The 229,623-nt window shown below is 71.4% G+C and carries 195 protein-coding genes and 3 pseudogenes (2 of these 198 running past the window's edge); 119 read left to right on the top strand and 79 right to left on the bottom strand.

Features of this window, described 5'->3' with window-relative positions; genetic code table 11:
- Together A3CE_RS0106460 and A3CE_RS54825 are read right to left on the bottom strand one after the other, a co-directional pair.
- Window positions 1-701 carry the 5' portion of an SDR family oxidoreductase gene (locus A3CE_RS0106460; RefSeq protein WP_020639254.1) on the bottom strand. It extends 169 nt beyond the left edge of the window, so only the first 701 of its 870 coding nucleotides appear in the window; its start codon is at window positions 699-701; the stop codon falls past the left edge of the window.
- 59 nt (window positions 702-760) lie between these two features.
- On the bottom strand, window positions 761-1,702 hold the full coding sequence (locus tag A3CE_RS54825) for an alpha/beta fold hydrolase (protein ID WP_020639253.1): 942 nt from the start codon (window positions 1,700-1,702) through the stop codon (window positions 761-763).
- Between the two features lie 78 nt (window positions 1,703-1,780).
- Here A3CE_RS54825 and A3CE_RS0106450 point away from each other — a divergent pair, with 78 nt between their 5' ends.
- On the top strand, window positions 1,781-2,374 hold the full coding sequence (locus tag A3CE_RS0106450) for a TetR/AcrR family transcriptional regulator (protein WP_026468216.1): 594 nt from the start codon (window positions 1,781-1,783) through the stop codon (window positions 2,372-2,374).
- A gap of 484 nt (window positions 2,375-2,858) precedes the next feature.
- Here the strand turns inward: A3CE_RS0106450 and A3CE_RS0106445 are convergent, their stop codons facing one another.
- The 7 genes from A3CE_RS0106445 to A3CE_RS0106415 all read right to left on the bottom strand — a co-directional run bounded on the left by A3CE_RS0106445 (window position 2,859) and on the right by A3CE_RS0106415 (window position 10,536).
- Window positions 2,859-4,100, bottom strand: coding sequence for a prolyl oligopeptidase family serine peptidase (locus tag A3CE_RS0106445; RefSeq protein ID WP_020639251.1), 1,242 nt, complete (start codon window positions 4,098-4,100; stop codon window positions 2,859-2,861).
- A 91-nt stretch (window positions 4,101-4,191) separates the two neighbouring features.
- Window positions 4,192-5,499, bottom strand: a complete 1,308-nt coding sequence (gene melA, locus A3CE_RS0106440) for an alpha-glucosidase/alpha-galactosidase (protein WP_020639250.1) — start codon at window positions 5,497-5,499, stop codon at window positions 4,192-4,194.
- 32 nt (window positions 5,500-5,531) lie between these two features.
- A complete protein-coding gene (locus A3CE_RS0106435) occupies window positions 5,532-6,422 on the bottom strand; it encodes a carbohydrate ABC transporter permease (RefSeq protein ID WP_020639249.1) in 891 nt (296 codons plus the stop codon).
- Entirely contained in the window at window positions 6,419-7,333 is a 915-nt protein-coding gene (locus A3CE_RS0106430) for a carbohydrate ABC transporter permease (RefSeq protein WP_020639248.1), read from the bottom strand. The genes A3CE_RS0106435 and A3CE_RS0106430 overlap by 4 nt, the downstream gene beginning before the upstream one ends.
- Before the next feature lie 9 nt (window positions 7,334-7,342).
- Window positions 7,343-8,608, bottom strand: a complete 1,266-nt coding sequence (locus tag A3CE_RS0106425; protein ID WP_020639247.1) for an ABC transporter substrate-binding protein — start codon at window positions 8,606-8,608, stop codon at window positions 7,343-7,345.
- A gap of 215 nt (window positions 8,609-8,823) precedes the next feature.
- On the bottom strand, window positions 8,824-9,639 hold the full coding sequence (locus A3CE_RS0106420) for an endo alpha-1,4 polygalactosaminidase (protein WP_020639246.1): 816 nt from the start codon (window positions 9,637-9,639) through the stop codon (window positions 8,824-8,826).
- Window positions 9,640-9,729: 90 nt separating this feature from the next.
- Entirely contained in the window at window positions 9,730-10,536 is an 807-nt protein-coding gene (locus A3CE_RS0106415) for a DeoR/GlpR family DNA-binding transcription regulator (protein ID WP_020639245.1), read from the bottom strand.
- A gap of 126 nt (window positions 10,537-10,662) precedes the next feature.
- On the opposite strand from A3CE_RS0106415, the gene A3CE_RS0106410 reads away from it, so the two are divergent.
- From A3CE_RS0106410 to A3CE_RS0106390, 5 genes are read left to right on the top strand one after another with little or no spacing between them, the layout of a single operon-like run.
- On the top strand, window positions 10,663-11,793 hold the full coding sequence (locus A3CE_RS0106410) for an SIS domain-containing protein (RefSeq protein WP_020639244.1): 1,131 nt from the start codon (window positions 10,663-10,665) through the stop codon (window positions 11,791-11,793).
- A 1-nt stretch (window position 11,794) separates the two neighbouring features.
- Window positions 11,795-12,751 (top strand): N-acetylglucosamine kinase, encoded by a 957-nt coding sequence (locus A3CE_RS0106405; RefSeq protein ID WP_020639243.1) that lies wholly within the window; start codon window positions 11,795-11,797, stop codon window positions 12,749-12,751.
- 9 nt (window positions 12,752-12,760) lie between these two features.
- Window positions 12,761-13,678 (top strand): DMT family transporter, encoded by a 918-nt coding sequence (locus A3CE_RS0106400; RefSeq protein ID WP_043790712.1) that lies wholly within the window; start codon window positions 12,761-12,763, stop codon window positions 13,676-13,678.
- Entirely contained in the window at window positions 13,675-14,607 is a 933-nt protein-coding gene (locus A3CE_RS0106395; protein ID WP_020639241.1) for a 1-phosphofructokinase family hexose kinase, read from the top strand. The genes A3CE_RS0106400 and A3CE_RS0106395 overlap by 4 nt, the downstream gene beginning before the upstream one ends.
- The gene (locus A3CE_RS0106390; RefSeq protein ID WP_020639240.1) at window positions 14,604-15,428 is read left to right on the top strand and encodes a class II fructose-bisphosphate aldolase; all 825 of its coding nucleotides are present in this window, start codon (window positions 14,604-14,606) and stop codon (window positions 15,426-15,428) included. The genes A3CE_RS0106395 and A3CE_RS0106390 overlap by 4 nt, the downstream gene beginning before the upstream one ends.
- 49 nt (window positions 15,429-15,477) lie before the next feature.
- Here A3CE_RS0106390 and A3CE_RS0106385 read toward each other — a convergent pair whose 3' ends face one another.
- Window positions 15,478-16,635 (bottom strand): mandelate racemase/muconate lactonizing enzyme family protein, encoded by a 1,158-nt coding sequence (locus A3CE_RS0106385; protein ID WP_020639239.1) that lies wholly within the window; start codon window positions 16,633-16,635, stop codon window positions 15,478-15,480.
- A 72-nt stretch (window positions 16,636-16,707) separates the two neighbouring features.
- Between A3CE_RS0106385 and A3CE_RS0106380 the strand changes: the two genes are divergently transcribed.
- From A3CE_RS0106380 to A3CE_RS0106365, 4 genes are all read left to right on the top strand, one after another.
- Window positions 16,708-17,442: a FadR/GntR family transcriptional regulator gene (locus A3CE_RS0106380; protein WP_245589439.1), complete on the top strand. Its 735-nt coding sequence runs from the start codon at window positions 16,708-16,710 to the stop codon at window positions 17,440-17,442.
- A gap of 46 nt (window positions 17,443-17,488) precedes the next feature.
- A complete protein-coding gene (locus A3CE_RS0106375; RefSeq protein ID WP_020639237.1) occupies window positions 17,489-18,637 on the top strand; it encodes a Gfo/Idh/MocA family protein in 1,149 nt (382 codons plus the stop codon).
- Between the two features lie 73 nt (window positions 18,638-18,710).
- Window positions 18,711-20,135 carry an extracellular solute-binding protein gene (locus A3CE_RS0106370; RefSeq protein WP_020639236.1) on the top strand — a complete coding sequence of 475 codons (1,425 nt, stop codon included), beginning with the start codon at window positions 18,711-18,713 and terminating at the stop codon, window positions 20,133-20,135.
- On the top strand, window positions 20,132-22,141 hold the full coding sequence (locus A3CE_RS0106365; protein ID WP_020639235.1) for an ABC transporter permease: 2,010 nt from the start codon (window positions 20,132-20,134) through the stop codon (window positions 22,139-22,141). The genes A3CE_RS0106370 and A3CE_RS0106365 overlap by 4 nt, the downstream gene beginning before the upstream one ends.
- A 1-nt stretch (window position 22,142) precedes the next feature.
- Here the strand turns inward: A3CE_RS0106365 and A3CE_RS0106360 are convergent, their stop codons facing one another.
- The 3 genes from A3CE_RS0106360 to A3CE_RS0106350 are packed head-to-tail and all read right to left on the bottom strand — an operon-like array spanning window position 22,143 to window position 26,191.
- Window positions 22,143-22,883: a ribonuclease activity regulator RraA gene (locus A3CE_RS0106360; RefSeq protein ID WP_020639234.1), complete on the bottom strand. Its 741-nt coding sequence runs from the start codon at window positions 22,881-22,883 to the stop codon at window positions 22,143-22,145.
- Window positions 22,884-22,940: 57 nt separating this feature from the next.
- Window positions 22,941-24,683, bottom strand: a complete 1,743-nt coding sequence (locus A3CE_RS50265) for an ABC transporter permease subunit (protein ID WP_020639233.1) — start codon at window positions 24,681-24,683, stop codon at window positions 22,941-22,943.
- The gene (locus A3CE_RS0106350; RefSeq protein WP_020639232.1) at window positions 24,683-26,191 is read right to left on the bottom strand and encodes an ABC transporter substrate-binding protein; all 1,509 of its coding nucleotides are present in this window, start codon (window positions 26,189-26,191) and stop codon (window positions 24,683-24,685) included. The genes A3CE_RS50265 and A3CE_RS0106350 overlap by 1 nt, the downstream gene beginning before the upstream one ends.
- 101 nt (window positions 26,192-26,292) lie before the next feature.
- On the opposite strand from A3CE_RS0106350, the gene A3CE_RS56180 reads away from it, so the two are divergent.
- The 12 genes from A3CE_RS56180 to A3CE_RS0106285 all read left to right on the top strand — a co-directional run bounded on the left by A3CE_RS56180 (window position 26,293) and on the right by A3CE_RS0106285 (window position 42,676).
- Complete coding sequence (locus tag A3CE_RS56180) at window positions 26,293-26,463, top strand: hypothetical protein (protein WP_157376772.1); 171 nt, start codon at window positions 26,293-26,295, stop codon at window positions 26,461-26,463.
- Window positions 26,464-26,468: 5 nt separating this feature from the next.
- Complete coding sequence (locus A3CE_RS0106340; RefSeq protein WP_026468215.1) at window positions 26,469-27,671, top strand: ROK family transcriptional regulator; 1,203 nt, start codon at window positions 26,469-26,471, stop codon at window positions 27,669-27,671.
- 305 nt (window positions 27,672-27,976) lie between these two features.
- Window positions 27,977-29,164, top strand: coding sequence for an ROK family transcriptional regulator (locus tag A3CE_RS0106330; protein WP_020639230.1), 1,188 nt, complete (start codon window positions 27,977-27,979; stop codon window positions 29,162-29,164).
- Window positions 29,161-30,657, top strand: coding sequence for a sugar ABC transporter ATP-binding protein (locus A3CE_RS0106325; RefSeq protein WP_020639229.1), 1,497 nt, complete (start codon window positions 29,161-29,163; stop codon window positions 30,655-30,657). Before A3CE_RS0106330 ends, A3CE_RS0106325 begins: the two co-directional genes overlap by 4 nt.
- Window positions 30,654-31,652: an ABC transporter permease gene (locus A3CE_RS0106320; protein WP_020639228.1), complete on the top strand. Its 999-nt coding sequence runs from the start codon at window positions 30,654-30,656 to the stop codon at window positions 31,650-31,652. The genes A3CE_RS0106325 and A3CE_RS0106320 overlap by 4 nt, the downstream gene beginning before the upstream one ends.
- 18 nt (window positions 31,653-31,670) lie before the next feature.
- A complete protein-coding gene (locus A3CE_RS0106315; RefSeq protein ID WP_026468214.1) occupies window positions 31,671-32,726 on the top strand; it encodes a substrate-binding domain-containing protein in 1,056 nt (351 codons plus the stop codon).
- A 79-nt stretch (window positions 32,727-32,805) separates the two neighbouring features.
- On the top strand, window positions 32,806-33,951 hold the full coding sequence (locus A3CE_RS0106310; RefSeq protein WP_020639226.1) for a Gfo/Idh/MocA family protein: 1,146 nt from the start codon (window positions 32,806-32,808) through the stop codon (window positions 33,949-33,951).
- Window positions 33,948-34,952 carry a sugar phosphate isomerase/epimerase family protein gene (locus tag A3CE_RS0106305; RefSeq protein ID WP_020639225.1) on the top strand — a complete coding sequence of 335 codons (1,005 nt, stop codon included), beginning with the start codon at window positions 33,948-33,950 and terminating at the stop codon, window positions 34,950-34,952. Before A3CE_RS0106310 ends, A3CE_RS0106305 begins: the two co-directional genes overlap by 4 nt.
- Before the next feature lie 9 nt (window positions 34,953-34,961).
- Entirely contained in the window at window positions 34,962-35,804 is an 843-nt protein-coding gene (locus A3CE_RS0106300; protein ID WP_020639224.1) for a sugar phosphate isomerase/epimerase family protein, read from the top strand.
- A gap of 19 nt (window positions 35,805-35,823) precedes the next feature.
- A complete protein-coding gene (locus A3CE_RS0106295) occupies window positions 35,824-36,801 on the top strand; it encodes a multicopper oxidase domain-containing protein (RefSeq protein ID WP_043790711.1) in 978 nt (325 codons plus the stop codon).
- Between the two features lie 88 nt (window positions 36,802-36,889).
- On the top strand, window positions 36,890-40,759 hold the full coding sequence (locus A3CE_RS0106290; RefSeq protein WP_376741595.1) for a ThuA domain-containing protein: 3,870 nt from the start codon (window positions 36,890-36,892) through the stop codon (window positions 40,757-40,759).
- 93 nt (window positions 40,760-40,852) lie between these two features.
- Window positions 40,853-42,676, top strand: a complete 1,824-nt coding sequence (locus A3CE_RS0106285; RefSeq protein WP_020639221.1) for a cupredoxin domain-containing protein — start codon at window positions 40,853-40,855, stop codon at window positions 42,674-42,676.
- A 62-nt stretch (window positions 42,677-42,738) separates the two neighbouring features.
- Here the strand turns inward: A3CE_RS0106285 and A3CE_RS0106280 are convergent, their stop codons facing one another.
- Window positions 42,739-43,209 carry an ArsI/CadI family heavy metal resistance metalloenzyme gene (locus A3CE_RS0106280; RefSeq protein ID WP_026468212.1) on the bottom strand — a complete coding sequence of 157 codons (471 nt, stop codon included), beginning with the start codon at window positions 43,207-43,209 and terminating at the stop codon, window positions 42,739-42,741.
- A 73-nt stretch (window positions 43,210-43,282) separates the two neighbouring features.
- Between A3CE_RS0106280 and A3CE_RS0106275 the strand changes: the two genes are divergently transcribed.
- Together A3CE_RS0106275 and A3CE_RS0106270 are read left to right on the top strand one after the other, a co-directional pair.
- A complete protein-coding gene (locus A3CE_RS0106275; protein WP_020639219.1) occupies window positions 43,283-43,636 on the top strand; it encodes an ArsR/SmtB family transcription factor in 354 nt (117 codons plus the stop codon).
- The gene (locus A3CE_RS0106270) at window positions 43,633-44,031 is read left to right on the top strand and encodes an arsenate reductase/protein-tyrosine-phosphatase family protein (protein ID WP_020639218.1); all 399 of its coding nucleotides are present in this window, start codon (window positions 43,633-43,635) and stop codon (window positions 44,029-44,031) included. The genes A3CE_RS0106275 and A3CE_RS0106270 overlap by 4 nt, the downstream gene beginning before the upstream one ends.
- Before the next feature lie 200 nt (window positions 44,032-44,231).
- On the opposite strand, the gene A3CE_RS0106265 is transcribed toward A3CE_RS0106270, so the two are convergent.
- The gene (locus A3CE_RS0106265; RefSeq protein ID WP_020639217.1) at window positions 44,232-44,582 is read right to left on the bottom strand and encodes an ArsR/SmtB family transcription factor; all 351 of its coding nucleotides are present in this window, start codon (window positions 44,580-44,582) and stop codon (window positions 44,232-44,234) included.
- A 46-nt stretch (window positions 44,583-44,628) separates the two neighbouring features.
- Between A3CE_RS0106265 and A3CE_RS0106260 the strand changes: the two genes are divergently transcribed.
- Complete coding sequence (locus A3CE_RS0106260; protein ID WP_020639216.1) at window positions 44,629-45,972, top strand: MFS transporter; 1,344 nt, start codon at window positions 44,629-44,631, stop codon at window positions 45,970-45,972.
- Between the two features lie 22 nt (window positions 45,973-45,994).
- Here the strand turns inward: A3CE_RS0106260 and A3CE_RS0106255 are convergent, their stop codons facing one another.
- On the bottom strand, window positions 45,995-46,636 hold the full coding sequence (locus A3CE_RS0106255; RefSeq protein ID WP_020639215.1) for a class I SAM-dependent methyltransferase: 642 nt from the start codon (window positions 46,634-46,636) through the stop codon (window positions 45,995-45,997).
- An 88-nt stretch (window positions 46,637-46,724) separates the two neighbouring features.
- Between A3CE_RS0106255 and A3CE_RS0106250 the strand changes: the two genes are divergently transcribed.
- Complete coding sequence (locus A3CE_RS0106250) at window positions 46,725-47,318, top strand: TetR/AcrR family transcriptional regulator (RefSeq protein ID WP_125591516.1); 594 nt, start codon at window positions 46,725-46,727, stop codon at window positions 47,316-47,318.
- 42 nt (window positions 47,319-47,360) lie between these two features.
- On the opposite strand, the gene A3CE_RS0106245 is transcribed toward A3CE_RS0106250, so the two are convergent.
- Entirely contained in the window at window positions 47,361-49,364 is a 2,004-nt protein-coding gene (locus tag A3CE_RS0106245; protein ID WP_026468211.1) for an APC family permease, read from the bottom strand.
- A gap of 480 nt (window positions 49,365-49,844) precedes the next feature.
- On the opposite strand from A3CE_RS0106245, the gene kdpF reads away from it, so the two are divergent.
- The 6 genes from kdpF to A3CE_RS0106210 all read left to right on the top strand — a co-directional run bounded on the left by kdpF (window position 49,845) and on the right by A3CE_RS0106210 (window position 56,132).
- Entirely contained in the window at window positions 49,845-49,946 is a 102-nt protein-coding gene (gene kdpF / locus A3CE_RS0106235) for a K(+)-transporting ATPase subunit F (RefSeq protein ID WP_020639212.1), read from the top strand.
- Window positions 49,946-51,604, top strand: a complete 1,659-nt coding sequence (kdpA, locus tag A3CE_RS0106230) for a potassium-transporting ATPase subunit KdpA (RefSeq protein WP_020639211.1) — start codon at window positions 49,946-49,948, stop codon at window positions 51,602-51,604. The genes kdpF and kdpA overlap by 1 nt, the downstream gene beginning before the upstream one ends.
- On the top strand, window positions 51,601-53,691 hold the full coding sequence (gene kdpB, locus A3CE_RS0106225; protein ID WP_020639210.1) for a potassium-transporting ATPase subunit KdpB: 2,091 nt from the start codon (window positions 51,601-51,603) through the stop codon (window positions 53,689-53,691). Before kdpA ends, kdpB begins: the two co-directional genes overlap by 4 nt.
- 2 nt (window positions 53,692-53,693) lie before the next feature.
- Complete coding sequence (kdpC, locus tag A3CE_RS0106220; RefSeq protein ID WP_026468210.1) at window positions 53,694-54,305, top strand: K(+)-transporting ATPase subunit C; 612 nt, start codon at window positions 53,694-53,696, stop codon at window positions 54,303-54,305.
- Window positions 54,306-54,432: 127 nt separating this feature from the next.
- The gene (locus tag A3CE_RS0106215) at window positions 54,433-55,368 is read left to right on the top strand and encodes an ATP-binding cassette domain-containing protein (protein WP_020639208.1); all 936 of its coding nucleotides are present in this window, start codon (window positions 54,433-54,435) and stop codon (window positions 55,366-55,368) included.
- Window positions 55,365-56,132, top strand: a complete 768-nt coding sequence (locus tag A3CE_RS0106210; protein ID WP_020639207.1) for an ABC transporter permease — start codon at window positions 55,365-55,367, stop codon at window positions 56,130-56,132. Before A3CE_RS0106215 ends, A3CE_RS0106210 begins: the two co-directional genes overlap by 4 nt.
- Here the strand turns inward: A3CE_RS0106210 and A3CE_RS0106205 are convergent.
- The gene (locus A3CE_RS0106205) at window positions 56,110-59,235 is read right to left on the bottom strand and encodes an ATP-binding protein (protein WP_020639206.1); all 3,126 of its coding nucleotides are present in this window, start codon (window positions 59,233-59,235) and stop codon (window positions 56,110-56,112) included. The two genes, A3CE_RS0106210 and A3CE_RS0106205, sit on opposite strands and share 23 nt — an antisense overlap.
- 119 nt (window positions 59,236-59,354) lie before the next feature.
- On the opposite strand from A3CE_RS0106205, the gene A3CE_RS0106200 reads away from it, so the two are divergent.
- From A3CE_RS0106200 to A3CE_RS0106185, 3 genes are all read left to right on the top strand, one after another.
- A complete protein-coding gene (locus tag A3CE_RS0106200) occupies window positions 59,355-60,911 on the top strand; it encodes a Na+/H+ antiporter (RefSeq protein WP_020639205.1) in 1,557 nt (518 codons plus the stop codon).
- Window positions 60,912-61,120: 209 nt separating this feature from the next.
- Window positions 61,121-62,872 (top strand): sensor histidine kinase, encoded by a 1,752-nt coding sequence (locus A3CE_RS0106195; protein WP_020639204.1) that lies wholly within the window; start codon window positions 61,121-61,123, stop codon window positions 62,870-62,872.
- Between the two features lie 340 nt (window positions 62,873-63,212).
- Entirely contained in the window at window positions 63,213-63,878 is a 666-nt protein-coding gene (locus A3CE_RS0106185) for a LuxR C-terminal-related transcriptional regulator (protein WP_020639202.1), read from the top strand.
- Between the two features lie 42 nt (window positions 63,879-63,920).
- Here the strand turns inward: A3CE_RS0106185 and A3CE_RS0106180 are convergent, their stop codons facing one another.
- Both A3CE_RS0106180 and A3CE_RS0106175 read right to left on the bottom strand, forming a co-directional pair.
- A complete protein-coding gene (locus A3CE_RS0106180) occupies window positions 63,921-64,919 on the bottom strand; it encodes a DUF2278 family protein (RefSeq protein WP_026468209.1) in 999 nt (332 codons plus the stop codon).
- Between the two features lie 149 nt (window positions 64,920-65,068).
- Window positions 65,069-68,428, bottom strand: a complete 3,360-nt coding sequence (locus A3CE_RS0106175) for a glycosylhydrolase-like jelly roll fold domain-containing protein (RefSeq protein ID WP_020639200.1) — start codon at window positions 68,426-68,428, stop codon at window positions 65,069-65,071.
- 277 nt (window positions 68,429-68,705) lie between these two features.
- Between A3CE_RS0106175 and A3CE_RS0106170 the strand changes: the two genes are divergently transcribed.
- On the top strand, window positions 68,706-71,894 hold the full coding sequence (locus tag A3CE_RS0106170) for a family 78 glycoside hydrolase catalytic domain (RefSeq protein ID WP_020639199.1): 3,189 nt from the start codon (window positions 68,706-68,708) through the stop codon (window positions 71,892-71,894).
- A 13-nt stretch (window positions 71,895-71,907) separates the two neighbouring features.
- Here A3CE_RS0106170 and A3CE_RS0106165 read toward each other — a convergent pair whose 3' ends face one another.
- Window positions 71,908-72,606, bottom strand: coding sequence for a TetR/AcrR family transcriptional regulator (locus tag A3CE_RS0106165; RefSeq protein ID WP_020639198.1), 699 nt, complete (start codon window positions 72,604-72,606; stop codon window positions 71,908-71,910).
- Between the two features lie 240 nt (window positions 72,607-72,846).
- Here A3CE_RS0106165 and A3CE_RS0106160 point away from each other — a divergent pair, with 240 nt between their 5' ends.
- The 5 genes from A3CE_RS0106160 (at window position 72,847) to A3CE_RS0106140 (ending at window position 76,931) form a co-directional block, all read left to right on the top strand.
- Complete coding sequence (locus tag A3CE_RS0106160; protein WP_125591514.1) at window positions 72,847-73,593, top strand: glycoside hydrolase family 75 protein; 747 nt, start codon at window positions 72,847-72,849, stop codon at window positions 73,591-73,593.
- 145 nt (window positions 73,594-73,738) lie between these two features.
- A complete protein-coding gene (locus A3CE_RS0106155; protein WP_020639196.1) occupies window positions 73,739-74,740 on the top strand; it encodes a MerR family transcriptional regulator in 1,002 nt (333 codons plus the stop codon).
- Complete coding sequence (locus tag A3CE_RS0106150; protein WP_020639195.1) at window positions 74,740-75,384, top strand: AAA family ATPase; 645 nt, start codon at window positions 74,740-74,742, stop codon at window positions 75,382-75,384. Before A3CE_RS0106155 ends, A3CE_RS0106150 begins: the two co-directional genes overlap by 1 nt.
- Window positions 75,385-75,762: 378 nt before the next feature.
- On the top strand, window positions 75,763-76,335 hold the full coding sequence (locus tag A3CE_RS0106145; RefSeq protein WP_026468208.1) for a dihydrofolate reductase family protein: 573 nt from the start codon (window positions 75,763-75,765) through the stop codon (window positions 76,333-76,335).
- A 29-nt stretch (window positions 76,336-76,364) separates the two neighbouring features.
- Window positions 76,365-76,931 carry a YceI family protein gene (locus A3CE_RS0106140; protein ID WP_020639193.1) on the top strand — a complete coding sequence of 189 codons (567 nt, stop codon included), beginning with the start codon at window positions 76,365-76,367 and terminating at the stop codon, window positions 76,929-76,931.
- A 21-nt stretch (window positions 76,932-76,952) separates the two neighbouring features.
- On the opposite strand, the gene A3CE_RS0106135 is transcribed toward A3CE_RS0106140, so the two are convergent.
- Window positions 76,953-77,846 (bottom strand): LysR family transcriptional regulator, encoded by an 894-nt coding sequence (locus tag A3CE_RS0106135; protein ID WP_020639192.1) that lies wholly within the window; start codon window positions 77,844-77,846, stop codon window positions 76,953-76,955.
- A gap of 81 nt (window positions 77,847-77,927) precedes the next feature.
- On the opposite strand from A3CE_RS0106135, the gene A3CE_RS0106130 reads away from it, so the two are divergent.
- On the top strand, window positions 77,928-78,875 hold the full coding sequence (locus tag A3CE_RS0106130; RefSeq protein ID WP_020639191.1) for a DMT family transporter: 948 nt from the start codon (window positions 77,928-77,930) through the stop codon (window positions 78,873-78,875).
- 3 nt (window positions 78,876-78,878) lie between these two features.
- Here the strand turns inward: A3CE_RS0106130 and A3CE_RS54815 are convergent, their stop codons facing one another.
- The 7 genes and pseudogenes from A3CE_RS54815 to A3CE_RS0106095 form a co-directional block, all read right to left on the bottom strand.
- Entirely contained in the window at window positions 78,879-79,349 is a 471-nt protein-coding gene (locus A3CE_RS54815; RefSeq protein WP_020639190.1) for a YdeI/OmpD-associated family protein, read from the bottom strand.
- Between the two features lie 120 nt (window positions 79,350-79,469).
- A pseudogene (locus A3CE_RS54810) lies at window positions 79,470-79,553 on the bottom strand (MerR family DNA-binding transcriptional regulator); the annotation flags it as partial.
- The gene (locus tag A3CE_RS0106115; RefSeq protein WP_020639189.1) at window positions 79,547-80,209 is read right to left on the bottom strand and encodes a HEAT repeat domain-containing protein; all 663 of its coding nucleotides are present in this window, start codon (window positions 80,207-80,209) and stop codon (window positions 79,547-79,549) included. The gene A3CE_RS0106115 and the pseudogene A3CE_RS54810, both read right to left, overlap by 7 nt.
- A 38-nt stretch (window positions 80,210-80,247) precedes the next feature.
- Window positions 80,248-80,943 (bottom strand): annotated as a pseudogene (locus tag A3CE_RS50250) (MFS transporter); the annotation flags it as partial.
- Between the two features lie 47 nt (window positions 80,944-80,990).
- Window positions 80,991-82,589 carry a Vgb family protein gene (locus A3CE_RS0106105; RefSeq protein ID WP_020639187.1) on the bottom strand — a complete coding sequence of 533 codons (1,599 nt, stop codon included), beginning with the start codon at window positions 82,587-82,589 and terminating at the stop codon, window positions 80,991-80,993.
- Window positions 82,586-84,409 carry a flavin-containing monooxygenase gene (locus tag A3CE_RS0106100; protein WP_020639186.1) on the bottom strand — a complete coding sequence of 608 codons (1,824 nt, stop codon included), beginning with the start codon at window positions 84,407-84,409 and terminating at the stop codon, window positions 82,586-82,588. The genes A3CE_RS0106105 and A3CE_RS0106100 overlap by 4 nt, the downstream gene beginning before the upstream one ends.
- Before the next feature lie 140 nt (window positions 84,410-84,549).
- Window positions 84,550-85,599: an NAD(P)-dependent alcohol dehydrogenase gene (locus A3CE_RS0106095; protein WP_020639185.1), complete on the bottom strand. Its 1,050-nt coding sequence runs from the start codon at window positions 85,597-85,599 to the stop codon at window positions 84,550-84,552.
- Window positions 85,600-85,605: 6 nt separating this feature from the next.
- Here A3CE_RS0106095 and A3CE_RS0106090 point away from each other — a divergent pair, with 6 nt between their 5' ends.
- From A3CE_RS0106090 to A3CE_RS0105990, 21 genes are all read left to right on the top strand, one after another.
- On the top strand, window positions 85,606-86,403 hold the full coding sequence (locus A3CE_RS0106090; RefSeq protein WP_020639184.1) for an SDR family NAD(P)-dependent oxidoreductase: 798 nt from the start codon (window positions 85,606-85,608) through the stop codon (window positions 86,401-86,403).
- Between the two features lie 77 nt (window positions 86,404-86,480).
- Entirely contained in the window at window positions 86,481-87,350 is an 870-nt protein-coding gene (locus tag A3CE_RS0106085) for a branched-chain amino acid ABC transporter permease (protein WP_020639183.1), read from the top strand.
- A gap of 8 nt (window positions 87,351-87,358) precedes the next feature.
- The gene (locus A3CE_RS0106080; RefSeq protein ID WP_020639182.1) at window positions 87,359-89,860 is read left to right on the top strand and encodes an ATP-binding cassette domain-containing protein; all 2,502 of its coding nucleotides are present in this window, start codon (window positions 87,359-87,361) and stop codon (window positions 89,858-89,860) included.
- Window positions 89,860-90,858 (top strand): acyl-CoA dehydrogenase family protein, encoded by a 999-nt coding sequence (locus A3CE_RS0106075; protein ID WP_020639181.1) that lies wholly within the window; start codon window positions 89,860-89,862, stop codon window positions 90,856-90,858. Before A3CE_RS0106080 ends, A3CE_RS0106075 begins: the two co-directional genes overlap by 1 nt.
- Before the next feature lie 77 nt (window positions 90,859-90,935).
- The gene (locus A3CE_RS0106070) at window positions 90,936-91,724 is read left to right on the top strand and encodes an enoyl-CoA hydratase/isomerase family protein (protein WP_020639180.1); all 789 of its coding nucleotides are present in this window, start codon (window positions 90,936-90,938) and stop codon (window positions 91,722-91,724) included.
- 3 nt (window positions 91,725-91,727) lie between these two features.
- Complete coding sequence (locus A3CE_RS0106065) at window positions 91,728-92,003, top strand: Zn-ribbon domain-containing OB-fold protein (protein ID WP_020639179.1); 276 nt, start codon at window positions 91,728-91,730, stop codon at window positions 92,001-92,003.
- Window positions 92,000-93,136, top strand: coding sequence for a thiolase family protein (locus A3CE_RS0106060; protein WP_020639178.1), 1,137 nt, complete (start codon window positions 92,000-92,002; stop codon window positions 93,134-93,136). Before A3CE_RS0106065 ends, A3CE_RS0106060 begins: the two co-directional genes overlap by 4 nt.
- Window positions 93,133-94,317 carry an acyl-CoA dehydrogenase family protein gene (locus A3CE_RS0106055; RefSeq protein ID WP_020639177.1) on the top strand — a complete coding sequence of 395 codons (1,185 nt, stop codon included), beginning with the start codon at window positions 93,133-93,135 and terminating at the stop codon, window positions 94,315-94,317. Before A3CE_RS0106060 ends, A3CE_RS0106055 begins: the two co-directional genes overlap by 4 nt.
- Window positions 94,314-95,207, top strand: coding sequence for a phosphotransferase family protein (locus A3CE_RS0106050; protein ID WP_020639176.1), 894 nt, complete (start codon window positions 94,314-94,316; stop codon window positions 95,205-95,207). The genes A3CE_RS0106055 and A3CE_RS0106050 overlap by 4 nt, the downstream gene beginning before the upstream one ends.
- Before the next feature lie 2 nt (window positions 95,208-95,209).
- On the top strand, window positions 95,210-96,424 hold the full coding sequence (locus A3CE_RS0106045; protein ID WP_020639175.1) for an acyl-CoA dehydrogenase family protein: 1,215 nt from the start codon (window positions 95,210-95,212) through the stop codon (window positions 96,422-96,424).
- Window positions 96,421-97,191 carry an SDR family oxidoreductase gene (locus tag A3CE_RS0106040; protein ID WP_020639174.1) on the top strand — a complete coding sequence of 257 codons (771 nt, stop codon included), beginning with the start codon at window positions 96,421-96,423 and terminating at the stop codon, window positions 97,189-97,191. The genes A3CE_RS0106045 and A3CE_RS0106040 overlap by 4 nt, the downstream gene beginning before the upstream one ends.
- Window positions 97,191-97,907, top strand: a complete 717-nt coding sequence (locus A3CE_RS0106035; protein WP_020639173.1) for an SDR family NAD(P)-dependent oxidoreductase — start codon at window positions 97,191-97,193, stop codon at window positions 97,905-97,907. Before A3CE_RS0106040 ends, A3CE_RS0106035 begins: the two co-directional genes overlap by 1 nt.
- A complete protein-coding gene (locus A3CE_RS0106030; protein ID WP_020639172.1) occupies window positions 97,904-98,638 on the top strand; it encodes an enoyl-CoA hydratase/isomerase family protein in 735 nt (244 codons plus the stop codon). The genes A3CE_RS0106035 and A3CE_RS0106030 overlap by 4 nt, the downstream gene beginning before the upstream one ends.
- A gap of 38 nt (window positions 98,639-98,676) precedes the next feature.
- Window positions 98,677-99,327, top strand: coding sequence for a TetR/AcrR family transcriptional regulator (locus tag A3CE_RS0106025; protein WP_245589438.1), 651 nt, complete (start codon window positions 98,677-98,679; stop codon window positions 99,325-99,327).
- A 210-nt stretch (window positions 99,328-99,537) separates the two neighbouring features.
- Window positions 99,538-100,725: an ABC transporter substrate-binding protein gene (locus A3CE_RS0106020; protein ID WP_020639170.1), complete on the top strand. Its 1,188-nt coding sequence runs from the start codon at window positions 99,538-99,540 to the stop codon at window positions 100,723-100,725.
- Window positions 100,726-100,756: 31 nt separating this feature from the next.
- Entirely contained in the window at window positions 100,757-101,122 is a 366-nt protein-coding gene (locus tag A3CE_RS0106015) for a nuclear transport factor 2-like protein (protein ID WP_043791871.1), read from the top strand.
- The gene (locus A3CE_RS0106010; RefSeq protein WP_020639168.1) at window positions 101,119-102,366 is read left to right on the top strand and encodes an FAD-binding protein; all 1,248 of its coding nucleotides are present in this window, start codon (window positions 101,119-101,121) and stop codon (window positions 102,364-102,366) included. Before A3CE_RS0106015 ends, A3CE_RS0106010 begins: the two co-directional genes overlap by 4 nt.
- A complete protein-coding gene (locus tag A3CE_RS0106005) occupies window positions 102,359-102,757 on the top strand; it encodes a nuclear transport factor 2 family protein (protein ID WP_020639167.1) in 399 nt (132 codons plus the stop codon). The genes A3CE_RS0106010 and A3CE_RS0106005 overlap by 8 nt, the downstream gene beginning before the upstream one ends.
- Window positions 102,729-103,049 carry an EthD family reductase gene (locus A3CE_RS0106000; RefSeq protein WP_020639166.1) on the top strand — a complete coding sequence of 107 codons (321 nt, stop codon included), beginning with the start codon at window positions 102,729-102,731 and terminating at the stop codon, window positions 103,047-103,049. Before A3CE_RS0106005 ends, A3CE_RS0106000 begins: the two co-directional genes overlap by 29 nt.
- Window positions 103,046-104,581, top strand: a complete 1,536-nt coding sequence (locus tag A3CE_RS0105995; RefSeq protein WP_020639165.1) for a class I adenylate-forming enzyme family protein — start codon at window positions 103,046-103,048, stop codon at window positions 104,579-104,581. Before A3CE_RS0106000 ends, A3CE_RS0105995 begins: the two co-directional genes overlap by 4 nt.
- A 31-nt stretch (window positions 104,582-104,612) precedes the next feature.
- Window positions 104,613-105,629: an MBL fold metallo-hydrolase gene (locus A3CE_RS0105990; RefSeq protein WP_020639164.1), complete on the top strand. Its 1,017-nt coding sequence runs from the start codon at window positions 104,613-104,615 to the stop codon at window positions 105,627-105,629.
- 59 nt (window positions 105,630-105,688) lie between these two features.
- Here the strand turns inward: A3CE_RS0105990 and A3CE_RS0105985 are convergent, their stop codons facing one another.
- From A3CE_RS0105985 to A3CE_RS0105975, 3 genes are read right to left on the bottom strand one after another with little or no spacing between them, the layout of a single operon-like run.
- Complete coding sequence (locus A3CE_RS0105985; RefSeq protein ID WP_020639163.1) at window positions 105,689-106,417, bottom strand: SDR family NAD(P)-dependent oxidoreductase; 729 nt, start codon at window positions 106,415-106,417, stop codon at window positions 105,689-105,691.
- Between the two features lie 10 nt (window positions 106,418-106,427).
- Complete coding sequence (locus A3CE_RS0105980; RefSeq protein WP_026468205.1) at window positions 106,428-107,432, bottom strand: phosphotransferase family protein; 1,005 nt, start codon at window positions 107,430-107,432, stop codon at window positions 106,428-106,430.
- Entirely contained in the window at window positions 107,429-108,601 is a 1,173-nt protein-coding gene (locus tag A3CE_RS0105975) for an acyl-CoA dehydrogenase family protein (protein ID WP_020639161.1), read from the bottom strand. The genes A3CE_RS0105980 and A3CE_RS0105975 overlap by 4 nt, the downstream gene beginning before the upstream one ends.
- 94 nt (window positions 108,602-108,695) lie before the next feature.
- Here A3CE_RS0105975 and A3CE_RS0105970 point away from each other — a divergent pair, with 94 nt between their 5' ends.
- Window positions 108,696-109,304 (top strand): TetR/AcrR family transcriptional regulator, encoded by a 609-nt coding sequence (locus A3CE_RS0105970; RefSeq protein ID WP_020639160.1) that lies wholly within the window; start codon window positions 108,696-108,698, stop codon window positions 109,302-109,304.
- 10 nt (window positions 109,305-109,314) lie between these two features.
- Here A3CE_RS0105970 and A3CE_RS0105965 read toward each other — a convergent pair whose 3' ends face one another.
- Complete coding sequence (locus A3CE_RS0105965) at window positions 109,315-109,911, bottom strand: DM13 domain-containing protein (RefSeq protein WP_020639159.1); 597 nt, start codon at window positions 109,909-109,911, stop codon at window positions 109,315-109,317.
- 191 nt (window positions 109,912-110,102) lie between these two features.
- On the opposite strand from A3CE_RS0105965, the gene A3CE_RS0105960 reads away from it, so the two are divergent.
- The 4 genes from A3CE_RS0105960 (at window position 110,103) to A3CE_RS0105945 (ending at window position 112,789) form a co-directional block, all read left to right on the top strand.
- The gene (locus A3CE_RS0105960; RefSeq protein ID WP_020639158.1) at window positions 110,103-110,807 is read left to right on the top strand and encodes a flavodoxin family protein; all 705 of its coding nucleotides are present in this window, start codon (window positions 110,103-110,105) and stop codon (window positions 110,805-110,807) included.
- A 226-nt stretch (window positions 110,808-111,033) separates the two neighbouring features.
- Window positions 111,034-111,678: an RNA polymerase sigma factor gene (locus A3CE_RS0105955; protein ID WP_020639157.1), complete on the top strand. Its 645-nt coding sequence runs from the start codon at window positions 111,034-111,036 to the stop codon at window positions 111,676-111,678.
- Window positions 111,675-111,905, top strand: a complete 231-nt coding sequence (locus A3CE_RS0105950; RefSeq protein WP_020639156.1) for an anti-sigma factor family protein — start codon at window positions 111,675-111,677, stop codon at window positions 111,903-111,905. Before A3CE_RS0105955 ends, A3CE_RS0105950 begins: the two co-directional genes overlap by 4 nt.
- Window positions 111,902-112,789: a hypothetical protein gene (locus A3CE_RS0105945; protein ID WP_020639155.1), complete on the top strand. Its 888-nt coding sequence runs from the start codon at window positions 111,902-111,904 to the stop codon at window positions 112,787-112,789. The genes A3CE_RS0105950 and A3CE_RS0105945 overlap by 4 nt, the downstream gene beginning before the upstream one ends.
- Window positions 112,790-112,928: 139 nt before the next feature.
- Here A3CE_RS0105945 and A3CE_RS56175 read toward each other — a convergent pair whose 3' ends face one another.
- Window positions 112,929-113,087 carry a hypothetical protein gene (locus tag A3CE_RS56175; RefSeq protein WP_157376771.1) on the bottom strand — a complete coding sequence of 53 codons (159 nt, stop codon included), beginning with the start codon at window positions 113,085-113,087 and terminating at the stop codon, window positions 112,929-112,931.
- A gap of 324 nt (window positions 113,088-113,411) precedes the next feature.
- On the opposite strand from A3CE_RS56175, the gene A3CE_RS0105935 reads away from it, so the two are divergent.
- Window positions 113,412-113,774, top strand: coding sequence for a helix-turn-helix domain-containing protein (locus A3CE_RS0105935; protein WP_020639153.1), 363 nt, complete (start codon window positions 113,412-113,414; stop codon window positions 113,772-113,774).
- Between the two features lie 170 nt (window positions 113,775-113,944).
- Window positions 113,945-115,993 carry a tetratricopeptide repeat protein gene (locus A3CE_RS0105930; protein ID WP_020639152.1) on the top strand — a complete coding sequence of 683 codons (2,049 nt, stop codon included), beginning with the start codon at window positions 113,945-113,947 and terminating at the stop codon, window positions 115,991-115,993.
- 209 nt (window positions 115,994-116,202) lie between these two features.
- On the opposite strand, the gene A3CE_RS0105925 is transcribed toward A3CE_RS0105930, so the two are convergent.
- Complete coding sequence (locus tag A3CE_RS0105925; RefSeq protein WP_020639151.1) at window positions 116,203-117,417, bottom strand: hypothetical protein; 1,215 nt, start codon at window positions 117,415-117,417, stop codon at window positions 116,203-116,205.
- A gap of 281 nt (window positions 117,418-117,698) precedes the next feature.
- On the opposite strand from A3CE_RS0105925, the gene A3CE_RS0105920 reads away from it, so the two are divergent.
- A complete protein-coding gene (locus A3CE_RS0105920; protein ID WP_245589437.1) occupies window positions 117,699-120,647 on the top strand; it encodes an AfsR/SARP family transcriptional regulator in 2,949 nt (982 codons plus the stop codon).
- Between the two features lie 370 nt (window positions 120,648-121,017).
- On the opposite strand, the gene A3CE_RS50245 is transcribed toward A3CE_RS0105920, so the two are convergent.
- Window positions 121,018-121,455, bottom strand: coding sequence for an MFS transporter (locus A3CE_RS50245; RefSeq protein WP_169523884.1), 438 nt, complete (start codon window positions 121,453-121,455; stop codon window positions 121,018-121,020).
- Here A3CE_RS50245 and A3CE_RS59760 point away from each other — a divergent pair.
- The 3 genes from A3CE_RS59760 to A3CE_RS50240 all read left to right on the top strand — a co-directional run bounded on the left by A3CE_RS59760 (window position 121,337) and on the right by A3CE_RS50240 (window position 123,604).
- Window positions 121,337-121,705, top strand: a complete 369-nt coding sequence (locus tag A3CE_RS59760) for a helix-turn-helix domain-containing protein (protein WP_376741644.1) — start codon at window positions 121,337-121,339, stop codon at window positions 121,703-121,705. The two genes, A3CE_RS50245 and A3CE_RS59760, sit on opposite strands and share 119 nt — an antisense overlap.
- 153 nt (window positions 121,706-121,858) lie before the next feature.
- The gene (locus A3CE_RS0105910) at window positions 121,859-122,914 is read left to right on the top strand and encodes a hypothetical protein (protein WP_020639147.1); all 1,056 of its coding nucleotides are present in this window, start codon (window positions 121,859-121,861) and stop codon (window positions 122,912-122,914) included.
- 9 nt (window positions 122,915-122,923) lie between these two features.
- Window positions 122,924-123,604 (top strand): SDR family NAD(P)-dependent oxidoreductase, encoded by a 681-nt coding sequence (locus A3CE_RS50240; protein WP_020639146.1) that lies wholly within the window; start codon window positions 122,924-122,926, stop codon window positions 123,602-123,604.
- Window positions 123,605-123,682: 78 nt separating this feature from the next.
- Here the strand turns inward: A3CE_RS50240 and A3CE_RS0105900 are convergent, their stop codons facing one another.
- The 4 genes from A3CE_RS0105900 to A3CE_RS0105885 all read right to left on the bottom strand — a co-directional run bounded on the left by A3CE_RS0105900 (window position 123,683) and on the right by A3CE_RS0105885 (window position 127,664).
- On the bottom strand, window positions 123,683-125,371 hold the full coding sequence (locus A3CE_RS0105900; protein ID WP_020639145.1) for an enoyl-CoA hydratase-related protein: 1,689 nt from the start codon (window positions 125,369-125,371) through the stop codon (window positions 123,683-123,685).
- A 177-nt stretch (window positions 125,372-125,548) separates the two neighbouring features.
- Window positions 125,549-125,866 (bottom strand): hypothetical protein, encoded by a 318-nt coding sequence (locus A3CE_RS0105895; protein ID WP_020639144.1) that lies wholly within the window; start codon window positions 125,864-125,866, stop codon window positions 125,549-125,551.
- Between the two features lie 350 nt (window positions 125,867-126,216).
- On the bottom strand, window positions 126,217-127,086 hold the full coding sequence (locus A3CE_RS0105890) for an aminoglycoside phosphotransferase family protein (protein ID WP_020639143.1): 870 nt from the start codon (window positions 127,084-127,086) through the stop codon (window positions 126,217-126,219).
- Window positions 127,083-127,664 (bottom strand): GNAT family N-acetyltransferase, encoded by a 582-nt coding sequence (locus A3CE_RS0105885; protein ID WP_020639142.1) that lies wholly within the window; start codon window positions 127,662-127,664, stop codon window positions 127,083-127,085. The genes A3CE_RS0105890 and A3CE_RS0105885 overlap by 4 nt, the downstream gene beginning before the upstream one ends.
- A 296-nt stretch (window positions 127,665-127,960) precedes the next feature.
- Between A3CE_RS0105885 and A3CE_RS0105880 the strand changes: the two genes are divergently transcribed.
- Window positions 127,961-128,308, top strand: a complete 348-nt coding sequence (locus tag A3CE_RS0105880; protein WP_211231812.1) for a hypothetical protein — start codon at window positions 127,961-127,963, stop codon at window positions 128,306-128,308.
- 22 nt (window positions 128,309-128,330) lie between these two features.
- On the opposite strand, the gene A3CE_RS0105875 is transcribed toward A3CE_RS0105880, so the two are convergent.
- From A3CE_RS0105875 to A3CE_RS0105860, 4 genes are read right to left on the bottom strand one after another with little or no spacing between them, the layout of a single operon-like run.
- A complete protein-coding gene (locus A3CE_RS0105875) occupies window positions 128,331-129,512 on the bottom strand; it encodes a mandelate racemase/muconate lactonizing enzyme family protein (RefSeq protein ID WP_020639140.1) in 1,182 nt (393 codons plus the stop codon).
- A gap of 1 nt (window position 129,513) precedes the next feature.
- A complete protein-coding gene (locus A3CE_RS0105870) occupies window positions 129,514-130,341 on the bottom strand; it encodes a carbohydrate ABC transporter permease (RefSeq protein WP_020639139.1) in 828 nt (275 codons plus the stop codon).
- On the bottom strand, window positions 130,341-131,306 hold the full coding sequence (locus A3CE_RS0105865) for a carbohydrate ABC transporter permease (protein ID WP_020639138.1): 966 nt from the start codon (window positions 131,304-131,306) through the stop codon (window positions 130,341-130,343). Before A3CE_RS0105865 ends, A3CE_RS0105870 begins: the two co-directional genes overlap by 1 nt.
- Window positions 131,307-131,311: 5 nt before the next feature.
- Entirely contained in the window at window positions 131,312-132,580 is a 1,269-nt protein-coding gene (locus A3CE_RS0105860; RefSeq protein ID WP_020639137.1) for an ABC transporter substrate-binding protein, read from the bottom strand.
- A gap of 140 nt (window positions 132,581-132,720) precedes the next feature.
- On the opposite strand from A3CE_RS0105860, the gene A3CE_RS0105855 reads away from it, so the two are divergent.
- Complete coding sequence (locus A3CE_RS0105855) at window positions 132,721-133,494, top strand: FadR/GntR family transcriptional regulator (RefSeq protein WP_026468201.1); 774 nt, start codon at window positions 132,721-132,723, stop codon at window positions 133,492-133,494.
- 71 nt (window positions 133,495-133,565) lie between these two features.
- Here A3CE_RS0105855 and A3CE_RS0105850 read toward each other — a convergent pair whose 3' ends face one another.
- The gene (locus tag A3CE_RS0105850; RefSeq protein ID WP_020639135.1) at window positions 133,566-134,903 is read right to left on the bottom strand and encodes an MFS transporter; all 1,338 of its coding nucleotides are present in this window, start codon (window positions 134,901-134,903) and stop codon (window positions 133,566-133,568) included.
- Between the two features lie 220 nt (window positions 134,904-135,123).
- Between A3CE_RS0105850 and A3CE_RS0105845 the strand changes: the two genes are divergently transcribed.
- A complete protein-coding gene (locus A3CE_RS0105845) occupies window positions 135,124-136,329 on the top strand; it encodes a cytochrome P450 (protein WP_020639134.1) in 1,206 nt (401 codons plus the stop codon).
- 54 nt (window positions 136,330-136,383) lie between these two features.
- Here A3CE_RS0105845 and A3CE_RS0105840 read toward each other — a convergent pair whose 3' ends face one another.
- Together A3CE_RS0105840 and A3CE_RS0105835 are read right to left on the bottom strand one after the other, a co-directional pair.
- The gene (locus A3CE_RS0105840; RefSeq protein ID WP_020639133.1) at window positions 136,384-137,745 is read right to left on the bottom strand and encodes an MFS transporter; all 1,362 of its coding nucleotides are present in this window, start codon (window positions 137,743-137,745) and stop codon (window positions 136,384-136,386) included.
- A 215-nt stretch (window positions 137,746-137,960) separates the two neighbouring features.
- Window positions 137,961-138,629: a TetR/AcrR family transcriptional regulator gene (locus A3CE_RS0105835; protein WP_020639132.1), complete on the bottom strand. Its 669-nt coding sequence runs from the start codon at window positions 138,627-138,629 to the stop codon at window positions 137,961-137,963.
- A gap of 96 nt (window positions 138,630-138,725) precedes the next feature.
- Here A3CE_RS0105835 and A3CE_RS0105830 point away from each other — a divergent pair, with 96 nt between their 5' ends.
- Complete coding sequence (locus tag A3CE_RS0105830) at window positions 138,726-139,619, top strand: SDR family NAD(P)-dependent oxidoreductase (protein ID WP_020639131.1); 894 nt, start codon at window positions 138,726-138,728, stop codon at window positions 139,617-139,619.
- Between the two features lie 114 nt (window positions 139,620-139,733).
- Window positions 139,734-139,826 (top strand): annotated as a pseudogene (locus A3CE_RS54805) (M15 family metallopeptidase); the annotation flags it as partial.
- Window positions 139,827-139,863: 37 nt separating this feature from the next.
- On the opposite strand, the gene A3CE_RS0105820 reads toward A3CE_RS54805, so the two are convergent.
- Together A3CE_RS0105820 and A3CE_RS0105815 are read right to left on the bottom strand one after the other, a co-directional pair.
- A complete protein-coding gene (locus A3CE_RS0105820) occupies window positions 139,864-141,207 on the bottom strand; it encodes an NtaA/DmoA family FMN-dependent monooxygenase (RefSeq protein WP_020639129.1) in 1,344 nt (447 codons plus the stop codon).
- Between the two features lie 10 nt (window positions 141,208-141,217).
- Window positions 141,218-142,423, bottom strand: coding sequence for an LLM class flavin-dependent oxidoreductase (locus A3CE_RS0105815; RefSeq protein WP_020639128.1), 1,206 nt, complete (start codon window positions 142,421-142,423; stop codon window positions 141,218-141,220).
- 254 nt (window positions 142,424-142,677) lie between these two features.
- Here A3CE_RS0105815 and acpA point away from each other — a divergent pair, with 254 nt between their 5' ends.
- Window positions 142,678-144,369 carry an acid phosphatase gene (gene acpA / locus A3CE_RS0105810; protein ID WP_020639127.1) on the top strand — a complete coding sequence of 564 codons (1,692 nt, stop codon included), beginning with the start codon at window positions 142,678-142,680 and terminating at the stop codon, window positions 144,367-144,369.
- A 15-nt stretch (window positions 144,370-144,384) separates the two neighbouring features.
- On the opposite strand, the gene A3CE_RS0105805 is transcribed toward acpA, so the two are convergent.
- Together A3CE_RS0105805 and A3CE_RS0105800 are read right to left on the bottom strand one after the other, a co-directional pair.
- A complete protein-coding gene (locus tag A3CE_RS0105805) occupies window positions 144,385-145,128 on the bottom strand; it encodes a DJ-1/PfpI family protein (protein ID WP_026468200.1) in 744 nt (247 codons plus the stop codon).
- Window positions 145,125-146,141 (bottom strand): GlxA family transcriptional regulator, encoded by a 1,017-nt coding sequence (locus A3CE_RS0105800; RefSeq protein ID WP_020639125.1) that lies wholly within the window; start codon window positions 146,139-146,141, stop codon window positions 145,125-145,127. The genes A3CE_RS0105805 and A3CE_RS0105800 overlap by 4 nt, the downstream gene beginning before the upstream one ends.
- A 159-nt stretch (window positions 146,142-146,300) precedes the next feature.
- Between A3CE_RS0105800 and A3CE_RS0105795 the strand changes: the two genes are divergently transcribed.
- Window positions 146,301-147,704 (top strand): transposase, encoded by a 1,404-nt coding sequence (locus A3CE_RS0105795; RefSeq protein WP_157376770.1) that lies wholly within the window; start codon window positions 146,301-146,303, stop codon window positions 147,702-147,704.
- A 69-nt stretch (window positions 147,705-147,773) separates the two neighbouring features.
- Here the strand turns inward: A3CE_RS0105795 and A3CE_RS0105790 are convergent, their stop codons facing one another.
- Together A3CE_RS0105790 and A3CE_RS0105785 are read right to left on the bottom strand one after the other, a co-directional pair.
- The gene (locus A3CE_RS0105790) at window positions 147,774-148,523 is read right to left on the bottom strand and encodes a zf-HC2 domain-containing protein (RefSeq protein WP_020639123.1); all 750 of its coding nucleotides are present in this window, start codon (window positions 148,521-148,523) and stop codon (window positions 147,774-147,776) included.
- A gap of 6 nt (window positions 148,524-148,529) precedes the next feature.
- Window positions 148,530-149,771: a hypothetical protein gene (locus tag A3CE_RS0105785; RefSeq protein WP_020639122.1), complete on the bottom strand. Its 1,242-nt coding sequence runs from the start codon at window positions 149,769-149,771 to the stop codon at window positions 148,530-148,532.
- Window positions 149,772-150,107: 336 nt separating this feature from the next.
- Here A3CE_RS0105785 and A3CE_RS0105780 point away from each other — a divergent pair, with 336 nt between their 5' ends.
- From A3CE_RS0105780 to A3CE_RS0105760, 5 genes are all read left to right on the top strand, one after another.
- Window positions 150,108-150,548: a hypothetical protein gene (locus tag A3CE_RS0105780; protein WP_026468196.1), complete on the top strand. Its 441-nt coding sequence runs from the start codon at window positions 150,108-150,110 to the stop codon at window positions 150,546-150,548.
- Between the two features lie 52 nt (window positions 150,549-150,600).
- Window positions 150,601-151,374, top strand: a complete 774-nt coding sequence (locus A3CE_RS0105775; RefSeq protein ID WP_026468195.1) for a maleylpyruvate isomerase family mycothiol-dependent enzyme — start codon at window positions 150,601-150,603, stop codon at window positions 151,372-151,374.
- A gap of 260 nt (window positions 151,375-151,634) precedes the next feature.
- Window positions 151,635-152,360, top strand: coding sequence for a (Fe-S)-binding protein (locus tag A3CE_RS0105770; protein ID WP_020639119.1), 726 nt, complete (start codon window positions 151,635-151,637; stop codon window positions 152,358-152,360).
- A gap of 17 nt (window positions 152,361-152,377) precedes the next feature.
- Window positions 152,378-153,826 carry a lactate utilization protein B gene (locus A3CE_RS0105765; RefSeq protein ID WP_043791852.1) on the top strand — a complete coding sequence of 483 codons (1,449 nt, stop codon included), beginning with the start codon at window positions 152,378-152,380 and terminating at the stop codon, window positions 153,824-153,826.
- Window positions 153,823-154,413 (top strand): LutC/YkgG family protein, encoded by a 591-nt coding sequence (locus A3CE_RS0105760; RefSeq protein ID WP_020639117.1) that lies wholly within the window; start codon window positions 153,823-153,825, stop codon window positions 154,411-154,413. Before A3CE_RS0105765 ends, A3CE_RS0105760 begins: the two co-directional genes overlap by 4 nt.
- A 50-nt stretch (window positions 154,414-154,463) precedes the next feature.
- Here the strand turns inward: A3CE_RS0105760 and A3CE_RS0105755 are convergent, their stop codons facing one another.
- Entirely contained in the window at window positions 154,464-155,435 is a 972-nt protein-coding gene (locus A3CE_RS0105755; RefSeq protein WP_020639116.1) for an ABC transporter substrate-binding protein, read from the bottom strand.
- A gap of 995 nt (window positions 155,436-156,430) precedes the next feature.
- Here A3CE_RS0105755 and A3CE_RS0105750 point away from each other — a divergent pair.
- A complete protein-coding gene (locus tag A3CE_RS0105750; RefSeq protein ID WP_020639115.1) occupies window positions 156,431-159,262 on the top strand; it encodes a helix-turn-helix transcriptional regulator in 2,832 nt (943 codons plus the stop codon).
- A 2-nt stretch (window positions 159,263-159,264) separates the two neighbouring features.
- Here the strand turns inward: A3CE_RS0105750 and A3CE_RS0105745 are convergent, their stop codons facing one another.
- Together A3CE_RS0105745 and A3CE_RS0105740 are read right to left on the bottom strand one after the other, a co-directional pair.
- Window positions 159,265-160,413 carry an MFS transporter gene (locus A3CE_RS0105745; protein WP_020639114.1) on the bottom strand — a complete coding sequence of 383 codons (1,149 nt, stop codon included), beginning with the start codon at window positions 160,411-160,413 and terminating at the stop codon, window positions 159,265-159,267.
- A gap of 195 nt (window positions 160,414-160,608) precedes the next feature.
- Entirely contained in the window at window positions 160,609-161,265 is a 657-nt protein-coding gene (locus A3CE_RS0105740; RefSeq protein ID WP_020639113.1) for a TetR/AcrR family transcriptional regulator, read from the bottom strand.
- 87 nt (window positions 161,266-161,352) lie between these two features.
- On the opposite strand from A3CE_RS0105740, the gene A3CE_RS0105735 reads away from it, so the two are divergent.
- Window positions 161,353-162,156, top strand: coding sequence for an SDR family NAD(P)-dependent oxidoreductase (locus A3CE_RS0105735; RefSeq protein ID WP_020639112.1), 804 nt, complete (start codon window positions 161,353-161,355; stop codon window positions 162,154-162,156).
- 3 nt (window positions 162,157-162,159) lie between these two features.
- Here A3CE_RS0105735 and A3CE_RS0105730 read toward each other — a convergent pair whose 3' ends face one another.
- From A3CE_RS0105730 to A3CE_RS0105720, 3 genes are all read right to left on the bottom strand, one after another.
- Complete coding sequence (locus A3CE_RS0105730; RefSeq protein WP_026468193.1) at window positions 162,160-164,451, bottom strand: PKD domain-containing protein; 2,292 nt, start codon at window positions 164,449-164,451, stop codon at window positions 162,160-162,162.
- 121 nt (window positions 164,452-164,572) lie between these two features.
- A complete protein-coding gene (locus A3CE_RS0105725; RefSeq protein ID WP_026468192.1) occupies window positions 164,573-165,019 on the bottom strand; it encodes an SRPBCC family protein in 447 nt (148 codons plus the stop codon).
- A gap of 128 nt (window positions 165,020-165,147) precedes the next feature.
- On the bottom strand, window positions 165,148-166,635 hold the full coding sequence (locus A3CE_RS0105720) for a DUF1996 domain-containing protein (RefSeq protein WP_020639110.1): 1,488 nt from the start codon (window positions 166,633-166,635) through the stop codon (window positions 165,148-165,150).
- Window positions 166,636-166,906: 271 nt separating this feature from the next.
- On the opposite strand from A3CE_RS0105720, the gene A3CE_RS0105715 reads away from it, so the two are divergent.
- A complete protein-coding gene (locus A3CE_RS0105715) occupies window positions 166,907-167,488 on the top strand; it encodes a hypothetical protein (protein WP_020639109.1) in 582 nt (193 codons plus the stop codon).
- Between the two features lie 143 nt (window positions 167,489-167,631).
- On the opposite strand, the gene A3CE_RS50235 is transcribed toward A3CE_RS0105715, so the two are convergent.
- Window positions 167,632-167,898: an alpha/beta fold hydrolase gene (locus tag A3CE_RS50235; RefSeq protein WP_020639108.1), complete on the bottom strand. Its 267-nt coding sequence runs from the start codon at window positions 167,896-167,898 to the stop codon at window positions 167,632-167,634.
- A gap of 198 nt (window positions 167,899-168,096) precedes the next feature.
- On the opposite strand from A3CE_RS50235, the gene A3CE_RS58355 reads away from it, so the two are divergent.
- A complete protein-coding gene (locus A3CE_RS58355; RefSeq protein ID WP_020639107.1) occupies window positions 168,097-169,176 on the top strand; it encodes a 4Fe-4S binding protein in 1,080 nt (359 codons plus the stop codon).
- A 6-nt stretch (window positions 169,177-169,182) separates the two neighbouring features.
- On the opposite strand, the gene A3CE_RS0105700 is transcribed toward A3CE_RS58355, so the two are convergent.
- Both A3CE_RS0105700 and A3CE_RS0105695 read right to left on the bottom strand, forming a co-directional pair.
- Window positions 169,183-169,752, bottom strand: a complete 570-nt coding sequence (locus tag A3CE_RS0105700; protein WP_020639106.1) for a TetR/AcrR family transcriptional regulator — start codon at window positions 169,750-169,752, stop codon at window positions 169,183-169,185.
- 151 nt (window positions 169,753-169,903) lie between these two features.
- A complete protein-coding gene (locus tag A3CE_RS0105695) occupies window positions 169,904-171,835 on the bottom strand; it encodes a putative Ig domain-containing protein (protein WP_026468191.1) in 1,932 nt (643 codons plus the stop codon).
- 322 nt (window positions 171,836-172,157) lie between these two features.
- Between A3CE_RS0105695 and A3CE_RS0105690 the strand changes: the two genes are divergently transcribed.
- The 4 genes from A3CE_RS0105690 (at window position 172,158) to A3CE_RS0105675 (ending at window position 175,997) form a co-directional block, all read left to right on the top strand.
- Window positions 172,158-173,171, top strand: coding sequence for a permease (locus A3CE_RS0105690; RefSeq protein WP_026468190.1), 1,014 nt, complete (start codon window positions 172,158-172,160; stop codon window positions 173,169-173,171).
- Window positions 173,168-173,857 (top strand): TIGR03943 family putative permease subunit, encoded by a 690-nt coding sequence (locus A3CE_RS0105685; RefSeq protein ID WP_020639103.1) that lies wholly within the window; start codon window positions 173,168-173,170, stop codon window positions 173,855-173,857. The genes A3CE_RS0105690 and A3CE_RS0105685 overlap by 4 nt, the downstream gene beginning before the upstream one ends.
- Window positions 173,858-174,103: 246 nt before the next feature.
- Window positions 174,104-174,754, top strand: coding sequence for a pentapeptide repeat-containing protein (locus tag A3CE_RS0105680; RefSeq protein WP_020639102.1), 651 nt, complete (start codon window positions 174,104-174,106; stop codon window positions 174,752-174,754).
- 64 nt (window positions 174,755-174,818) lie between these two features.
- Window positions 174,819-175,997, top strand: a complete 1,179-nt coding sequence (locus A3CE_RS0105675; protein WP_020639101.1) for a serine hydrolase domain-containing protein — start codon at window positions 174,819-174,821, stop codon at window positions 175,995-175,997.
- Window positions 175,998-176,070: 73 nt separating this feature from the next.
- Here A3CE_RS0105675 and A3CE_RS0105670 read toward each other — a convergent pair whose 3' ends face one another.
- Window positions 176,071-177,264, bottom strand: coding sequence for a glycosyltransferase (locus A3CE_RS0105670; protein ID WP_020639100.1), 1,194 nt, complete (start codon window positions 177,262-177,264; stop codon window positions 176,071-176,073).
- A 151-nt stretch (window positions 177,265-177,415) separates the two neighbouring features.
- Here A3CE_RS0105670 and A3CE_RS0105665 point away from each other — a divergent pair, with 151 nt between their 5' ends.
- Window positions 177,416-178,111, top strand: a complete 696-nt coding sequence (locus A3CE_RS0105665; protein ID WP_043790702.1) for a glycosyltransferase family protein — start codon at window positions 177,416-177,418, stop codon at window positions 178,109-178,111.
- Window positions 178,112-178,144: 33 nt separating this feature from the next.
- Window positions 178,145-179,602 (top strand): serine hydrolase domain-containing protein, encoded by a 1,458-nt coding sequence (locus A3CE_RS0105660; RefSeq protein WP_020639098.1) that lies wholly within the window; start codon window positions 178,145-178,147, stop codon window positions 179,600-179,602.
- A gap of 56 nt (window positions 179,603-179,658) precedes the next feature.
- Here A3CE_RS0105660 and A3CE_RS0105655 read toward each other — a convergent pair whose 3' ends face one another.
- From A3CE_RS0105655 to A3CE_RS0105615, 9 genes are all read right to left on the bottom strand, one after another.
- Window positions 179,659-180,867, bottom strand: a complete 1,209-nt coding sequence (locus A3CE_RS0105655) for a cytochrome P450 family protein (protein WP_020639097.1) — start codon at window positions 180,865-180,867, stop codon at window positions 179,659-179,661.
- Between the two features lie 28 nt (window positions 180,868-180,895).
- Window positions 180,896-181,768: a TauD/TfdA dioxygenase family protein gene (locus A3CE_RS0105650; RefSeq protein WP_020639096.1), complete on the bottom strand. Its 873-nt coding sequence runs from the start codon at window positions 181,766-181,768 to the stop codon at window positions 180,896-180,898.
- Window positions 181,769-181,791: 23 nt separating this feature from the next.
- Entirely contained in the window at window positions 181,792-190,305 is an 8,514-nt protein-coding gene (locus A3CE_RS0105645) for an AMP-binding protein (protein WP_020639095.1), read from the bottom strand.
- Window positions 190,302-194,189, bottom strand: a complete 3,888-nt coding sequence (locus A3CE_RS0105640) for a non-ribosomal peptide synthetase (RefSeq protein WP_185839786.1) — start codon at window positions 194,187-194,189, stop codon at window positions 190,302-190,304. The genes A3CE_RS0105645 and A3CE_RS0105640 overlap by 4 nt, the downstream gene beginning before the upstream one ends.
- A gap of 185 nt (window positions 194,190-194,374) precedes the next feature.
- Window positions 194,375-195,829, bottom strand: coding sequence for a sensor histidine kinase (locus A3CE_RS0105635; protein WP_020639093.1), 1,455 nt, complete (start codon window positions 195,827-195,829; stop codon window positions 194,375-194,377).
- Window positions 195,826-196,518, bottom strand: coding sequence for a response regulator transcription factor (locus tag A3CE_RS0105630; RefSeq protein WP_020639092.1), 693 nt, complete (start codon window positions 196,516-196,518; stop codon window positions 195,826-195,828). The genes A3CE_RS0105635 and A3CE_RS0105630 overlap by 4 nt, the downstream gene beginning before the upstream one ends.
- The gene (locus A3CE_RS0105625) at window positions 196,515-197,615 is read right to left on the bottom strand and encodes a streptophobe family protein (RefSeq protein WP_020639091.1); all 1,101 of its coding nucleotides are present in this window, start codon (window positions 197,613-197,615) and stop codon (window positions 196,515-196,517) included. Before A3CE_RS0105625 ends, A3CE_RS0105630 begins: the two co-directional genes overlap by 4 nt.
- The gene (locus A3CE_RS0105620; RefSeq protein ID WP_020639090.1) at window positions 197,615-198,379 is read right to left on the bottom strand and encodes an ABC transporter permease; all 765 of its coding nucleotides are present in this window, start codon (window positions 198,377-198,379) and stop codon (window positions 197,615-197,617) included. The genes A3CE_RS0105625 and A3CE_RS0105620 overlap by 1 nt, the downstream gene beginning before the upstream one ends.
- Window positions 198,376-199,278 carry an ABC transporter ATP-binding protein gene (locus A3CE_RS0105615; protein WP_020639089.1) on the bottom strand — a complete coding sequence of 301 codons (903 nt, stop codon included), beginning with the start codon at window positions 199,276-199,278 and terminating at the stop codon, window positions 198,376-198,378. Before A3CE_RS0105615 ends, A3CE_RS0105620 begins: the two co-directional genes overlap by 4 nt.
- A 166-nt stretch (window positions 199,279-199,444) precedes the next feature.
- Between A3CE_RS0105615 and A3CE_RS0105610 the strand changes: the two genes are divergently transcribed.
- The gene (locus A3CE_RS0105610; RefSeq protein WP_026468189.1) at window positions 199,445-200,263 is read left to right on the top strand and encodes a hypothetical protein; all 819 of its coding nucleotides are present in this window, start codon (window positions 199,445-199,447) and stop codon (window positions 200,261-200,263) included.
- Between the two features lie 79 nt (window positions 200,264-200,342).
- On the opposite strand, the gene A3CE_RS0105605 is transcribed toward A3CE_RS0105610, so the two are convergent.
- Window positions 200,343-201,230 carry a LysR family transcriptional regulator gene (locus tag A3CE_RS0105605; RefSeq protein WP_026468188.1) on the bottom strand — a complete coding sequence of 296 codons (888 nt, stop codon included), beginning with the start codon at window positions 201,228-201,230 and terminating at the stop codon, window positions 200,343-200,345.
- Between the two features lie 83 nt (window positions 201,231-201,313).
- Here A3CE_RS0105605 and A3CE_RS0105600 point away from each other — a divergent pair, with 83 nt between their 5' ends.
- The 3 genes from A3CE_RS0105600 (at window position 201,314) to A3CE_RS0105590 (ending at window position 204,969) form a co-directional block, all read left to right on the top strand.
- Window positions 201,314-202,234: an EamA family transporter gene (locus A3CE_RS0105600; protein ID WP_043790699.1), complete on the top strand. Its 921-nt coding sequence runs from the start codon at window positions 201,314-201,316 to the stop codon at window positions 202,232-202,234.
- On the top strand, window positions 202,234-203,862 hold the full coding sequence (locus tag A3CE_RS0105595) for an NAD-dependent malic enzyme (protein WP_043790697.1): 1,629 nt from the start codon (window positions 202,234-202,236) through the stop codon (window positions 203,860-203,862). The genes A3CE_RS0105600 and A3CE_RS0105595 overlap by 1 nt, the downstream gene beginning before the upstream one ends.
- A gap of 153 nt (window positions 203,863-204,015) precedes the next feature.
- Window positions 204,016-204,969, top strand: a complete 954-nt coding sequence (locus A3CE_RS0105590) for a GlxA family transcriptional regulator (RefSeq protein WP_020639084.1) — start codon at window positions 204,016-204,018, stop codon at window positions 204,967-204,969.
- A gap of 42 nt (window positions 204,970-205,011) precedes the next feature.
- Here the strand turns inward: A3CE_RS0105590 and A3CE_RS0105585 are convergent, their stop codons facing one another.
- Entirely contained in the window at window positions 205,012-205,479 is a 468-nt protein-coding gene (locus A3CE_RS0105585) for a VOC family protein (protein ID WP_026468187.1), read from the bottom strand.
- Window positions 205,480-205,590: 111 nt separating this feature from the next.
- Between A3CE_RS0105585 and A3CE_RS0105580 the strand changes: the two genes are divergently transcribed.
- Both A3CE_RS0105580 and A3CE_RS0105575 read left to right on the top strand, forming a co-directional pair.
- A complete protein-coding gene (locus tag A3CE_RS0105580; protein WP_026468186.1) occupies window positions 205,591-206,574 on the top strand; it encodes a helix-turn-helix transcriptional regulator in 984 nt (327 codons plus the stop codon).
- Between the two features lie 190 nt (window positions 206,575-206,764).
- Complete coding sequence (locus tag A3CE_RS0105575; RefSeq protein WP_020639081.1) at window positions 206,765-208,210, top strand: non-reducing end alpha-L-arabinofuranosidase family hydrolase; 1,446 nt, start codon at window positions 206,765-206,767, stop codon at window positions 208,208-208,210.
- A 159-nt stretch (window positions 208,211-208,369) separates the two neighbouring features.
- Here the strand turns inward: A3CE_RS0105575 and A3CE_RS0105570 are convergent, their stop codons facing one another.
- Window positions 208,370-209,515, bottom strand: a complete 1,146-nt coding sequence (locus A3CE_RS0105570; RefSeq protein WP_125591506.1) for a sensor histidine kinase — start codon at window positions 209,513-209,515, stop codon at window positions 208,370-208,372.
- A 126-nt stretch (window positions 209,516-209,641) separates the two neighbouring features.
- Here A3CE_RS0105570 and A3CE_RS0105565 point away from each other — a divergent pair, with 126 nt between their 5' ends.
- The 14 genes from A3CE_RS0105565 to A3CE_RS0105500 all read left to right on the top strand — a co-directional run bounded on the left by A3CE_RS0105565 (window position 209,642) and on the right by A3CE_RS0105500 (window position 223,382).
- A complete protein-coding gene (locus A3CE_RS0105565; RefSeq protein WP_043791846.1) occupies window positions 209,642-210,307 on the top strand; it encodes a response regulator in 666 nt (221 codons plus the stop codon).
- A gap of 180 nt (window positions 210,308-210,487) precedes the next feature.
- Window positions 210,488-212,656 carry a multicopper oxidase family protein gene (locus tag A3CE_RS0105560; RefSeq protein WP_020639078.1) on the top strand — a complete coding sequence of 723 codons (2,169 nt, stop codon included), beginning with the start codon at window positions 210,488-210,490 and terminating at the stop codon, window positions 212,654-212,656.
- Window positions 212,657-212,857: 201 nt separating this feature from the next.
- Window positions 212,858-213,559 carry a thiamine pyrophosphate-dependent enzyme gene (locus A3CE_RS0105555; protein ID WP_020639077.1) on the top strand — a complete coding sequence of 234 codons (702 nt, stop codon included), beginning with the start codon at window positions 212,858-212,860 and terminating at the stop codon, window positions 213,557-213,559.
- A 104-nt stretch (window positions 213,560-213,663) separates the two neighbouring features.
- Window positions 213,664-214,566 (top strand): transketolase family protein, encoded by a 903-nt coding sequence (locus A3CE_RS0105550; protein WP_026468183.1) that lies wholly within the window; start codon window positions 213,664-213,666, stop codon window positions 214,564-214,566.
- A gap of 2 nt (window positions 214,567-214,568) precedes the next feature.
- Window positions 214,569-216,134, top strand: coding sequence for an MFS transporter (locus tag A3CE_RS0105545; protein WP_020639075.1), 1,566 nt, complete (start codon window positions 214,569-214,571; stop codon window positions 216,132-216,134).
- Window positions 216,135-216,174: 40 nt separating this feature from the next.
- The gene (locus A3CE_RS0105540; protein ID WP_026468181.1) at window positions 216,175-217,449 is read left to right on the top strand and encodes a beta-ketoacyl-[acyl-carrier-protein] synthase family protein; all 1,275 of its coding nucleotides are present in this window, start codon (window positions 216,175-216,177) and stop codon (window positions 217,447-217,449) included.
- A complete protein-coding gene (locus A3CE_RS0105535) occupies window positions 217,446-218,714 on the top strand; it encodes a ketosynthase chain-length factor (RefSeq protein WP_020639073.1) in 1,269 nt (422 codons plus the stop codon). The genes A3CE_RS0105540 and A3CE_RS0105535 overlap by 4 nt, the downstream gene beginning before the upstream one ends.
- Entirely contained in the window at window positions 218,698-219,747 is a 1,050-nt protein-coding gene (locus A3CE_RS0105530) for a methyltransferase (RefSeq protein WP_020639072.1), read from the top strand. Before A3CE_RS0105535 ends, A3CE_RS0105530 begins: the two co-directional genes overlap by 17 nt.
- Before the next feature lie 43 nt (window positions 219,748-219,790).
- Complete coding sequence (locus tag A3CE_RS0105525) at window positions 219,791-220,123, top strand: antibiotic biosynthesis monooxygenase family protein (RefSeq protein ID WP_020639071.1); 333 nt, start codon at window positions 219,791-219,793, stop codon at window positions 220,121-220,123.
- 32 nt (window positions 220,124-220,155) lie between these two features.
- Window positions 220,156-221,805: an FAD-dependent oxidoreductase gene (locus A3CE_RS0105520; RefSeq protein ID WP_020639070.1), complete on the top strand. Its 1,650-nt coding sequence runs from the start codon at window positions 220,156-220,158 to the stop codon at window positions 221,803-221,805.
- A 29-nt stretch (window positions 221,806-221,834) separates the two neighbouring features.
- Window positions 221,835-222,176 carry a TcmI family type II polyketide cyclase gene (locus tag A3CE_RS0105515; protein ID WP_020639069.1) on the top strand — a complete coding sequence of 114 codons (342 nt, stop codon included), beginning with the start codon at window positions 221,835-221,837 and terminating at the stop codon, window positions 222,174-222,176.
- Between the two features lie 13 nt (window positions 222,177-222,189).
- Window positions 222,190-222,612 carry a cupin domain-containing protein gene (locus A3CE_RS0105510; RefSeq protein WP_020639068.1) on the top strand — a complete coding sequence of 141 codons (423 nt, stop codon included), beginning with the start codon at window positions 222,190-222,192 and terminating at the stop codon, window positions 222,610-222,612.
- Window positions 222,613-222,652: 40 nt separating this feature from the next.
- The gene (locus A3CE_RS0105505) at window positions 222,653-222,907 is read left to right on the top strand and encodes an acyl carrier protein (protein WP_020639067.1); all 255 of its coding nucleotides are present in this window, start codon (window positions 222,653-222,655) and stop codon (window positions 222,905-222,907) included.
- Between the two features lie 4 nt (window positions 222,908-222,911).
- The gene (locus A3CE_RS0105500) at window positions 222,912-223,382 is read left to right on the top strand and encodes an SRPBCC family protein (RefSeq protein ID WP_020639066.1); all 471 of its coding nucleotides are present in this window, start codon (window positions 222,912-222,914) and stop codon (window positions 223,380-223,382) included.
- A gap of 98 nt (window positions 223,383-223,480) precedes the next feature.
- Here A3CE_RS0105500 and A3CE_RS0105495 read toward each other — a convergent pair whose 3' ends face one another.
- Entirely contained in the window at window positions 223,481-224,143 is a 663-nt protein-coding gene (locus A3CE_RS0105495; RefSeq protein ID WP_051183739.1) for a response regulator transcription factor, read from the bottom strand.
- A 404-nt stretch (window positions 224,144-224,547) separates the two neighbouring features.
- The gene (locus A3CE_RS0105490) at window positions 224,548-225,153 is read right to left on the bottom strand and encodes a TetR/AcrR family transcriptional regulator (protein ID WP_020639064.1); all 606 of its coding nucleotides are present in this window, start codon (window positions 225,151-225,153) and stop codon (window positions 224,548-224,550) included.
- A gap of 80 nt (window positions 225,154-225,233) precedes the next feature.
- On the opposite strand from A3CE_RS0105490, the gene A3CE_RS0105485 reads away from it, so the two are divergent.
- Window positions 225,234-225,920, top strand: coding sequence for an SDR family oxidoreductase (locus tag A3CE_RS0105485; protein ID WP_026468178.1), 687 nt, complete (start codon window positions 225,234-225,236; stop codon window positions 225,918-225,920).
- Window positions 225,921-225,949: 29 nt separating this feature from the next.
- Here A3CE_RS0105485 and A3CE_RS0105480 read toward each other — a convergent pair whose 3' ends face one another.
- Complete coding sequence (locus A3CE_RS0105480) at window positions 225,950-226,990, bottom strand: epoxide hydrolase family protein (protein WP_020639062.1); 1,041 nt, start codon at window positions 226,988-226,990, stop codon at window positions 225,950-225,952.
- Between the two features lie 36 nt (window positions 226,991-227,026).
- Between A3CE_RS0105480 and A3CE_RS0105475 the strand changes: the two genes are divergently transcribed.
- Window positions 227,027-227,587, top strand: a complete 561-nt coding sequence (locus A3CE_RS0105475) for a helix-turn-helix domain-containing protein (protein WP_020639061.1) — start codon at window positions 227,027-227,029, stop codon at window positions 227,585-227,587.
- A gap of 25 nt (window positions 227,588-227,612) precedes the next feature.
- On the opposite strand, the gene A3CE_RS0105470 is transcribed toward A3CE_RS0105475, so the two are convergent.
- Window positions 227,613-228,794, bottom strand: a complete 1,182-nt coding sequence (locus A3CE_RS0105470; protein WP_020639060.1) for an oxygenase MpaB family protein — start codon at window positions 228,792-228,794, stop codon at window positions 227,613-227,615.
- Between the two features lie 224 nt (window positions 228,795-229,018).
- Here A3CE_RS0105470 and A3CE_RS0105465 point away from each other — a divergent pair, with 224 nt between their 5' ends.
- Window positions 229,019-229,623, top strand: partial view of a TetR/AcrR family transcriptional regulator gene (locus A3CE_RS0105465; RefSeq protein WP_020639059.1) — the 5' portion only. 550 nt of this gene lie beyond the right edge of the window; the window shows 605 of its 1,155 coding nt (coding positions 1-605); the start codon lies at window positions 229,019-229,021; its stop codon lies beyond the right edge, outside the window.

The following is a 229,623-nucleotide window of genomic DNA, read 5'->3' as shown; positions in this document are numbered from 1 at the left end:
ACCAGCCCGGCGATCAGCGCGTCGTCGTCGACCTGGACGACCGCGACCGGTGCGCCGGTCAGCGTCGTGCCCAGTGCGGCGAGGTCGTCGGCGGAGACCGTGGCGGGCCCGGTGATGTCGTAGGCCTTTCCGGCGTGCCCCTCGCTCGTCAGCACGGCGGCGGCCGCCGCGGCGCAGTCCTCGCGGGAGACGTAGGCGATGCCGCCGTCCCGCGCGTTGGTCACGAGCCGGCCCGAGGCGACGGCCTGGGCGACCGCCTGGATCTGGTTCTCGGCGTAGAGGTTGTTGCGCAGGAACGTCCACGCGAGCGGGCTCGCACGGAGGGCCTCTTCGGTCTCGCGGTGCGCGCCGGCGGCGGCGGCCGGGTTGCCCTCCTCCGGGCGGTACAGCGAGGTGTAGACCACGTGCCGGACGCCGGCGGCGACCGCGGCGTCGATGGCCGCCCGGTGCTGCGCCACGCTCTGGCCGACCGCGTCGGTGCTGATGAGCAGCAGGCGCTCGACGCCCGCGAGTGCTTCCGCGAGCCCGGCCGGATCGTCGAAGTCGGCGGGCCGGACGTCGGCGCCGCGGGCGGCGGCATCGGCGAGTCCGTCCGGGCTGCGGGTGAGCAGGACGACGTCGGCGGGCGAGACCTGGTTGAGCAGAAGGGCGGTGACCTGACGGCCGAGGTGGCCCGAGGCACCGGAGACGGCGAGCTTCATGGGGGTGCTCCTGGTGGTAGTCGACATGAGTGCGAAGGGACCGGCCGCGCCGGGGCCCGTCAGCCTTTCCTCTTCCGGAGGAAGCCGACCAGCGCCTCGTTCACGATCTCCGGCGCCTCGAGCTGCGGCCAGTGGCCCACGCCCTCGATCGGCAGGTACCCCTCGAGGTTCGGCACGCTCCCGGTGAGATCCCCCTCCTTGAACGCGCGCATCCGGACCATGCCGTCCTCCGTGCCGAACGCGAAGAAGGCGGGCTGCTGGATCTTCGCCCCGGCGAAGGCTCCCGCCTCGTCGAAGTAGGGCTGCATGGCGCGGTAGCTGTTGAGCGGGCCGTGGAAGCCGTCGCGTTCGAAGCCCGCGATCGCCGCCTCGACGTCCTCCCGGTCGGCGAAGGGCGGGATGCCGATCGGCGACGGCCGGTTGAGGCTCTTGTTCGGGTCCATCGGATCCCACGCCTCGGCAGGATCGGGCAGCCCTGACGTCCAGTAGAGCATGCCGGGCAGGGTCGTGGCGGCGTCCGCCCACTCCCGGTCGGCCTCGGGCCGCATCTGCCGGAACATGTAGAAGTCGTCCTCCTTGCCGGCGGACTTCAGCCGCTCGAGCATGCTGGGGCCACCCGGGAGCACCGGCGGGACGCTGAGGCAGAAGACCGCGTCGAAGAGATCCGGCCGCATCATCGCCGCACTCCAGCTCACCGTCGCCCCGAAGTCGTGGCCGACGAGGGTGGCGCGCTCGATCCCGAGTTCCGAGAGGACGCCGACGAGGTCTCCGACGCCGTAGAAGATCGTGTAGCGCGCGGGGTCTTCGGGCTTGGAGGAGTCGCCGTAGCCGCGCATGTCCAGCGATATCGCGCGGTAGCCCGCGGCCGCGACCGCCGCCATCTGCCTGCGCCAGCCCCGCCACCCGTCGGGGAAGCCGTGCACGAACAGCACGGCCGGGCCATCGCCCTCCTCGACCACGTTCAGCGTGATGCCGTTGGTCTCGATGTACGCCTGCTTCATGGAGCTGCTCCCGATCTGTAATCGTGACTACAGAAGTAGGCTAGCAGACATCTGTAGTCGGTGTTCTAGAATGGGGTCATGGCAGCATTGGGGCGACCCCGCGGATTCGATCGCACCGTCGCGCTCGAGGGTGCGCTGCAGGCGTTCTGGGAGCAGGGGTTCGAGTCGACCTCGATCGCCGACCTGACCCGCCGCCTGGGCATCGGACCACCGAGCCTGTACGCGGCGTTCGGGGACAAACGCGCTCTGTTCCTCGAGGTGCTGGACCTGTACTACGGCAGCTTCGTCCAGTTCCTCGACGAGACGCTCGCGGTGCCGGGGGCCAGGCGGGACGCGATCGCGGCGATGCTGCTGGGCATCGCGCGGTTCTACTCGACGCCAGGACTGCCGAGAGGCTGCATGGTGAACACCGCGGCGGCGCCGACCGGGGAGCCGATTCTGCTCGCCCGGCTCGCCGAGTTGCGGTCGTCCGTGCAGGAGCGGCTGCGACGCGAGACGCGCGCGGCGGCCGACGCCGGTGAACTGCCGCGAGACATGGAGCCGGACGCGCTGGCCGCGGTGATCTGGACCACCGTGCTGGGCATGTCCATGCGATCCCGCGACGGCGCCGACCGAGACGAGCTCGAGTCGACCGCGCGCTCGATCATGACGATCTGGCCGCCCGTCCGATGATCGCCGGCACCGCCTTCTCTCCTCGGCGGCGCAACCACGACGCCCGTCAGAACCACACCACTGAACCGCCACATCCATCGCACGACGCGGACATCGCCGCACATGATCAAGATGTTTCACCTGAACGAGCCGAACCTCGAGGGTTACTCCGAAAGGCGGCGCCGGTGATCACGGTCTCGTCCAAATAGGACCCTGCACGGTCTTCCGGCCCGGTCGAGTGGTACCGGTGAGTTCCGGTCGCCCGGCTGAAGCATTCAAGACCTCCGGAACCGGCCTGCTCGGCTGCCGGCGGTGAAGCGGCCGGGTCGGCGACTCGCCAGACCACTTGAACGACCCTTTCACCTCGTCCGACGAGGTGAAAGGGTCGTTCATGACATCGCTGCGGCCGGCTCTGCCAAGACTTCGCCGGGCCCGCCCAGCCGCCGGGGTGGCGACAGCGAAAGCGCCGGCAGCATTGCCTCGTGCGGCGACTCCGCGGCTTGGTTCAGCGACGCCGGCCGGCCATCCACTGCCAGAGGTGGGTACCGCCGGCACTCGGGTCGTTGCGGGCCACGTAGATCCACGAGAAATGACCGAGGAACTGATGGCCGTTCCAGACGACGTGGTCGTAGAGCGTCAGCGTGGCACGGGGGATGAGCTCGCTCGCGTGGACCGTGTTGGCCTGCGGGTCCACCGTGGCGTCGTCGCGGGAGGCGACCAGCCAGGTGGGCGTGCTGATCGCGGTCAGCTCGGCGTCGGGAACCAGCGGTGGGTCGCCCGCCCTCCGGGCCGTGACGACTCCGCAGATCGGTACCGACGCGGCGAACGTGGTGGGGTACACCGTGGTCATCTTCACCGTCATGTAGCCGCCGTTGCTGCACCCGGCGACGTAAATGCGGGCAGGGTCGACGGGCTGCGTGCGGAGCACGTCCTGGATGATCTCGTGGATGAGCGGGGCGAAGCGGGGGCCGTCGTCCATCCAGGCGGACGTGCTTTGCGGTGCGACCACGTAAGCGCCGTCGAAGATCGATTGCGCTTCCGGGGTGGCGAAGCCCAGCGCACCGCGATTGCCGCGCAACGTGGTTTCGTTGTCGTAGTAGTTGTCGGGCAGGGAAGCGCCTTCGCCGCCGCCGTGCAGCCAGACGATCAAGGGCCGCCGGCCGCGTCCGGACGAGGGGGAGTACAGCCGGTACTTCATCCCGGAACGCGAGGCGTGGTAGCTGAAGGCGTCGACCTCGGGGTTGGCCGAACGGCCCTGCCTGAACCCGGCGAAGGAGATCGGCCGGCCGTCCCGTAGCCGCACGGGGGTGTTCTGCGTGACGGTGTAGCCGAGGTCGAGCCGGACGTTGCGGCCCTTGCTGCCGATGTAGCCGAGGGTGCCGCCGCCGATCTGGCCTTCGCCGTGGCTCAGCTCGAGGACGATGTTGCCGTGGCGGTCGAGCAGGGCGGCCGTCACCGGCCGGTCGAGGTCGTAGCCGATGTCCTGACCGCCCGTGTCGATCGGGCTGGTCGCCTTCACGTGCACGCTGAACGTGCCGGTGGTCAGGCCGGCGGGGTCGAGAGGCCCGATCCGGGAGGTTTCGAGGGTGATCGACGTGATCTGCTCGCCGCCGTCGAGTGTCTCGGCGTTGAGGGTGAACCCCACGCGGCCGGCCGGGGCGACGTGGGCGATGCCTGGCAACGCGGCGCCGGCGGTGAGGCCGGCGCCGGTGACCAGGACGGTACGACGGTTGAACGCGGTGACCATGCGAACTCCTTCGTCCGATGACAGCCGGTGTTCCATGCTCCCGCAGGACGATGGCACTGACAGCCGCCGCCGGGGTGGCAGATCACGCGCGTCAGTGGCCGAGGACGGCGCGCAGGGCGGGCTGGAGCCGGTCGCCGTGGGCGCGGACGAGGTCGTCGCACAGCTCGAAGATCCGCTCGACCGGCAGCGTGGCCGCCGTGGCGGGGTCGGTCATCGCCGCGTGGCGGATGTGGCGTGGGTCGTCTTCGACGGCCGCGCGCACGACGAGGTCGTCGACGCTCAGGTACGTCCGGTTGAGCGCCGCCAGCTGCGGCGGCAGCGCGCCGATCCGGGTCGGCCGGACGCCGGTGCCGTCGACCAGGCACGGCACCTCGACCACGCCGCCGGAGGGCAGGTTCTCGATCAGGCCCCGGTTGACGACGTTGCCGTAGACGGTCCGGGGGGTGTCGGTGACCAGGCTGTGGATGATCTGCGGCGCGGATTCGCCGGTGCCTTCGACCGGCAGCGGCTCGTCGGCCGCGATCGCCCGCCGGGTCCGTTCGTACTCGGCTTCGTTCTCCGCGACGATGCCGAGGTAGTCCCCGATCGGCAACCGCAGGCGCTCGATCTCGCTGTCGTGCTTGAGGTACCAGGGCACGTACTCGGCCGAGTGCTCGCTGGTCTCCGTCGGGTAGTAGCCGAGCCGTCGCAGCATGTCGAACCGGACGCGCCGCCGCAGCTGCTCGTCGGACTCGGCCAGCTCCCGCAGCCGCGGGTAGAGGTCGGCGCCCGCGTGCTCGAACCGCAGCACCCACGCCTGGTGGTTGACGCCGGCCGCGACGTAGGTGACCTCGTCGAACGGCACCCCGATGAGCTCGGCGAGCCCGTGCACGGTCCAGTACACCGAATGGCACAGCCCGACGACCCGCGTCAGCGCGGTGGCTTCGCTCAGGTACTGGACGTTCATCGCCATCGGGTTCGTGTAGTTCAGCAGCCAGGCCTCCGGGCAGACGTCGGCGATGTCCGCCCCGAGCGCCTTGAGGAAGGGGAACGTCCGCAGCGCGCGGAAGATCCCGCCGATGCCGAGGGTGTCGCCGATGGTCTGGCGCACGCCGTAGCGCGCCGGGACCTCGAAGTCGGTGTGCGTCGCCTCTCCCATGCCGATCTGGACGATGTTCACGACGAAGTCCGCGCCGGACAACGCTTCCCGGCGGTCCGCGTGCGCGGTGAGCACCGGTTTGACGCCCCGCACGGCGGCGATCCGCTGGGCCGCGGCCAATGCGGTCGCCAACCGGTCCGGGTCGATGTCGTGCAGGGCGACGTGCACGCCGTCCAGCTCCGGGTAGGCGAACAGGTCTGCCAGGAGGCCCTGGGTGAACACGACGCTGCCCGCGCCGACGAAGGTGATCTTGGTAGGCATGGAGATCCGATCCGATTGTGCGAAGTGGACAGTCAGCTCTTGAGCCCGCTGGAAGTGACCGACTGGATGAACGTCTTCTGCGCGCCGAGGAAGGCCAGCAGCACGGGCAGCACGGTGATGACGTTGCCCGCCATCACCGCGGCCCAGTTCGTGTGGTGCTGGCCCTGGAACGTCGTGAGCCCCAGCTGCAGCGTGTAGGTCGTGTCGTGGTTGACGGCGATCAGCGGCCAGGTCAGGTCGTTCCACGTGCTGAGGAACGTCAGCACGGCCACCGTGCTCAGCGCGGGCCGCGACAGCGGAAGCACAATGGTGAACAGCACGCGCAACCGCGAGCAGCCGTCGATCCACGCCGCCTCTTCGAGCTCCCGGGGCAGCGACAGGAAGAACTGGCGCAGCAGGAACACCGCGAACGGCGTCACCAGCGACGGCACGATGAGCGCGCCGAGGGTGTCGATCAGGCCGAGCTTCTTCATCACCAGGAACGTCGGGATCATGGTGAGCTGGAAGGGGATCGCCATCGTCGCGACCATCAGCGCGAGCAGTGTCCGCGAGCCGGTGAACCGCATCCGCGCGAACGCGTACCCGCCCAGCGTGCCGAACAGCAGGTTCGACACGACGGTCACCGCCGAGACGATCAGCGAGTTCGTGAACCAGCGCACGAACAGCGCGTTGTCGAGGACATAGCGGTACCCCGAGAAGTCCACATGGGACGGCCACAGCGCGGGCGGGAACCGGTTGATCTCGGCGTTGCTCATCACGGAGCTGAGCAGCAGCCACACCAGCGGCGCCGCGAACAGCAGCGCCAGCGGCACGAGCAGCAGGTGCCAGGGACTGAAGGGCAGCCGGGGCCGGCGCAGCACGGGCAGCGCGGTGTGGGTCGCGGACACGTCGAGCCGGGCGGGCCGTGTCGGCTGTATCGTCATCGGAGCGCCTTCCCGGGACGGCGCAGCACGCGAACCGCGACCACGACGACCAGCAGGGCCAGCGCGAGCACGTAGGCCGACGCCGCGCCGTAGCCGGCGGTGAAGTTCTTGAACGCCTGCTCCCAGACGAAGTAGACGATGACCGTCGTCGAGCCGAGCGGGCCGCCCTTGGTCGTCACGTAGACCAGGTCGAACACCTGCAGCGACGTGATCAGCTGCCACAGCACGAGGAACGCCGTCACCGGGGTGACCGCGGGCAGCGTCACGTGCCGGAGCACCCGCCACGTTCCGGCACCGTCCAGCCGCGCGGCCTCGACCAGCGACGGCGGGACGTCCTGCAGCGCGGCGAGGTACACCACGACACAGAAGCCGGTCCCGCTCCACAGCGTGATGCCGACCAGCACCAGCAGCGCCTGCGCCGGGTCGGTCAGGAAGCCTTGCGGCGACACGCCGAGGTGGTGCAGCAGCGAATTGGCCGCGCCGAACTGCGGGTCGAGGATGAAGGAGAACAGCACGCCCTGGGCCGTCGCCGACAGCACGAACGGGACGAACACGAGCGTCCGGTAGACGCCGACCAGGCGGATGCGCCGGTTCAGCGCCTGCGCCAGCAGGAACCCGAACAGGATGCTGAGCGGGACGTAGAGCACCGTGTACAGCACGGTGTTCCCCACGGCCTGGGCGAAGTGCGGGTCCTGGGCGAGCGCGGCGTAGTTGTCCAGGCCCACCCAATGGCTCGGCGTCACCAGGTCGTCGGCCTGGAAGGACAGCACGAGCGACCAAGCCACGGGTACCACGCCGAGGCCGAGGATGATGAGCACGGCGGGGGAGACGTACGCCCACGCGGTCGCGGTCTCACGGCGCCGCCGGTGTTGTACGGGTGTGACGGTGATGGGCCTCGGCAGTCCGGGCATGGCGGCTCCCTATCGCGGAATGATCAAGGCGGCGTTCGCGGCCGCGGCGCAGTCGCGCAGCGCGTCGGCCGGCGTCGCCCGGCCGAGTAGCACAGCGACGATCGCGGTGCCGAGGGCCTGCGACACCTGGGGGTAGGCCGGGTGCACGGGCCGGACGCGAGCGTTCTCCAGCGCGTCGACGAAGACCGGCAGGCCGGGGGTCTCGGCGGTTTTCTCCTGCCACGCGGGCAGTTGCTGCGTCCGGCGGCTCAGCGGGAGGCTGCCCGCGCCGTCGTCCCAGCGGACGTCCTGGGCCGGGTCCGCCAGCCAGGACAGGAACGTCTGGGCGGCCGCTACGCGCTCTTCGCCGTTGTCGAACAGCGTCCAGGTGTCCGGGCCGGAGATGGTGACCGGACGGCCGCTGAAGCTCGGCAGCGGCACGACCGCGTAGTCGATCCCGGCGTCGGTGATGTCCGGCAGCTGCCACGGGCCGGTCGCGACCATGCCGATGTGACCGGCTTCGAACGCCTGGTACATCTGCTCGCTGCCGGTCTTCGGGTCGAGGTACACGGCGTGCGCCGCGGCGAGGTCGCGGACGACTTCGAGGACACGGACGCCCTGGTCGGCGAACCCGATGCCGCGTCCGCCGGCGCCGATGACGTCGCCGCCGAGGTCCCAGATCATCGGCCACAGCCGCCACACGGTGTCCTCGTCGCCGGTGGCGGGCCAGGCGGTGCCGAAGGTGCCGCTGCCCGCGTCGGTGAGTTTCCGTGCTGTGCCGACGAAGTCGGCCCACGTCCAGCCCGCGGCGGGCAACGGGAGCCCGGCGTTGGCGAACAGCTCCTTGTTGCACACCACGGCCAGTGAGTCGAGCAGCGCCGGGACCGCGCGGACGCGGCCGTTGACGGTGACCGCTTCCCGGGCCGGTGCCCAGAAGCCGGGGCCCGCGTCGACGAGGCCGGTGACGTCGACGACGCTGGGGCTGCGCGCCACGCTGGCGAGGTCCGAACCGAAGACGTAGGCGATGTCCGGGAACGACCCGGACGCGAGCGCCGCGGTGATCTTCTGGAGCATCGCGTCGGCGAGGACGCCGCCGCCCAGGTCGATCCGGATCCCGGGGTGGGTCCGGTGGAAGTCCGCGACGAGCGCGTCGAGCACCTTCTTGCCGGTGTCGGTCTGGCCGTGCCAGATCTCGACGGTGACCGGGCCCCCGGTGGCCCGCGCCGGGCCGCAGCCGGCGAGGGCGGCACCGAGGGCCAGACCGCCGGCGCCGCGCAGGAATCCGCGGCGGTCCATCAGGGTGCCTTGCCGGGGAACGGAAACGACATCATCGAAAACTCCGGATGATGGTGGGCACGACCCCGCCTCGGACTCTCGAAGAGGTCCTGGCGACTCAGTCCGGGCTCGCGGGGGAACCGACATACCGGCTGGGCATACCTCTGACGTCGGGTGTTCGTTGCGACGTGGACAGCAGTAAAGCGAGCGCGATCGAACGTGTCAAGGTGCGCGCGTCAGCAGGTCTTGCGGACGTACCCGCTCGTCCCCTGGGGCACCACGTACAGGTCACGCCGGACGATGCTGATCTTGCTCTTCCACTCCGGGCAGCCCTTGCTCATGCCCGAAGCGGTGTACTCGACGTCGACCACCCGGTTGTTGAACGGGCCGGCGTAGTCGGCGCACTCCTCGTATTCACCGCATTCTTCGGTGACGGCGAAGTCGAGGCCGTTGGCGACCCGGTTGCCGGCCAATTCCGGGGTGTTCTTCTGGGCGATGGCGAGGTTCTTGCCGTGGGCGTAGGCGGACAGGAGCTTGATGTACTCCTGCGCGTGCGTTGTGGTGAGCAGGTTCTTGGACCGGCTGTAGCTGTCGTAGTTGTCCGGCTCGATCGCCTGGTACCCCTTCGAAGCGCACGTGTCGATCCAGCTGCCGACCTTGGCCGCCACCCGGCTGCGCTTGTCGGCGGTGCGCAGGTCGAGCAGGGTTTCCTTCCAGTCAGGGTCGACTACCTTGTTGCCGTTCGCATCGCGGAGCAGCAGGTCGCTCTGCCATTCGCCGTCCGCGCCCTTCTGCGCCTGGAAAGCGTTGAGGTAGCAGATGTTGTACTTGCCGCTCGCGGGGGCCGCCGAGAAGTCGCGGCTGACGATCTGCACCCCGGACGGCGGGGTGTAGGCGCCGCCGATCTGGTAGTCGAACCCGGCGGCCTGCGGGGGCAGGGTGACCGCGGCCGAGGCCGGGGCGGCGGCCGCGGCGAGCAGGCCGGCGGCCAGTGCGCCCGCCGCCGTGAAAGAAGCGAATCGCTTGCCGGGGACGGGGAGAGAACGCTTCATCCGGACTCCATCATCGTCGGGGCTGTTGTCGGCGAAAGGTAGGCAGGACGATCACCGCGGTCAACGAAACGCGCATTCGCGATGCGCGTTTCACCGCTCCGCGGTGGCACCGACCTCGACGACGGTGACCCGGACACCGGCCCGGCGGATCGCCGCGACCGCGCCGGGTGCGGCGGAGGCGTCGGTGATGACCTCGTGCACGTCCTGGATGTCACCCATGCGGGCGAGGGTGGTCCGCCCGAGCTTGCTGCCGTCGGCCAGCACGACCACCCGCTGGGCGCGGCCGAGCATGGCGCGGTTGGTCCTGGCCTCGTTCTCGTCGTGGGTGGTGATGCCCGCCGTCGCGTCGATGCCGTCCACACCGACGAAAGCCGTTCCGACGCTGATCGAGGCCAGCACGTGCTCGGCCCAGGGGCCGACCAGCTCGTAGGACTGCGGCCGGGCGACGCCACCGACGACGACCAGCTTCAGCCGCGGGTGCAGGGCCAGGTCCATCGCGATGTTCAACGCGTTCGTGACCACCGTCAGATCCGCCCGGCCCGGCAGCTCCCTGGCGAGTTCGCTCGTGGTCGAGCCGCCGGTCAGGGCGATGACGTGCTTGCCGGCGGGCAACGTGCGGATCGCCGCGTGCACGATGGCGCGTTTGGCGTCCCGGGAACGGCTTTCCCGGTAGGGCGGCGGCACCTCGTTCGTGTGCCCCCGGGGCCGCGCGCCGCCGTGGGTGCGGGTCAGCAGCCGCTGTTCCGCCAATTTGGCCAGATCGCGCCGCAGCGTGGCGGAGGAGACGCCGAACCGCGCGCTGAGCTCACCCACGTGCAGCGAACCGGTGTCCGCGAGCACCCGCAACAGCTCCGAGAGCCGCTCGGCCCGGGTGGTGCGCCGTTTCCGCGTGGACATGGGCCGAGCCTACGACAGCCGGCGAAACGCTCAATCCGGATGCGCATTTGGACACCGAACCTTGCCCCTGGCGCGGGGAGCGGATGAGTCTCCGGGAGAACGTCCCGGAAATCGGAGGCAACACCTATGCAGAGCAGCGGGCGGTGGCCCGGCGACAGCTGGACCGCGCGGGAGATCGAGCAGCAGCCCGCCACCTGGATCCGGGTGGCGGAGGCCGTGCGGCGGGCCCGGCCGGAAATCGGGAAGCTGATCGGGCTCTCCGGGTGGCGGATCGTGCTCACCGGTGCGGGTACCTCGGCGTTCGTCGGCGAGGTCGTGGCCCGCGATCTCGCGCGCCACCTCGGCCGGCCGGTCGAGGCGATCGCGACCACGGAGATCGTCGCCGACCCGGGTGCCGTGGTCGTGGACGACCGGCCGATCCTGCTGGTGTCCTTCGCGCGCAGTGGCAACAGCCCCGAGTCCGTCGCGGCGGCGGACCTGCTGCAGCGGCTGGCGCCGGAGCTGCGGCACCTGGTGATCACGTGCGACCCGGGCGGCCGGCTGGCACGGCGGTGGTCCGGCGCCGGGAACGCGGTCGTCGTGAACCTTCCGGACGAGGTCAACGACCGCGGATTCGCGATGACCTCCTCGTTCACCGGGATGGCGCTGGCGGCACTGCTCGCCTTCGGCGTGGACGTCGACGTCGACGCGCTGGCGCGCGCCGGGTCGGCGGTGCTCGACGGTGCCGCGGAACACGCGCCGGCGATTTCCGGCGCCAAGCCGGCCCGGCTGGTGTTCCTGGGCTCCGGGCCGCTTCGCGGGCTGGCCCGGGAGGCCGCGCTCAAGTGCCTCGAGCTGACCCGGGGTGAGGTGGTCGGCCTCGCCGATTCCGCGCTGGGCTTCCGGCACGGACCGAAGTCGGTGCTCGACGAGCGCACCATCGCCGTGGTCTTCCTCTCCATCGATCCGCACGCGCGGCGCTATGACGTGGACATCGCGCGCGAGCTGGTGCAGTCACTCGGCGAGGAGCGGGTGGTCGTGGTGGGCGGGGACGACGCGGGAGAGGTCGGTGGCGCACGGATCTGGCCCGTGCCCTCGCCACCCGGCGTACCCGTTGCCGGTTACGCGTTGCTCGTCGTGATCGCCGCGCAGACCACGGCGCTCGCCTGCTCGCTCGCCCTCGGCGTCACCCCGGACAACCCGTTCCCCGAAGGGGAGGTGAACCGCGTCGTGCAGGGCGTGGTCATCCACGAATTCGCGCCTCCGGAGGTGAGCTGAAGTGTTCCTCGGTGTCGATGGTGGGGGGACGAAGACGGCGTTCTGCCTGGTCGATCTCGACGGCCGGGTCGTCGCGGAGGCCAGGACCGCGAGCGTGTACTACCTGAGCGAAGGTCTGCAGATCGTGGAACCCCTGTTGCGCCAGGGGATCGGCGAAGTGTGCCACGCCGCGGGTATTCCGGTCTCGGACATCACGTACGCCTTCTTCGGCTTGCCTGCCTACGGGGAGATCAGTGCCGACGTGCCGGTGCTCGACGCGGTACCGGCCAGGATCCTCGGTTCGGGAAACTATCGCTGCGGCAACGACATGATCTGCGGCTGGGCCGGGTCGCTGGGGGCGATCGACGGCATCAACGTCGTCGCCGGCACCGGCTCGATCGCCTACGGCGAGCACGAAGGCAAGCAGTGGCGCGGTGGCGGCTGGAGCGAGCTGTTCGGTGACGAAGGCTCCGGCTACTGGGTGGCGATCCAGGGCCTGAACGCGTTCAGCCGCATGGTCGACGGGCGGCTGCCCGCCGGGCCGCTCGTGGCGGAAATGCGCCAGTCCCTCGGCCTCGCCGCCGACTTCGACGCGATCGACGTCGTCGTGAACCAGTGGCACGGCGACCGGGGCAAGGTCGCGACGCTGAGCAAGGTCGTGGCCCGGGCCGCGGAGGCCGGCGACGCGGTCGCGACCGGAGTGCTCCGGGAAGCCGGGCGGGAGCTCGCGCTGCTCGTGGATGTCGGCCGGGGAGCGCTCGGATTCGACGCCGCACAACGGGTTCCGGTGTCGTACTCCGGTGGCATGTTCGGGTCGGCGCACGTGCTGTCGTCGTTCCGCGACGCGCTTTCCCTCGAGTACGACCTGCGTGAGCCACTGCTGGAACCGCACATCGGTGCCGCGCTCTACGCGGCACGCCTGCACGGACACCCGTTGCGTGCCGGGCAAGTCCACTCCACCGCGTCCCTGCCTCACTGAGGAGCCGAGATGACCGGATCAGGTGTGCCCACCCGCGGCTGGATCCCGTACGCGGGACTGCTGGTGGTGTTCTGGGGGGTGTGGGGGGCCATTTCCAGCCTGCCCACCAAGCTCTACGCCTACCCCGACCCGATGGTGTACGTGGTCTGGGCGCTGACCATGCTCGTGCCCGCGTGGTTCTCGCTGCGGGGCAAGAAGTTCGACCGCGGCCGGGTCGCCGCCGGGTACGGGCTGCTGATCGGGCTCACCGGGGCGGGGGGACAGCTGCTGCTGTTCAAGGCCCTCACCATCGGACCGGCCTACGTGATCTTCCCGATCGTCGCGCTTTCGCCCGCGGTCACGGTGTTGCTGGCGTTCGCCGTGCTGCGGGAACGGCTCGGCGGGTGGTCGTGGGCCGGCGTGCTGCTCGCGCTCGTCGCCGTCGTGCTGTTCTCCGTCTCCACCGGTGACGGCGGCGACAGCGGGTGGCTCTACCTGGTGCTGGCCGCGGGAGTCTGCGTGGCGTGGGGTGTCCAGGCGTTCTTCATGCGCAAGGCCGCGCTCGCCGGGGTGGACGACGCTTCGACGTTCGGCTGGATGACCGTCAGCGGGTTGCTGCTGATCCCGGTCGCGGTGCTGATGATGGGCGGGCTCCCGCTGGCGTTTCCGTGGCAGGCGCCCGCGCTCACCGCGGGGACCCAGCTGCTCAACTCGGTCGGCGCGCTGTTCCTCGTGATGGCGATGAGCCGGGGCAAGGCGTCGATCGTGGCGCCGGTGACCAACGCGCTCGCTCCTGTGCTGACCATCGTCCTGTCGCTGCTGTTCTTCGGCGCCGCACCCACCGGGTTCCAGATCGCGGGCATCGTGCTGGCCCTGGCCGGTTCGACCCTGATGGTGTACCGCGCGGAAAAGACCACCGAGCCGGTCCTCGGCAGCGCCGCGCTATGACGCCGCGGATCGTCACCATCACCCTCAACCCCGCGATCGACGTGACCTACCGGGCCGACGCGCTGCACCTCGGCGGGACCACGCGGGTATCGGGCGTCCGGTCCCGCGCGGGCGGCAAGGGCGTCAACGTCGCGGCGGTGGTCCGCGAACTGGGCGGCCGGAGCCTGGTGCTGGCGCTGACCACGACCCGGACGCCCGACGAGTTCCGGGACGGGCTGGACCGGCTGGGCCTCGCCCACCGGCTCGTCCCGGCGCTGCCCGCGGTGCGGCGGACCGTGGCGGTGGTGACTCCCGCCGACGGGACGACGATGGTGCAGGAGGCCGGCTCCCCGGTTGACGCGACCGCGGAAACCGGCATCCTCGAGGCTCTCCGCGCCGAGCTCGCGGCCGGGGTGGGAGCCGTCGTGATCTCCGGAAGCGTGCCGGTGGGCCTGAGCGCCGACGTCCCGGCGACGGCGGCCCGGCTGTGCGCCCGGCACGACGTGCCGGTCATCGCCGATGTCTCCGGCGCCGCCCTCCGCGAGGCCGCCGGCAGCGGGGCGGTGCTCATGCCGAACGAGGACGAGCTGGCGGAACTGGCCGGACCCGGAGTCGACGCCTGTCAGGACCTCGTGGCCGCGGGAGCCCCGGCGGTGGTCGCGACCTTGGGCCCCGAAGGGGCGATCGCCGTGACCGCCCGGGGTGCTTGGCGCGCCTGGCCCGCCGAGGTCGTCACCGGCAACTCGGCCGGTGCCGGAGACGCCGGAGCCGCCGCGCTGGCGCTACAGCTGGCCGCCGCCGGTGGAGTGTCCGAAGTGGACTGGCCGGTTGCTCTCGCGGACGTGGTCGCCACGTCGGCCGCCGCCGTGCTGCGGCCGGTCGCCGGCGAGATCGACGTCGCGGCCAGGGACCGGTGGATCAGTGCCGTGAAGGTGGAGAGGATGCGATGAACTGGGCCACGGTGCTGGACGACCTGCGAGCGCAGCGACGCGCGATCGGGGCGTTCAACGCGATCCTGATCGAGCACGCCGAAGCCGTCGTGGCCGGCGCGGAGCGCAGCGGGTTCCCGGTGGTGCTGCAGATTTCGCAGAACGCCGTCCGCTACCACGGTTCGCTCGCGCCGTTCGCGCTCGCCTGCCTGCGGCTGGCCGAGACCGCGACCGTGCCCGTCCTGGTCCACCTCGATCACGTCGAGGACGAGGAGCTGATCCGCGAGGGGCTCGACCTGGGCATCACGTCCGTCATGTTCGACGCCGCCGCGCTGCCCTACGCCGAGAACGTGGCCAGGACGAAAGCCGTCGTCGAACGCTGCCACGCCCAGGGCTGCCGCGTCGAGGCGGAACTCGGCGAGATCGGCGGCAAGGACGGCGCCCACGCGCCCGGCGTGCGCACGGACCCGGCCGAGGCCCGCGAGTTCGTCGCCGCGACCGGCGTGGACTCGCTCGCGGTGGCGGTCGGATCGTCGCACGCCATGGCCGACCGCAGTGCGGTGCTCGACGAGGAGCTGATCGCCGCGCTCGCCCGCAGCGTTCCGGTGCCGCTCGTGCTGCACGGTTCCTCGGGCGTGCCCGACGAGGGACTGTGCGGGGCGGTGGCGAGCGGCATCGCCAAGGTCAACATCGGAACGCGGTTGAACCAGGTGCTCACCGAAGCTGTGCGTTCGACGCTCGGGGCGCACACGGCTCTCACCGACCCCCGCCGCTACATCGCCCCCGGCCGGGACGCGGTCCGGGACGAGGTGGCCCGGCTGCTCACCTTGCTCGCGAAATGAGGACGGCTGTGAGGTCCTTCTCCCGCGCGCGGCCGGGTGATCGGCTCCGCTACTCGAACACCCCGTAGCCCGCGACGGCGTGGGCCCGGACGCCGTCCATGTCGAGCTCCACGCCGATGCCGGGAGTGTCGGGGAGCGTGATGTAGCCGTCCTTGACGATCGAGCCGCTGCCGTCGGGGGCGTGGACGTAGCTGTCCCACACCGCGCGCTCCTCGAGGGCGTGCCATTCCTGGACCAGGAAGTTGGGGATCGCCGTGCACTGGTGCGAGGTGGCCATCGTGCCCAGCGGTGTCGACACCAGGTGTGGTGCGAAGGGAATGTAGTGCAGCTCCGCGAGGTTGGCGATCTTCTTCGCCTCGGCGAGGCCGCCGCACTTCGGCACGTCCGGCTCGATCACGTCCACGGCGCCGCGTTCGAGCAGCTCGCGGAATCCCCAGCGCAGGTAAAGGTTTTCTCCCGCGCAGATCGGCGTGCGGGTCTGCGCGCGCACCCGCACCAGCGCGTCGATGTTCTCCGCCGGCAGCGGCTCTTCGAGCCACATCAGGTGGAACGGCTCGAGCTCCCACGAGATCCGGCACGCGCTCGGCACGTCGTAGCGGGCGTGGAGGTCGATGGCCAGCTCGACGTCCGGTCCGATCGCTTCCCGGACCGCTGCCACGCGCTCGACCATCGAGCGCAGCTCGGCGGCGTTGATCGTGTGGTTGAAGGCGTCGAACTTGGCCGGGTGGTGCAGGTCGTCGATGTCGAACTTGAGGGCGGTGAAGCCTTCGGCGACCATCCGCTGGGCCCGGTCGACGCAGCCGGCGATCGAGCCCGCCGGGTCGTCGCCGTCGCCGCAGTCGGCGTAGAGGCGGATCCGGTCGCGGAACTTCCCGCCGAGCAGCCGGTGGACCGGCTGCCCGGCGGCCTTACCCGCGAGGTCCCACAGCGCGAGCTCGATCCCGGACAGGGCGATCACGAACACCCCGCCCTGGGCGCCCGCGAAAACCTTGCTGCGGCGCAGTTTCTCCCAGCAGCGCTCGACGTTGCGCGGGTCCTCGCCGATCAGGAGCGGCGTCAGGGAACCGATCATCCCGACGACGGCACCCGCGCCGGCATCGGGATTGGCCTCGCCGAACCCGCTGAGGCCCTCGTCGGTGTCGATCCGCACCAGCGTGGCCTCACCGTGGTAGGCCACCACCGCCGTCGTCACGTTCACGATCCGCATTGCTCTCCCGCCGCCGGGTAGTGCCGAAAAACGGACTGTCGCGAAGCTCAACTTGTCCTATAAGCTGATGACATGCCAAGGAGACAAGAGTCTCCGGACGCTGTCAAGGTCCGGACTCTTCCGGTGCAGGTGGCGGCCCACCTGACCCGGCGCATCGTCAGCGGCGAAATCGAGGACGGCCGGGCCCCGTCGGAGCTCGAGATCTCGAGTGAGTTCGGGGTCTCCCGGGTGGTGGCGCGGGAGACGCTCAAGATCCTCGCCTCGCTCGACATCGTCGACGTCGCGCAGGGCCGCCGCGTCGTCGTGCGCCCCCGCGCGGAGTGGGACTACCTGAGCCCGTTGCTGATCGAGTGGCTGCCCACGGAAAGCGTCGAGGAGCTGCTGCAGGAACTGCACCAGATGCGCGCACTGCTCGAGCCCGAACTGGCCGCCATGGCCGCGGCCAGCATCACCGACGAGACGCTGGCCCGGCTCGGGGACGAGATCGGCCGCATGGCGGCGCTCGAGACGGACCCCGAGGCCTACCTCGAGGTCGACCACGAATTCCACATGGAGATCTGCCGGGCGGCCGACAACCGCATCCTCGACCGGATCATGTACTCCGCCCGCTGGCTCGGCACGGCCAGCCGGCGCGTCACCAACGAGGCGCCGGCCGGGCTGCACCGCGCCACCGCCCAGCACACGGAGATCTACGAGGCGCTCGTGGCGCGCGATCCGGAAGGTGCCCGGGCGGCGATGCGCAGGCACCTGAGCAACAACTACTCCACGCTCCTCGCGGAGAAGGGGCAGCGAAGCAAGCGTCGCTGACACACTGCACGACCGATCCGGAACCGATGACGAGGACGGACGAGCCATGGCAGCACCTGCGATCCGGCCGATCCGGCTGGGGCTGATCGGCACCGGGCTCGCGGTCGAAAAGCTGCACTGGCCGGCGTTGTGCGGGCTCGCCGATCGGTTCGTCGTCACCGCGTTCACCGACGCCTCTGTGGACCAGCGCAAGCGGTTCGCCGGCTACAGCGGGGTCGAGCCGGCCCGGGCCGCCGCCGACCGGGCCGCGTTGCTGGCCCGCGACGACGTGGACGCCGTGCTGATCTCGGTGCCGATCCCGCACCTGTACGAGGTGGCGTGCGACGCGCTCGCGGCAGGCAAGGACGTGTTCTGCGAGAAGCCGGCCGGTGCCGACGCGGAGCAGGCCGCGGGCTTCCTGGCCCTGGCGGCCGGGCACCCGGACCGCACCTTCGTGGTGGGGGAGAACTACTTCTACCGCGATGATCTGCGCTACGCCCGTGCGCTGCTCGACGACGGCGCGATCGGCCGCCCGCACCTGATGGCGTGGCGGCACGCCGGCCGGTCGGTGCCCCGGGCGGGCGGGTTCACCGGCACGCCGTGGCGACAGCGGCCGCAGTACCGCGGTGGCGTGCACCTCGACTTCGGCGTGCACCACATCGCCCAGATCCGGCTGCTGTGCGGCGACATCGCCCGGGTGCACGGTGCCGTACAGGCAGCCAACAGCACGATCGACGCACCGTCGGACCTCACGCTCAACCTCGTCTTCACCGGAGGCGCCATCGGCAACTACACCGCGTCCTTCCCCGAAATCCCGGTGCCGCCCGAACCCAATGAGATGCGGCTGTACGGCACCGAGGGCGTGCTCGTGCTCGCCGGATCCGAGTCGGAGCGCCGCGTGACGCGCAGCAGTCCCGACGCCACCACCCACACGATGGTCTTCCGCGGCAGCGACAACGGCTACCGCGCGGAACTCGTCGACTTCGCCGACGCCGTGCAGTTCGGCGGGCGGCCGGTCGGCAGCGTTGCCCAAAGCGTGGCCAACGCGATGGTCGTCCAGCGGGCGTTCGACTCCGCGGAACGGGCGGCAGCTCTGGCACTTGACGCCGTGCCCGCCGCGGGCCCGGTGCCGCTGTGGCGGCCCCGTGGCGCGACCGGGCTGTTCGACGGGCTGCCAGGACAACGCATCAGCAGTACGGCGTCCTTCGCCGCATGAACGACCCGCAGCGCGGCACTCGCCCCGCTGTCCCGCCGGTTGCACCGTCGCCCCGTCGGTATGAGGAGTTGTCATGGCAGAGAACACGGAGTGGTCGAGACGCACCTTCCTGGGGGTGAGCGCGCTGGGCGTGCTCGGTCTCGCCGGCTGCGGAAGCGGCCCCGCCGCCCCGCCACAGGTCGACGTCCAGGTGCCCAAAGCGCTGCTCGACCAGGCTGCCGCGCTCCGCGGCGGGTCGGTGGGGATGCTCTCGCAGAAGCTGTACTCGGAGGCCGCCAACAAGGCGCTGGACAAGTCGTTGCAGGTGTTCGCGCAGGCCACCGGCACCACGATCCGCAACGACCTGGTCTCCGGCGACGCCGGCGACATGGTCGCGAAGATGGACGCCGAGGTGAAGGCGGGCACCAACCGCGATCTGGCCTTCATGAGCGACCGGCGGTTCGTCGGCCAGCTCCACAACCTCGGCGCCCTCACCGACGTCACCGACGTGGTCGAGGAGATGCGCGCGCTCTACGGCGAGCCCGCGACGGCGTCGACCAAGTTCTGCGTGTTCGACGGGCGCTGGTTCGCGATCCCTTACCACTTCATCGCGTCCGGGATGTACCTGCGCAAGGACTGGTACCAGGAGAAGGGGCTCCCGCTCAAGCCCTACTACACGTGGGAAGAGCTGCGCGACAACGCGTTGGCGGTCTCCGACCCGGCGAAGCGGCGCTTCGGCTGGGGGCTCACGGTGAACCGCTCCGGCGACGCCAACGGCTTCATCCAGAACGTCATCAACACCTACGGCGGGGCGATCGCGGACAACACCGGCACGAAGGTGGTGTTCAACTCGCCGGAGACCGTCGAAGCCGTCACGTTCATCGGCGACATCTACACGAACCCGAAGTACAAGCCGATGCTGCCACTCGGGATCGGCAGCTGGACCGACTCGAGCAACAACGAGAACTGGCTGGCCGGGATCCTGGGGCTCACGCTCAACCAGTACAGCGTCTACGCCGACTCGAAGACCAAGAAGAACCCGGTCTACGCCAACACGCACCCGTTCAACGGCGCCACCGGGCCGGCGATCGACCGGCCACTCGCCTACGGCGAGTCCAATTCGTTCGTCGTGTTCAAGGGAGCGAAGAACCCGGGTCTCGCCAAGCTGGTGGCTAAGTTCATGGTCGGCGGGAGCGCGCTGCTCGGTGTCGCGAAGGAAGCACCATGCCTGGTCAACCCCTCGTGGGACAAGGTGTGGGACTCCGACCCGTACTACACGAGCGGTGACCCGGCCTTCGCCGCGCTGCGGGAGCAAACCCGCGCGCCGCTCCCGATGAAGACCAGGACCGGCTACACGTTCCCCCAGGCCCCGAGCCCCGGCGAGCAGGCCGCCCTCGCCGCCTATCTGCTGACCGACATGATGCAGTCGGTCGTCCAGGGCACCCGGCCCGCCGACGCCGTTGCCGTGACCCACGGGCGGATCGTCCAGATCTTCGAGCAACAGGGCTACCGGCAGTGACTGTGTTGCGTCCGCGCCCGGCTCCGGCCCGTCCGGCGCCAGGCGCGTCGTCCTCGCTCACGCGCGCGCAGCGGCGGTTCGGGCGCGACTGGCGCCTCGCCGCGGTGTTCATCGGGCCGACGCTGGTGCTGGTCGCCGGCCTGATCCTGGTCCCGATCGCCGGCTCGATCTTGACCAGCGCCACGGAGCGCCACGGTGCGGAGACGGTCTTCGTCGGGCTGGACAACTACACCGCCCTCATCGACGACGCCCTGTTCCACAAGGGCGTGCTCAATTCGTTCGTCTTCACCGCGTACGCCGAGATCTTCAAGGTGACACTCGGTCTCATCGCGGCGCTGATGCTGCACCACATGCGCCGCGGCCGGGCGATCATCGCCGGGGTGATCCTGCTGCCGTGGGTGATCCCGACGGTCGTCACGGCCTTCACCTGGCGGTCGCTGCTCGACCCGATCTTCGGCAGCGTCAACGTCCTGCTCACCGACTCCGGGATCGGGCCCGGCCTCGCGGCGATCGGGCTGGTCGACAAGTGGCCCGCGGAGTGGCTGTCCGATCCCGCGCTCGCGCTGCCGTCGGTCATCCTGGTCAACGTCTGGAAGGGCATCCCGTTCTTCACGGTGACGTTCCTCGCCGGGCTCAAGGCCATCGACAGCGGTCTCCACGAGGCGGCGATGGTGGACGGCGCCTCGCCGTGGCAGCGCTTCGTGCACATCACTTTGCCGGGCCTGCGTCCCGTCATGATCGTGACGGTGCTGCTGTCGTCGATCTGGACGTTCAACAACTTCGACCTGATCTGGCTGATGACCCAGGGCGGGCCGGGGGACGCCACCGCCCCGTACGTGATGGTGGCTTACTCGAAGGCCATCCAGCAGCTGCAGCTGGGCGCGGGCGCCGCGGTCACGCTGGTGATGCTGCCGATCATCGGCATCCTCGTGGTGATCCTCGTGCGGATGATGCGACGCAGCGACCGGCCGGGCGCGGCCGACCTGGGGCGCAGGCGGCTGAGTCCCGTCCAGCGCCGGGCGCTGCCGTGGGTGATCGTCGTGGCCTCGATCCTCGTGCTGGTCTGGGCGTCGCCGCACATAGTGTGGAAGGCCGCGCTCGTGCTGGGCGTGTTCGTGGTGCTCGCGGCCGCCGTCGGCCGGGTCGTCTCCGCGCTCGCCGCGCGGAGCAAGCGGCTGGCCGCGCGCCTGGTCGGCGGCACCGGCTCGGGGATCGCGCTCGTGGGTCTGCTGGGCTTCGTGCTCGCCCCGCTCTACTGGATGACGGTGACGGCCTTCAAGTCGGACGACCAGATCGTCGCGCGCACCGACGACCTCTGGCCGACCCCGTGGAGCACCGAGCAGTTCACCAACCTGTTCACGGGCCGGGCGTTCGGCACCTGGTACGTCAACACGATCCTGGTGTCGGTGGCGTCCACCGCGATCGCCCTGGTCTGCGCGGCGCTGGCCGGGTATGCGCTGGCGCGGCTCAAGTTCCGGGGTTCGGAGAGCTTCACGGTGACGATCCTGCTCACCTACGTGATGCCGGGCGCGCTGCTGTTCATCCCGCTGTACCAGCTGATGAGCGGGATCGGGCTCAACGACTCGTTGTGGTCGCTCGTGCTCGCCTACCCCACGTTCACCCTGCCGTTCGCGACGTGGCTGCTCGTCGGCTACTTCAAGTCGATCCCGGCCGATCTCGAGGAGGCCGCGCTGGTCGACGGCTGCACGCGGTTCGGGGCGTTCATGCGGATCGTGCTGCCGCTGGCCAAGCCGGGCCTGCTCGCGGTCGCGCTGTTCACGCTCACCAACGCGTGGAACGAGTTCCTGTTCGCCTTCGTGTTCATCACCAAGAACGACTACAAGACGCTGCCCGTCGGCATGCAGTCGATGATCTTCGGCGACGTCGTGCCGCAGGGGCAGCTGGCCGCGGCCTCGCTGCTGATCAGCATCCCGGTCGTGCTCATGTACGGGTTCGGGCAGCGGTTCCTGACCGAGGGCCTCACCGCGGGGGCCGTGAAGGGATGAGTCAGTCCCGGCCTTGTTCGGCACGCCACTGTTCGTACTCGGGCCGGGCCTCGTCCGACAGCGGGTAGTACCGCCGCAGGTCGCCGCCCTCGGCCAGCCGGATCCGGGAGAACTCCTCCCATTCCGCGTGCTCCTGCGCGGCCGCCAGCAGGGCGGGGGCGAGCTTGACCGGGACGACGACCGCCCCGTCGTCGTCGGCGACGACGATGTCGCCCGGCTCGACGAGCGTGCCACCGCACGCCACCGGCACGTTGACGGCGGCCGGGACGATGCCGGTCTGGGCGTGGAAGTTCGGGGTGGCGCCCCGGATCCACAGCCCCAGGCCGAGCTGCTTGGCCTCGCCGATGTCGCGCAGGCACCCGTCGATCACCACGCCGGCGCCGCCACGGCCCTTGAAGTAGGTCAGCATCATCTCGCCGAACACGCCGCTGCTCATGTCGCCGCGCGCGTCGACGACGATCATGTCGCCGGGCTGGGCGTGGTACATGACGTGCCGGTGCAGCTGCTTCTCCGGTTCTTCGTACTCGTCGACGGGGTAGCGGTCCTCCCGTTTCGGCAGGAACTGCAGCGTCAGCGCCGGACCGGCCACGCGGACGCCGGGGGTGACCGAAACCGGACCACGGATGAACGCGCTGCGGATGCCCATGCGGCTGAGCTCGCCGCTGGCCGTCGCGCTGCCGATGGCCGCGAGGGCCGCACTGAGCTCGGCGGGCGGGCGAACGATGTCGGGTGTTTCGACCACGTCGTCAAGCTCCCTGGGGCCGCGCTGACCGTAACCATCGGAGAGTTCGATCCGAGCTTAGCCCCGGCGAACCTGCTTTCGCGATGGCACACGGCGCGGTGAAGCGGCCGCGGCGAGCACGGACAGCAGGACGAGTGCCGAAGCCGGCGCGAGGGTGGTCCACGGCGCCAGCTCCAGGTACGGCTGGTTCTCCGCGAGGAGCCGGCCCCATTCCGGGGTGGGTGGCTGCTCGCCCAGCCCGAGGAACCCGAGGGAGGCCAGGACCAGGATCGTGGTGGGCAGCCGCAGGACCGCGTTGCGGACGACGGCGGGCAGCACCGCGGGCAGCAGGTGGTGACGCAGCAGGTGCACCGGGCCCGCGCCGAACGAGATCGACGCTCGCAGGTAGCCGGTGGCTCGTTCCTGTTCGAGCAGCGCCGCGGTCTGGGCGGCGTAGGGAGTCCAGCCGACCAGGCACACCGCGCACGCCGCGCCCCACACCGACGGTCCGGTCACGGCGGTCGTCAGCAGCCCGGCCAGCACGGCCGGCAGCGTCGACAGCACTTCGGTCAGCCCGGCGCCGGCCGGGCCGGCCATGCCGAGCAGTACCCCGATGACGACGGCGGCCGCCGTCACGGCGAGCGCCACGCCTGCCGTGCGCAGCGCCCCGTGCCCCAGGCGGGCCAGCAGGTCGCGGCCGAGCGCGTCCGTGCCGAGCGGGTGCGCCGCCGAGGGCGGCAGCAGGCGGGCCGCGGTGTCCACTTGGGACGGATCGCGGAGCAGCCCGGCGAGGCCGGCGGCGAGCAGGACGAGCAGGCAGCCGCCGAGCACCCAGCGGGTGGAGCGACGGCGTCCGAGCGCGAGCGGGGGTGCGGCGGCCAGCCCGCCGTCGCGCAGGGCCGGCCCGGACAGCCGGCGGCGCAGGGCCTTGACGAGCAGGCCGGCCGCGATGCCGAGCAGGGCCAAGAGCAGGGTCGCGGTCTGCAGCGGCGGGAGGTCCTGGGCCAGGGCGGCGTCCAGCGCGAGCCGGCCGAGCCCCGGGATGGTGAAGACCTTCTCCACCGCGACCGCGCCGCCGACCAGGCCGACCACGCTGGGCACCAGCTGCGGGAGCACCCCGGCCAGCGCGCCGCGCAGAACGGGCAGGACCAAGCGGCCCGGCGGAAACCCGGCAGCGTGCCAGGTCCGGACCCACGGCTCACCGAAGGTGGCGGGCAGGGCGTGGTCGATCAGCCCGCCGATCACCGCACCGGACGGTACGCCGAGGGCGAGCGCGGGCAGCACCATGGACGCCGGCCCGGTCCAGCCGCCCGGTGGGAACCAGCCCAGCCACACGCCGAAGACGGTGGCGAGCAGCGAGGCGAGCAGGAACTTGGGCAGCGCGGCGAGCGACGCGGCCACCGTGCCGCTGCCGTGGTCGCGCAGCAGCCGCCGGGAGCCGAGGACCAGCGTGCGGGCGCTGACCAGCGCGGCCACCGCGATCGTGACCACGAGCGTGGCGAGCATCAGCGTGACCGAGACGCCCAGGGCGCTCATGACCTGGGGCAGGACCGGTGTGCCCGAGACCCAGGAGGTGCCCGCGTCCCCGCGTGGCAGCCCGCCGAGCCAGTGCGCGAAGTGGCTGAGCGGACCTTGGGTCAAGCCCAGCTGCTCCCGCACCGCGGCCAGCTGCTCACCGGTGGGGGCCTGGTCGGCGGACCGGGCCCGCAGCACCGTCAGCGCGGGGTCGTTGCCGGACAGCCACGGCAGGAAGGCGACGGCCGCCAGCAGGGCACCGCCGGCGGCGAGCCGGCCCGCGCCCGCCCGCCATGCGTCCGCCACTACTTCAGGCGCGTGTCGAGGGTGATCAGCGAGCGCTCGCGCGGATCGAGGACCACGCCTTCCACGCCGGTGCTGACGCCCTGCACGACCTTCTCGTGGACCAGCGGAACCACGGCGTCGGTGCGCAGGATCTCCGCCTCGGCCCGCATGATCTTCTGCCGCCGGAGCGCGGGGTCGCCTTCCTCGGCGGCCGCCGTGACGGCCCGGTCGACCCCGGCGTCCTTCAGCCCGGCGATGTTGTAGACGCCGTTGCTCAGGTAGTCGCTCGCGAGGTACGCGACCGCGTCACCGGTGTCGAGGAGCGTCACCCGCGACAAGATCAGTGCGTCGTACTTGCCGGCGAGGAGGTCGGTCTCCATCTGCGTGTACTCGCGGACGTCCTGCTGCACGGTGAAGCCGGCCCGTTCCAGCTGCTGCTGCACGACGGTCGCGGCTTCGGGCAGTTCGGCGCGGTTGGTGTAGGTGGCCAGGCGCAGCGTCCAGCCCTGGGTCTTCGACCGGGTTTCCGCGACGGTCGCGGCCGGCGCCCGCCCGCTCACCTCGACGCGCTGACCGGCCGCCCAGGAGACGGCGGGCCCGAACAGGCCCCGGGCGGCGTCGGCGTAGCCGCCGAAGACCGAGCCGACGAGGGCGGAGCCGTCCACGGCGCCGCGGGCGGCGGCCCGCAGCGCCGGGTCGGTGAAGATCCCGGCGGCGGTGTCGAGGATCAGGCTGTCGGCCCGGACGGAGGACACCTCGTGCCGGACGTTCCGGTCCAGCAGGGGCGCCTGGGCGGTCGGGATCCACTCGGCGATGTCGGCTTCGTGGGCGCGCAGGGCATTGGTGCGGGCGGTACCGTCGGCGATCCAGGTCACGTCGATGCCGGCGGCCTTCGCCTTGCCGCCCCAGTAGCCGTCGAAGCGCTCCAGGGTCGCCTGGGTCTTCCCGGTGAGCTGGGTGATCTTGAAGGCACCGGTTCCGGTGCCGACCGGGCTGACCGTGCCGTCCGCGGCGTACGCCTTCGGGGAGAAGATGCCCAGCGCGGGGCTGGCGAGCCTGAGCGGGAGCACCGGGTCGGCGGTCTTCGTCGTGATGGTGACGGTGCCGGCGTCGCCGGCCTTCGCGGTCAGCGTCACGTCGCTGAGGACGCGGGGCCTGGTCTTGGCCGCACCGGCGTGGCCGAGTGCGGCGACCACGGAATTGGCGGTGAATTCGGTGCCGTCCTGGAACTTCGCCTCGCGCAACCGGAAGACCCAGGTCGTGGCGTCCTGGCGGGTCCAGGAGGTCGCCAGCGCGGGGGCGGCGGCTCCGTCCCGATCCAGCGCCGTGAGTCCTTCGGCCACGGACAGCTTGCCCAGCACGGTGGCGTCGTTGCTGTACGGGGACAGCGCCTGCGCCGGCGGCACCGCCAAGGCGACCCGCAGCCGGCCGGCCGCCGGGTCCGTGGCCGAGGTGCTGCCGGCGGCGAAACAGCCGCCCAGTAACGGGACGAGGGCAAGCGCGGCGAAGAGCCGGGGTGTCGAACGCACGATCAGTCCTGTCCTGCGAAAGGGTCGTCCCCGGCCGGTTCGGGCACCGCGGGGCAGGGCCGGGCCAGCATATAAGGTAAGCCTGACCATACTTACCGGGAGTGACGACCGTCTCCGCCGCACGGCGTCACGCTCAAGCCGCGTACAGCCGGCCGACCGCGGTGAGCACGGACGTCGAGGACGCCGGGTCGTCGTTGTGCGGCCCCACGTTCACGGCCCCGGTGGCCCGGGTGAAGGTCCAGCCAAGCGCCGCCTTCGACGCACTACGCTGAGGCGAATGAGCGCGGCACCCACCCCGGAGCAGTCGATGGTCGAAACCCGGCACCAGACCCGGTTGCTCACCCTGCTGCGGGACGAGGGGCCGATGTCGCGGGTCGAGCTGGGGGAGCGGCTGGAACTGCCGCGCGCCCGGGTGGGCGCCGAGGTGGCGCGGCTGGCCGAGGTTGGGCTCGTCGAGGCCGCGGGGCCGTCGGCCAGCCGGGGCGGGCGGCGGTCGACGCTGGTCCGGCTCGCCGGCGAGCTGCGGGTGCTCGCGGTGGACGTCGGCGCGACGTCGGTCGGTGTGGCCGTCACCGACGCTTCGTGCGAAGTGCTCGCGCACGCCGTCGAGGACTGCGATGTGCGGCAGGGGCCGCACCCGGTGCTGCGGCGGGTCGCCGAGCTCGCCGCGAAGGTCCGGGACGAGGCACCCGGCCGGCTGGTCGCGGCGGGCATCGGGCTGCCGGGGCCGGTCAGCTTCGCCGAAGGCATGCCGGTCGCGCCGCCGATCATGCCCGGCTGGGACCGGTTCAACGTGCGCGACCACCTCGGCGGGCTCTGGGGCTGCCCGGTCGCGGTGGACAACGACGTCAACGCGATGGCGCTCGGGGAGCGGCACGCCGGGGTCGCGCGCTCGACCGACGACCTGATGTTCGTCAAGATCGGCACCGGGATCGGCTGCGGGATCGTGCTCGGCGGCAAGGTCTACCGCGGGGTCGCGGGCACGGCAGGCGACATCGGGCACATCCGGCTCGACGACTTCGGCCCGACCTGCGCGTGCGGCGAGGTCGGCTGCCTGGAGGCCTACTTCGGCGGCGCCGCGCTGGCCCGCGACGGGCTGGCCCTGGCGCGCAGCGGCCGGTCGGCGCACCTTGCCGAGGCGGCCGCCGAACGCGGGGCGATCACCGCCCGCGACGTCGGCCGGGCCGCCGCGGCGGGCGACTCCGGCGCGGTCAACCTCATTCGTGACGGCGGGCGACGGCTCGGCCAGGTCATCGCCTCGCTGGTCTGCTTCATCAACCCGGGGATGGTGGTGATCGGCGGCGGGGTGGCCCAGCTCGGGCACCAGCTGCTCGCCGAGGTGCGCAGCGCGGTGTACCGGCGCTCGCTGCCGCTGGCCACCGGAAACCTCCCGATCGTGCTGTCCGAGCTGGGCGAGACGGCGGGCGTGATCGGGGCCGCCTGGTCGGCCACGGACCGGGCTTTCACCCTCAGCAGCTGACCCGCCCCGGCACCGACGCAGTGAACGACTCTTTCATGACGTCAGACGCCATGAAAGGGTCGTTCATGACGTCCGGGGACGGGCTGTGGTGCCACGCTCAGTTGCTGAACGCGTCCACAGTGTAACGTCCAGATCGAGCAGGCTTTTGCACTTTGGGAGCGAAAGTCTGTCCGGTTTCGCACGTCTATCCGGGTGAAAACCGGCCTTGTCGCGTGGACATCACCTTGACGAGTGATGCCAGTCACCCTACTTTCGCTGCCTGAGAGACAAAGTGCGTTCAGTTGTCAGCGCAAGATGGGGGCATCGTGGCCGTCACCGGAACGAGGCGAGCCGGCTCGGCGAGCCCGCGTACGGCGAACCTGGCCGCGGTCCTGCGGGCACTGCGCACCGGCCCGCTCTCGCGCACGCAGCTGGCAGCCCGCTGCGGGATCGCGAAGTCGGCGGTCCCCGGCCTGCTCACCGAACTCGCCGAGCGCGGCCTGGTCCGGCCCGCCGGGGTCCTCCCCGGCAACGGGCGGCCGAGCCGGCTGGTCGAGCTGCACGGCGAAGACGCGTACGCACTGGCTCTGGGTATCGAAGCCGACCGGCTGTCGGCCCTGGTCACCGACCTGTCCGGCCGGGTCCTGGCCGAGCGGACCGAGGCCGTCGACGTCGCCGCGCTCGGGCTCCCCGCCGGGATGGACGAACTCGCCCGCCTGGCGCAGGCGGTGCTGCCCGGTCCACCGGTCGGGGTCGCGATCTCGGTGCCCGGCCTGGTCGACTCGGCCGCCGCCGTGCTGCGGTTCGCCCCGGCATTGCGCTGGCGCGACGCGGAAATCGCCGGCCTCATGGCGGCCCGGCTGGCCGTCCCGGCCGCCGCCATCGCCGTGGACAACGACGCCAACCTCGGCGCCCTCGCCGAGTCGGTCGCGGGCACCGGGACCGAGCTGTTCTACCTCGGCGGCGGCACGGCCGTCGGCGGCGGGTTCGTCTCCGGCGGCACGATCCTGCGTGGCGCGCGCGGTTTCGCCGGCGAGGTCGGGCACATCGCCGTCGACCCGTCCGGCGAACGCTGCACCTGCGGCCGGACGGGCTGCCTGGAGACGAAGGCGAACCTGGCCGCCGTCCTGCGCGCGGCCGCTGCCCCGGGCGACCCGCTGCACGATCCTTCCGCCGGCGTCGAAGGCCGCGTCGCGCTGCTCAAGGACCGCATCCGGCGCGGTGACCAGCGCACGGCGACCGCGGTCCACGAACTCGGCGTCGCGCTCGGCATCGCACTGTCCACTGTGGTCGACGTGCTCGACCCGGACGTCGTCGTGCTCGGCGGCTACTTCGCGGAGCTGGGGGAGTGGCTGGTCGAACCGGTCCGCGTCGAGCTGGCCGCCCGGCCGCTCGGCCAGGCCCGGGTCGTGGCGTCCGGCCTCGGCCTGCGGGCCCCGCTGCGGGGTGCCGCGCACCTGGCGGCCGAGCGGCTGTTCGCGAACCCGACGCTCGCCGAGGAGGCGACGGTATGAGCCTGCTTTCCGTTCGCGGGATCGTGAAGACCTTCCCGGGCGTGCGCGCGCTCGACGGCGTCGACCTCGACGTCGAACCCGGCGAGGTGCACTGCCTGCTCGGCCAGAACGGCGCCGGGAAGTCGACGCTGATCAAGGTCCTCTCCGGCGCGCACCGGCCGGACGCGGGCGAGCTGACCTGGAACGGCGAGCGCGTCGAACTCGGGTCGCCGGTCGACGCCCTGCGGCTGGGCATCGCCACGATGTACCAGGAGCTCGACCTCGTGCCCGGGCTTTCGGTGGCGGACAACATCTTCCTCGGCCACGAACGCGCCCGCTTCGGGTTCACCCGGATCTCCCAGGCCCGTGCCGAGGCCGCTCGCCTGATGGCCCGGCTCGGGCACCCGGGCATCCGGCCGTCGACCGAGGTCGGGAGGCTCTCCGCCGCCGGGCAGCAGCTGGTCTCGATGGCCCGTGCCCTCGCCCACGACGCCCGGCTGCTCGTGATGGACGAACCCACCGCCGCGCTGGCCGGGGAGGAGGTCGACAACCTCTTCCGCATCGTCGGCGAGCTGACCGCCGACGGCGTCGCGGTCGTCTACATCTCGCACCGGCTCGAAGAGCTGCGCCGGATCGGGCACCGGGTGACCGTGCTCAAGGACGGCCGGACCGTCGGCACCGGCCTCGACGCCGCCGCGACGCCGACCGCCGACCTGGTCGCGCTGATGGCCGGGCGCAAGGTGGAGACGGTCTTCGGGCCGCGTCACGACGGCCACGCGAGGCCGGAGACCGCCCTCGCCGTCAAGAATCTCTCCCGGACCGGTGAGTTCGAGGACGTGAGCTTCACCGTCCACGCCGGCGAGGTCGTCGGCATCGCCGGCCTGGTCGGCTCGGGCCGCAGCGAGCTGCTGGAGACGATCTTCGGCGCCCGCAAGGCCGACCGCGGAACCGTGACGGTGCAGGGCAAACCGCTCGGCCCCGGCGTCCAAGCGGCGGTCAAGGCGGGCGTCGGCCTCGCGCCCGAGGAACGCAAGAGCCAGGGCCTGCTGCTCGACCTGCCGGTGGTGCACAACGTGACGCTGGCCAGCCTCGACCGGTACGCGAAGCTCGGCTTCACCGAGCGAGCCAAGGAACTCGACGACGCCGGGGCGAGCCTGCGGCGCCTCGACCTGCGGCCCGCCGACCCCCGGCGGATCGTCCGCACGCTGTCCGGCGGCAACCAGCAGAAGGCCGTGCTCGCGCGGTGGCTGGTCCGCGGGTGCCGGGTGCTGCTGCTCGACGAGCCGACGCGCGGCGTCGACGTCGGCGCCCGTGCCGAGCTGTACCGGCTGATCGACGAGCTGGCCGCGAGCGGCGTGGCGATCGTGCTGGTGTCCAGCGAAATCCCCGAGGTGCTCGGGCTGTCCGACCGGGTGCTGGTGCTGCGCGAGGGCCGTGTCCTCGCCGACCGGCGCTCCACCGGGCTGACCGAGGCCGAGGTGCTCGACGTGATTCTCGAGGGGAGCGCGGCATGACCGAAATCCAAGCACCGCCCCAGGAAGCGCTGCCCGCGGAACGGAAGCGGTTCACCTTCTCCGCCGACCCGCGGCTGCTCGGCCTGGCGGGCGTGCTCGTCGTGCTGTGCCTGGTCGGCCAGTTCACCCGGCCCGAGCTGTTCTTCACGGAAAGCAACATCTCGACGATCCTGCGGCTGGCCGCCGCGATCGGCGTGGTCAGCGTCGGGATGACGTTCGTGATCATCAGCGGCGGCATCGACCTGTCCGTCGGCTCGATGGTCGGCCTGGCCGGCGTCTGGCTGACGACGCTGGCGACCCAGTCGTACGGCCCGTGGGTGATGGTCCTTTGTGGACTCGCCGTCGGGCTCGGCTGCGGTCTGGTCAACGGCGTGCTGGTCGCCTACGGCAAGGTCGTGCCGTTCATCGCCACGCTGGCGATGTACGTCTCGGCACGCGGGCTCGCCGAACGGATCAGCGGCCGGCGCACCCAGGTCGTGGCCGACCAGGACTTCCTCGCCTTCTTCCGGGGCAGCTTCCTCGGCATCCCGACGCTGATCTGGCTGTTCGCGCTGGTCTTCGCGGTCGGCTGGGTGGTGCTCAACCGCACCACGTTCGGCCGCCGGACGTACGCGGTGGGCGGCAACGCCGAGGCGTCGCGGCTGGCCGGGATCAACGTCAAGCGCCACCTCGCGCTCGTCTACGGCGTGGCCGGGCTCTGCTGCGGGATCGCCGCGCTCATGGTCGTCGCGCGGACGACGGCGGGCGCGTCGACCAACGGCATGTTCTACGAGCTCGACGCGATCGCGGCGGTGGTCATCGGCGGCACGCTGCTGACCGGCGGCCGCGGCTCGCTCATCGGCACCCTCGTCGGCGTGCTGATCTTCACGGTGCTGTCGAACATCTTCACGCTCAACAACCTGGACACCGACATCCAGAACATCGCCAAGGGCGTGATCATCGTGCTCGCCGTGCTCTTGCAGTTCCGGGCCAGGAAAGCCAGGACCGGTCCGTAATCACCGTTGGAGGCCGTCATGACCGAACAATCCTTCCTCGGCCGCCGGGGATTCCTGCTGGGCGGGGCCGCCGTCGGCGCCGGTGCGCTGCTGGCCGGCTGCACGTCGAACACGCCCGCGAACTCGGAGTCGAACGCGCCGGTCGCCAACGCGGGCAACAACGCCCAGCCGGGCAAGCCGATCACCATCGGCTTCTCCGCGCCGGCCGCCGACCACGGCTGGATCGCGGCGATCACCAAGAACGCCAAGGCCCAGGCGCAGAAGTTCAGCGAGGTGAAGTTCAACGCGACCGAGGGCACCAACGACGTCAACCAGCAGATCTCCCAGGTGGAGACGCTGATCAACGCGAAGGTCAACGTCCTGGTGATCCTGCCCTTCGACGGCAAAGCGCTCACCGCGGTCGGCCAGCAGGCGATGGACGCGGGCATCCCGGTGATCAACCTCGACCGCGTTTTCGACACGCCGCTGGCGTATAGAACGTGGATCGGCGGTGACAACTACCGGATGGGCGTCAACGCGGGCAACTACATCGCCGCCGAACTCAAGAAGAAGAACGTCGCGAACCCGGTCATCGGCGAGGTCGCCGGGATCGACTCGCTGCCACTGACCCAGGAACGCAGCAAGGGCTTCAAGGACGCGTTGGGACGCGCCGGGTTCAAGGTCGGGCCGCGGGTGTCGGCGCAGTTCACGTCGGAGTCGGGGGAGCAGCAGACCGCGAACCTGCTCCAGGGCGCGCCCAAGCTGGACGCGTTGTGGAACCACGACGACGACCAGGGCATCGGCGTCAACGCGGCGATCGACACCGCGGGCCGCAAGGAGTTCATCATGGTCGGCGGCGCCGGCTCGAAGAACATGATGAACCTGATCAAGGCCGACTCCTCGCCGATCAAGGCGACGGTGCTCTACAGCCCGTCGATGGCCTCGACGGCGGTCGCGCTCGCCCGTCTGCTCGGGCAGAACAAGGGGATCGGCGACCTGGCCGAGCACGACATCCCGGCCGAGATCACCACGTACTCGGCGGTGGTGACGAAGGAGAACGTCGACCAGTACCTCGACGTCGGCTTCGATTCCTGACCGGGGCCAAGTCCGTGAATGGCACATTCACGGACTCTAAGTCCCTCGATGTGCCATTCACGGACTCCAGAGGAGGGGTATGAGCCCGGCACGGGAAACCATCGGGATCGGCATGGTGGGCCACGCGTTCATGGGTGCGGTGCATTCGCACGCCTGGCGCAGCGTGCACCGGTTCTTCGACCCACCGCTGGTGCCGAGGCTCGCCGTGCTCGGCGGCCGCGACGAGACCCGGGCCAAGGCGGCGGCGGAAAAGTACGGCTGGGACGCCGTCGAGACCGACTGGCGGAAGCTCGTCGCCCGGGACGACGTCAGCCTGGTCGACGTCTGCACACCGGGGGACAGCCACGCGGAGATCGCGATCGCCGCGCTGGAAGCCGGGAAGCACGTGCTGTGCGAGAAACCCCTGGCCAACTCGGTGGCGGAGGCCGAGGCGATGGCCGAGGCGGCGCGGCGGGCCCGTGAGCGCGGGGTACGGGCCATGATCGCGTTCAACTACCGCCGGGTGCCCGCGCTCGCCCACGCCAGGAAGCTGGTGGCGAGCGGGGCGCTCGGGGAGATCCGGCACGTCCGTTCGGTGTACCTGCAGGACTGGCTGTCGGATCCGCAGGCGCCGATGACCTGGCGGTTGCGGAAGGAGTCCGCGGGTTCGGGGGCGCTGGGCGACCTGGGCGCGCACATCGTCGACGCCGCCCAGTTCGTCACCGGGGACGTGATCACCGGCGTCTCGGCGCTGACGAACACCTTCGTGAAGCAGCGGCCGTCCGAGAACGGCGGGGCGGACGAGGTGACGGTCGACGACACCGCGTTGTTCCTGGCCCGGCTGTCCGGAGGCGCCGTGGCGACCTTCGAAGCGACCCGGTTCGCGCTGGGCCGCAAGAACGCGATGCGGCTGGAGGTCAACGGGTCGAAGGCGAGCCTGGCGTTCGATTTCGAGGCGATGAACGAACTCCAGTGGTACGCGGGCACCGGCACCGAAGCCGGGTTCCGGCGCATCCTCGTCACCGAACCGCAGCACCCCTACGTCGGCGCGTGGTGGCCGCCGGGGCACCTGCTCGGCTACGAGCACACGTTCACCCACGAGGTCGCCGACCTCCTGGACGCCATCGGCGCGGGCACCGACCCCGAGCCGGGCTTCGACGACGGCCTGCGCGTCCAGCGGGTGCTGGCCGCCGTCGAGAAGAGCGCTGCGGAAGAAGCGAACTGGACGTCGGTGGAGGAGAAATGAGCCGTCCCGTCACGTTGTTCACCGGCCAGTGGGCCGACCTGCCGTTCACCGAGGTCTGCAAGCTCGCCGCGGAGTGGGGCTACGACGGCCTGGAGATCGCCTGCTCGGGCGACCATTTCGAGGTCGACCGGGCACTGTCCGAAGAGGACTACGTGCCGGGGCGGCTGCGGCTGCTCGCCGACCACGGCCTCAAGGTGTGGGCGATCTCCAACCACCTCGTCGGGCAGGCGATCTGCGACGACCCGATCGACCACCGGCACCAGGCGATCCTGCCGTCCCGCATCTGGGGCGACGGCGAATCCGAAGGCGTCCGGCAGCGGGCGGCGGCCGAGATGGCGGACACCGCGCGGGCGGCGGCCAAGCTCGGCGTGGACACGGTGATCGGGTTCACCGGGTCGAAGATCTGGAAGTACGTGGCGATGTTTCCGCCGGTCACGCGCGATGACATCGATGACGGTTACGCGGACTTCGGCCGCCGGTGGCACCCGATCCTGGACGTCTTCGACGAGGTCGGCGTCCGGTTCGCGCACGAGGTCCACCCGTCGGAGATCGCGTACGACTACTGGACGACCAAGCGCGCGCTGGAAGCCGTCGAGCACCGGCCGGCCTTCGGGCTGAACTGGGACCCGTCGCACTTCGTGTGGCAGGACCTCGACCCGGTCGGGTTCATCCTCGACTTCGCCGACCGGATCTACCACGTCGACTGCAAGGACACCCGCAAGCGCTTCGACGGCCGCAACGGCAGGCTCGCCTCGCACCTGGCCTGGGCGGATCCGCGGCGCGGCTGGGACTTCGTGTCCGTCGGCCACGGCGACGTCCCGTGGGAGGACTGCTTCCGGGCGCTGAACTCGATCGGCTACTCCGGCCCGATCTCGGTGGAGTGGGAAGACGCCGGGATGGACCGGCTCCGAGGCGCGGCGGAGGCGGTGAAGTACCTGCGCGAGCACCTGTTCGACCAGCCGTCGGCGGCTTTCGACGCGGCTTTCAGCAACCAGAGATGAGGACGTTCCATGTGCGGTGACGAAGCTCAATCTCTTTCCCGGCGGACACTCCTGGGCGTCGCCACGGCGGCGCTCGCCACAGTTGCCCTCCCCAGCGTCGCGGACGCCGCCACGGCCCGGCGCCGGATCCCGCTCGACCGGATCAGCATCCAGCTGTACTCCCTGCGTTCGCTGCTGCAGAACGACCCCGAAGGCACGCTCTCCGCGCTGGCCGACATCGGCTACCGGAAGGTCGAGCTGGCCGGGACGTACGGCCGCAGCGCGACCGAGTTCCGCGCCATCCTCGACCGCTGCCACCTGCAGGCGTCCTCGACGCACGTCGGCATCGACGGCGACCTGAACCAGATCATCGCCGACGCGAAGATCCTCGGGAACAGCCTGGCCAACGTGCCGTACGCGAAGTTCGACACCATCGCCGAGTGGGAGGCCTTCGCCGGGCGGGTCAACACCGCCGCGGCCGCCTTCCGGAAAGCCGGGATCCCGCTCGGCTACCACAACCACGCCCACGAGTTCGCCCCGATCGGCGGCGTGCTGCCCTACGACGTCCTCACCGCGAAGACGGACAAGCGGCTCGTGCATCTGGAGATCGACCTGTTCTGGGCGGTGACCGGCGGCGCGGACCCGGTCGAGCTGTTCCGGCGGAACTTCCCGCGCGTGACGCAGTACCACGTCAAGGACATGACCGCGGACGGGCAGATGACCGACCCCGGTACCGGCGTCATCAACTTCCCGCGCATCTTCGCCGCTTCCTGCCACAACATCGGCGAGTACATCGTCGAGCACGACCAGCCCACCGACCCGCTGAACACCGCCAAGGTCGGGTTCGAATACCTCCGCACCGTGCGTTTCTGAGAGCCCCGGGGGAATCCACATGCGAGTGTCACGTCGGTCGATGCTGGCCGGAACCGCCGCGAGCGTGCTCGTCCCGGCCGTCGCGAGCGCCTCGACGGCGTCGGCCGCGGGTCTGACGCGCCGGATCACCATCTACGCCGAAGCCCTGCCCGGTGGCCTCTACGGCTACGGCCTCGAGCCGGGCAAGGCCACGATTCCCGGGCCGCTGCTGGAGATCTACGAGGGCGACACCCTCGAGATCGAACTGGTCAACACGACCGACCAGCGGCTGTCGATCCACCCGCACGGCGTCACCTACGACACCGCGTCGGACGGCGCGCCGCTCAACGCGTCCTTCAACGGCCCGCGCGAGACCCGGACCTACACCTGGCGCACCCGGGCCCGTTACGAGGCCAGTGGCGGGTTCTGGATGCCGGGCAGCGCCGGCTACTGGCACTACCACGACCACGCGATGGGCACCGACCACGGCACCGCCGGTCTCGCGCGCGGGCTCTACGGCGGGCTGATCGTGCGCCGGCGCGGCGACCTGCTGCCCAGCAAGCAGTACACCGTCGTCTTCAACGAAATGATGATCAACCACGAGATGGCGCCGGACACGCCGATGTTCGAGGCGCGCCTCGGCGAGCGCGTCGAGTGGGTCTGCATCGGGTACGGCAGCCTGCCGCACACGTTCCACCTGCACGGGCACCGCTGGGCCGACACCCGCACCGGGATGCTCGGCAGCGCCGCTGACAACGCTGCCATCGTCGACAACAAGAACCTCGACCCCGGCAGTTCGTTCGGCTTCCAGGTGATCGCCGGCGAGGGCGCCGGGCCAGGGGCGTGGATGTACCACTGCCACGTCCAGACCCATTCCGACGGCGGGATGGTGGGCCTGTTCCTGGTCCGCAACGCCGACGGCGGCATGCCCGACGGCGCCCAGGACGCGATCGACCGGTTCAAGCAGCACGGCCATTCCGGGCACGACATGAATCCCGACGCCCACACGCACGCCTAGGAGGGGAGCCATGAAAAGACGTTGGTTCGGAAAGCGCGGCGCACTCGTGCTCGCCATCGGCTCGGTTCTGGCGGCCGGGGCTCCGCTGATGGCGATGCCCGTGGCCCAGGCCGCGCCCGCCGCGGTGAACGTGCCGGTGAACGTGCTGGTCTTCCACGGCGCGGCGGCCGGCCAGAAGGACCCGGTGGTCCGCGCGGCGGACGCGATCGCGCGGCTGGGCGCGGACAACGGCATCACGGTCACCGCCTCGCAGGATCCCGCCGTGTTCAGCACGGCCAACCTGGCTCGCTACCGCGGTGTGGTGTTCCTGTCCGCGCAAGGGGTGACGCTCGGCCGTGAGCAGGAAGCCGCGCTGCAGGCCTACATGAAGGCGGGCGGCGGTTTCCTGGGCATCTCCGACGCGGCCCGCGCGCAGGACTCGTCCCAGTGGTTCACCGGCTTGATCGGTGCCCGCCCGGTCGGTGCCCGCCCGACGCCCGAGGCGGTGGCGGCGGTGACCGCGAGCGGGGAGAACCCACCCAACGAAACCAAGGAGAAGCTGGCCGACAACAACGAGAACACCAAGTGGCTGACGTTCGCGACGACCGGCTGGGCCGCCTACAAGATGGCCGCGCCGGTGGCCGTCAGCAGCTATGCGCTGGTGTCGGCGAACGACTTCCCGGGCCGGAACCCGAAGAACTGGACCCTGCAGGGTTCCGCGGACGGCACCACCTGGACCGACTTGGACACGCGCACGAACGAGACGTTCACCGATCCGTTCCAGACCCGGACGTTCACCTTCGCCAACACGACGGTCTACCCGAACTACCGGCTGAACATCACCGCGAACGCCGGTGAGCCGATCATCCAGCTCGCGGACCTCAAGCTGTTCAAGGACACCTCGACGACCCCGCCGCCGCCCGAGCCGGCGCCGCAGCAGGCTGTCGTCGACGTCCTCGACGCGCATCACCCGGCCACCGCCGGGCTGCCGCAGAACTGGACACGGACCGACCGCTGGCTCAACTGGGAAAGCAACCCGGTCGGCACCGTCCACACCGTGGCGCAGGTCGAGGAGAAGGGCTACCAGCCCGGCGTGGGTGCGAACGGCGCGTTCCACCCGATCTCGTGGTGCCGTGACTACGACGGCGGCCGCTCCTTCTACACCGGCATGGGCCGCACCGAGGCGTCCTACGGCGAAGGGCAGTTCCGCGACCACCTGCTCGGCGCGCTGCGCTGGACGACCGGGATGGTGCGTGGCGACTGCCAGGCCGGGATCGCCGCGAACTACAAGGTCGAGCGGCTGACCGGCAAGAACGCGGCCGGGCAGCTCGACCAGATCGGCGAGCCGCACGGGCTGACGATCGCGCCGGACGGCAAGGTGTTCTACATCGGCAAGGCGGCCTGCCCGACCGGGCCGATCGTCAGCTGGGACGACCCGAACGTCGGCCTCGGCTGCGGCACGATCCACCTGTGGGACCCGGCCACCAAGAAGCCGAAGCTGCTCACGACCCTGCCGGTGATGGGCAACCGTGGCAGCGGCGACGAGCTCGTCAAGAACGAAGAGGGCCTGCTCGGGCTGACGCTGGACCCGAAGTTCGCCGAGAACGGCTGGATGTACGCCTACTGGATGCCGCACGAGTCGATCGACCGCGACAAGCGGATCGGCAAGCGCACGGTCTCGCGGTTCACCTACAACGCGACCGCGCAGTCGCTCGACCAGGCCACCCGCAAGGACCTGCTGTCCTGGGACGTGCAGATCCACAGCTGCTGCCACGCCGGCGGCGGCATGGCGTTCGACAAGGACGGCAACCTCTACGTCGGGTCCGGGGACAACAACTCCTCGGGCGGCTCGAACGGCTACTCGGGCAACAACTGGACGCTCGACTACAAGGGCGTTTCGTTCCAGGACGCGCGTCGCACGGCGGGCAGCACCAACGACCTGGACGGCAAGATCCTGCGCATCCACCCGGAGGCGAACGGCACGTACACGATCCCGCCGGGGAACCTGTTCCCGAACGGGCCCGCGGACAAGACGCGCCCGGAGATCTACGTGATGGGTGTCCGCAACATCTCCCGCCTGCAGATCGACCCGGTGCACAACTGGATGACCGCGGGCTGGGTCGGCCCGGACGCGTCGTCGCCGAGTCCCGAGCTCGGGCCGGCGAAGTACGAGACGGCGACGATCATCACCGAGGCGGGCAACCACGGCTGGCCGTACTGCATGGGCAACCGGCAGCCCTATCGCGACCGCAGCAGCACGAACGCCGCGGAGCTCACCGGCTGGTACGACTGCGACAACCCGGTGAACACCTCGCCGCGCAACACCGGCCTGGTGACGCTGCCGCCGATCAAGGACAACATGATCTGGTACGCGCCGGACGGCGGCGGCCCGGTGTTCCCGAAGCGGCCGGGGACGTCCATCCCGACCTACAACGCGGCGGACGCCACCTACACCCAGCCGTACCTGCGGGGTGGCAGCCAGGCGATCATGTCCGGGCCGACGTACCACCGCTCGCTGGTCAACCCGAACAGCGGCGTCGCGTGGCCGGAGTACTGGGACAACAAGTGGTTCATCGGTGACGAGGCCAACTCCCAGAACCGGGTCGCGGTGACCGTCGACCCGGCGGGCGTGCCGACGCACCAGCCGCCGGTGTTCGCCGAGACGTTCCGGCAGATCATCCCGGGCGGCGCGGGTGACACCCGGGTGCAGAGCTGGATGGACGCCAAGTTCGGCCCGGACGGTGCGCTGTACGTGCTCGACTACGGCAATGGGTTCTTCTCCCTGGACGCGAACCAGAAGCTGCTCAAGATCAGCTACACCGGCGGCGCGCCGACGCCCGCGCCGGCGGCGTCGTCGACGATGGTGCAGAACAAGGCGCTGACGGCGGCGTTCACCGGGTCGAAGTCCGGTGGCGTGTCCTACCGGTGGGAGTTCGGCGACGGCTCGGTGTCCACGCAGGCCGACCCGCGGCACACCTACCCGCGCACCGGCTTCTTCACCGCCAAGCTCACCGTCACCTACGCGAACGGCGAGACGGTGACGACCCGGACGTCGGTGAACGTCGGCTGCGCGGTGGCCGACCCGAGTCCGGTGGTGACCTTGGGCGACACCCTCACGAAGGTGGTCAACCGCAACGCCGGCGGTGGCTGCACGGTCGACGACTTCATCGACGACGAAAGCACGTGGAGCACGCACGCGGCGTTCGTCAACCACGTCGAGCAGGCCACCGGCACGCTCTCCGACCTCGGGGTGCTCAACGACGACGAGGTGGCGGAACTGAACGCGGCCGCCGAAGCGTCGCCGATCGGGAAGCCGGGCACGACGGGCTATGACGCGCTCTTCGACGGCACGGCGCAGTCGCTGCGGGCGTGGGAGCAGGCCCCTTCGGGGCAGTTCACCCTCCAACCCGACGGGTCGATCCGCTCGGCCGGCGGGCTGGGCATGCTGTGGTACGCGCAGCGGCAGTTCGGCGACTTCTCGGTGAAGGTGCAGTTCAAGGACATCGCCCCGGATCCGAACCGGGCCAACAGCGGCGTGTTCGTCCGGTTCCCGGACCCGCGGACACCCCTGGACCAGCGGCCACCGGGCAGCTGCGGCACGGTCGGATCGGCGCGGACGTCGCAGGCCTGGGTCGCGATCTACTGCGGCCACGAGATCCAGATCTACGACGGCGACACCGGCGAGCCGCAGAAGACCGGGTCGGTCTACAACTTCGACCCGCGCCCGATCGACCAGGCGGGCGCGCGGCCGAAGGGGACGTGGAACGAGTACGAGATCAAGGTCGTCGGGCAGCACTACACGATGACCCGCAACGGCGTGGTGATCAACGAGTTCGACAACACGCCCGGCCAGCAGTCGTCGCGCGCGGGTGACCCGCCGACCGACCTGCGGCAGTTCGTCAGCGGGTTCATCGGGCTGCAGAACCACAGCGACGACGACCTGATCGAGTTCCGCAACATCCGGGTGCGGCAGCTGTAGCACTCGTCGAGTGTCTTGAATGACTCATTCAGGTCCCCGGAGGTCCTGAATGAGTCATTCAAGACGCCACTCCTCCCAGGAAGGTCTTCGGCGATGTCCCCACGACTGATCGCGGCGCTGCTCGCCGCTGTCCTGGCCGTGTTCGGGCTGGCGACGCCCGCGGTGGCGGCGCCGGTCCAGACGCTCACCTGGACCGCGAACAACAGCACCACCGAATACGCCTCCGCGCCCACCGGCGCGCTGCCCGGCGAGACCACCATCGTCTTCGAGAACAGCGAAGCCACCGGCAACACGACCGGGATGTCGCACACGCTGACGTTCGACACCTCGACGCCGGGCTACAACCACGATGTCTCACTGAACGTCCTGGCCAACCCGTTCGACCCCACGAACGGCCGGCACGAAGCCGTCGTGACGCTCACCCCGGGCAAGTACCGGTACTTCTGCGCCATCCCCGGGCACACGGCGATGGTGGGCGAGTTCGTCGTGTCCGGCGGCGGAGGCGACACGACTCCGCCGACCGTGACTGCTTCCGTGACGGGAGAGAAAGATCCGTCCGGCAGCTACCTCGGGTCCGCCACGGTGACGCTTTCCGCGACGGACGCGGGGTCAGGGGTGGCTTCGGTCGAGTACCAGCTCGACGGCGGCACGTGGACGACCTATGCGGGGCCGGTGGTGGTGTCCACCGTGGGCGCGCACATGCTGCACCACCGGGCGACCGACGTCGCCGGCAACACGTCCGCGGAAGGGATGGCGCACTTCACCGTCGTCGCGCGGCCGGGGGACACGACCCCGCCCGCGGTGACCGCTTCGATCACCGGTTCCCAGGACCCGTCGGGCAACTACGTCGACGTCGCGACGGCCCGGATCACCGCGACGGACGCCGGATCCGGTGTGGCCTCCGTGGAGTACCAGCTGGACGGGGGCGCCTGGACCGCCTACACCGCTCCGGTCGCCGTGACCGCGGCGGGGATGCACATGCTGCACTACCGGGCCACCGATGTCGCGGGGAACGTCTCACCGGAGGGCATGGCGCACTTCACGGTGGTGAAGAGCGACACGACCGCGCCGGTCGTCTCGGCTGCCGTGGCGGGTAACCAGGACGGCTCCGGGAACTACGTCGGCAAGGCGGTCGTCACGGTCACGGCTTCGGACGCGGGTTCCGGGGTCGCCTCGGTGGAGTACCGCGTGGACGGTGGGGCCTGGACCGCCTACACTGCCCCGGTTCCGGTGGCCGTGGTGGGCGCGCACACGGTGGAGTTCCGCGCTTCCGACGTCGCCGGGAACACGTCCGGAGTGGGGAGCGTGGCCTTCACCGTGGTCGCCGGCGGGGACACGACCGCGCCGACGGTGTCGGTGCAGGTCACCGGCAGGCAGGACGGCGGCTGGAACTACGTGGGCCAGGCGACCGTGACGCTGACCGCGGCCGACGCGGAGTCCGGTGTGGACTTCATCGAGTACAAAGTGGACAGTGCGGTGTGGACGCGGTACTCGGCGCCGGTGGTCGTGTCCGCGCTCGGGGCGCACACTGTGCGTTCGCGAGCCACGGACGTCGCCGGTAACGTCTCGGCGGAGGTGGCGGGGGCGTTCACGGTGGTCGCGGCCGCGCCGCCGCCGGACGCGTGCCCGTCCTCGGACACCCGGGAGACGGTGGTGATCGGCGGGATCGACAGCCAGGTCGAGAACATCGACATCGGCAACGGCTGCACGATCAACGACGTCATCGACGAGAACGCGGAGTACGTGTCGCACGACCGGTTCGTGAAGCACGTGAAGGCGGTGACCCAGGAGCTCGTGGCCAACGGCGTGCTGTCCACGGGCGACCGCAACCGCATCGTGACGGCCGCGATCGAGTCCGGCATCGGCGGCGCGCCCGCCGGTGCCGGCCCCGACGTCAAGAAGCGGTTGAAGCGGTGACTCACGAAGTCGGCGAAAGCCGGAGCCGGTGCGCCCCTCGATTGCGCACCGGCTCCGGGCCTTCAGCTGCAGCAGCCCGCCGGCTTGGCCGTCGCGCCGGTCTCGGCGTCCGGTGGGCAGCACGTCGCTGGGGTGAGCAGCGCGGCGCTGTCGGTGCCGTACGTCGTCGAGTCGCCCTTCACCGTGTAGACCTCCCACGGTTCCTTGCCGGGGCCGTGCACCCACACCTTGTCCTGCACCGCGTAGCAGCAGGTGGTGTCGTCCTCGGTGAGCGTCTCGAGGCCTTCGCCGGTGAGACGCTGGGTCGCCGCGTCGACCTGGTCGGTGGACTCGACCTCGACGCCGAGGTGGTCCAGCACCGTCTCCTGGCCCGGCTCGCCCTCCAGGAGCACCAGCTTCAACGCGGGCTCCTCGATCGCGAAGTTCGCGTAGCCGGGCCGGAGCTTCGCCGGTTCCGTCGCGAACAGCTTCGAGTAGAAGTCGATCGATCCCGCCAGGTCTCCGACCCGCAAGGCCAGCTGTACCCGTGACATCTTCGCCACCTCCTTGGATAGACATTTGTCGAAGTAGATTGCCGCCCATGTCCAAGCCTGTCAATATAGAGGGATGTCGAAGCAACTGCCGCTCGTCGCGATGGACGCCTGCTGCGCCCCCCTGGCGAGGGAGCCCCTGACGCAGGACCAGGCGGTCGAGCTGTCGCAGCTGTTCAAGGCCATGGCCGACCCGGTGCGGCTGCGGTTGCTCTCGCTGATCGCGTCCCACGCCGGCGGTGAGGCGTGCGTGTGCGACCTGACCGACGCCTTCGACCTGACCGGCCCGACCATCTCCCACCACTTGAAGGTGCTGCGCGAGTCCGGGCTGATCACCGGGGACCGGCGCGGCACCTGGATCTACTACCGCGTGCACCCCGAGGTGCTGGCGCGGCTGTCGTCGGTGCTCACGACGACGGAGTTCTCGTGACCGGCAAGCCTGAGGTTCTCTTCGTCTGCGTGCACAACGCCGGCCGCTCCCAGATGGCCGCCGCGCTGCTCGCTCACCACGCCGACGGCGCGGTCGACGTCCGTTCGGCCGGCTCCGCGCCCGCCGGCAGCGTCAACCCCGCCGTGCGCGAGGCGATGGCCGAGATCGGGCTCGACCTGTCCCGGGAGGTCCCGAAGAAGCTGACGACCGAGGCGGTCGAGGCCGCCGACGTCGTGATCACGATGGGCTGCGGCGACGCCTGCCCGGTGTTCCCCGGCAAGCGGTACCTGGACTGGCAGCTCGACGACCCCGCGGGCAGGGGCGTCGAGGACGTCCGGAGGATCCGGGACGAGATCGATCGCCGGGTGCGGGAGCTGCTCGCCGAGCTCCGTTGAGCCGCGGGGAGCCGCGTCAGCCGAGGGGCAAGGTCAGCCGCCGCGGTGGAAGTCGAAGTGCCGGGCGGGGAACCGGTACACGTCGGCCAAGGTCACGTGGTCCCGGAAGAACGGGTCCCACCGGGTGGGCCATCCTGCCCACCGTCGAAGTGTCCACCGCGGACGCGGACGCCGCCAGTGCCTTCGCAGGCAACCCGGCGTCAGTCGTGGTCCGGGATGCCGTGGAGGTGGTGGTCCGCGGCGTTCATGACTTCGGCCAGCAGGCGGCGCACATGGCCGCCGCGGGCTCGGTAGTGGGTGTGGCGGCCGTCGCGGCGCAGGCTCACCAGCCCGGCGAGCCGGAGCTTCGCCAGGTGCTGGGACACCGCCGGGCGCGCGATCCCGACCGCCGCGGCCAGCGACGCGACGTCGTACTCGTCGCCGCTGAGCAGCCACAGCATCCGCAGCCGGCCGGGATCCGCCAGCATCCGCAGGGCCGTGGAGGCGGCTTCGACCTGGTCGGCGGGTGGAAGCTGCGCCCACTGCGCACCGGAATCGTCATGTGCGTACATGTGCACCTATCATGGAGGGACAGTCGTCGTCGCCCAGGAGTTTCGCGTGGCCCTGTCCTTGTTCCGGCACCGGGACTACCGGCACCTCTTCACCGCCCAGCTCGTGGCGCTGTTCGGGACCGGGCTGACCACCGTCGCGCTGGGGCTGCTGGCCTACGACTTCGCGGGTGCCGGCGCGGGGGCCGTGCTGGGAACCGCGCTGGCGATCAAGATGGTCACCTACGTGACGGTCGCCCCGCTGGCCGGCGCCTACGCGGACCGGGTGCCGCGCCGGGTGATGCTGGTCTGCCTGGACCTCGTGCGGGCGCTCGTCGTGCTCGCGCTGCCGTTCGTGGACCGGATCTGGCAGGTCTACGCCCTGATCGTGGTGCTCCAGTCGGCCTCCGCGGCGTTCACCCCGACCTTTCAGGCCGTGCTGCCGGACATCCTGCCCGGCGAGCGCGACTACACCCGTGCGCTGTCGGCTTCGCAGCTCGCCTCGACGATGGAGAGCCTGCTGAGCCCGGTGCTCGCGGCGGCCGCGCTCAGCGTCGTCAGCTTCCACTGGCTGTTCACCGGCACGTCGGCCGGCTTCCTGGTTTCGGCGGTGCTCGTGGTCACCACCCGCATCCCGGACGCGGTCCGGAGCCACCGCGGTGGGGCGTGGGACCGCACGCTCGCCGGGGCGCGGATCTACGCCGCGACACCTCGGCTCCGCGGTGTCATGGGGTTCAACCTCGTGGTCGCCGCGGTCGGGTCGGTGGTCATGGTCAACACCGTCAACTACGTCCGGGACGAGCTCGGCCGCGGTCAGGCCGATGTCGCCGTGCTGCTGGCGGCCAACGGCGTCGGCACGGTGCTGGTCGCGCTGCTGCTGCCGCGGGTGCTCGACCGGGTCCGCGAACGCACGGTGATGCTCGCCGGGGCGGCCGTGCTCCTGGCCGGGATCGCCGGAGCGATCCCGCTGTCCATGGTGGCCGGCGGCAGCTGGTTCGCCGCGTTGGCGGTGTGGGTGACCGTCGGGCTCGGCACCGGTCTCGTCCTGACGCCGGTGGGCCGGGTGCTGCGCCGATCGAGCACCGCGGCGGACCGGCCGGCTGTGTTCGCCGCGCAGTTCTCCCTTTCGCACGCCTGCTGGCTGGTGGCGTATCCGATCGCCGGCTGGCTGGCCACCGAAGCCGGTTTCGGCGTGACGTGGATCGTGCTCGCCGGGCTCGGAGTCGTCGGCGCCGTCGTCGCGATCCGGGCGTGGCCGCGATGCGACCGCGATGTCCTCGAGCACGTCCACGACGGCACCGGCGACCCCGGGCACCTCGCGGACGCGACCGAGATCGCTGCCGGTGTGTGGCAGCACCGCCACGAATACGTCATCGACCGCGAGCACGACCGCTGGCCCGCGCTGGTCCGCTGAGCCGGCGGTCCGTTGTGGACGGTCAGGCTGTCGCGCTGACGTAGTGGAGGATGCCGAGCGTGCCTTCGTCGTCCACGGTGAACCCCGTGTCCCGCACCAGGCCGACGAGCCGCCGGTCCGGGGCGTCCAGCATCCGCGGGCCCGTCAGGGCGCCGACCAGCCGCCGCATCACCCGGGACGTCGGCGGCCGGAAATCCGCGAGCAGCAACCGGCCGCCCGGCCGCAGTACCCGGTGCATCTCGCGCAGCGCGGCCGGCTGGCCGGCGTCCGGCACGTGATGCAGCATCAGGCTGGACAGCACGACGTCGAACTCCGCGTCGCCGCAGGGGAGTGCTTGCGCCGTTCCGGCTTCGAAGCGGCACGACGGCGTACCGGCCACGCCGCGCGCGTACTTGACCATGGCCTCGGACGCGTCGACGCCGAGCACCGACCCGCCCGGTGCCACGGCGTGCGCCGCGAGCCCGGCCAGGTAGCCGGTCCCGCAGCCGACGTCGAGGACGCGGTCGCCCGGCTGCGCGCCGGACCGCCGCACCAGTTCGCGATAGCGGCGTCCGCGGGTCACGAACCCGATTCTGCTGCCGAGTTCGTACAGCCTCGCCTGGGTGATCAACGCGCCGTCGGCGCGCTCGCCGCCGTGTCCGGTCAGCAGTCTGCCCAGTGCCATCCCGGCCTCCTTTACTTAGTGACGACTAAGTCGTCCCGCTAACTTAGCTGCAACTAAGTAGGAGGGCAAGGGCGGTTACGATGACCACGTGACCCGAAGCCGGACGCGCATGACCGCCGGACAACGCCGCGAAACGATCCTCGTCGCGGCGACGGCGGCGTTCGCCGAGCACGGCTACCAGCGGGCGAAGGCGTCCGAGATCGCCGCCCGGGTCGGGGTCAGCGAACCGGTGGTCTTCCAGAACTTCGGCTCGAAGGCGGAGCTGTTCGCCGCGGTTCTGGAGCAGGCCGCCGGCACCGCGGTCACCTTTCTCACCGCGCTCACCTCCGGAGACCGCGCTGTCTCGGAGGTCCTGCGTGCACTGCTGGCGCCCGAGCACCTCGACGCCCTGCACGCGCCCGGCGCCCTCGGCGTCCTCTTCGTGGAGGGCACGGCCTCGGGCTCGGACCCGGTCGTCCGGCAGGCCGCGCGCACGGCGATCCGGCGGGTGGCCCGCGGTTTCGCCGGCCTGCTGGAAGCGGGACGGCGGGCGGGCGACCTGCGTGCCGACCTCGACCCCGACGTCGCCGCGTGGTCACTGATCTCGTTCGTCGCCTCGCGGGCGCTTCGCCGGGCTGTCGTCGACGACCCGGACATCGAGGGTCGCTTGGTCGAATCGCTCCTGGCGCAGCTTCGTCCGTAGCGAAGCCGTCCCTCGTCCCGACACCGTCTGGCAGATCGAGGGTCAGGAGCGGCGCTGCGTCGTGACGCCGCGCCGGATGTCGCCGGGCAGCGGGCGGACGCGCTGGAGGTCGCGGCGGGTGGTGGAGTGCAGCTGCCACGGGACGCTGGTCACCATGACACCCGGCTCGAACAGGAGCCGGCCCTTCAGACGCAGTGAGCTCTGGTTGTGGAGCACGTTTTCCCACCAGCGGCCGACGACGTACTCCGGGATGTAGACGCACACGACGTCGCGGGGGCTGGCGCGGCTGAGGTTCTTGACATAGGCCACGACCGGCCGGGTGATCTCGCGGTAGGGCGATTCGAGAACCTTGAGCGGAATCTTCATGTCACGTTGTTCCCACTGCCGCTGCAGTTCGCGGGTGTCGTGGTCCTCGACGTTGACGGTGATCGCGGTGAGGGTGTCCGGCCGGCTCGCGCGGGCGAACGCGATCGCGCGCTGGCTCGGTTTGTGCAATGTGGACACCAGCACGATGGCGTGGACCCGGCTGGGCAGCAGCTCGCTCTCGTCGTCGGGCAGCAGCTCGTCGCGGACGTGGGTGTAGTGGCGGTGGATCCCCCGCATGAGCAGGTACAGCACCGGGATGGCGATCACCACGAGGTAGGCGCCGTGGGTGAACTTGGTGATCATCACGACCGCCAGGACCACGGCGGTGAGCACCGCGCCGACGGCGTTGATCAGCCGCGAGCGCTGGATCGACAGGCGTGCCCGGGTGTCGGTCGCGGCGGCGAGTTCGCGGTTCCAGTGCCGGACCATGCCGGCCTGGCACAGCGTGAAGGACGTGAAGACGCCGAGGATGTAGAGCTGGATCAGCCGGGTGGTCGAGCCGTCGAACGCGAAGATGAGCACGCCGGCGATGACCGCGAGCGCGACGATGCCATTGGAGAACGCCAGCCGGTCGCCGCGGGTGTGCAGCTGCCGCGGCAGGTAGCGGTCCTGCGCCAGGATCGAGGCCAGCAACGGGAAGCCGTTGAACGCGGTGTTCGCGGCGAGGATCAGGATCAGCGCGGTGGTGGCCTGCATGAAGTAGAACAGCGCCGAATGGTCGCCCCCGAACACCGCGGCGGCGATCTGGCTGATCACGGTGCGCTGCGGGTCGGTGGTGCAGTCGCCGCGGAACCCGGCGAGGTCGCAGGTGTTCTCGGCGATCCGGACGCGGGCGATCATGGCAAGGGCGGTGATGCCGCCGAACATCACCACGGCGATCACGCCCATCGCGGTCATCGTGCGGGCGGCGTTGGCGCTCTTGGGTTTGCGGAACGCGGGGACGCCGTTGGAGATCGCTTCGACGCCGGTGAGCGCGGTACAACCGGAGGAGAACGACCGCAGCAGCAGGAAGACCAGCGCGAGACCGGTCAGTCCCACCTGTTCCGGGCGGACCTCGTAGCCGGCGCTTTCGGCGACCGGGGCGTGGCCCGCGACGGCCCGGCCGAGGCCCAGCGCGATCATCAGCACGACCCCGCCGATGAACAGGTACGTCGGGAGCGCGAAGGCACGCCCGGACTCGCGGATGCCGCGCAGGTTCATCGCCATCAGCACCAGGACGAACCCGAGGTTCAGGACGATCCGGTAGTCGTTGAGCCCGGGGACGGCGGAGATGATGTTGTCCACTCCGGACGCGACCGACACCGCGACGGTCATGATGTAGTCGACCATCAGCGCGCCCGCGACGACCAGGCCCGCGGATCTGCCGAGGTTGCGCGAGGCGACCTCGTAGGAGCCGCCCCCGCTGGGGTAGGCCTTCACGACCTGCCGGTAGGACAGCACGACGACGGTCAGCAGGACGGCGACCGCCAGGCCGATCCACGGCGCGAGTGTCAGGTAGGCGAGGCCGCCGATGGACAGGATCAGCAGGATTTCCTGGGTCGCGTAAGCGACCGACGACAGCGGGTCGCTGGCGAAGATCGGCAGCGCGAGCCACTTGGGCAGGAGGGTCTCGCCGAGGGTGTCGCTCCGGAACGGCCGTCCGAGTACCAGCCGTTTGAGCCATGACGTGGGTGCTGGCACGTACCGCAGCGTGCATCGCGCGCCGGCGAACCGGCGTACGGATTTCGTCAAGATTCGAGTCGCCGCGTAGAGAATCCGTCAACGAAGTCCGGAATGGACGTCAGGGTTGCGTCAACGACAGGCTCGGCGGCCGCCCCGGGACGGGCGAAGACGTGATCGTTCAAGGGTGGCCCCGAATTCCGGCCGAGGCGAGCTGTTCACGTGGCCGAAGCCGAGTTGTGACCAAGTCCGGAATGGACATTCGGGGTGCGCTCCGTCAAGAACGCGTCAACGCGCCGTGAGGACGCGTCAAGACTCTGTCAGGTGACATCCGAACGGGAGCTCCGGCAGGCACGCTTCCGTCAGTCCGGTCACCATTCGGTCGACCTCGGCTTGTCGTGCGTGAGAAGGGAGCAGCCGCATGGCCGATCTGGCCTATGTACTGCTGGCGATCGTCGTGTTCGCCGTGCTGGCGTTGACCCTGCGTGGATTGGAGCGGTTGTGAGCGGCACCGGCGTGGTCGCCAACGTCGTCGGCGGCGTCCTGGCATTGGCCCTGATCGTCTACCTGTTCATCGCGTTGATCAAACCGGAGAAGTTCTGATGTCCTCGACGTGGGCCGGCCTGGGACAGGCCGGCCTCCTTCTGCTCGCCCTGGCGCTGGTGTACCGGCCGCTGGGCGACTACATGTACCGCGTGTTCACGAGCACGAAACACTGGCGGCTGGAGAAGGCCGTCTACAAGATCGTGCGCGCGGACCCGGATTCCGAGCAGCACTGGAAGACCTACGCCTCGGGCGTGCTGGGCTTCTCGTTCGTCTCGGTGCTGTTCCTGTACCTGCTGCAGCGCTTCCAGCCGCTGCTTCCGCTGAACTTCGGCCGGACCGTCGACCCCGGGGTCGCCTTCAACACCGCGATCAGCTTCGTGACCAACACGAACTGGCAGTCCTACGTCCCCGAGGGCGTCATGGGCCACGTCGTCCAGATGGCCGGGCTGACCGTGCAGAACTTCGTCTCCGCCGGGGTTGGCCTGGCCGTGGCGATCGCGCTGACCCGCGCGTTCATGCGGTCGAAGAGCGACCGGCTGGGCAACTTCTGGGTCGACCTGACCCGCGGCACCGTCCGGCTGCTGCTGCCGCTGTCGTTCGTCTTCGCGATCGTGCTGGTCGCGCTCGGTGTGGTGCAGAGCCTGAAGTCCGGCGTCTCGGTGCTCAACCCGGACGGCTCGGCGAGCACCATCGCGCTGGCCCCGGCAGCGAGCCAGGAGGCGATCAAGGAGCTGGGCACCAACGGCGGCGGCATCTTCAACGCCAACTCCGCGCACCCGTTCGAGAACCCGAACTCGTGGTCGAACCTGATCGAAATCTTCCTGCTGCTGGTGATCCCGGTCGCCCTGACCCGCACCTTCGGCAAGCTCGTCGGCAACACCAAGCAGGGCTATGTCCTGCTCAGCGTCATGGGCGCGTTGTGGGCGGCCATGCTCGCGGTGATCTGGTGGGGCGAAGCGCACGCAGGAGGCGCCGCCGCCCGCTTGGCCGGTGCGGCCCTGGAGGGCAAGGAAACCCGGTTCGGGATCGCGGGGTCGGCGTTGTTCGCCGGCTCGACCACCGGTACCTCGACCGGTGCGGTGAACTCGATGCACGACAGCTTCACCGGCCTCGGCGGCTTCGGCACGCTGCTGAACATGATGTTCGGCGAGCTGTCGCCGGGCGGGGTCGGCACCGGCCTCTACAGCATCCTGGTGATGGCGATCATCGCGATGTTCCTGGCGGGCCTGATGGTCGGGCGGACGCCGGAGTACCTGGGCAAGAAGCTCGGCAAGCGCGAGGTCACCTGCGCGTCGATCGCGATGCTGGCCATGCCCGCGGTGGTGCTGATCGGTGCGGGCGCGGCCCTGCTGATCCCGGGCAACACCGCCGCGTTCAACAACCCGGGCGCGCACGGCTTCTCGGAGCTGCTCTACGCCTACACCTCGGCAGGCAACAACAACGGCAGCGCGTTCGCCGGCATCACCGTGACCAACGACTGGTACCAGTCCACGCTCGGTGTCTGCATGGCGCTGGGCCGGTTCATCCCGATCCTGGCCGTGCTCTGCCTGGCCGGTTCGCTGGCGGCGCAGAAGAAGACGCCGGAGAGCGCGGGCACGCTGCCGACCACCAGCCCGCTGTTCGCGACCATGCTCGCCGGCACGGTCGTGCTGGTCGCGGCCCTGACCTTCATCCCCGCCCTGGCCCTCGGGCCGATTGCCGAGGCTCTCGCATGACCATGACCACCGAACGCACCCCCGAGGAAGCGACCCGGCACCACGTCGAGAACGCGGGCCGGGTCGGCGCGGGCGTGTTCAACCCCCGTCAGCTCTGGACGTCCCTGCCGGACGCCTTCCGGAAGCTGAGCCCGAAGCACCAGCTGGCCAACCCGGTCATGTTCGTGGTGTGGGTCGGCTCGGCACTGGTCACCGTGTTCGCGGTGACGAACCCGACCGTGTTCAACATCGGCGTCGCGGTGTGGCTGTGGTTCACGGTGCTGTTCGCCAACCTCGCCGAGGCGGTCGCCGAAGGCCGGGGCAAGGCCCAGGCCGAGTCCCTGCGCAAGACCAAGAAGGAGACCGTCGCCCGCCGCCTGACCGAGGACGGGTCCGAGGAGCGCGTACCGGGCGCCGAGCTGAGGATCGGCGACCTGGTGGTCGTCGAGGCCGGCGAGGTCATCCCGGGCGACGGCGACGTCGTCGAGGGCATCGCGACCGTCGACGAGTCGGCCATCACCGGCGAGTCGGCGCCGGTCATCCGCGAGTCCGGCGGCGACCGGAGCGCCGTCACCGGCGGCACGACCGTGCTCTCCGACCGGATCGTCGTGAAGATCACCACCAAGCCGGGCGAGTCCTTCGTGGACCGCATGATCGCGTTGGTGGAAGGCGCCTCGCGGCAGAAGACGCCGAACGAGATCGCGCTGACCATCCTGCTCGCCGTGCTGACGATCATCTTCGTCCTCGCGGTCGTGGCGCTGCAGCCGATGGCGAACTACTCCGGCGGCCAGCAGTCGGTGATCGTGCTGACCGCCCTGCTGGTCTGCCTGATCCCGACGACGATCGGCGCGCTGCTCTCGGCGATCGGCATCGCCGGGATGGACCGCCTCGTCCAGCGGAACGTCCTGGCCACATCCGGCCGGGCGGTCGAAGCCGCGGGTGACGTCTCGACGTTGCTGCTGGACAAGACCGGCACGATCACCTTCGGCAACCGGCAGGCGACCGAGCTGATCCCGGTCGGCTCGTCCACTGTGGAGGATCTGGCGATCGCGGCGCGGCTGTCCAGCCTGGCCGACGGCACGCCCGAGGGCCGCAGCATCATCGACCTCTGCGTGCGCGAGAACGGCCTCGCGGCGCAGCCGACCGAAGCCGAGAAGTCCGGCGAGTTCGTCCCGTTCACCGCGCAGACCCGGATGTCCGGCATCGACCTGAACGGCCGGGTCGTCCGCAAGGGCGCGGCCAGTGCCGTGCGCGCGTGGGTGGCCGAGCACGGTGGCGTCGTGCCGGACGAGGTGCACGAAACCGTCGACAAGATCAGCGCCGAGGGCGGCACGCCGCTCGTCGTCGCCGAGCGGGTCGAGGGCACCGCTCTCGTGCGTGGCGTGGTGCGGCTGTCCGACGTCGTGAAGCCCGGCATGCGGGAACGGTTCGCCGAACTGCGCACGATGGGCATCAAGACCGTCATGATCACCGGCGACAACCCGCTCACCGCCAAGGCGATCGCCGACGAGTCCGGAGTGGACGACTTCCTCGCCGAAGCCAAGCCTGAAGACAAGATGGCGCTGATCAAGAAGGAGCAGGAAGGCGGGAGGCTGGTCGCGATGACCGGCGACGGCACCAACGACGCTCCCGCGCTGGCGCAGGCGGACGTCGGGGTGGCGATGAACACCGGGACCATGGCGGCCAAGGAGGCCGGCAACATGGTCGACCTCGACTCGAACCCGACGAAGCTGATCGAGATCGTGGAGATCGGCAAGCAGCTGCTCATCACCCGCGGTGCGCTCACGACGTTCTCCATCGCCAACGACCTGGCGAAGTACTTCGCGATCCTGCCCGCGATGTTCGCGTCGATCTACCCGCAGCTGGGCGGCCTGAACGTGATGGGCCTGCACTCGCCGGACTCGGCGATCATGTCCGCGGTGATCTTCAACGCGCTGATCATCGTGGGCCTGATCCCGCTGGCCCTGCGCGGCGTTCGCTACAAGCCCTCCAGCGCGAAGTCGCTGCTGCGGCGCAACCTGCTGATCTACGGCCTCGGCGGCATCGTGACGCCGTTCGCCGGGATCTGGCTGATCGACCTGCTCGTCCGACTGATTCCGGGAATGTGACCATGAAGGTGCTGTACAAGCAGACCGTCGCCGGCCTGAAGATGCTGCTGGTGCTGACCGTCCTGCTGGGCGTCGTCTACCCGCTCGCGGTGTGGGCGGTGGCCCGGATCCCCGGCCTCTCGGACAACGCCGAAGGCTCGATCATCACGCAGAACGGCCAGCCGGTCGGGTCGTCGTTGATCGGCGTCGATCCGGTGGCGAAGGACCCGGCGCACGACCCGTTCTTCCACAACCGGCCCTCGGCCGGGTCGAAGGACCCGCTCGGGCCCGGCGACCCGTCCACCTCGGGTGCCTCGAACAAGGGCACCGGCAACGAGGACCTGCTCGCCACGGTCAAGCAGCGGCAGGAGCTGATCGCGAAGCGGGAAGGCGTCGACGTGTCGAAGGTGCCGGCCGACGCCGTCACCGCGTCGGCTTCGGGACTCGACCCGCAGATCAGCCCGGCCTACGCCGAGCTGCAGGTGCCGCGGGTCGCCCGGGAGAACGGCCTGAGCGAGGACGAAGTCCGCAAGCTCGTCGACGGCAACACCGCCGGGCGCGGGCTCGGCGTGCTCGGCGACCCGGCGGTCGACGTCCTGCAGCTCAACCTCGCCGTCGCGGCGGCCAGGCACTGACCCGTGACGGCGACAGCGGACGCGCCCCGCGACCGAGCGTCCCGGACGGAAAGCGGCTTGAAACCGGGGTCGCGCACTCTCGTGACAGCCGTGACCGCCGAGGTCACGGGCGGACGAGAGGAGAACCGTGACCACCCCGGCGATAGCGGCCAGCGGGCTGCGCAAGTCCTTCGGCGACCAGGTCGTGCTCGACGGCATCGATCTGCAGGTCGCCACGGGCACGATCTTCGCCCTGCTCGGGCCCAACGGCGCGGGCAAGACGACCGCCGTGCGGATCCTGTCCACCCTGATCCGCGCCGACGGCGGGCAGGCCTCCGTCGCGGGGCACGACGTGGCCGCCGAGCCGGACGGGGTCCGCGCCGCGATCGGCGTCACCGGGCAGTTCTCGGCGGTCGACAACCTGCTGACCGGCGAGGAGAACCTGCTGCTGATGGCGGACCTGCACCACCTCGGCCGCGCCGAAGGACGGCGGAAGGCGGCCGAACTGCTCGAGCGGTTCGACCTCGCCGAGTCCGCGGGGAAGCTCGTGTCGGCCTATTCCGGCGGGATGCGGCGGCGGCTCGACCTGGCGATGACGCTCGCCGGCGAGCCGCGCGTCCTCTTCCTCGACGAGCCGACCACCGGGCTCGACCCCCGCAGCCGGCACACCATGTGGGGGATCATCCGGGACCTCGTCGCGGGCGGCGTCACCGTCTTCCTGACAACGCAGTACCTGGACGAGGCCGACGAGCTGGCCGGCAGGGTCGCGGTGCTCGACCACGGGCGGGTGGTCGCCGAAGGCACGCCGGACGAACTCAAACGGCGAGTCGGCGGCGGGCACGTCCGGCTGCAGTTCGCCGACGCCGCCAGTCTCGACGCCGCCGCCCGGGCGCTGGGGGAAGGGACGCGGGACGAGTCCGTGTTCACGCTGTCGGTGCCGGGCGACGGTGACGTGCGCTCGTTGCGCGGCCTCCTCGACCGGCTGGACGGCGCCGGGGTGGACGTCGGCAGCCTGTCGGTGCACACCCCGGACCTCGACGACGTCTTCTTCGCCCTCACGACCGAGAAGGAGGCCGCTCGATGAGCTACGCGGTGCGCGATTCGGCGACCATGTTGCGGCGCAACCTGAGGCACCTGCGCCGGTACCCCGGGATGATGATCATGGCGCTGGGCATGCCGGTGCTGCTCCTGCTGCTGTTCGTCGGGGTGTTCGGCGGCGCGATGCAGGCGGGTGTCCCCGGTGGTGCGTACGTCGACTACCTGGTGCCAGGCATCCTGCTGATGACCGTGGGGTACGGCGCGTCGATGACGGCGCTGGCGGTGAACCGCGACATGACCGAGGGGATCATTTCGCGGTTCCGGACGATGGCGATCGCGCGGGTGTCCGTGCTGACCGGGCACGTCCTGGGTGCGGTGCTCCGCACGGTGGTCAGCGCGACGCTGGTCGTCGGGGTGGCGCTGCTGTTCGGGTTCCGGCCCGCCGCGGGACCGGGTGGCTGGCTCGCGACGCTGGGGCTGGTGCTCCTGCTGGCGTTGGCGCTGACCTGGCTGGCCGTCGCGGTCGGATTGGCGGCGAAGAACGCCGAGGGCGCGAACCTGTTCATCCTGCTGGTGCAGGTGCTGCCGTTCGTCAGCAGTGCGTTCGTGCCCACGGACACGATGTCGGGAGCCGTGCGCTGGTTCGCCCGCAACGAGCCGTTCACCCCGGTCATCGACACCCTGCGCGGTTTGCTGCTGGGCACGCCGGTCGGGAGCAGTGCGTGGATCGCCGTGGCCTGGTGCGCCGGGTTCGCCGTCGCGGGGTACGTCTGGGCGCGGGCGTTGTTCAGGCGCGATCCCGCGGCCTGACCGCCAGCGCCGCGATCGCCGCGGCTCGCAGCTCTTCGCGGCCGAGGCCGGCGTATTCCGACCGCGCGTCGGTGTACGCCGGCTCGGCGGCCTGCTCGGCCAGAGCGCGGATCCGGGCCGACGACATCGTGGGATGGAAGCCCCGCACGTACCGGAACCGGTCGGCGAGGGCGATCATGCGCACCGCCGCGGATCGCTCGCCGGCCGTCTGAGCGCGGTCGAGGTCGGCCAGGGCCAGCGCCAGCAGGAGGGCGCCGCAGACCGGGACCGACGTCCCCGGGTCTTCGAGCAGGCCGGGCAGCACGCGGGGGAGGTCGCCGGTGATCTCGGTGACGAGGTCGAGGCGCCCGTGGCAGGCGTGCGCGACCACGGTGACGGCTTGGGTCTCCCACATCCAGCCGTCGGCGCCAGGGCCGGTGTCCTTTGCAGACCGGAGCCGTTCGGCGGCCTGCCGCCACAGACGCAGGCCCGCGTCGACGTCACCGCGGGCGAGCAGGATCTCGGCGCGGGCACCGACGTCCACCATGGACGCTCCGGCGACTTCGCTGCCGCCGGTCAGCATGGCCTGTTCGAGCCAGTGCTCCGCCTCGTCGATCGCGCCCGTCTGCAGGTTGGCCAGGACGAGCGCGCCCCGGATCCGGGCCGCGCCCGGCCAGGTGCCGGTCTCGTCCAGGACCGCGAGCACGGTGCTGATCGACCGCCGCGCTTCTTCCCCGCGTTCCAGTTCCAGGCAGAGTTCCCCGACCCGGGCGTGGGCGACGGCGCGCAGCCACGGCGAGTCCCGGCCGTCGAACACGGCGACCATGCGCTCGGCCGCGGCCAGCGCGCGTCCGGGATCGTCGAGCGCCGACCACGCGTAGCTGGCGACGCCCTCGGCCAGGCCGGCGACGAGCGGATCGTCGTCACCGCACAACGCGAACAGCAGGGCGAAGTCCGGCGCGGCGACGGTGCGGATCACCGTTTCGGTGGCGTGCACCAGGGTGCCGGGTGCGGCGGGCGGGAGACGGCGGAGAGCGACCAGCGAGCGGGTGGGCCGGGGGCCCTGCAACAGGAAGCTGTTCACCGCGCTCAGCACCAGCGACGTGCGGGTCGCCGCCACGAGCCGGGGCTCGGGCCGGTAGTGCGAGAGGAGCCACGCGGTGTCCGCGACGAGCGCGGCCATGCGGCCGAAGTTCGACTCGAAGGTCCACAGGCCGGCCAGTGCGGCGGACGTCGCCGCGACGGTCGTGCCGTCCTCGTGGTCGATGCCGTGCCGGAGGGCGTGCACCAGGTTGTCGTGCTCGGCACCGACCCGGCGCATGGCCGGGACGAGATCGGCGCCGAACAGGGATTCGTGGTGGGCCAGGGAGAAGTCCACGGCCCAGGCCAGGAAACCGGCTGTGTTCTTCTCGGTCTCGCCGGCTTCGTCTCGGCGCGCGGCGCTGAATTCGCGGACCGTCTCCAGCATCCGGAACCGCGTGCCCGCCGGGGTCTCCAGCACCTTGAGCAGCGAGTGGCCGGCGAGCTGGTCGAGCAGGTCGACCGCCTCGTCGCCGAGCAGGTGCCGGGCGGCGTCGGCGGTGAAGCCGCCGGGGAAGACCGACAGGGCGCGCATGGCGGCCTGTCCCGGCCGGTCGAGGAGATTCCAGCTCCAGTCGATGACGGCGTGCAGCGTGCGGTGGCGGGCCGGCGCGTCGCGCGCGCCGCCGCGCAACAGGGCGAACCGGTCGTCGAGGTGCCGGGCGATCTCGGGGACCGACATGACCCGGGCGCGGGCCGCGGCCAGCTCGATCGCGAGGGGCAGGCCGTCGAGGTGCGCGCACAGCTCCCGGACGGTGTCGCCAGGCAGGTCGATGTCCGGACGGACGGCACTGGCCCGCTGCCGGAACAGTTCGGCGGCGGTCGCCGGGCTCAGTTCCGGCAGCGCGTGGACCGCCTCCGAGGAGAGGTCGAGCGGGGTCCGGCCGGTCGTGAGCACCCGCAGGTCGGCGCTGAGCGCGACCAGCGTCCGGACCAGGTCGGCCACGCCGCGCACGACGTGTTCGCAGTTGTCGAGCACCAGCAGCGCCGGCCCGGAGCCGAGCGCGTCGAGGATGCCGGTCACGGCGTCGCGCGGGGCGGCCGGGAGGCTGCCCGGCGGGCCTCCCGCGTCGGCGCCACCGACCGCCGAGGCGACTTCCGCGGCGACCTCGTCGTCGTGGGTGATCCCGGCGAGCGGCACGAAGTGCACGATCCGCTGGTCGGCCCGGCGGCTCACGGCGTGCGCCAGCCGGGTCTTGCCCAGCCCGCCCGCGCCGACGATCGAGGTGACCCGGGACGTCCGCAGCAGCCCGGTGACGGCGGCCAGGTCGGCGTCCCGGCCGAGCAGCGGGTTCGGCTCGTGCGCGACGCCGTGGCGGACCGCGGGTGCTTCGCCCTGCAGGAGCCGCTGGTGCAGCTCGCGCAGGGCGGGTCCCGGGTCGCTGCCGAGTTCGTCGCGCACCCCGCGCCGGTAGTCCTCGTACCGGGCCAGCGCGGCGGCGGGCCCGGCCGTCGCGGCTTCGCTGCGCAGCAGCTCCAGGAGCAGTTCCTCGTCGCGCGGCCGTTCCGCCACCAGCTCGGCCAGCTCGTCGGCAGCCTCGGCGGCCCGGCCCAGCCGCGATCGGCACAGCGCGCGGGCACGGAGCAGCCACCGGCTGGTCGACGCGCGGGCCGTCCGCAGCGCGCCGAGCGGATCGGCGCTGCCGGGATCGTCCTGTGCCGTCCAGAGCGCCAGGCCTGCCTCGGCGTGGGCGAGCGCGGCTTCGTGGTCGCCGTCGCGGGAGAGCCGGGCGCAGGCGGTCGCGCTGAGCACGAGTGCGCAGGTGTCCACCTGGTCCTCGGCCAGGGTGAGCCGGTAGCCGGACGACGTGGCTTCGATGACGTCGTGGCCGAGCTGGGCTCGTGCGCGGGACACGAGCACCTGCAGGGCCTTGGCGGGGTGCTCCGGTCGCTCGTCCGGCCAGAGCCCTTCGATCAGGCGGGCGGTGCTCGCGCCGGTGCGGAGGTCGCCGGCGAGCAGGGCGAGGAGCCCGCCGAGGCGGGGGCTGGTGATTTCCCGGCCGCGGTAGGACACGCGCGGCAGCAGGACCAGCTCGATCGTCACCGCATCAGGCTAGTGGGGGTTCGCCGGAGCGGACGCATCCGCGGGCGCGTCGCGTAGGCTGAGCCCGGCGCGCCGGGAAGTCTGGTCGGCATCCGGATTCGGATCGGAAGGACCGGCTGATGCGCGGGGTGGAAACCGTCCTGTTCCTCGTGGTCGTGGCGACCGTGGTGGCCACGTTCGCCCGGCGGTGGCGTGTTCCGGCGCCGTCGCTGCTGGTCGTCGTCGGGGTCGTCGTGGGGCTGCTGCCCGGCGTCCCGGTCGTGCAGGTGACGCCCGAGGTGATCAGCCTGGTCGTGCTCCCGCCGCTGCTGTTCGCGGCGGGGGAGGAGCTGCCGTGGCGGGACCTGCGTGCCGTTGCGCGTCCGGTCGCGGTGCTGTCGGTCGGGCTGGTGCTGCTGTCGGCCGCGGCGGTGATCGGGGTCGCGGTCGCGGTGACGCCGTTGCCGGTCGGGATGGCGTTCGTGCTCGGCGCGGTGCTGGCGAGCACCGACCCGGTCGCGGTGACGGCGCTGGCGCGGCGGCTGGCGTTGCCGCCGCGGGTGCAGGCGCTGATCCAGGCCGAGAGCCTGTTCAACGACGCGACCAGCCTGCTGCTGTTCCGGGTGGCGCTCTTCCTGGCCGTCGCCGGGGGAGCCGCGTCGTGGGGCCGGACGCTGGGGGAGTTCGGGCTGCTCGCCGGTGGCGGGGTGGCGGTCGGCGTGCTGACGGCGCTCGGCGCGTTCCTCATCCGGCGGCGCACCGAGGACCCGATGCTGGAAACGGTGATCTCCCTGGTCACGCCGTACGCGGGCTATGTGGTCGCGGAGTCGGTCGGCGGATCGGGGGTGACGGCGGTCGTCGTGGCGAGCGTGATCCTCGGGACCCAGGCCGAGCGGCTGACGACGGCGCGGATCCGGCTGCAGGTCGGCGCGGTGTACCAGACCGTGGTGTTCCTGCTGGAGAGCGTCGTGTTCGGCCTGATCGGGCTGCAGCTGCCGGCCCTGGTGCGCCGGGTGGAGGGTGGCGGGGCGTGGTGGCTGCTGCAGGCGCTCGCCATCGCGGCGACGCTGGTCCTGGCGCGGCTGCTGCTGGTGTTCGTGCTTTCGGTGCTGCGGCAACGGCGGAGGGACGGCCGGGTGTCGTGGCAGGTGCCCGCGGTCGTTTCGTGGGCGGGGGCGCGGGGCGTGGTGCCGCTGGCGGCGGCGCTGTCGCTGCCGGTGGCCACCATGGACGGTTCCGAGCTGCCCGCGCGTGACCTCGTCCTGGTGCTGACGACGGCGGTGATCGTGCTGACGCTCGTCGTCCAGGGCTTCACCCTGGCGCCGCTGGTACGGCGGGCCGGTATCGCGCTCGACCCGGCCGACCTGCGGACCGAGTACGGCACCGCGCGCCGCAAGCTCGCCGAAGCCGGGCTGAGCCACCTGGACCACCTGGCCGAGACCGAGTCCGCCGCGGCGTTCGTCGTCGACCAGCTGCGGGCGAGCTGGCAGGCGCGGCTGGACCGCATCCGCGGCGACGGCGAAGACAACGCCGGCGACCTGGCGCGCGGGACCGGCTACCGCGCACTGAGGCGTGAGCTGATCGACATCGAGGCGGCCGAGCTGACGCGGCTGTTCGAGGCGGGCGAGATCACCGACGGCACGCGGCGGCGCATCCAGCGGCTGCTGGACCTGGAGCACGCCGGGCTGGAGGACTGAGCGGGCTCGCCGCGCTGAAATCCGGTGAATACGCGTAAAGCGTCCCTCGGACGAGGTCTGGGCTGCGGGCGCGCTGCGGGCGGTTGCCGACCGCGAGCGGGGCCGTCCGTCGATTGGTTCGATCGGCTGAACGTGGTAACGGGTTCCCGCCGACGGGCGACTGACCGGCCGTCAGCATCGCGTTCTTCGAGGGCGGTGGGGGGTGTGGAGTGACCCGTCATCGCGCCGTCGTCGTCGTCCTGGCCGGTTCCGCGGCGGCGCTCGGCGCGGCCGCGGTCCTCCTCGAGGTGCGCGACGGCACGCACCCGATGGCCGACGTCCTGCTGACGTCGTTGTCCGGTACGGCTTTCGTGGTCGCCGGGCTGATCGCCGACCGGCGCGCGCCGTCGAACCGGAGTGGCCTGCTGATGGTCCTCGTGGGACTCGGGCTTTTCGCCGAGGATCTTCAGCTGTCGCCGAACGCCGTGGTGTTCACCGCCGGGCTGCTGCTCGCGCACGCGTCGGCCCCGCTGGTCGTCCACCTGATGGCGAGCTTCCCGGCGGGACGGCCGGACAGCCGGATCGCGAAAGGAATCGTAGTCGGTGCCTACGTGGTGGCTTTCGGTGTCTCGGCCGCGGGAGTGCCCTTCGTGGACTGGGCGGCGAGGTTCCCCGGCAAGCCGGAAAACCTCTTGCTGGTCGTGGACGCGCCCGCGGTCGGTGACGCCGTCGGCAGGACGCTGGAGCCGGCGGGTGCGGTCATCGGCGTCGCCCTTCTCCTCCTGCTGGCCCGCCGGCTCAGTGCCCGGACGCCCGGCGTGCGCCGGCCTCTCGGACTCGTCGTCGCGGTCGCGCTGGCCGGCGCGGCCTTGTCCGCCGTCGCCAGTTCGCTCGGCTCCGGGCACCCCGCCCAGGCCGGCGTCCTGACTTGCTACAAGATCGTCTTCTGCCTGTGGCCGGTGACGTTCGCGGCGGGCGTCGTCTGGATGGCGCCGCGCGTGGGCGGCGTCGCGGATCTGCTCGCCGCGGTCCGGCAGCCCTGTTCACCGGCGGAGCTGTGCGTCCTGCTGGGCCGCGTCCTGCGTGATCCGTCGCTGCGCCTGGTGGGCTGGCATTCGCCGGCGCAGAACCCCGGTCTCCCGGATACCGGCGGCAGCGCGGGGCCGGGGGAGCGGACGGTGGTCCTGGCCGAATGCCAGGGCAGGCCGATCGCCGCGGTCCTCAGCCGCGACACGACGTGGGACGATCCACGGGTGATCCGGGCCGCGGGGACGGTCGTCGGGATGGTCGCCGACCGGCTGCGCCTGCTCGACGAGATCGACGGGCAGCTCGCGGAGTTCCGCCGGTCCCGGGTGCGGCTGGTCGAGCTCGCCGACGCCGAGCGCCGCCGGGTGGAGCGTGACCTGCACGACGGGGCCCAGCAGCGGCTGGTGGCCGTGGCGATCGGGTTGCGCCTGGCGCGGCAGCGGCTCGAAGGGCACGTCGAGCCCGCGCTGGCCCAGTTGCTGGCCGCCGGGGCCGAAGGCCTCGAGACGGCGATCGGCGAGCTTCGGGACCTGGCCCGGGGTATCCACCCCGCGGTCCTCACCCAGGCGGGACTGGTTCCCGCCGTCACCTCGCTGGCCGAACGCTGCCCGGTGCCGGCGTCGGTGTCCGCGGCGGACCTGCCCGGGCTCCCGGCGGCGGTGGCGGCGACCGCCTATTTCGTCGTCGCCGAAGCGATCACGAACGTGCTCAAGCACGCGGGCGCGACGCGGATCAGGGTCTGCCTCGTCGCCGACGCCGGACGGCTGACCGTCTCCGTGCGAGACGACGGTGCCGGCTGCGAAACCATGACCGGGGGGTCCGGTCTGGCCGGGCTGGCCGAACGGGTCCGCGCACTCGACGGGCGGCTGACGATCCACAGTGGACATGGCGGGGGCACCGCCGTGTGGGCCGAGATCCCGCTGGACGCGGCGGCGCCGGACCGGGTCACACGCTGATGTTCAGCTGGTCTTCGACGTCGGCGATCGGGTTCGCCGGCGCGTAGGTGGGCGCGGCCGGGTCGCCGGATCGCTGCGTCCCGACGTCGTGCTGCTGGACGTGCAGCTCCCCGACACCGACGGGTTCACGGTGGTTCGGGCCCTGTCCGGGCTCGGAATCCCGGCCCTGCTGTGCTCAGTGCGCGACTATCCGGGCGGAGCTGTCGTACTCCCGAAAGAGCGGTTGTCGGCCGGCGAGCTCCGGCGGGTCTTCGGCGGCCGGTCCCGTTGACCGGCGGTAACGCGGCGAGCCCGCCGCGCGAGTCACGGTATGTCGGCTGTCGTGCGAGGGCGGTGGGTCATGAGCGGGTTCAGTGTCGTGCTGGCCGACGACGCCGTCCTCTTCCGGGAAGCGGTGGCCGAGGTGCTGCGTACCGCGGGCTTCGACATCCGTGCCCAGGTGGGTGACGTGGCGGCGCTCCACAGCGCGGTCGAGCGGGTGCGGCCGGACCTCGCGGTCGTCGACATCCGGTTGCCGCCGACCCACGAACTCGAGGGCCTGCGCGCCGCCGTCGAAATCCGGCGCGACCACCCCGATGTCGGGGTCCTCGTGCTCTCCCAGCACGTCGAAACCCGGCTGGTCGGCATGCTCGTCGGCGAGTCCGCGCGTGGCGTCGGCTACCTGCTGAAAGAGCGCGTCTGCGGGATCGGCGCCTTCGTCGACGCGGCACGGGACGTGGCCTCGGGCGGCTGCCGGCTGGACCCGGAGATCGCCTGGCTGCTGACCCGGCCCGGCCGGGCCGACGGCCGGCTCGCCCGGCTCAGCGAGCGTGAACACCAGATCCTGTCGCTGATCGCGGAAGGGCGGTCCAACCAGGCGATCTGCGAACGGCTCGTGCTGACGAAAAAGACCGTGGAGACGCACATCCGCCACATCCTGCTGCGCCTGGACCTGCGGCCGGAGCCCGCGGACCATCGCCGTGTGCTGGCGGTGCTGGCGTACCTGGGCGCTCAGGGCCGGCCCTGAGGACAGCCCCGCCGTCGATCGCGGCCCGCGCGGGCCGGCTGGTCAGAACACCAGCGTCCAGCCCTCGTCGTGACTCTGCTCGCCCGTGTACGACACGCCGTGCACCTTCAGCCCCTGGGCGTCCAGCAAGGTGATCGCACCGCCGTTGTTGCCCAGCTGGACCGCGTCGGTGGTGGGCACCACGAGGGTGGCCCCGGCGGCAAGCCGCGTCGCGGGCAACGCACACGTGTGCTTCGCCCGGTCCGCCAGCCGCCAGCCGGTGAGATCGACCTCCGCCGGCGACGCGTTCAGCAAGGTGACCCGCTCGGCCTCGGGAGCGGGACCGACCGGGTTGACCAGTGCCCCCACGATGCGCACCGGGATCTTCTCCCGCGGGCCGGGCGCGCCGCCGATCGCGTGGCCGGTCGTGTCGTCGGTGTGCCACGACTGGCTCTGGAACGCGAGGAAGATCGCGACCCAGCGGGACTCGGCGCCGAAGTGGAGCAGCAGCCCACCGTCCTGCCACACGCCGTCGTCACGACGGAACGCTTCGCTGTTGCCCTGGTTCATGTGCACGTCGTGAACGCCGTTGCCGGGCACGAAACCGAAGACCTTGTCCGGGACTCCGGCCTCCGGGCCCCATCGCTGGCCGAAGGCGAAGAGCCGGACGTCCGTGTCGTGCCGGGCCCGAAGGACGTAGTGGTCGAGCAGGTCGGCGAGATCGTTGTCGGGGCCGGTCAGCTCGGGCGGCAGCACCCTGAGCGTGGCCGGATCGAACAGGTTCCCCCGGATGAAGTCGAGGTTGGCACCGCCCGGACCGGACGGCAACGGGGTCCACCCGGACCCCGCGGGCAACGCCGCCGTCATCGGGTGCCGGAAATCTTCGACCACACGATAACGGAGTTCGGAAGGCGTTTCCTGGGATTCGACGTTCACCGCGACGCGATAGTGAACGTCGTCGTCGGCGGCGAGTTCTATCTGGTAGTGCGGCGTTTCGGTTGTTCCTTCACGCCGGGTGTCGACCACCGCGCCGGAAAGCACGCCATAGGAGTTCAAGGGCACTGTTCTTCCCCCTCCGCTCGGGCGGGACCGGCGCCGGCCGATCCGGTGGGCCACATCGCCAGGTTCGTCGTCCGCGAGCCCCTTGTCATCAGGGTTAGCCCTGATGACGGGGGCTCCTGCCGCGACGTCCTCCGTGGCCGTGCCGGTGCCTAACGCGAGGTCAAGGCCACGTCGACGAGCCGGTGGGGTCGCAGGTTCACCGGACCGAGCAGGCCGGAGGCGACCACTTGGCCGCGCGCGTTGGCACCGGTGTTGGTGACCCGCACCCGTACCCGGTTGCGGCCGGGCCGCAGGGCGCCGGTCACCTCGATCCGGTACGGCGGCCACAGCCGTGACCCGATCGGTTTGCCGTTGACCTCGAGTTCGGCCACCTCGTGGATCTCGCCGAGATCGAGGGTCCACCGACGACCGGCCAAGGTCGCCGCGGTCACGTCGAATTCTCTTTCGTACCAAGCGGCCCCGGAGTACGCCGGGTCCAGTTCGGTCCAGGACCCGAGCGGGCGCGTGCTGACCGGCGCGCCTGCCCGATCGAAGTGGAACGCCCAGTCGCCGCCGAGCGGGACGGCCGTGAGCGGATCGGAAACCGTCGCGCTGCCCGAGAACGCGCGTCCGCCGTCGGTCGCGGTGACCGTGACCGTTCCCGGCCCGGTGACCCGCACCGTGGCGGTCGCGGCCCGGCCGTCGATCCGCACGCGGTCCACCGGCGCCGACGCGGACACCGCGTGCGCGGGTTCCGGCCCGGCGCGGAACACCACCAGCAGCGCCGCTTTCGGCTCCAGCCGCAGCACCACCGCCGTGCCTCCGCGGGGCTCGCCGCCGAACGGCGCGCGCCGCCACACACCCGCCGGTGCCGCGCTGCCCGTGTCGGGGTCCCACACCTCGGGCACGCCGGTCGCCGGGAACGTCGCGGTGAGGTCCACCGCGACGGCGCGCTCATTGAGCACCACGAACGTCGCGCCACCGTCGCCGTCGAGGCGCAGCACCCGGACGTCGTCGTGGCCTGGCTCCAGCGACGCCGCCGCGCCACCGGCTTCGGCCGCGGCGGCCGCGGCCGCCACCGGGTCGGCCACCCGCAGCACCGAGCGCGCGGTGAACAGCTCGTTCAACGCGGTGCGCAGGCCTGTGTCGTTCCCCCCGGCCTCGTGACTCGGCGGCTCGCCGATGAGGATCACCGTGCCTCCGCCGCGGACGAACCGGAGCAGGGTGCGGACCGACCCGATCGCGAGGACGGGCGTCCGGGGGACCACCACGATCCGGTACGCCTGCTGCCCCACGACCAGCCGTGGCCCGCTCGGCCGGGCGTGCGTCACCAGGGCGGGGTCGGCGTCGAGCGCGCCTTCGTCGAGGAAGTCGAAGTCGACCTGGACGTCCTCCAGCGCGTGCGCGGTGGTCAGGAACGCCGTGTCGAGGCCGGCCATCGCCGGAGTGTCCTGTGTGGACTCGGCCGCGCGTTGCGGCTGGAGCAGCGCCGTGCGGGCCTTCGCGGGTGCGCGGCACGCTTCCATCAGCCGGCCGATCCAGTCGTTCAACGGCGTGGACTCCGGCCACCAGGGGTTGGCCGGCTGGAACGGGGGAGGGTAGACGATCTGGTTCTCGTCACTGAACCGCGCGTGCAGCAGCGTGTGGTTGACCCCGCGCACGGCGAAGGCCCCGACCACCTCGCGGACCAGTGCCGGCGTGACCGCCCAGCCGGTGCCGCCCATCGCCTCCAGGTACACCCGCTCCAGTCCGAGCTGGTGCGCGGTGCTGGCCGGCCACCTTGACAGCGTGCGGTGGTAGCCGCGCTGGTAGTGGTCGAAGATCAGGTCGGTGCCCGGGACCTGGGCCCACTGGTTGGTGGTGTTCAGGTTGCCGGAGCTGCGCAGCTGCTCGCCCGGACCGTACTCGTCCCACAACGGGTTCGAAATCATCTTCAGGCCGTGCCCGGCCATCCAGCGGCCTTGGTTCCGGTAGTACGCGGCCGCGAACCGGTTGCTCACCGCGCGCCAGAACACTCCGCGCAGCCGGAGGCCCGCCGGGCCGAGCTCGGTGTCGTGCACCGCGGTCAGCGCGATGCCCGGTGACGTCCCGAGCCGGCGCAGTTCCGCGTCCAGCGTGGGGGACCAGGGCACCGTGTTGAACGGTCCGTCGGCCGAGGCCAGGTAGGGCTCGTCGTCGGCGAAGCCGCGCAGGACCGCGCCGGCCGCCCACGGGAACCTGCGCACGTACTCGCCCGGCACGGCGTCCATGAACAGGCGCACGGCCTCGTCGTCCAGCAGGTCCAGATAGGCGCGGCCGGTACCGGTGGGGGTGCTCAGCGGACGGACGGTGAACAGGTCCAGCCGCCAGCGTCCGGCGGGCGGCGTCCACGGGGCGCCCGCACGGGCCTGCTCGGTCAGGTCCACCAGCGAAGCGGGGTCGGCCGAGGAGTCCGGCCGGGCGGCCGCGGCGACCAGTGGCAGGCCGGTCGCGGGCAGGTCGAAGGCGTCGAGCGCGGCCGCGCTGTCGAACGTTCCGGCGTACAGCACCCGGCCGTCCGGATCGCGCACGGTCAAGCTGTCCCAGGACGACCGCTGGCTCGCGACCGCACGCACTCCGACCCGGCCGGTGGCGTACCGCAGGTCGGCCGGGGCCTGGGCGGCGCCGTCGAGCGACACCGTCAACGTCGTCCCCCGGACGCGCACCACCAGCTCGTGATCCGCGGCCGGGTCGAACCCCGGCACCGGCGAACCGCTCCGGACGAGGCTGAACGCCCCGCCGGTCTGCTGCCAGATGTCCACCGCGCCGTCGGAACGCAGGTCGGCGAGGACGCCGTTGCCCTCGTCGGCGCTGCGGACCATCAGCCCGGCCGTGGCGCTTTCGACCCGGACCTTCGCCACGACGTCGTAGTCCTGCCATTGGGCTCCCTCGCGCAGCAGTGTCACGCCGTCGCGGGCGGCGGCGTCGACCAGCAACCGGCCGTCCGACACCGACAGCCCCCGGCTCACCAGCGGTACCGGGACGCCGCCGTCGACGGTCAGGACCTGGTGTCCCACCCCCTTGAGACGCAGGTCCGGCCGCGGCTGGTAGCTCCGGTCGCCGACCTTCCCGCCGTCGACGACGAGCCCGCCGGCGCGGCCGCTCGGGAAGTAGTCGTCGTTGAACAGCCACAGGTGCATGCCGTGCCGCTGGGCCTCGCGCAGGGTGAATTCGATGAGCGCGAACCAGTCCTCGGTGAAGAACGCCGGTTTCAGCGCCGCGGTGTCGAACGGGAACACCAGCACTTCGTGGATGCCCTTGTCGCGCAGGTCCGCCAACCCGGCGGCCACGAGGTCCGTGGTGACGGTGCCGTTCCAGAACCACAGCACGGTGGGCCGCGAGTCCGGGCGCGGATCGGCGAACCGCTTCGCCGGGTCCCCAGGTCCGGGCGCGGCCTCGGCCACCGGCCACCCCCCGGCCGTTCCGATGACCACCGCGGCCGACGCGAGCGCGAGCACGTGCCGCCGGGACAACGTCGAATCGCTTCCGGCCGTTCTTTCGCGCTCGCTCATCGGCTTCTCCTTGCTCGATTTGAACGGGAATCGACCACCTATTGAAACGATTCCTATTGAAACGATTCAACAAAATACCGTACGTGGCGCGGGTCACATTCGTCAAGCAATGGCCGGGATGTTGTCCAGTCGGCGCCGGTTGTCATTCCGCGGCGCCGAAGGACCAGTTCGGCCTCTTGTCATCGGGAAGTCGTTCTGCCTACTATGTCGTCCGCCGCCAGAGTTGAAACGATTCATGTCGTGGCGACGCCGACCTGTCAACGGAGAGAGGTACGCGATGGTTTCGCGCCTGATGACGGCTTCGTCGGCCTCGCTGATCTTGCTGGTCCTGGGGGTGACGCCCGCCGGTGCCTACCCGGCGGCTCCCGTCGGAGGCCTCCAGGCCGGCGGGCTGCAGGTCGAGCACCAAGCCGACCCGCTCGGCGTCGACGTGGCCCGGCCGCGGCTGGGCTGGGTCCTGAACGCCAAGGGGAGCACCCGCCAGTCGGCGTACCGGATCGCCGTGTCGACCGAACGCACCGGGCCGGCGAACGTCTGGGACAGCGGCGAAGTGCGGTCGTCACAATCCTTCGACGTCACCTACGCCGGGCCCGCCCTGCGAGCGCGCACTCGCTATTTCTGGCGGGTCCAGGTCTGGGACGCCACTCAGCGCGCTTCGCGGTGGAGTGAGCCGGCGTGGTTCGAGACAGCGTTCCTGGCGCCAGGCCAGTTCCAGGGTGATTGGATCGGCGCGCCGACGCCGTCGACGCCGCCGTCGTTCGACGGGGCGAGCTGGATCTGGTACCCCGGAGGCAATCCGGCCGACTCGGCGCCGGCCGGGACGCGGTACTTCCGGCGCACGTTCGAGTTGCCCGCCGGCGAACAGCTCACCGCGGCCCGGCTCGATCTCACCGCCGACGACAGCTTCACCGTGTACCTCAACGGACAGCAGGTCGCCGTCTCGCCACCCGTGGCCGATTCGTGGCGGACGGCGACCGTCGTCGACGTCTCGGCCGCCCTGCGTCCCGGCCGCAACGTGATCGCCGCCCAAGCGACCAACGCCACGCCGGGTCCGGCCGGGTTCCTGGGCAAGCTCCGGGTCGAAGGCGCGGGGGACCCGTTCGACCTCGTCACCGACGGTGCCTGGAAATCCGCCGACACCGCCCCGGCCGGCTGGCAGCAGCCGGGCTTCGACGACACAGCGTGGCCGCAGGCGCTGGTCGCGGCCCCGTACGGCGCCGGCCCGTGGGGCAGCTCGGTCACCACGCCGCCTCCACCGGAACCGTTGCTGCGCAAGGAGTTCACCGCGGAAAAGCCGATCCGGTCCGCTCGCGCGTACATCGCCGGGCTCGGCTACTACCAGCTCTACCTCAATGGCGGCCGGATCGGCGACCACGAGCTCGACCCGGCGTTCACCGTCTACGACAAGACCGCCCTCTACGCGACGTACGACGTCACCGATGCCCTGCGAGCGGGCCGGAACGCGGTGGGCGTGAGCCTGGGACGCGGGTACTACGCGATGACGAACCCCGACGAATGGGTGGCTTCGCCCTGGCACAGCGAGCCGAAGCTGAAGCTCGAGCTCGACATCACCTACCAGGACGGCAGCACCCAGCAGGTCACCAGCGGCAGTGGCTGGAAGGTCGCCGACGGGCCCACCCGCACGGAGTCGCTCTGGTTCGGCGAGACCTACGACGCGCGGCTGGAGCAGCCAGGCTGGACCCGCCCGGGGTTTGCCGACACCGGCTGGCGGCAGGCAGTGGCCGTATCCGCCCCAGCGGGCACGCTCCGCGCCGAGGCGTTCCCGCCCATCAAGGTGACCGGCAAGCTGCCGGTCACCGGGGTCACCACGCCCAGCGACGGAGTGCGCGTCTACGACGTCGGCACCACCACGGCAGGCTGGGCACGGGTCGCCGTGCGCGGGCCCGTCGGCGCCCAGGTGAAGATCACCTACGGCGAGAAGCTGCGCCCGGACGGCACCGCCGACAACACCGGCGGCTTCGGGATGCAGCTGCAGTCCTACACGTACATCCTCAAGGGCGACGGCCTGGAGACCTACCGGCCCAGCTACAGCTACGCGGGCTTCCGGTACGTCCAGATCGCCGCACCGCCGGGAGTGACCGTCGAATCGGTCACTCCGGAGCGGGTCCACACGGCGGTCGCCACCACCGGCGGCTTCACCAGCTCCAGCCCCCTGCTCAACCGCTACGACGACGCCGAGGCGAACACGATCCTGAACAACCTGCACTCCGTCCCGACCGACACCCCGATGTACGAGAAGCGGCCCTACACCGCGGACGCGCAGCTATCCGCCGACTCCGCGATCGCCCACTTCGACATGCGGAACTTTTACGAGAACTGGATGCGCGCGCACCGGGACGACCAGAACCCGGACGGGACGATCGGCCAGACCGTGCCCGCGACCGTGGGCGGCAAGAAGGTCACCGACCCGGTGTGGTCGGCGAGCTTCGTCCTGATCAACTGGGATCTCTACTGGTACTACGGCGACACCCGCCCGCTCGCCGACAACTACGGCGCGATGAAGGCCTGGCTCGGCCACTACGAACAGGACATCGCCAAGACCGGGAACATCTACGCGGGCTTCAGCTACGGCGACTGGCTCGCGCCCGGTGCCGCGTACCCGCCCGAGGGCACCCGCCTCGCCGGCACCGCCTACCTCCACCAGACCGCCACGACCATGGCCCGGATCGCGCGTGCCCTCGGCCACGACAACGACGCCGAGCACTTCGAAACCCTGGCGGCCACGATCGCGAACGCGCTCAACGCGACGTTCTTCGACAAGGCGTCCGGGGCCTACTACGACGATCGTTCCGCCGGTTACCGCCAGACCTCGAACCTGCTGCCGCTGAGCCTGGGCATCGTCCCCGCGGCGGACCGCCCGGCCGTGGTCGCCCACCTCGTCGACGACGTCAAGACACGGGGGGTCCACCTGAACACCGGCGCGCTGGGAACGAAGCTCATCCTCCCGGCGCTCACCGACGCCGGCTACGGCGACCTCGCCTACCAGGTGGCCACGAATCCGACGTATCCCGGCTGGGGGTACTGGTTCACGGCTCTCGGCGCCACCACGATGTGGGAGGAGTGGCCAGCCACCTCGCGTTCGCACGACCACGCCTTTCTCGGCACCGTCGACGACTGGCTCTACCAGCGCGTCGCGGGGATCCAGCCGGCGGCGCCGGGCTACACGGCGGTCAAGATCCGGCCCTACCCGGTCGGCGATCTGACGAACGCGTCCGCGCACGTCGAATCCCCGCTCGGCCAGGTGAGTTCGGCCTGGACCCGCGAACGCGGCCGGTTCACCCTGCGCGCCGGCGTTCCCGTCGGTGCGACAGCCGAGGTCTTCGTCCCCGCGCGGGACGGCCGCGCCGTCCAGGCACCTCCGGACGCCAGGTTCGAAGGCATGCGGGACGGCTACGCCGCCTTCCGGGTCGGCGCCGGCGACCACGTGTTCCGTTCCGCCCGGTGAGGGCGTTCCGGTCCTACGCGGGTGTCGAGAGTGACCTGACGGCGTCGTCGATCTCCAGGTCGATCAGCCGCTGGGCCTCGATGCCCTGGGCCTCGAGCATGCCGGTGAGTTCGAGGCTGACGATCCCGTGCACCCGCGTCCAGACGACGATGGCCGCGCGGGCCACCCGCGCGCTCGTGTCCGGCCGCTCCTGCGACCGGGCCCACTTCTTCAACTGCCCGTCGAGCGCCCGGTCACCACTGCTGCCGTCCGACGGCGAGCCGTCCCCGGCGGCGGTCAGCACGTCGATCAGCAGCGCCATCGCCTGGTCGAGCGGGGTCGGCCCGGGGGCGTCGGCGGGCAGGTCCTCGCCGCGTTCGCCGAAGAGCATCCCGTAGCGCTGCGGATGCCGCAGTGCCCAGTCGCGGTAGGCGGTGACCAGCAGCCCGATCCGCGCGCGGGGTGCTCGCCTGCTGCCGTGCACCGCCTGTGCCATGGCGTCGGTGAGCTGTTGGTAGGACAGGGTGATCAGATGGGTCACCAGTGCGTCCCGTGACGCGAAGTACCGGTAGATCGCCGGCGCGGACATCGCCATGCTCCGGGCCAGTGCCGCGATCGACAGCGCGTGGACGCCGTCGGCGTCGATGATCGCGAACGAGTTCTCCTCGATCTCCTGGAGCGTCTGGGCTCGCAGCCGCTCACGCCTGCTCGGCTTCTGCGGTTCTTCGGTCATCGCCGCATCCTAACGGACCGTCGCACTGTTGCCGGGTGCAACGCCACGCTACGCGGCCTAACGTCCTGGCCGGGCAGTCACGCCGCCTGCTCCACCCACCAGGCGTCGTCGTCCGGCAAAGGCATGCACCGGAGGCCGGGACATCTCCCTAAAATCTTCGTAAAGTTGTTACATGGCAGGGGGTTCAAGTGGTTCCATATGTTAGGCAACTTTCCTAACTATTGATGGAGGGTCCCCGCCATGTCATCCCGCAGGCGCTTCTCCGTGGTGGCCGCCGCTCTGGCGCTCACCGCGCCGCTCGCTGTCAATGCCGCCGACGCCGCGACGGCCGCTCCGACGTACACGGCCGCCCAGGTGCTGGCGGCCGTCAAGAAGAACAGCACGACCGCGAACAAGGTCAACTCCAAACCCCACATCAACACCATGACGCGGGCCAAGAACGTGAACGTGTACCAGGTGACGTCGGGCGTCTACGCCTACAGTTCCGGCCTGGCCGTCGACGACGACGGCAGCGACCCCGATCCCGATCCCGATCACCAGGGCCAGACGACTTTCCAGGACAGCAAGGGTAAGCAGCTGGCCGCGCACCACGTGCCGTTCTACGTGCTGGGCGACGACTGCTACGACCGCAAGTCCCCGTGCCCGCACTTCTTCTACAAGGAACACGGCATCAAGGGCCGGCAGTTCGCGCTGATGTTCTACAAGAGCAAGGTGATCGGTGCGATCTTCGGCGACACGCAGACCGGGAACGACCAGACCACCTCGGACAACGATTCCCGCGAACTGGGCGAGGCGTCGGTGAAGTCGGCCTCGCTGCTCGGCATCCCCAGCAGCGGTACCACGGGTGGCGTTGACAACGGCGTGACCGTGGTGATCCTCTCCGGCCCGTCCTGGGTCGTGAACGGCACCAACGCCAACCTGAACGCCAATGCCCAGGCCCTGGTCACCAAGGCACTGGACACGCTCGGCGCCAGTATGGGTCTCTAGTTCCCGCGACGAAGCCGAGCCGGACGCGATCACCGCCACGCCGTCGATGCCGGACCTGGCGGTGATCGCGTCCGGCGACGGCGGTCCGGCGAAAACGGGACGGCCCCTTGACTCTCGAGCCACTTGAGATCTCATAGTGGCCGGTATGAACGAGCTCTACCTCATCGGGGACGTCGCCCGCCGCACCGGCCTGAGCGTGAGCGCGATCAGGTTCTACGCCGACGAGGGCATCGTCACCCCCGCCGGCCTGACCGAGGGCGGCTTCCGGCAGTACGACGTGCACGCGATCGCCCGGCTGGAACTCGTGCGTACCCTGCGTGACCTCGGCGCCGGCCTCGACGACATCCGCCGGGTGCTGGCCGCGGAGACCACCCTGCAGGACCTGGCCGCCACCCACCTGCGGCTGGTCGAGGACCGGCTGCGGCAGTTCCGCGCCCGCCGCGCGGTGCTGCGCACCATCGTGCGGCAGCACACCACGACGGAACAGGTGAGCCTGATGCACAAGCTCGTGTCGATGTCCGACGACGACCGCGACCGGCTCCTCACCGAGTTCTGGGACTTCGTGACCGACGGCCTCGACGTCCACCCCGGCTACGTCGAGCGGCTGCGGAGCCGGCGGCCGAACCTGCCCGAGGAGCCGGCCGCCGAGCAGCTCGAAGCCTGGATCGAACTGGCCGACCTGGTGCGGGACGAACGGTTCCGCACGGCGCTGCGCGACCACCTGCACCGCATCTTCGGCACCGAGCAGGGCAAGCTGATGGCCTCACCGGAGATGATGGCGCGCGCCGAGCGGCATCGGCAGCTCTTCCTGGAGGCGCAGGCGGCGCAGCAGGCCGGCGTTGCCGCGGATTCGCCCCAGGCGAGGGACATCGCCGAGCGCATGGCGGCCCGCAACGCCGAGTTCGCCGCGGCCATGACCGGGGAGCCCGACGCCGGCAAGTCCCGGCGCGCCCTGGCCGGCTTCGACCGGGACAAGCCGGCCGAGGTGCGGGCCAAGATGACCGGGCTGAACCTGATCGTCAGGTACGGCACCCTGGTCGCGACGATCAACGGCACGCCGAAGCCGGACCCGGACAAGGCCGCGGCGGTCCAGGAATGGCTGGCCGCCGCCCTGCGCCAGGGCCCACCTGACGGCCACCGGTCCTGATGCGACGTGACGAGACCGCTGTCGCGCTGCGGACCCGGCTGCGGCACGTGTACTGGATCGGCGGCGGCAGCGGTGCGGGCAAGTCGACCGTCGCCCGGCGGATCGCGGCCCGGTGCGGCATGTCCGTGTACTCGACCGACGAGGCGATGGCGGACCACGCCGCCCGCAGCACCCGGGAAGACACCCCCTACCTGGCCAGATTCCTGAACATGAGCATGGACGAGCGCTGGGTGGACCGGTCTCCCGAGACCATGCTCGAGACGTTCCACTGGTTCCGGGGCGAGGGCTTTGGCCTGATCGTCGACGACCTGGTGCGGTTGCCGGCGGAAACCGGCGTCATCGCCGAGGGCTTCCGGCTGCTGCCGGCCCTCGTCAAGCCACTGCTCGCCGAGCCTGGCCACGCGCTGTGGCTCTTGCCCACCCCCGAGTTCCGCCGGACGGCGTTCGATCGCCGCGGCTGGGCGATCCCGCACCGGACCGGCGATCCGGAACTGGCCCGGCACAACCTGCTCGAGCGTGACCGGATGTTCACCGACCGCCTCTTCGCCGAGACCGAGCGCCTCGGACTGCCCGCCATCGAGGTCGACCCCGCGATGAGCGAGGAGGAGCTGACCGGGCGCGTGGCGCAGGCGTGGGGGCTCTGAGCCGGGATCGGCACGTCACGCGCCGGCCGGTTCGGCACAGGTCGAGCAGGACGAGTGTGCTCTCTTGGGCGGTGGCGTGCCCGGCTTCGATGAGGTCGGCGGCGCGGGTGAGTGACGGCGCTTGGGGCTCGTCCAGGTCCGGCACGTTGGGGCGGAAGGCGACCTGACCGGGGGTGCCGCGTTCGCCGGGGTCGAGGTCCGGGAAGTAGCAGTCGCCCCGCCACCGTCCGGTGTGGCCGGAGCGGCCGGCCGGCTGCCGGACGGAATCTCGGGCCCGCTTGTCGAATCCGGCGCCGCGCGATCGACGCAGGGGTGAGAGCGGCTTCGCCACACCGGCGGCACGACCGCCGTCGGCTGGCCAGAGGAAGGGGATTGAGGATGAACAGGACGCCATTGCGGCTGTACATGTCGATGTCGGTCGACGGGTACATCGCCGGGCCGGACGACCGGCCGGGCCAGGAACTCGGCCGCGGCGGAGGGCGGCTGTTCAACTGGCTCGACGACCGGATGTCCGAGGGGGTCAACGGGCAGGTGTACGCCGAAGCCTCGTCGACCGGCGCCGTGATATCCGGACGCCGCACGTTCGAGCTCGCCGGGCGGTGGCAAGGCGACCACCACGACGGCGTGCCGATCCACGTGCTCACCCACACCATCGACCCGGCCGACGAGCCACCGGGCAGCGCGAAGTTCTACACCGACGTCGACGCGTGTGCCGACGAGGCCCGGGAAGCGGCGGGGGAGCGGGCTGTACTGGTCCACGGTGCGAGCGCGGCGCGGGCGTTGCTCGCGGCGGGTCAGCTCGACGAACTCGAGCTGCACCTCGTCCCCGTGCTGCTGGGTGGGGGACGGCGGTTGTTCGAGCCGGCCGGACTCGGCCACGTCGAACTGGAACTCGTCCGGCGGCTCGAAGGCCGCAACGCCACACACCTGCGTTACCGCGTCGTCCGTTGAGAAATCGTCCGTTGAGAAGGGGAACAGCCATGACTGCCGCATTCCTGACAATCGAAGCCCTCGACGCCCACGTTCCCGTGGGCACCTGGACCATCGATCCGGCGCACAGTTCCGTCGGGTTCTCGGTTCGCCACCTGATGGGCAAGGTCCGCGGAACCTTCGAGGAATTCACCGGTCACCTGAGGATCGCCGAACAGCCGGCCGGCTGCTCCGCCACCGCGACGATCGCCATGGGCTCGGTGAACACCGCAAACCGCATGCGCGACGACGACCTGCGATCGGCCGGCTTCTTCGACGCCGGCCGCCATCCTGACCTGACCTTCGAGGGTGCCGGCCTCATCGTGCGCGACGGGGGGCTCGAACTGCCCGGAAAGCTGACCATCCGCGGCATCACGCGTGATGTCGCCATGGAAGTCGAGTTCCTCGGCCTCGACGAGACCGGCTTGCAGGGCGAGCAACGGATCGGGATCTCGGCAACCACGACGATCCGGCGATCGGACTACGGCGTCGGCGCCGCGGCCGGCGAAGGCCAGAAGATCGTCGTCGGCGACAAGATCACCATCCAGCTGGACATCCAGGCCGTGCTCGGAACCTGACCCTGACAGCGCGATCGTCCGTCAGCCTGCTCGGGATTCGCCCGCGCACACCAGGCCTTCCAGCAGCTCGACGGCGCGCCGGGCCGCGGGGTGCGGCGCGATCGACTTCTTCACCGCGAGACTGAGGTGCCGGACCGGGGTGGGAGCCACCAGCGCGACGGTCGTCAGGCCCTCGGGCAGCTCGCCGATGCCCAGCGCCGGCACCACGGTCAGGCCGATTCCGGTGGCCACGAAGGCCATCGCGGTTCGGTAGTCGTGCGTTTCCACCACGAAGCTCGGGGAGAACCCGGCTTGTGCGCAGGCGTCGAGGAGCACCTGGCGGCACGGCCCTTCGCGGAGGTCGTTGTCCACCCAATGCCGCTGGGCGAGGTCCGTCAACGGTACCTGCGGCACCCCGGCGAGGGGGTCGTCAATGCGGACGACGGCGAGATAGGGATCCTCGGCGAGCCTGCGCACCTCGACGGTGCCGGGGCGCTCGAAACCGTTTTCCTCCACGAAGATGTCGACGTCCGGGTCGGCCGGGGTGAACTCGGTCAGCAGCAGGTCCAGCCGCAGGTCGGGGAACTCGGCCCGCATTGCCGCGACGGTCGGCGCCAGCCATGCCGCGCCGGCCGAGCCGAAGTAGCCGATCGACAGGCTGCCGACCCGGCCGGCGTGCAGGTCGCCGACCACCCGCTCGACCCGGCCGAAGGCCTCGAACAGCGTGTCGGCCTCGGCGGCCAGGGTCCGGCCGGCCGCGGTGGGCTCGATGCCGCGACCGGATCGTTCGAACAGCCGCAGCCCGGTCTCCCGCTGCAGGGCGGCGAGCTGCTGGCTCACCGCGGACGGTGTGTAGCCGAGCGAGGAGGCACTCGCACGGATCGAACCCGTGGCGACCACCGCGCGCCAGACGCGGAGCCGTGGGATGTCCAGCATCAGGCAAATGTACAGAGACGCTTAACAGATGTCCAGAACTAGTCGCTTGTGCTGTACAGAGGTGCGGGTGACGATACGGGGGTGACCCCACTGATCGAGACCGCCCGGCCCGCCGGCGCCGGCAAAACCGACCTTGCCAAGATCGCGGCCGCCGCCGGGCTCGCGGTGGTGCTGTGGGCTTCGTCCTTCGTCGCCATCCGCGGCATCGGGCACGCGCTGTCCCCCGGGCCGCTGGCGTTGCTGCGGCTCGGCGTCGCGGCTGTCACCCTCACCGCGCTCCTGCCCGCCCGGCGGCCGGTCCACGTCCGGTTGTCCCGCAAGGCGTTCCTGCTGATCGCGGCTTACGCCGTGGTCTGGCTGGCCGGTTACACCGTGGCCCTCAACGCGGGGGAACACCACGTCGACGCGGGGACCGCGGCCTTGCTGGTCAACCTCGCGCCGCTGCTGGTCGCCGTCGCTGCCGGGAAGCTTCTCGGCGAAGGCTTCTCGCGATCGCTCATCGTCGGCTCGCTCGTCGCGCTGAGCGGCGCCGCGGTCATCGCGACGGCGGCTACCACTCAGCGCGACTGGGCGGGCGTCCTGCTGTGCTTGCTGGCCGCCGCTCTCTACGCCGCGGGCGTCATGATCCAGAAGGTCGCGTTGCGCCACGTCGACGGGTTCACCGCGATCTGGCTCGGCTGTGTCGTCGCCACCGTGGTCCTGCTGCCCTGGGCGCCGCAGCTGGTCGGCGAGCTGCAGACGGCTTCCGCGCCGGCCGTGCTCAGCGCCGTCTACCTCGGCGTGTTTCCCACGGCGATCGGGTTCACCGCGTGGGCGTACGCGCTGCGCCGCATGGACGCCGGCCGGCTGTCAGCGGTGACCTACGCCGTTCCGGCCGCGTCGGTGCTGTTGTCGTGGCTGCTGCTCGCCGAGATCCCCACGGCATACGGACTCGTCGGCGGCGCGCTCTGCCTGATCGGTGTCGCCATCTCCCGCAGGACGACGCACAACTCCGCGGCGACCCGGACAACCGCGCCGCGGCGTGGGTAGCCGTCACGGCCGTGGCCGCTGTTTGACGCGCGCCGCAAGCAGGTCGACTACTTCGGCGATGCGAGCCGCGCGGAGATCCGGGCGGCGCGTGGTCGCGTCGATCCAGCGGAGGTAGGCCTTGCGGTAGAACTGCGCCAGCGTGTCGAAGAACGCGGCCGCGGCCGGGTTGCCGGCCAGCGCCGCGGCGACGTCGTCGGCAAGGTCTTCGCGCTGCGGGCCTTCCGGAGCCAGCTCGACGGTCACCTCGGTGCCGATGGTGACGCCGGTGTCGCGCAGCCACATCGGCGTGACGGTCAACAGCCACCCGCTGCCGGTCGGGGACAGTCTCCCGCGGACCCGTCTGCCCTCGATCGTGCCGCCCACGGGATGGTCGGCCTTGGCGCCCCACGTCTCGTCCGGGTCGAAGGGCACGGCGATGACCGCACGGTCGCGCGGACCGGCGGCGATGACGGCGCGGAACTGCTGCGGGCTCACGGCCGTGATCGTCGCATGGTTTCCCCGGTTTCAGGAGCGTCGCCGGTTGCGCGCCGAGGTCCGCGCTGCCACTGCCGTACGGTCGAATGCTGCCGATCACCGGCGGGCGGCGTGGGCTGGTGGCCGCACCAGCCCGAGGGAGTCGTAATGCCGGAGCATCCGCGTGCTCACCCCGGACCGGCGGGCCACCTCCCCGATCAGCACGCGGCGCCCGGGCCGAGCGCGACGATCCGCTTCGCCTCGTCGACGGCCAGGTCGAAACCGGCGTCCGGGTCGTGCAGGAGCCGTTCGGTGGCGCGGGCGTGCGCGCGCACGGCCGGGTCCGGGTTCGCCAGTGCCGGCTGCAGGGCCGGCTCGGCCACGTCACCGAGCGCGACGAGGGCCCGGCTGAGGCTCAGCTGCACGGCCGGGTCGCCACGGCCGAGCTGATGTGCCAGTTCCACGGCCAGTTCCGCGCTGTCCCCGGGCGGCACGAGCACGACGGCGGCACGCCACGCGCTTCGGGCGACTTCGTCGTCGGGGTCGTGCAGCAGTGTCGGGGTGATCGCGGGCCACGCCGTCCGGTCCCCGATCTTGGACAGCGTGTGCAGCGCCTGGCTGCGGGCCTGCGCCCGCCCGGACCGGAGTTCCGTGACGAGCCTGGGCACGACGACGTCCGCCGGGAGGCGGGTCAACGCCCAGGTGAGCATGTCGCGCACGAAGAAGTCGGGCTCGAGCGCGCACCGGGCCACGACCGCGCCGGCGAGCCCCGGGTCGGCCCGGATGCCCAGGGCGAGCGCCGCTTGGAGCCGTGCCGACGAGTTCCCGGCGCTCAACGCGTCGAGCAGCTGCGTGTCCGATGCGTGGTTGATGGTGACCACCTCCTCCCCGCAGTGAAGACCTTGTCACAGTGTCAACGTCAAGTGACGTCCGCCGGTTTTTTGGCGGCGTCGGGCAAATCGAGGCTGTCGCGCAGCGACACGGGTTTGAGCAGGACCGCGGTGAGCACGCCGAGCAGCGCGACGCCGGCCGAGATGGCGAAGATGTGCCCGGTGGCGGCGCCGTAGGCGACCGGTGGCGGGTCGCCGGCCGCGGTGCGGTCCGCGACCTGTCGGGCCAGGACCGCACCGAGGACGGCGACGCCGATGGTGCCGCCGAGGGAGCGGAAGAAGGAGACGGTGGCGCCGGCCGCGCCGATGTCCCGCAGGGGAACGGCGTTCTGCACGACGAGCACGAAGTTCTGCAGGGTCATGCCGACTCCGATGCCGATCAGCAGCATCGCGACGCCGATGAAGAGCAGGGGAGTGCGCTCGTCGACGAGGCCCAGGCCGGCGAACCCGGCCGTCAGGCTGACCGCGCCGGTGACGAGGAACGGCTTGAGGCGGCCGGTGCGGCTGATCCGGCGTCCGGCGACGACGGAGGAAACCAGGATGCCTGCCATCATCGGGATGGTCAGCAGCCCGGCCTCTGTCGGGGTGCGGGCCCGGCTGACCTGGAAGTACTGGCTGAGGAAGACGGCGGCGCCGTACATCGCGGTGCCGGCGGCGAGGCTGCCGAGGATGGCCGGCGCGGTGGAAACCACGGTGCTGCTCAGCGTGGAGACGAACAGGGCGAGCAGCAGGCCGCTGAGGGCCTGGAGGACCTGCCGGCGTGCGGGTGCGGTCACGGTTTCCCCGCGGGAGTCAGGTGCACGACGGTGCCGCCGGCGGCCGCGTAGAGGGAGCCGTCGGCCGCCGTGGCCAGGCCGGTGAACGGCCGGGCGACCCCGGGAAGGCCGTGGGCGTGCAACGCGGGCAGGTCGCCGGTCCGCCCGGGACTCGCTTTTCGGGGGTCCGGGTGGCGAAGCCCCCGGCCCGGGGCGAAGCCCCGGTTGTCACAGTTCGTCGGCAGGTCGGCTGCCTTGCGGACGTCACCGGTCACCAGGTCCACCGCGACGAGCCGGCCCCGCGCGGTTTCCGCGACGTACAGGCAGCCGTCGCCGGCCGTGATTCCCTGTGGGGCGCCGAGGCCGTCCGCCAGGACGACCGCGGTTTCCCCGTCGAGGCGGTACACCGCGCCGCGCTCCTCGTCGCTGAGGTACCAACGTCCTTCGCTGTCCACCGCGACGTCGACCGGACGGCCGAAGCCGGCGGCGAGCACGCCGACGGTGTCCTCGGCGTCGATGGTGAGGACACGGCCCGCGCCGGCCTCGGCGACCACGAGCGCGCCGTCCGCGCGGACGGCGACGCCCGAGGGCTCGGCCAGGCCGTTCGCTCGCGTGCGCACGGACCGGGTCGTCCGGTCGTAGGTCCGGACCTGGCCGTACTGCGAAGTCAGGTGGAGCAGGTCGCCGTCGGCGGCGATGCCGTGCGCGAACGGGAGCAGCTCGGTCGTGGTGACGTCGTCCTCGGGCTGTCGCGGTTCGGCGATGCGGTAGTGATCGGCGACGTGCACCGTGCCGCCGAGATCCACCGTCACGCCGTAGGGGCCGGCGAATCCGCGCGGGGCGATCTCGCGGGTCCGGCCGTCGGGGTGCAGCTCGGTGATACCCCCGCCGGCGTAGCTGGAGACGAACATGCGGTTCTCGGTGTCGAAGGCCGCGTTGTCCAGCCCGGGCAGCCCGCTGGTGATCAGCGTCCGGTCGCCGGTGCCGAACAGATCGATGCGGGTCACGATGCCGGCCACGCCGCGCGAAAGCACCTGCAGCACACCGCCCTGGTCGAACCGGACGGCGACCGGTTCGTGGACCTCGGCGGCGACGAGCTCGGGAGTGCCGCCGTCGGGCGGGATCCGGAAGACCTCGCCGGTGAGCATGTGCGGGTAGTAGAGGGCACCGTCCGGGCCGAGCTGCATGGCGTTGCCCATGGCCAGGCCGCCGGTGAGTACTTTCGCCTCGCCGTCGCCCAGTTCGAGCAGCCGGCCGTCCGGGATCATCTCGTTGACGAACAGGCGGTCGCCGACGCAGGTGATCCCGTTGGGCAGCCGGACCTGGTCGGTGACCAAGGTGAACGTCGTGTCGGGACGCCGTCGCCACACGCGGCCGGGCACGAGGTCGGTGATGTACATCGATCCGTCGGCGCCGAAGGCGAGGTCGTCCGGCGCCTGCACCGGCCCGCCGGCCGGCACGACCACCTCGACGTCGCCGGTGGCCAGGTCGACGGCGCTGATCTCGCCGGCCAGGAACTGCGCCACGTACAGCCGCCCGTCCGGGCCGAAGGCGACGCCGTTCGAGCCGCGCAGCGAGGTGGGCCGGGTCAGCCGGCGGGCGCGGAAGCCGGTCACGCGCCGACCAGGACGTCGTCCATCCCGCCGTCCGTGCGCCAGCGGCGCAGCAGGTCGTGGAAGACGATCGGTCCCGGGGCGAAGGAATTGCCCGCCGGACGCGGTTTGCCTTCGTTGTTGTAGTAGCCGGGGGTGCACTCGGTCAGGAACGCGGAGGTGTCGCGGGCGTTCGCGCGGACGGTGGCGACCCACGCCTCCTGGGCGCCGGCGGTGGGCTCGACGTACCGGGCGTCGCGTTTGCGGGCCTCGGCGACGACCGCGCCGATGTGCGTGGCCTGTTCCTGGAGGATGTGCGCGAAGTTGACGGCGGTGGCGTTCTGCAGCGACCCGAGGTGGAACAGGTTCGGGAAGCCGTGGCTGTAGAAGCCGTGCAGCGTCTTCGGTCCCTGGGACCACGACTGCAGCAGGGGCGTCCCGTCACGGCCGTAGACCGGCAGCGTGCCGGAGAGGATGCCGGAAATCCCGACCTCGAAGCCGGTGGCGAAGACGACGCAGTCCACTTCGTACTCGCGGTCGCCGACGACGACCGCGTTCTCGGTCATCCGGGTGATACCACCGAAGTCCGCGGTGTCGACCAGCGTGACGTTGGGGCGGTTGAACGTCTGCAGGTAGAAGTCGCTGAACGTCGGCCGCTTGCACATGTACCGGTACCAGGGCTTGAGCAGCTCGGCGGTGGCCGGGTCGGTCACGACTTCGTCGACGCGGGCGCGGATTTCGTTCATCTTCCGGAAGTCCGCGATTTCGTCGAAGTATTCGCGGTCCTCGACCGGCAGGCCGGTGTCGACGATGCCGCTGAGCATCTGGCGTTGCAGCCGGCCGGTGCTGGTCCAGCCGTCGCCGACGAGATCGGCGTCGGCGTGCCCGCCGGTGACGATCGTGAGGAAGTTGTCCATCCGCTCCCGCTGCCAGCCCGGCTGCAGGGACGCGGCCCACGCCGGGTCTGTGGGGCGGTTGCCGCGCACGTCGACCGACGACGGCGTGCGCTGGAAGACGTACAGCTGTCCGGCGTCGCGCCCGAGGTGCGGGATGACCTGGATGCCGGTCGCGCCGGTGCCGACGACGCCGACCTTCTTGTCCGCCAAGCGGTCCAGGCCGCCGTCGGGGCTGCCTCCGGTGTAGCCGTAGTCCCAGCGGCTGGTGTGGAACGTGTGCCCGCGGAAGGTCTCGATCCCGGGGATGCCCGGCAGCTTGGGCTGGGTGAGCGTGCCGGAGGACACCACGACGTACCGGGCGCGGAACTCGTCCCCGCGATCGGTGCGCACCTGCCACCCGGACGCGTCCTCGTCCCAGCGCAGCTCGGTCACGCGGGTGTGGAACAGCGTGTCGCGGTAGAGGTCGTAGTGCCGCGCGACGGCGATAGCGTGCTGCCGGATCTCCTCGCCGGGCGCGTACCGCCATTTCGGCACGTAGCCGACTTCCTCCAGCAGCGGCAGGTACTCGTAGGACTCGATGTCGCAGTGGATGCCGGGGTAGCGGTTCCAGTACCAGGTGCCGCCGAAGTCGCCCGCCTCGTCGACCATGCGGATCTCCTGGACGCCGGCCTCGCGCAGCCGCGCGGCGGTGAGCAGGCCGCCGAAGCCCGCGCCGACGACGACCGCCTCGACCCGGTCCCGTACGCCGGCTCGCTCGACGCGGTCGGTGTAGGGATCGGTGGCGTAGTAGCCGAATTCGCCGGCGGCCCGGCGGTACTGGGCGGCCCCGTCCGGGCGGAGGCGCCGGTCGCGCTCGGCCCGGTACTTCCGGCGCAGGTCGTCCGGATCGAAGCCGAGCTCGTCGGGGGTGAAGCGCTTGCGTTCCGGGGATGCGGGGTGGGGGGACATGCCTTCCCTTCTGGTGCCCGCCGGCGGCAGAGGGGGACCGGGTGCGGCGGGATCGGGACCGAATTAAATCAGCTGCTTGATTCAAGGGTACCCGATGATCTTCCTGAAGGAAGTGCGGTGACGGCTGAGCGAGCGCGCGGTCAGCCGGGCAGGAGGACCGCCCGGCCCTGGATGCGCCCCTCCCGCAGCCGCTTGAACGCTTCGCCCGCTTCCGTCAGGGGGAAGAGTTCGGTCTCCACGCGGATTCCGCCCGTCCTCGCCAGCGCGATCACCTCGCCCAGCTCGCGGCTGCTGCCCCAGAACGGGAGCGACACCGACGCGCCCTGGGGGAGGGGGCCAGGCTTGCCGACGGTGAGCTTTCCGCCGCCGCTGCCGACGAGCACCAGGTCGCCTCCCGGGCGCAGGATGCCCGCGGAGAGGCGCAGGGTCGGGTCGCTGCCGACGAAGTCGAGCACCGCGTCGGCGCCGCCGGTCTCGCGACGCAGGACCGTCTCGGTGTCGGCTCGCGCGAGCAGGGTGCGGTGGGCTCCCGACCGGTCGGCGAGGGACAGGGCGTCCTCGCGGACGTCGACGGCGAGCACGCGGGCCTGGGTGACCGCGCGCAGGATCTGGATCGCCACGTGCCCGAGCCCGCCGACGCCGACGACCACCACGGACGCGTTGCCGCCCAGGCGCAACCGGGCCACCGCGTGGTACGGCGTCAGGCCGGCGTCGGTCAGCGGCGCCGCCTGGGTGGCGTCGAGGTCGCCGATCGGGACCAGGTGACGGACGTGCGGGACCAGCACGTGGCCGGCCATCCCGCCGTCGCGGCCGAGACCCGCGCCGGTCCACGCCAGCTCGGCGCGCCGGTCGCAGTAGTTGTCCTCGCCGGTCGCGCACCGACGGCAGCTGCCGCAGCCCCAGGGGCCGTGCACGGCGACCCGGTCGCCGATGGTGACGCCGGAGCCTCCCGCTACGACGTGCCCGGCGATCTCGTGGCCCAGGGTGAAGGGCGGCCGGTAGGGGAGGGTGCCCGGCGCCGCGTCGAGGACGTGCAGGTCGGAATGGCAGATCCCGGCCGCCTCGACGCGGACCAGCACCTCGCTCCCGGTGGGTTCGGGCACGTCGACGTCGGCGAGCGCGGGCGGCTCGCCCCACGCCGTAAGCCGCAGGGCCGGGGTCTTGCGCGCCGCACTCACGGCGCTCACCATACAGAAATGAACTCAGTTCAGGAAGCGTCGTTCGACGGCAAGATCGCGCTCGTGACCGGCGCGGGCTCGGGGATCGGCGCCGCGGTGGCGCGGAAACTGGCCGGCCGGGGTGCCGGGCACGTCGTGCTCGCCGACCGGGACCTCGCGGCCGCGGAAAAGGTCGCCGCGCCCCTGGGCAACGCGCGGGCGGCGGAAGTCGACGTCGCGGACCCGGACCGCGTCGACTGGCTGGTCTCCGGGATCGAGCGCGACCACGGTGGGCTCGACGTCGTCGTGCACGCGGCCGGCGTCGACGATCCCCAGGCGAAGCAATGGATCGCGGACGCCTGGGAGGCCGGGCGGCCGCCGGAAGTCACCGCCAGGCTGGACGTGCGGTCCTGGCGGCGGGTCGTGAGCGTGAACCTCGACGGCACGTTCCACGTCCTGCGCGCGGCGGTCCGGGTGATGGTGCCGCGGCGCGCCGGTGCTGTGGTCGTCGTCGGATCGTCCTCCGCCTTCGACGCGCCGGTGGGCTATCCGCACTACTCCGCGTCGAAGGCCGGGGTGCACGCGCTGGCCCAGGCGGTGGCGAAGGAAGTGGTGCCGTTCGGGGTCCGGGTCAACGTCGTGGCGCCCGGGCCCACGGAGACCGGGATGGCGGCGCGGACGCCGGACGCCCTTCGCCGGGCTTTCACCGAGTCCGGCGGCGGGGCCTACGCCACTCCGGACGAGATCGCCGGCATAGCCCTGTTCCTGGCCGGTGGGGAAGCGGCGAACCTGGCCGGCGCAGTGGTGCTGGCCAACGGCGGCCGCTTCACCGCCTGACGGGGTTGCCAGGCCGGGGAACGGCGGCTACCGTCACCTGAACTGAGTTCACTTTGTCCTCAAGGGAGAGGATCGGCGTGGATCAATTCCTGCTCGTGCTCGTCAGCGGGATCGCCGGCGGGGCGATCTACGGCCTGATGGGGCTCGGCCTGGTGATCGTCTACCGGGCGACGGACGTCGTGAACTTCGCGCTCGCGAGTCTCGCGACGCTCGGCCTGTACGCCGCGATCACCTTCCACGACAACGGCGCCGGGGTGCTCGTCGGCGTGCTCGGCGCGGTCGTCGTGACCGTGGTGGCGGGGCTGCTCGTCCGCGAGGTCGTGATCCGGCCGCTCGGCCAGGGCCGGCTGTTCGCCGCCCTCGTGGTGACCATGGGCGTCGCGCTCATCGCCGAAAGCGTGGTCAGCTCGATCTGGGGCACGCAGCCCAAGTCGTTCCCCAGCATCGTCGACGGCACCGTCCGCCTGGGCGGCGCCTCCATTCCGGCGCAGAGCCTGCTGACCATCGCGGTGGCCGGCGTGGCGATGGGCCTGGTCGCGTTCCTGTTCGGCCGGACCACCACCGGCTCGGCGATGCGCGCGGTCGCGGAGTCCGCCGACGCCGCCCAGATCGTCGGGATCAGCGCGCAGCGGATCGCGCGGCTGGCCTGGGCGCTGGGCCTCGGGCTCGGCGCGCTCGCCGCGTGCCTCTACGCGCCGAAGGTCGGCCTGGCGCCCACCATCCTGTCCGCGCCGCTGTTCCGGGCCTTCGCCGGGATCTTCCTCGGCGGGCTGAACAGCATGTACGGCGCGGTCGTCGGCGGGCTGGCCGTCGGGGTGCTGGAAAACCTCGGCGCGAGCTACGTCTCGGCGAGCTTCCGCGACACCTTCGTCTTCACCTTCACCGTCCTCGTGCTGCTGATCCGGCCCCAGGGCCTGTTCGGCACGCGCACCTTCCAACGGGTTTGAGGTACGCCATGTCCTTCCTCGGCTCCCGGGTGACGCGGGCCCTGCTCGGCCCGCTCGCCGCGGTCGCCCTGATCGCGGTGCTGAACTCCGGCGTGGTCCCGCCGTACCAGGCGTATTCGGTCGCGTTGGCCGCCGTCTACACGATCGTCGTGCTGTCGGTCGGCTTGCTGGCCGGCTGGTCCGGCGTCTGGTCGGTCGGGCACCCGGCGTTCTTCGCGCTCGGCGCGTACTTCGCCGCCTACGGCAGCGGCCACGGCTGGTCGCTGGAGACGATCGTGATCGGCACCGTCGCGGCCGGCGCCGTGCTCGGCGCCTTCCTCGGGTACGCCGGTGCCCGGTTCTCGACGCTCTACATCGCCTTGCTCACCTTGGCGTTCAGTCTCGTCTCCCTCGAGGTCATCAATCGCTGGACCGACGTCACCGGCGGCGACCAGGGCGTCCCCGTGTCGCAAGTGGACACTCTGGCCGGGGTGCTGCCCAGTGGCGGAACGGAAGCGCAGACCCTGTCCGTCGCCGCCGCCGGGGTGTGCCTCGCGATCGCCGTCCTCGCCAAGGGGTCCGCGTTGCGGATGCGGCTCGTCGCGGCGAAGTCCCACCCGCTGGTCGCCCAGTCGATCGGGATCGCGCCCGAGGCGCAGTCGGCCCTCGCGTTCGCCGTGAGCGCCGCGTTCACCGGGTTCGCCGGGGTGCTCCTGGGCCTGCTGAGCGGGTTCGTCAGTCCCGACCCGTTCTCGCTCAACCTGGGGATTTCCCTCATTGCCTCGTGCGTGCTCGGCGGGGTCGGCAGCGTGCTCGGCGCCGTGGTCGGCGGCGGCTACCTCGCCTGGTCGCCGACGCTGGCCTCGTCCGTCGGGCTGCCGCAGCCGGTGGTGCAGGGACTCGTGCTGATCGCCGCGCTGATCTTCCTGCCCGGCGGTGTGGTGCCCTTCCTCGGCAAGCTCGCGCGAAAGCTGGTCCGGCCGCCGCGTCCCCGGCCGGTGACCGTGCCGGAACGCGAGGTGGCCCATCGGGTCCTCGACGGACCGCCGTTGCTGACCCTGAACGACGTGTCGGTGCGCTTCGGCGGGTTGAAGGCCCTCGAAGGCGCGTCGCTCTCGGTCCGCCAGGGCGAGGTGCTGGCGGTCATCGGCCCGAACGGCGCGGGCAAGACCACGCTGATGAACGTCCTATCCGGACTGATCGGCGGCGGCCGCGTCGACGGGAACGCCGTCTACGACGGAAAGGAACTGCTGAAGACCCGGGCCACCGCCCGGCGCCGGCTCGGGATCGGGCGCACCTTCCAGCACGCGGAGACGTTCGGCGAGCTCACCGTCGCGGAGAACGTGCTGTGTACGCACCGCCGGATCACGCCGCGGCAGCGGCGGGTCGCGGGCGAGCTGCTCGCCCGCGTCGGCTTGGCCGACGTCGCCGACCGGTACCCGGCCGAGCTGCCGTTCGGGCTGCAGAAGCGCCTCGATCTCGCCCGCGCGATGGCCGAGGAGCCCGCGCTGCTCGTCCTGGACGAGCCGTTCGGCGGCCTGGACGCCGACGAGCGCGCGACCGCCGCCCGGCAGATCGAGCGCCTGCGCGACGCGGGCGCCGCCGTGCTGGTCATCGACCACGTGCTGGACGACCTGTTCGCCGTGGCCGACCGGGTCGTCGCCTTCGACTTCGGCAAGCCCGTCGGCGAAGGAATGCCGGACGAGGTGCTGCGCGACCCGGCCGTGCAGGCGTCGTACCTCGGGACGACGACCGCGCGCGCCGCGCTGCCCGCGCGAGCCGAGGACAGCCCGGTCGTGCTCCGGCTGGCCGGCGTCGAACACCACTACGGCGGGGTCGCGGCGCTGCGCGGGATCGACCTGGACGTCCACGAGGGCGCCGTCCTCGGCGTCGTCGGCGCGAACGGCGCGGGCAAGAGCACCCTCGGCCGCATCCTGCACGGCTCGCTGCGGCCGTCCGGCGGGACGCGCGAGGTGAGCGACACCGGCGTCCGGACGGTGCGGACCAGCCTCGTGCCCGAAGGCCGGGCCCTGTTCAAAACGCTGTCCCTGCGCGAAAACCTCGAAGTCGCCGCGTACTCCGTGGGGCTGAAAGGCGCGGCGCTGCGGGCGAAGCTGGACGAGACGGCGGAGTGGCTGCCGCCCCGGCTGCGTGACCGGCTTTCGGTCCAGGCCGCCGGGCTCAGCGGCGGCGAGCAGCAGATGCTCGCCATCGCCCGCGCCCTGATGGCCGGACCGGACGTCCTCGTCGTCGACGAACCGGCGCTCGGGCTCGCCCCGGCCCTGGTCGACGAGGTGTACGGCCGGCTGGGCGAGCTGGCCGAGGGCGGGCTGACCGTCGTCCTGCTGGAACAGCTCCTCAGCCGCGCGATGGCGACCTGCCACGACGTGGTCGTGCTGCACGAAGGGGTGGTGGCCGCGCGCGGCCCGGCGACGGATCCCGCGTTCGCTGCGCGGGCCGAGTCCGCCTACTTCGGCGGCGAGCACGCGGTCGCCTTGGGAGTCCGCGACGTGACGACGCTGGAGGCGTGATGCTGATCGATCCCGCGCTGCTGACCGAGACCGCGGAGCAGCGCGAACTCCGCGCGGTGACCAGGGACTTCTTCGCCGCGCACGAGGCAGACGGCTCCCTCTGGAAACGCATGGCCGCGGAGCTGGGAGTCCAGGGGCTCGCGATTCCCGAGGAGCACGGCGGCGCCGGGTACTCGTTCGCCGAGCTGGCGGTGGTGCTGGAGGAAGCCGGCCGCGCGTTGTGCGCTCCGCGGCTGCTGCCTACGGTGGTGCTCGCCGCCCACACCCTCCTGCTCAGCGGCGACGAGCGCTACCTGCCCGCCATCGCCGACGGCACACTGACCGCCACCGTCGCCTTCGACGGCGACGTCCAGGCACGCGACGGAACGCTGTCGGGTTCGGCGGACTTCGTCCTCGACGGCGCCGACGCGGACCTGATCCTGGTCCGGGCCGGGGACCGGCTGTACGCCTGCGAGGCTGTGCCCGGAACACCGTTGCGGGTGCTCGACGAGACCCGGCCGCAGGCGCGGCTCGAGTTCCGCGGCACCCCGGCCACACCGATCGGGTCGGCGGACGTCGTGCCGCGGGTGCTCGACATCGGCCGGGCCGCGCTGGCCGCCGAACAGCTCGGCGGCATCGGGCACGCACTGGACGCGACGGTGTCCTACGTGCAGCAACGCAGACAGTTCGGCCGTCCGATCGGCTCGTTCCAGGCGGTCAAGCACCGGCTCGCGGCCCTGCTGGTGGAGTACGAGGCCGCGCGCTCGGCCGCGGCGTACGCCATCGCCTGCGTCGCGACCGGCTCTCCGGAACTCCCAGTGGCGGCCGCGGCGGCGGCGACCGTGTGCACCGGCGCCTATCGGCTCGCGGTCGCCGAGTACGTCCAGCTGCACGGCGGGACGGGCTTCACCTGGGAGCACCCGGCTCACCGCTACGTCCGGCGCGCCCGCGCGGACGAGGTGCTGTTCGGCACCACGCAGGACCACAGCGCGTTCCTCGCCGCCGCATGGGGACTTTAGCCACCCGGACGCGGGTTGACAGCAGGCCCGTGCGACCTATTCAATCAAACTGAAGTCAGTTCAGTTAGGAGAACGAGATGGCCGTGGAAGACGAAATCCAGTTCGAGCGCGACGGGAACGTGGCGCGGGTCTGGCTGAACCGTCCGTGGAAGAAGAACTGCGTCACCGTGCCGATTCTGGAGCGGCTCGACGAGATCATCACCGAGGTCGACAAGGACCCGGACCTGCGCGTGCTGGTCCTGCGCGGCCGCGGCGGCACGTTCTGCTCCGGCTTCGACCTCGACAGCCTGCAGGCCGAGTACATCGGCAGCTCGACGGCGATGGAGGTGGCCGTCATCTCCGCGAAGATCTGCGACCGCCTGTACTCGATGAACACGCCGTCGGTCGCGGTCCTCGAAGGGTACGTCACCGCCGGCGGGTTCGAGCTGATGATCTCGTGCGACTTCGCGATCGCCTCGGACGATGCCAAGATCGGCGACTTCCACATGCGCCGCGGGCTCTTCGGCGGCGCGGGCCCGATCTACCGGGTGCCGCGGATGATCGGCATCCGCAAGACCAAGGAGCTGATGCTCACCGGCAAGCTGCTCTCCGGCGTCGAGGCCGTCGACTTCGACCTGATCAACAAGTCCGCGCCGGCCGACAAGCTGGACGAGACGGTCGAGGAGTTCATCAGCCACCTCACCGACAAGAGCCCGTTCCAGATGCGCATCACCAAGATGACCATCGACCGCAGCCTCGACGCCGACACGCAGTCGCTGATGGTCATGGAGCACCTCGCGGTGGGCGTGACGCTGAACTCGGAAGACGCGGCCGAAGGCGTCGCGGCGTTCCTGGAGAAGCGCGAACCCAAGTGGACGGGGCGCTGAGCGATGACGCCGACGGGGGTGACCCTGCCCGCCGAGGGCACGTTGTGGACGTGGACGGTTCAGCGGTTCGCCCCGAAGTCGCCCCCGTACGTCCCGCCTGCCGGCGGCTTCCGGCCGTTCGCGCTCGGGTACGTCGAGCTGGACGGCGGGCCGCGCGTGGCCGCCGTGCTCGACGTCCCCGATCCGGCGGGTGTCCACAGTGTCCATATCGGAATGCGGTTCCGGGTCGAGGCGACCGACGGGGTGCCGCACGCCGAGCCGGTCGAGGAGGATTCGTGACCGACGACGTCCTGATCTGCGGTGCCGCCCGGACGCCGTTCGGCCGGTCCGAGCGGTCCGGGCGGGACCACGCCGTGGCGGCGGCGACGGCGGCACTGGCCGACGCCGGGATCCCGTGGTCCCGGGTCGGCGCCGCGTTCGGCGGCAGCGACGCCGCCGGGCTCGCCGACACCCTGGTCGCCGACCTCGGGCTGACCGGGCTCCCGTTCGTCAACGTCAAGAACGGCTGTGCGACCGGCGGCAGCGCGCTCGTCTCGGCGGTCAACGCGATCCGCGGCGGGATGGCCGACGTCGTGCTCGCCGTCGGGTTCGACAAGCACCCGCGGGGCGCGTTCGACCCCCGTCCCGAGGACTGGGGCCTGGACGACGCCTACGGGCGCGACGGCCTGATGGTGACCACGCAGTTCTTCGGCATGAAGATCCAGCGCTACGCCCACGACTTCGGCATCACGCCGCGGACCCTCGCGCTGGTCGCGGAAAAGGCGTACCGCAACGGCAGCCTGACGCCGGAGGCGTGGCGCCGCAAGGAGATCAGCGCCGACGAGATCCTCGAATCGGGCATGGTCAACGACCCGCTGACCCGGTTCATGTTCTGTTCTCCGGGGGAGGGCGCGGCGGCGCTGGTCCTGTGCTCTCCCTCGGTCCCCACCCGCGACCCGGTCACGTTGCGGTCGGCGGTCGTGCGGACGCGCCGTCGTGGCTCGTTCGAGGTGTTCAGCCCGGTGCTGGAAGCGGGCGAGCCGACCAGCGTCAGCCGGGACGCGGCCGCGGCGGCGTTCGAAGCGGCCGGCCTCGAACCGTCCGATGTGGACGTCGCCCAGCTGCAGGACACCGAAAGCGGAGCCGAGGTGATGCACCTGGCCGAATGCGGCTTCTGCGAGGACGGCGAGCAGGAGAAGCTGATCGCTTCCCGGGCCACGGAGATCGACGGCTCGCTGCCGGTCAACACCGACGGCGGCTGCATCGCCAACGGCGAGCCGATCGGCGCGTCCGGGTTGCGGCAGGTCTACGAGGTCGTGCAGCAGCTGCGCGGCCGGGCGGGCGCCCGTCAGGTGCCGGGCGAGCCGAGCGTCGGGTTCACCCACGTCTACGGCGCGCCCGGGGTCAGCGCGTGCACGGTGCTGAGCCGATGACCGGCCCGGCGGAGTTCCGCGCCCAGGCTCGGGAGTGGCTGTCCACTGTGGCCAGTCCCCGGACGTCAGCCGCGTGGGGAACCGGCGACGACTCGGTCGCGGTGTTCGACAACTGGACCGAAGAAGAGGAACGCTCGCACACCGCGCGTGGCCAGGAGTGGGAACGCACCCGGTTCGACGCGGGCTGGGGCGCGCTCGGCCGGGCGCCGTCGTCCGGCGGCCGTGGACTGCCCGCGTTCTACGAACAGCTCTACCGGACCGAGGAAGCCGCGTTCGACGTCCCGCGCCGCAGCGAGATCTTCCCCGTCACCCAGCACCTGGTCGCCCCGGCGATCGAGATCTGGGGGACCGACGAGCAGAAGCGGCGCTGGCTGCGGCCGATGCTGCGGACCGACGAACTGGCCTGCCAGCTGTTCTCGGAGACCGAAGCCGGGTCCGACCTCGCGGCGGTCCGGACCCGGGCGGTGCGCCGCGACGACGAGTGGGTCCTCGACGGGCACAAGGTGTGGACGTCCGGCGCCCGGGTCGCCACCTGGGGTGTCGCGGTGTGCCGCACCGATCCCGAGGCACCCAAGCACGCCGGGATCACGGTGTTCCTGGTGCGGATGGACGCCCCGGGCGTCACCGTGCGGCCGATCCGGCAGATGACCGGCGGCGCCAGCTTCAACGAGGTCTACCTCGACGGCGTGGTCGTGCCCGACACCGACCGGCTCGGTCCGGCCGGGCTGGGCTGGAAGGTCACGCTCAGCGTGCTGGCCGCCGAACGCCTCGACTCCGGGTCGCTCGGCCTGGACAACGCCGACCGCGCGATCGAACTGGCCCGGCACAGTACGTTGTCCGACGTCGAGCGGCAGCAGACCGCGGAGCTGTTCGTCCGCACGCTCGTCCAGCGGCTCATCGGCCTGCGGGTGACGGCCGCACTGGCGGCGGGACGGGAGCCCGGTGCGGAAGCGTCGGTGGGGAAGCTCTACGCGACCGAGACGATGCGGCGGACCAGCGACCTCGTGGTGCAGCTGCTCGGTCCGCGGCTGGTCGCGGACACCGGCGAGTGGGGCACGTTCGCTTGGACCGAGCACCTGCTGGGCGCGCCCGGCTACAGCATCGCCGGCGGCTCGGACGAGATCCAGCGGACCATCCTCGCCGAGCGCGTGCTCGGCCTGCCGAAGGAGCCGTCGCGATGAGCCTCGCGGACCAGGTCCGGGAACATCTCGGCGGTGAGCTGGAAGTCCTGCCGGGCGGGCACTCCGGGCTCACCTACTCGGTCGAGGGCAAGTACGTCGTCAAGGCGGTGCCGCCGGGGCAGAAACCGGTGGGCCGCAACGACGTCCTGCGGCAGGCGCGGGTCCTGCGTGCTCTCGCGGGTTCGGCCGTTCCGGTGCCGCGCGTGATCGTGACGGACGAGACGTGGTTCGCCATGGAGTTCGCCGAGGGCGAGGCGATCGAGCCCGTCCTCGACAAACACGCCCTCACCCCGGAGCTGGCGCGCACGCGGATGCTCGAAGCGGCCCGTCTCCTGCGCCTGCTGCACGACGCCGGACCGGTGCCCGGCGAACCGCCCGCCACGGCCGCGAGTGAGCTGGAACGCTGGAGCCGCACGATGCACGCGGTCCCGGCCGAACTGCGGCCGGGCGCCGAGGACCTGCTGCGATTGCTGGCCGACACCGTGCCGGACGACCTGCCGCCGGTGCTGGTGCACGGTGACTTCCGGCTCGGGAACGTCCTGTTCGCCGGACCGCGTGCGACGGCCGTCGTGGACTGGGAGATCTGGAGCACCGGCGATCCCCGCACCGACCTCGGCTGGTTCCTGCTGTTCGCGGACCACGGCAACTTTCCGGCGCTGGGCGTCCCGGTGCCCGGCCTGCCCAGTGAAGCGGACCTGCTGGACGCCTACGGCGACCCCCTGCCGGACATGGCGTGGTTCCGGGCCCTCGGCCGGATGAAGATGGCCGCGATCATGGGCCACAACCTGCGCCGCCACCGCGAAGGCAAGCACCACGACCCCGACCAGGAGCGGCTGCCGCCGACGATCGCCGCGATGATCCGGTCCGCCGTGGCCATTCTGAGGAGCTGACCATGGATTTCGCGTTTTCGGCCCGCGCCACCGAACTGCAGGAGCGGGTCAAGTCCTTTATGGACACCCATGTCATCCCGGCCGAGCGGGTGTACGACCGCCAGCTCGCCGAGGCCGCCGACCCCCACGCGTTGCCGCCGATCATGGTGGAACTCAAGGAAAAGGCCCGCGCCGAAGGCCTGTGGAACCTGTTTCTCGCCCACGGCGGCTGGGGTGCCGGGCTGACGAACCTCGACTACGCGCCGCTGGCCGAGCTGATGGGCCGTTCGATCATCGGCAACGAAGTCTTCAACTGCTCGGCCCCGGACACCGGCAACATGGAGCTGCTGTCGCTCTTCGGCACCGCCGAGCAGCAGGACCGGTGGCTGAAACCGTTACTGGACGCCCGGATCCGGTCGTGCTTCGCGATGACCGAACCCGACGTCGCCAGCTCCGACGCCCGCAACATCCGCACTCGCATCACCCGCGACGGCGACCACTACGTCGTCGACGGCCGCAAGTGGTACACCTCCGGCATCCTCGACCCGGACTGCCGGCTGATCATCCTGATGGGCGTCAGCGACCCTTCCGCGCCGACCTACCGGCAGCAGAGCATGATCCTGATCCCGCGGGACGCCCCGGGGGTCACCGTGCTGCGCGACCTGCCGATGTTCGGCTACACCGACCGCCTCGGCCACGGCGAGGTGCTGTTCGAGAACGTCCGCGTGCCCGCGGCGAACCTGCTCGGCGGCGAAGGCGAGGGGTTCGCGCTGGCCCAGGGACGGCTCGGCCCCGGCCGCATGCACTACGCGATGCGCGCGGTCGGGTTCGCCGAACGCGCCTTGCAGCTGATGTGCGAGCGGACGCTCTCGCGCGTCGCCTTCGGCGGGCCGCTCGCCGACCAGGGCGTCGTGCGGGAATGGATCGCCCGCAGCCGCATCGAGATCGAGCAGCTGCGGCTGCTGGTGCTCAAGTCGGCGTGGCTGATGGACACCGTCGGCAACGCGGCCGCCCGGCTGGAGGTCGCCGCGATCAAGGTCGCCGCCCTCGACGTCGCCCACCGCGTCGTCGACCGCGCGGTGCAGGCGCACGGCGCGGCCGGGGTCAGCGACGACACCGTGCTGGCCCGGCTGTTCTCGATCACCCGCGCACTGAAGATCGCCGACGGCCCCGACGAAGTCCACCTGCGCACGGTCGCCCGGCAGGAACTGGCCCGGTACAAGGAGAAAGCGCCATGAAGGTTCTCGACGGACAGGTCGCCGTGATCACCGGCGGCTCGCGCGGCATCGGTCTCGGCATCGCTCGTGCCTTCCGCGCGGCCGGGGCGCACGTCGTCATCGCGGCGCGCAAGGCCGACGGACTCAGGGACGCCCGCGCCGAGCTGCTCCGCGGCGAAGGCACCGGCGACGTCCTGGATGTCGTCGCCAACGCCGGCGAACCCGAGCAGGCCGAGCGCTGCGTCGCCGACACGATGGTCCACTTCGGACGCGTCGACGTCCTGGTGAACAACGCGGCGACCAACCCGTACATGGGTGACTTGCTGGAACTGGACCTGCCGCGCGCGGAGAAGACCGTGCGGGTCAACCAGTACGGGATGATCGCCTGGAGCCGTGCGGCCTGGCACGCCTGGATGAGCGAGCACGGCGGCACGATCGTCAACATCGCTTCGGTCGGCGGGATGATCGTCGACCCGCAGATCGGCTACTACAACGCCACCAAGGCCGCGATGCTGCTGATGACCCGCCAGCTGGCCTACGAACTCGGCCCGAAGGTCCGGGTCAACGCGATCGCCCCGGGCGTGATCAAGACCGAGCTGGCCCGGGCGGTGTGGGAGGCGCGCGAGGCCGTCCTCACCGCCAAGCTGCCGCTGCGCCGCCTAGGCACCACCGAGGACGTCGCCAACGCGGCGCTGTTCCTGGCGAGCGAGGCGTCGTCGTGGATGACCGGGCAGGCCCTCGTGCTGGACGGCGGCGCGACCGCTCTCCCGATCGCCGTGGACGCCTGATGTTCTCCCTCGCCGGGAAGACGGCGGTGGTGACCGGGGCGTCGTCGGGGCTGGGCGCGCGGTTCGCGTCGGTGCTGGCTTCGGCGGGGGCCACCGTGTTCGCCGCCGCGCGCCGGGCTGACCGGCTGGCCGCTCTCGGTCCGGAGATCCATGCTGTGACCTGCGATGTTTCGGTCGAGGCGGACCGTTGCCGGCTGGCCGAGACGGCGGGCCGGATCGACATCCTGGTCAACAACGCCGGGGTGCCGGGGGAGCGGCTGGCCGCGAAGGAGAGCGCTGCGGATTTCGCGGAGGTGCTGGCGGTGAACCTGGTGGCGCCGTTCCACCTGTCCCGGCTGATGGCCGAGCGCGGGGACGGCGGCAGCATCGTCAACGTCGCGTCGATCCTCGGGCTGGTTTCGGCCGCGCCGCTGGGCGGGGCGAGCTACGCGGCGTCGAAGGCGGGGCTGATCGGGCTCACCCGGGAGCTGGCCGGCCAGTGGGGCGGCGCCGGGATCCGGGTCAACGCGCTGGCGCCCGGCTGGTTCCGCTCGGAGATGACCGACGACCTGTTCGCCGACGAGCGTTCCCGCCGGTGGGTGGAGCGCAACACGATGCTCAACCGCGGCGGCGATGTCGGCGAACTCGATGGGGCTCTGCTGTTCCTGGCCTCGGACGCCTCGTCGTACTACACCGGCCAGGTCATGGTGGTCGACGGCGGCTGGACCGCGCGATGAGCGTGTCGGTGGCCGTCGAGAACGGCGTCGCCCACGTCCGGCTGACCCGCGGCCGGGGAAACCCGATCGACCTCGCGACCGCGGAGGGTCTCCTGGACTCTGCCCGGCGGTGTGAGCACGCCCGCGCGGTGCTGCTCACGGCGGCCGGCCCGGCATTCTGCGTCGGCGGTGACCTGCGGGAGTTCGCGGCCGCCGGCGACCTTCGCGCCCACCTCGACCGGGTCACCGGCGCCCTGCACGAGGCACTGCGGATCCTCGCCGCGCTCGACGCTCCGGTGGTCGCCGCCGTGCGGGGCGCGGTCGCGGGGGCCGGGCTCGGGCTCCTCGGCGTCGCCGACCTCGTCGTCGCGGCCGACGACGTCGGCTTCGTGGCGGCCTACACCGGGATCGGCTATACGCCCGACGCGGGCGTTTCCTGGTCGCTGCCCCGGCTGGTCGGCCCTCGGCTGGCGCTCGAGCTGCTGCTGACGAACCGCCGTCTCACCGCCGCGGAGGCGTTGGCCGCCGGCCTGGTCACGAGCATCGCGGTGGATCCGGAGCAAGCGGCGGCCGCCCTCGCGGAGCAGCTGACCGGAGCGGCTTTCGGCGTCACCAAACGCCTGGTCCGGGACGGAGCGACAACTCCGTTCGGACAGCACCTGGACACCGAAGCCCGGGCCATCGCCGAGGCGGCGGTCTCCCCGTCCGGCCGGGACGGCGTCGCGGCCTTCCTCGCGCGGAAGCCGTTGTGACATGAATTCAGGTGAGGACTACGCTCGGGGGTCGCAAGGTGACGCGCACGAGAGGGCAGGCGATGACCGGGGCGAGGCTCGTGGAACCGGACGAAGGACCCCGGTCCAAGCGGGGCGCCATCCTGGCCGCCGCGGTCGAGTACTTCGGCGAGACGGGCTACGAGGCGACCAAGTGGTCGGCCGTGGCCGGCCGCGTCGGGATCGGGCAGACCGCGCTCTACCACTACTTCGAGTCCAAGGCGCACTGCCTGCTGACCATCATGCGGCTGGAGCTGCAGCGCTCGCGCGACCAGTTCGTCGAGGCCACCGAGGGCGAGACCGACCCGGTGGCGGCGCTGCGGGCCGCGGTGCGCGCGGCGTTCGCGGTGTCGGAGTCCGAGATCCTCCAGATGCGGATCCTGCAGAACAACATGGTGCTGCTGGCCGGGCCCCGCGCGTCCGAACGCGAGGAGACCGAGCGGCGCGCGGCCCGTGAGCTGGTGCAGAGCATCGAGCGCGACTGGACGCGCCTGATCACCCAGGGCATGTCCCAAGGCGTGTTCCCGGTCCGCGACGCCCACACCCTGGCGCTCGCCATGCTGGGCATGATCATCAGCGTCTGGCGGTGGTACCGGCCCGGTGGGCCGACGCCGCTGGCCGAGGTGCGGGAGCTCATCGAGGGCTGCTGCATCCGCATGGTCACCGAATAACGTCGCCCCGGCCCGCTCGAGCCGTGAATGGCACATTGAGGGACTTCAAGTCCCTCAATGTGCCATTCACGGACTTTGGCGCGGGGAAGAGCAAGCGGGGAACGCTTTTCCCGTGACCGTCCCATTCGGATAGTCTTCCGCGTCCCTTGTCCACCCGGGGAGCGGCGGCTACAGTCAAACTGAACTGAACTCAGGTTGCTAGGAGCAGTCATGCGCCTCCGCTCGACGCCCGTCAAAGTTGCCGCCGTCGCCGCGACCCTGATTCTCGCCGCCACCGCCTGTGCGAGCGCGAACTCGGCCGGAGTCAACGACAAAGAGATCACGATCGGGGCGTGGTACCCGCTCACCGGCGCGGTCAGCGCCTCCGGCGTCCCGCAGCGCGCCGGCGCGGACGCCTACTTCAAGATGATCAACGACCGCGGCGGCATCAACGGCCGCAAGGTCAACTGGATCGTCAAGGACAACGCGTTCGACCCGCAGCAGACCGTCCAGATCGCCCGCGAGCTGATCGGCCAGGACAAGGTCTCCGCCATCGTCGCGGCCAACGGGACTTCGCAGGCCGAGGCCGCGTTCCCGTTCGTGCTCCAGCAGTCGAAGGTGCCGATCCTCAACGAGCTCGGCGGCCTCGACTCCTGGTACAACCCGCCGCGCGCGAACCTCTTCGGCACGCAGACCCTCTACGAGGACCAGGCCGCCGCGCTCGGCGACTGGGTGGCCAAGGACGGCCGCAAGAACGTCGTCGTCGTGCACAGCGACCCTGCGGCGTTCGTCAAGGTCGCCCAGGCCGCCCAGGGCGTCGCCAAGAAGTCCGACCCGGCGATGAACGTCGGCCTGCAGCCGGTGAAGTTCCAGTCCACCGACTACAGCCCGGTCGTCAGCCAGGTGAAGGGCAAGGCGCCGGACGCGGTCGTCCTGATCCTCGCCTCGCCCGAGGCGGCCGCCTTCATGAAGGAGGCCAAGCTGCAGGGGCTCACCGCGCCGACGTACAGCTACGCGCCGGTCGCCGCGCAGTCCACGCTCACCCTGGCCGGCCCCGCCGCCGAGGGTGCCCGCGCCGTACAGCTGGTCAAGTCGCCCAACGACACCGACCCGGCCGTCCAGGAGTTCCGCGACGCCATGGCGAAGTACGAGCCCGGCCAGCCCGCCGACTTCATCGCGCTCTGGGGCTGGGCCGGGGCGAAGGTGTTCGCCCAGATCGCGCAGACCGTCAAGGGCGCGGTGACGTCCGACGCGCTGGCGAAAGCCTACGAACAGGCGAAGAACATCGACCCCGGCGTCGCTCCCGTGATGAGCTTCGGCCCGGACCGCCACATGGGCTCGCGTGACGTGCAGAAGGTCGTCGTCAAGAACGGCAAGTGGACCTCCGAAGGGGACTTCTACACCCCGCCCGCCCGGTGACCACCCGCCGACCACTCAAGGGAGAGTGACCGTGGCGTTGCGAGAATATCTGTCCTGTATGGACGGACAGGACCCGGCCAAAGCCCTCGAACTGATGGAACCGGACCTGCGGTTCCTGATCGCGCTGCCGTCCGGCGAGGTCGCCGGGACGTCCAAAGCGGACTTCGCGGCCTACCTCGACGGCCGCAACCCGGTCGACCGGGTGCACGAAATCCTCCGCTACTGCGCCGATGGCGACACCGAGATGGTCTACGGCGTCGTCACTGAAGCGGGTGAACCGGTCGGCGCCTTCCACTCGGCCGCGGTCGTGTCGCCGAACGGGCTGCTGGCCCGCTACCAGGCGTTCTTCAGCACGACGTTCGCCCTGATCGACTGGCCGGAAGGAGCCGGCCGATGACCGGGGACTTCGACGTCGTCGTGCTCGGAGCCGGGCTCGCCGGGCTGTCCGCGGCCGTCACGGCGGCCACCGGCGGCGCGCGAACGCTGGTCCTGGAACGCGCACCGGTGATCGGAGGATCCGCGGCGATCTCCGGTGGCTACGTCTGGGCCATCGAGGACGAGGCTGCGCTGCGCCGGGAGGACCCCGGCCCGTACCAGCGCCACGGCCTGCTGGTCGTCGAGGGCTACCACGACGCCATCGCGTGGCTGTCGGACTTCGCGCCGCCCCTGACCGGCGTCGAACGGGCGCTGGCCGGGCGCGGCCGCAAGTTCGACATGCCGGTCCTGCTCGCCCACCTGACCCGGGCACTGACCGCGGCCGGCGGCCAGGTCGTCGTCGGCGCGCAGACCGAAAACCTGGCCCGGGACAGCGGCGGCTACCTGGTCGAAGCCACGACACCGGCCGGGCCGCGGCGGATCACCGCGCGGTCCGTCGTGCTCGCGACCGGGGGACGGCAGGCCGACCCCGACGTCCGGGCCGGGCTCGTCGGCGGCGGGTTCGTCCCGCCGCTGCGCGGCAACCCGTGGTCCCGCGGCGCCGGCGTCGCCCTCGCGGCCGGGCTCGGCGCGTCGGTCAACACCGCGAACACCGGCTTCTACGGCCACCTGTTCGCCGAAGGCGCCGAGCCGCTGAGCCCCATCGACTACATCGCCTTCGCGCTCTACCACAGCAGCCACGGCGTCCTGCTCGACCCGGCCGGCCACCGGTTCACCGACGAGACACGCGGCGACCACAACAACGCCATGGCGCTCGCCGCCCACGGTGGCCGCGGCCTCCTGCTGTGGTCCGAAGCCGTCCAGCGCGCCGCCGCCGAGACCCCGTTCATCCCCGGCAGCCCCCGCCTCGACCGCTGGGCGTTCTCCCGCGATCGCGGCGGCCACGTCGGCGTCGCCGACAACGTCGACGCCCTGCCGGTGTCGCTCGACGCCGAAGCCCGTGCCCGGCTCGGCGACGGCCGCGTCTTCCACGCCGACGTCGTCCCGGCCATCACCTTCACCTTCGGCGGCATCGAAGCCGACACCGGCGGCACCGCCCTGGACACCACCGGCACACCCATCGACGGCCTCTACCCGGCCGGCGCCGACCTGTCCGATGTGTATAACGAGGGTTACGGCGGCGGGCTGTGCCTGGCCGTGGTGTCCGGCCGCCGGGCCGGGCAGCTGGCCGCCGCTAGGACGGGCAAGGAGGCCCAACGTGTCTGAAGCGCCGTTCCTGACGAAGTGGTTCGAGATCATGGACAGCGACACGCCGTCGCGGATCCTGGACCTGATCGACGACGACTTCACGTTCTCCATCCTGTTCTCCACCGACGGCCGCGCGACCGACTTCGCCGGCGGACGCGAGGCGATGGAGGGCTACCTCGCCCAGCGCGAGAAGGGCACGCTCACCCACCACCCCCTGGACGTGAGCTCGACCGGACGGGCCGAGTTCTACCTCGGCGAGGTCCGCCGCGCCGGGGAGGTCGTCGCCAACTATGTCGCCGCGGGCCAGGTCGGCCCGTCCGGGCGGCTGCAACGCCTGATCATCGGACGCTCACCCGGCGTCCGGTTCGAGGGAGGTGCCGATGTACAACCTGGTGCTGCTGGCCGCTAAGCCGCCGGACTGGACCCACGAGCGGTTCATCACCTGGTGGCGGACCGACCACGCCGAGCTCACCTACCGGCTGCCGGGCCTGCGCTCGTGGCGGCACACCGAGGTCGAGGCGGCCCTGGAGCCGCGCTCGGAGGGCTGGGACGGCGTCTCGATCCTCGGCTTCGACACCGAGGAGGACCTGCGCAAGGCCCTCGCCAGCCCGGAATGGGCCGAAGCCGTCGCCCAGGTCGGCGACATGCGCGGCCGCCGGATCGCCGTCCTCGGCACCGAACGGGAGATGTTCGCCGGATGAGGGAAGCCGTCCAGGATTTCCGCAAACGCGCCGAGCAGGCCGACTTCGTCGCCGTCGTCGACGACAGCGGCGAGCACACCGCCCGCGAGCTGCTGACCCACGCCGAGGTCCTCGCCGACGTGCTCGGCCCGCGGGCCACGGCGCTGGTGCAGGCCGGCAACTCCTGGCGCACGGTCGCCGCCGCGCTGGCCACCGGCCTGACCGGCGGGGTCCTCGCCGTGGTCAACCGGCACACGACCCGCGCCGAGTTCGCGGCCGCGTGCGAAGACATCCGGCCGGACGTCGTCGTCGCCGAACCGTCCGCAATGGACGAATGGGACGTCGCCGCGGTGCGGCCCGGTGGCACCCGGCCCGCGCTCGACTGCTGGTCCGCCGTGTCGGGGGCGGGCCGGGGCGACCCGGCGCGGTGGAACGGCGGCGCGTTCATCGGCCTGACGTCCGGGTCCACCGGGCGGGCCAAGGGCGTCGTCCAGTCCGAGGAGGCCCTGCGCTACGCCTGCTCGTGCACGATCGAAATCAACGGCCTCCGGCCCGGCGACGCCGTCGCGGCGATCGTGCCGCTGTCGTCGGCCGCGGCGTTCTGCTTCGGCGTCTACTGCTCGTTGCTGCTCGGCGGCCCGCTGGTCCTGACGGCGAAGTGGGACCCGCCCGCGGTGGTCGCCCGGCTGGCCGAGACGCGCACCCGCTGGACGATGTGCGTCCCGACGATGGCCCTCCAGCTGGCGGACGCGGGCGCACTGCCGGGCGTCCGGTCGATCACCGTGGGTGGCGGTCCGATGGACCGCGTTGCGCTGGAGCGGGCCGAGACCGCGCTGGGGACGAAGATCCTGCGCGTGTTCGGGATGTCCGAGTGCCTCGGCCACACCTCACCCCTGCCGGAGGAGCCCGCGGAGATCCGGCTGGGCCACGACGGACGGCCGTTCCCCGGCACCGAGGTCCGGGCCGTGTCACCGCACGGCGCCGTGCTCGGTCCGGGCGAGACCGGCCGGGCGCAGGTCCTGGGGCCGTCGCTGTTCCTCGGGTACGCCCGCGGCGGCCGCGTCGAGCCGCCGGAGCTGACCGGGGACGGGTTCTTCCCGACCGGCGACCTCGTGGTGTCCGATGTGGACGGTCTGATCACGATCATGGGCCGGGAGAAGGACGTGATCATCCGCGGCGGCCGGAACATCGACGTCACCGAGATCGAGCGGGCCGTCGCCGGCTACGAGCGGCTGGAACAGGCGTGTGTGGTGCCGGTCCATGACGACGTCCTCGGGGAACGGGTGGCCCTGCTCGCCGTCCCGCGTGACGGTTCTCCGGTCGAGCTGGGGGACATCACCGGCTATCTGCAGGAGGCTGGGCTGTCCAAGACGAAATGGCCGGAGTTCGTGTACCTGGTGGACGCGCTGCCGCAGACGAAGGTCGGCAAGCTCGACCGCGCGGGCGCACGCGAGGTCGCCGAAGGCCTGCACACGGGGGTTGCTGATCCGGCCAAAAGCAGGCCGACCCCCACTCGGCACGTAACCGTTGCCGCGAAAGTCATTCGGCCGTGACTGTGGCCGGATCAGTAACGATTGGCACAGTATGAGTCTCGACCGCGGGAAGTGGGCCACCGGCGGGCCGGAGACGGTCGCGCCGGGCGTGCACCGGATCCCGCTGCCGCTGCCGAACGACGGCCTGCGCGCGATCAACGTTTATGTTGTGGAGGAGCCGGACGGCCTGGTCCTGATCGACGCCGGCTGGTCGATCCCGGAGTCCCTGGCGGTGCTGGACTCGTCGCTGGCCGGACTCGGCCACCGGCTCGACGAGATCACCGACGTCTACGTCACGCACATCCACCGCGACCACTACACCCAGGCGATCGAGCTGCGCCGCCGGTTCGGGACCCGGGTCCACCTCGGCGCGGGCGAGCGGCCGGGGCTCGAGCTGCTGACCACGCTGCGCACCGACGTCCCGGTGACCTCGCTGGACGTCCTCCGTCGCGGCGGCGCGCCCGATCTGGCTTCGCGGATGGCGGAGGGGTACGGCGAGTTCGACCCGTCCGGCTGGGAGCCGCCGGACCGGTGGCTCGACGCGGGCACGGTGCCGCTGCGGCACCCGCTGCTGGTGGTGCCGACGCCCGGCCACACGCGCGGGCACGTCGTGTATCGCGACGCGGCTCGGGGCCTGCTGTTCTCCGGCGACCACGTGCTGCCGCACATCACGCCGTCGATCGGCTTCGAGCTGGGCGAACCGGGTCTCCCGCTCGGCGACTACCTGAGCTCCCTGGGCCTGATGACGACGTTCCCGGACACGCGGCTGTTGCCCGCGCACGGCCCGGCCGCGGCGAGTACGCACACGCGCGTCGAGGAACTCCTGGATCATCACGACAAGCGGCTCGCCGAGACGGAGGACGCCCTCGGCTCGGGCGCCCGGACCGGCCATGCCGTGGCGGAGCGGCTCTCGTGGACGAGGCGGGCGATCGCCTTCGGCGACCTCAACGACTTCAACCGGATGCTCGCGGCGAACGAGACCGTCGCCCACCTGGACGTCCTGGTCGCCCGCGGCCGGGCCGTGGTGTCCGAAGTGGACGGTGTCTCCCATTTCCAGCTCGTGCCGTGAATGGCACATTGAGGGACGTAGAGTCTCTCAATGTGCCATTCACGGACATCGGCGGCGCGTCAGCGGGCGGTCCAGCCGCCGTCGACGTACAGCTCTGAGCCCGTCACGAAACTCGCGTCCTCCGACGCCAGGAAGGCCACCGCGCCCGCGACCTCGTCGGTGCGGCCGAGGCGGCCGAGCGGGGTGCCGTCGACCATCGCCGTGTGGCGGGGCGTGCCCTCCCAGAGCCGCCGGGACAACGGCGTCTCGATGAATCCGGGGTGGACCGAGTTGACTCGCACGCCGCGCTTGCCCCAGTGCAGGGCCGCGTTCTTGGTCATCAGCCGGACCGCGCCTTTCGCGGCGTGGTAGGAGAAGTGCGTCCCGAAGCCGCCGACCGTGCCGAAGATCGACGCGATGTTGACGATCGAGCCGCCGCCCGCGCGGTCGATCGCCGCGCCCGCGTGCTTCATGCCCAGCCAGACCCCGCGCTGGCTGACGGCGATGACCTTCTCCCAGGTTTCCAGGGTTTCCGTCTCGACCGTCGCGGGCTCGCCGATGCCCGCGTTGTTCACCAGGATCGTCAGCCGGTCCAGCTGTGACACCGTCTCCTGCCAGGCCTCTTCCGACGTGACGTCGAGGGCCAGGCCGAGTGCGTCGGGCAGTTCCGCAGCCAGGGCTTCGCACCGCGAAGCGTCGACGTCGGTGACGACGACCCGCGCGCCGTCGGCGGCCAGCCGGCGCGTGATCGCCTCGCCGATGCCGCCCGTCGCGCCGGTGACGAGCGCGATCTTTCCGGACAACCGCATGGTTTTCTCCTCAGGTGAGCAGGGCGAGACCCGCGCCGACCAGGCCGGGCACGGCCGCGCCGACTTCGTCGTAGCCGGTGCCGACCGACTGCCCGGCCCGGTGGCGGGCGTGGATGCCTTCGGCGATGACGGCGAGCTTGAACCAGCCGAGTGCCTGGTAAAAAGCCAGTTCCGTGAGGTCGCGGCCACTGCGCCGGGCGTACTGCCCGGCGAGGTCGGCCGCGGCGGGAAAGCCGGGGTGCGCGGTCGGGACGTGCCGGACGCCGAGGACGGGCGCCACCCGCGGGTCCCAGTACACGAGCAGCAGCCCGAGGTCGGTGAGCGGATCACCGAGCGCGGCCATCTCCCAGTCGACGATCGCCGCGATCCGGCTCGGCTCGCCCGGTGCGAGGATCGTGTTGTCCCAGCGGTAGTCGCCGTGCACCAGAACGGCGCCGCTCTCCGCCGGCGCGGCCTTGACGAGCCGTTCGTGCAGGTCGCCGACCGTGGTCAGCTCCCGGGTCGCGACCCGGTCCCACTGGCCTCGCCAGCGGCGGAGCTGGCGGCCGAGAAAGCCTTCGGGGCGGCCGAACGCGCCGAGGCCGATCTCCGCGGGGACGAGGGCGTGCAGCTTCACCAGCTCGTCGACCAGCGCCATCGTGTACCGGCGGACGTCGATCTCCGGCAAGGCGGCGCCGTCCCGCAGCACCGGTCCGTCCACATGCGACACGATGGTGAAGGGAACCCCGAGTACCGCCGGGTCTTCACACGAGACGACGGTGCGGGGGACCGGGACGTCCGTCGGGCCGAGCGCCGCCATCACGCGGAACTCGCGGCCGACATCGTGCGCGGTCGGCGTGAGGTGCCCGAGCGGCGGGCGGCGCAGCACCCAGCGGCGCGTCCCGTCGGTCACGGCGTAAGTGAGGTTGGACCGGCCGCCGTGGATCAGCTCGATCCCCAGCTCGCCGCCGAACTCCGGAACCTCGCGCTCGAAGTAGCGTCGCAAGGCGTCGACGTCGACGCCGGTGTCGGTCATCGGAGAGCCGCGCGGGCCTTGGACGCGCGCCGGGCGATCGCCCACCGGTGCGTCTCCGACGGGCCGTCGTAGATGCGGAAGGGCCGGACTTCCCGGTACAGCCGCGAAAGCGGGGCGTCCGCGGAGATCCCGAGCGCGCCGCAGATCTGGACCGCGCGGTCGACCACCCGGTGCACGGCCTCGGCCACGAACGTCTTGGCGATCGACGTGTGCTGCGCGCCGGGACGCCCCTGGTCCAGCTCCCAGCAGGCGCGCCACAGCAGGGCCCGAGCCGCCTCGATGTCGATTTCGGAGTCGGCGATCAGCTGCTGCACCATCCCGAGCTCGTCGAGCGGGCGGCCGAACGCCGACCGGCTCGCGGCGCGGTCGAGGGCGACGTCCTGCGCCCGGCGGGCGACGCCCAGCCACCGCATGCAGTGGGTGAGCCGCGCGGGCCCGAGCCGGACCTGGGCGTAGCCGAAGCCGCGGTCGACCTCGCCGAGCACGGCGTCGTCGCCGACCTCGCAGCCGTCGAAGAGGACTTCACTGTGGCCGCCGAAGAGTCCTTCGTCGAGGGTCGCGATGTTGCGGACGATCTTCATGCCCGGGTTGCCCGCGTCGACGAGGAACATCGTCGCGCCGCCGGCGTCCCCGGGCACGCCGCTGGTGCGGGCCATGCAGATCGCGAAGGCGGCCCCGTCGGCGCCGCTGATGAACCACTTCCGGCCGTCGATCCGCCAGCCGCCGGTGACCCGGGTCGCCGTCGTGGTGAGGGCGCGCGGGTCCGAGCCCGCGCCGGGCGCCGGTTCGGTCATCGCGAAGCAGGAGCGGATCTCTCCGGCGGCGAGCGGGTCCAGGTAGCGTTTCCGCTGGTCTTCGCCGGCGACCTTGGCCAGCAGGTGCATGTTGCCCTCGTCGGGCGCCGCGATGTTCAGGGCGAGCGGGCCGAGCAGGGAGTAGCCGGCGGCCTCGAACACCACGGCCTGGCCGCGCAGGTCCAGGCCCAGGTGCGGGGCGAAGACCCCGGCGTCACGCGCGGCCTGCTGAAGCCGGCGCCGGAGCGGTTCCGGCCCGTCGTGCAGCACGCCGTCGCAGGCCTGTTCCTCGGGGAGGACGACCTCCCGGACGAACTCCCGCACGCGTTCGGCGAGCCGGGCGACGGGCTCGTCCACAGTGAACTTGATCGGCATCGGCGCCTCCGGTGGCTAATGACTATTAGCCATGAGAACGCTCAACTGGTCGCGAAGTCAAGACAATGTGGCTAATCGGCGCTAGCCTGACGGAATGAAGGTGGAACGTCCCCATCGCCCCGGCGACATCGCGGCCGGGCTGCCGGCCGACCGGGCCGCGGCGATCCGGCTGGCGGCGCTGCGGCTGTTCGCCGCGCAGGGCTACCGGGCGACGACGATGGCCGACATCGGTGCCGCGGTCGGCATCCGCGGGCCCAGCCTGTACAAGCACGTGTCCGGCAAGCAGGTGCTGCTGGCCGAGATCATGCTCGGCACGATGGACGCGCTCCTGGCGATGCACGCCGAGGCGGTCGACGGCGTCACCGACGTGACCGAGCGCCTGCGCCGCGCGGTGGAGGCGCACGTCCGGTACCACGCCCGGCACCGCCTCGAAGCGTTCGTCGGCAACCGCGAGATCGGCAGCCTGGAGCGGCCCGGCCGGGTCCTCCGCCTGCGCAGCGCGTACGAGCGCGGGTTTCGCGAACTGATCGAACGCGGTCTGGCGGAGGGCGTCTTCACGGTCCGGTCGGCCCGGCTGGCGTCGTACTCGATCCTCGACATGGGCATGGGCGTGGCGAACTGGTTCCACGACAGCGGCGAGTTCTCCGTCGACCAGCTCGCGTACCAGTACGGCGACCTGGCCCTGCGGATCGTCGGCCGCTAGATCGCGCGCCCTACGGCTGCCGGGCCAGTTCCGCCGCGCCGAAGGAGACGTCGAAGCGTTCGCACCAGATGCTGACGCTGGTGTAGGCGGTCAGGTCGGTGCCGGCGGGCAGCGGGTAGTTCTGGTTGCCCTTGTTGCCTTTGAGCTTGCCTGCGTCGAGGTGCTTGCCGTCGTCGAAGACGTCCCAGCCGTCCTTGCCGGGCTTCACCGGGGCGTCAGTGAGCCAGACGTGCACGTCGGGGCCGCTGCTGGTGGCAAGGTTCTCCAGGCGCAGCACGAGTGACCCGTCGGCCGCGCGCACGATCCGGACCGTGCCGGTGGTGCGGTGCTCGTGGCTGATCAGCGTGCCGGTCGCGAGTTCGGCGGGCGCGGCCGGAGCGGACGGCGACGGCGGTGAGGACGGCGACGGCCGTGAGGGCTGCGACGGCGGGGCGGACGGCGGAACGGATGCCGGTGCGGCGGCGGCCGGCAGGTCCTCCTGCACGGTCTCGTCCACCACCAACTGCCACGGCTGGAACCAGTACAACCCCGCCGCGACGGCGACCAGGCCCGTCACCAGGATGCCCACTATCCACGGCCGGGTGAGCAGGCGCCGCGCGCGGTTCATTTCGTTCTCCTCCGTCTTCGTCCTGACACTTCATTGAACGGGACGAATCGCCCAATGGCGTCCGGCTCGCGGTTACCGATCTCTTACGAACTCCTCGTGTAACGCCCGCGAGGGTTCCGGGGACTGAGCCGCCGGAGCCACCACCCCGCTCCGCGTCGAACACGACGCCGAGCTCCTCCGGAAGGACGATCATGCCGAACTACGACGACCTGCGTGCCCTGTTCATCAACGGCACGCTCAAGCGCTCGCCCGATCCCAGCAACACCGACGGCCTGATCGACGTCAGCCGCGGGATCATGGAGAAGAACGGCGTCCGGGTCGAGGTGCTCCGCGCGATCGACCACGACATCGCCACCGGCGTCTGGCCCGACATGACCGAGCACGGCTGGGCCACCGACGCCTGGCCGGGCATCTACGAGAAGGTGATGGCCGCCGACATCCTCGTGCTCGCCGGGCCGATCTGGCTGGGCGACAACAGTTCCGTCACGAAGCAGGTCATCGAGCGGCTCTACGCCTGTTCGCACCTGCTCAACGACCCCGGGCAGTACGCCTACTACGGCCGGGTCGGCGGCTGCCTGATCACCGGCAACGAGGACGGCGTGAAGCACTGCGCGATGAACGTCCTCTACAGCCTGCAGCACCTCGGCTACACCATCCCGCCCCAGGCGGACGCGGGCTGGATCGGCGAGGCCGGGCCCGGACCGTCCTACCTGGACCCCGGATCGGGCGGCCCGGAGAACGACTTCACCAACCGCAACACCACGTTCATGACGTGGAACCTGATGCACCTCGCGAGGATGCTGAAGGACGCCGGCGGCATCCCGGTGCACGGCAACCAGCGCAGCGAATGGGACGCCGGTTGCCGGTTCGACTTCGCCAACCCCGAGTATCGCTGAGCCATGCCCGCCGCCGGGGTCGCCGGCCACCGCGCCCGCCGCCGCTGCTCGTGCTCGCGCCGAAACGGTGCGCGGCGCGCGTGCGCGGCTGGTGCTGCCGGTCGCGTTCGTGGCCCCGGCGGCGACTTTCGGCCGGGCAGGTATTCCCGGCGCGTCGTGGCGGGACCGGGCGGCCGTAAGATGACTGTCACCAGTTTTCGCCGGTTCCGGCGCTTATATTCGTCCGGTGAGCTTGCTACCGCCGGACATCGAACTCGTCGCCGCACTGCGCGGCGGGAACGAAGGCACCTTCGCCGCCGTCGTCGACGCGTGGTCGGCGCCGATGCTGCGCCTGGCCCGGTCGTTCGTTTCCACCCGCGCGTCCGCCGAGGAAGTCGTCCAGGACACCTGGCTCGCCGTGGTGAAGGGCCTCGATGCGTTCGAGGGGCGCTCGGCGTTCAAGACCTGGGTCTACCGGATCCTGGTCAACACCGCCAAGAAACGCGGCGTCGCCGAGCACCGCTGCATTCCCTGGGCCAGCCTGGCGCCCGACGGCGAGGACCGCGGCCCCACCGTCGACCCGGCCCGGTTCCGCGGCGCCGGCGATCCGTACTCCGGTGTGTGGCGGGAGTTCCCCGCCGCGTGGCCTACTCCGGAAGGTACCGCGCTGGCGCTGGAGGTCCGGCGGGTGATCGACGGCGCGCTCGACGAGCTGCCCGCCCGCCAGCGCGCCGTCATCGGCCTCCGCGACATCGCCGACCACAGCGCCGACGAGGTCTGCGAGCTGCTCGAGATCACCGCGGCCAACCAGCGGGTACTCCTGCACCGCGCGAGGGCCGTGGTGCGCGAACGGCTCGCGGACTACCTGGAAGCCGGGGGGAAGCCGGTATGACGTGCGAAGAGTTCGCCGAACTCGTCACCGCCTTCCTCGTCGGAGCTCTCGGCCCGGCGGCCGAAGCCCGCTTCGTCGAACACCTGGCGCTGTGCGAAGGCTGCGAAATCCACCTCGCCCAGTTCCGCATCACGATCGCGGAACTCGGCGCACTCCTGGCCGAAAGCCTCTCGGCCGACATCCGCGGCACCGTCCTCGACGCCTTCCGCGATCAGCACGCCCGATGACCACGCCGCAACCGTCCGAAAAGGACCTCTCCGCCGCCGGCCGGATCTTGCCCGCGACCCGGGTGCTCGCCCTCGTCATCGTGCCGTTCCTCGTGGCGGCTTTCGTCATCTGTTACCTGATGCCGACCCGGACGCTCGAGCTGTTCGCCTGGGGGATCAAGCCGCCGCTCACGGCGATGCTGCTGGCCGCGGTCTACATCGGAGGAGCGTTCTTCTTCGTCCGCGTGGCAACGGCGAGGCGGTGGTCGGAGGTGGCGCTCGGCTTCCCGCCGGCGGCGGTGTTCGCGTCCCTGCTCGGCGTCACGACGGTGCTGCACTGGGACCGGTTCACCCACGGCCACATCTCGTTCGTCGCGTGGGCCGCGCTGTATTTCGCCGCCCCTGTCGTCGTGGTCGCGATCGCCGCGATGAACACCCGGGCGGCCCGCCACACGGTGGTCGCCCCGCAGCCCCGGCTGTCGTCGGGCGTCCGGCTCGTCCTCGGCGTGACCGGCCTCGCCGAGCTGGGGGTGGCGACCGGGCTGTTCGTCCTGCCGAGCCGGGTGGGCGACCTGTGGCCGTGGGCGGTCACCCCGCTGACCGCGCGCACCCTGGCCGCGGTGTACGCCCTCGGCCTGGCCAACGTGCTCGTCGCGGCGGACGGCCGGGCGTCGCGCGTGCGTCTCCAGCTCGAGGTGCAGGCGGTCATGCTGAGCCTCATCGCGATCGCGGTCCTCGTCCGGCGCGGAGACTTCACCGCGGGTACGGCCGTCGCGTACCCCTTCGCCGCCGTCGTGGCCGCCGAACTCGCGGTGGTCACCGCCGGGCTGATCGGCATCTCCCGGAGCAAGGCGGCCGCTGCTCGGCCGGCCTCGCCGGCGACAGATCTTGACTGGCCAGGTTGAGCCGGGTTCGAGGGTCAGGCCGGTGTGGGCACTACGCACACGGAAGGTCAGGTACTGTCGGCGGACTTCTCGGCGGATGGGTGGAGGCCGCATTGGGCCTGTTCGCTCGGTTACGACCGGAGCACCGCGGCATGGAGGCCTACCGGCGGGGGCCTTCCTGCGCGACGCCGGTGCCCTGCCGGCCGCCGAGCAGCTGTTCCGCAAGGCGCACCGGCTCGGGCCGCTGCTCGTTCAGCAGGCGGATGATCGCCGAGGACGGCAGCAGCCGGTCACCCGGGGTGTTGATCATGCGAGCCATGATCACTCCTCTCAGTAGCGGGAATCGACCGGGAGATCGTCGCGCAGCCTCGCTATCCGTTCGCTATCGAGGAAGACGCTGCCTCGGCGGGTCCTGATGGCGGTACCTGTGATCGACGCATCCGGGATTCCCGCCCGCGCCGCTCCCGGCCGTCGGGTGGCCCGGCGAAATTCGCGATGGTCATCGGCCGTATCCGGCTTCCGATTTTGTAGCCTTGTTTCGGCCATTCACCGGAACGCGCCGTAACTACGGCAGGTGTTCACACGATGTTGACACAGAGACTGTTGCGATCCGCTTCACCAACCAGGATGCGACGGGGACATTATGGACGAAAGGACACCGCACCACCGGACGTTCGCCGATCTCACCCACGATCAACAGGACAACCTGCTCGCCGAGATCTACGCGCGCGGTGCTTCGCTCGCCGAATTGTCGCGCCTGACCGGGCTCAGCTACTCCTGGCTGCGCAGGCGGCTGCTCAAGGCCGGTGTCGAACTGCGCTCCAGACCGGGACCGCGAGAATCGCCTGTCCCACCGGAAATCCTCGTCGAGGAGTATCGGGCCGGGGCGAGTATCCTCGCGCTGGCCGAGAGACACGGGCTGTACTACAAGCGCGTCCGGGAAATTCTGCTGCGCGAAGGTGCCGAGCTGCGACCGTCGACCCGGGCCAAGCCGGAAGACGACTGAAATGTGCGCGGGGTCACAAAACGGTCCGTATTGATTCTGGCGATTTCGACACGGTCTGCTAAGTCCGCGTGCACGTGCACGCGCGTTCGAGTGGAAATGCGGGTGAACCACCGCCACGTACGCGAACCGACGGTAGAACCGAAAGTTCGAGACCTACGGGGAGATCTCGGATGGACGACACACAGGAGCGACCGCCGCCGGTTCAGATCCCGGCTCCGGTGGACGCCTTCGTCGGCCGGGAGGCCGCACTGGATCTGCTGGACCGTACGTGGCGGCGCCGGGCGGACCGCCCGCCCGTCGTCGTTCTGAGCGGCATCGGCGGGGTGGGGAAGACAACGGTCGCCGTGCGCTGGCTGAGCGATCACCGCGACCGGTTCCCCGGCGGCCTCCTCTACACCCCGCTGACCGAGCCCGGTGGCGATCCGGTGTCCACCAGCGAAGTCCTGTTCGGGTTCCTGGTCACGATCGGCGTCCCCGCCGACACGATCCCGCCGCAGCCCGGACAGCGTTCGGCCATGTTCCGGGCCGCCGTCGAGGGCCGGTTCGTCGGCATCCTGCTCGACGACGCCGTCTCCGCCGGCCAGGTGCGTGCCCTGCTGCCCGCCACCGCGTCCGCGATGGTCGTGGTGACGACCCGGCGGCAGCTCACCGGCCTCGCGATGGATGGCGCGGAACTGCTCGACCTCGCCCCGCTGACCCCGGAAGACGCACGGCGGTTGCTGGGCGAAGTGGCCGGACACGAGCGGATCGCCGCGGAACCGGACGCGGCGGGCGCGATCGTCGAGATCTGCGGTGGCCTGCCGCTCGCGCTCGGGATCATCGGCGCGCGGTTGCGCGCCCGTCCGTTGCGGAGCGTGGCCCGGGAGGCGAACACCTACGCGCGTCACCTCGGCGCGGGGACCGGCGCGCCCGACGACGTGCGCGAGGTGCAGGCGGTCTTCGACACTTCGTACGCCGAACTGCCCGAGAGCGCCGCCCGGGTGTACCGCACCTGCGGTCTGCACCCCGGCCCGGACGTCTCGGTGGACGCGCTCGCCGACGTCCTCGGTGAGCCTGCCGCCCAAGTCGAAGACGCCGTCGATACGCTCGTGTCGGTCAACCTCCTCGTCGATGCCGCTGGCGATCGTGTCGCCCAGCACGACCTGCTGCGCCGTGACGCTCGCCTGCGCGCCGAGCGGGAGCTCGAACCCGCCGACCAGCTGACCGTCGTCCGTGGCTTCACCCGCTGGTACCTCGCCCGGGCGCAGGCCGCGGACGACCTGATCCACCCACAGCGTCCCCGGTTCGGCGTGACTCCGCCGGGCGGGAACCGCCAGGCGTTCCCGGACCGCGCAGCCGCGGTGGCCTGGTGGCGGCGTGATCGCCGGTCGATCCGCGCGGTGGTCGACGAGGCCGCCCGGCGGCACTGGGACGAAGAACTCTGGCGGTTCTGCGAAGCGTCGTGGGGGTTCTTCCTGCACCACCGCGACTACGAGCCCTGGCTGGCGATGCACACCGCGGGGGTGGCCGCGGCCCAGCGGTGCGACGTCCCGCTGGTGGAGGCGAGGCTGCGTTCGCAGCTCGGTTTCGCGTACGCGAAGCTGCACCGCTTCGACGATGCCGTCGCGGAAAACCGGATCGCCTTGCACCTCGGCGAGCAGCAGGCGCACGGCCCCACCCGCGCGACCGCGCTCTCCCAGCTCGGGCGCGCGGCTCGCGGCCAGGGGGACCTCCCCGCCGCGCTCGGGTACTACCAGCAAGCCGCACGGCTGCAGGAAGACCTCGGCATCCCCCGCGGAGTGGCCTTGTGCCGGCGCAGGTGCGGCGAGGTGCTGGCCGAACTAGGCCGTGACGAGGAGGCGATCACCGAGCTGGCCGCGGCCGCGAAGGCCATGGCCGAGCTCGGGGACGCGGTCCAGCACGCCAGGGCGGCCACGGCTGCCGCCACGCTGCGATCGCGGCAAGGCCGGCACGACGAAGCCCGGCGAGGCCTCGTGGACGCGCTACGGGTCGTCCGCGATCTCGACTCGCCGTACTACACCGCCGAGGTGCTGTCGGCCCTCGGACAGGCCGAGCGGGAAGCCGGCCACGAGGAGGACGGCCGCCGCCACCGTGCCGAGGCCCGCGAGCTCTACCTCCGGTTGGGAGACCCCCGTGCCGACGAAATCGCGGCCGCGGATGGCCCAGGCGCAGCCGCCGGGGAACACGGCGATCGCGACCTCGGCTCCGGGAGCCGATGACAACGCCCGTGGTGCGGCCAGGATCGCCGCCGCGCGATCACGGGATGGCCGGCACACCAGCACGTCACCCGCCTCCCACCAAGCGCTGGGAGCGTCCTCCGCGACCACCAGCACGTCGGCGGCCCAGCCCGGCCTGCTCAGGTGCAGGTGCCAGACTCCTGGCACGCGGTTTTCGCGCCGGACCACGACCGCGAACCCGCCTCGGCCGGTCACGCGACGTCTCGAAGCGGGTCCGGTGACGGCAGGAACCGGGTACTCGCCATGCCGTCCGGCTCGGGCAACGCGAGGAGCTCGTACATGGCGCGCCGGACGATGGCCGCGGCCTGTCCGGGCCGGGACGTGATCGCCGCCCGGACGACCCGGGCGAGCCGGTCACTCGCCCGCGAAGCGATTTCCTCCTGCAGTGGCAAGGCCATGTTGTACCGCAGCCCGGGAGCGTTGCGGCGCACCAGGTCCGCGATGCTGCCGGAGCGGATCGCCGAGCCGCCGTCCGCGGCGACGGTGACCGGGCGGCCGAGCGCCGCCGCGTAGGCGGTGGTCGAGCCGTAGTCGCCGATCACCCAGTCGGACGCCACCATGGTCGCCTGCCAGCCCTGGTCGGGTGGGATCAGCAGCAGGCCGTCGCGGAGGCAGTCCGCGAACCACGCGGTGACCTGACGCCGGCCATGCACAGTCCACACGTTCGGGTGCAGGACGGCCGCGACGGCGTAGCGGCTGGGTGGCAACGTGTCCCGCAACGCACGGCAGAGCCGGGGAAGCCGCCCGAACACCGAGTCGGCCGACCATGTCGAGCTGACGGTGACCAGACGGCGCCCGGGCTTGATGCCCAGCTCGTGCCGGTAGGTTTCCCGCAGCGCGACACTCTCGAGCATGTCGTCCAGGCAGATATCGCCGACCACCAGGGCCCGAGGCAGTGCTTCCGGGCACGACCGCCGCAGCGCGGCGAGTTCCGCGTCGGTCGCCAGCCCGAGGACGGCGGGCAGGATCCGCCCGCGGTAGGTGAGCAGCTCACGGTCCAGCCCGCTCGCCGGGTTCGTGGCGGCGCCGGCCTTCCGGCTGTAGCGGCGCGACTTGGCCGTCCCCGCTCCGTGCGCGAGGAGCAGGATCGGGCCGTGCAGCTCGTCGAGGTGCCGGTGGCTGGCGGCCAGTACCAGGTCGAAGCGATGGTGCACGGCCTGGTGCCAGGGCAGCAACAGCCCGTGCTGTGCCCGGACGAACTCCTCGACACCGTGCCAGCCGTCCCCGGTATGCGGCACTGTGAACACCGTCTGCACCCGGTGATCCGCCTCCAGCAGCGGCAGTACGTCGAGCAAGCGAGTGCCCGCGGTCATGGTGGGCACGACCACCACCGCGTTCCGGCATCCGGGTCTGGTGACCCGGCGGTCGGCGTCCAGCCCGATCGGCCCACGAATCCACCTGTCCATGTTCGCGCACCCTCCCGTATTCGTCGCGACCATGACGCACAGCGTGCAGCGACGGTTCGACAAGGCCCTTGCGTACTTCGGACAAAAAACTGACAACCACTCGACGGACCGTTTTCTGCGCCCGTTGTTATCCGGTTGTCATGGCGTTCCCGGTCGTCGAGTGCAAAACTCGTCAGGGAAGAGCGGGCGGCCGTGCCACCTCTGCGGGGAGGGGACGCAGAATGGAGATCACGTTCGGAATTCTCGGGCAGACGACTATGCGAATGCACGGGAACCTGAACGTGAGGTGGACGCACCGGCGCGAACGCAACGTCGTCGCCGCGCTGCTGACCCAGCCGGGCCGGCGGATGTCGATCGACGCCCTGGTCGACTGGGCCTGGAACGAGGACGAAGTACGGCCGCGGGAGCCGAGGGGCGCGCTCTACAAGTGCGTCGGCCGGATCCGCCAAGCGCTCGCCCAGGCCGGCGCACCCGTGAAGATCGTCGCGATCAGCGGTGGGTACCAGCTCGAGATCGACCCCGAACTGATCGATTTCCACGCTTTCCGCTCGGCAATGCGGCGAGCCCATGAACTGAGTGACCAGGACGAGCATCGGAAAGCGTGCGAGGCGGCCCGGGCCGCGCTGGCGTTGTGGCGCGACGAACCACTGGCCGGTATCACGTCCGAACCGGCGCGGAATTGGCGAACTTCGGTAACCGTGAATCACTGGATTCCCGCCAACACGTTCCTGCTTTCGGAACTGCTCGCGGTCGGGCGCCCGGACGAGGCACTGCTCCTGCTCGACGAGCTGAGCCACGGGTACGCCACCGAACTCTGGTTCGCCATGCTGCGGCTGCAGGCGCTCACCGCGGTCGGCCGGTATGCGGCTCGCAACGAGTACTACCTCGACATGTACCGGTACTTCCGCAGAACCGGAGACGACCAGGCCGCCGAGGACCTCCGTGCCCTGCAGGACCACCTCCGTGCGCCGGAACCCCTTTCCACGGGAACGGACCCGGCGCCCGCGAACCGGCCCGGCGCACCACCCCCGCCATTGCGTGAACTCCCGCGCGACGTGGCGGGTTTCACCGGCCGCGCGGACGTCCTCGCCGACCTCGACACCGCGTTGACCCCGGCACGCGAGGCCTTCGTGCCGACCGTCGTGGCGGTCACGGGACCCCCGGGTGTCGGCAAGACCAGCACGGTCGTGCATTGGGCGACGAAGGTGGCTTCGCGCTTTCCTGGCGGTGTCATGCTGATCGACCTGCACGGGGTCGGCCCGGCGCCGCGCGTGGAACCCGCCGACGTGGTCGGCGCACTGCTGTGTGCCCTGAACTACCCGGTCGACCAGATCATCGGTGCGGCCGGGCGGGCCGCCCGGCTCCGCAGTCTCCTGAGCGAGCGGCCGATGCTGGTCGTCCTGGACAACGCCGAGGACACCACACACATCGAGCCGCTGCTCGGCGTCCTGTCCGACTGCGCCGTGATCGTCACCGCACGGCGGCGGCTGAAAGCCCTCGCCCGGCGGCACCAGTGCCCGACGCTCACCCTCGCCCCGCTCTCCGGAGAGATGTCGGCCGAGTTGCTTCGCCGGCGGCTGGGGGAGCGGTCGGTGCGCGAACCGGACGCGATCGCCAGGCTCGCCTCGCTGTGCAACGGGTTGCCCCTGGCCCTGACCATCGTCGCCGAACGGGCCGCCAGCCGGGCGGGCAGCCGGCTGCAGACCATCGTCGAGCAGGTCCGCGACCCGGCCACCCTGCTGGCGATGGGGGACGACGGCGACGGCGAAGAGATGAACTTGTACCTGGCGTTCTCCTGGTCCTACCAGTGCCTCGAACCGTCCGCGCAGCAGGCTTTCCGGGTGTTCGGCCTGCACCCCGGTCCCGAAGCCGGCGTCGAGGTGCTGGCCTCGGCCGCCGGTGTCCCGGTGACGGAAGGCCGGCGGGCCCTGGACCTGCTTGTCGCAGCTCATCTCGTCCAGCAGCCGGGCGACGGCGACCGCTACCGCATCCACGACCTGTTCCACCACTTCGCCCGGGCGCTGAACACGCCGGGTATGCCGGTCGACGGGCCGCGCCGGCGGATGGTCGCCTACTACTTGCACACCGCCCACAACGCGCACCGGATCGTCCACCCGCGCGAGCGCGGGCCGAAGATGCCGCCCGTCGAACCGGGGTGCCGGCCCGACCGGTTCACCGATCCACTCGCCGCGATGCGCTGGTGCCTCCGCGAACGCGCGAACCTCACGGCGATGGCCGGCTACGCGGCCGCCCACGGCCTCGATGAGCTCGCCTGGCGGTTTCCGCACGTCACGGGGCCCGTCCTGAACCGCTTCGGATTCTTCGACGACGTGATCGCAACCCTGACCGTCGCTGTCCGGTCCGCCGCCGTGTCGGGCAACGATCTGGCGCGCATGGCCTGCTTGAACGACCTCGGCTACCTCCACCTGCTCGCCGGGCACGACGCGATCGCGGAGACGCACCTGCGGCAGGCCCTCGAACTGGCCACGGCGCACGACGTCGCGTTCGCCGTGCTCACCGTCAAGCTCAACATGGGACACCGGCACCGGCACGCGGGGCGGCTCGATCAGGCGGCGGCGTTGTACGAGGAATGCGCCGTCGCCGCCCGCGAGATCGGGGACGAGGAGCGGCAGGCCAAGGCCGCGCACAACCTGGCCAAGACTCTCGCCGAGCTCGACCAGCCGTTTCGTGCACTCGAGCACCTGCAGCAGGCTCTGCTCCTGCGGCGCGGGCTCGGCGACGCGCCGGGGTTGGTGGAAACGCACACCGAGCTCGTCGGCGTCTACACCGACCTCGCCGAGTTCGGTCCGGCACACGCGCATTGCCGTGCGGCGCTTCCCCTGCTCGAGAGGGTCCGTGATCTGACGGCGGTCATGCGGCTGCACACCGCGCGGGCCAACCTGGCCCTCGCCGAAGGCCGGCTCGACGAGGCACTGCGGTTCGCCAGGGAAGCGGTGGTCTTCGCCGAGCGGTCGCAGACCGCCACCGGAGAAGCCCGTGCGCTCACAGCTCTCGGGCATGTCCTGGCGCGCCGGGGCGACCTGGAACCGGCGCGTACCGCCTGGAGCCGCGCCGCGGGCCTGTACCGCGACCGGGAACGCCACCGCCGCGCCGATCGGGTCGAGCGGCACCTGGCCGAGCTGGAGGCCGCCCCCGACATCCCGGACGCCCGGGTCAGCGACGAGGTTACGGTTTCCCTCCCGGCCCCGTCCAGTCGTCACTCTTCATAGCGCTCTATCGTGTGAATTACTGAACGTCTGCACACTCTCACTAGCTGTTCCGGGCGGCGAACGTGCAGGTGTTGGCCACTTTCGAGAGGACTGTTCCCTCGGACATCCTTACGGACACGACTGTAGGTAAGTAGAGGTCGCCCAGAGGGGTTGCGCCGGGGACGATCATTCCTCTAATGTCCGCGACAACACGGGATTCACTTTGCGTCTCGATTCGAATTATCCCCCTTTGTCGTGAGATGTGGAAGGAAATAGATGTTCTACTGGCTTTGGTTTTGGTGCTAGCGCGTTCGAGGTGCCCGGCGATGCCGGGCACCTCGCCGCTATCGTGACCGGAGCCGGCCGTCCAAGCCGAGGTCCCGCCGGTGCGTCAGGCGCCGCCTGATTGCGAGGGGTCGCCCGTGAACCCGGGCGGGCCAGCGGATCCCGCCGGTGGGTACGGCATGCCGTACGGGAGGGGGTGAACCGGGCGCTTGACGAAGCCGATGACCGCGTTGACGACGAGTGCGAGGAGCAGGAACGGAATCGCGGCCAGCTGGACTACCCGGAAACCCGTCGCTTCGGAAATCAGTCGGCCGATGACCGGCCCGAGCACCAAAGCGAGCACGGCGAGTGCGGCGGTCACGTCGGCGACGACGCCGCGTCGTTCGCGGAGCTTCAGGATCAGCGCGACCGTCGCGCCGGCAGTCGTGCCGGTGCCGAGCCCGGCGAAGGCACGGCCGGCCATCAGGAGCCCGCCGCCGGCGGCGAGGGCAAACGTCTTGAATGACTCCTTCAGGACCTCCGAAGACCTGAATGAGTCATTCAAGACCTTTGGACCGGGGAGCCGGACCCTCGCTCGGCGGTTCACCGAACAACTCGGCACCAGCCCTGGACAGCGGCTGCTCGACCGGCGCCTCGACGCGACACGGGTACTGCCGGAGCAAACGAACCTTCCGGCGGAAGCCATCGCCGCCCGCGTCGGGCTCGCCTCGGCGGTCAACCTGCGCCGCCGTTTCCGGGCGCACTTGGGCACCACACCCGGCGGCTACCGGCAGACCTTCGGTGAAGCCCGGTAGACCGCCGCTGGTCGGTGACCGTCTCTTGATCCACCGTCAACGTGCTTGGCGTGCGCGGGGAATCCGGGACCAGCCCGTCCCTCCGGTTCGGAGGCCGGGGGCCGGGTACGCTGCCGCGGCCGAGCACTTTGTACCGACTGGGGGCAGCGAGCCATGGACATCGCTTCCGACGTGGACCGGGTCCGCGTCTACGAACCCGTGCCGAACGTGCCGTCGGGGGCCGAGGCGCTGTTCGCCGGGTACATCCGGCAGCTGACCAGGGCGACCGTTCTCCGCATGGTGCTCAGCGGTGCGCTTTTCGCCTTCGGCGTTCTCCTCGCGTCGGCCGGACAGCGGGGGAGCGTGTTGCCCTACGTCTACTTTGTCGCCTTCGGCGGTTCGCTGGCGATGTGGACTTACGTCCTGAGCCTCTACCGGCGGGTGCAGCGCCTCTTCGGGGAGCCGTACCACCGGCTCGACGTTGCCCCGGACGGGATGCTGGTGAAGGGGTCGCGGGTGTCCGTGCGGCTGCCGGACGGGCGGTGGCTGCGGACCGGCCGGATCCCCGACGGGCCGCGGGCGCAGCTGGCGGGCGAGCGGCGGCTGTGGGTGCTCGGCGGCGGGCGGCGGGTGTTCGTCCGCTTGCCCGGCGCGATGTGGTTGCGGGCCGGGCGGATCGAGGACGCGCCGCTGCCGGGGGCGACGTCCGCGGAACTCGTTTCGCGCCACCCCACGCCGCCGCGGCATGATCCGGTGCTCGCCGCGAACCGGGCTTTCCGGATCCGGCGGACGGTCCTCTCCGGGGTGGTGTTCCTGGTGCTGGGCGGGGCGGGATTGGCCTTCGTGGCGAACACGCGGGTCGACCCGTACGCCGTCGTGGACCCGGCCGCGGTGGGCGGCGTCGCCGGCGGCAGCGGGGTGCTGGTGTTGCTGGGGCTGCTGATGCTCGTCGGCGTCCTGCGGCTCCGCCCGATCACCGAGGACGTCTGGGTGGAGCTGAGGGTCGCGCTCGACACGCAGTTCGTGCCGCGCACGCGCGGCGTGGCCCGGCTGACCGGCTGGGCGCTGCACCCGGACGGCCGGCAGACGCGGTTCCGGCTCGTCGCCGACGTCTCCCTGGCCGCGAACGTGGCGGCGACCGGTCAGCTGTGGTTGCAGGGCTACCCGCGGCCGGGCAAACCGGCGAAGGCCGGCCTTCCGGGTTATCCCTACGGGGGCAGCTTCCGGTAGGAAGGGTTCATGGCACGCGTGTTTGTCACCGGTTCAGCCGACGGCCTCGGTCTCGCGGTTGCCCGGACCCTGTCGGACGAAGGGCATGAGGTCGTCGTTCATGCCCGCAGCCGCGAACGGCTCGAGGCGGTGGCCGCCCTGCTGGAGCGGGGCGCCGCCGCGGTGGTGGGAGATCTGTCCGATCCGGACCAGACGCGGGCCGTCGCCGAGCAGGTGAACGAACTCGGCCCGATGGACGCGGTGATCCACAATGCGGGCGTCTACAGTGGCGCGCTCGTCCTGCCGGTCAACGTCGTCGCGCCCTATCTGCTGACCGCGCTCATCCGGCGTCCGGCACGCCTGGTGTACCTGAGCAGCGGCATGCACCAGGGTGGCCGGCCGGACCTGCGCGGCCGGGACTGGACCGGCCGGCGCGTGACTGCGTCCTATTCGGACAGCAAGCTGTTCGTGACGGCGCTGGCGGCCGCCGTCGCCAGGCGGTGGCCCGAGGTGTGCAGCAATGCCGTCGACCCGGGCTGGGTCCCGACGAAGATGGGCGGCCCGGGCGCCCCCGACGATCTCCGGCTCGGCCACCTGACCCAGGAGTGGCTCGCCACCGGTGACGACCCGCGGGCCCGCACCAGTGGCGGCTACTGGCACCACCAGGAACTGCTCGACCCGCACCCCGCGGTGCGCGACGAGCAGTTCTAAGACGAGCTCCTGGCCGAGCTCGCGGCCTTCACCGGAACGAGCCTGTGAACCCGAACGGTGAACGCGTGCGGCCCGTGGTCAGCTGACGGGTGCCATCCGGGGAAGCCGTGGGGCCGGCAACTGAGGCGTTTCCGGTCCGGCGGGCTCTCCGGTGAGGAAGGCGTGCCTGGCGTGGGCGAAGCCGCGGCGGTCGTCGAAGATGTCGTGGCTCATTTCGGCGAGCTCCCGTATCCGGTAGGTGTCCAGGGGTCTGCGTTGTTCGTCGGCTTCCCGGGTGGCGCGTTTGCGGTGGAGCAGGACATCCGCGTGGCCGCCGGCGGCGAGTTCGGTCGCGTGGTCCAGCACGGCCGCGGCGAATTCCGCGCGGTCGCTTCCGGCGAGGTGGTCGACGAGCCCGATTTCGGCCGCTTCGGCGGCGGTGACCGGATCGCAGTGGGTGGTCAGCCGGTCCGCCTGGTCTTCGCCGACGCGGTGCGGCAGCACGTAGGTCCAGTACTCCGAGCCGTACAGGCCCATCTTCCGGTAGTGCGGGTTGAGCAGGACGCCGTCCCGGGCGATCACCTTGTCGGCGCCGAGTGCCAGCATCACTCCGCCCGCGCCCGCGTCGCCGGCGAGCGCGGACACCACGAGCTGGCCGGTGCAGCCGATGATTTCCCGGCAGAGGTCGTCGATCGCGGTGATGTTCCGCCACGCTTCCGCCGCGGGATCCGGGTGCGCGTCGATGACGCCCAGGTGCAGGCCGTTGGAAAACACTTCGCCACCCGCGAGAACCAGGACGGCGGTGTCCTGTGCGGCCGCGTGTCGTACGGCCGCGGTGAGGCGACGGCAGTGGGCGGTGGACATCGCGCCGTTGTAGAACGCGAAGTGCACCCATCCCACCTTGCCCACCCGCCGGTAGCCGATTTCGCGGAGGCTCGGCGGGACGGTGGCCTGCGGCGTGTCGGGGAGGCTGCCGTCGAGAGCGAGCGCGGCGGGGAGTTTGACCGTCGGGCGCGGGGCGTCGGGTGCCAGCCGGCGCGCTTGCCCGATCCAGAGCGCGCCGTCGCCGGTGCGGACCAGGATCGCGTTCTGGCGCCGTCCCGCGATGGTGCCGGGTTCGCCGGGTGCGGCTTCTCCGGGGTGGGCGTCGAACACCGCGACCGGCACCCCGGACAGTTCGGTGTGGACTCCGGGACGGCCGTCCGCGGCGCGAATGCGGCGCAGGATGTGGCCGGTCGGGTCACCCCAGGAGAAGGACCGGTCGGCTTGCCGGACCAAGGGACGGACCACGCCCGTCCGGCGGTCCTGGCGTCGTGGCGTGAACCCGGGGTCTTGGGCTTTGGCCGTCACCTCGCCGATCAGGCTCATCGCGGCGTCGGTCACCTCGGTGTTGTAGAGGGTGCTCTTGCGCGGCGGGTCGGCCGGCATCCGGAACACCCGCGTGCCCCAGATCGGCCCGCCGTCGAGGTCGCCGGTGGCCTGCAGGGCGGTCACGCCCCAGGTGGGCTCGGCGTCCATGATGGCCCAGTCGAGTGCGGACGGACCGCGGTCACCTTCGGGGCCGGGATGGATGATGATCGTGCGGTAGCGCCGCCAGACCACCTCGGGAACCCGGCGGCGCAGGAACGGGCAGATGATCAGTTCGGGGTCGGTGGCCGCCGCCGCGGCGGCGATTTCCTGGGGATCGCGCACGATCCGGATCGCGACGCGGTGGCCGCGGGCGCGCAGGTGGAGCCACGCGCGCTGGCTGAGACCGTTGAACGCCGAGCACAACAGCAGAATTTTCACCGGGCCTCCGTCCGGCTATTCGACAATCGTCGACGGCACAAAGGGTTGACGGTACCCGAAACGGCAACGGGCGCGACGCGGCCAAAGGTGTAAGTGCATTCGGCCAACCGGGCTCTCCGGACGATTGATCCATTTCTGTCCGTGCATTCAAAGCGGATCGACGTCCGGAAAAAACGATTACGGAGATTGTTTGGAGATATTTCCCCGCGACGCCGTGCGGGACGCGGTCCCCGCGGCGGCCAGCAGCACGATCGCGAACACCACGTAGGAGGCCGGTAGCCCGCCGGAGCCGCCGGTCGAGCTGAGGGTGCCGCCGATCGCCCGGCCCGGCAACTGCCCCGTGCACTCGGCCGTGATGACCGCGGTGGCGAGTTCCGCCGCCGTGAAGCCGCTCGTGCCCGCGGTCGTCGCGGCGAGGGACGCGGGGGTTCCCGGCCGGAACCGCGCGGTCCCCGGGGGGAGGACCGGTCTGTTGACCGGACCAACACGGGACACGCCGTGAGGCGAACCGACCCGAGCAGTTGCGACAATGTAGATCTTCACCCGTTGGCGTGAACGTGTGAGGAGATGCGTGTTGCAAGAGGTCCGGGACGTGAGCGCGATCAAGCCGGCTCAGTGGGGCGCGTGAGCCGGGTCGACGAGAGCGTTCCGTGGTCGGTGATGTCGGCCGACGGCACACCGGTAGAGCCGGTTCGGCGATTCCTCGTCGATTTCGTCGCCCGAGGCAACAGTGACAAGTCTGTCCGCAGCTACTGCTTCGATCTGCTGAGGGCCGCTGCTCGACCCGGTCCGGCCCGGCGCAGCCGGTTCGCCTCGCCTGAACCACCTCGCCTCGCAAGCGTTGTTCAGTCGGCGAGGGCCTGGGTTATCTGGCGGGTGGTCTGTGCGGCGACGTGGGGGTTGACAGCGGCATAGGTGACGTAGGCGTTCAACCCGGTGGCCAAGGCCCAGCCGCGACCGCGAGTCCAGGTGGCGTCGTCCACATCGAGCGCGGCGCGGAAGGTGGCTCGCGTCTCAGCCGACATGAGGGTGAAGGCAATGGTCAGATCGCACGCTGGATCGCCCACACCGAGCTCACCGAAGTCGATGACGGCGCTGAGGCGGCCGCTGGTCGTCAGCAGGTTGCCGGTGTGGAAATCGCCGTGGAACCAGACCGGTGGACGGTCCCATCCAGGGGCGGCGAGAGCCGCATCCCACAGCGCGGCCATCGCCGCGGTGTCGAAGGCGTCGCCGACCTTCGTGATGGCAGATCGCGTCGCCGCGTCCCGCGCGGCCAGCGGCCGGCCGGTGAGGTCCTCGGTGGTGCCGGCGTCGAACCGGTGGAGTGCGGTCAGGAACTCGGCCAGCACACCGGCGGATTCGTGTGAGCCGGACAGGGCATCGACGGTCGCCACCTCGCCGTCCAGCCAGCGTGACACCGCCCACGGCCACGGATAGCCGAAGTCCGGCTCGCCCACCTCCACCACGACGGGGATGGCCAGAGGCAGGTGCGGGGCCAGCCGGGGCAGCCACTCGGCTTCCTTTCCCGCCTGTCTGATCGCGCCGGCATGGCGAGGCAGCCGAACGGAGAGCTTCTCGCCCAGCCGGTAGATCACATGATCCGAGCCGGACGGCGCGTGCCGGAGCAGCGGCAGCTTGGCCCACTGCGGGAACTGCGTGTCGACCAGACGCCTCGCCAGCGCGGCATCGATGGCCGGAGTTGTTTCGACGGTCATGGACAGCTCCTGCGGGTGGGCAGCGGCAGCGATCCCGAGGGTCCTGGGCGTCGCAGATCCAGCCACATGATGCGGAGGCCGACGTCTCCCAGGGTGGGGTGGCGGAATGCGCCAGGGGCTGTGCCGAGGGTGACGAACCCGAGGCTCTCGTAAAGGCGGACTGCGGCCGTGTTCACGTCGACGACGGCGTTGAACTGGATCGCCGCGAATCCGCTTCGTCGTGCCCAGGTGATCATATCGACGGTGAGGGCGCGGCCCGCACCTGCGCCCCGCGCCTCCCTGGCGACCATCAGACTGCCGGAAGCGATGTGGCTTCCGGGTCCGGGCCGGTTCGCGTACATGTTCGCGGTCCCGACCACCCGGTCGCCGTGGGCGGCGACGACTGCTCTTGCTGGTGTGCCCAGTAGCCACATCCGCCTGGCGTCGAGCTCGCTCATGGTGGGGTCGTAGGAAAAAGTCTGCTGCTCGGTGATGACGTCGTGGATGATCGGCCAAATCTGGGGCCAGTCGTCTTCGCGAACCTCGCGGACCGTGACGGACGGCGCCACGTGGTGCCGGCGGTCAGGCACGTCGTTCACCGCCAAGGCTCGGACCTTGGTCGTCTGCTGGTGTGATCCGGGACTGCACTCCGCTCATGGTGCCGACCGCTGTCCCACGTCACCACCCATTTATCGGCGCACGACTGTTCGGCGCACTCCTATACCGCAGAGCGTGCGTTCGCGTTTGATCAGGCTGACGAGCGTACTGGGGGTGCAACTCGCGGTGGATGACCGGTCCGAGGCATAGCTGCCGAGCTGGGATCTGACACTGTATGCAGTGAGCGAAAGGTGGGCCGATGGAACCAGGTGACGTCGCACGGAAAGCGCTGGCTTGCGTGCGGATCTTCAACGGGGCGCTGGGGTTGTTAGCACCCCGGAAGATGGTGGAAAGCCTGGGCGGTGAACCGGGCGAGGACCAGCGGTTCGGCTATCCCGCACGCATGTTCGGGATCCGCACGCTGGTCCTCGGGGCGGATCTGCTGCTGCTGAAAGCCGACGACGCGGCGGCCCCGCGTATTTTGCGCCAGGCTGTCCTGATCCACGCGACGGACACCGCTGCCGCCGCCTACGCCGGTGCGCGCGGCGAACTCCAGGGCAGGGCGGCGAAGTTCACCGTCGCGATCTCCGCCGTCAACACCGTGCTGGCGGTGATTTCCCTCGTGACTTCGAAGCCGCGCGACTGACCGGCGCCGAGGGGAGTTCGGGTCACACGTTGAGCGCGGCGTCCACCGGTCCGGGGTGCGCGCCGTCCGGGTGCAGGCGGTGGCCGGCGCGTTCCGGCCGGATGTGGGAACCGCCGGATCGCGAGTCGGGGAGCCGGTGGCCGGAGGCGGCGATCGCCGCCTCGTCGAGGCGGATGCCCAGGCCGGGGCGGTCGCCGAGGACGAACGCGCCGTCCTCGACGTGGTGGCCGAACGAGACGCCCAGCGGTGGCACGAGGTCCTGCAGTTCGCTGACCAGGTGGTTCGGTACCGAGGTCGCCGCGTGCAGCAGGCCGATCGGTGAGGTGCCGATCGGGCTGACCGGCAGGTCGTGGGCGTGGGCGAAGGCGGCGACCCGGAGGAAGTGGGTGATGCCCCAGCCCCCGGCCGTCTGGACGATGTCGACCGCGCCCGCCGCGATGAGCGGCCGGTGCTGTTCGAGCCCGGTGAGGTTCTCCCCGGTGGCGACCGAAGCGCGGACGCCCCGGCCGACCGCCGCGTGGCCGTCGGCGTCCCAGCGCCGGACCGGCTCCTCGATCCAGGTCAGGTCGAGCGTCCGCTCGAGCTCGGTGACGTGGCGGACCGCCTGCTTGCGCGTCCAGGTCTCGTTGACGTCGAGCATCAGGCTCGGCCGCGCGCCGTGGCCGGCCTCGGTCAGGACGTCGCGGACCAGCGTCAGCCGGTGCCGGTCGCGGTCGACGTCGAGGCCGCCCTTGAGCTTCGCCGCACGCAGCCCGCGGTCGGCGTAGACCTGGTACAGCGCCACGAGTTCGTCGTCGCCCAGTGCGATGTCCAAACCGGACGCGTAGGCGGGCACGCGGCGGTCGCGGCCACCGAGCAGCCGCCACAGCGGTTCTCCCGCCGCCTGGGCCTTGATGTCCCACAGCGCGGTGTCGAGGGCGCCGATGGTGCCGAAGACCGCGCCCGCGTGGCCCGCCTTGAACGTCCGCCGCAGCATCCGGTCGTAGAGGGCGGTGACGCCGCGCGGGTCTTCGCCTTCGATGGCGTCGAAGACGGTTTCGATCTCCACGTGCGGCCCGAGCCCGACGCCGGTGATGCCTTCGTCGGTCTCGACGACGACGATCGGCACCCGGACGACACCGCCGGTGTACACGCCGTTGGCGTCGCCGATCGGACGGCCCCAGTCCTGGACCGCGGTGAGGGTCCGGTAACCAGCGATGCGCATGTCAGCCTTTCGTGGATCCGGCGGTGACGCCGTCGGCGATCTGGCGTTGCAGGAAGAGGTAGACGACCAGGACCGGGATCGCGGCGATCAGCACGCCGGAGGCGAACGTCGGGATGTTGTCGGAGTACTGCCCCCGCAGCGAAGTGACCCCGACCATCAGCGTGCGGTGCTCGGCCGATGGCATCATCAGCAGAGCGATGAGCACGTCGTTCCAGCAGAAGAGGGCGTTGAGCACGCCGACCGACAGCAGCGCCGGCGCGCCCATCGGCAGCATGATCCGCCAGTAGACCCCGTACACGCTGTTCCCGTCGATGCGGGCGGCGTCGGCGATCTCCGCCGGCACGGTCGAGTAGTAGCTGGTCATGAGGAAGATCGTGAACGGCAGGAACTGGGCCACGTAGACGAGGACCAGCCCGGGATAGGTGTCGATGAGCCCGGCGCCCGCCATGATCCGCGCCAGCGGAACCATGATCACCTGGAAGGGGATGAACAGCGCGGCGAGGATGCCCAGGAAGAGCGCGCGCGAACCGCGGAAGCGCAGCCGGCCGAGCGCGAAGCCCGCCATCGACCCGAGCAGCAGGAGCAGCACGACCGAGCACGCCACGACGATCACCGAGTTCAGGAAGTACCGGGACATCCCGACGCTCGTCCACGCCTTGACGATGTTGTCCCAGCGCAGCGATTCGAACAGGGAGAACCGGTCGAGGACGTACTCGTGGCGCGTTTTCATGGCGACGTTGGCGGTGAACACCAGCGGGTAGATCGTGGCCAGCGCGAGGGCGGCCATCGGGACCGCGACCACCCACTTCGTCAACCGGGTACCGGACATCAGTCCTCCTTGGCCGCGCGTCGCAGGATGCCGATCTGGGCCAGCCCCACCACCAGCATGATCAGGAACAGCACCGTCGACGCCGCCGAAGCGAGCGCGGGCTGGTTCAGCCGGCCCTGCTGGATCCAGATGTAGTACTCGGGCAGGTAGGTCGATCCCGACGGCCCGCCGCTGGTCATCACGAACAGCAGGCCGAACATCGAGGTCAGCATGCCGATCATCGTGGTGACGAAGACGAACTGGATGGTGCGGGACAGGCTGGGGACGATCACGTGCCGGATGGTCTGCGGCAGGGACGCACCGTCCACTTTGGCCGCGTCCAGCAGCGACGCGTCGAGAGTCGAGAACCCGGCCAGGAAGACGACCAGCGCCATGCCGAACGTCGCCCAGACGTGCACCCCGACCACCGCGAAAATCGCCACATCGGGATCGCCGAGCCAGTCCACCGGCCCCAGGCCGATGCTGCCGAGGAGCGTGTTGACCGGCCCGTCGACGGCGAGCAGCAGGGTGAAGATCGCCCCGACGATGACGGGGGAGAGCACCGCGGGGAAGAAGTAGACGCCGCGGTAGAGCCGGTGCCCCGGCACCTTGAGGTAGATGAACGTGGCGAGCAGGCCGGGAAGGGCCACCGCCACCGGGAGCAGCAGCACGAGCAGGCCGACGTTGCGCAGCGCGGTGCGGAACAGGGGATCGCCGAACAGCGTCAGGTAGTTGTCGAAGCCGACCGACGTGCCGTTGCGGTCGCCGTCACCGGTGAAGGAGAAGTTGACGCCGAGCAGCAGCGGCCACAGCCGCAGCGCGACGATGACCAGCACCGCCGGTGCCAGCAGGACGAACGGCGCGAGGCGCTCGGACCGCGACCCCCGGCGGGTGCGCCGGCGCGCCGGCCGGGCCGGCGGGGTGGCGGTCCCCTCGGCCGGCCCGGCCGTGGCCGGGCCGGCCGGGGACAGGGAATGTCCGGCCACGCCGATCAGCCCTTTTCGGAGGCGGCCAGTTGCTGGACCACCGCGTCGACGGAAATCGAGCCGCTGAGCAGCTGCTGCGAGAGCCGGCCCATCAGGTCGAGCGTCTTGGAGGACAGCGCGACGTGGAGGGCAGGCTTGCCGGTCTTGACCTCCGAGAGGATCAACTTGACCGCCGGGCCGCCCTGGCTGACATCGATCGTGGTGTCGGAGGCGATCGCGCCCCCGTCCTCGTAGAAGGCCTTCAACGCGTCGGTCGACGTCAGCGACCGCACCAGGTCCGCGGCCAGTTTCGGGTCCTTGGTCCACTTCGCGACGCCGTACCCGATACCGCCGTCGTAGGGGAGGCTCGGTGTCGCCGCGGGGTTGACCACGGGTGCGTCCATGACGCCGACCTTGTCCGCGCCGAGGAACTCGGCGAAGTCCTTCCAGTGCCCGACGTCGGACATCAGGCCGATGACGTCGGCCGCCTTGCCGGACTGGAAGAGCGCGAACGAGTCGTTGAACATCGCCGTGGAGTTGGGCCCCTCGTTGTTCAGGCCGGCGTCGTTGGCCTGCTTCCACAGCTCGAAGATCCGCTTGACGTCCGGCGAGGACCAGTCCCGCTTCCCGGCGATCCAGTCGTCGTACTCCGGCGGCGTGAGGATCGCCGATCCCATGGCCGACAGGAAGAACTGGATGCCGTCGCCCTCCTTGTTGCCCAGCGCGAAACACTTCGCGCCGGTCTTCTGGGTGATGACGCCGCAGTTCTTGACGAACTCGTCCCACGTCCTGGCCGGCGCCTCCGGGTTCAGGCCGGCCTTTTCGTAGAGCGTCTTGTTGTAGTAGAAGGGATGGCCCTGCAGGGTGACCGGTTCCGCGTAGGTCTTCCCGGCCTTGCCGAACGCGTCCCAGCCGGCCAGCCGCCCCTTGTCTTCGGCGACGTAGGAGTCCAGCGGGGTGAGCGCGTCGGACCGGTCGCGGATCTGCCCGCCGCCGTTGAAGAGGATGACGTCGGGCCCTTTGCCTGCCTGGATCGCCGCTCCGAGGAGCGTGTAGTACTGGTCGTAGGGCTGAGCCACGAACTCGACGTCGACGCCGGGATGCTTCTTGGCGAAGTCGGCCTTGGCCTTCGCCACGTAGCCGGCCGCCTTCGCGTCGCCGGACTTCCAGTCCCAGACCACGAGCTTGTCGCCGGAGCCGCCGGACGGGGAACCCGGCCCGGCGGCGCTGCCGCAACCGGCGGTCAACGCCAGGCCGGCGACCAGGGCTGCGGACCAAAGTGCGCGCTGCTTCATTGCTGCTCACTTCTTCAGACGGGTGACGGGCGAACGGACAGCCCGCGAGTGCCGGTAAACATAAGTCGTATGACGTGTGACGTCAACGGTGTTCTTGCCGTACACTCACCGAGTCGAACGTGAGCTCCACCGGAGGACAGATGACGGCTTCAGGCCCCGATGCGACCGTGGGCCCGCCCAGTGCTCCGGCGTGGGTGCGGCGGCCGGCGAACCTCGCGAGTGCCGTCACCGCCGAACTCGTGGACCGCATCGTGCGCGGAGTCCACCGCCCCGGGACGTCGTTGCCGGCCGAGCCCGCGCTGTGCGAGGCGTTCTCGGTGAGCCGGACCGTTGTCCGCGAAGCCGTGAAGGTCCTTCAGGAGAAGGGCCTGGTCCAGGTGCGCCAGGGCGCGGGCACGGTGGTGACCCCGCCGTCGATGTGGAACATGCTCGACGAGCTCGTCCTCGGCGCGGCCGTCGCCGAGGACGACACCCTGACCGTGCTCGACGACGTCGTGGTCACCCGCAGGCTGCTCGAATCGGACATGGCCTTCGTCGTCGCCCGGACCGCCGGCCAGGACACGATCGACCGGCTGGGCGCCCTCGTGGACCGGATGGACCAGCTCGTGGACGACGCCCTGGCCTATCGCGACCAGGACCTGGCCTTCCACGACACGATCATGCAGTGCTCGGGCAACCGCATCGCCCGTGGTGTCGTGCGCGCGCTGGAGAGCCAGGTCGGCAACACCGCCCGCTACACGGGCCGCAGCGAACGCGCGGGGTGCGAGGCGTCCAACCGGGGACACCGCCGCGTCTACGAGCGGATCGCCGCGCGCGACCCGGACGGCGCCGCCGAGGCCATGTCCGCCCACATCACCGAGGCTTGGCTCCTGCGCCGCGGCCGATCCGGCGACCCCGGCCGCCTGGATCGCTAGCGGCCCGCCCCAAGGTCTTGAATGACTCATTCAGGACCTCCGAAGACCTGAATGAGTCATTCAGGACGCGGTCAGCCGACCGGGGCGGCGGACGAGTACAGGCCGCGCTCGTAGGTCTCCGACAAGCCGAGCTGGCAGCCGAAGGTGATCAGGCTGATGACCACGGCGTAGGCGGTCACCGACCACGACGAGCCGGTCGCGCCGTACAGGGCGGTGGCGACCAGGGGGAACACCGCGCCGCCGAGAATGGTGCCCAGCTGCAGGCTCAGCGAGGCTCCGCTGTAGCGGATCTCGGTGGGGAACAGCTCGGCGAAGAATGCCGGCTGCGGCCCGATGTAGGCGGCCTGCAGGACGAGCATCACCACCAGGTCGACCAGGATCAGCGGGACCGACCCCGTGTCCGCGATCGGCAGGAACACCGCGGCCCACACGACCAGGGCAGCGCAGCCGAGGGTCATGACCCGGCGGCGGCCCCACCGGTCCGACAACCGGGCGAACAGCACGACCGTGGCGGCGAAGGCGACCGAGGCGATGATCAGCAGGGTGAGCACGGTCGGGGTGGGCACGTGGAGCTGCTTGTTCGCATAGGACACGAAGTAGACGATCACCAGGTAACCCAGGCCGCCGATGCCGAGATACGTCCCCGCCGCGAGCAGGATCGTGCGCGGGTGGCTGCGGAGCACGTCGACCAGCGGTGCCCGGAGGCGCGGGCGTTCGGCGGCCAGCGCGGCGCGGAACAGCGGGCTCTCCGCGATGCGCAGCCGGACGAACAGGCCCACCCCGACCAGCACCGCGCTCGCCAGGAAGGGAATCCGCCAGGCCCAGTCGGCGAACTGCGCCTTGCTGGCCGTCCCGGAGACCACCAGGAAGATCAGGTTGGACAGGATGATGCCGGTGGGCAGGCCGAGCGCCACGAAGCCGCCGAAGAAGCCGCGACGACGGTCGGGTGCGTGTTCGACCGCCATCAGCACGGCCCCGCCCCACTCGCCGCCCAGCCCGAACCCCTGCACACACCGCAGGACGACGAGCAGGATCGGGGCCCACACGCCGATCTGGGCGTACGTCGGCAGGACGCCGATGAGGAACGTACTGCCGCCCATCAGCATCAGTGACCACACGAGCATCGACTTGCGGCCGAGGCGGTCCCCGAAATGGCCCATCACGATTCCGCCGAGTGGCCGGGCCGCGAACCCGATCGCGAATGTCGCGAAAGAGGCGAGCGTGCCGGCGAGCTCCGAGGCCTTGGGGAAGAACTGCGGGCCGAACACCAGGGCCGCCGCCGTGCCGTAGATGAAGAAGTCGTACCACTCGATGGTCGTGCCGACCGCCCCCGCGAAAGCCACCCGGCGGGCTTCGGAAGTGCCGGAGGTGCCGGAAGTGCCGGTCTGGCCGGAAGTGCTGCTCGACATTGCGCCTCCTGGCTGGGCTTCGCGCCAGTGGGAGTCCGTGCCCGCTTAAGTTATATTCCCGTTCGACGGCCGTCAAACTTCCGCGGAATGATCGCCGGTACGGGCGCTGACCTGCCTGCTTTTGCCGATTCCGGTGCGCTGATCGGCTGATTTCCGGGTGGTCCCGGATGCGCGATCGTCGAGGCGACGGTGATGCAAGACGGAGTGAACAGGAGTGCCGATGGACACGGCCGCGCGTGAGCCTCTCCCGTACCCGTTCGGACCGCCGGTGGCGTTGGAACAGCACCCGCGTTTCGAAGATTTGAGGCGAGGCGAAGCACCGGTCCGGATCACGATGCCCTACGGCGGCGATGCCTGGCTGGTGACCCGGTACGAGCAGGTGAGGTTCGTGCTCTCCGACCCGCGTTTCTCCCGTGCGGCGGCGGCCGGCGCCGACGTCCCGCGCGCGCGTCCGGGCTTCGAGCCGGTGGGCAACCTGCTGTGCATGGATCCGCCGGACCACAGCCGGATCCGGTCCCTGGTCGCGAAGGCCTTCACCGTTCGCCGGGTCGACCGGCTGCGGCCGCGTGTCCAGGAGATCGCCGACGACTTGCTCGACCGGATGATCGCGGCCGGGCCGCCCGCCGACTTCGCCGCGGCGGTGGCGTGGGAGCTGCCGGTGCAGGTGATCTGCGAGCTGCTCGGCGTTCCGCACACCGACCGCGAGGTGATCCGCCGGTGCACGGAGACCATCGTGGCCGTGGGCAAGGACGTCACCCCCGCGGACGTCACCGGCGCGCGCGACCAGCTGGTCGGCTGCCTGACCACCCTGATCGACCGGCGGAAGGCCGAGCCCGCGGACGACCTGCTGACCGCGCTCGTGGCCGCCCGCGACGAGGGCGATCGGCTCGGCGACAACGAGCTGCTCATGCTGGGCATCGCCCTGCTGACCGGTGGCCACGAATCGACCGCGAACCAGATCGGCAGCTTCGTCTACCAGCTGCTGTCCCAGCAGCACCTGTGGGACACGCTGGCCGGTGACCCCGAGCTGGTGCCGGCCGCGGTCGAGGAGCTGCTGCGGTTCGTACCGCTGGTGACCGTGACCGATCTGGCCCGGATCGCCACCGAGAACCTCGAAATCGGCGGCCAGGAGATCCGCGCCGGGGACGCGGTCCTGGTCCAGCTGGATTCCGCGAACTGCGACGAGCAGGTGTTCCCGGACGCCGGGCGGATCGACTTCGGCCGGAAGGTCAACCACCACCTCGCGTTCGGCTTCGGGGTGCACCGCTGCGTCGGCGCGCCGCTGGCCAGGCTGGAGCTGTGCGTGGTGCTCGAGACGCTGATCCGGCGGCTTCCGAGCCTGCGTCTCGCGGTGGCTGCCGAGGAGGTCGAGTGGTCGGCCGACCGCCTGATCCGAGGCGTCCGGAAACTGCCGGTGGCCTGGTGAGCCCGTCGATCCGGACGCGGCTGCGTCCGTCGCCCGGCCTCGCGCGGTCCGGGTTCAGTCCGTGGCGGGGGATTCGGTCGTCACTGCGCTGGGTTCCCGGGACTTCAGCTTGGTTCCCAAAGCGATCGCCAGCAGCGCGCCGGCGACCATGCAGGCGCCGACCACCCAGAGGCCCGTCCGCTGGCTGCCGGTCAGGTCGCGCAGCCAGCCGGTGATGTAGGGCGCGGCGAAACCGCTGACGTTGCCCAGCGAGTTGATCAGCGCAATCCCGCCGGCCGCGGCCGAACCGGCCAGGAAGCTCGAGGGCAGCGCCCAGAACGTCGGCAGCGCCGCGCAGACTCCCACCGCGCAGACGGTGACTGCGGCCATCGCGGCATACGGGTTGCCGAGGTAGAGCGCGATCGGGATGGCGATGCCGCCGATCAGCATCGGGAGCGCGACGTGCCACGTCCGCTCGCGCGTCCGGTCGCCGTGGCGTGCCCAGACCACCATGACCACCGCCGCGATGGCGTACGGCACCGCGATGACCAGACCGGCTTGGAGCACCGAAAGCTTGGTGCCGAACTGCTGGCCGAACCCGGCGACGATGGTCGGGAGGAAGAAACCCAGCGCGTAGAGGCCGTAGGCGATCGCGAAGTAGACGAACGCGAGCCCCAGGATCCGCGGGTGCGTGAGAGCCTTCCGCAGCGTCCAGTGGTGCTCCGTCTCCTTCGCCTGCCGTTCGCGTTCCAGCTCGGCCACCAGCCAGGTCCGCTCGTCGTCGGTCAGCCAGTTCGCCTTTTCCGGCCGGTCGGTGAGGTAGAACCAGGTGACGAACGCGAGCAGGATCGCCGGAATACCCTCGACCAGGAACATGAACCGCCAGCCGGCCAGCCCGAAGACGCCGTGGCCGTTGACGATGAGCAGGCTGGACAGCGTGGAGCCCAGCGCCGAGGACACCGGGATCGCCGTCATGAAAAGGGCGACCGCCTTCGCCCGTTGCGCCGCCGGGAACCAGTACGTCAGGTAGAGGATGATCCCGGGGAAGAACCCGGCTTCCGCCACGCCCAGCAGGAACCGCAGGATGACCAGCGTGGCCGGGTTGGGCACGAAGGCCATCACGGTGGCCACCACACCCCAGGTGATCATGATCCGGGCGATCCAGCGGCGCGCGCCGAACCGGTGCAGCGCCAGGTTGCTCGGCACTTCGAGGATCAGGTAGCCGAGGAAGAAGATGCCGGAGGCGAACCCGAACGCGGTCGCGGTCAGGCCCAGCTCCTTGTTCATCCCGTTCGGGCCCGCGAAGCCGATGTTGACGCGGTCCAGGTAGTTGACGAAGTAGAGCAGCGCCAGGAACGGCATGATCCGAATGGCGACCTTGCCCAGTACCCGGTTGCCGGCCGCGGAGGGAACCTCGGCTTGTTCGATCGGTTTCATGGCAAAGTTCCTTCTGGCGGTACCGCACGCGGCGGCACGTGACTTGCCGAGCAGGTGCCCAACATTGGTGAGCGAGTGTTTAACACAAGGCCACACAGAGGATCAAGGCAACCCGCGCACCGGCCGCGGTCGAAACGCGGGATTTCGGCAAGCCCCGATTGACAATTCGGATCAAGACCGAAGCCGGGGAAACGAAATCCCGGCGGAAGCCGCGGTTAGGACCGCGCCAGGGTGCCCGCGATCAGCGTGGCCACGGCGTCCTCGAGGGTGGCGCGCATGTCGAGGCGAAGCGCAGCCACGGCTGGGTCGGCTTCGTAGGCGGCCAGCGCGCTGGGGGAAGGGCGGCAGTAGGTCGACAGGGTGCCGGCCAGGATCAGCGTCATCATGGTCACGTTCCGGGCGGCGCCGTCACCGAGTTCCGGCACATAGCGGCGGAGGAGACCGGCCGCGGTCGCGATGTAGCCGAGCGCGGACCGCTTGTGCCGCACGACGACGTCGACGGACACGTTGTGCTCCAGCACGTTGGTCTGGGCGTTGACGAGATCGAGCAGGACTGTCCGGCGGGCGAGGGACGCGCCGACCACCGCGGCGACCTGGTCGCCGCGCTCGCGCGCCGGCAGGCTCGGATCGACTCCCGCGGCCAGCTCGTCCGGTACCTCCGCCAGCCACCCGTCCATAGCGCGTTCGAGCAGCTGGAACAGCACCGCCTCGCGGGACTCGAAGTACCGCAGCACGTTCGACTTGGCCAGCCCGACCCGCCGGCTGAGCTCGTTGAGGCTCAGCTCGGCGACCGGCATCTCGTCGAGCATCGCCAAAGCCGTGTCGAGGACGGCCTGACGCCGGATCTCCCGCTGCTCCTCGCTGCGCGCCCGCTGGAATGTCATACCCCACAGTTTACAAACCGCCAGTCTCTTGACAGTAGACCGGCGGTCTTTTACTGTGGGTGACATAAGAGACCGTCAGTCTTTAAGGAGACCGCCATGAAGTGGACCGAACGCGACATCCCGGATCAGCGGGGCCGGGTCGCGGTGGTGACCGGCGCCAACACCGGCCTGGGCTTCGAAACCGCCCGTGCGCTGGCCGGGCACGGCGCCTCGGTGGTGCTGGCCGTGCGGGACATCGAGAAGGGCAAGAAGGCGGCTGCGCGCATGTCCGGCGACGTCAGCGTGCAGGAGCTGGATCTGACCTCGCTCGAATCGGTCCGCGCCGCCGCGGACGCGCTGCGCGCCACGCACCCGCGGATCGACCTGCTGGTCAACAACGCCGGCGTGATGTACACGCCGAAGCAGGCCACGCACGACGGGTTCGAGCTGCAGTTCGGCACCAATCACCTCGGCCACTTCGCCTTCACCGGGCTGGTCCTGGACCTCCTGCTGCCCGTGGCCGGGTCCCGCGTGGTGACCGTCAGCAGTGTCGCGCACCGCATCCGCGCCGCGATCCACTTCGACGACCTGCAGTGGGAGCGGTCCTACGGCCGGGTCGCGGCGTACGGCCAGTCGAAGCTGGCGAACCTGATGTTCACCTACGAGCTGCAGCGCCGCCTCGCGGCGCACGGCACCACGATCGCCGTCGCGGCGCACCCCGGCTTGTCCGACACCGAACTCACGCGCAACTCCCCGGCCGTCATCCGGGTGCTCAGTCCCCTGATTGCGCCGCTGGCGAGCCAGAAGCCGGACATGGGCGCGCTGCCGACCCTGCGCGCGGCCACTGACGACGCCGTCCTCGGCGGCCAGTACTACGGCCCGGACGGGCTGGGCGAGTCCCGGGGGCACCCGCGGGTCGTCACGTCCAGCCCGGAGTCCTACGACGTGACCGTCCAGCGACGGCTGTGGTCGGTGTCCGAGGAACTCACCGGCGTGAAGTTCCCGGTGTAGTGAAAAGGCTGCGGGGCAAGGGATTCTCGAGCCGTTGCCGCTGAGCCCACCCCTGGCGAAGTCTGGAAGCGCTTACTCGTCCCGCGCTTCGGAGCTGTCCGAACCGGAAAGAGAGTGACGCGGAGGATCACCGGCGGCACGGCGTGGTCCAACCACTCCTACGGCCGCGCGATCGACATCAACACCGTGCAGAACCCGTACATCTCCGGCAGCGGCACCGATCTCTTCCGGAAAAGCGGATCCGTCACGTCCCGGCCGGCTCGATCCCGAGGTGGGCGCGCAGGGTGGAACCGGTGTACTCGGTCCGGAACGAGCCGCGCTCCTGCAGCAGCGGCACGACCGTGTCGGCGAACTCGTCGAGGCCGCCGGGCGTCACGTGCGGGACGAGGATGAAGCCGTCGCTCGCGTCGGCCTGGACGAGGTCGTCGATCGCCGCGGCCACCGTCGCGGGCGAGCCGATGAACGTCTGCCTGCCGGTGACCTCGACGATCAGGTCGCGGGTGGACAGGTTCTTCGCCTCGGCGAGCTGCCGCCATTCGCGGGCCGTGGCCACGGGGTCGCGGTACATACGGACGCTGGCGCGGCCGGGCGCAATCGTGGATCCGTCGACCACCGGGTCCGTCGACGGGAGCGGGCCGTCCGGGTCGTGGCCGGACAGATCGGTGTTCCAGAGCTGCTCGAGGAACTTGATCGCGGTCTGCGCGCTGACCTGCTGCCGCCGGATGACGTGGGCGCGCTCGTGGGCGTCGGCGTCGGTGTCGCCGAGCACGAAGGTCGCCGCGGGCAGGATCACCAGCTGCTCGTTCGTCCGGCCGTACTTCGCCAGGCGGCCCTTGACGTCGGAGTAGAACGCCTGGCCCGCTTCGAGGGTGCCGTAGCGGCTGAAGATCGCGTCGGCGGTGGCCGCGGCGAACTCGCGGCCCTCCTCGGAGTCGCCGGCTTGGATGATCACCGGGCGGCCCTGCGGGCTGCGCGGCACCGGGAACCGGCCCTCGATGTCGAAGTGGGCGTCGTGGTGGGCGAAGGCGCCCGCGGCGGGATCCTTCACGAACTCGCCGGTCGCCTGGTCGGCGGCGATCTCGTCGCCGCGCCAGGAGTCGAACAGCTCCCAGGCGGTGCGCAGGAACGTCTCGGCGCGCTCGTAGCGCTGGTCCTGCGGCAGGAACCCGCCGCGGCGGAAGTTCTCGCCGGTGAAGGCGTCCCACGACGTGACGACGTTCCACCCGGCGCGCCCGGCCGAGAGGTGGTCGAGCGAGGCGAACTGCCGGGCCACTTCGAAGGGCTCGTTGAACGTCGAGTTGATCGTGCCGGCCAGTCCCAGCCGCTCGGTGACCGCGGCCAGCGCGGACAGCACGGTGAAGGTGTCCGGGCGGCCGACGACGTCGAGGTCGTAGATCTGCCCGTTCTGCTCGCGCAGCCGCAGGCCTTCGGCGAGGAAGAAGAAGTCGAACTTCGCGCGCTCGGCGGTCTGCGCGAGCTTGACGAAGGAGCTGAACTCGATGTGGCTGCCGGCCGCGGGGTCGCTCCACACGGTCGTGTTGTTGACGCCGGGGAAGTGCGCCGCGAGGTGGATCTGCTTCCGGGACATCTCGGCCTCCTCAGACAGCGGCGTAGCGGTTGGCGGGGCGGGCGAGGCCGAGCAGCCCGCGCAGGGTGCTCGCCTCGTACTCGGTGCGGAACGCTCCGCGGGACCTCAGCTCGGGCACCAGCCCGCGGGTGATGGCGGTCAGGTCGTGCGGGATCGCGCCCGGCCGCAGGCGGAAGCCGGTGAGCCCGGCGCCATGCCAGTCGAGCAGCAGGTCGGCGAGGCCGGCCGGGGTGCCGGTGAAGACCAGGGCGTCGGAGGTGAATTCCGCGCCGGCCAGGTCGTCGAGCCGGGCCTTGCGGTCGGCGGCGGCCTGCTCGGTCTCGCCGAGGAACACGACGACGTCGCCGAAGACGTGCAGCGTCTCGCCGGCGCGTCCGGCTCGGTCCTGCTCGGCGCGCACCGCCGCGACGATCGTCGTGGCCTGCTCGCGGTCGAAGGGCGTCACGTAGACGACGTCGGCGGAGCGGGCGGCGAGGCGGTAGGGGACGGCGGCGTGGGCCAGCGCGGTGACCGGGGGCTGGCCCTGCGGCGGGCGCGGGGTGATCGAGGGGCCCTTGACCGAGAACCAGCGTCCCGCGAAGTCGATGTAGTGCAGCTTGCCGCGGTCGACGAACCGGCCGGTGGCGACGTCGCGGATCTCGGCGTCGTCCTCCCAGCTGTCCCACAGCCGGCGCAGCACCTCGACGTAGTCGGCGGCTTCGTCGAACAGGTCGGACAGGGGGCTGGGCTTGTCCGGCTCGGCGGCGTCCTCGAGCCGGAACTCCCCGATGTCGCGGCGCCCGAAGTGCCGGTTGTCGTCGGCGCGCCCGGCGACCTGCACGCGGACACCGGCCCGTCCGGTGCTGACGTAGTCGAGCGTGGCGATGGCTTTGGACAGGTGGAACGGCTCGGTGTGGGTGACGACCGCGGTCGGTACGAGCCCGATGTGCGAGGTCAGCGGGGCGACGCGGGCGGCGGTGAGCACGGCGTCGAGGCGGCCCTGGACGATGTCGGTCCGCTCGCCCGGCCGGTCGAGGGGGTGCCCGGTCTGCAGGGCCAGCGAGTCCTCGATGGTGACGAAGTCCAGCTTGCCGGCCTCGGCTTCGCGGACCAGATCGGTCCAGTAACCGGCGGTGAGGAGCTCTCGGGGCCGCGCGCCGGGTTCGCGCCACGCGGCGGGGTGCCAGCCCGCCCCGTCCAGTGCGACAGCGATCCGTGGGCCGGTTCCTGATGCCATCCCGCGTTCCCCTTCTCCTCGGCTGTGTCCGTAGTGTGCGCCGGATTCCGCGCCCCGGGCGGACGCGGCCAACTGCTGGGACGCCGCCGGGTCACGGGAATAATTGCCGGGGCCGCCGTGAGACCGTCCACTGCGGACTTCCGGTCGCTCCGCCGGGGTGCCCGCCGCACGCACGGGGGAGTCGTGCGGCCGGCTCTTGTGCGCCGGGCTGAGGTGGACGAAGCTGCAGACCGGTCGATCCTGGGAGGTACGGGATGGGGTCCTGGACGGTTCTGCGAGGCGCCGTGGTCGCCGCGGCGGTGCCGGCTCTGCTGGCGAGCGCCGGCACAGCGGTTGCGCGCCCTGACCACGGTGGTCACGGCCGGGGGATCGACCACATCGTGGTGATCTACGAGGAGAACCACAGCTTCGACAACCTGTTCGGCGGCTGGGAAGGTGTCGACGGTCTGCGGCAGGCCCGGCCGCAGACCCAGGTGGCGCCGGACGGCCGGGCGTTGCCGTGCCTGCCGCAGAACGACGTGAACCTCACGTCGCCGCCGCTGCCGGTCACCTGCACCGGGACGATCGGGACGACGGCGGTCAGCTCGGCGTTCACCAACCGCCCGTTCGAGATCGACCGCTACGTCCAGCCCGCCGACACGACGTGCCCGGCCCCGGGAGTGTTCCTGCCCAACGGCGTGCCCAAGGGACAGGGGCTGCCCGGCGGCTGCACCCGCGACCTGGTCCACCGCTTCTACAACGAGCAGTACCAGATCCACGGCGGCGCGATGGACCGCTACGTCGCGGGCAGCGACGCCGTCGGGCTGACCATGGGCCACTACGACACGCGCGGCCTGCCGATCTACGAGTACCTGCACGGCCGGCACGCGCCGGACTACGTGGTCGCCGACCACTTCTTCCAGGGCTCGTTCGGCGGGTCGTTCCTCAACCACCAGTGGCTGATCACCCCGAACACGCCGACCTGGCCCGGGGCGGTGCGCGACGGCGGCGCCGACGACCTGCACTCGATCGTGGGGCCGGACGGCTCCCCCGCGGGCACCCCGCTGCACCCGGCGACTCCCGGCACGGCCGACCGGGCACTGACCCAGGCCGCGACCGCCGACGGCGGCTGCGTCGTCCCCGCGGCCGTGGGAGCGCCGCCGGCCGGAACCGTGTGCGGCGACTACGCGGTCAACACCGTCCAGCCGCCCTACCAGCCGTACCAGCCGGGTACCCCGGTGTCGCGGCGGCTGCCGCCGCAGACCACGCCGACCATCGGCGACCGCCTGTCGGCCGCGAAGGTGGACTGGGCCTGGTACTCCGGCGGCTGGGACAACGCCAACGGCAACGTCGGCGGCCCCGGCTGGACCAACGGCACCACCCCGGGAACCTGCACCAGCCCGCGCACCGCGGCCGGCGCGGTCTACCCGAACTGCCCCGACGCCACCTTCCAGTACCACCACCAGCCGTTCAACTACTACGCCGACCTGGCGCCCGGCACGCCGGCCCGCGCCGCCCACCTGCGCGACGAGGCCGACTTCGTCAGCGCCGCCAAGTCGGGCCACCTCAAGCCGGTGAGCTTCGTCAAGCCGGTGGGTGAGGAGAACGAGCACCCCGGGTACGCCAGCGAGGACGCCGGCAGCCGCCACCTCGTCGACCTGCTCGAGGCCGTGGAGAACGGCCCGGACGCCGAGCACACCCTGGTCGTGGTCACCTACGACGAGTTCGGCGGCCAGTGGGACCACGTGGCACCCCCGGCCGGCCGGCACGCCGTCGCGGACCAGTGGGGACCGGGCACCCGCATCCCCGCCCTGCTGATCTCGCCGCAGCTGCGCCGGCCGTTCGGCGTGGACCACACCTCCCACGACACCACGTCGATCATGGCCACCATCGAGCACCGCTTCCACCTGGCCCCCTTGGGCACCCGCGACGCGCGGGTGGCCGACCTGCTCACCTTCTGCGGGTGATCCAGGGCCGGCTCGCTACTCCTGGGATTCGGCCAGCAGCCGCAGGGCGAGGGCTTTGAGCTCCGGGCTCGCGGTGGTGGCGCTGCCGGAGCCGAACGGCGGGTGCGGGTCGTATTCGACGGCGAGCTGGACGGCTCGGGCGGTTTCCTCGCCGGCGATCAAGGACGCGAGGTAGAGGGCCAGGTCGATGCCCGCGGACACGCCGGCGGCGGTGATGACCTTGCCGACCCGGACGTACCGTTCGGGCACGTACTTCACGCCGAACGTGCTCTCGAGGTAGCTCGCTGAGGCCCAGTACGTCGTCGCGCGGTCGCGGAGCAGGCCGGCCGCGCCGAGGATCAGCGCGCCGGTGCAGACCGACGTCGTCCACGTCGTGTGCCGGTGGACGCGGCGGATCCAGTCGAGCAGGACGGGGTTCTGCATCGTGGCGACCGTGCCGCGGTTGCCCGCTCCGGGCACCAGGAGCACGTCGAGCCGGTCGATCTCGGCCACCGAGCGTTCGGCGAGCACCGAGACCTGCCGGGTGTCGGTGCGGACCGGGCCGCGGTGCTCGGCGAGCATCGTCACGGTCGCGCCCGGCAGCCGCGACAGCAGCTCGGCGGGGCCGGTCGGGTCCAGGAGGCTGAAGCCGTCGTAGAGCAGGATGCCGATCCGCGGGCCCGGCGTCCCCGCGTTCGCGGTGCCGGTCGTGAGTCCCAGCGCCGCGGCTGCCGCCACACCGGTCAGCACGGTCCTGCGGGTTGTCTGCGCACTCGTCATGCCCCGGGAGTCTGGGTGGCCGGCGCGGCGAGGGGACGCGGCATGTCCGGCATCCGGCGAATCGCGTCCCCGCTGACGCCGTAGTGGTCGAGGAACGCCTGCCGCAACGTCGACGCCGAGGTGAACCCGCAGCGGCGGGCGACCGCGGCCAGCGGCAGCTCGCTGCCCCGCGCCAGGTGTGCGGCGGCTTCGGTCCGGGCGGCCCGCACCACGCGGGCCGGGGTCCGGCCCAGGTGGGTGGCGAACAGCCGCGTGAGGTGCCGGGTGGTGACCCCGGCCCGCGCCGCCAGCGACGGCGGGCTCAGGTCCTCGGCCAGGTGCGCGGAGATGTGGCCGAGCAGGTCGCGCACCAGCCGGTTGGCGGGCGGCGGGGCGGACAGGAACACGCTGATCTGGGCCTGGTCGGCCGGGCGGTGCAGGTAGGTGACCAGCTCGCGGGCGACCTCCCGGCCCACGGTCGGGCCGTGGTCGTCCTCGATCAGCGCCAGGGTGAGGTCCAGCGCGCTGGTCACGCCGGCCGAGGTGTAGACGTCGCCGTCCCGGATGTACAGCGGGGCCGCGTCCACCGTCACCGCGGGGAACTTGGCCGCCAGCAGCTGCGCGTACCCCCAGTGCGTGGTGACCCGGCGTTCGTCCAGCAGCCCGGCCGCGGCGAGCACGAAGGTCCCCGTGCACACCGAGGCGATCCGGCGGCTGCGGCGCGCGAGCCGCCGCACCTGTGTCAGCAACCGGTCGTCGACGGCTGCCTCGTGCGTGCCGGCGCCGCCGACGACCAGCGTCGTGTCGATCCGCCCGGTCACCGTGGCCAGCCGGCGCGCCCCGGCCAGCACGATCCCGGACGAGCTGCGCGCGGCCTTCCCCGAGACCGTGGCCAGCTCGACGGCGTACGGCGGCACGGCCCCGTGCGAGTTCGCGATCTCCAGTGCCCCGCTGGGACACGCGACGTCGAGGATCTGCACATCGTCGTACGCGACGATCACCACGCGCCGGACGGCTTCTTCGGCATCGGCCACAACGGAAATCTATCGGGTGACGGCCACGGCCGGACGTCGTGAACGACTCCTTGGGTTTTAACCTCTGGGGCGGTTGGGGCTACCCTGGTTGATCATGCAGGCAGCCCTTGGTTGATCCTTCTTCTTGTCTAGGGAAGAAGTGCCAAACCAAGGGCTGCGGTGATCAGTGTGCAGGACGCGGACGCGCAGGACACGACGGGGTCTCTGGCACAGTTGCGGCAGAAGCTGCATGGGTGTCTGACCCGTCGGGCTGATGCCCTGTTCGAGCTGGCCGATGCCCTGGCCAGCGCACCAGCGCGAGTCGGGTCGCTGCCGGGGTTGTCGCTGGAGCCGGAGTTCCGTCGTGGTCACGGCAGTGTGTATGCCGCGCTGACCCGGGGCCGGATCGACGAGCCCCGGCTGCGGAAGCTGCTGCTGGGCACGGTGGGTTCGGGCCGGGATGGGCTGGTGTGGTTCGCCGGGGACGTGTCCAACTGGGCCCGACCGGAGGCGGTGTGCTCGCCGCAGCGGCTGGTGGTGCACGACAAGTCCGCCCGGACGCTGACCGGGGCCCCGGTGACCTCGGGGTGGCCGTTGGCGGTGATGGCCGCGCTGGAATGGGGCCCGACCTCCTGGACCACGCCGGTGGACCTGGCCCGGCTGGGACCCGCTGACACGCTGACCGGAGTGACGCTGGCCGCGATCGAGCGGGTCCGCACCGGTCTGGCCGCCGAGGGCCGGGCCGAGACACCCGGGTTCGTGTTCGACGCCGAATACGACCTGATGGCGTTGAGCCACCACCACGCCGCAGGGGTGCATGTCCTGGGCCGGTTGCGGTCCAACCAGATCTTCCACGCCGAGCCCCCACCACCGGCAGCGGGGGCCCGAGGGCGGCGCCGCCGGCACGGGGACAAGATCGCCTTGAACAACCCCGACACCCTCACCACGCCCGACCGGGTCGCGACCGTGGACTCGCCCCGCTACGGCCAGGTCACCCTGACCGCGTGGGACGCCCGGCACCGGCGGCTGATCCGCGACGGCCACTGGAAGGATCACGACGGGCCGCTGCCGATCGTGGCCGGGACCGTGCTGCGGGTCGAGATCGCACGGCTGCCCGGCGGCGGGAAACCGGCCGGGCCGATGTGGTTGTGGCACGCCGGGCCCACCACGCTGGACCTGGTCACCCTGTTCGCCGCCTACCAGCGCAGGTTCGACCTGGAGCACACGTTCCGGTTCCTCAAACACGACCTCGGGTGGACCACCCCGGCGCCGCTGCACCCGGACACGGCGTTGCGGTGGAGTTGGCTGGTGCTGGTCGCCTACACCCAGCTGCGGCTGGCCCGCGGGTGTGTCCGGGATCTGCGGTTGCCCTGGGAGAAACCCCAGCCAGCACAGGTGATGTCACCGCGGCGGGTCCGACGGGATTTTCGGCGGGTTCGTGGACTGACCGGCACCCCGGCCAACCCACCGAAACCCACCCGCCCCGGCCCCGGACGCCCTGCAGGCTCCACCCGACCACCCCGGACCCGATATCCCACCCACCGCAAGAACAGCCGACGAGGCAAGAAACCCACCACCCGTTAAAACCCAAGGACTCTTTCCTGACGTCGGACGTCAGGAAAGAGTCGTTCACAACGCTGGGATTTGAGGAATTCAGGCCGCGCGGTGCCGGCTGGCGGGTCGCCGGGGGAACCGGTGGCGGACCGGGGCGAGCGGTGCGGGCAGGCCGTGCCCGGGAAGCTGCACGTCGTCGTCTCCGGTGTCGAGCGCGCCGGCTGTCAACGGTGCCGGCGCCGGGCGGCGGCGGTGCTCGCGGTGGACGACGTACATCAGCCCCAGCCCGATGAGCAGGAAGACGTGGGTGAGCAGCCGTCCGGCGCCGACCTGGCCGCCGGACAGGTCGGCCACCGACACCACGCCGAGCACCAGCGCGAACGCGCCGAAGAGCGGCAGTTGCGCTCCGGCTGCGCGGGGCCTCAGCGCTGCCCACAGCAGGCCGACGCCCAGCGCCAGGTTCCAGGCCGCGCTTTCGTTGCTCAGGTGGGTGACGCCCAGCCCGATGCCGTGGCCGGCGTGCTCCGCGCCGGGCTCGAGGAACTCGGCGAAGGCGAGTCCGGACTGCACGAGCCCGACGAGCGCCAGTGCTATCCGGGCCGCCCACTTCTCCCGCGCGGGATGGGGTGCCGTGGCGAGGATCGCGGCCGTGAGGTCGGGCACCACCGGTGCCTCGCGCACCATCGACCGGCGCAGCCGCGCGGCCTCCTCCTGCCAGGCGCGGCAGGCGCCGCACTCACGCAGGTGGCGGTCCACCTCGGCTTCGGGCAGCGGGCCCTCCTCGCCGTCGAGCGCGGCGGAGAGCGATTCCCGGAAAAGTGCGCAGTCCACGATGAGGTAGTCGCTCATCCGCGGTCACCGGTTCCCGGCGATCTCGGTGGGCGGCGCGGTACCTCGGTGTTCCGCGGCGGGCTCGGTGCGCCGCGGCTCGCCGAGAAGGTGGGCGAGGTAGAGGTCTCTGGCGACGAGGCTGACCGCGAGGTGGTCGGCGAGCGGGTCGAAGTAGGCGCTGCGGTATTTGGCGTCGGTCACCGTCGAGGCGGCGAAGTACAGGCCGGAGAACGCGGCGATGAACAGGGAGACGTGCAGCAGCTCCTGCGGGATCGGCAGCTGGATGCCGAACAGCGTGCCGCTGGTGGGGTCGCGGCCGATCCAGGCTTTGATCACCGAGTGCTGGACCGCGATGATCCCGAAGATCACGAAGAAGACGAACATCACGGTGGCGACCACGAGGGTTTGCAGCACCTGGGTGAGGACCAGGACGAGGGTCATGTTCGCGCGTTCCAGCTTGGTGAGCGGGAGCCGTTCGGCGTGTTCGCTGCCGGTCATGAAGGACGCCAGCGGCGTCTCGCGGAGTTTGTCGAGGCCGATCGGGACGGTGCGCGACTGGGTCAGCGTCGTGACCTCGGCCTTCAGCATCGCGAGCAGGAACACCACGGCGACCGCGGCGAAGAGGCCGACGACCAGCCACATCCGTGCCCTCGGCAGCGCGGCGCCGACCTGCCAGATCTCGGTGGTGAAGAACCCGAAGACGGTGAACAGCAGCAACAGGGGGAGTACCCGGCTGGTCAGCTCGCCCAGCAGCCGGATCTGGCGGAACGCGGCCCGCAGCGCCCAGCCGACGATCGAGCCGACCCCGACGAACGCGGCCCCGAACAGCCCGGCCAAGATCGCCAGCTGGATCACCAGGCCGAGCGGCACCGACTTGCCTTCGGCCACCCAGCCGGCGACGGGGACGACGATCACCAGCACGGCCGCCATGGCCGCGGCGGGCCCGGCCCCGCCGCGCTCGACCAGCTTGCGCCGCACCCACCGCGCGGCGAGCCAGGAGCCGAGGCCCGGCAGGACGACCAGGCCCAGCAGGAGGCCGCCGTACCCGAGCGCGAAGAGGTCGCTTTCCAGCAGCCGGTCGAAGTCGGCGTCGGTTTCGCCGTCCACTGCGGACAGCAGGGCGGTCAGCAGCTGCCAGGCCGCGATGAACACGACCGCCGGGGCGGTGCGGACCAGCAGGTGGGCCGGGCGTCCCCGGACGACGGCGGGCAGCCCGCGCCGCCGGAACCACTGCTCGACGGCTTCGATCCGGTGCTCGTCTGTCATCGTTACCTCCCGGTCGGCGCGGCCGGCGCCGTGATCACGGCGATGCTAGCGGCGCGCGTCGGAGGTTCGTTGACAGCGGGGCGGCGAGGGCGAGCGTCTTGAATGACTCATTCAGGTCTTCGGAGGCCCTAAATGAGTCATTCAAGACCTTGGGCCGGGCTAGCGAGCGTCGCCGGGGCTGAGCGAGCGCGGCCCGAGCGTCAAACAAACTTCCGCGGGCGATGCTAGCGGCGCGCTTGCCAAGGCGTTCGGCAGTCCGGACGCATCCGCGGGCCGCTGCCGGCCCTGGCGCACGGCCCGCCACCGCCGTCCGGCCGGGCAGGCTAGGTTGCCCGGGTGAGTCTCCTCGATGAAGTGGCCGAGCGCGACGGCTGGCGGTGCTGGGTGTGTGACGAACCGGTCGATCCCGGGATGTCGGTGAACGACCCGCGAGGGCCGAGTGTCGACAGCCGGACCGCCGACCGGAAGGCCAAGGTCGCCGAGCGGCTCGCGCACCGCGGGTGCAACAGCCGCAAGGGCGCGGTCAAGGTGGTCATCGCCTGGCCGGATCGCCTGCACGTGGCCGAACCCGCGCCGCTGATCACCGTCGCCGGGAGGCTGGAGCGCAAGGGCGGCCGCGAGCTGGTGGCCCGCTGCCCGACGAGGCAGGATGCCCAAGAAGCGGCGGACTGGCTGGTGGACCGGTTTTCCCGGCTGGTGCCGGGGTTGCCGGTGACCGCGAACACCGAGGCGGGCGGCGGCCAGTTCCTCGTCATCCTGGCGACCGGCCGCCGCTGACCGGGACCACCGGGAACGGAACACACGCGGCCCTCCGTGAGTTGAGCGTGGCATGAGTCAACTCGTGGATCGCACGATCACCGCCCTCCGCTCCGAGTACGACACGCTCGCCGGCCTGGTCGGTACCCTCACCGACGACCAGCTGGCCGCCACCGGCGGTGCCGCGGAATGGACCGTCGCCCAGGTTCTTTCCCACCTCGGCAGCGGTGCCGAGATCGGCCGCGCGCCGATCGCGCGGGCCGCCGGGGAAACCGTGGCGGCCGAAGAAAACCAGGCCGTCTGGGCCCGCTGGGACGCGGCCACACCGCGTGCGCAGGCCGAGGGTTTCCTGGAGTCCAACCGCCGCTGGCTCGAAACGGTCGAGGCGCTCACGCCCGGGCAGCGCGAGTCGCTGACCGTCGACCTCGGCTTCCTGCCGGAGCCGGTGCCGCTGGTGACCGCCCTGGGCATGCGGCTCAGCGAGGTGGCCAACCACTCGTGGGACGTGCGCGTGGCCTTCGACCCGGACGCTCGCGTGGACGCCGGCTCGGCCGACGTGCTCGTCGAACTCCACGCCGGGCACCTGGGCTTCATGCTGGGCTTCCTCGCCAAGCCGGCCGAGCTCGCGAAGCCGGTGTCCGTCGCGGTTCCCGGCGGCGCATTGGTGATCGACGACGCGGTCACCGTGGTGTCCGGCCTCGAGTCGCCTTCCGCGACGTTCGACGGGCCGGCGGAAGCGTTCGTCCGGCTGCTCAGCGGCCGCCTCAAGGCACCGTACGACCAGGGCGTCACCGTCGAGGGCGACGTCACGCTCGACGACCTGCGCCGCGTGTTCCCCGGCTTCTGACGGAACAGGGGGGTGCCGCCGGGGAGACCGGCGGCACCACCCCCGGGCCGGTCAACAGGGGAGGTACGGCGACAGACATCTTATTGAAACGTAACAACTCGCACTGAGAAGAAGGAATAAGGAGGCCTACCTCGCGGATCAAAGCAGTCCGTTGACTTCGCCTCGTCGGTCGTAGTAGCGTCACCGCGCTGGACTTGAAACCTTTTAATTCGGAGGTGCGATGCGGCGGCAAGCCGGGGCGGCGCGGGCGGGATGAGCGCATGAAGGTCGCCGTGTTCGTCACCTGCATCAACGACTCGCTCTTCCCGGGCACGGGCAAGGCGGTCTTCCGGCTGCTGCGCCGCCTCGGCGTGGACGCGGACTTCCCGGCGGCGCAGACCTGCTGCGGCCAGCCGATGGTCAACACCGGCTACCTCGACGAGGCCGTGCCGGTGGTCCGCGCGTTCGCGAGCGCGTTCGCCGGTTACGACCACATCGTCACGCCGTCCGGTTCGTGCGCGGGCTCGGCCCGGCACCAGCACGGGCTGGTCGCGCGGCGCGCGGGGGAGCCCGGGCTGGCCGGGGCCGGGCCGAAGGTGTCCGAGCTGAGCGAATTCCTCGTCGACGTGCTCGGCGTGACCGACGTCGGCGCCTACTTCCCGCACCGCGTCACCTACCACCCGACCTGCCACTCGCTGCGCATGCTCGGCGTCGGCGACAAACCGCTGCGGCTGCTGCGGGCGGTGCGCGGGCTCGACCTCGCCGAGCTGCCCGCCGCGGAAGAATGCTGCGGCTTCGGCGGCACGTTCGCCGTGAAGAACGCCGAGACGTCCACCGCCATGGGCGCGGACAAGGCGCGCCACGTAAGGGAAACCGGGGCCGAAGTGCTCGTCGCCGGCGACAATTCGTGCCTGCTGCACGTCGGCGGCCTGCTGTCGCGGCAGCGGTCCGGCGTCCGCGTGCTGCACTTGGCCGACGTGCTGGCTTCGACCGAGGAGGACGCGTGAGCGCCACGTTCGTCGGCATGCCCGCCTTCCCGGCGGCGGCCCGGGAAGCGCTGGCCGACACGCAGCTGCGGCGCAACCTCGCCCACGCCACCGGCACGATCCGCGCCAAGCGCGCGGCCGTCGTCGGCGAGGTCGCCGAGTGGGAGGAGCTGCGCTTGGCGGGCGCCGCGATCAAGGACAACACCCTGCGCCGCCTCGACGAACACCTGCTGACCCTCGAAGCGGCGTTGCAGGCCAGGGGCACGACCGTGCACTGGGCGCGCGACGCCCGGGAGGCCTGCGATGTCGTCGCCCGTATCGCGCGCGACCACGGCGTCGACGAAGTCGTCAAGGTCAAGTCGATGGCGACGCAGGAGATCGGCCTCAACGAAGCCCTCGCCGAGCACGGCGTCACCGCCTGGGAAACCGACCTCGCCGAGCTCATCGTGCAGCTCGGGGACGACCTGCCCAGCCACATCCTGGTGCCGGCGATCCACCGCAACCGCGCGGAGATCCGGGAGATCTTCCGCCGCGAGATGGGCGCGGCGGGCCGTCCCGCGCCCGATGGCCTGACCGACGACCCGGCCGAGCTGGCCGGTGCCGCCCGGCTGCACCTGCGCGAGAAGTTCCTGCGCGCGAAGATGGCCGTCTCCGGCGCGAACTTCGCCGTGGCCGAGAGCGGCACCCTGGTCGTCGTCGAGTCCGAAGGCAACGGCCGGATGTGCCTGACGCTGCCCGAGGTGCTCGTTTCGGTGGTGGGCATCGAAAAGGTCGTGCCGACCTGGGCCGACCTCGACGTGTTCCTCCAGCTCCTGCCGCGCTCGAGCACGGGGGAGCGGATGAACCCCTACACGTCGACCTGGTCGGGCGTGACTCCCGGCGACGGGCCGCGGGAGATGCACGTGGTGCTGCTGGACAACGGCCGCACCCGCGCGCTCGCCGACGAGGTCGGCCGGCAGGCGCTGCGCTGCATCCGCTGCTCGGCGTGCCTGAACGTCTGCCCGGTCTACGAACGCACCGGCGGGCACGCCTACGGCTCGGTCTACCCCGGGCCGATCGGCGCGATCCTCAACCCGCTGCTCAAGGGCGTCGGCGTCGACGAGCAGACCGACTCGCTGCCGTACGCGTCCAGCCTGTGCGGCGCCTGCTTCGAGGCGTGCCCGGTGCGCATCGACATCCCCGAAGTCCTGGTGCACCTTCGGTCCCAGGTGGTCGACGCGCACCGCGGCGGACCACCGAAACCCGAGGCGGTGGCGATGAAAACCGCGTCCTGGGTGCTTTCGGACGCCCGGCGGCTGGGGTTCGCCGAACGCGGGCTGGGGGTCGCGAACCGGGCCCTGACCCGCTTCGGGCGCCGTGTGCTGCCGGGCGGTCGCCGCGCCCTGTCCCGCCTGCCGTGGCCGGGTTCGCTGTGGACGAACTCACGCGATCTGCCCGCCCCGCCGCGTGAGTCGTTCCGGTCCTGGTGGCGAAGGGAAAAGGGATGACCGCGCGCGAGGAGATCCTGGCGGCCGTCCGCGGGGCGCTGCGGGACGCGGACCGGGCCGAAGCCGTGGTCCCGCGCGGGTACCGCTCGGTCGTCGCCGACGCGGACGTCGTCGAGCTGTTCGCCGAGCGCGTGGTCGACTACCGCGCCGCCCTCACGCGGTGCACCACCGCCGAACTTCCGGCGGCCATCCGGTCGGCCCTGGGAACGGCGCGGAAAGTGCTGGTGCCCGAAGGGTTCCCAGCCGACGTCGACGGCTCGTCGCAGGCCGGGACCACAGCGGGGCCGGCCGGGTTCGACGCCGTCGTCACCACGGCCGCGCTCGGGATCGCGACCACCGGCACGATCGTGCTCGACCACGGCCCTGGGCAGGGCAGGCGGGCGCTGAGCCTCGTGCCGGACGTGCACGTGTGCGTCCTCCGGGCGGACCGGATCGTGCCCGGTGTGCCCCACGCCGTGGCCGCGCTGGACCCGGCCCGCCCGCAGACCTGGATCAGCGGCCCGAGCGCAACCAGCGACATCGAGCTGACCCGGGTGGAAGGCGTGCACGGGCCGAGGACCCTGCACGTCATCGTCGTCACGGAGTGAACGAAGGGGCGGGTCGTGATCCGCACCTCGGCCGGCCGGCCCGGGCCGGGTCATCTTCCGGCCTGCGGTCCGATCATCGAGTTCACGTCGATCGGCGACGGGATGGCGCCGAGCTGCAGCAGCAGGTCCGGCACCCGTTGCAGGCGCCGCGCGTCGATGATCGAGCCGTAGCCCGGCAGGGTGAGCAGCTTGGCGGTGTCCTCGTCGATCTTGGCGAACCGCACCAGCAGTGGCTCGACCTTGGCGCGGTCGTTCGTGGCGTCGTGGGTGGCCCGCTGCATCGCCCGCTGGAACGCGGCCAGGGTCTTCGGGTTCTCCCGCACCCACTTCTTCGTCGCGCCGTAGCCGGTCAGCGGGAAGTCCTGGGTCGCGCCGGTGTTGATGTCGACGATGGGGATCGCGCCCGCCGTCTTGGCGGCCTGCGTGATGTAGGGCTCCGGCAGGTACGCGGCGTCGGCCTGGCCCTGCTGCAGTGCCGCGGCGATGTTCGGCAGCGCGATCAGCACCCAATTCACTTTGCCGTAATCCACGTTGTGATCCTGCATGACCGAGCGGGTGAGCAGATCCGACGCGGTGTTCTTTGCCGTGATGGCGATCTTCTTCCCGGCCAGGTCGAAGATTGTTTTCACCGGCGAATTCGGAACCGTGACGATCGCATTGGACTTCGCGTTGACCGACGTCGCGTCGGCGACCAGTTCCATGTCGGCGGCGCCGGTGCTCTTCGCGGTGAAGAACGGGGGATAGGTCGAGAACGCGATGTCGACGTCGCCCGAAATCGCCTTCGTCAGCGAGGCCTGGCCGCTGGCGGCGATGACGGACTCGACGGTGAGGCCCTCGGCTTCGAAGTAGCCGCTGTCCTGGGCCAGCCAGAACGGCGCGAGGTCCGTGGTGGGCAGGATCGAGACCTTCAGTGTCACCTTCTCGAGGCCGCTGCCGCTCGACGAGGCTTTCGGGGTGACCGATCCGAGTGCGCCGCAGCCGGTGACGGCCGTGACGACCGTGACGGCCGCGAGGGCGAGCACAGCGCGCACCCGGATACTGCTTCTGGCAATTCCAAACACGGCCTGCTCCTCGCAGGAGATGACAGTTGGTGTGCCGAATCCAAGGAAGGTTCGTGATTCACTTCCCGGGCGTCAGGCAGGCCACTGTAGGGACACCGGCAGCACTTGACAATGCGTGTCGCGCGCCGGGCCATGGAATTCACCAGAATGGCGGCACGGATTCTTGATCGAAGATCTTGTTTTTCGGGACCGATCTTCGAACGGTGCTACGAATTGCCGCGGCCGAAAGGGGATGGGCCGCTGATTCCCGGGGGAAGGGACGCCGGGGTGGCGGATTCGGGCCGTCGGCCTTCGACGGCGCGCCGGCTGCCGCCCGGCCGGCGGACGGCCGGCGGCGGGCGGACCTCGTCGGTGATCACAGTCGGTCACCGCGGACGTGGAGTGCGGAAAACGTGGCCCGAGAGCGTCGGCCAAAGCGGAAAACAACGAATCAACCGCGGCGCTCCACGACGACGAACCCCGGCGCGTGCACTCCATCGAAATCGGCCCGCGGGTCGCGCCATCGCGGGTGGCCGCCGCCGGACGGGGTGATCTCGGGCCAATTCGCGAACGTCGGCCAGGGAGGCGGGGCGACGGCAGTGCTATCGTCGAAACCATCGAAGGTCCCGCCCCGCGGGGGCGGACCGATCGCGGCCGGAACGCTGTCCTGACCATGGATGCGGCGTGGATTCCCGATGGGGGATCCCGGTCCGCCGGGCCTGACGCTCTCGTTCCCTCTTTCGTCCGGATCGACCGGGCGGCGGTCGGCCCGGGGCGCCGCGTCATTCGTCCGGGCCCGGGCGGGCAGTTGACGAGCCGGCAATGTCAGGTGGCAGAATGACACCGGATCACAAATCGGAACATTTATCGAACGGGATGTTTCCTCGAGGGGAAATCTCGACTACGGGCCCGGCGTGTTCCGGGCTTCCGAAGTGTGCCTCTTGTTGGGGAACAGGTTTTACTTCTAAAATCCCGGTGTGCGACTGCTCACGGACGGTACTGAGCTGCTGGTCGGCCGGGACGGCGAACTGTCCCGGCTGGCTGCTTGGGTCCGTGACGTCGCCGCGGGGCGCGGTCGTGCCGTCCTGGTGGACGGCGAGCCGGGGATCGGCAAGTCCGCGCTGGTCCGCGCCGCCTGCACCGCCGCCGCCGATGCGGGTTGCCAGGTGTACTGGGGCGCCGGCGACGAGCTCGGGCAGGCGCTGCCGCTGCTCCCGCTCCTGGACGCCCTGCGGATCACCCCGGTCACGCGGGATCCCCGCCGTGACGGCATTTCCGAGCTGCTGGGCGGCGGAGCCGTCGCGGACCAGGGCGCCGACCTCGCCGCCGCGGCCGCCGAGCAGCTGGTCGCGCTGGTGGACGAGCTCTGCCAGGACGGGCCGGCCGTGCTGGTCGTCGACGAGCTGCAGTGGGCCGACACCACGACGGTGGCGGTGTGGAGCAGGCTCGCCCGCTCGGTCCGGCAGCTTCCGCTGCTGCTGGTGGGCGTGCTGCGGCCGGTGCCGCGCCGGGACGACCTGCGGTCGCTGTTCCGGATGGTCCGGCCCGCCGAGCGGCTGCGGGTGGGCAGGCTGGCGGAACCGGCGGTGCTCGAGCTGGTGGCCGCCCTGGCCGGCGGCAAGCCGGGTGCCCGGCTGGAGGAGCTGGCCGGCGACGCGGCCGGGAACCCGTTGTACCTCACCGAACTGATCGACGCGCTGGCCAGGAGCTCGTGCCTGGAAGTCGACACCGCCGGCATCGTGGAGCTGACCGGCACGGCCACGCCGGACTCCCTGCCGGAGGCGATCGCCGACCGGCTGGGCTTCCTGTCCGAGGCGGCGCGGACCGTGCTGCGGGCGGCGGCGCTGCTCGGGGACAGCTTCGCGGTCGGGGACCTGGTGACCGTGCGGAACTGCTCGCTCGCCGAGCTGCTGCCCGCCCTCGACGAGGCACGTGCCGCCGGGGTGCTGGTGGCGGCCGGTGACGACCTGGCGTTCCGGCACCCCTTGATCCGCCACGCGTTGTACGACGAGATGCCGGCGGCGGTCCGGGTCGCCTGGCACCAGGACGCGGCGTTGGCACTGGTCGAAGCGAACGCGCCGGTCGAGCGGGTCGCGCGGCAGCTGCTGCCGATGGTGTCCACAACGGACAGCCGGGTGCCGGTGCCGGACTGGGCCGCGCAGTGGCTGCTCAAGGTGGCCACGCCGTTGATCGGCCAGGCACCCGTGGTCGCCGTCGCGCTCCTGAGACGGGCGGTCCGGGACACGCCGCTCGACGACGCCCTGACCGGCGCGCTGGCCGGCCGGCTGGCCGACGCGTACTACCGGGTGGGCAACCTGGCCCAGGCCGAGCGGATCGCCCTCCGCGCCCTGGACCGTGTCCGCGATCCCGACGTGCGCGTCGAACTGCACACGACCGTCCTCCAGTGCCGCGCGACGACCGGCCGCTCCGCCGAGTCCCTCGCCGCGCTGAACGAAGCCTTGACCCAGCCGGGCCTGCAGGCCCCCCACCGCGCCAGGCTGATGGTGCTCATCGCGCGGACGCGCCGGGACCTCGGTGAGATCGCCGCCGCGCACCGAGCCGCTTCCGCGGCCCTGACCGAGCTCGGCTCGGACGAAGACCGCTGGTCGACCGGGTGGGCGCTGCACGTGCTGAGCCTGGTCGCGATGACGCGGGGCGACTGGGCCGGCGCACTGCCGCTGTTCGAGCGCGCGATGGCCGTCGTGCGGGGCGACCCCGAGCTGATCGACCTCACCCTGTTGCTGCGCATCAACCAGTCGGTCACCTTCGGCGCGCTGGACCGCTACACCGACGCGCTCACCGCCGCCGGCCAGGCGCGTGAGCTGGCCGACCGCACCGGCAGCGTCGTGCGGCTGACCGAGGTCCAGAGCGCGCTCGGCCGGTTGCTGCTGGGCGCCGGCCGGTGGGACGACGCGCTGGCCGAGGTGGACGTCGTCGCGGACGAGCGCAAGGACCCGAACGTGGTGTGCTGCGACCGCGGTGTCGCCGCGATCATCCACTTCCACCGCGGCGAGCCGGCCGCGGCCCGCCGGCACCTCGACGTCGCGGCGCTGTACTCCGAACGCATCGGCGACCGGGTCGTGGAACCCCTCGCGCGGGCCCGCAGCCTCGCCTTCGAGCACGCCGGCGCGCCGGATCGGGCGCTCGCCGTGCTGACCGCCGTGCTGGCCCGCGAAGACGCGGGGGAGGACCTGCTGGGGGAGGTCGCCCGGCTGGCCGTGACGGTCGGCGACGAGCGGATCGCGGCGGAGATGGCGGCCCGCGCGCGGGCGATCGCCGCCGAACCCACCGTGTCGCATCGCCGCGCGCTGGCCCTGTACTGCCGCGGCCTGCTCGAGCGGGACGGGACGATGTTGCTGCGTGCCGCCGACGGCTACCGCGACGCGGGCCGGCCGCTCTCCCAGGCGAAGGCCCTGGAAGCCGCCGCGATCGCCTTCGCCGGAGCCCGTGACGAAGACCGCGGCTCGGCGCGGGCGGCCTTCACCCACGCCATCGACGTCTACACGGAGCTGGACGCGCAATGGGACGTGGCGCGGCTGCGCGCCCTGTTCCGGGCGCTGGGCATCCGGCGTGGCCCGACGGTGAAGCACCGCCAGACCACGCGCGGCTGGGACAGCCTCACCCCGACCGAGGGCAGGATCGCGGCCCTCGTGGTCGAAGGCCTGTCGAACCCGCAGATCGCGGCCCGCCTCTACCTGTCCCGGCGCACGGTCGGCACGCACGTTTCGCACATCCTGACCAAGCTCGACGTGCATTCGCGGATCGACATCGCCCGGGAAGCCGCGCGCCACCAGTCCGCCTCGGGCTGAGCTCACACCCCGAGCTCCGGGGCGTCCCCCTGGCGGCGCACGGTGAGCGGGGGCACGACCCGCGGCGCCGCGGTCCGGCGCGTGACGGCGATGTGCCCGCTGTAGACCTGGCCGAGCAGGATCGCCAGGACCAGCAGCAGCGGAGTCCGCCAGCTCCCGGTGTGCGTGTGCAGCCAGCCGCAGGCCAGCACGCCGAAGCCGGCGATGACGTACCCCACGCCCTGGACGACGGCGGACAGCGAGAGCGAGCTGTCCTTGCTGCGCAGCGAGATCGTCGTCAGGACGAACGCGAGCGAACCCATGCCCGTGCCGGTGGCCACGGCCCACAGCCAGGGCGCGGCCGCCGGGGCGAGGAGCAGGCCGGTCACCCCGATGACGTTGGGCGTGGCCAGCGTGATGACGAGCAGGGTCTGGTTGCGCCACCGGCGCGTCCAGCCCGGAACCAGCAGCATCATGGGCAACCCCATGGCCATCGACAGCGCGAGGCACCCGCCCGCCGTCGTCGCCGGGACTCCGGCGCCGCGCAGGATGCCGGGGAGCCAGCCCATGACCAGGAACGTCACCGTCGAAATGAGTCCGAAGTGGATGGTCAGCGCGAAAGCGGGCGTCGCCCCGGAGGTCCGCTGCGGCGCCGGGAATTCGCCGGGCATGCGCTGCCACGCCTGCAGGGCCAGCAGCCCCACGATGGCCCACAGGCCGAGGGCGGCCCGCCACGACGACGACATGACGACCGCGGGGGTGACCAGCGCACCGGCGGTGCTGCCGAGCCCGAGTCCGAAGGTGAAGGCGGCGGACCCCTTGGCCAGCAGCGGCAGGATGGTGCCGAGCACGGCGATGGACAGGCACGCCAGCGCCGTCCCGGTCAGCAGTGGCGCGGCGCCTCCGAGGACGCGCCCGGACAGCGACAGCACCAGCCCGGCGAGGGCCACGGCGACGGTCCGGTAGGTCCCCAGCCGGCCGCACAGCCAGGGCGTTGCCCAGCCGCCGAGCCCGATCGCCCACAGGGGCAACGCGACGAGCACCGCGGCGACGAGGCCACCGGCGACCGAGATGTCCGGCAGGGCCGCACCCAGGCTGGTCACGGCAGGCCGCAGGTTGATGGCCAGAAGGAAGATCACGAGAGTGGAGACGGTGGTGGTAGCACGGGACATCGCTCCTCCTCGGGTTTCGAGGCCGGAGCGTCATGACTCCGTAGAACAATGTTTCGTGGTAAGCGGCCGACAGACATCGGTCACCTGACGGATGGCCGAAGTTGCTTGTCGCTCAACGGTTCTAAGGTGTCCTGACGGCCATGCGGATGGGCGTGCATCGGCACGTCCGGAGTAATCGCCGGGCCGGAGTAATCCCTACGCGCCGGGTCGGGGCCGGGCGCCGCGGAGGCCGGCCTCGGCGAAGGCGAGCACTTCGTCCACGAGGGGGGACAGGTCGCTCGCCGCCGACCGCGCCTGAGCCTGGCCTTCGCGTGTCACGTAGATCTCGCGGAGGCCGGTGACGACGGTGGCGGCGGTGAGCCGGGGGAGCAGGGCGTCCGCCGGCAGGCCGAGGTCTTCGGCGATGCCCTCGGCTATCGGAAGTTCGAGGTCGCGGTAACCGGCGCGGGCGCGGCCGCGGAGGTCGTCGTCGGCCATGAGCAGCCGCGCGCGGAGGGCGCGGCGTTGCCAGATCAGGCCGGGGTCCACGCCCGAGTCGTGGTCGCGCTCGTCGAGTTCGCGCATGGTCGCGTGCATCCAGCCGCGGACCGCGTCGAGCGTGGTGTCCGGCTTTCGCTCGCGCAGCCACCGTTCGAGCGACTCCGCGGTGAACGGGTCGTCGGCGAAGAGCAGGTCGTCCTTGGCCGGGAAGTGCAGCGTGACCGTGCGGGTCGCGACGTCGGCACGCGCGGCGATCTGCGCGATCGTCGTTTCCCGGTAGCCCTGGCTCGCGAAGAGGTCCAGGGCCGCTTCCTGGATCCGGGCCCGGGTCTGGGCCTTCTTGCGCTCACGGCGGCCATCGCTCACGGTCATGGCCACGACTCTACCACTCGATGCATTAATGCAGTCCATGCTACTGTTAGCTCAGGACGTAGAAATTCGAACAGGAAGGTACGTGTCGTGACGAAGAGCTGGTTCATCACCGGGACTTCCAAGGGCTTCGGCCGGGAGTGGGCCGAAGCGGCGCTCGAGCGTGGTGACCGGGTCGCGGCCACCGCCCGGGACGCCGAGAGCCTGCGTCCGCTCGTGGAGCGGTACGGCGACGCCGTGCTGCCCCTGCGGCTGGACGTCACCGACCGCGCCGCCGCCGTCGACGCGGTGCAGCGGGCGGCGGCCGAGTTCGGTTCACTGGACGTGCTGGTGAACAACGCCGGTTACGGGCACTTCGGGATGGTCGAGGAGCTCACCGAGGAGGAGGTCCGCGCGGAGCTCGAGACGAACTTCTTCGGCACGCTCTGGCTGACCCAGGCGGCGCTGCCGATCATGCGACGGCAGGGGCGTGGCCGGATCATCCAGGTCACCAGTGAAGGCGGCATCCGCGCGTTCCCCGGCATCGGTGCCTACCACGCGTCGAAGTGGGCCGTGGAAGGGCTTTCGGAGTCCCTGCGGCAGGAGGTCGCGTCGTTCGGGATCGACGTCATCTGCCTGGAGCCCGGCCCGTACCGGACGGACTTCGGGGGTGGCAGTGTCCGGCAAAGCGCGCCGGACCCGGACTACGACGGGGTTCGCGAGGCGGGCCGGATCGAGTGGGACCTCGGCGATCCGCGGGCGACCCGGGCGCCGCTGCTGGAGCTCGCGGACACCGACGACCCGCCGCACCGGATGTTCTTCGGCAAGTCCCTCACAGCGGTCGAAGCCGAGTACCAGGAGCGGCTGGCCGGGTGGCGGAAGTGGGAGCCGCTCGCGCTGGCCGCGTTCGGCTGAGGGTCACGCGCCGATCCGCGGGCCGATCCAGGACGCCCAGTCCTGTCCGGCGGACGCGCCCGCCTCGATCCGGAGCCGGATCTGCGTGGCCCCCGCGTGGGCGGAGAGGTCGGCGTCGATCTGGCGCATGACCCGGTCCGCCGAGGTGTCGCGCACCCGGGCGACGTCGGTGGCCGCTCCGCCGGGCCCGATGACCGACACCACAAAAGTCGCGTCGCCGGCTTCGTTCGGGTTGCACCAGACGAAACCGATCTTCGAGCGGAAGTGGTCGCCCGCGGCGATCGGCCGGGGCAAGGTGTAGACGCCGTTGATGAAGCCGTTGTCCACCCACTGCGGATGGGTCTCCAGGTACGGGTCCGGCGCGGTGCCGTCCTCCAGCGCACAGCCGCCTTCGGTCCGCCCGTGCCGGGTGAGCGCGAAACCGCGGGCGTCGCCGTCGTTGCCGTTGAACGGCAGGGTGCCCGCGCCGGTGGTCCAGCTCGCGCCGGCAGCGCGGGCCATCAGGTCGACCGGAGCGGGCTTGCCACTGGAAACCGTGATCGTGACCTGGGTCCGCGGTGCCGCGCTCGTGCCGCCCTTCGGCGTCTGGGCGAGGACGACCCCGGCGGGGACGGTGTTGCTGGCGCTGCGGGTCACGACCGGAACGAGGTTCGCCGCGGTGAGGGCACCGCGCGCGCCCGCCTCGGGCATGCCGACGACGTCCGGCACGGTGACCGACGGCGGCGGCGTGACCTGCACGCTCGCCGACGTCGCCGCTTCCTGCCCGTCCACGGTCGCCCGCACGCTCACCTGGTAGGTCTTCTCGGTGGTCCAGTGGTGCGTGACGGTCACGCCGTCCGCCTGGCTGCCGTCCCCGAAGTCCCACCGCGCGGTGACCGGCGCGCCGCCCGCCGCGTTGTCGACGCGCAGCGAAATGTCCTCGCCCGGCTGCGGAGTCGTCTTCGACAGGGTGACCCGCAGGTCCGGTGCCACGGCCGGCGGACCGGTCGGGGGGACGCCGGTCGTCGGGACGCCGGTCGCGGGCGGGACCGGGTCCGGCCCGGTCGGCGTGCCCGGGACACCGGTGGGTGGCGCCGGTACCGACGTCGGCGTCGTTCCCGGCGGGGTCTGGTCCGGAGGCGGTTGCTGCCCGCTCGGCGTCGGCGGTACCGAGGGAACGGGGTGGTCGTCGTGGAGGCCCTTGTGCGGGTCCGCCGGGTCGTACTTCGCGATCGGGCGAACGCCGCCGTCGAGGCGGATCACCCCGGCGCGCTCGCTGGCGGGGTCGTTGAAGAAGACGATCCCGTCGCGGTTGAAGAGCTGGAACGGCGCCGGCGGGGTGAGCACCTTCGACCGGGCGAGCACCGACGGGTGCGTGAGGTCGACGATGGTGACCTGGCCGGTGGAGTAGTCCGGAACGAACAGCCGGTCGCCGGCTTCGACGGCCGCGCCGAGCCGCCGGTCGGCCGCGTCGAGCGGGACGACGGTGTCACAGGTCGCGGCGCCGAGGTCGCAGATGTCGAGCAGGCCCCGCGAGACGACGACGTACACCCGGTCGTGGTGCGGGGAACCGCTCACCTGGACGGTGTCGTCGGGGCGCAGGTCGAGCGGGATGGTGGCGGCGACCTCGCCGGTCACCGGGGAGACGCTGGTGGCGGTCCGCGCGCCTGGGCTGACCACCACGAGCAGGCCGCCGGCGGCGGCGAGGACGTTCCGGCCGGGCGGGACCAGCCCGCGGTGCGTGGTGCGGGTCCCGCCCGCGATCCAGGTCAGGTCGCCGGTCGCGTCGTCGACGGTCCAGAGCCGGTCGGCGTCGTCGAGGGCGGCGGTGCCCGCGGTCAGCCGCGCCGCCAGGGACAGCGGGGCGCCGCGCGGGGCCAGGGTGAGCGGGTCGCGGCCGGCCAGCAGCCCGCGCTGAGTGTCCAAAGTGTACAGAGTGTCGGTGCCGGCGAACGCGGTCAGCCCGTCGCGGGCCTGGTCGATCGGGGTGACCGGCGCGGCGGGTTCGAAGGTCGCGCCGTCGACCCGGCGCACGGTGCCCGCGCTGCGGTCGACGGCGTAGGCGGTCGAGTCCCGCTGGACGACGTCGAGCGCGTGCCCGGGCGGGCCGACCTGCACCTGCGCCGCGACCTCGGCCGAGGTCCCGTCGAGCAGGCTCACCTGACCGACACCGGAGGAAGCCAGCCAGGCTGAGCCCGACCGCATCCGGACGTCTTGGGCGGGGTAGCCGTGCCCGGTCCCGGCGACGACGAGCCCGCCCACCGCGACCACGGCGGCACCCAGGAACACGCTCGCGCGCGCGAGTCGGCCCCGCATGGCTCACCACCCCCTCACCCCTCACCCCGAAAACCCGAGCCGGACCGGACGGCGTATTCGTTGGTCTTTTTCCTTTTTCCGTTTCGGGAACGGCCACCAGGATACGGGATTTCCGGCACGGTCACGCCCGGGTTTGTTCCAGGAGTGTCTTGAGGGTGGCCAGGTCCTTCCGGTTGGCCCGGCGCATCGCCGCGGCCAGCACCGGCGCGCTGATCGCCGAAAAGCCTTTCGGCTCACCGCGGTTGCGCAATGTCATGCGTGTGCTCGTGTTCCCGTGTTCGGTGAAGGTGTAGGTCGTCTCCATCGGGAACGGGCCTTGGGCGGTCCGCATGACCAGCCGCTCGCCCGGGACCAGGTCGGCGATCTCGTAGGTGTAGGCCAGCCGGCGCCCGAGGAACCGCGCGACGAACGCGAGGCGGGAGCCCACGCCCAGCGGTGCGGGAGTCTCCCACTCTACGGACTCGATGTTGGCGTACCACTCGGGCGCGTGGGTGGGGTCGATCGTGTACCCGGCGACCTGGTCGCGGGGAAGGCCGATCACGATCTCGGTCCGCACATCGACAGTCATTCCTGCCTCCGCCTGGTGAAACCCCGGCTTTCCGGGGCGATTCACCCTACTCGCGACCCGGCCGCCCGGCCCGCCGACGGTGCCCGCCGTGGGGATGGACGACGGCGGGCACCCGATCGGCCGGCGGGTCAGGCGTTGCAGGTCTTGTTGCGGTTGACGCAGTTGACGACCTGGTTCATGAGGCGCTGCGACATGACGTTGGCGAAGTCGTCGTGGTCGGACAGCGGGTTGTGGTCTTCCTGCGGGAACGAGTCCACTTTGTATTGTTTCTTGACCTGGATGTCGTGCGGGATGTCGTAGACGAGCGTGATCCGCAGCTGGGGGATGGCGGTGAAGCCTGCTGCGCACCGGCCGTTCTTGTCGGGGAAGACGATGTGGGTGCGGTGGTTGGCGCTGTCGGTGTTCTTGCCGTCCCAGCAGCTGGGGAAGGTGTGGATCCGTTCGACCTTGCTGCCTTCGGGGCAGATGGGGTACTTGTCGGTGAGGCGGTTTTCGAGGCCGGTGCAGGTCCACGCCGGGCGGGTGTTCTTGGTGCCGTTGATCGACGGCTTGGCGTCGCCGGTGAGGGCGCGCAGGAACTTCGGCATCGCGGTGACCTGGCCGGCCGGGCTGCCGCGGAAGGTGATGCCGACCTTCGCCGGGCGCTGGATCGCTCCGTCGTTGTCGGGCAGTTCGTTGTTGGCGTCCGCGCCGGGCAGCGGCTTGGCCGTCGCGCCGCCGTTGTTCCCGCCGTTGTTGCCGCCTGCCTGGGCCGCGCCGCCGGGGGCGCCGCCGCCGTTGCTCACTCCGCTGCCGCCGCTGCCGGCCTGGTCCCGCAGCTTGCAGGGGGCGAGGGCGTCGAGACCCTGGGGTTTGGCGGCGGTGCGGCCGATGGCGATGGCCATCCGGTCGATGGTGGCGACGCGTTTGTCCTTGAGCGGACCGAGGATGGCGTTCTGGACGAAGTCGGGCCCGCCTTGGCCCCGGGTGCTGACCACCCGCTTGTTGGCTTCGTCGAGCTGGGTGTCGAGCAGGTCGAGGTTGCGGTTGACTTCGGCCATCGCGGAATCGGGGACGTCGGGGAGCTTGCTGGCGACGTCCGGGCAGGTGATCACCGGGCTGACGCCGGCCTGGGCGGCCTGGTCGCGGTCGCCGTCGGGCGACTTCGCGGGCGGGTTCTTTTCTTCGTCGCCGGTGTCGATGCGCACGACCGGCCAGAAGTAGGCGGATTTGTCGCCGTTTTTGCAGGTGGTCCCGGCGGCGTCGAGGCTCTTGTTGTTCGAATTGGCGTTGGACGAGAGGTTGCCGACGTAGTCGTGCAGGTGCTGGGCGCCGTTGCGGATGCCGGGCTGGGCGACGAAGTTGTCGGGGTTGAAGTGCTGGTTCTCGTTCCGTCCGCAGTCGACGGTGAAGGTGCCGGTGGACGCGCCGCGGGAGTTCGCGGGTTCGGCGTTGTTCGGCTTGACCTTCATGATGTCGATGTAGAGCGCCGGGTCGGCCTCGTCGGCGCTGGCTTTGCCGGGTTCGCCGAACGTGGTCGAAATCGCGATCCCGCCGGCGGCGACGGCGAGCGCGAGGGCGCCGGTCGCGATTTTTGTCCGCTGGGAAATGCGATGCTTTCCCGTCTTCTGGGGCATGAGTCGACTCCGATGCGGGGAATGGGAAAAGAGAATCCGCAGTTTGCGGGACGCCGGTAATCGTGACGGCGTGCGGTCCCGATGTCCAGTGCCCGGTGGTCCCGCGAAATAGTTCGGAAATGTGTTGAACCGAGGCGAACCGGTGGACGTGTACCCGAGTGGAGCCCGAGCTGTGCCCCGCGGCCGGACGGAACCTGCGCGGTCGTGGACGTAAGAGTTCTCTAACCTCGTGACCGCCCGATCGCCGGCCTGCCGCAGCTATGGTCGCCCGGTGATCGAGTCACGATGGCAGCGCGGTGCCTTCTTCGCCGCCCCGGGTCTTCTGCTCGCGGGCTTCGGCGCGGTGCACCCCGCGTACCTCGACGCGGCGACCGCCGGCTGGTGGACGTCGTTGCACGTCATCCTGTTGCCGGTCTTTCCGCTGCTCGCGGGAGCGCAGTGGCTCTTGCTGGCCTCGGCGCCACGCTGGCTGCGGTGGCCCGGACGGCTGGCCGCGTTCGCCTTCGCGGCTTTCTACGGCGGCCTCGACGCCGTCGCGGGGATCGCCGCGGGCACGGTGGTGCACGCGCAGCACGGCGCCACGCCGGTGGCCGGTGCCGTCTTCGGGATCGGCGACCTGCTCGGGTTGATCGGCTCGGCCTGCTTCCTCGCCGCCGGCGTCGCGATCGTCGCCGCGGCCGCCATGCGGGTGCGGTGGCGGGCGGCGCCGGGCGCGGTGCTCCTCCTGCTCGCGAGCGTGTCGTTCTTGGACAGTCACATTTTCTGGCCGCGTGGTGTGTTCACGATGATCGGAGTGGCCGCGGGAATGTTTTTGCTGGCCCTGGTCCTCCCGCTCGCCGGAGGTCTTGAATGACTCATTCAGGACCTCCGAAGACCTGAATGAGTCATTCAAGACACCGTCGCCTTGCCAGCGTTCGCGGAATTCCTCGAACGGCAGGTCGACCCTGGCTTCGAGCCGGCGCACCTGGTGCGTGACAACGCGAGTCCGGCCGGTCATCACGCCGCCGCGTTCAGCAGGCCGGCCAGGACGTCGGGCCGTTCCAGGGCGATGAAGTGGCCGGCGCCCGGCACCTGCGTGAATTCGGCGTCGGGCAGCAGGTCCTTGTTGGCCGCCCGGTCCGAGGGCCGCGACCAGTCCTGCTCGCCGTAGACGAGGTGGATGGGGGCCTTGACTTCCGGGTAGCGGGAGCGGGCCGCGTTGAGGCCGGGCAGGTTCCGGTAGACACCCCGGGCGACGGCCGGGTAGCCGGGACGGCGGCCCACCTGGAGGAGTTCGTCCAGGTAGTCCTCGCGCAGGGCGCTCTTGTCGCCGAGGCCGCCGAAGGAAACCGTTCGGTTTTCATCATCGTAAACCGATCGGTTTCAGGACGGCAAGTGGTGCTACCGTGGGCCGGGTGATCGGAAACCGATCGGTTTACGCTCGGAGGTGCGCAGGGCGCTCCGGGCAGGGGAGGAGACCGGATGACTGCCGTACATGCCGAAGGGGATCCGAAGCTGCCGGCGAAGCTGGCCGCGCACCCGTCGGTGCGGGCCGTGCTCGCCCGGCGCCGGGCCGGTGACGCCGCGAGCCCGCCGGCGGTGATCGACGCGGCCTGGCTGCGCGAGCTGTGCCTGGCCGCCGGTGCGGACGACGTCGGCGCGGTCAGCCTGGACCACCCCGACCTGGCGGGGGAGCGCACGTACGTGCAGGCCGCGTTGCCCGGCACCCGCACCCTGGTCGCCATGGCGTTCCGGATGAACCGCGACAACTGCCGCTCGACGGCCCGCAGCGTGGCCAACCAGGAGTTCCACCAGACCGGCGAACAGGCCGACCACACCGCCCGGAGTGTCACCCGGGCGCTGCAGGACGCCGGTTACCGCGCGCTCAACCCGTCGGTCGGCTTCCCGCAGGAGATGGACCGCTTCGGCACGGATCGGATCTGGGTGGTGGCGCACAAGACGGTCGCGGTGGCCGCCGGGCTCGGGGTGATGGGGCTGCACCGCAACGTCATCCACCCGAAGTTCGGCAGCTTCGTGCTGCTGGTCACCGTCCTGGTCGACGCCGAGGTGAGCGAGTACGGGCAGGCGCTGGACTACAACCCCTGCATCGACTGCAAGCTGTGCGTCACCGCCTGCCCGGTCGGCGCGATCGGCAAGGACGGCGAGTTCGACGGCCTGGCCTGCACCACGCACAACTACCGCGAGTTCATGAGCGGGTTCACCGACTGGGTGCAGACCGTGGCCGACAGCGAGGACGCCGCCGACTACCGCTCCCGGGTGACCGACGCGGAAAGCGCCTCCATGTGGCAGAGCCTGAGCTCCCCGCCGGGCTACAAATCGGGCTACTGCGTGGCCGTCTGCCCCGCCGGGGAAGACGTCCTGGGCCCGTACCTCGAAGACCGCAAGGCCTTCATGAACACCGTGCTGCGCCCGCTGCAGGACAAGACCGAGACCCTGTACGTCATGCCGGGCTCCCGCGCGCAGGAGTACGCCGAGCGCCGGTTCCCGCACAAGCCGACCAAGGAGGTCAGCGGCGGCTGGCGGCCCCCGGCCTCCTCCTGAGGGAGGTCAGCGCAGGCCGGCCGCGTCGAGCAGGGTGGCCAGGGTCGGCGCGATGAGCCCCTTCAGGTCGTCGACGCCGATCCCGGCCCGGGCGCTTGCGCCGTCGAAGACCAGGATGAGCTGCCGGGCCAGCAGGTCGGGGTCGCTCACCCCACCCCGTTCGGCCTCGGTGCGGAAGAACGTCATCAGGTTCCGCTTGATCCGGCGGGCCACGCGGCTCGCGGGGTGCCGCGAATCCTTGAGCTCGATCTGCACGGCCAGGTAGCGGCAGCCGTGGAACCCGGGAGCCGCCGCCTGCGCCGCCAGTTGCCGGAAGACGTGCAGGATCCGCTCACGGGGTGAGCGGCCGTCGTCCGCCGGGGGCAGGAGGCTCGCCACGAAGGCGGGTGCACCCTCCTTGAGGCTCGCCGCCAGCAGCTCGTCCTTGCTTTCGAACAGCTGGTACAGGGACCGCTTCGACACCCCGGCCGCCTTGCACAGCGCCTCGACGCCGATGCCGACGCCGTCCCGGTAGGTGAGTGTGGCCGCGGCCTCCAGAAGCCGCTCCCGGGAGCTCGGTTTCGCCTCGATCGTCACTCTGCGAGGTTAGCCCGGTTTCGGCCGGAGGAAAACCGATCGGTTTCGTCGTGTCGGAATCCCTGTCACGCGTTGCGGACCGCGGCGGCTTTTCGGACTTTTCGCGCGGGTGCGGGACGGCCACCCCAGGGTGGCCGTCCCGCGGCCTTGATCAGCTCAAGGTCACTGCGGTGTCGTCCAGGCAGAACGACGTCTGCAGGGAGGAGTCCTCGATGCCGGTGAAGGTCAGCGTCACCGTCTGCCCGGCGAACGCCGAGACGTCGACCGTGCGCTGCTGGTAGCCGGTGCCCTTGTCCAGGTTGGAGTACGTCGCCAGCGTCGTCGAGCCCGCCTTGACCGTGAGCTTGTCGTACTGCGTCGTGGTCGTGGTTTCGGCGGTGTCGACGTGCAGGTAGTAGCTGAGCGACGCGTGGCACCCCGCCGGGATGGTCACCGGCTGCGACAGCGTGTCGGTGTGCGAGCTGCCGTAGCCGTCGAGGTAGGCGAGATAGGTGCCGGAGTGCGGCGTCTCGCTGCCGGAGGCCGTCGTGATCACGCCGCTGGACGCCGTCCACGACGTCGCGCCGCTTTCGAAGCCGGGGTTGGCCAGCTTCTGGCCCGAACAGCCACTGCCACCCGAAGACGTGACGGTCCACGAGAACGTCGTGCTGCCGGTGGCGCCGGAGGAGTCCTTCGCGGTCGCGGTCACCGAGTACGTTCCCGCGGTGGCCGGCGTGCCGGAGATCAGGCCCGAGGTGCTGATCGACAGGCCGCCGGGCAGGCCGGTGGCGGTCCAGGTGTAGCCGCCGCTGCCGCCGGACGCGGACAGCTGCAGGCTCGCCGAAGTGCCGGCGACGCCGCTCTGGCTGCCCGGGTTCGCCACGGTGACGCCGCCGGTGGACGTGCCCGCGGTGAACGCGGCGGTGCCGTTCGGGGTGCCGAGCCCGGTCGGCCCGTCCCAGCCCGCGCCCGCCTTGCACTGCACCGCCGTCGAGCAGCTGCCGTTGCTGCCGGAGGTGACGTCGTTGAGGTTCCCGGCGTGGGCGTAGGGGTACGCGGCGGGGGTGTCGGACGCGCCGGGGTTGCCGGCGAGCGCGTAGACCGAGGCGATGATCGGCGAGGACGCGCTGGTGCCGCCGTAGACCGCCCAGCCGCTGCCGCCGTAGGTCTGGTAGACCGCGACCCCGGTCTGCGGGTCGGCGACCGCGGAGACGTCGGCGTTGGCGCGCTTGGCGCATCCCGTGGTCACGTTCTGGAAGGACGGCTTGGCCACGCTGGTCGAGCAGCCGCTGCCCGCGCCGCTCCAGGCGGTTTCGGTCCAGCCGCGGGTGCCGCCGCCCTGGGTGAGGGACGTGCCGCCGACGGCCGTGACGTACTGGGACGAGGCCGGGTAGCTGATGCCGTAGCCGTTGTCGCCGGTGCTCGCGGTGATCGCGACGCCGGGGTGGCGGAAGTAGCTGGAATCGTAACCGGTTTCGCTGCCGTCCTCACCGCCGCCGTAGCTGTTGGAGACGTACTTGGCGCCCTGTGAGACGGCGGTGTTCACCGCGGTCCCGAGGTCGGCCATGCTCGCCTGGTTCGCTTCGACGAGCAGGATGTGGCAGCCGGGGCAGATCGCGGAGACCATGTCGACGTCGAGGGAGATCTCGCCGGCCCAGCCGCTGTCCGCGGCCGGGAGCGGACTGGCCTGGCCGTTTTCGTTGACCTTCTTGAAACAGCCGTTCGCCGTGGTGCAGGCGGGCAGGCCGTAGGTGGACCGGTAGGTGGCCAGGTCGGCTTCGGCGTTGGGGTCGTCGTTGGAGTCCACAATGGCCACTGTCGCCGACGCGCTGCCGCTCGCGGTGAGGTTGTACGCGGAGCGCAGCCCGGAGGGCCCGAACCCGCTCGGGAGGGCGTTCGGCGTGAGTGCGGCGCGCATGGTGTCGGTCTGGCGTTCGGCGAAACACGTTGCCATACCGGGTTTCACGGCCTGAGCGCAGACACGCGCGGTCGGATGCAGCGCCGCCGCGGTGGCGGGAACCGCGGCGGCGGGCAGGGCGGGAGCAGTCAAGGCCAGTGCCGCGAAGGCGGCGGTGGCGAGGACTCTTCGGGGTGAACGACGCATGGATCGCTCCTGGAGGGGTGCGCGGACGGTGGGGCCCATGGGTGTCCTGTTTATACAGTCCGGTGCCTCGTTTCGGTGTGGCTCAAGCAATCGGTGCCCGGCGGCCTGGCGGTGGTTGCGCCGAATGGCCCGCGGACCAATGCGCCATGCCGTCCGGTTCCGTTCCGAACAGGACGAATCGGCGGGTGAGCGGGTCCGACTTTGGTCGTGAATCGCCTCCGACTTTCGTCGGGCCCGGCGTGACGACCCCTCCTCGATGAACCGAGCGGGGCCGCCGTCCGTATGGAGAAGTGGGTGTGGAGCGGAAGTACGGAGACCTGTGGTGACTGCCATCGACGAAAGCCGGCGCCAGGCCGGGAAGCGGGATCAGGACGGGTTGTCGGGCTGGAACGTCGATCCGGTCCTCGTCCTGACGTTGGTCCTGTTGGTCGGGTTCGTGGCGCAGGGTCCGGTTCGGCGGCTGTTGTCCGCTCCGGTGATGCAGAGCTGGATGACCGTGTTCGTGGCGGTGGTCGTGCAGGCGCTGCCGTTCCTGGTCCTCGGCGTGCTGTTGTCCGCCGGGCTGGCGGTCTTCGTGCCGCCCTCGGTCTTCACCCGCGTCCTGCCGAAACGGCCGGCGCTGGCGGTGCCGGTCGCCGGGCTGGCCGGTGCGGTCCTGCCCGGCTGCGAATGCGCGTCGGTGCCGGTGGCCGGCGCGCTGGTGCGCGGCGGCGTGAACCCGTCGGCGGCGGTGGCCTTCCTGCTGTCGGCGCCGGCGATCAACCCGGTGGTGCTGACGGCGACGGCGGTCGCGTTTCCCGGGCAGCCGGGGATGGTCGTCGCGCGGTTCGCGGCGAGCCTCGCGGCGGCGTGCGTGATGGGCTGGTTGTGGCAGCGGCTCGGCCGTCCGGACTGGCTGCGTCCCCGTGCCGCCCACGCGCACGAGGACGGCGACGGCCGGGGAGCGGCGTTCTGGGGATCGGTGCGGCACGACGTCATGCACGCGGGCGGGTTCCTCGTCGGCGGCGCGATGGCCGCCGCCACGCTCAAGGCCGTGGTGCCCGCGTCCTGGCTGCAGGCCGCGGGCGGCAACCCCGTCTTGGCGGTGCTGGCCCTGGCGGTCCTCGCGGTGCTGCTGTCGATCTGTTCGGAGGCCGACGCGTTCGTCGCGTCGTCGCTGACGCAGTTCTCCCCGACGGCGCGGCTGGCGTTCCTGGTCGTGGGCCCGATGATCGACCTGAAGCTGTTCGGCATGCAGGCCGCCACGTTCGGCCGCGGGTTCGCACTGCGGTTCGCGCCGGTGACCTTCGTCGTGGCGGTGCTGGCCGCGGTCCTGACCGGGGCGGTGCTGCTGTGAACCGGACTGTGCAGGCGATCCTGCTGTTCCTCGTCGGTGGCGTCCTGCTCCACGCCGGCGTGACCGGGCTGTACCTGCGGTACGTCAAGGCCGGGCTGCGCCCGCTGGTGCTGGCGGCGGGCGTGGTGCTGGTGATCGCGGCCATCGCGACCGTCTGGTACGCGCGCCGCCGCCCGGCGGGGCATCCGGCGCCCCGGGTCTCGTGGCTGCTGGTCCTGCCGGTGTTCGCGCTGATCCTCGCCGCGCCACCGGCGCTGGGGTCCTACAGCGCGATGCGCGCCGGCACGGCTGTGACCGCGCCGCGGATCGTCGCCCCGCTCCCGGACGGCAACCCCGTCCGCCTGACGGTGATCGGCTACGCGGACCGCGCGGTCTACGACCACGGCCGGTCGCTGGCCGGGCGGACCGTCACGCTCACCGGCTTCGTGGCCTTCGACCAGGCCGGCGTCCCCTACCTGGTCCGGATGCTCCTCAACTGCTGTGCCGCGGACGCCCAGCCCGTGAAGGTCGGCCTCGCCGGAGCGGTCCCGCCGGTGCTGCAACCGGACTCGTGGCTCGAGATCACCGGCACCTACACCGGCGAGCAGGCCAAGGACCCGGTCAACGGCGGCACCATCCCGTTCGTCGCCGTCGGGCAGGCCCGGCCCGTCCCGCCACCGGCCGACCCCTACGAAAGCCTCGGTTAGCGCCCCTCAGGTCCAAGTCCGTGGATGGCACATTGAGGGACTCTACGTCCCTCAATGTGCCATTCACGGACTTGAAATCGTCCGGGCCGGGCGGAGGACACGGCACTACGCGGTGGTGCGCGCAGACCCTCGAGCCGGCGGTCCGGAGCCGTCGATGCCCGGTGACCGCATCGGGTGCTGCTCACCCGGCTGTCCCGCGGTACCGGATAAGCTCCAGGACGTGCGTTCAGCGACTTGAGGTGAGCAGTGCCCGAATTCCGCAGCATCGACGACCTGCCCTACTTCGCCCACCTGGAAGCGGAGGAGTCCGCCCCCGAGGAGGGGGACCGGTTCGACACCGCCTTGTTCCAGGACCTTTCGTTCGAGGGCGTCCACGCCGGCAACTTGCGCTTCCTGGAGTCCGCGTTCACCGGCGTCGACTTCGACGACACCTACCTGCGGCGAAGCCGGTTCAACGACGTGTGGATCGACAACTGCCGGCTGAACGGCGCCGACTTCGCCGAGACGAGCTGGCTCGACGCCGAGTTCGGGCGGACGGTCCTCGGCGGCACCGCCCTGTTCGACTCGAAGCTCAACCGGGTCGGCTTCTTCGGCTGCAAACTGGTCGGAACCAACCTGCGGAATGCCGAGCTCCGCGACGTCACCTTCACCAACTGCGTCATGCAGGACGTCGATTTCGCGGACGCGGTGCTGACCGACGTCAGCTTCCCCGGTTCCCGGATTTCTTCGCTGCACGTCGACGGAATGAAGGCCGAGAACGTCGATTTGCGCGGAGCGTCGGAGATCGGCATCCAGAGCGGCTACGATTCCCTGGCGGGAGTGCGGATCACCGACGTCCAGCTGCTGCAGCTGGCCCCGGCGCTCGCCCAGGTGCTCGGCCTGATCCTCGACGACTGAAACCCTGCGGCGCCCGGCCGGACTGCGCTACCGTCGTAAGGGACCGCACACTCCGGGGGAAATCATGCGTCGACTGGTCGTCTCCACCGCATGCGCGGTGCTCCTGCTCGCCGGCACCGGTACCGCCGCCGCGGAACCGGACCCACGCCAGGCCGCACTGGATTCGGCCGTGCTGGCCGGAAACGTGGGAATGGTCGCGATCGCGGCGGATCCGGCCGGCCGGTGGCGGGGACGCGCCGGGGTCGGCGACATCGTCACCGGGGCGAAGCCCGACACCGGCGGGCGGTTCCGCGTCGGCAGCGTGTCCAAGACGTTCACCGCGACGCTCGTGCTGAAGCTCGCCGCGAAGGGCAGGCTGGGGCTCGACGACCCGATCTCGGAGTACCTGCCCGGTTTGCTGCCCTACCCGGAACCGATCACCGTCCGGCAGCTGCTGCAGCACACCAGTGGCCTGCCCCGGGACCTCGCCCCGCAGTACACGTGGACGACTCTGCCGGAGGTGGACACCGAACGCTTCGTGCACTTCGGCGAGGTCGAGGCGATCCACGACAGCACCGTGCAGCCGCTGCTGTTCCCGCCGGGCACGAGCTGGTCGTACTCCAACACCGGCTACAACGTGCTGGCGCTGCTGGTCGAAAAGCTCACCGGGCGGCGGTTCGAGCAGGTCCTGGCCGACTGGATCACCGGCCCGCTGCACCTGGCCGACACCTTCCTGCCGCGGGACTTCCCGCTGGTGCCGGACGCGGCCATGCACGGCTACGAGCAGCTCTACCCGGCCCCGCACGGGCCGACCGACGTCACCGCGTACAACCTCAGCCGCTACATCGGCGCCGGCAACATCATTTCGAGCGCTTCCGACCTGAACCGCTTCTTCCATGCGCTGCTCGGCGGCGAGCTGCTGCCGGCCGGCCTGCTGGCGCAGATGAAGACCACGGTCCCGTGGCCCGGCACGGAGGGGCGGATCGGCTATGGGCTGGGGCTGATGCGGATCTCCCTGGTCGGGCCCTGCGGTCCCGGCGCGCCCGAGGTCTGGGGGCACGCCGGGGACGTGCCGGGCTACAACACGTGGAGCATGAGCGACGAGACCGGCACCCGCCGGATCACGGTCGCGTCCAGCCCGGACTTGACGGCTTCCCCCGCCGCGGACTCCGGCCGGGTCCTGGTGATGGTGACGGAGTTCTGCACCCCGGACCTGCCGGGTGCACAGGCGAACGCAGCTCGGATCCAGGCGGCGGTCCGCTGACGGCTCGGCCCGCACGAACGGGAGGCTCGACAGCTAAGACCGGCTATGCCGCCGGCTCGAGCGACGGTGCCTCTTACCCGAAACCGTCGAGCAGCAGGCGGGCGGCCGTTTTCGCCCCGTCGGTGCGGATTTCGGCGCCCAGCGCCTTCGCCCGCGCCCGGGTTTCCGGGGCCAGTGCCGTTTCGAACGCCGCGGTCAGGGAATCGACCGTCGCCGTCGGGCCGTCGAGGGCCGCGCCGACCTTGCGGGCGGCCACCTGGCCCGCCCAGTACGGGTTGTCCGCCAAGCGGATGGGGACCACCACCTGCGGCACGCCCGCCCGGGCGGCCGTCTGCGTCGTGCCCGCGCCGCCGTGGTGGACCACCGCGGCCAGCCTTCCGAACAGGCGCTGGTGGTTGACGTCGCCGACGGCGAAGCAGTCGGCCACGGCCAGGTCGGCCCAGCCGCGGGAGACGAGCACGCGGTGACCCTGGGCGCGGCTCACTTCGACGGACCAGCGGGCGATGTCCGGTGCCGGGGTGATGCTGCCGAAGCCCACGTAGACCGGCGGCGGGCCCGCGTCCAGGAACGCCTCCAGCTCGGCCGGCAGCGGACGTTCGTCCACCTGGGTCCACGCACCTGTCTGGACCACTTCGAGGCCCGGGGTTTCCGGCCACGGCCCCAGAACCGGGTCGGCCGCCAGCCACGGCCGCTCGGAGTGGACGTGGTCGCGGACGTTGCCGACCGGGGGCAGGCCGAGTGCGGCCCGGTGGCCGTTGAGCGGCTCGCGGAACTGCGCGTTCACCCGGTCGGCGTCCAGCTCCCACCGCGTCGGGTTGGCCGCCCCTTCCGGCTCGGGCCAGCCCGGCCGCGGGGGCGGCGCGTGGTGCGGCGACGGCAGGTTGACCGCCGCATAGGTCACGTAGACGTAGGGGATGCCCGCGGCTTCGGCCACGGACCGCGCGGCGACCTGCGCCAGGCCGGCCGCCACCAGCACGTCGCATCCGTCGGCCGCGGAAGGGAAAACGTCGAACTGCGTCTCGAGCAGCTCGGTCCGGTACCGGGTCAGTTCCGCCGCCGTCGGCGGAGCCGTCGCGCGCATCAGCGTCCGCACCGGCGGCCCGACCGGCACCGAGCCGATCCCGAGACAGGCCAGCCGTTCCGTGAACTCCTCGTCCGGCGGGGTGCACATCCGCACTTCGGCGCCGAGTGCCCGTAGCTGCACCGCCAGTGCCACCAGCGGTTCGACGTCGCCACGCGTCCCGTATGTGGAAAGCAGCACCCGCATCGTGTGTCCTCTTCGCTTTCTCTTCGGCGACGTGGCCGCAGTCTACGATGCCCGGGTGAGCGCGCTTTCCCCTCGCGCGGAACCGCCTTCGTTGACTACTGTCGAGACGGACAACGGCTCCTGACCGTCAACAGAACTTGAGGGCCACTCGATGCCTGTTTCGTCCGTACCCGTCCCTGATGTTTCGATCATCTTGCCCTGCGCCGGATCGGGAACGCGCTTCGGCGCGCCGTACGCGAAGGAGCTGCATTGCCTGGCTCCCGGGGTCACCGTCCTGGACCGCAGCCTGGAAACCGTGGTCGAACTGGTGCGAAGTGGACTCACCGTGCGCGTGGTCGTCGTGTTCGGGACGCACAAGCTGGATACGGTGAAGTATCTGGCGCGTTACGCCGGGACTTTCCAGCTGGTCTTCGTCTACCAGGACGACTCGGCCGAGCCGGGGCTCGACGGAGCGATCCGGTCCGCCCTGCCGATGACGCGGGGACCGGTGGCTCTCGTATTGCCTGACATCGTTGTCAGCGACGTCGGCAGCCTGCACGCCGCCTTGCGGCACACGGAGGTCGCAGGGTGGGCGGTGGTCGCCACCGAGGAGCCGGATCCCGCGGTGCTGCGGCAGATGGGCGCGCTGACCGTCGTCGACGGGAGCGGTGACGTGCTGGTCAAAGCGGCCGCGGAGAAGCCGGCGGATCCCGCGGGGTTCGACGCGCTCTGGGGCATGGTGGCGGTCGCCGAGGAAGAGGCGCACCGGCTGCCCGACGTGGTGGTCAAGGACGCGGACAGCCCGCTGGCCGGCGCGGTCGCCGTCATGGTGGACCGGATCGTCAACTACAACACCGCCGAAGGCTGAAAAGGTCCTTTGTGGACTCAAGCGAGGAGAAGGATGCTCGACGATGTGATGGCGGCGCTCGGCACCGTCCTGCCCCGGCTGGCGGCCGTCACCGGCACGCCCGGGGTGGCCGTCGCGGTGGCGACGAGCGACGAGCTGCGGACGGCCGCGACCGGGTTCGCGGACCTGGCCGCGAGCACGCCGATGACCGCCGAGACTCCCGCACCGGCGGGCTCGCTCACCAAACCCGTGACGGGGCTGGCCTTCATGCAGCTGGTCGAGGCGGGCGTCGTCGGCCTGGAGACGCCGGTCGACCAGGTGCTGCCCGCGGGACTGCGTGGCCCGGACGCCGCGCCGGTCACCACGGCCATGCTGGCCGCCCACCAGGGCGGCTACTACAGCGACATCGTCACCGCGACGGCGCCCACGGCGCCGGCCGAGCCGATCCTCGGCTACGTCCGGCGCCGGCACGAGATCGGGCGCGCTGTGGAGTACGGCGGGAGGCTGCCGCTGGTGACGGCTCCGGGGCCGTACTCGTACTCGAGTTTCGGCGTCGGGGTGCTGGGCGGAGTCGTCGAGCACGTGGCGGGCGAACCGTACGGTGCCCGCGTCCACCGGGAGGTGTTCGCCGCCACCGGGATGGCGGACACGGGCATCGGCCCCGGCCGGACCGGCGGTGCCACCGGGTACATGGCGTTCGGCGACTGGTGCGTGCCGAGCCCGCCTCTGCGCACCGCGGCCTACCCCGGGGTCGGGATGTACACGAGCGCCGCGGATTTCGCGCGGCTGCTGCAATCCCTGCTGCGCACCGCCCGGGGCGACCGCGGTCTGGTCGGGCCGGACTCGCTCGCGGCGATGGTGACGCCGCGAGTCGCGCGTCCGAGCCCGCACGGCGTCCGCTCGTTTTCCGGGCTGACGCTCGAACTGGCCGACCCGGAGCTGGGTGAGGACTGGTGGTGGGGGCACACCGCGGCGTTCCCGTGGGGGTTCTGGTGGGAGGCGCGGGTCTGGCCGCACCGCGACCTGGCCGCGGTGGCGGTGGGCAACCGGTGGGACATGGCCCGGTTCCACAACCCCGCCACGCGCAGCGCGCCCGGCCTGGCGGTCGAGTGGGCCGGCCGCTGGGCGGTGTCCGGCGCCCCGGGGAAGCTGCCGGACATGGACGGACGGCCCCGCTGGACGGGACCCCGGCCCACCCCGGAAAGCTCGCGCTGGATGGGAGTGCTGACCGGCGAACGCACCCACGGCCTGCTGGACGTGGCGGAACCGCTGCCGGTGACTGCGCTGACCGCCGGCGCCCGCTCGCTGGGCGACGCGGACCCGGGCGGCTGGGACCCGGAGGCGTTCGCGCGCGGGGTGGAGCAGGCACGGGCGGTGGCACCGGACCCGGACGCGCTCGGGGTGCTGGGCCGGGAACTCGGCCCGGCGGCGGCGTTGTGGATGCTGGAGTGCGGAGCGTCGAGCGCGGACGTGACGATGCCGGTCGGCTTCTACGCCGGCAAGGCGAAGTGAATTCCATGAGGGGCACCCTCATGGACGTAAGCGCCATGCGGGTGCCCCTCATGGAATCAGCGCAGCCGTACCTCCAAGGCGACCCGGTGCCGGGCGCGCGGGAGCGGCACCCACGCCGGCTCGCCCACCGGCTCCACCGCCGGAAAGCGCTCGAACAAGCTCCGCAGCGCGACCTCGGCCTCCACCTTCGCCAACGCGACCCCGAGGCAGAAGTGCGGCCCCCAGCCGAATCCCACGCTGCCCTCCCGGCCGCCGTGCTCGGCCTGCCAGCGGACGTCCGCCGTGTGCGGGTGGGCGAACTGTGCCGGGTCGCGGTTGGCCGCGCCGAGTACCGCCTGGACCGCGTCGCCCGCGCTGATCCGGACGCCGCCCACCTCCAGGTCGGTCGCCGCGTAGCGCAGGCGGGCCAGCTGGACCGGGCCGTCCGTGCGGACCAGCTCGCGCACCGCGGCCGGCCACAGCTCGGGTTCCGTGCGCAGCAGCTCCCGCTGGGCGGGGTCGCGCATCAGCGCGAGCGCCGCGTTGGACAGCATGTGCGCCATCGTCTCGTGCCCGGCGAGCACCAGGAACACCACGAGTGCCACGGCGTCGACGTCGGTCAGGTCGTCCTGGGCGACGACCTCGCTGAGCAGGTCGTCCCGCGGTTCGGCCCGGCGGCGGTCCACCAAGGCGTGGCAGTAGGCGAACATCTCGCCGAGCGTCGGCGTGATCCGCGCCGGGTCGCCCTCGACCAGCACCTTGCCCCAGCGGTACCAGTCCGCCCAGTCCGTCTCCGGGACCCCGACCAGTTCGCAGACCACCGCCATGGCCAGCGGGTACGCGTACTCGTCGAGCAGGTTCACCGTCCCGCTCAGCCCGTCGAGCAGCTCGTCGACGATCTGCTGCACCCGCGGGCGCAGCGTGGCGACCCGGGTCGCGCCGAAGGCGTGGCTGATGCTGCGACGCAGTCGCGTGTGCTCGGCGCCGTCGAGGCTGAGCAGGCTCGCCCGCAGGTAAGGCAGGTGCTCCGGCGGCGTGCCCAGCGCGAGGAACGCCGCTTCCTGCGTCTGCGCGCCCGGTCCCGGCAGGCCGGTGGGATCGTTGCGCACGGCCAGATCCGACAGCACGGCGCGGACCTCGGCGCTGCCGGTGACCAGCCAGCCCTCCTCGCCGTTCGCCAGCCGGGCCCGGCAGACCGGTGACGCGGTGAGGATGCGGTCGTAGCCGCGCATCGGGTCGTCGAGGACGGCCGGATCGCGGACGTCCACCACGGGTTCGGACGACATCGTGCAGTGCTCCTCGGGAAAGACGGGGTCAGCCTTTGAGCGGGCCGCCGTTGATCGCGACGCGGTGGCCGAAGCGGGTGTGCGGGTAGTAGTCGTAGATCGCGTGGTGCTGGACGCAGCGGTTGTCCCAGAACACCAGCGTGTTCGGCGCCCACCGCACGCGGCACGCGAGCATCGGCCGGTTCGGCACGACCGAGAACAGCAGGTCGAGTACCGCCTGGCTTTCGTCGGCCGACAGCTGCGGGATGCGCGAGGTGTAGGCGGGGTTGACGAACAGCAGCGGCCGGTCGGTTTCCGGGTGCCGCACCACGACCGGGTGTTCGCTGACCGGCGGCTCGTAGCCTTCCGGGATCTTGTGGCCGCGGAAGGCGTGCGCGCCGTCGTGGATCGCGGTCAGCCCGGCCAGCAGCTCCTTCAGCTTCGGCGACAGCATGTCGTACGCGAGGTGCATGTTCGCGAAGAGCGTGTCGCCGCCGCTGCCCGGTTCGGGCATCCGCGTGATGTGGAGCATCGAGCCCAGTGACGGCTCGGCGTCGGCGGTGCCGTCGGCGTGCCAGCCGTTGCCGAACACGGTGGCCGACTCCGGCGCGGTCGCGACCTCGAGGATGTACGGGTCGCCGTGCTCGGGCGGCGGGTTCACCGGCCGCAGCTCGCCGAAGCTCGCGGCGAGGCGCTTGTGGTCCTCCACCGAGATGTCCTGGTCGCGGAACACCAGCACGTGGTGGTCCAGGAACGCCGTCTTCAGCTCGGTGAGCTGCTCCTCGGTCAGTTCCCGCGTCAGGTCGAGCCCGGTGACCTCGGCGCCGATGACCGGGGTCAGGCCTCGCACCGCCAGCGTCCGGTAGTCGCGCGGCGGCCGCGTCGTGATCTCCTTGACGGCGTCGAGTTCGTACTGCTCCATGGTTTCCTTTCCTCCTGTGGGTCTCACAGTCCGATGGCGGCGGCCACTTCGGTGACGTGCGGGGCGCGCACGATGCCGTAGTGGGTGGCGGGCAGTTCGTGCCAGTGGCTCGGCTCGGGCAGCAGGGCGTGCCAGCCGTCGCGGCCGGCCACCGGCAAGCCGGGCTCGGGTTCGGCGGCGAGCCAGACGTGGCTGGGCGTCGCGGCCAGGCGCGGCAGTTCGTGCCCGGCCATGCTGCGCAGGTTGGCCCGGCACGCGCGGGCGAGCCGCCGGGCGTGCTCACCCGCGGTGCCGCCGGAGGCGCCCAGCTCGCGCTCGAAGACCGTCTCCAGCTGGGCGTCGCTGTAGTCGGCGGCGCTCGCGCCGGGCGGCGGCGGGTCGATGAGGTGCAGCGCCCGCACCGGCCGGCCGGCCGCCTCGGCCTCGGCGGCCATGCCGGCCGCGACCCAGGCGCCGAACGACCACCCGGCCAGCTGCCAGGTGTGGCCGGGGAACTGCTTTTCCATCGCCGCGTAGTAGCGGCGAGCCCGATCCGTGAGGGACCATCCTGGCGGTTCCGGCCTGCTCAGCGCCGGGTCGGCGATCACGCAGACGCCGAGTCCGGGCGGCAGGGCCTCGACGAGCGGGCGGTAGGCGTGGACGTCCCCGCCGACGGGGTGCACGAGGCAGATGACTTCCTGCGTCGTCCCTTCGCGCCAGAGCTGCACGACGACTTCGCTTGTGTCGGCGGCTTGGGCGAGCTTCGCCAGCAACGCCGCCATCGTCACCTCCGGGCCGAGCCAGGCGAGGTCGAGGTCGACGCCGTAGAGCCGTTTCACCGAGTCGACCACGTCCAGCAGGGTCAGGGAGTCGGCGCCGAGGTCGTAGAGCGGCACGTCCGGGTCGAGTTCGGCGACGCCCAGGAGCGCGCGGACTTCCTCGGTCAGGTCCGCTTCGGCCGGTTTCGCCGTGGGGGTGGTGTCGCGTTCGCGTTCGTGGAAGCCGCGAGCGGCTTCGAGGCCGGTCGTCGCGACGAGCAGGTGCGGCAGCCCGGATCCCAGCGCGCGGGCGAAGGTGCGCCGGCCCTCGTCGTCGCTGAGGCCGACGGCGAGGTGGGCCTGGTGCCGGGCGTCGGTTTCCAGGGCGGTGACGGCCATGCCGCTGTCGCGCCAGACGTCCCAGCCGAGGGAGAGCCGGGCGGTCGGGCCGTCGCGGTGGGCGAGGGCGTCGAGGAACCCGTTGGCGGCGGCGTAGTCGAGCTGGCCGGTGCCGCCGAACTGCGCGGACAGCGACGAACAATAGACGGCATAGGCGGGCTGGTGGCGTTCGATGAGCCGTTCCATGAGGAGGGCGGCGGCGAGTTTGACGTCTTGCGTGCCTTCGCCGCGGGTGGCGATCAGGCCGCCGGTCGGTGCTCCGGCCGCGTGGACGATCCCGGTGAGGGGGGCGGGGATCTCGTCGGCGGTGACGGTGGTGAGGTCGGCGGCGAGCAGGTCGACGCGGTCCGCCCACGGTTTGAGGGCCTCGGGCAGGTGGGGGTGGCGCGCGAGCAGGACGACCCGGCCGGTGGTGCGGGTGAGCAGTTCTTCGGCGACGGCGGTCCCGATGCCGCCGGTGCCGCCGAGGACGAGGTGGGTCCCGTCGTGCTCGATGGACTCGCCGGCGGCGACCGGAGCGCTGTCTTGGACCCACCAGAACCCGTTTCGGAGGGCGACGCGCTCGGGTGGGGTCGGCCCGGTGAGCAGGTCGGCGGTTTGGTCCGGATCGGCGGTGGGGAGGTCGACCCAGTGGCCGGGGACGCCGGTTTCCTGCGGGCCGACGGCGGTGATCCCGGCGAGCAGCCCGGCTTCGGGCCGCGTGACGGCCGTGTTGGCGGGGACGGCGCCGGTGGAGATCCACCAAGTCCTCAGTGGACGGTCGCGGGCGGCCCGCAGCAAAGCGGCCGGGGTGTCCAGGCAAGCCCATTGCGCCCGGTTCAGTGACTTTTCGCCGACGGGTCCGGTGATGCCGAGGGGAAGGGTGTGGAGCCAGTCGATTTCCCTGTCCGGAAGTGAATCCAGGACTTGACGCAGGTGCGCTGTGTCGGCGGGGTCGGCTTCGAAGGTGTCAGGGCCTCGGCGGGCGAAGTGGTCCGCCGCGTGAACCCGGACGACACGGGCGTAAGCGGCGTCCAGGGCCGGCGCGGTGAGCGGGCCTTCGCCGGAGACGACGAGGATGCGGTCGGTTCTGGCTGCGGTCGTTGCCCGCCGCAGGCGTACCCAGGTGGGCTGGTGCAGCCATTCGGTTTCGGGCAGGCGCGTGACGGCGGCTTTCCGCGGGAAGTCGAAGTCCCGCGCGGCGAAGGCGGGCGGCGGGAAGTCCCACGGCGCGGGCACGGGGGAGTGGCCCCACTCAACCGAGGCCCCGGCCAGCCACGCGTCAGCCAGCTCCGCAGGAGGCCGCGATGTTGTGAACGACTCTTTCCTGTCGTCTGGTGACAGGAAAGAGTCGTTCACGGCATTGAAAGAGCCGACGCCACCTGGACTGACCTCCTGCGGCTCGGCCGTGCGCAGCCACTCGACCGCCGCGGCCGCGTCGTCGCAGGCCGCCGCCAGGCGCCACCGGTCCTCCGGCCTGCCCGACTGCAAGTGCCGGAGCACGTCCACATAGGACTGAGGATGGGCAGCCAGGTACGAAGCCACACGAGCCGCCTCGAGGCGCAAGGCGACGGGGCTGCGGGCCGAAAGCACCAAGCACCGCACCGGGTCCGGGCGTGACGGCGGCACCGGGCGGACCGACTCCAGCACCACGTGCGCGTTCGTCCCGCCGATGCCGAAGCTGCTCACCCCCGCCACCCGCGGGCCCGCGGGCCACGGTTCGGCGGAAGTCGGCACCCGGAACGGCCCCAGGTCCAAAGCCGGGTTCGGCGCGCGGAAGTCCACCGTCGGCGGCAGGACCCCGTGGTGCACCGCCAGTGTCGCGCGGATCAAGCCCACCACCCCGGCCGCCGCGCCCAGGTGGCCGAGCTGGCTCTTCACCGACGACAACGCGCAGCCCGCCGAATCGGGCATGGCCTCGCGCAGGGCCGCCACCTCGATCGGGTCGCCGAGGCGGGTCCCCGTTCCGTGCGTCTCCACGTAGCCGACGTCCGCACCCGCGCGCCCGGCCCGCCGGAGCGCGGCCCGGATCGCCGAGCGCTGCCCCGCCGGGGACGGCGCGCTGTAGCCCTGCTTCACCGCGCCGTCGTTGGTCAGAGCCGAGCCCGTGATCACCGCGTACACCGTGTCGCCGTCACGACGGGCCGCCGAAAGCGGTTTCAGCACCACCACGCCGACGCCGCTCGCGCCCACCGTGCCGTCCGCGTCGTCGCTGAACGGGCGGCAGTGGCCGTCCGGCGAAAAGATGTGCTGCGGGCGGTACCGGTAGCCCTCGGCCAGGGTGACGTCGACGAGCACCCCGCCCGCCAGCATCACTTCCGCCTCGCCGCCGCGCAGCATGCCCGCCGCCTGGTGGACCGCGACCAGCGAACTCGAACACGCCGACTGGGTCGTCAGCGCCGGGCCCGTCAGGTCGAGGTGGTACGCCACCTTCGTCGCCAGGAAGTCCTTCTCGTGGTGCAGGGCCAGCTGGAAGCCGTCCGGCAGTGCCGCCGGGCCGGCCTCGCGCAGCATCTGCTGGAAGTACGTGTTCTCGCCGCAGCCCGCGATCAGCCCGACGCCGGCACCCGAAGTGATCCCGGCGTGCGCCAACGCCTCCACGCACGCCATCAGCAGCTGCCGCTGCTGCGGGTCCATCAGCGCCGCGTCGCGGTGGCTGATCCCGAAGTGCTCCGGGTCGAACGCCAGGGGGTCGTCCAGGAGGCTGCGCGCGCCGACCAGGCCGGCCGCGGCCGGGAACTCCTCGATGCCGCGGCGGCCGGAAACGACCAGGTCCCAGAACGCCGCCAGGTCCCGCGCGCCGGGCAGCCGCACCGCCATGCCGACGACAGCCACGGGTTGGTCGGCAGCGGCCTGAGAAGACGAAGTAGCCGCGGCCGGGCCGCTTTCGAGGTGCCGCGTCAGGTCCCGGAGCGTGACGTGCTCGAAGAGGTCCGCCACGGTGAACCGGTACCCCGCTTCCGAGCAGCGCAGGTGGAACCGCATCAGCGACAGCGAGCCGGCGCCGGCGTCGAAGAACGTCTCGTCCGGGCCGATCGGCGCGCCGGTCACCTCCTCGAACAGCGCCGCCAGCTCGCTCGACGGCCGGACCGCCGTCCGATGCAGATCCGTTCCCGGCACCAGGGCGGCGGCGTCCCGGTCCAGCTTCCCGCTGGGTGTGCGTGGCAAGGCGTCGACGACGCGGAAGCGGTCCACCCGCGCGTGTGGCGGCAGCAGCGGCCGCGAGAAGTCCGCCAGCTCCGCCGCCGACGGCGTCCGGCGGCACTCCAGGAACGCGGTCAGCCGGCCGTCCTCGATCGCGACGACCGCGTTGACGACGTCCGGGTGCCGCAGCAGCGCGGCTTCGACCTGCCCGAGTTCGAGGCGGTGCCCGCTCAGCTTGACCTGCCGGTCGGCGCGGCCGTCGAAGTGCAGCAGCCCGGCGCGGTCGAAGTGCGCGAGGTCGCCGCTGCGGTAGTACAGCTCCGGCAGGTCGGCGAACTTCTCCGGAGCCGCTTCGCCGAGGTAGCAGCGGTTCGCCGCGAGACCACCGATGAGCAGCTCGCCGACCTGCCCCGGTGACAGGGGCGCGCCCGCGGGGTCGGCGACCCGCAGGACCGCGTTCGCCACCGGGCGGCCGATGGCCGGCCGGTCGGGCCACTCCCCGGGATCGCCGTCGAGGGTCAGCGCGCTGACGACGTGGGTTTCGGTCGGCCCGTAATGGTTGTGCAGGCGGGCGCCGGGCAGCCCGGCGAACCACCGCCGGATCGCCGGCGTGCACACCAGCTGCTCGCCGGCGGTGATCACGTCCCGCAGCCGCGACGGGTACCGCCCGAGCCGGACGCCGTGCTCGGCGAGCAGCTGCAGCGCCACGTACGGCAGGAAGATCCGTTCGATGCCGGCGGATTCCAGCCGGGTCAGCAGCGCCGGGACGTCGTGGCGCCATTCCGGGCGGATCAGGTGCAGCCGGCCGCCGCCGCAGAGGGTCGTGAAGATCTCCTGGAACGACACGTCGAACGACAGCATCGAGAACTGCTGCGTCGCCGCGGGCGGCGCGTCCTGCCACTGCAGCAGGTTCGCCAGGGTGCGGTCCGGGACGCGCACGCCCTTGGGCGCCCCGGTCGAGCCCGAGGTGAACAGCGTGTAGAGGGGACGTCCGGAGTGCCGGGCCGGGACGTCCGGTGCCGGCCCGCCGGTGAGCGTGACGAACCGCCGCTCCACGTCGGTGTCGAACGTTTCCCCCGGGGCGAGCAGGACGCAGCGCGGCCGGACGCGGTCGAGCATGGCGCGCAGCAGTTCCGGTGGGTACGCGGGGTCCAGCGGCACGGCGGTGATGTTCAGCCGCGCGAGCGCGAGCAGCGCGACGACGTGCTCGGCCGACGGCCGGAAGTACAGCGCGATGTCCGTGGCGTCCACGGGCAGGGTGGCGGCGAGCCGGGCCGCGTGCGCGTCCAGCTCGGCGTAGGTCAGCGTCGTGTCGCCGCTCAGCGCCGGGGCGTCGGGCGTCCGCGCGACCTGACGCGCGAAGCCTTCCGCCACGGTTTCCCACGTCAGTTCCGCCGTCGCGCCACGGCCGTGGTCACGGCGGTCCGGAGTCCGGGCATCGCCGTGCAAGGCGCGGTCGAAGACTTCGCCGAGGGCCGTCGCCTCGGCTTCGGTGAAGTGGCCTTCCCCGTACTCCCACAGGCAGTCGAGGCCGTCCGGCTGTTCCACGACCGACAGCGTGAGCGCACACTTGGCCTCGGCCGCTTGAATCCATTGTGGACTTGCCGAGCAGCCGGGCAGGCTCAGCGCGCCGAAGTCGGTGTTCTCCAGGACGAACAGGTAATCGAAGGCCGCGTAGCCGGGGTCGAGGTCGGCGAACGCGACGTCCTGGTGGTCCAGCGCCGCGCCCGAGGCCTCACCGAGCCGCCGCAGCTGGGTGTCGAGGTCCTCGTCCGGGTCCACGGCAAGCGGGACCCGCAAAGTGTTGGCGAACATCCCGACACTGTCTTCGAACGCCCGCACCGGCCGGTTCGCCACCGGGGCGGCGATCCGGGGCCGGGTCCGCCCGGTCACCGCGTAGAGACTCCAAGCGAACACGCCCAGCAGCAGCTGGAAGCGGGTCAGGCCCAGTTCGGCAGCCCACTCGTCGACGCGCTCGCGGTCGATCCGAGTCGTGTGCAGCCGACCGGCCAGGGATACTTCGCCGAGCGGCTCGGCGTCGTCGAAACGGTCGGTCAGCTGGGCGCGGTAGCCGGGGGAGGCGAACCAGCGGGACTGCCACGCGGCGAAGTCGAACGGCGTGTGGACGTCCGGCCGCGGCTCGGCGCCGGACAGTTCCCGGAACAGGATGTTCAGCGACCAGCCGTCGACCGCGATGTGGTGCAGGCACAGCAAAAAGGTGCCGTCGGGTCGCCAGGCCGCGCGCATCAGCCGGCCGGAGGCGAGGTCGAAGGGCGCGGTGAAGAAGTCGTCGCCCGGTTCGGTCCACGGGTCGTACGGCCCCTTCGCCACCTGCCGCAAGCCGTCGGGAGTGGCTTCGAACGCGGTGCGCAGCGCCGGGTGCCGCTCCACCAGGCCGCGTACGTCCCGGCGCAGCGCGTCGACGCCGGGGTCACCGGGGACCTGGAACGCGAGTGGCACGTGGTACGCCGTGGACGCCGGGTTCCGTTGCTGCAGCAGCCAAAGCCGCTGTTGTTCGCTGGTGGCCGGGGCCGACGTCGCGGTCGTCGGCGGCCCCGCTTCCGGGTACGCCGCCCGGCCCGCCGCGGAGGCGGCGGCGGCGAGATCGGCGAACGTCCCGCGTTGCACGACCGAAGGCGCCAGGTCCGCCCCCCAGCGTTCCCGGATCGCGAACCGCAGCCGCAACGCCTTCAGCGAGTCGCCCCCGGACCGCAGCCAGGTGTCCAGCGGCCGGAGGCCGGGAACACCGAGGACGTCCGAGACGACGTCCAGGACTTCGCGCTCCCACGCGGTCGCCTCGCCGCCGGTGTCCGGCCGCCACGGCGAGAACCCACCGGCCAGCAGCGCGGCTTCGTCGACCTTCCCGTTCGCGTTCCGCGGCAGCTCGTCGACGCGGAAGACGTGGTGCGGCCGCATGTAAGCCGGCATGGTCTCGCCCAGGTGCGCTTCGAACGCGTCGAAAGTCAGTTCACCGGCCACGACGAAAGCGAGCAGCTCGGCCGTGGCCGCGCGGCGCACGGCCACGTGGACCTGCCGGACCTCCGGGTGGGCCAGGAGCCGCTGCTCCAGCTCGCCCGGCTCGATCCGGAACCCGCGGACCTTCACCTGCCGGTCGGTGCGGCCGACGTAGGCGTACCGGCCGCCCGGCAGCACGCGGACCAGGTCGCCGGTGCGGTAGAACCGGGCCCGGCCCTCGTCCAGCCACGGCAGCCGCACGAACCGCCGCCCGGTCTCCGTGGGCAGGCCGCGGTAGCCGAGGGCGACGCCGGCCCCGGAGATGTACAGCTCGGCTACCTCGCCTTCGGCGGCGACGCGCTCGTGCGGCGGCTCGTCCATTGTCAAAACTGCGACCGCGCCGGTGCCCGGCAGCGGGCGGCCGATCGGCACGACGTCGCCGTCGAAGCCCCGCGGAATGGCGTAGCTGAGCGCGAAGGTCGTGGTTTCGGTCGGCCCGTAGCCGTTCTGCAGCCGCGTCGGCGAATCGGGATTGGCCTGGTACCAGCGGCGGATCAGCGGCGCGTTGAGCTGCTCGCCGCCGATGACCACCCGGCGCACGGTGGCGAAGCTGCCCGGCACGGTCTCGGCGACCGCGTTGAACAGCGTCGCGGTGACGAACATCGTGTCGACGCGCTCGCGGACCAGCGCGTCGGCGAACGCCTGCGGGTCGCGGACGGTGTCGTCGTCGAGGATGACGCACGTTCCGCCGGTCAGCAGCGGCACCCACACTTCGAAGCTGATCGCGTCGAAGGCGGGGTTGGCCAGGCAGGCGAACCGCGTGCCGATGTCGAGCCAGCCGGGTTCGGCGAGCCGCAGGACGCCGGCGTCGCGGACTTCGACGCCCTTGGGCCGCCCGGTCGTGCCGGAGGTGGAGAAGAGGAACGACGCCGGCGCGGGTTCGGCGGGCACGCCCATCTCGACGGGATCGGCCAGGAGTTCGGCCGGAGTGACGCCAGGCAGTTCGTCGCTGACAACGGCGGCCGCGCCGGCGTCGGCGAGGATGACGTCGCGGCGTGCGGGCGGGCTCTGGCGGTCCAGCGGCACGACCTGGCCGCCGAGGCGCAGGATGCCCAGCATGACTTGGACCAGCTCCGCCGAGCGCGGCAGGCCGACGGCGACCGCGTCACCCGGGCGGATCCCGCGGCGGGTCAGGGCTTCCGCGACGGCGGCGGCTCCCGCGTTCAGCTCGGCGTAGGTGAGGCGACGGGCGCCGTCGGACACGGCGAGGGCGTCGGGGTGCCGCTGGGCCCGGTCGTGGACGCGGCGGGCGATCGAGGTCATCGGGCCGCCAGTTCGGCGGTGATGAGTTCTTGGGTGATGAGCTTGGCGACCATCGGCAGCGCGTCGCTCTCCAGCATGTCCCAGTGCCCGCAGTCCGCGGGGACGACCTCGAATTCGCCGCGGGCGCGGCGGCGCCAGAACTCCGCGGTGCCGGGGATCGTGTCCTCGCCGACGGCCTGCACGAACACCACGCGCGCCGCTGTCTCGCCGGGGTCGTGCTCGCGCGCGGTCAGCCGGTTGTGGTTGTACGTGCGGTGGTAGCGCTCGATCTGCGCGTCCTCGATTCCGGGGTACATCCCGTTGAAGCGGACCAGTTTCTCGCGGAACTCGTCCGCCGAGACCGGCTCGATCGCGGCCCGCGCGGCCGGGTCGTCGGTGGCGGCGGTGTCGAGCAGGACGACGCTGACGCGCGCATGGCGCTCCGCGAGCCGGCGTCCCATCTCGTAGGCGACCAGACCGCCGTAGGACAGTCCACAAAGGACCAACGTTTCGGACGGCTGCGGGTCGACCAGCCGCAGGTACTCCTCGGCCATCGCCTCGACGCTCGGCAGCGGCTCTTCGCCGGCGTTGAGCCCGGGGGACTGGATGCCGACGACACCGGCGTCCTCGGGCAGGGCGGCGCTGAGCGGCAGGTAGCAGAACGCCGTGCCACCGGCCGGGTGCACGCAGACGACACGGGCGTGCCCGGCGCCGCGGCGGAACTCGATCAGGCTGCCGCCGCCCGGCGGGCTGTCCGCCCGCAGCAGCGCGGCCTGCGCCTCGATGGTCGGGTGCAGGATGACGTCCCGGATCGGCAGCTCGCGCCCGAACTCCGCGCCGATGGCGTGAGCCAGCTTTATCGCCGAGATCGAGGTGCCGCCGACGTCGAAGAAGTCGGCCGAGACGCCGATCTCGGGGTGCAGCAGCAGGTCTCGCCAGATCCGCAGCAGTGCCAGCTCGACGTGGTCGCGTGGGGCGGCGGTGTTGACCGCCACGGGCGCGCTCGTGCGGGCGTGGGCCAGCACGGCGTCGCGGTCGAGCTTGCCGCTGCGGCTCAAGGGCAGCCGGTCGAACTCGGCGAACACCGACGGGATCATGTAGTCCGGCAGCCGGTCGGCCAGCGCGGCCCGCCATTCGTGCGGGGTTCGCCCGCCACCCGCGACGCCGGCGACGAGCCGCGGCTCGCCCTCGCGGTCCACCAGCACGGCGGCCTCCCGGACGCCGGGCACGGCCAGCAGCGCGGCCGTCACCTCGCCGGGCTCGATGCGGAACCCGCGCAGCTTGATCTGGTCGTCGCGGCGGCCGGCGTACTCGGCTTCGCCGCCGGGGAGCCATCGGGCGAGGTCACCGGTGCGGTACATCCTCCCACCCGTCGCCCGACCACCACCCCCCACGGAAGCGCTGCGCGCTGCTGTGTCTTCGGGGACGAACGGGTCCGGCACGAACCGCTCGGCGGTCAGCGCGGGCCGGTTCAGGTATCCGCGGGCCAGGCAGTCGCCGGCCAGGAAGACCTCGCCCGCCACGCCCGGCGGCACCGGGCGCAGCCGCTCGTCCAGGAGGTACAGCCGCGAGCCGGGCAGCGGCCGCCCGATCGGCGCCGGGCGGTCCCGTGGTTCCGGGTCGACGTGCGCGGTGGCGTAGAGCGTCGCTTCGGTCGGCCCGTAGCCGAAGCAGATCCGCAGGCCCGGCAAGGCCGCGGCGAACCGGGCGAGCGCCGCTTCCGGCAGCGGTTCGACGCCGGTCAGCAGCTGTCGCAGCGCGAGCCCGTGCAGGCGCGTGGGGTCTTCGTCGATCCACCGGACGTAGGCGGGTGGCAGGAAGGCCTGGACCACTCGGTGATCTCGCAGCCACGCGATCAAGGCCGCGGGGTCGGGCCGGACGTCCTCGGGCACGACGTGCAGCACGGCGCCCGTGGTCAGGGGCAGCAGCAGTTCGTGCACCGAGGCGTCGAAGCCGATGCTCGACCACGCCGACGTCGCTTCGCCGGGAGTCGCGCCGAAGCGGTCCAGCCACTGGTCGAAGAGGGCGAGGACGCTGTGGTGGGTCACGGCGACCCCCTTCGGCCGCCCGGTCGACCCCGACGTGTAGATCACGTACGCCGTTTCCCGTGGATCGGTCGCGACCGGTCGCCGGGTCTCGTCGCCTTCGGCCTCGAGTGCGGCCACGTCGTCGTCCAGGACCAGCACCGGGCGCGCGTCCTCGACCATCGCCGCCCGCCGGGCGGCCGGCTGGGCCGGATCGAGCGGGAGGTAGGCGGCGCCGGTCTTCAGCACGCCCAGGACCGCGACCACCAGCTCGGCTGACCGTCCACTGTGGATTGCCACGACCCCGCCCGGCCGGGCTCCGCGCCGGCGCAGGGCGTTGGCCAGCTTCGTGCTGCGGCGGTCCAGCTCGCCGTAGGTGAGGGTCCGGTCGTCGCAGACGAGGGCGGGGGCGTCCGGGGTCGTGCCGGCGTGGGTGGTGAACCGCTCGACGAGCCCGCCCGGGCGCCGGTTCGGACGGGGACCGGTGCTCCACGCGGTGAGGATTTCGTGGCGTTCGGCGTCGTCGAGGAGCTCGTAGCTCGCGATGTCGGCGTCCGGTCGCGTGGCCAGCTGGTCCAGCAGCCGGACGAGGTACCGCGCGTACCGCTCGGCGGTGGCGTGGTCGAAGAGGGCGACGGCGTAGTCGAGGTGCCCGCGGACGTCGCCGTGCTCGTCGGCGAGACCGAGGGCGAGGTCGAACTTCGCGGGGGCGTGCTCGACGTCGAGGGATTCGACGGTCACCCCCGGCAGCTCCAGCAGGTCGTGCATGGTCGGCACCCAGGCGAACATCGTCTGGAACAGCGGGGTGTGCGCCGGGCTGCGCGGCGGGTTCACCAGCTCGACGACCCGTTCGAACGGCAGCTCGACGTGGTCGATCGCGCCTCGCAAGGCGGCGCGGACCTGCTTGAGCAGGACGGCGCCGGTCGGGCCGCCGTCGAGTTCGGCGCGCACGGCCAGGGTGTTGACGAAGAACCCGAGCGTGTCGGGGTACTCGCCACCGGCGCCACGGTTGGCGGCCGGCACGCCGACAACGATGTCAGTTTGCGCGGAAAGCCGGGAAAGCAGGATGAACCAGCAGGTCAGAATGGTGGAGTAGAGCGTGACGCCGTGCTCGCGCGCGACCGCCTTCAGCCGCGCGGTGAGGTCCGGCCCGAGGGTGACCGGCACCCGGGCGCCGCGGAAGTCCTGCCGGGCCGGCCGCGGCCGGTCGGCGGGCAGCTCCAGCACCGGCGGCACCCCGTCGAGCCGGTCCCGCCAGTACGCCTCGTGCGGCGCCGGACCGTCCCCGGCCAGCCAGTCCTGCTGCGCCCGGGCGTGCTCGCGGTAGGGCCGCGCGGGCGGCAGATCAGCCGGAACGCCGCTCAGCTGAGCGGCGTAGAGGACACCCAGCTCGCGCAGCAGCAGGGTGCGGGACCAGCCGTCGAAGACGGCGTGGTGGACAGTGATCAGCAGGACGTGGTCCTCGTCGCCGTCCCGGAACTGTCGGTGGTCCCCGGTAGCGTGGAGACCGGGGGGCGGCGCCCCGCCCAGCAACCGCGCCCGGGCCAGCGGCGCCCGCGTGAGGTCGAACGGCTCCCGCACCTCAGCGTGCCGCAGCTCGGCCGCTTCCCCCGGCCCGGCGACGTCGGTGACCACGCAGGGAAACCCGTGACCGGCGGGTTCCACGATCTGCACCGGCCGGCCGTCCTCGACGACGAACCGGGTCCGCAGGGCTTCGTGGCGGCCGGCGAGGGCGTCGAAGGCTCGTTGCAGCGCCTCGCGGTCCAGCGGTCCCCGCAGCGCGAAAGCCATGGTCTCGTTGTAGGCCGGTCCGGCCCCGTCCAGCTGGGAGACGGTCCAAAGGCGCTGCTGACCGGACGACAGCGGGGCGGACACTCGCATCGAGGACGGCCTTTCCGGGCGGGGCGGGCGAACCGGTACTGCTTTGTGCCGTCGCAACCGAGGTCGGGGAAACGCTCTCTGTCTGTCGGGACAGTTAACACCACACCATCGGGTGAGCACGAGGGCTGGCTGAAGTTTGCCCGGAAGTCCCTCGGCCCTTCCCGCCCGTGACCGCGTGACCGGCGTCAGGCCGTGAAGCCGGTGTCCGGCAACGGCAACACGAGCCGGAAGCAGGCGCCTTCCCCGGCCGCGGTCTCCAGTTCGACGTCGCCGCCGTGGGCGCGCGCCAGGGAGCGGGCGATGGCGAGCCCCAGGCCGGCGTCGGCACCGGGGGTCCGGGTCCGGGAACGGTCGGCCCGGTAGAAGCGGTTGAAGACGCGGCTCGCCTGCTCGGCCGCCATGCCCGGGCCCTCGTCGGCCACCTCGAGCACCGCTCGGCCGTCCACCGTGCCGACCCCGATGCGGACGCGGGTGCCCGCCGGGGTGTGGGCGGCGGCGTTGCCGACGAGGTTGGTGACGACCTGCCGCAGCCGGGCCTCGTCGGCGTCGACCGGCGCCGGCCCGGGCGGGCCGGCGCCACCCGGCCCGGTCAGGGAAACGGGGCGGCCCGGATCGAGGGCCCGCAGGTCCTGCCGGGCGTCGCCGGCGAGGGTGCGCAGGTCCATCGGAGCCCGGTCGAGCTGCTCTTCGGGTGCCTCGTCGAGCTGGGCGAGCAGCAGCAGGTCCTCGGTCAGCGCGGTGAGCCGGGTGGCTTCGCGGTCGATGCGGCGCATCGCTTCGTCCACATCGGACGGTCCCGCCAGTGCCCCCATCCGGTAGAGCTCCGTGGAACCCTTGATCCCGAACAGCGGCGTGCGCAGTTCGTGGCTGACGTCCGAGACGAAGGTCCGCATCCGCGCCTCGGACGCGGCCCGGTCGGCGAAGGCCCGTTCCAGGTGGCCGAGCATGGTGTTGAGCGACGTCGCGAGGTGCCCGATCTCCGTGCCGGGCGACGCGAGGACCGGGACGCGCCGGGTGAGGTCACCGCCGGCGATCGCCGCGGCCGTGTGCTCGATCCGGCGCAGCGGGCGCAGGCCCCGGCCGAGGGCGAACCAGCCGGCCGCGGTCAGCACGACCAGCAGCGCGGCGCCGGTGACCAGGCTGCTCGTCCGCAGCTGGGCGATCGTGGCGTCCGCTTCGGCGAGCGGCGCGGCCGAAACGACCGTCCCGGCCCAGCGGACGGCCGGCCGGGCGACGGCCCGCCAGCGCTGCGACCCGTCGGCGGCGTCCAGGTCGACGGCTGTCCCGTCGGCCGGGACCGTGCGCAGCGCGTCGAGCGGCGGCAGCGCCGCACCGGCCACCCGCGAGGAGTGGAGGCCGCCCGTCACCGCGCCGCTCGCGTCGAGGTACACGACGTACGGGGTGCCGAAGAGCTCCAGCGCGGGGTCGACGAGATCGGGTCGTACGGCCGGGTTCGCGGCCGGGGGCGGCCCCGCCGCCAGGGAGATGAGCTCGGTCATCGAGCGCAGCTGGCCGTCGAGCCGGTCGAGCTGGAAGCGCTCCAGCTGATCGGAAACCAGCGCGCCGATGAGGGTCAGGCCGGCCAGCAGCAGGCCCGCGGTGAGCAGCAGCAGCCGGGCGCGCAGGGAAAGCTGCCTCACCGCCGGGGCTCCCGCAGCACGTAGCCGACGCCGTGCACGGTGTGGACGAGCTTCGGCTCGTCGGTGTCGACTTTGCGCCGCAGGTAGGAGATGTAGGTGTCGACGATGCCGGCGTCGCCGCCGAAGTCGTCACGCCACACCCGGTCGAGGATCTGCGCCTTCGACACCACCCGCCCGGCGTTCTCCATCAGGTAGCGCAGCAACCGGAATTCGGTGGCGGACAGGCGGACGGGCTGCCCCGCGCGCGTCACCTGGTGGCCTTCGGCGTCGAGCGCGAGGGTGCCGACCGTGAGCACGGCCGCCGGGTGGCCCGCGGTCCGGCGGAGGATCGCGCGGATCCGCGCGATCAGCTCCGCCAGGTCGAAGGGCTTCGTGACGTAGTCGTCGGCGCCGAGGGAGAGGCCGGTGACCTTGTCGGACTGGCGGTCCCGCGCAGTCAGAAACAGGACGGGCACCGGTGCGCCGTGGTTCGAGGGCCGCTCGCGCAGCCTTCGGACCACTTCGAAGCCGTCCATGTCCGGCAGCATGACGTCCAGCAGCACCAGGTCGGGCGGCTCGGCGGTGGCCGAAGCGACGGCTTCCCCCGCGGTCGCCGCGGAGGTCACCTGGAAGCCGGCGAACCGCAGCGCGGCGGAGAGCAGCTCGCGGACGGTGGCCTCGTCGTCCACCACCAGCAGCCGGGACGTCATCGCTTCCATGCCCGCGAGGATACGGAGATCCCGTCGGCGAGCAGGGAGCCCGCGAAGCCCGCCACGGCGCCGCCCACGACCCCGGCCACCAGCGCGAGCAGCGGGTTCGCCGTCAACCGCGCGTCGAAGACGGGCAGCGACAAACCGAAGGCGCTGACGGTGATGTCGACGGAAGCCCGCGACAGCAGCGTCACGACGGCGATCACGGCACCCACCACGGGACCGAGCCGCACGGCACTCGCGACGGCCCGGCGCAGCGGGTCGCCGGGCCTGCGGCTGCGGGCGGCGACGCCGCAGGCGAGCAGGACCGCCGCCGCCACCCAGGACGCCGGACCGCCCGGCGAGAGATCCGGCGCACAGGAGAGCAGGCCTGTGGTTGTCCACGGCACGCCGAGCCCCAGCGTCACCGCTCCGCACACCAGCTGGGGGAGGGCGAGCAGGACGACCGCGGCCGCGGGGGCGCCGCCGAAGATCCAGGCAGCGGCCAGGCACAGCACAGCCAACCCGGCCGCCGGCCACCGCAACGCCCGCAGACTGCTCGTCACGACCGGAAACCGCGTGCCGAGCAGGCAGGTCCCGACGACCACGACGGTCCCGGCGACGGCTCCCGCGACCGCCGGGCCGGCCGCCACGGAAAACCCGGCGTCCAGGCCGCCGGAGCCGGGCAGGCGCGGCGAAACGCCGTTCCGCACGCAGCCGGCGGTCGTGACACTGCCCGGCAGCGCCAGCTTTCCTCGTGCCGCGAAAGCGAAAGCGCTCAACCCCATCGCCAGTCCCGCGGCCGCCGCGGCACCGCGGACCAGGAGCCCGTTCTCGCGGCGGCGCAGCAGCACCCCGGCCAGGACGGCCGCGCCGGCCAGGGAAACGCCGAGCGGCAGCAGGTGGAGATCGCCCCGCACGACGACCGGCAGCCCGCCCGCCGGGGCCGCGCCGACCTCCGCCGTGCCGCCCGCGGCCAGTGCGACGACCGCCGCGGTCAGCGCGCCGAACCCGCCGGTCCGGCCGGCCCCGAGGAGGGCCAGGCCCGCCGCGGCGACCATCACCATGGCGAGCAGCGCGGCGGCCGCCGCCGCCAGGCCCCGGCCCGCCTCCCGCATCACACGTCCCGGCGCTGGAAGACCACGAACGCGGCGGCCAGCACGGCGGCGACGCCGGCGCACATCCCGGCCAGGTTCAGCCACGGGTGCGGGAAGTCCGGGTCGGGGACCGTCTTGAAGACCGTGGCCGCGCCGAGCGTCGGCCAGTAGCGGAGCAGGCCGTACAGCCACGCCGGGAAGAGACCCGCGAAGCCCGGGACCAGGAAGACGATCCCGACCAGGGTGGCGAGCGCGCCCGCCGTGGCGCGCATGATCGTGCCCAGCCCGACCGCGAGCAGCGCGATCGCCGCGAGGTAGAGCCCGCCACCGGCCACGGCGGACAGCACGCCGGGATCGCCCAGCCGCGCGTGCGGCACGCCATGGCCGGCGAGGACGGCCTGGCCGAGGAAGAAGGCGGCGAACATCAGCACCTGCCCGGCCACCACGGCGACGGCGACGGCCACGACCACCTTGGCCGCCAGCAGCCGGTGCCGCCGCGGCGTGGCGATCAGCGACGTCCGGATCAGGCCGGTCGCGTGCTCGCCGGTGACGACCAGGATGCCCAGCACCGCGATGATCAGCTGCGCGACGATGTACGACGTCAGGCTGCGGCCGGTGGGATCCCAGGGGTCGTCGCCCGGGTACTGCTGTGCGGCGGCGTTCATGGCGAGCGCCGTGATGCCGAGCCCGACCGCCACCAGGCACGCCAGGGTGTACCAGGTGGAACGCAGGCTGCGGAGCTTGATCCACTCCGCGTGGACGGAGTGGGTGAAGGACACGCTCATGCGGTGGCTCCCTGGTAGTCGACGCTGTCCTTGGTCAGTTCCATGAAGGCGTCCTCCAGCGAGACGCGCTGCGGGACGAGTTCGGCGAGCGCGATGCCGTGGTAGGCGGCCAGCTTGCCGATCTCCGCACTCGTCATGCCGGAGACGACGAGCGAGGACTCGACGCCTTCCCGGACGGTGGCCCCGGCGGTGACCAGCAGGCGCGCGAAGCCGGGATCGGGCGTGCGGACGTGCACAGTGCCCTCACCGCGCACGAGTTCGCTGACGGCGGTGTCGGCGACGAGCTTTCCCCGGCCGATGACGACCAGGTGGTCGGCGGTCTGCGCCATCTCGCTCATCAGGTGGCTGGACACCAGCACCGCGCGGCCCTCGCGGGCGAGGGAGCGCATGAAGTCCCGGATCCAGCGGATCCCTTCGGGATCGAGGCCGTTCACGGGTTCGTCGAAGATCAGCACCCGCGGGTCGCCGAGCAGGGCCGCCGCCAGGCCGAGGCGCTGCCGCATGCCGAGGGAGAACCCACCGGCCCGCTTGCCGGCCACCCCCTCCAGCCCGGTCCGGGCGAGCACCTCGCCGACCCGGCGCCGGGGGAGCCCGTTGCTCACCGCGAGGGCCAGCAGGTGGTCGGCCGCCTTCCGGCCACTGTGGACGGCACCGGCGTCGAGCAGGGCGCCCACCTCGGTGAGCGGCACGGGAAGGTCCCGGTAACGGCGTCCGCCGACGGTGACCGAGCCCCGCGTCGGCGCGGCCAGGCCCACGATCATCTTCATGGTCGTGGACTTGCCGGCGCCGTTGGGCCCGAGGAACCCGGTCACCTGCCCGGGTTCGACGGTGAACGACAGGTCGTCCACCACGGTGTCGGGCCCGTACCGCTTGGTCAGGCCCCGGATTTCGATCGTCATGCGGCGAGCGTGGCCCGGTCGCCTGGCCGGTTCCTGGGAGGTGGTGGGAAAACCCTGAGAGTCCCGCGGTCAGGGCCGGTGCCGCCCGGAGGTTTCCCCGGAAATCGCAACCGGTCACCCGGCGCACGTCTGGTGACGCGGCGGCGAGTGCGGTAGAACCGGAAGCGTGGCCGAGCGCGTCCCGCGTCCTGACCCGCACGTTTCCGTGGAGCGTGACGTGCTGGTGCGGTACCTCGACGCGTGGACCGCGACGGTGCTGCGGTCGCAGCGCGGCGGCACGTACGTGGAGTGCGGCGACCTCGCGGCCGACGCGTTCCGGGTCTTCGGCGAGTTCGCCGACCGGCTGACCGGCCACCACCTGGAGGCGGTGCTCGTGGGCCGGGCCGCGCCGGCCGGGGCTCCGGCCGGGCTGGCCGTCCGGACGGTCGACGACCTCGGGGAGGTCGAGGTACCCGGGCCGATGCTGGCCCACCTGTCCGGCGCCTGGCCACCGTCCCTGGTGCGGGGCAAGGCGCACGAGGTCCTGCTCGCGACCGAGCCGGGCACGGACCACCGGGAGCGGCTGCGGACGGCGGGGCTCGGGTGCGCGGTGGCGGTGGACCTGGTGGCCGAGGACGGGAGCGCGCGGGCGCTGATCTTCGCGACGGCGGACGGGCGGCACCTCACGACGTTCAAGAACGAGCTGTGGGCGGTGGACGAGTTCGCGGGCATCCGGTACCGCGACCCGCGTGACGCCGAAGGCACGCTGGTCGACATCTCGCTCACCCCGCAGCTCCTGCCGCTGCGGCGGGCACTGCTGGCGGAACTGGCCCGGCGGGGTTCCCACACCGTCGCCGAGCTGCAGCGGTTCACGCTGCTCGAGACGATCTACCGCGCCGAGGACGCCGTCGGCGCGCTGACCGCGGCGGTGGCGGCCGGCCAGGTCACGCGGGAACCGGAGAAGGGCCGGCTGGCCCCCCGAACCGTGCTGTCGACCGCCCGGTGAGCCGTCGGCCGTCCAAGGTGTGGACTGCGGCGCTTGTCTCGATGGGCCGCGGAGCGCACAGGGTGGCGGCCGCTTGCCGTCAGCGTGCCAGCAGGTCCAGCACCAGGGCCAGCGGAGGCCACGCGGCGCGGCCCCGGCGGGTGCACGCGAAAGCTCGCTGCCGGATGGCCGGATCGGGCAGCGGCAGCAGGGCGACGCCCGGCGGGGTGGCGCGCCCCCGCGGGAGCAGGCCGACACTGCGGCCGCGGGCGGTGATGAGGTCCTCGACCAGGTCGAGGCTGTCCGCGCGGTGGGTGAACCGGGGCGTGAACCCCGCCATGGACGCGAGCGTGCGGACCACGTCCTCGTCGGCGGTGTTGCGGGAGTTGCCGATCCAGTCGTGGTCGCGGAAGGCGTCGAAGACGGCGAGGGTTCCTTCGCCGCGCACCCGGTGCGCGCCGGCCGCGGGGACGGCGAGGCTCCACCGTGTCGTCCACAGTGGACTGACGGCGAGCGCGGGGTCCGTGGTGGCGGGCGCGAGGTCGTAGTCGTACACGAGCGCCACGTCGAGGTCGTCCGCGAGCAGGGCGGCCAGCGCTTCGGCGGGCTCGTACTCGCTGACGACGACCCGCACACGAGGGTGGTTCCCGGCGAGGTCGGCCATGGCGGGCAGCACCGAGCGCCGGACCGCCGTGGCGAACCCGCCGACGCGGACGGTCCCCGCCGGTGCGGCGTGCGGGTCGAGGTCGGCCCGGGCGGCCTCGACGGCGGCCAGGATCGTCACGGCGTGGTCGGCCAGCCGCTGCCCGGCCGGGGTCAGCCGCACGCGGCGGCCGTCGGGTTCGAGCAGCGGCGCCCCGGCCTCCCGCGCCAGCGCGGCGATCTGCTGGGAGACCGTCGACGTCGTGGTGCCGAGCACATCCGCCACCGCCCGCATCGACCCGTGCCGCGACAGTTCGAGGAGATACCGCAGCCTGCGCGTGTCCACCCGCTGATTGTTCATGATTCCTGAACGGTATGTCCACTATCGGCAAGTGGACGCGAACGGTGTCCGCGGTATTTCCTGGAGCCGTGCCACCCTCACCCCGCTCCGGCGCGGCCCTCGCGGTCGCGGCCATGCTGTGCGTCCAGCTCGGTCTCGCCGTGTCCGTCGGCCTGTTCGACCGCGTCGGCCCCGAAGGCGCCGCGTGGCTGCGGCTCGCCTGGGCCGGGGTGCTGCTCGCCGTCGCGGTGAGACCGCGGCTGTCCTCGTTCGGGCGGAAGACCCTGGTCGCCTGCGTGGCGCTGGGCGTGGTCACGGCCGGGATGACCATGCTGTTCATGCAAGCGGTCGCCCGGCTGCCCCTGGGCACCGCGAGCGCGCTCGAGTTCCTCGGGCCGCTGACCGTGGCGGTCGTCCGCGGCCACGGGGGCCGGAAGCTGTGGCCGGTCCTCGCGGCGGCCGGCGTGGTCCTGCTGACCCAGCCGTGGCACGGCGGCGCGGACCTGCCGGGCGTGGGTTTCGCGCTGGCGGCGGCGGTGTGCTGGGCCTGCTACATCCTGCTGACGCAGTGGGTCGGCGACGAGGTTTCCGGCGTGCGCGGACTGGCCGTGTCGATGCCGGTGGCCGGGATCGTGGCCACGCTGGTGTCGGGGCCCGCGGTGTTCGTGCACCTGACGTGGCAGCTTCTGCTGGCCGGGCTCGGGCTCGCCGTCCTGCTTCCGGTGGTGCCGTTCAGCCTGGAGATGCTCGCGTTGCGGCGCCTCACCACGGCCGCGTTCGGGACGCTCATGAGCCTCGAGCCGGCCCTCGCGCTCGCGATCGGACTGGTTGTGCTGCACCAGGTTCCGGACGCGGGTGCGGTGGCCGGGATCGCGTTCGTCGTGGCGGCGGGCGTCGGTGCCGAGCGGACCGGAGCCCGGGAACCCTCGGCGCCGCCGGTGATCGGCACCGGCCCGTCCGATGTGGCAGTGTCGTGCCCGGACGACGAAACCGGCCCGCGGAGACGCTGATGGTACACAAAGGACACAACAGCTTGTTCGACGCGCTCACGACGAAAGGGACCGCGTACACCCGGGAGGAACGCGCCGAGCTGGGGCTGCTCGGCCTGCTGCCGTATGCGGTGAAGACGCTGGACGACCAGGTGGCGCACACCTACCAGGAGTTCTCCCGTCGTCGTGACGACCTGGACAGGCACATCTACCTGCGGGCGCTGCAGGACCGCAACGAGACGTTGTTCTACCGGCTCCTCGCGGGGCACATCGAGGAGATGCTGCCGATCGTCTACACACCCACGGTGGGGGAGGCGTGCGAGCGGTTCAGCGACATCTACCGGCGCCCGCGCGGCCTGTTCGTCGCCTACCCCGATCGCGGCCGGCTGCGCGAGGTGCTCCGGAACCGCCCGGACCGGGACGTGGACGTCATCGTCGTGACCGACGGGCAGCGCATCCTCGGTCTGGGAGACCAGGGGATCGGGGGCATGGGGATCCCGATCGGCAAGCTGTCGCTGTACACGCTCATCGGCGGCATCGACCCCGCGCGGACGTTGCCGGTCGTGCTGGACGTCGGCACGGACAACGTCGAGCGGCTGGAGGATCCGAACTACCTCGGCTGGCGCCACCGCCGGATCGGCGACGACGAGTACTACGCCTTCGTGGACGAGTTCGTGACGGCGGTGCGCGAGGAACTGCCGGAAGTTCTTCTGCAGTGGGAAGACTTCGCGACACCGCACGCCTTGCCGATCCTCGAGCGCTACCGCGACCGGATGCTCACGTTCAACGACGACATCCAGGGCACCGCGGCGGTCACGCTCGGCGCGTTGCAGGGCGCGGCGCGGGTCGCCGGGCGTCCGCTGGCCGAGCAGCAGGTCGTCATGCTGGGCGCGGGGTCGGCGGGGATCGGCGTGCTGGAGATGATCCGCCAGGAGATGGTGGCGCAGGGCCTGTCCGACGCCGAAGCCGCGGAGCGGATCTGGGTGGTGGACATCGACGGGCTGCTCACCGACGACCGGACGGGGCTTTCGGACGGGCAGCGCCGGTTCGCGCAGCCGGCGAAGCGCGTCGAAGACTGGGACGGCACGGGGCTGGCCGACGTGGTCCACCACGTCGACGCCGGGGTGGTGCTCGGCCTGTCCACGGCGGCCGGCGCGTTCACCGAGGAGATCGTCCGGGAGATGGCGGGCAAGACCGACCGGCCGATCATCTTCCCGCTGTCGAACCCGACCAGCCGGGCCGAAGCGCATCCGCGGGAGCTGGACGAGTGGACCGGCGGGCGGGCACTCGTCGCGACCGGCTCTCCGTTCGCGCCGGTCGAACGCGGCGGGAAGACGCGCCGGGTCGCCCAGTGCAACAACGTCTACATCTTCCCGGCGATGGGGCTGGCGGTGACGGCCGCCCGGGCGACCCGGGTCACCGACGAGATGATGCGGGTGGCGGCCAGGACATTGGGCGAAGCGTCGCCGGCGCTCGCCGACCCGGACGAGCCGCTGCTGCCGGCGTGGGAGGACGTCCCGGAGATCGCGACGCGCATCGCGACGGCGGTCGCGGTCCAGGCAGTCAAGGACGGCGTCGCCCCGGAGCTGAGCGAAGACGAGGTGGCGGACGCGGTCCGGCGGACGCGCTGGGCACCCGAGTACCGCTGAACCACGGCCCTGCCGCGTCTGAAAGCCGTGAATGGCACATTGAGGGACTTCAAGTCCCTCAATGTGCCATTCACGGCTTTCGCCTGGGTGGTGGCGATCACGCGGTGGGGCGCCTGGATTTGGCCACCGGGGCCGGCGGGGTATTTTTGCTGCATGTACACGGTTGCGGTGCTCGCGCTCGACGATGTGATCGCCTTCGATCTGGCCACGCCGATCGAGACGCTCGGGCGCGCCAGGCTGCCGGACGGCCGCGGCGGCTACCGGATCGTCGTCGCCGGTCCGGACCCGGTCGTCGGCGCCGGACCGGTGCGGCTCAACGTCGAGGCGCGGCTCGACGACGTGGAGCGCGCCGACCTCGTCGTCGTTCCCGGCCGGAACGATCCGGGCCGGCCGCTACCGGACGGCGTGGCCGAATTCCTGCGCGCGTCGGTGGCCCGCGGATCGCGGGTCGCTTCGATCTGCGTCGGCGCCTTCACCCTCGCCGAGGCCGGCCTGCTCGACGGGCAGCGGGCGACCACCCACTGGCTCGCCACCGACGAACTGGCCCGCCGGTACCCGGCCGTCCGCGTCGACCCGGACGCGCTCTACGTCGACAACGGGCAGATCCTGACGTCCGCGGGCGCGTCGGCGGGGCTGGACATGTGCCTGCACCTCGTCGAGCGCGACTACGGTGTCGCGGTCGCCGCCGACGCCGCGCGGCTCGCCGTCGCGCCCCTGCAACGCACCGGCGGGCAGGGCCGGTACATCCTCCGCAACCGCCCGACGTACCAGACCGCGACCCTGGAAAAGGCGCTCGCGTGGATCGAGGAGAACGCCCACCGCCCGCTCACGCTCGCCGACATCGCCGACGCGGCGGGGATGAGCGCCCGCACGCTGACCCGGCACTTCCACGCCGAGACCGGGCAGAGCCCGATCCAGTGGCTGACCGGGGTGCGCATCCGGCACGCCCAGGAGCTGCTGGAGCTCACCGACCACACGATCGACCGCATCGCGGGCCAGGTCGGCTTCCCGTCACCCAGCAACTTCCGCGTCCAGTTCGCGCAGACGGTGAAGGTCAGCCCGAGCGAGTACCGCAAGACGTTCCGGCTGTTGCCCGCCACTTCGTGACGCCGGCGCCGACGCCGTGGTCGAGGGCCCGGTGGACGATGCTCAGCCCTGGGCGTATCCGGCCGCGACGTCGATGATCCAGGTGACGCCGAAGCGGTCGGCCAGCATCCCGAACGCGGGCGCCCAGGGAGCCGGGCCGAACTCTTCGATGACGGTGGCGCCTTCGGCGAGGCCCTTCCACACCGGGGAAACCTCGTCGACGGTCGCGCCGCGGACGGAGAGGAAGAACGGCTCCTTCGTGATCGTGGTGCCGTTCTCGCGGCGGGTGGTGGGCGTGGCCGGGGTGGCCGGTCCGTCGGTGCCGGGGACGTCGTAGGCCATGACGCTGAAGCCGTTGTCCGCGGTGACCTGGCCGAACACCACCTTGCCCGCGTCGGGCAGTTCGGCGGGCAGGCCGAAGTCGCCGTAGGTGACGATGGTGGCCTGGCCGCCGAAGACCGACTGGTAGAACTCCAGGGCCGCGCGGGCCTGTCCGGTGAAGTTCAGGTGGGCGACAGCGTTGAGCGACATGGTGTTCCGGTCCTTCGCGAGGGGTAGCGGCCGGAGGTTTCCGGCGACGAGAGCCACGATGTCAGCGGTAGCGGTCAGGGAACGTCCGCTTCTCGTGGCAGCATGAAACTCATGCCGACCGCTTCCTCGACGGCGACCTCGGGCCGCCTGCTCTCGCTGCTGTCCCTGCTGCAGGTCCGCCGGGACTGGTCGGGCTCGCTGCTGGCCGACCGGCTGGGCGTGAGCGAACGGACCGTGCGCCGCGACGTCGACCGGCTGCGCGAGCTCGGCTATCCCGTCCAGGCGGTCAAGGGGCCGGAGGGTGGCTACCGGCTCGAGGCCGGCAGCCGGATGCCGCCGTTGCTGTTCGACGAAGAACAGGCGGTCGCGCTCGCGGTGGCGCTGCGGATCGCCGTCGGCACCGGCGCGGGCATCGAGGAAGCCGCCGCGCGGGCGCTGGCCACGGTGCGCCAGGTGATGCCCGCGCGCCTGCGGCAGCGCGTCGACCTGCTCGAGATCACCGCGGCCGGACGCGCCACCCAGGTCGACACGGACGTCCTGCTCGCGCTGAGCTCGGCGATCCGGGCCGCCGAGGAGGTCCGGTTCGGCTACGAGTCACCGTCCCGGCCGGCGGACCCGGGTCCGCCGCGCCGGGTGCAGCCGCACCACCTCGTCGCCCGGAGCGGACGGTGGTACCTGGTCGGCTGGGACGCCGGCCGGGAGGACTGGCGGACCTACCGTGCCGACCGGATGACGCTGCGCACGCCGAACGGGCCGCGGTTCGCCCCGCGGGAGGTGCCGGGCGGCGACGTCGGGGCGTTCCTCGCCGCGCGGTTCAAAGGCTCCACCACCGCCGACGTCTGGCCGTGCCGGGGAGAGGTGGTCCTCGGCCTGCCGATCGCGGAAGTGGCACCGTTCGCGGGCGACGGTGTTGTCGAGGAGGTCGCACCGGGGAGGACGAGGTTGGTCGGCGGATCCTGGTCGTGGGCGGCGCTCGCCGCCGGCCTGGCGCGCTTCGACGCGGAGATCGAAGTGGCCGGCCCGCCGGAGTTGCGGGCGGCCTTCGCCGTCCTGGCGGCCCGGGCCGGGCGCGCGTCCGCCACCGGCAAGCGCTGACACCGAAAGTTTCGGCGCGTCGACGATTTCGCTATTTCGAAGTCGGCAGTTCCCTTGTCGAATTCCATTCGACAAGGGAACTGCCGTTGACTCTGGCGGAAGAGCTGACTACATTTGCGGGAAACTCCGCGTTGATCAGCCCGAATCGAAGATTCCGGAGAAATTGATGCGAATGCATTCCACGACAAGAATGTTAGCGCTAACGCGCACACTGATCACCCTGCTCACGATCGTCCTCGCGGCGACCGCGGCGGTCGTGCTGAACACCGGTGCGGCGTCGGCGGCGACCGTCGACACGAGTGCCTGGTACGTGCTGGTCAACCGCAACAGCGGCAAGGCGATGGACGTCTCCGGTGTTTCCACCGCCGACGGAGCGGCGATCAATCAGTGGTCGCGCCACGACGGAGCCAACCAGCAGTGGCAGTTCGTGGACTCCGGCAACGGCTACTACCGGCTGAAGTCGAAGAACTCCGGCAAGGTCCTCGACATCGGCAACTGGTCGACCGCCGACGGCGCGAAAGTCCAGCAGTGGACGGATCTCAACGGAACCAACCAGCAATTCAGCCTCACCGACTCCGACGGCGGCTACCTCAGGCTGATCAACCGCAACAGCGGCAAAGCCGTGGAGGTGACGGGCGCGTCGACCGCGGACGGAGCGGCCGTCGTCCAATACGGCGACTGGAACGGGGCCAACCAGCAGTGGCAGCTGGTCCGGCTGGGCGACACCAGCTCGTGTTCCCTTCCGTCGACGTACCACTGGTCCTCGACGGGCTCGCTGGCGAACCCGAAGCCGGACTGGCTCGCGCTCAAGGACTTCAGCAGCGTCGTCTACAACGGCAAGCACCTCGTCTACGGGTCGACGACCAACTCGGCGGGGGCGTACGGCTCGATGGCCTTCACCCCGTTCACGAACTGGTCCGACATGGCCTCGGCCGGCCAGAACGGGATGAACATCGGCACCGTCGCCCCCACGCTGCTCTACTTCGCCCCGAAGAACATCTGGGTGCTCGCCTACCAGTGGGGCCCGACGACCTTCAGCTACCGGACGTCGAGCGACCCCGCCAACGCCAACGGCTGGTCGGCACCGCAGGAGCTGTTCACCGGCACCATCCCCGGTGGAGCTCCGCTCGACCAGACTCTCATCGGTGACGGCGCGAACATGTACCTGTTCTTCGCCGGCGACAACGGCAAGATCTACCGGGCGAGCATGCCGATCGGGAACTTCCCGGGCAGCTTCGGCTCGTCCTACACGACGATCATGAGCGACACGACGGCCAACCTCTTCGAAGCGGTCGAGGTCTACAAGGTCAAGGACCAGAACCAGTACCTCATGCTCGTCGAGGCGATGGGTGCGAACGGGCGTTACTTCCGCTCCTTCACCGCCACCAGCCTGGGCGGCACCTGGACCCCGCAGGCGGCCACCGAGAGCAACCCCTTCGCGGGCAAGGCCAACAGCGGCGCCACCTGGACCAACGACATCAGCCACGGCGACCTGGTCCGCACCAACCCCGATCAGACCAAGACCGTCGACCCCTGCAATCTGCAGCTCCTTTACCAGGGAAGGAGCCCCAGCTCCGACGGCACCGACTACAACCACCTGCCCTGGCGGCCGGGCGTGCTGACGTTGCAGCGGTAACCGCCTGACACAGGTCCGCCCCGGCCGGGGTCGGCGCTCTTGGCTCTGACTGGGCGAGGGCGCCGGCCCCGGCGCGGCACGCCGTTGGGACGCCTCGGTGTGCCGCAGGACTGCGCGAATCCGGAGCAACGGCGGTCTCGCGTAGTCAAGCCGCCGGGGTCAATCCTCGGGCAGGGGCAGGCTGGCGTACACGCGGAAGCCGCCGGCGGCCGTGGGGCCGGCGGCGAGGGTGCCGCCGAGCATGTGCGCCCGTTCGGTCATGCCGATCAGGCCGTGGCCGCTGCGGACGTGCCCGAAGCGGTCGAGCTGGACGTGCCGGCCGCCCCTTCCGTTGTCGACGACTTCGACGGTCACGACTCCGTGCCCGCGGTGCGCCGACACCGTCACCCGGCCCGCGCGGGCGTGCCGGACCGTGTTGGTCAGGGCTTCCTGCACGATGCGGTACACGGTCAGTTCCACCGCGGCGGACAGCGGCTCGGGACCGAGGGACAGCGAAGCAGAGACCTCCAGGCCGGCCGCCCGGGTCACGGAGATCAGCTGGTCGAGCTGGTCCAGGCCCGGCACCGGCACGGGGTCCGACGAGTGGTCGTTGCGCAGGAGGCCCAGCAGCGCCTTCAGCTCGGTCATGGCTTCGCGCGCGGCCGCGCGGATCTCGCCGGCGGCGCGCTTGGCGTCGGGGGCGTCGTCGCCGAGGCGTTCCTGGACGAAACCCGCCTGGATGGCGATCGCCGAGATGGTGTGGGCGACGATGTCGTGGACGTCCCGGGCGATGTGCAGCCGTTCGTCGCTGACCCGCCTGGCCGTTTCGCGTTCACGGTCGGTCTCCGCCTTCGCGATCCGTGCCTGCGCTTCGGCGAGCCGCTGCTGCCGGTTCAGGCTGACCTGGGCCAGGAGGATCACCACGACCAGCAGCGCCGTCTCGTCGACCGTGTCGTTGACGACCTGGAGGAACGGCTCGCGCAGGTGAAAGGTGAACATGAACGCCGACGACACGAGCGCCCACCCCGCGATCAGCCAGGACGACGCGAGCCGCCCGGACGCGGCCGTCGAGTAGACGGCGGCGGCGAGCGGGATCGCCGGCTGGATCCCGGGGTAGCCGAGGAAGTAGTAGGTGAACAGCAGGATGACGGTGGCGACGAGGATGCCGACCGGCCAGCGCCGCCTGCCGAGCATCACCACCCCGATGGCGAGGGCCAGCGAGTAGGCCAGGGCATCCGGCGGGCGCGCGCCCGGACCGTGCGCCACGCCGACCGCCACGGTCACCGCCGCGGCCACCACGACGGCGAGCACGACATCGGCCGTCAACCGGCTCGTCCGCGGAATCGGCCTCCGGAACCGCTCGGACCACGGTGCGCGCACACCGGTCACTTCACCCACCACGGTCCCCTGATCGTCGACGCCGGAATGGCATGCTTGTACGATCCCATTGTGGTGATCCGCGTGGCACTTGTCGATGATCAGGCACTGGTTCGGGAAGGACTTCGCGGACTGTTGCAAAACGGCGACGACATTCTCGTCGTCGCCGAGGCGAGTAACGGGCTCGACGCGGTGCGGATGGTGAAGTCGGTCAAACCGGACGTGGTGCTGATGGACGTCCGGATGCCGCAGATGGACGGCCTCGAGGCGACCGCGCAGATCAGCGCCGATCCCGAGCTCGCCGGCTGCCGGGTGGTCGTGCTGACGACGTTCGAAATGGACGAATACGTCTTCCGTTCCCTGCGCGCGGGAGCCAGTGGATTCCTCTCGAAGGACATCGACCCGGAAGAGCTCCGGCGCGCGGTGCGGGTGGTGGCCGCGGGTGACTCCCTGTTGTCGCCGTCGGTGACCCGCCGGCTCATCTCCCACTTCGTGGCGACCGGCTCACCAGGGCCGACCCGTCCGGAACGGCTGGCCGTGCTGACCGACCGTGAGCGCGAAGTGATGGCGCAGGTGGCCGGCGGCCTGAGCAACGCCGAGATCGGCAGGCGGCTGTCGATCAGCCCCGAAACGGCCAGGACCCACGTGCACCGGGCGATGACCAAACTGAACGCCCGCGATCGGGCCGAACTGGTCGTCGTGGCCTACGAAACGGGTCTCGTCCGCGTCGGGCACGTCTGAACCACGCGAAAACCGGGTATCTTTCGATACCTCCATTCATTCCCGTCTACGCCGACGAGCGTAGTGTTCCTGCGCGATATCCCGTATCCGGCAGCCGGTGCTGTGCGGATCAAATTCGGCGGCCGGCTGGCTACGCTCGTCATCGGAAGTGAATTCCGAGTCAGCGGGGGATCCACCGTTATGTACGTCGCATTGAACGACTTGTTTTCCATCGTGCCCGGGCTGGCGCTGCTGCTGTGGCTCATCGCGGGCTACCGGGCAGGCCGGCTCACCTACCGTCCGACGACGGGCAAGCTCCGGCGGGGTGCCCGCACGACCCAGGTGGTCATCGGGTTCGCCACCTTCATGCTGGTGGTGCTGGTGGTGGCCACCGTGATCATCTGGACGGAAGCCTGGGACCTGGTCGAGCCGAGGGTCACGGTGATGCTTCCGCTCATCGTCGCGCCGCTGGCCGGGGTGTTCGGCTGGACCGTTCCGCGGCTTCGGCGGCTGGCGCGGGCAGCGGTGGCGGCCGGTGATCCGGACCTCCCGACGCCGGCCGGCCTTCGCGCCGACGCCTCCGCGCCGTCGCTCGTCGTGCCCGTCCACGTGACCGCGGTGGCCGCCCTGATGGTGCTGATCTTCGATCTGCTGACCAGGCCGGACAACCTGACCCCGGTCGTGGCGCTGGTGTTCTGGGGGCCGGTCGTGCTGGCGGTGGTCCCGGCGTGGCTGCGGCAGGCGAGGCTCGTCCGGCTGCGCCGCGAGCCGGACGCCCGGCCGCTGACCCGGGGCCGGCGGCTCGTCCGGCTGGCCACGGCCGCGGTGGTCGTCACGGCACTGGGCGCCGGCACGGCCGCTTCCTGGGCGGCGGCCAGTGTCATCCCGGAAACGCTGAGCATGTCGTCCGCGGGTGCGGTCGACTACGGCGGCGGCCCCGTCCCCGCCATGGGTGACATGGCCGGGATGGCGGGCATGCCGGGGATGATCGACGCGACGACGCTGACCGGGGACATCACCGGCAAGCCGGACGTCACGTTCGTCCTGAAGGCGGCGCCGAAGAAGATCACGCTGAGCGACGGCAAAGTGGTCGACGGCATGGCCTTCAACGACCAGGTCCCGGGCCCCGAACTGCGTTTTCACCAGGGCGACCTGGTCCAGATCACCCTCGTGAACAACCTGCCCGCCCATCACCCGCTCGAGGCAAGGGACAGCCTTTCGCTGCACTGGCACGGCCTCGACGTGCCCAACGCGGAGGACGGCGTCCCCGGGGTCACCATGAACGCGGTCAAGCCCGGTGAGTCCTACACCTACCGGTTCCGCGCGCACCAGGTCGGCACCTTCTGGTACCACACGCACAACGACCCGTTCGAGCTCGTCCGCATCGGGTTGTTCGGCTCGCTGGTGGTGCTGCCGAAGGAGCTGACCCCTGGCACCGGGTCGGCCGCTCCGGCCGCGGCGGAGCCCGGCGTCGAGTTCACCGAACAGGTGCACACGTGGCAGCCCTGGAACCTCACCGGGTTCGGGACGTCCACGACGCTGCAGCGGCACGTGGTCAAGCCCGGCACCCAGGTGAAGATCCGGCTGATCAACACCGACAACAACCCGGTGGGCGGGTCCGGCAGGGCCGAAGCGCGGAACCTCGCGCTGGCCGGCACGGCGTACCGGGTGACCGCGATCGACGGGACCGATCTCAACGGGCCCACGGACATCCGGGACGAACGCCTGCTGCTGGCCTCGGGCGGACGCTACGACCTCTCCTTCACGATGCCGGACCACCCGGTGCGGCTGATGGCGCTCGCGAGCCCGCAGGACGGTGAGCTGTTCAGCCCGGACGGCCAGGGCGACGTCCCGCCGGTGGCCGCGAACGCGCCGGCGTTCGACCCCATGTCGTACGGCACGCCCGGACCGGCCCCGTTCGGCCCGTCGAGCCGGTTCGACCGGACGTTCGACCTCATCCTCGACGACCGGCTGGGCTTCTACGACGGTATCTGGGCCCAGACCCCGACCATCAACGGCGCGAGCTTCCCGGACACCCCGATGCTCGTGGTGCACGAGGGCGACCTCGTCCGGGAAACGATCGTGAACCGCAGCCACAACAACCATCCGATGCACCTGCACGGCCACCACGCGCTCGTGCTGTCCCGCAACGGCCAGGCGACGACCGGAGCTCCGTATTGGACGGACACATTGGACATAGCGCCGGGGGAGACCTACACGTTCGCCTTCCTGGCCGACAACCCCGGTGTGTGGATGGACCACTGCCACAACCTGGACCACTCGAAGGCCGGCATGATGATGATGCTGACCTACGACAACGTGTACTCCCCGATCCTGACCGGAAAGGGAAGCGGTAACACGCCGGACTGACGCGCCGTCCGGCGGATCCGAGCAGGGGCCTGCCGCTCCTACCGTGGGGGAGCCCCCATCCCCGCGAGCGGCAGGCCCCTCCGGCATGCCCGGATTTTCCTTTCAGGACAACGGTTTTCTGTATCGAACGGTGCGCGTGGGTATCGTCCGACACCGATCGATACCTTTCGGCCGACGCCGGTGGCGCCGCAGAATTGCGGCATGACCACCGTGACGAGCCTGGGCTACGCGGATCTGCCCGGCCTGATGGCGCGGATGACCGGCGACGAAAAGCATGCCGGTGCCTCAGCGTCCACAATGGATATTCTCTGGGTCTTGTACGACGAAGTGCTCGACGTCGCGCCGGACCGGGTCGACGACCCGGCCCGGGACAGATTCCTTCTCTCCAAAGGACATGGTCCTTCCTCCTACTACGCCGTGCTTGCGGCCAAGGGGTTTCTCGAACCGGAAACGCTGAGCTCGTGGGGTACCGCGGGCTCCCTGCTCGGCTTCCACCCCGATCACCGGCTCGTCCCCGGCGTGGAGATCGGCGCGGGGTCCCTCGGCCACGGCCTGCCGATCGGTGTCGGTGTCGCACTGGGGCTGCGTACCCAGCACCTGCCGGCCAGGGTGGTCGTCCTCATCGGTGACGGCGAACTCGACGAGGGCAGCAACCACGAGGCGATTTCCGCGGCCGCCCGGTTCGGGCTCGACCGGCTCACCGTGATCGTCGTCGACAACGGCACGGCCAGTCTCGGCTGGCCCGGCGGAATCGCCCGCCGGTTCGTCGTGGAGGGCTGGTCGGCGCACACCGTCGACGCCCACGACCACGAAGCCCTGCGCGCCGCGCTGACCCGGCCGGCCGAGCCGGGGGCGCCCACCGTGGTCGTCGCCCAGAGCCCGTACAAGGACAAGGAGCCGTGATGACCAGTTCCGTGTTCACCACGACCAACGGCAGCCGGCCCGCTCAGTGGGGCGCGAAGGCCGGGCAGGCCGACGGTCCGCAGCCGGTCATGATGACGCCCGCGATGCGGACGGCCTTCGCCACCACCCTGGCCGACGCGATGGACGAGGATGCCCGCCTGGCGCTGGTGCTGGCCGACATCTCCGTGCCCATGCTGCACGCCGCGGCCGAGCGCCACCCCACCCGGGTCTTCAACGTCGGGATCCGCGAGCAGCTCATGATCGGGGTCGCCGGCGGCCTCGGCCTGGCCGGGATGCGCGCGGTCGTGCACACGTTCCCGCCGTTCCTCGTCGAGCGGCCGTTCGAGCAGATCAAGATCGACCTCGGGCACCAGGACGTCGGAGCCGTGCTGGTGAGCTTCGGCGGTTCGTACGACATGTACGCGGTCGGCCGCAGTCACCAGTCGCCCAGCGACGTCGCGCTGCTGGACAGCCTGCACGGCTGGACCGTGCACGTCCCGGGGCACCCGGACGAGGCGGCGGCACTGCTGCGGTCCGCCTACGCCGCGCAAGGGCGCGTGTATGTGCGGTTGTCGATCCAGAGCAACACCGAACCGCAGCCGGTGGATCCGTCCGGGCGCCTGCGCATCGTCCGGGAAGGCCGCCGGGGAGTGGTGCTCGCGGTCGGGCCGATGCTCGGCCGCGTGCTGGCCGCGACCGCGAACCTGGACGTCACCGTGGCGTACGCGGCCACGGTCCGCCCGCTCGACCGGACCGGGCTGCGGGCTGCCGTCCTGCTCGCCGACCAGCAGGACCTCGTGCTCGTCGAACCGTATCTCGCGGGCACGTCGGCGCACCTCGCCGGCGAGGCACTGGAGGACGTTCCCCACCGGATCCGCGCTCTCGGGGTCGGCCGCGACCAGGAACTGCGGCAGTACGGATCCGCCTTCGCGCTCAACGCCGCGCACGGCCTCGACGTCCCCGGCATCGCCGCGTCGGTCGCCGCCTTCCTCGACCAGGGGAGATGACCATGACCCGGCAGTTCACGCTCCCCGGGATCGAACCGGACCGCGCCGGCCCGGCCGAGCACCGGGACCCGCGCCGCTGGCTGATCTTGTTCTTCCTGGTCACGGCGTTCATGCTGACCATCCTCAACACCACGATCGTCAACGTCGGCATCCGCGTGCTGACCGATCCCCGCCGCGGGCTCGGCGCCACGCAGACCGAGATCGTCTGGGCGGTCAACGCCTTCACGCTGTTGCTGGGCACGCTGCTCGTGACGTGGAGCACCCTGGGGGACCGGTACGGGCACCGCCGGATGCTGCTGGCGGGGCTCGGCGTCTTCGGGCTCGGGGCCCTCGGGGCGGCTTTCTCGGCGTCCCCCGGGATGCTGATCGGGTGGCAGGCCGTGATGGGCGTCGGCGGTGCCGCCATCCCGGCTTCCACGCTGGCGATCATCACCCACGTCTTCGGTCCCGAAGAGCGGCCCAAGGCGATCGGCGTATGGGCGGCCTCGGCCGGTCCCGCGATGGCACTGGGGCCGATCGTGGGCGGCGCGCTGCTCGACAACTTCCCGTGGGGCGCCATCTTCCTGGTGAACGTGCCGATCGTGCTGGTGGTACTGGCCGGGGTGACGCGGTACGCGCCGCTCGCGCGATCGGACCGGCGCGACCGGCTGGACCCGGTGGGCGTGCTGTTGTCGATCGCCGGGATCTTCCTGGTGATCTTCGGCATCATGGAGGGCGGCAGCCTCGGTTCCTGGGCGAGGTGGCCGGTGCTCGTCCCGATCGTCGCCGGCTTCGCCGTCCTCGGCGGCTTCGTGTGGCACGCGCGGCGCCGCGACCGGCCCGCGCTCGACGTCCGGCTGTTCCGTGATCCGCGGTTCTCGGCCGCGGCCTCGGTCGTGGCGCTGGCGTTCGTCGGCATCTTCGGCGTCACGTTGTTCGTGATGCTCTACTTCCAGAGCGTCCGGCAGTTCTCCGCGCTGCGCACCGGGTTGTCGGTGCTGCCGCTCGCGGTCGGGCTCGCCGTGTTCTCCCCGGGCGCCCCGGCACTGGCCAGGAAATTCGGGCCCAAGGTCGTGGTCTCCGCCGGAATGGCGACCGCCACCGCGTGTTTCTTCTCCTACACCTTCCTCACGGCGGATTCGCCGCTTTGGCTGCCCATGGTGATCTTCTTCCTGCAGGGTGCCGGAATGGCGCACGTGATTTCGCCCGCCACCGGAATCATCATGGCCAGGGTGCCGAGGGAGAACGCCGGAATGGGCTCGGCGGTCGCCAACCTGGCCCGTGACGTCGGGGGCGCACTGGGCCTGGCCGCCCTCGGTTCCGTCCTCGCCGTCAGCTACCGGCACCACGTGGACGGCGTTCTCGCGGCCCTGCCCGGGCCGGTCCGGGCGGCGGCAGGCGATTCGATCGCCGCGACGCACGCGATCGCCGGCCGGCTGGGGCCCGCCGCTCAGCGGCTGCTCCCGGCGGCGGACACGGCTTTCCTCTCGGCCATGCACACCACCGCCGTCGTCTGCGGAGTACTGGGCTTCGCGGGAGTCTGCATCGCGATTTCCGGGTTGCCGGGCCGTCCGGCGAAAACGAAATGATCACTGGGGTTCACCGGCAAATGAGATGGATGGAAATATCATGACGGTTGCGCGCAGAGTCGTGATCACCGGAATCGGGGTGACGACCGCGGGGGGAATCGGCACGAAATCGTTCTGGGAACTGATCACGGCGGGGCGTACCGCGACGCGCCGGATCACGTTCTTCGACCCTTCGCCGTTCCGCTCGCAGGTGGCCGCCGAGATCGACTTCGATCCGGTGGCGGCGGGGCTGGGTCCCCAGGAGATCCGCCGGATGGACCGGGCGGCGCAGCTCGCGGTGGTGTGCACCCGCGAGTGCCTCGCCGACAGCGGTCTCGAACGCGACGAGCTCGATCCGTTCCGCCTCGGCGTGAGCGTCGGCACGGCCGTCGGCGCCACGATGAGCCTCGAACGGGAGTACGTCGTCGTCAGCGACGGGGGACGGCAGCACCTGACCGACCACAAGTACGCGGTTCCGCACCTCTACGACTACCTGGTGCCGAGCTCGTTCGCCCGGGAGGTCGCCTGGGAGACCGGGGCGGAGGGACCGGCCACGGTCGTGTCGACCGGGTGCACGTCCGGCCTGGATTCGGTCGGGCACGCCCACCAGCTCATCGGCGAGGGCGCGGCCGACGTGATGCTGGCCGGCGCGACCGACGCCCCCATCTCGCCGATCACCATGGCCTGCTTCGACGCGATCAAGGCCACCACCCCGCGCAACGACGACGCCGAACACGCCTCGCGTCCCTTCGACCTCAGCCGCAACGGGTTCGTGCTCGGCGAGGGCGCGACGATGTTCGTCCTCGAGGAATACGAGCACGCGCGGCGCCGCGGTGCGCACATCTACGCCGAGATCGCCGGGTTCGCGTCGCGGTCGAACGCCTTCCACATGACCGGGCTGCGGCCGGACGGCCGGGAGATGGCCGAGGCGATCACCGCGGCGATGGCGCAGGCCGGGGTCGCTCCCGAAGCGATCGACTACGTCAACGCGCACGGCTCCGGCACGAAGCAGAACGACCGGCACGAGACCGCGGCCTTCAAGCGGGCACTCGGCGAGCACGCCCGCCGCGTGCCGGTCAGCTCGATCAAGTCGATGATCGGCCACTCGCTCGGCGCGATCGGCTCGATCGAGATCGCCGCTTCCGCGCTGGCGATCGAGCACGGCATGATCCCGCCGACGGCCAACCTGCACGAACCGGACCCCGAGTGCGACCTGGACTACGTCCCGCTCGTCGCCCGCGAACAGCGGACCGACACCGTGCTGACGGTGGGCAGCGGCTTCGGCGGGTTCCAGAGCGCGATGGTGCTCACCCGGCCGGAAAGCAGGACGGCGTGACGGCCGCGGTCGTGGTGACCGGCATCGGCGTGGCGGCACCGAACGGGCTGGGGGTCGAGGAGTACTGGGCGGCGACGCTGCGCGGTGAGCCGGGCATCGGGCGGATCACGCGGTTCGACCCGGCGCAGTACCCGGCCCGGCTGGCGGGGGAGATCACCGGCTTCGAGGCGAGCGAGCACATCTCCGGCCGGCTCCTGCCGCAGACCGACCACATGACCCGGCTCGCGCTGGCGGCGTCGGACTGGGCGCTCGCCGACGCTCGCGTCGACCCGAAGACGGTCCCGGAGTACGCCATGGGAGTGGTGACCGCCAGCGCGTCCGGCGGGTTCGACTTCGGGCACCGCGAACTCGAAAAACTGTGGGGCAGCGGTCCGGAGTACGTGAGTGCCTACCAGTCGTTCGCCTGGTTCTACGCGGTCAACAGCGGGCAGCTGTCGATCCGCCACGGGATGCGTGGCCCGAGCGGGGTGCTCGTGGCCGACCAGGCCGGCGGCCTCGACGCCGTGGCGCAGGCCCGGCGGCAGGTGCGCAAGGGCGTCCCGCTGGTGCTGTCGGGCGGGATGGACTCGGTGCTGTGCCCGTGGGGCTGGGTCGCCCAGCTGGCCAGCGGCCTGCTGAGCACGGCCGACGATCCGGGCCGGGCGTACCTGCCGTTCGACGTGGCGGCCCGCGGGCACGTCGCCGGGGAGGGCGGCGCCATCCTGGTGCTGGAAGCGCTCGACGAGTCCGGTGCCGAGCCGGCCCGGGGCTACGGGGTGATCGCCGGGTACGCCGCCACCTTCGACCCGAAGCCGGGCACGGGCCGGGAACCGGGGCTGCGCCGGGCGATCGAGCTCGCGCTGGCCGACGCCGGGGTCACGGCGGCCGAAGTGGACGTCGTGTTCGCCGACGCGGCGGGAACGCCCGAGCTGGACCAGGCCGAGGCGGCGGCGATCACCGCGGTGTTCGGCAGGCGCGTCCCGGTCACGGCGCCGAAGACGATGACCGGACGGCTGTACTCCGGCGGCGCACCGCTCGATGTCGCCGCCGCCCTGCTGTCCATCCGGGACGGTGTCATCCCGCCGACCACGAACGTCACCGACGTCGACCCCGGCTACGGCCTCGACGTCGTGACCGGTGCGGCCCGGACCGCCCCGGTCGAGGTGGCCCTCGTGCTGGCCCGCGGGTACGGCGGCTTCAACTCGGCCATGGTCGTCCACGGCGTCCGGTCCGGATCCGCGGCCACCGAGGACAGAAAGGGGCGGGCGAATGACTCAGCTGCCTGACATCCGGACCGGCGAGGACGCCGATGTGCTGCGGGAGCGGCAGAACGCCGTACTCGGCAGCGGCGGACACGTCTGGCACGTGATCTCGGTGCTGGCCGAACTCGGCATCGCGGATCTCCTCGCCGACGGTCCGGTCCCGATCACCGAGCTGGCCGCCGCGACCGAGACCGACGCGTCCGCGCTGCGCCGGGTGCTGCGGTGCGCGGCGGCCGTGGGCATCTTCACCGAGCTCGAGGACTCCCGCTTCGCGCTCTCCCCGCTCGCCGAGGGACTGGTGAGCACCCGCGTCGGCGGGCTGCGGCCGATGGTGCGCTTCCACAACATGGACTTCGTCCGCAAGTCCTATGCCCGCATCCTCCACAGTGTCCGCACCGGTGAGCCGGCGTTCGACCAGGTCTTCGGCATGCCCTTCCACGAATACCTGGAGCACGACGAAGAGCTGGCGAGGTTCTACGCCGGGTTCCTCACGCACTTCAGCAAGCGGCTCGCCGACCGGTTCGTCGGCCGGCTCGGCCTCGACCGGTTCGACCGGATCGCCGACCTCGGCGCCGGGACGGGCCACTTCCTCGCGCGCATGCTCGTGGACCGGCCGCCCGCCCGCGGCTGGCTGTTCGACCAGCCGAACGCCCTCGACACCGCGGTCAAAGTCCTGGCGGAGCACGGGGTGGCCGAGCGGGTCACGGTCGTCGCCGGCGACCTGTTCACCGGCGAACTGCCGGCCGGGTGCGATCTCTACACCCTCAAGTCCGTGCTGCACCGGCTTTCCGACGAGCGGGCCGGCACGGTGCTCAGGCGGATCCGGGAGGCGATGGGCGGTCCCGGCGGGACCGTGATCGTGATCGACCAGATCGTGCCGCCGCTGGACGAGTGGGACCACGCCAAGGCCATCGACATCGACACGCTGGTGCTCTACGGCGGGAAGGAACGCACGCTCGCCGAGTGGACCGAGCTGTTCGACGAGGCGGGGTTCGTGCTGCAGGGGAAACCGGAAGCGCGCGGGTGGGCGCATCTCGAAATCAAGCCGGCGTGGTGAGCCGGTGCCAACTGCGGAAACCAGGGAACGAGGAGGAAGGTCCATGTCGGTCATCGAGGTCGGTCAGCAGGTCGTGACCATGGTCAACGTGTTCACGGTCGCGCCGGAGAACCAGCGGCGGCTGGTCGAGCTGATCGTCGAAGCCACCGAAACGGTGATGCGCGACGTCGACGGGTTCATCTCGGCGAACATCCACTCGAGCCTGGACGGGACCCGCGTCGTCAACTACGCGCAGTGGCGGAGCGTGGAGCACTTCGAAGCGATGCACCGCAACCCGCTGGTGCACCCGCACTTCACCGACATCCGCGCGATCGCGTCGCCGGAGATGCACCTCTACCGGGTCGACTACGTCGAGGAAGTCGCGGCAGTCCGATGACCAGCCCCCATTCCGCAGAAAGGCGGCCCGCGATGCGGGAAGAACACACCGAGGTCCTGATCGCCGGAGCGGGCCCGGTCGGCCTGTCCGCGGCACTGTTCCTGGCCCGGCAGGGGATCCGGCCGATCGTCATCGAGAAACGATCGACGATCTCGCAGATCCCCCGGGCCACCGGCGTGCACTCGCGCACGCTCGAACTCTTCCGGACGGTCGGCCTCGAATCGGCGTTCCGCGCCGTGGGGCTGAAGTTCGTCAACGTCGGCGACATGGACGTGGCCGAGGTCCGGGCGGGGCGGGCGACACCGCTGGCGATGTACGGCACGCCGTCCATCGCCGCGCTGAACGAGCACTCGCCGCTGCTCGAGCAGCACGACGTCCAGTACTACGACTTCACCCCGTGCTGGCCGCTGTGGTGCGGTCAGGACCACTACGAGCCGATCCTGCTGGGCGACGCCCGGGAGCACGGGGCCGACATCCGGTTCGGCACCGAGGTCGTCTCCGTCACGCAGGACGAAGACGGCGTCACCGCGGTGGTGGCGGACCGGGAGACCGGGGAGACCTCCTCGATCCGTGCCGGGTACCTGATCGGCGCCGACGGCGCCCGCAGCACGATCAGGGCCGCCACCGGAATCGGCGAGCGCAGCAACGGGATCGCCGACTACTTCGTCAGCATCATCTTCCGCGCGGACATCGACGTCAGCGACAAGCCGCCCTTCACCTTCCTTTCGCTGTTCAACCAGGAGGTGCCCGGGCTGGTCCTGTTCATCGAACCGGGCCGCTGGATGATCGGGGCCATCTACTACCCGGACCGCGGGCAGAGCCCGGCGGACTTCACGCCCGAACGCGCGGTCGAGGTCGTGCGGACCGTGGCCGGCGATCCGGACCTCGAGGTCGAGATCGAATCGATCAACCCGTGGGAAGCCCGGCACATGGTCGCCGACCGGTACCGGTCGGGCCGGATCTTCCTGGCCGGCGACGCCGCGCACTGCCACCCGCCGGCCGGCGGGTTCGGGGTCAACGCCGGAGTCCAGGACGTGCACAACCTCGCCTGGAAGCTGGCCGCGGTGCTGAAAGGCTGGGCGGGGGCGAAGCTGCTCGACAGCTACGAGGCGGAACGCCGTCCGGTCGGCGTGGTCACGGCGGACCAGGCCTGGCTGCTCTTCAACACCCGGGCGCGCCGCCTGACCGACGAGGAACGCCGGCAGCTCAGCGACTTCATCGTGGTCGCCACGGGGTACCGCTACCCGTCCGGTGCCGTGCACGGCGGCGATCCGGCGGCGAGCGTCCTGCCCGAGGCGCTGGCGTTCGACGGTTCTCCCGGGAGCATGGTGCCGCACGGCTGGTTCGACCACGAGGGAACCGAAATCGCGACGCTCGACCTGCTCGGCGGCGGGTTCGTCTTCATCGCCGGAAGTGACGCGTCCGGCTGGTTCGACGCGGCTGTCCGGGTGGCCAAGGAATCCGGCGTTCCGCTGCGGGTGCACCGCCTCGGGCCCGCCGGCGACCTCGTGCCGCGCGCCGGTGACGGTGACCGGTGGGCGGAGCAGACGGGCATCTCCCGGGACGGCGCCGTCCTCGTGCGCCCGGACGGCTTCGTCGCCTGGCGTGAAGCGGGGCCGGCGATCGGGGACGCCGACGCGGCCCTGTCCGCGGTGGTCCGCTCGCTCGTCGGGCAGCCCTGACCACTCCGATCACGACAGGAGAAGGAGAAATGACGTCCAGGACACTGTTCGTGCTGAAGCTGAAGCCGGGACACGCCGACCGGGTCGCGGAGCTGTTCGCCGAGCACGACCGCGGTGACATGCCGCACGAAGTCGGCCTCACGCGGCGCACGCTGTTCCGGTTCCACGACCTGTACTTCCACCTCGTCGAGGGGCCGGACGACCTGCTGGAACGCCTCGGCAAAGCTCGTGAGAGGCCCGATTTCCGCACCATCAACACCGAGCTGGACGCACACCTCGAGCGCTACGACCCGGCGACCTGGCGGGATCTGCGGGACTCGATGGCCATGCCGTTCTACACCTGGTCCACCGGTCCGGAAACCCCGGCCTGAAAAGGAGAAACGGATGCACAAGCAGAAAGTGACCAAGGTGGCGGGCGGGGACGTCGAGCCCATCCGCCGGATCGGCGGGCAGGTGCGGATCATGCTCAGCCCGCGCAACGTGGACGCGACGGCGGGCTTCCTGGCCACGCTGACGCTCCAGCCGGAGGAGTTCGTCGCCGAGCAGTACAACCCGTACTCGGACAAGTTCCTCTACGTCGTCCGGGGCGATGTGGTGATCAAAGTGGACGGTGAGCCGGTCGCGCTGGCCGCCGACGAAGCGCTGATGGTGCGGCGCGGTCAGCGGCACCGGATCGAGAACCACGGGGAGACCGAGGCGTTCCTGGTCTTCCAGCTCGCCCCGCTCGCCCCGCGCCCCGAGCTCGGCCACGTGGACGTGGAGGAGCTGCCCTTCCCGGACGCGCCCGGACCCCGGGTCGGAGGCTGACGTGACCCACGGCTTGGATCGAGAACCCCCTGGAGGAAGCATGACCGAGTTCACCGTGCTGGATCTCAAGCGCATGCTCGAAACCTCGGCCGGAGACGCCGGCGTGGACTGGACGGACGTCACGACACTCGGCACGTCGTTCGAAGAGATCGGTTACGACTCGATCGCCCTGCTGGAGCTGAGCGCACTGGTGCAGCGCGAGTACGGCATCCGCATCCCGGACGACACCCTCGCCGAACTGCCGACTCCGGGCACCGTGATCGAGTACCTCAACCGCCGGGCCGCGGAGGTATAGGGGCATGGCCGCACACACGGACAATTCCGTCCTGATCGACGCGCCGCTCGATCTGGTCTGGGCGATGACGAACGACGTGCCGCGGTGGCCGCGGCTGTTCAGCGAGTACGCCGGGGCGGAGGTGCTCGGGGAACACGACAACGTCGTCCGGTTCCGGCTGAGAACACATCCGGACCCGCAGGGCCGCGTGTGGAGCTGGGTTTCCGAACGGGAGCTCGACCGGGCCGCGCTGCTCGTCCGGGCCCGCCGGATCGAGACCGGGGTGTTCAAGTACATGAACCTGGTCTGGGAATACCTGCCCGAGCCGGGCGGGATCCGGCTGCGCTGGGTGCAGGACTTCGAAATGAAGGCCGGAGCGCACACCGACGACGCGGGGATGGCCGACTACCTGAACCGCGCGTCGCAGGCGCAGCAGCAGCACATCAAGCAGTGCGTCGAGGCGGCGGTCGCTTCCGCGGCGGTCGGCGTCGACTGATCGAAGGATCGGCGACGAGAAGGGAAACGGTGGCCGGCCGGCAGTGCCGGCCGGCCACCTGTTTCACCGGCCGGCAGTCCGGAGAAACAGGACTCCGGTCAGGGCAGCGAAGGCACCAGCCGGGCCGCGACGGCCTTGTTCACGGCATCCAGCCGGGAAACGGCACCCAGCTTGGCGAAGACGTTGCGCAGGTGCTTCTTCACCACGGCTTCGGAAAGTTCCAGCCGGACGGCGATCTGGCCGTTCGTCATCGCCTTGGCGGCCAGCCGGAGAATGCTGATCTCGATCGGTGAAAGCGACTTGGTGGCCGGACTCGCCTGATTGATGCTGGACCGCGAAACGAGCAGCACCGCGGACTCGTTTCCGTGCTGGACGTTGTAGATAGCGGCAATCAGCGCCCATTGACTCGAATTCTTCAGAAGATAACCGCGGACCCCCAGGTCCAGCAGTTCGCGCACGGTTTCTGATTCATCGCAGTCGGCAAGGGTGATTATTTCGGACAAAGGGGAGGCTTTCCGGATCATCCGGATCGTCTCGGCGATGCTTTTCCCCGGTGTGTCGACGTCCAGCAGGACCACGTCCGGACGTTTCTCCCCGGCCAGGGAAGCGGCCGCGCTGCTGTCCGCGGCCTCGCCGACGATGTGAAACTCCGGCCGGGTGGTCAAAATCGCGCGCAGACCTTCCCGGACCAATGTTTGATGATCGACGACCAAAATACTCGTGGTCGCCTTTTCCGCTTGCGGTGCATGAACGATGGACATTGAGCTTCCCCCTGGCGTTTGACCTGCCCGAGCACGCTCGGTGCATCACTCATACGGTACCAAAGCGTACGCCTGTATGGGTACGTTCCAGGAGGGCTATCACCCTGGTTGCGTACGGGCTGTCACCTGGCCTGCGCTTCTGGGCGTAGTTGCCTCCTGGTGATGGGCTAAATGTCCGAGTCGTGGGCTTGAATGTGTCGAAAAATTTGGTGGGGCCGATCGAGTGATGTGTGCGGCGTGTTCAGGCGAAGTTAATAGACCGTAAACGCTTCGAATCGGCAATCAATCCGCATGGTCCAGATGCCGATCCCTGTTCCAGGAAAGCAGATTCCGCCCGGCTTCGCAGTGGTCATCGGATGCCGTGAACGACTCGTTCATGACGTCCGGCGACAGGAAAGAGTCGTTCACGACGTCGCGGACCCCTCCGGAGCCAGACTTGGCCCGGAGTCGAAGAGGATGTGCCGCAGCACGCGGGCCAGGTGCGCGGTGAGCGCGGGCGCGGGCAGCTCGGCGAGCGGTCCGGTGCGGGCGATGTACCGGTTGACCGTGACGCCGATGAGCTGCGCGCCGAGCATCGCGACGCGCGCGGCGACGTCCGGGCCGTCGATGACTTCGCGGTACGCCCGGATGCTGCCGGCCTCCATCGCGCTGTACAGCTTCGCCGCCGCCTGCTGGTCCGAGGCGATGCTGCGCAGCAGGACCACGAGGGGGTCGACGGCGGCGTTGGCCTCCATCCGCTCCACGTAGGCGTGCGCGACGCGGTCCGGGAGTGTTTCCGGGTCTCCGGCGATCACCTGGTCCAGCTCCCGGTGCCCGGGCACCGCGGCGAGGAACAGCTGCTCCTTCGACCCGAACTGCCGCAGCACCAGGCCGTGGGTGACTCCGGCGCGCGCCGCGATCTCGCGCACCGTCGCCCGCGCGAAGCCTCGTTCGCCGAAGCACGTGCGGGCCGCGTCCAGGACGGCCTGACGGTGGCCTTCCGGATCGCGCCGATGCGGGCGTCTGGTCATGACGCCTAATTTACCCATCGGTCAGCACCTCGCTATGCTCGTTAATGACCAAGTGGTCAACAAGGATCGAGGGGAACACCATGAGCACTGCGATGATCATCGGCGGGACCGACGGGCTCGGCCGGTTCATGGCCCAGCGGCACGCGGACCGGGGCGGCACCGTGGTGATCGCCGGGCGCGACGCGGGGCGCGCCGAGGCGGTCGCGAAGGAGATCGGGCCCGCGGCGACCGGCATCGGCCTGGACCTCGCCCGGCCGGAGACGATCGCCGCCTCGGCCGACGGCGTGCCGTCCCTCGATCACCTGGTGATCACGGCCAGTCACCAGCGCCCGAACACGTTGCGGAACTTCGACATCGCCGAGGCCGTCACCGCTGTGACCACCAAGCTGGTCGGCTACACCGAGGCCGTCCGAGTGCTGCGGGAACGCTTCACCCCGGAAGCGTCGGTCGTCCTCTTCGGCGGCCTGGCCAAGGAACGGCCCTATCCGGGCTCGACCGTCATCACCACGTTCAACAGCGCGGTCACCGGCCTGGTGAAGACACTCGCCGTCGAGATCGCGCCGCACCGGGTCAACGCGCTGCACCCGGGGCTGGTGGGCGACAGTCCCCGATGGCGCGACGCCGACCCCGGGCAGGTCGCCGAGCGCACCCCGATCGGGCGGCTGGTCACCATGGCGGAGATCGCGGACGCCACCGACTTCCTGCTCCGCAACGGCGGGATCAACGGCCACGACCTCTTCGTCGACGGCGGATTCCTCACGCGATAACGGTTCTGGCGTCCGCTCAGCCGCCCAGCTCAGCCGCCCAGCTCGACCGCGCGGCGTACGTCGTCGGCGTAGGCCTCGGGCTGTTCCCAAGCCGCGAAGTGACCGCCGGCGGCGTGCTCCACGTAGTCGTGGACGTTCAGGAACGCTTCGGCGTAGCTTCGCGGCTCCGGTTTGGTGTCGCGGGGGAACACCGACAGCACGGTCGGCGTGTCGATCCGGCGGGGGAGAGTGACCGGTTCGGCGTAGGTGGCGAACGAGGTGCCGATCGTGCCGGTGACCCAGTAGGCGGTGACCCAGGTGAGCAACTCGTCGGGGGTGAAGGCGGCCTCGTCGGACCAGGCCTCCAGTTTTTCGACGATCCAGGCGGCGAGGCCGGCGGGGGAGTCGCCGAGGGCCACGGCGAGGGTGTTCGGCCGCGTCGACTGCTCGGCGATGTACCCGCCCTCGGCCCGGAACCACTGGGCCGCCCGGCCGAGGTAGGCCGCCGCGTCCGGCGCGAGCTTCGCCGGGTCCGCCGCGAAAGCGTGCTGCGGGGCGACGTTCGTGAGGTGCAGGGCGGTCACCCGGTCCGGGTGCCCGGCCGCGAGGACTTCGGCGACGGTGCCACCCACGTCGCCGCCGGAGAGCGTGTAGCGCGGGTAGCCGAGTTCGTCGAGGGCGTCCGCGACGATCCCGGCGATCCGGTCGACCGACATGCCCGGCGCGGTGAGCGGCGCCGCGAACGGGAAGCCCGGCAGCGCGGGAACCACTACGTGCACGTCCGTGAGCAGCGGCAGGACGCGCTCGAACCGCAGCACCGAGTCCGGCCAGCCGTGCAGCAGCACGACGACCGGCGCGCCGGGATCCGCGGACCGCTGGTGGATCATCCGCAGTTCGGTGCCGCCCGCCCGGGCCGTCGTCCACGGAAGTTCGCCGATGCGGCGCTCGTGCGGACCCCAGTCGTAGCCGCCGGCCCAGTATTCGAGCAGTTCGTCGAGCTTGGTGGCGCTGATGCCCCGCGTCTCGTCGTCCCGCCACGGGGTCGTGACACGGCGCGTGCGCTGCAGTCTCACGCGGATCTCTTCGGTCATGTGTACGAGCATACACATTTGTGTATGCTCGTACACATGACTTCGCGCAACGCCCCCGCGACGAAACAGCGGATCCTGGACCAGGCGAAACGCCAATTCGCCCAGCACGCGTACGCGGCGGTCACGGTCAAGGGCGTGGCCGACGCGGCCGGTGTGTCGCCGAACCTGATCACGCGCTACTTCGGCGGCAAGGACGGCCTTTTCCTGGCCGCGACCCGGGTGGAGATCCCGGTCGCGGACTCGTTCGGCGGCGACCGTTCCGAGCTCGGGTCGCGGCTCGCGGCGAGCATCGTCCGGCGCTGGTCCGGCGCACCGGGGGAGGACCCGCTGCTGGTGCTGCAACGCGCGTCCGGCGAACGCCCGGAGGCGGCGGAGGCGCTGGCCGCCTTCCTCGACACGAACTCGTTCGAGCCGCTGCGGCGCTACCTGCGCGACAGCGGGCTGGACGACGCCGACGCCCACGCGCGCGCCGCGGCGATCGACGCGTTCGTGCTCGGCGTTTCGACTCGCCGCCGGGTGCTGCGTTCCGAACTCGGCGACCCGGCGGAACTCGAGGCCTGGCTGGGCGCGACCATCCAGCGTCTCGCCGACGGATGACGCACGACGGCCACCGAAGCGGGGTTCAGGCTCCCGGCCGGTTCCCGGTGGGGATCGTGATGGGCGTGCTCGTCGGGGAGGTGCCCTTGTTCAGGAAGAGCATCGCGAGCGCGCGCAGGAACTGGTCGAACACGAAGAACCCGGCCGGCGCGATGGGCAGCAGGCCTTCGCGGAACGCGATGTAGGCCGGCCAGCCGGTGCGGACGAGGACGGCCGCGGCGTAGTCGCGCCGCAGGCCGAGCCAGTCGCCCACCGCGTCACTGAGCACGTAGCGCACGAACTCGTTCAGGAAGCCGCGGGTGACGCCCAGGTCGATCTGCGCGGTCAGCCCGAGCAGGTCCTCGGCCAGTTCCTTGCCCTCGGTCGTCGGGGCCAGGAGCGGGGTGAGCACCCGCGCCGACTGTGCGTCCGCTTCGGCCCACGTCTGGGGGATGAACTCGTCCCGCACGCCGAGCAGGTGGATGGCGACCTGCCACTGGTGCAGGAACGCCTCCTCGTCCGCCGCCGACATCGGGACGCGCCATTCGAGCAGCTTCCGGTGCACGAAGGTGCCGAGGCTGTGGAAGGTCACCAGGATGTCGCCGTTGCTGATCGGCACCTGCTCGTCGGCGGCCGCCCGCCAGTGCGCCGACCGCGGCAGCAGGTGGCGCACCGCGGCGTGCACCAGGCGCGTCTTGCTGGCCGTGACGACGAACTGGCCCGAGGGCTCGAACGCGTTCTGCTCGCTCAGGTCGTAGCCGAAGGTGAACGTCTTCGCCGCGCGGTCCTGCATGGCGGCCCCGCCCGCGGACCAGTACACCGACCTGGCTTCCCGCGGGATCACCGTGCTCATGATGCCGCTGCCGAGGCCGTAGAGCACGAACAGGTAGGTGTCCTTGCGGCGGTTGAAGTCGGCGGCGCGGCGCAGCTTGGCGCGGTCGGCCCAGGACGGCAGCCGGTTGGCCTGCTGAAGGTGGGCGGCGAGGCCGGCCGGCAGTCCGGCGGGCAGCGGGTCGCCGTTGTTCAGCCACGGCCGCAGCGCGGTGTTGACCGCGGGGACCTGGCCGCTGTCGACGAGCCCCGCCACCAGGTTGTCTGCTTCGTCGTCCCAGACCCACCACGGGTCGGTGCCCGCGGCCGACGCCCAGGCGGGAACGGCGCTCGCCACGCTCGCCAGACCCAGCGCGACGCCGAGGGAAAGAGCGTTCCTCCTGCTGAGATTGCTCATTTACTTACCTAGCTTCCTTGGTAGGCGAGTGCAGGCACTGGCGGCGGCAATCCGGCGTGATCCCCGCGACGTCGAGGGGAGATTCTCCATTAACATAGCGAGGCGGCCCCGACGTCGGCAAGGCATGCCCCGTCTGAATCGGTCCGCGGCTCGGGACCCGCGTCACTTCGTGGTTCACTGGCACCCATGGCCCCGTTCCCGTGCCCTCCGCCCCGGCTGCCGCGGTGACCGCCGAGCCGGCCGCGGCCGTCCGGCCGCGCAACCGCAAGCAGCTCATCGTCGAGGCGGGCGCCACGGTGTTCAGCGAGCGCGGCTACCACGCGGCGTCCATGGAAGAGATCGCGGCCGGCGTGGGCATCACCGCGGCCGCGCTGTACCGGCACTTCCCGAACAAGTACGCGCTGTTCGCCGAGTGCGCGAACGTCACGGTGGACCGGCTCGTCGCCGCGCTCGGCGACGTCCCCCCGGACGCGGCTTTGGCGGACGTCTTCGCCGCCGTCGCCCGGGTGACCGTCGCCCACCGCGGGGCCGGTGGCGTCTACCGGTGGGAGGCCCGCTACCTCAACGCCGAAGACCGCCGGGTGCTCCGGGGCAAGTTCGCGCACGTCGTCGGCCGGGTGGCGGACGCGGTGCGGCGCGAGTACCCGTGGCCCGGCGAGCACCTGCGGGCCGTGGCGGCCCTGGGCGCGATCGGGTCCATCACGATGCACCACAACTCGATCGGCCGGCGCCGGGTCGAAGACCTGCTGCGGGCCTCCGCCCTGCGCGTGGCGGCGACCGACCCCGCCGTGGACGCGCGCCTGGTGGACCTGCCCGCCCGGCCCGTGCC

Origin of the sequence: Amycolatopsis balhimycina FH 1894, from assembly GCF_000384295.1 — a bacterium.
Lineage (GTDB): Bacteria > Actinomycetota > Actinomycetes > Mycobacteriales > Pseudonocardiaceae > Amycolatopsis > Amycolatopsis balhimycina.
This window is presented reverse-complemented; position numbering and strand designations above follow the sequence as displayed.

Coding starts and splice junctions, on each gene's coding strand:
- A3CE_RS0105870 (WP_020639139.1), bottom strand. CDS start 130,341: ATGTCCGGTACCCGGTTGACGAAGTGGGTGGTCGCGGTCCCGATGGCC.
- A3CE_RS0105620 (WP_020639090.1), bottom strand. CDS start 198,379: ATGAGCGTGTCCTTCACCCACTCCGTCCACGCGGAGTGGATCAAGCTC.
- A3CE_RS0106030 (WP_020639172.1), top strand. CDS start 97,904: ATGAGCGTGTCGGTGGCCGTCGAGAACGGCGTCGCCCACGTCCGGCTG.
- A3CE_RS0106100 (WP_020639186.1), bottom strand. CDS start 84,409: ATGTCCCCCCACCCCGCATCCCCGGAACGCAAGCGCTTCACCCCCGAC.
- A3CE_RS0106000 (WP_020639166.1), top strand. CDS start 102,729: ATGTACAACCTGGTGCTGCTGGCCGCTAAGCCGCCGGACTGGACCCAC.
- A3CE_RS0105695 (WP_026468191.1), bottom strand. CDS start 171,835: ATGCGTCGTTCACCCCGAAGAGTCCTCGCCACCGCCGCCTTCGCGGCA.
- A3CE_RS0106095 (WP_020639185.1), bottom strand. CDS start 85,599: ATGGTGAGCGCCGTGAGTGCGGCGCGCAAGACCCCGGCCCTGCGGCTT.
- A3CE_RS0105960 (WP_020639158.1), top strand. CDS start 110,103: ATGCCGAACTACGACGACCTGCGTGCCCTGTTCATCAACGGCACGCTC.
- A3CE_RS0105505 (WP_020639067.1), top strand. CDS start 222,653: ATGACCGAGTTCACCGTGCTGGATCTCAAGCGCATGCTCGAAACCTCG.
- A3CE_RS0106370 (WP_020639236.1), top strand. CDS start 18,711: ATGGCAGAGAACACGGAGTGGTCGAGACGCACCTTCCTGGGGGTGAGC.
- A3CE_RS0105730 (WP_026468193.1), bottom strand. CDS start 164,451: ATGCGGGGCCGACTCGCGCGCGCGAGCGTGTTCCTGGGTGCCGCCGTG.
- A3CE_RS0106210 (WP_020639207.1), top strand. CDS start 55,365: ATGAGCTACGCGGTGCGCGATTCGGCGACCATGTTGCGGCGCAACCTG.
- A3CE_RS0105765 (WP_043791852.1), top strand. CDS start 152,378: ATGCCCGCCTTCCCGGCGGCGGCCCGGGAAGCGCTGGCCGACACGCAG.
- A3CE_RS0105720 (WP_020639110.1), bottom strand. CDS start 166,635: ATGCCCCAGAAGACGGGAAAGCATCGCATTTCCCAGCGGACAAAAATC.
- A3CE_RS0105515 (WP_020639069.1), top strand. CDS start 221,835: ATGACGTCCAGGACACTGTTCGTGCTGAAGCTGAAGCCGGGACACGCC.
- A3CE_RS0105550 (WP_026468183.1), top strand. CDS start 213,664: ATGCGGACGGCCTTCGCCACCACCCTGGCCGACGCGATGGACGAGGAT.
- A3CE_RS0105770 (WP_020639119.1), top strand. CDS start 151,635: ATGAAGGTCGCCGTGTTCGTCACCTGCATCAACGACTCGCTCTTCCCG.
- A3CE_RS0105760 (WP_020639117.1), top strand. CDS start 153,823: ATGACCGCGCGCGAGGAGATCCTGGCGGCCGTCCGCGGGGCGCTGCGG.
- A3CE_RS0105630 (WP_020639092.1), bottom strand. CDS start 196,518: ATGACGTCCCGGCTGCTGGTGGTGGACGACGAGGCCACCGTCCGCGAG.
- A3CE_RS0106390 (WP_020639240.1), top strand. CDS start 14,604: ATGAACTGGGCCACGGTGCTGGACGACCTGCGAGCGCAGCGACGCGCG.
- A3CE_RS0105490 (WP_020639064.1), bottom strand. CDS start 225,153: ATGACCAGACGCCCGCATCGGCGCGATCCGGAAGGCCACCGTCAGGCC.
- A3CE_RS0106140 (WP_020639193.1), top strand. CDS start 76,365: ATGACTGCCGCATTCCTGACAATCGAAGCCCTCGACGCCCACGTTCCC.
- A3CE_RS0106135 (WP_020639192.1), bottom strand. CDS start 77,846: ATGCTGGACATCCCACGGCTCCGCGTCTGGCGCGCGGTGGTCGCCACG.
- A3CE_RS0106305 (WP_020639225.1), top strand. CDS start 33,948: ATGAGCCGTCCCGTCACGTTGTTCACCGGCCAGTGGGCCGACCTGCCG.
- A3CE_RS0105845 (WP_020639134.1), top strand. CDS start 135,124: ATGGACACGGCCGCGCGTGAGCCTCTCCCGTACCCGTTCGGACCGCCG.
- A3CE_RS0105745 (WP_020639114.1), bottom strand. CDS start 160,413: ATGTCCCGTGCTACCACCACCGTCTCCACTCTCGTGATCTTCCTTCTG.
- A3CE_RS0106255 (WP_020639215.1), bottom strand. CDS start 46,636: ATGGCACTGGGCAGACTGCTGACCGGACACGGCGGCGAGCGCGCCGAC.
- A3CE_RS0106285 (WP_020639221.1), top strand. CDS start 40,853: ATGTCCCCACGACTGATCGCGGCGCTGCTCGCCGCTGTCCTGGCCGTG.
- A3CE_RS0106070 (WP_020639180.1), top strand. CDS start 90,936: ATGGCCGTGGAAGACGAAATCCAGTTCGAGCGCGACGGGAACGTGGCG.
- acpA (WP_020639127.1), top strand. CDS start 142,678: ATGGGGTCCTGGACGGTTCTGCGAGGCGCCGTGGTCGCCGCGGCGGTG.
- A3CE_RS0105790 (WP_020639123.1), bottom strand. CDS start 148,523: ATGAGCGACTACCTCATCGTGGACTGCGCACTTTTCCGGGAATCGCTC.
- A3CE_RS0105975 (WP_020639161.1), bottom strand. CDS start 108,601: ATGCCGATCAAGTTCACTGTGGACGAGCCCGTCGCCCGGCTCGCCGAA.
- A3CE_RS0105785 (WP_020639122.1), bottom strand. CDS start 149,771: ATGACAGACGAGCACCGGATCGAAGCCGTCGAGCAGTGGTTCCGGCGG.
- A3CE_RS0105965 (WP_020639159.1), bottom strand. CDS start 109,911: ATGAACCGCGCGCGGCGCCTGCTCACCCGGCCGTGGATAGTGGGCATC.
- A3CE_RS56175 (WP_157376771.1), bottom strand. CDS start 113,087: ATGGCTCGCATGATCAACACCCCGGGTGACCGGCTGCTGCCGTCCTCG.
- A3CE_RS0106290 (WP_376741595.1), top strand. CDS start 36,890: ATGGCGATGCCCGTGGCCCAGGCCGCGCCCGCCGCGGTGAACGTGCCG.
- A3CE_RS0105475 (WP_020639061.1), top strand. CDS start 227,027: ATGACTTCGCGCAACGCCCCCGCGACGAAACAGCGGATCCTGGACCAG.
- A3CE_RS0105725 (WP_026468192.1), bottom strand. CDS start 165,019: ATGACTGTCGATGTGCGGACCGAGATCGTGATCGGCCTTCCCCGCGAC.
- kdpA (WP_020639211.1), top strand. CDS start 49,946: ATGTCCTCGACGTGGGCCGGCCTGGGACAGGCCGGCCTCCTTCTGCTC.
- A3CE_RS0106375 (WP_020639237.1), top strand. CDS start 17,489: ATGGCAGCACCTGCGATCCGGCCGATCCGGCTGGGGCTGATCGGCACC.
- A3CE_RS0105530 (WP_020639072.1), top strand. CDS start 218,698: ATGACTCAGCTGCCTGACATCCGGACCGGCGAGGACGCCGATGTGCTG.
- A3CE_RS0105625 (WP_020639091.1), bottom strand. CDS start 197,615: ATGCGGGAGGCGGGCCGGGGCCTGGCGGCGGCGGCCGCCGCGCTGCTC.
- A3CE_RS0106035 (WP_020639173.1), top strand. CDS start 97,191: ATGTTCTCCCTCGCCGGGAAGACGGCGGTGGTGACCGGGGCGTCGTCG.
- A3CE_RS0106040 (WP_020639174.1), top strand. CDS start 96,421: ATGAAGGTTCTCGACGGACAGGTCGCCGTGATCACCGGCGGCTCGCGC.
- A3CE_RS0106340 (WP_026468215.1), top strand. CDS start 26,469: ATGAGCGCGGCACCCACCCCGGAGCAGTCGATGGTCGAAACCCGGCAC.
- A3CE_RS0106415 (WP_020639245.1), bottom strand. CDS start 10,536: ATGTCCACGCGGAAACGGCGCACCACCCGGGCCGAGCGGCTCTCGGAG.
- A3CE_RS0106380 (WP_245589439.1), top strand. CDS start 16,708: ATGCCAAGGAGACAAGAGTCTCCGGACGCTGTCAAGGTCCGGACTCTT.
- A3CE_RS0105740 (WP_020639113.1), bottom strand. CDS start 161,265: ATGACCGTGAGCGATGGCCGCCGTGAGCGCAAGAAGGCCCAGACCCGG.
- A3CE_RS0106155 (WP_020639196.1), top strand. CDS start 73,739: ATGAACGAGCTCTACCTCATCGGGGACGTCGCCCGCCGCACCGGCCTG.
- A3CE_RS0106080 (WP_020639182.1), top strand. CDS start 87,359: ATGTCCTTCCTCGGCTCCCGGGTGACGCGGGCCCTGCTCGGCCCGCTC.
- A3CE_RS0106425 (WP_020639247.1), bottom strand. CDS start 8,608: ATGGACCGCCGCGGATTCCTGCGCGGCGCCGGCGGTCTGGCCCTCGGT.
- A3CE_RS0106325 (WP_020639229.1), top strand. CDS start 29,161: ATGAGCCTGCTTTCCGTTCGCGGGATCGTGAAGACCTTCCCGGGCGTG.
- A3CE_RS0105990 (WP_020639164.1), top strand. CDS start 104,613: ATGAGTCTCGACCGCGGGAAGTGGGCCACCGGCGGGCCGGAGACGGTC.
- A3CE_RS0105890 (WP_020639143.1), bottom strand. CDS start 127,086: ATGACCGTCGAAACAACTCCGGCCATCGATGCCGCGCTGGCGAGGCGT.
- A3CE_RS0105580 (WP_026468186.1), top strand. CDS start 205,591: ATGCCGACCGCTTCCTCGACGGCGACCTCGGGCCGCCTGCTCTCGCTG.
- A3CE_RS0105950 (WP_020639156.1), top strand. CDS start 111,675: ATGACGTGCGAAGAGTTCGCCGAACTCGTCACCGCCTTCCTCGTCGGA.
- A3CE_RS0105470 (WP_020639060.1), bottom strand. CDS start 228,794: ATGAGCAATCTCAGCAGGAGGAACGCTCTTTCCCTCGGCGTCGCGCTG.
- melA (WP_020639250.1), bottom strand. CDS start 5,499: ATGCCTACCAAGATCACCTTCGTCGGCGCGGGCAGCGTCGTGTTCACC.
- kdpB (WP_020639210.1), top strand. CDS start 51,601: ATGACCATGACCACCGAACGCACCCCCGAGGAAGCGACCCGGCACCAC.
- A3CE_RS0106430 (WP_020639248.1), bottom strand. CDS start 7,333: ATGCCCGGACTGCCGAGGCCCATCACCGTCACACCCGTACAACACCGG.
- A3CE_RS0106045 (WP_020639175.1), top strand. CDS start 95,210: ATGGATTTCGCGTTTTCGGCCCGCGCCACCGAACTGCAGGAGCGGGTC.
- A3CE_RS0105495 (WP_051183739.1), bottom strand. CDS start 224,143: ATGTCCATCGTTCATGCACCGCAAGCGGAAAAGGCGACCACGAGTATT.
- A3CE_RS0105555 (WP_020639077.1), top strand. CDS start 212,858: ATGACCACCGTGACGAGCCTGGGCTACGCGGATCTGCCCGGCCTGATG.
- A3CE_RS0106435 (WP_020639249.1), bottom strand. CDS start 6,422: ATGACGATACAGCCGACACGGCCCGCCCGGCTCGACGTGTCCGCGACC.
- A3CE_RS0106145 (WP_026468208.1), top strand. CDS start 75,763: ATGAACAGGACGCCATTGCGGCTGTACATGTCGATGTCGGTCGACGGG.
- A3CE_RS50240 (WP_020639146.1), top strand. CDS start 122,924: ATGGCACGCGTGTTTGTCACCGGTTCAGCCGACGGCCTCGGTCTCGCG.
- A3CE_RS0105995 (WP_020639165.1), top strand. CDS start 103,046: ATGAGGGAAGCCGTCCAGGATTTCCGCAAACGCGCCGAGCAGGCCGAC.
- A3CE_RS0105560 (WP_020639078.1), top strand. CDS start 210,488: ATGTACGTCGCATTGAACGACTTGTTTTCCATCGTGCCCGGGCTGGCG.
- A3CE_RS0105480 (WP_020639062.1), bottom strand. CDS start 226,990: ATGACCGAAGAGATCCGCGTGAGACTGCAGCGCACGCGCCGTGTCACG.
- kdpC (WP_026468210.1), top strand. CDS start 53,694: ATGAAGGTGCTGTACAAGCAGACCGTCGCCGGCCTGAAGATGCTGCTG.
- A3CE_RS0106420 (WP_020639246.1), bottom strand. CDS start 9,639: ATGAAGCGTTCTCTCCCCGTCCCCGGCAAGCGATTCGCTTCTTTCACG.
- A3CE_RS0105500 (WP_020639066.1), top strand. CDS start 222,912: ATGGCCGCACACACGGACAATTCCGTCCTGATCGACGCGCCGCTCGAT.
- A3CE_RS0105875 (WP_020639140.1), bottom strand. CDS start 129,512: ATGCGCATCGCTGGTTACCGGACCCTCACCGCGGTCCAGGACTGGGGC.
- A3CE_RS0106165 (WP_020639198.1), bottom strand. CDS start 72,606: ATGACCGAAGAACCGCAGAAGCCGAGCAGGCGTGAGCGGCTGCGAGCC.
- A3CE_RS0105615 (WP_020639089.1), bottom strand. CDS start 199,278: ATGACGATCGAAATCCGGGGCCTGACCAAGCGGTACGGGCCCGACACC.
- A3CE_RS0105830 (WP_020639131.1), top strand. CDS start 138,726: ATGAAGTGGACCGAACGCGACATCCCGGATCAGCGGGGCCGGGTCGCG.
- A3CE_RS0105815 (WP_020639128.1), bottom strand. CDS start 142,423: ATGGCATCAGGAACCGGCCCACGGATCGCTGTCGCACTGGACGGGGCG.
- A3CE_RS0105585 (WP_026468187.1), bottom strand. CDS start 205,479: ATGTCGCTCAACGCTGTCGCCCACCTGAACTTCACCGGACAGGCCCGC.
- A3CE_RS0106090 (WP_020639184.1), top strand. CDS start 85,606: ATGAACTCAGTTCAGGAAGCGTCGTTCGACGGCAAGATCGCGCTCGTG.
- A3CE_RS0105590 (WP_020639084.1), top strand. CDS start 204,016: ATGTACACGGTTGCGGTGCTCGCGCTCGACGATGTGATCGCCTTCGAT.
- A3CE_RS0105525 (WP_020639071.1), top strand. CDS start 219,791: ATGTCGGTCATCGAGGTCGGTCAGCAGGTCGTGACCATGGTCAACGTG.
- A3CE_RS0106280 (WP_026468212.1), bottom strand. CDS start 43,209: ATGTCACGGGTACAGCTGGCCTTGCGGGTCGGAGACCTGGCGGGATCG.
- A3CE_RS0106320 (WP_020639228.1), top strand. CDS start 30,654: ATGACCGAAATCCAAGCACCGCCCCAGGAAGCGCTGCCCGCGGAACGG.
- A3CE_RS54825 (WP_020639253.1), bottom strand. CDS start 1,702: ATGAAGCAGGCGTACATCGAGACCAACGGCATCACGCTGAACGTGGTC.
- A3CE_RS0105660 (WP_020639098.1), top strand. CDS start 178,145: ATGCTCGACGATGTGATGGCGGCGCTCGGCACCGTCCTGCCCCGGCTG.
- A3CE_RS0106050 (WP_020639176.1), top strand. CDS start 94,314: ATGAGCCTCGCGGACCAGGTCCGGGAACATCTCGGCGGTGAGCTGGAA.
- A3CE_RS0105985 (WP_020639163.1), bottom strand. CDS start 106,417: ATGCGGTTGTCCGGAAAGATCGCGCTCGTCACCGGCGCGACGGGCGGC.
- A3CE_RS0106310 (WP_020639226.1), top strand. CDS start 32,806: ATGAGCCCGGCACGGGAAACCATCGGGATCGGCATGGTGGGCCACGCG.
- A3CE_RS0105485 (WP_026468178.1), top strand. CDS start 225,234: ATGAGCACTGCGATGATCATCGGCGGGACCGACGGGCTCGGCCGGTTC.
- A3CE_RS0106300 (WP_020639224.1), top strand. CDS start 34,962: ATGTGCGGTGACGAAGCTCAATCTCTTTCCCGGCGGACACTCCTGGGC.
- A3CE_RS0105575 (WP_020639081.1), top strand. CDS start 206,765: ATGTTAGCGCTAACGCGCACACTGATCACCCTGCTCACGATCGTCCTC.
- A3CE_RS0106175 (WP_020639200.1), bottom strand. CDS start 68,428: ATGAGCGAGCGCGAAAGAACGGCCGGAAGCGATTCGACGTTGTCCCGG.
- A3CE_RS0105850 (WP_020639135.1), bottom strand. CDS start 134,903: ATGTCGAGCAGCACTTCCGGCCAGACCGGCACTTCCGGCACCTCCGGC.
- A3CE_RS0105520 (WP_020639070.1), top strand. CDS start 220,156: ATGCGGGAAGAACACACCGAGGTCCTGATCGCCGGAGCGGGCCCGGTC.
- A3CE_RS0106150 (WP_020639195.1), top strand. CDS start 74,740: ATGCGACGTGACGAGACCGCTGTCGCGCTGCGGACCCGGCTGCGGCAC.
- A3CE_RS0106160 (WP_125591514.1), top strand. CDS start 72,847: ATGTCATCCCGCAGGCGCTTCTCCGTGGTGGCCGCCGCTCTGGCGCTC.
- A3CE_RS0105925 (WP_020639151.1), bottom strand. CDS start 117,417: ATGGACAGGTGGATTCGTGGGCCGATCGGGCTGGACGCCGACCGCCGG.
- A3CE_RS0106395 (WP_020639241.1), top strand. CDS start 13,675: ATGACGCCGCGGATCGTCACCATCACCCTCAACCCCGCGATCGACGTG.
- A3CE_RS0106185 (WP_020639202.1), top strand. CDS start 63,213: ATGAGCGGGTTCAGTGTCGTGCTGGCCGACGACGCCGTCCTCTTCCGG.
- A3CE_RS0105640 (WP_185839786.1), bottom strand. CDS start 194,189: ATGCGAGTGTCCGCCCCGCTGTCGTCCGGTCAGCAGCGCCTTTGGACC.
- A3CE_RS0106075 (WP_020639181.1), top strand. CDS start 89,860: ATGCTGATCGATCCCGCGCTGCTGACCGAGACCGCGGAGCAGCGCGAA.
- A3CE_RS0105945 (WP_020639155.1), top strand. CDS start 111,902: ATGACCACGCCGCAACCGTCCGAAAAGGACCTCTCCGCCGCCGGCCGG.
- A3CE_RS0106265 (WP_020639217.1), bottom strand. CDS start 44,582: ATGTACGCACATGACGATTCCGGTGCGCAGTGGGCGCAGCTTCCACCC.
- A3CE_RS0105930 (WP_020639152.1), top strand. CDS start 113,945: ATGGACGACACACAGGAGCGACCGCCGCCGGTTCAGATCCCGGCTCCG.
- A3CE_RS0106055 (WP_020639177.1), top strand. CDS start 93,133: ATGACCGGCCCGGCGGAGTTCCGCGCCCAGGCTCGGGAGTGGCTGTCC.
- A3CE_RS0105665 (WP_043790702.1), top strand. CDS start 177,416: ATGCCTGTTTCGTCCGTACCCGTCCCTGATGTTTCGATCATCTTGCCC.
- A3CE_RS0105820 (WP_020639129.1), bottom strand. CDS start 141,207: ATGTCCCGGAAGCAGATCCACCTCGCGGCGCACTTCCCCGGCGTCAAC.
- A3CE_RS0105860 (WP_020639137.1), bottom strand. CDS start 132,580: ATGAAGCAGCGCGCACTTTGGTCCGCAGCCCTGGTCGCCGGCCTGGCG.
- A3CE_RS0105835 (WP_020639132.1), bottom strand. CDS start 138,629: ATGACATTCCAGCGGGCGCGCAGCGAGGAGCAGCGGGAGATCCGGCGT.
- A3CE_RS0105670 (WP_020639100.1), bottom strand. CDS start 177,264: ATGCGGGTGCTGCTTTCCACATACGGGACGCGTGGCGACGTCGAACCG.
- A3CE_RS0105775 (WP_026468195.1), top strand. CDS start 150,601: ATGAGTCAACTCGTGGATCGCACGATCACCGCCCTCCGCTCCGAGTAC.
- A3CE_RS0106275 (WP_020639219.1), top strand. CDS start 43,283: ATGTCGAAGCAACTGCCGCTCGTCGCGATGGACGCCTGCTGCGCCCCC.
- A3CE_RS0105935 (WP_020639153.1), top strand. CDS start 113,412: ATGGACGAAAGGACACCGCACCACCGGACGTTCGCCGATCTCACCCAC.
- A3CE_RS0106295 (WP_043790711.1), top strand. CDS start 35,824: ATGCGAGTGTCACGTCGGTCGATGCTGGCCGGAACCGCCGCGAGCGTG.
- A3CE_RS0106400 (WP_043790712.1), top strand. CDS start 12,761: ATGACCGGATCAGGTGTGCCCACCCGCGGCTGGATCCCGTACGCGGGA.
- A3CE_RS0106410 (WP_020639244.1), top strand. CDS start 10,663: ATGCAGAGCAGCGGGCGGTGGCCCGGCGACAGCTGGACCGCGCGGGAG.
- A3CE_RS0105910 (WP_020639147.1), top strand. CDS start 121,859: ATGGACATCGCTTCCGACGTGGACCGGGTCCGCGTCTACGAACCCGTG.
- A3CE_RS0105540 (WP_026468181.1), top strand. CDS start 216,175: ATGACGGTTGCGCGCAGAGTCGTGATCACCGGAATCGGGGTGACGACC.
- A3CE_RS0106020 (WP_020639170.1), top strand. CDS start 99,538: ATGCGCCTCCGCTCGACGCCCGTCAAAGTTGCCGCCGTCGCCGCGACC.
- A3CE_RS58355 (WP_020639107.1), top strand. CDS start 168,097: ATGACTGCCGTACATGCCGAAGGGGATCCGAAGCTGCCGGCGAAGCTG.
- A3CE_RS0106170 (WP_020639199.1), top strand. CDS start 68,706: ATGGTTTCGCGCCTGATGACGGCTTCGTCGGCCTCGCTGATCTTGCTG.
- A3CE_RS0106200 (WP_020639205.1), top strand. CDS start 59,355: ATGCGCGGGGTGGAAACCGTCCTGTTCCTCGTGGTCGTGGCGACCGTG.
- A3CE_RS0106445 (WP_020639251.1), bottom strand. CDS start 4,100: ATGGTCACCGCGTTCAACCGTCGTACCGTCCTGGTCACCGGCGCCGGC.
- A3CE_RS0105510 (WP_020639068.1), top strand. CDS start 222,190: ATGCACAAGCAGAAAGTGACCAAGGTGGCGGGCGGGGACGTCGAGCCC.
- A3CE_RS0105545 (WP_020639075.1), top strand. CDS start 214,569: ATGACCCGGCAGTTCACGCTCCCCGGGATCGAACCGGACCGCGCCGGC.
- A3CE_RS0105655 (WP_020639097.1), bottom strand. CDS start 180,867: ATGTCGTCCGAACCCGTGGTGGACGTCCGCGATCCGGCCGTCCTCGAC.
- A3CE_RS0105840 (WP_020639133.1), bottom strand. CDS start 137,745: ATGAAACCGATCGAACAAGCCGAGGTTCCCTCCGCGGCCGGCAACCGG.
- A3CE_RS0106385 (WP_020639239.1), bottom strand. CDS start 16,635: ATGCGGATCGTGAACGTGACGACGGCGGTGGTGGCCTACCACGGTGAG.
- A3CE_RS0105855 (WP_026468201.1), top strand. CDS start 132,721: ATGACGGCTTCAGGCCCCGATGCGACCGTGGGCCCGCCCAGTGCTCCG.
- A3CE_RS0105645 (WP_020639095.1), bottom strand. CDS start 190,305: ATGACCTCGATCGCCCGCCGCGTCCACGACCGGGCCCAGCGGCACCCC.
- A3CE_RS0105805 (WP_026468200.1), bottom strand. CDS start 145,128: ATGACGAGTGCGCAGACAACCCGCAGGACCGTGCTGACCGGTGTGGCG.
- A3CE_RS0105675 (WP_020639101.1), top strand. CDS start 174,819: ATGCGTCGACTGGTCGTCTCCACCGCATGCGCGGTGCTCCTGCTCGCC.
- A3CE_RS0106315 (WP_026468214.1), top strand. CDS start 31,671: ATGACCGAACAATCCTTCCTCGGCCGCCGGGGATTCCTGCTGGGCGGG.
- A3CE_RS0105980 (WP_026468205.1), bottom strand. CDS start 107,432: ATGACCGACACCGGCGTCGACGTCGACGCCTTGCGACGCTACTTCGAG.
- A3CE_RS0105970 (WP_020639160.1), top strand. CDS start 108,696: ATGAAGGTGGAACGTCCCCATCGCCCCGGCGACATCGCGGCCGGGCTG.
- A3CE_RS0106450 (WP_026468216.1), top strand. CDS start 1,781: ATGGCAGCATTGGGGCGACCCCGCGGATTCGATCGCACCGTCGCGCTC.
- A3CE_RS0106065 (WP_020639179.1), top strand. CDS start 91,728: ATGACGCCGACGGGGGTGACCCTGCCCGCCGAGGGCACGTTGTGGACG.
- A3CE_RS0106010 (WP_020639168.1), top strand. CDS start 101,119: ATGACCGGGGACTTCGACGTCGTCGTGCTCGGAGCCGGGCTCGCCGGG.
- A3CE_RS0105595 (WP_043790697.1), top strand. CDS start 202,234: ATGGTACACAAAGGACACAACAGCTTGTTCGACGCGCTCACGACGAAA.
- A3CE_RS0105650 (WP_020639096.1), bottom strand. CDS start 181,768: ATGGAGCAGTACGAACTCGACGCCGTCAAGGAGATCACGACGCGGCCG.